The organism is Corynebacterium sp. c25Ua_47 (assembly GCF_039907205.1).
Classification (GTDB): Bacteria; Actinomycetota; Actinomycetes; order Mycobacteriales; family Mycobacteriaceae; genus Corynebacterium; species Corynebacterium hiratae.
This window is the reverse complement of the sequence record NZ_JASBOH010000001.1, coordinates 57,043-286,850: the sequence shown is the minus strand read 5'-3', so window position 1 is coordinate 286,850 and position 229,808 is coordinate 57,043. Positions and strand designations below refer to the sequence as shown.

Genomic DNA, 229,808 nt, shown 5'->3' with positions numbered 1-229,808 from the left:
CGGTGCGACCTCGGCCGGAGGCGCGAGACGGAGCGTTCTTGACAGACATGCCTGCCACTTTAGTAGCAAATGCACCATTAACAACATGCGCCACACGCGTGCACTGAAGATTTTAGCCAGTTCAGCCTACAGACTTGACCTAACGACGGCGGATGAATCCCCGTCAATCTCAACGCGAGCCGCCTCGCGACCGAACGCCCATAGGAGCAACTCGGAAACTGCCCCACGGACCCGCACCACGTTGTCCCCCTTCGCTGCCACACGATGTTTATCCGCCGCGACGAGTGGCGCAAACCCAGCCGGCTCCAGCACTACCGGAAGGCGAGAGTGCGCCAACAGCCTTAACCCGAGAAACTTTAGCGGTGCGAGCAACTCCTTCTGCACCGCTAGCGAGAAATCACGCGGTTCGCTGTGCCCATTGGCCCGGCGTAGGTCTTCGTGGTGCACAAAATGCTCTGCGGTGTTGAGCACTGAATCCACGTAGCGCATAGGGTTGAGCTTTCCCAATCCCCTACCCCAGTCATCCACCAGTTCCTCAAAATCTCGCGCACGGACTTCCTCCATGATGCTGTCCGCATGGGAAGTCAGCGCTGGAACAAAAGAACTGATGACGACGTCGGGCCGGTTTTCGCGGATCCAGAGGTGCGACACGAGGTCGCGGGCCGTCCACCCTTCGCACAACGTTGGGGCATCAGGGCCAAGTTCATGGAATAACGCCACCATCTTGGTGCGCTCTGCTGAAGAAAACGACATGCGCCCCAGCATACCTACGGTCGGTAGGAACGCTGGGGCGCTGTCTACCTAGACGTTAGAGTGATTCACGGGAAGCGTGGACTTCGTCGTCGTCAGGCATCAGGACATCCGAGTTCGTCGGCACGATGGTCGGCAGAATGACCGGCTCGCGCTTGTACTTGGAATCCATGAGCTTCGAGACCTTGCGGCGCAGCTTCTGCACCATGCGGTAGGTATCGTTCTCCCCCTCGGCGGCGAGGTCATTCATGGTGTTTTCCACCATCTCAGCTACCTCGGGCACGATACCGCGGTCATCGTCGGAGAAGCCCGTCGTGGACACCGTCGGATGCTCGAGCAGACGGGAGGTGCGGTTGTCGATGACACAGGTGATGGAAACGACACCACCCGCGCCCAAGTTGGTGCGATCTGCAAGAGTATCGGCATCGACATCACCCATCGACACGCCATCGACGTAGAGGTTGCCCACCGGGATCTGGCCGACAACCTCGGCGCGACCATTGCGCAGATCGACGACGACGCCGTTCTGGGCCAAGACCACGCGGTCCCGTGCCACACCAGTGGAGATAGCCAATTCCTTGTTCGCGCGCAGGTGGCGCCACTCGCCGTGCACGGGCATGGCGTTCTTCGGGCGTGCTGCGTTGTACAGGAACAGCAGCTCACCACCGTAGCCGTGGCCAGAGGCGTGAACCTTGGCCTCCTTATTGGTGATAACTTCAGCACCAATCTGGGACAGCATGTTGATGACACCGAATACCGCTTCCTCGTTACCCGGAATGAGGGAGGAGGAGAAGATGATGAGGTCACCATCACGGACCGTGATCTGACGATGCTCGCGACGAGCCATGCGGGACAAAGCAGCCATCGGCTCGCCCTGGGTACCCGTGGTGATGAGCAGAACCTTGTGCGGAGCCATCTTGGCTGCCTCATCGATCGGGATGATGGTGCCGCGCGGAACCTTGAGGAAGCCCATCTTTTCCGCGATCTCCATGTTGCGCATCATGGAACGGCCGTTGAATGCGACCTTTCGGCCGGCAGCCACGGCAGCGTCGATAGCCGCCTGCACGCGGTACACGTTCGACGCGAAGGACGCGATGATCACGCGCTGCTTGGCTCCAGAAACCAAACGCTTAAAGGTCGCCGGAATGTCACCTTCAGAGGCAGAAACACCCGGGATGTTGGCGTTGGTGGAGTCACACAGCATGAGGTCCACGCCCTCATCACCGTAGCGCGACAGTGCCGGGAGGTCAGTCGGGCGGTTATCGAGAGGGGTCTGGTCCAGCTTGATATCACCGGTGTGAATGATATTGCCTGCCGGAGTACCAAGCATGACACCAAGCGCGTCCGGGACCGAGTGGTTCACTGCCCAGAAGCGGCAGCGGAACGGACCGTAGTTCACATCAGACTTCTCGTTGACTTCAACGAACTTCGGCTTCTGGCGGTGCTCCTTACATTTTGCAGCAATGAGCGCGATGGTGAAGCGCGACGCCACGATCGGGATATCCGGGCGCAGCTTCAAAAGCCACGGGATAGCGCCAATGTGATCCTCGTGCGCGTGGGTCACCACGAGGGCCTTAACCTTGTGAATCTTCTTCTCAATCGGACCAAAGTCCGGCAGGATGAGATCCACGCCCGGCTCACCGGAGGACGGGAAAAGCACACCACAGTCGATGATGAGCAGTTCATCTTGGTACTCAAAGACGGTCATGTTGCGACCGATCTCAGAGATACCACCCAGAGCGTAGATGCGCAGGGCATCCTTTTGCTGCTTCGGCGGTTCCGGCAAACGCTTAGTCAGGTCCGCACCCTGCATGGATTTAGGCACATTGCGGCGACCACGGTTGTTATTGCGGTTGCGGCCGTTGTTGCGGCCACCATTGTTGTTGCCGTTGTTACCGTTGTTGTTAGCGCCGCCATTGCCACCGCGACCACGGCCACGGCCGCCGCGGGAACCACGGGAGCGGGAGCGGCGGTTGCCGTCCTCAGAATTCGAGTTATTCGAGTTATCAGACTCGTTCGAATTAGTGCCAGTCGCAGCCGATTCATTCGGCGCTTGGAAAACCGGCGAAGCCGCCTCATTCGAGGCGGTCTCAGTCTCCGCAGGCGGACCCGCCTTGCGGGTTACCTTGCGGGAACGGTTACGGGATTCAGTCATTCTTAAAGGACTCCAGCCTTCTCCAAATCGTGGCGGAGAGCCTCAACCTCCTCCGCGTCAGCCGCGGATACCGGAAGGCGAGGGTCCCCTACTTCAATACCCTGCAGACGCAGGGCAGCCTTAACAAGAGTTGCTCCGCCCAGACGGCTTTGCGCCTGGATGAGCGGGGTTAAAGTTTTCGCGTTAATCTCTCGTGCACGTGCGATATCGCCTTCTTCGAAGGCCACGTAGAGATCAGCCAGGGCGCGCGGTGCAAGGTGGCCAATCACGGAAATGACACCCGATGCGCCAAGGGCAAGCCAGGGCAGGTTGAGGCCATCATCCCCGGAGTACCATGCCAAACCGGTCTCCTGGATAAGCGGTGCGGCCGCAACAAGGTCGCTTTTAGCGTCCTTGACGGCCTGAATGTTCGGCACGTCCGCGAGACGGAGAATCGTCTCCGTTTCGATCGGGATGCCCGAGCGGCCAGGAATGTCGTACAGACAAATCGGAAGATCCACGGCGTTAGCCACGGCAGTGAAGTGCGCGTACACACCAGCCTGGGAGGGCTTGGAGTAGTACGGGGTAACAACCAAAAGGCTATCCGCACCTGCATCAGCAAAGGCGCGTGCCGCCTCGATGCTGGTAGCGGTGTTGTTGGTTCCCGCACCAGCACAGAGGGTGGCTCGGTCCCCTACCTCTTCCTTCACAGCCGCAAACAGCTCCAGCTTTTCATCCAACGACGTCGTAGGTGACTCACCCGTAGTACCCGAGAGGATGAGCGAGTCGACGCCGTTATCAACAAGATGAGCTGCTAGGCGACGCCCTGCAGACACGTCCAGCGCACCGTCCTGGTCAAACGGGGTGACCATCGCTACGCCCACGCGTCCGAAAGTGTCGACGCCTGTCTGTGCTGTCATACCTGTGCTCATAGGCGTCAAGATTACCCGCTTTGCACCTTATTAGCTGAATCGGGGCGTTGCGCGAGTCTTAAATTTCTCCTTAGGCGTAAGGACTCGACGCCATTTCGGTGCCATCGCTCAGGGTGGTGATATTGAAATCGTCGAAAAGCACCGGCGATTGCTTCCTCAACAGCTTCAGACATGCCACCGCTAGCTGCCGCATCTCCGTATCCGCCTGTTCCGTCGCCCGCGCGCCGATAAAGTGACGCCACGCCCGGTAGTTGCCGGTCACGACGATGCGAGACTCCGTCAGGTTGGGTAGCACTGCACGGGCGGCCTGGCGTGCCTGCTTCTTGCGCAGCAATGCATTCGGTTCCTGCTCGAGCTTCGATTCAAGAGCATCGAGAAGCTCTTCGTAGACGAAACGCGCATCATCGGCTGCCTGCAGAGTCAATCGGGTAAGTTGTTCATCCTCCGCAATGAGTTTCGGCAGCACCACTTCAGCCTCTTCAGAATGAACAAAGCGCTGCGAGAGTTGCGAAAAAGAGAAATGTCGGTGCCGAACTAGCTCGTGTGTTGCCGAACGCGACAAGCCACGGATATACAGCGTCGCGGTTGCGTGCTCGAGCAGCGCATCATGCCCAACCTCGAGGATGTGATGCAGATAAGCCTGGTTCGAAGCAGTTCGTGGGTTCGGCTTATCGAAGGACTCGTAACAAGCTCGCCCAGCGAACTCGACAAGAGCCTCGCTTTCCGACGCCTCCCCGTCCACCTCCCAGTCCACTCCCTGCGGCGCGTGGAAAGAAGTGGCCGCGATGAGCTGGACATCAAGCTCAGTGACCTTAGCCATTACAGCTCCAAGTACTTTTCCAGGCCCACGGTCAGCCCTGGATGAGACTCAATTTCCCGCACACCCATGAGCACGCCTGGAGTGAAAGAGGAACGGTCATAAGAATCTTGACGGATCGTCAGCGACTGGCCCTGGGTACCGAAGATAACTTCTTCATGCGCCACCATTCCTTGCATGCGGACTGCGTGAACATGGACGCTGTCAACATCCGCGCCGCGCGCTCCGTCGAGGGACTGCTCGGTCTTGTCCGGCATTGCATCCAATCCAGCCTCTTTGCGAGCCTTCGCAATGCCCTGTGCGGTATGAACCGCGGTGCCGGACGGCGCATCGAGCTTGTTCGGGTGGTGATACTCAACCACCTCAGCGCTGTCGAAGAATTTTGCAGCTTGTGCCGCGAAGACCATGGTCAGCACAGCCGAAATAGCAAAGTTCGGAGCGATCAACACGTGGCCCGCACCGTCTCCCTTTGTCCATTCCTCCACTTGCGCCAGACGCTCGGCGTCGAAGCCCGTGGTCCCCACGACGGCGTGAATGCCATGCTGAGTACAGAATTCAAGGTTGCCCATAACGGAAGCAGGCTGGGTGAAGTCAACGGCTACCTGCGCGCCAGCTTCGACTAGCTTCTCAAGCGGAGTATCGCGATCGATTTCAGCAACAAGCTCCAGATCCTCTGCAGCGTTGACGCCCTCCACGATTGCTTGTCCCACGCGGCCCTTAGCGCCGAGGACACCCACCTTGATAGTCATTCACAATCCCTTCATCTATGTTCGTTCTGTTAGCCACGACCAGTCTATCCCTGTCGACATCCAGGGCTCAGAACGGGGCACGCGGCGCTAACTCCCCTCGCCTGCACCATTCACCTACCCCCGTTGTTGTGTATGAGTAAAACCTATACCCCCAGCTCGGCAAGAGTCGAATACACAACCTAAAGCATTACTCAACACCCCCATGCTTCTTGGTTTGTGAAGTTTATCCCCGCAGGCTATAGACCTTGGTTTGTGCCGGCACTAGGATTAGTTGTAGAACACTTCTTCTAACACTATTTTCTCGGGGGATACGCCAATGAGCACCACCATCCTGCCGGACGCCTTCTTTAGCATCAGGACGCTTCAGTCCGGTAGGGATAAAAAAATCCGGATATTAACAGCACCTAGCATCCGCCTTTTACCTATCGATAGCATCTACCGGGTGGTGGTTTCCTTTACTGAGATGCTTACCGGTCCTGGGCCTTTATCACTCGCTCGCTTACGACCGTGTGCGCATAAATTGACCAGGATAGAGCTGAATCCATAACCAAAAGCGTGTGTGCCAGGGTTCCACCCGCGCTAAAGCGAGGAGGCTTGAAATCCCCGACAACATTTCCTTTATCAGTAATGTGCGTCCATCTACTGTGCCTGCAGCCTTTGCTGGTGATGGTGAGAATGCTGGGGAAGCCCGTGAAAACGCTTTTATCGTCAATGAACCCTTTGTCCCGGAGCAATCGAAGACGCTTACAAGCTCCCGAATCGTAAATTCCCCACAGCCTGGCAACGTGGTCGCGCGCCATAGCTTCAAACGCAACCAAACAGTCAAGAGGAGCCGATCTCGCTCAGTTAACTCAAATTGCTTGGCCGTACGAAACGGTCGTAACCGGCCCTTCCGGTTTTAGAGTGCGTTGATTTTGTCCTGTAGTTGTCCGGAGTGGATCAGGCACCGCAAGATGTAGTGGTTGAGGTTTTTAAATCCTAGGGCGATGCCGCGTAGGTGTTCGAGTCTGCCGTTGATTGCCTCGACGGGGCCGTTGGAGGCACCGATATCAAAGTAGGCGAGCACATCTTTGCGCCTTCGCCACAGGGTGCGTCCCAGTTGGGCGAGCTCTTCTAAGCCTTTTGGTAATCCTTTACGCAGGGTGTGGATGATGCGTTCCATGAGCTTTTTGCCTTCCGATTTCTTCGGATGCGCGTACGCTGCGATCATGTCTTGGTAGACCAACCACGTTACTTCTAGGCACACGTAGTCGTCATCGGTGGCCCACAACATTTCTAAGCGGTGCTTTTGCCGCTCGGTGAGATAATTCGTCCTGGTCAACAGGGTGCGCCGGTGCTTGTACAGTGGGTCATCTTTGCGTCCGCGGCGCCCGGTGGTCTCGCGTTGGAGTCGCTGTCGGCAACTGGTGAGTTTGTCGGCTGCTAGATGCACTACATGGAAAGGGTCCATGACTTTGTCAGCTTGTGGTAGTTGCTCCTCGACTGCGGTGGCATATCCGGTAAACCCATCCATGGTCACCACCTGTATCTGTTCCCGGAAGCTGGGGTTGCGTTCCTTAAGCCACCCGCTGAGCACATCTGCGGACCTGCCCGGTCGCATGTCTAACAAGCGTGCAGGCCCACGCCCGTCCACCAGCGGGGTGAGGTCAACGAGTATGGTCACCAGGTTTGATGCCTGGCCTGGTTTTCTGGTGTGTTTCCATACATGTTCATCGACTCCGAGGACGCGAACCCCGTCGAGGTGGTGAGGGTCGCCGTAGACAAGCTGGCGGCAGGCATCTAGTGCGACTTTATTGACTAGGTCCCAGCCCACACCGAGTGCTTTGGCGGTCGCTGACACACTCATCCGGTCAATAGCAAGGCGTTGCAAGATCCAGCGGGTGACCCGGTCAGTGAGTTTGGCACCGTCATCAGCGCAGGGTAAGGATTCTTGGAAGATCTTTCTCTTACATGAGGCGGCTGTGCACCGGAATCTAGGGACTGTTACGTGCAGCCTAGTGGGGAATCCAACAACAGGAAGATCAACGAGTCGACGGGTGATGTGGTCGCGCAGCTTTCCTGGCTGTCCGCAGTCCGGGCACACGCCGATAACAGCTACTGGCGTGGCCTCAATGATGGTCAGCGGTCCGGCATCAGCGGCACCGGTGATGGCAAGCCCGATTTCCGCGGTACGGCAGATAGTGTCGGCGACGAGATTTCCAGTAGGCTTCACAGTACGGGTCCCTGGTGGGTTTAGATGGTTGTGTAGGAACTTTCATCTTCACACCAGGGACCCCTACATGTTGTGGTGACCCGCTGAACCCGTCGTTTTCTACCTCACCCCGCTACGCACCCCGAAACCGGAAGAGCCTCGTAACCTCTGGTCTGAAACATGAATAATCTTCACCATGTAGTAATGGTCGCATTAGAGTGTGCAAACCCTAATGCGCCAACGAAACGACAGATTATCACGCGCTTTGAAGGAGCATGACGAGTATCCTTCTCCCGCCTCGCCTACGGCTCGTTGGACATCAGGTCATGAAGGCTTCGCAATCATAACCCGGAAGATCTCGCACGAAATTTCTAAAACGACAAAGAAGCCCTAGATTCGTATAAACGGTTCTAGGGCTTCTAACCTTTGCTTCACGAGTTCAGCATGAGCAGTGAGCTACCGATTGCTCCAGTACCTATATTTTCAATTGACGCGATAATGCGACTGCGATTGTTATGACCCATTCTCTGCTCCTTTTCTTTATTTATGCGAACAAGAAACTTCTTTGAAAAAGGCTGACCTACACTTTCAATAATCCAAAGAGCAATCAGGTATAACACTGCTATTGCTAAGGTACCTAGGATGTCGAGTCCTAGATCACTGCTTAGCTCAACCCGCGAAGCACTATTGATTATATAACAGGAGGGAGACACACTCTCTGGAAAGATGGAACAAATGTTCTTAACGGGTTAGCTTCACAAAAATAGAGAACAATAGCTCAGGGAGTCACGTTAAGCGTGACTCCCTCGACAAAACTTCACCACCTGCACCGAACGGCTTCCAGTCCGTTACTTCGGCCGTGACATAAACGACGCGAAATCAACAGAGCTGATAAAAGACCGAGGCCACTCCTCATCGTCGGTCAAAAGCATGTCCTCCCACAAACGTGACACAGCCGCCCCAGGCTCAATAGGCTCGTCGATCGTCCCTAATGCGGTGGAATAGCTATACATATTCCATTCATCCTCGTTAACCGGTTCATCACTCTGAGCCTGGAGATCATGGAGCAAGTTCTTTTTCACAACGGAATCCGACTCATCAATCTCCACATCAGCGACCAGATAGACGGTCGTGAACTGTTTCACGCGCTCCACTCGTTCAAGATAGCGCTGATAAAACCGAGGCAAATCCTCTTCTCTCGCAAGGAAATAGGTCTTTGTCAGGGTAATTTCGCTGGACATCATTTAGGGTTCCAACTCGTGTCATAGGCACCCGACGGACGGTACTTCCGCTGAGGATAGCAATGCCTCTTATGGGCATTGTTAAACTTGCTTTCATACAAATTTGCATCGGATTTGGCAGCATTAGGATCTGTTGGATGATTACCTATGACAAAGCCCACAATAGGATTGCCGGGGGCATTCTCCACTACCTGGCATTTCATGGTGATCATGCCTAGTTCATTTTTAACAACACCCGCTGCTTGCGCGACTTGCGTTTGAGCAAACACTGCAGAAGGAAGAGCGAGTGTAAGCGCCAAAGCACGTAATTTCTTCATTAGCAATTCTCCACTCGATCGATGCGAGTAATACCTGGAACCTTCAACTTGGAAACGGTTTCTTCAGCGCCCGGGGCAACCCCTGTGCACTCAATATCCTGAGAACCCACCCAACCCGTCATGATGACTTTCACCCGAACAGGTGTAGGGCAATTATTCCGAATTTTGATCTCAGCTTGATGATGCTCAGCAGACACACACGCAGGGGCAGTGTTTGATGCATCATAGAAGCTTATAGTCGGCTCACCTTCCACATGGATTTCCGCTGACTGTTTCTCCTTGGCATCCGACAGGTCTACAGTCTTGGTTTCTCCGGAAGACAACTCAAATCCCGATTCACTGTCTGCAGCAGGAACCGTATCACCATCCAAGGTCGCTTCTGCATCCTGAGCAAACGCGCTACTGGGGGGCGGCAAGAGCCAAGACAGCACCACAAACCAATGCCAAACGAACTTTTCTTGCAGACTTTTTAACCATATTCTTTACCTTTCTTAGCGTTGGGAATGCACTTCACTCATGACAGTAGATGGAAAGTCCTCTCAAATCCATAGAACCTCCGTTCGGTACGCATAACTAAGAAGGATGAACACACGGATAAGCCCCGCGCCGTCGAAACAAACGATGAACCCAAAACTCACCCCGCACAACCCCAAGCCGTCGAATCAAACGACGAAGGGTCGCGGGAGCCGGGGCCGGAGGGAGATAAAGAAAAGCCTCCCTAATGGTAAAAAGTCGGCGCAGTTTTTGGAACTGAGCGGAACTTTTAAGAGTTAGGGAGGCTAGATGGCCTGAGAATGCCCCTCGGGGTCCAGCGGGGTTACGCAGTGATGCCCACGTGTTGCTGCTCGTTATGATGGTCTAGGAAGCTGGATCCTGCTGTCACAGCTGAAGGGAAAATATGACTCGCTCTATTGCACCGACCACCGTCTTCGGGGTCATCATTGCCGGATGTGCGTTGACCATCACCGCATGCTCTGAGGGAGGTTCGCACTCCACAAATTCACCTGCTTTTAGTTCGGTTGAATCCAGCCCGCGAGTTGCTGAAGCACCAGCCAGTGAAGAAATGGCCTCAGAGGACTCGGGCGCGCAAAGCAGCTCGGAGGCGATGACTGCAGCACAGTTTGCGGGCATGGGTACAGCAGCCCTGGATAATCGGCATCACATGCCCGAACGGCTTGGAGATCTCACGCCAACTACGGTGCGTGTGGGGGCTCACAATGGCTTTACCCGCGTAGTTATTGATCTCGAGGGAAACGGCGAACCGGGCTGGTTTACCACCTACACAGACAGCCCAACTCAGCAGGCCTCCGGTTACCCCGTTGAGGCAGAAGGAAATGCTTTTCTCGACGTCGGAATCGAGGGAACTCCTTGGCCATCTACGCCTGAGCTCGAGGAACGGCATATTCAGCAGGGAACTACTCCTGGAACTGGAGTCGTGAGTGAGGTCGTCTACACCAGCTCATTTGAGTCACAATCGCAATTCATCATTGGTCTGCAGAAGAGGACTCCGTACTCGGTGACATTTCTCGAGGACCCCAAACGACTTGTACTTGATTTCCAGGACTAGCAGCTAGCACCCAACAAGCTAAGAGCCCCGCCATCGCAGCCCATGAACGAGCTGGAGAGCGGGGCTCTGGCTTATGAGGTTTGGGAATTAGTCCTCCTCAACCGGAACCAGGGAGATCTTCCCACGGTTATCGATGTCGGCGATTTCCACTTGAATCTTATCGCCAACATTGACGACGTCCTCGACCTTTTCGATGCGCTCGTCGCCACCCAGCTTCGAGATGTGCACAAGGCCATCGCGGCCCGGGGTCAGGGAGACGAAGGCACCAAAGGCTACGGTCTTTACCACGGTGCCAAGGAAGCGCTCGCCCACCTTCGGCAGCTGCGGGTTAGCGATGCTATTCACGCGGTCGATTGCGGCCTCAGCAGCCTCACCAGTAGCCGCAGAGATATAAACCGTGCCGTCTTCTTCGATGGAAACATCGGCACCGGTTTCCTCCGTGATGGCGTTGATGGTCTTGCCCTTCGGACCAATGAGCTCACCAATCTTGTTGACAGGGATCGTCACCGAGGTAATACGCGGGGCAAGGCCAGACATCTCGTCCGGGCTCTCGATAACCTCCGCCATGGTGTCGAGGATGGCAGCACGGGCGTCGCGGGCCTGGTCGAGGGCGTCGGCAAGCACGCGCGAAGGAATGCCATCCAGCTTGGTATCCAATTGCAAGGCGGTGATGAACTCGGAGGTACCCGCGACCTTGAAGTCCATATCGCCAAAAGCATCCTCAGCACCGAGGATATCGGTGAGCGCCACGAACTTTTCCTTGCCGTTAACTTCACCAGAAACCAAGCCCATGGCGATACCGGCCACCGGAGCCTTCAGCGGAACGCCCGCGTTGTAGAGGGACAAGGTGGAGGCACAGACAGAGCCCATGGAAGTCGAGCCATTGGAGCCCAAAGCCTCAGAAACCTGGCGGATGGCGTAAGGGAAATCCTCGCGGGACGGGATAACCGGCAGCAAGGCACGCTCAGCCAGAGCACCGTGGCCGATTTCGCGACGCTTCGGGGAACCCACTCGGCCGGTCTCACCGGTGGAATACGGCGGGAAGTTGTAGTGGTGCATGTAGCGCTTGGACTCCACTGGGGTCAGGGAGTCGACCTGCTGTTCCATCTTGAGCATGTCCAAGGTGGTCACACCCAGAATCTGGGTCTCACCGCGCTCAAAGAGGGAGGAACCATGGGCGCGCGGAACGAGATCGACCTCAACGCCGAGGTCGCGGATATCGGTGACGCCGCGGCCATCGATGCGGAACCCTTCAGTGAGGATCTTGTTGCGGACGATGGCCTTCATCACGGCGTTGAAAGCATTGCGGATCTGCTTGGAGGCATCGGCCTCATCGAGGTCATCAAAGTCCTCGATGAGCTGTGCCTCAACCTGCTCCATGTAGTCATTGGTAGCATCGTCGCGGTCCTGCTTGCCCGGGATAGTAAGCAGCTTCTCCAGCTTCTTGGATGCAGCCTTCTCAACAGCCGCGTAGACATCATCATCGTAGGGCGGGAAGAGCGGGAACTCCTGCGTCTCCTTGGCAGCACGCTCCGCCAGACCGGCCTGCGCCTCGCACAAAGACTTGATGAAAGGCTTCGCCGCCTCCAGCCCCTCAGCCACGGTGGACTCCTGCGGAGCCGGAGCACCTTCCTTGATGCGCTCGGCTACGTGCACACCAGCGCCGGCCTCCACCATCATGATGGCAACGTCATCCTTGCGGCCCTTCTTCACGATGCGGCCGGCAACGACCATCTCGAAGAGAGCACGCTCGTGCTGCTCGTTGTTCGGGAAGGCCACCCACTGGCCCTTAGGGTGCTTATCATCAGCGATCAGTGCCATGCGCACGCCGCCCACCGGGCCAGACACAGGTAGGCCGGAGAGCTGGGTGGAGGCGGAAGCGCCGTTGATGGCAACGACGTCGTAGTACTCCTCCGGGTCCATGGAGAGGACCGTGACAACGACCTGAACCTCGTTGCGCAAGCCCTTCACGAAGGTCGGGCGCAGCGGGCGGTCGATGAGGCGGCAGGCCAGAATAGCCTCAGTAGAGGGACGGCCCTCACGGCGGAAGAAGGAGCCCGGGATCTTACCCGCGGCGTACATGCGCTCCTCGACGTCCACGGTCAGCGGGAAGAAATCGAAACCTTCGCGCGGCTGGTTTGAAGCGGTGGTCGTGGACAGCAGCATGGTGTCCTCGTCCAGGTAAGTGGTCACGGAGCCACCGGCTTGGCGAGCCAGCTGGCCCGTCTCAAAACGGATGGTACGCGTGCCGAAATCGCCATTGTCCAGGGTGGCGATGGCCTCGGTGATGCCGTAATCGTCGTCGATAAGGAACTCGACGGAATTGTTCGGTTGGTTCTTAGCGTTTTTAGCGCTCATGGATGTAACTCTCCTTGGAGCTGTCATGGCGATCTTCGGTGCCGCCTCTTCTTCGATGTTTTCTGACAACGCCCAAGAATTTTAGCAGATGAGACAAGAAAACCCCCGCACACAGGTGCGGGGGTTGAAAAGTTAAGCGCTTAGCGGCGCAGACCCAGGCGAGAAATCAGGTCGCGGTAACGGTCAACGTCGTTAGCGGCCAGGTACTTCAGCAGGCCACGACGGCGACCAACCATGAGCAGCAGACCACGGCGGGAGTGGTGATCGTGCTTGTGATCCTTGAGGTGCTCGGTCAGGTTGTTGATGCGGGTGGTCAGCAGGGCAACCTGTGCCTCCGGGGAGCCGGTGTCGGTCTCGTGCAGGCCGTACTCCTTGAGGATTTCAGCCTTCTTCTCGGTGCTCAAAGCCATGGAAAATCTCCTATTGTATTTCAGTCCACATGAAATGATGCGCCGTGAGGCGCTGCCCGTGACTACTGTGGACCGCAGTCAGCAAGCCGAAGTAGAAGTATAGAGGCTGCCCAGCTTCGACATCAAATCATCAACGAAGCGCGCATCATCCACCGCAACGGCGACACGGGCGGTGGGGTTATCCAGGCGTTCCGGGTCACCAATAGTGCGCCCGTTCTCCTCACACCGCAGATTGAGGTCGAGGCATGTGACCAGTGAGGGATCTGCAGCCACGGCCACCGCCAAGGGATCGTGGAGCCCACAACCGCCAAGGTGCGGCGAGGTCGTCTTGTAGGCGCGGATGTAGTAGTCCACGATGTCCGCATAAATACGACCAGTGGGTGTACCGCGCCATTGCTTCGTGTGCTCCCTGGTGAGCAAGGTGCGCAGCGTGACATCGAGCCCCACCATGGTGAGATCGCGAGCATGCCGGAAGACATAGTCCGTAGCCTGCGGGTCTTGGAAGACATTGGCCTCGGCATAGGGCGTGACGTTCCCGGGCACGGTCAGCGCGCCGCCCATCATGACGATGCGGGCGTTGCGGGCGAAGTCCGGGTCTTCGCGCATGGCAGCTGCGATGCTTGTCGACGACCCCGTCGGCACAATCACCAGATCCTCACCATGCTCACGGACCGAACGGATAAGAAAGCCCACTGCATCCTCATATGCCTTGCGGCGCGGCGGAGGCAGAAGCACTTCCCCAAGTCCATTGCGGCCATGGATGAACGCTGAAATGGGGGCAACGTTAAAGCCCGGGCGTGTCGGCCCAATGAAGACGGGGACATCCTCGGCGTCGAGAAGCTCCAGCAACGCCAGCGAGTTACGCACGCCCAGCGCCACCGGCACATTGCCATAGGTGCCGGTGACCCCGATCAACTCGAGATCAGGGTGCGCTACGGCATAGGCGAGAGCGAGGGCATCGTCGATTCCGGTGTCGAGGTCGAGGATGATCTTCATTTAGGCCTCGCGTGCCAGAATCTCACGAACTCGAGCAACATCTCGCTCCATAGCTGTCAGGAGTTCCTCCACGGAGTTGAATTTCTCCATGTCACGCACGTGGTCGACAAAGTGCACGGTGGCCTCGTGCCCGTACAAGTCAGCATCGCGGTCCAGCACGAAGGACTCCACCGAACGCTCCTCGTCGCCGAAGGTGGGGTTCGTACCCACCGAGATAGCGGCTGGATAAGGAACGCCGGGCTCCATGTCGCCTTCGAGTGGAGCGCCGGTGGGTTCAACCACGAACCAGCCCGCGTAGACGCCATCGGCCGGGATGGCGACGGATTCCGGGAAATACTGGTTGGCGGTCGGGAAACCAAGCTCCTTTCCGCCGCGTCCTGCACCGCGCACAACGGGCCCGGTCACCGTAAAGTGGCGTCCCAGCGCCCAATTGGCGCGCGCAATATCGCCCTTAGCAAGAGCAGCGCGGATGTTGGTGGAGCAGATGCGCTCGCCCTCGTCGTCAAGCAAAGGCACGATGTCAACGTCGAACCCGAATTCGGCACCGAATTTCGCTAGCGCCTCCGCGGTGCCGGATGCACCTGCGCCGAAGGTGAAGTTCTCCCCCACCACGACGTGTTCTGTGTGCAAACGCCCCACCAGGAGTTCCGTCACGTACTCGCGCGGCTCGACGCCCTGGAGTTCCTCGGTGAAGTCGATGACGAGCACGGCCTCGATGCCCATCTCTTCCGCCAACTGCATGCGGCGCTCAAAAGTAATCACGGAGAGCGGCGCGCGCTCCGGCAAGAACACGGAGACTGGGTGCGGATCAAAGGTCACCATGATTGGGCGTTGGCCATGCGTGCGCGCATGCTCGACGGCCTTTGTGACCAACTGTTGGTGTCCGCGGTGCAGGCCATCGAAGACACCAATCGTCACTGATGTCGGACCAAGGTCAGCGGGGATGCTATTGATTCCGTACCAAATATCCACGGCCACCATGCTATCCCACCGCAGCCGGTGCCCTAGACTGCAGGGCATGACTGATCCGCTCGAACGTTCCGGCCTCGTGGTCGTCGACAAACCCGCCGGCATGACCTCGCACGACGTCGTGGGAAAACTCCGCCGCTTCTTCCGCACCCGCAAGGTGGGCCACGCGGGCACGCTTGATCCGATGGCCACGGGAGTGCTCGTTGTAGGCCTCGAACGTGGCACCAAGTTCCTCGCGCACATGGTGGCCTCCACCAAGGCCTACGACGCCACGATTCGCCTCGGAATGGCTACCCACACCGACGATGCGGAAGGTGAAGCTACGTGGGGCAAACCGGCAACCGCAGTGGAGGATTCTGCCATTGCGCACGAGGTTGCTGCGCTGACCGGCGATATTTTGCAGCGGCCGGCAGCGGTCTCCGCTATCAAGATCGATGGTAAACGCGCGCACGAAAGGGTGCGGGCAGGCGAAGAGGTTGAGATCCCCGCGCGCCCAGTGACGGTCAGCCGCTTCGATATCCTCGATACGCGGCGCTGCGGCGAGTTCGTAGATTTGGACGTGTCGGTCGCGTGTTCTTCGGGAACCTACATCCGCTCGCTGGCTCGGGATCTGGGTGAGGCCCTCGGCGTCGGCGGGCACCTTACCGCGCTGCGCCGCACGGAGGTGGGCCCTTTCACGCTTGACGACGCCCTCCCCCTCTCTGCTCTCGAGGACTCCCCGACGCTGTCCCTGAGTCTCGATGAGGCTCTCGCTCGCAGCTATCCGGTTTTAGAAGTCACCGATGATGAGGCCCAGGCCCTGGCTATGGGCAAATGGCTGGAGCCGCGTGGGCTGAAAGGCACGTACGCGGCCGTCGATCCGCAGGGACGGTCGATCGCCCTGATCAAGGAGAAAGGAAAGCGCTTAGCCACGGTTTTCGTCGCGCGGCCCTCGACGCTTTAATGACCCGGTTTACCTGCCAAAGTTGAGCGCTGGAACGGCAGCAGAAACGATGACATAGCCATCCCGGATGATCCAGTGCCCCGTAATGAACGGCACTGGAGTCGGCCGTGCCAAGAGGTAAGAGACCAGCGTTCCGTCTAGGCGCAGGTCAATTTCCGCTTGGTCAAAATCAAGCCACCGCCGGGTCATGGGAAACCAGGTCTTGTAGGTGGCCTCCTTGGCACAGAACAACAGGCGGTCCGGGCAGGAAATACCCGCCGCTTGTAACTGAGCCAGCTGCGGCATCTCCCCCGGCCGAGCGATCATCGTCAGCACATGCTCCGGCAAAGGCTCCGCGGGTTCGGCATCCAGCCCCATCGAGCGCACGTGGGTGGTTGGCGCTGCTACCGCTGCACGCAGGCCTTCGGTGTGCGTCATCGATCCGGTATAGCCCTCCGGCCACAGCGGCATGCCTCGCTCGCCGCGCAGAATCGGCTCATTGTCGGTGTAGTTGAGCTCCTTCAAGGCTTGGTGGGCACACCAGCGTGCATCCCCAAATTCGGACTTGCGCACGTCCACGGCTTGGGAGACCACGGAGCGCTCTTCCGGGGATAGGTGGTTGTAATTGAGCAGATCGGTCATCGACTCGTCTGTACGCACATAGCAATAGCGCGCTGACTCCGGGAAGAGGGAAGGCTCAAGCATGCTCTGCCCTCCCTGTCTTCTCATCGATACTCAGCACCGGATATGGCCACGGCTGGAGATGTCCGTGCGCTTGCCACTCACGCGGATACCCCAAAGACACCTCAATGTGGTCTACTCCATCAATGTTGGCTCGGTTGGGCATATGGAGGTGACCGTAAATGACCGCCTTGGCGTTGTAGCGCCGCGGCCAGGAACGCGTGTGGCGGGTTCCACACCACAACGCCACCTCGGGCCAGCGCAGGTACAAGGTTGGCTCCTGCACCAGCGGCCAGTGATTGATCAGGACGGTCTCGCCCTCAACCCGTGATAGGCGCTTGATGGAATACGCCAAGCGGTCCCAGCACCACGCGCGGACATCGACGAACGGGGCGATAGCAAATTCATCGGTCATGATGATCTGCTTCTGCTTCGCGCTCGCGAGCGCCTGCTCTACCGTTGTTCCCGGCGGACGAAAACTGTAGTCATACAGCGTAAAAAGCGGGACGACAGTAACCCCTCCAAAAACCGGGAAAGGGTCTTCTGGGGTAACCACGCCAATCTCCCGGCAGCCCTCCACGAGCCGATCGTATTTTTCACGTCCCTGATACGCGTCCTGGCCGCGGGAAAAGAGTTCGTGATTGCCGGGCACCCAGATCACGGTGGCGTAGCGGTTTTTCAGCCGCGCCAAGGTGTTGATGACAAGGTCAATGCGCTCGGCCACATCGCCCGCCACAATCAACCAGTCATTCGGATTCGGCGGAACGAGTTCCTCGATACGGTCCCCGTTGACTCGCACCGCCGCGTGGAGATCGGAGACAGCCCACAACGTGGTCATAGCGCCTCCTTCACACAAACATTCTCTCTACTTTTACCACAGGGCTAAACCTGCGCCCACCGCATTGAGTAGAAGCGCCACACCACGCCCACCATGCGGATGAGGATGAACGCGGCGATTCCGCCCCACACCCCGGTCAGGCCGGTGCCGAAAACCAGGGCCAACCAGACACCGGGGAGGAAGCCCAAGAGCACCGATGCGAGGGTGAGCGTGCGGAGGAAGGCTGCGTCCCCAGCGCCTAGGAGAACGCCGTCTAGGGCGAAAACGACGCCGCCAATAATGACGAGGAAAGTCATAACCCACCACGGGCCGGAAATGACCTCGAGGACCTCCGGGCTCGTAGTAAAAATCTGCGGGATGACACCGGCGCCGAGGCCTAGTACCGCTGCGAGCGCGAGGGAGAAGGACGTCGAGTAGAGCGTCACCTTGGTTCCCACCGTGCGGGCATAGCGCGCTGACCCTGCCCCCAATGCCGCGCCGGTCAATGCTTGGGCAGCGATAGCGAGGGAATCCAGAACGAGGGACAGGAAGTTCCACATCTGCATCATGATTTGATGCGCAGCCAACTGGGCCGTTCCGATACGCGAGGCCACCGCTGCCGCCGACAAAAATGCCACTTGGAAACTCAACGAACGCACGATGAGGTCACGCCCCAACACGAGCTGCCGACGCACAACGCTCCAGCGGACCTCCCACGAACCGACATGCTCGCGGCGCAGCTCCGCCACGAAGAACGCCGCGATGATCCCCATGCCCAGCACCGTGGCCAGAGCTGAGCCCGGCAACCCCCAGAAGTGCACGAAAATAGGCACCGCGATGGCGCCAGGAACCATACCTGCAAGGGTGAAGTAGAGAGGCTTGCGGGTGTTTTGAACACCGCGCATCCAGCCGTTGCCGGCCATGTTGATGAGGGTAAAAGGAATAGCGACGGCCGCGATTCGCAGCCACTGTGCTGTCCCCCGCGCCGTATCTGGATTGCCAGTCAACCACATCGCGAAGACGCCGGCAAAGAGCCACATGATGATAGCGAGCACCAACCCCACGCCCACGGCAACCCACGTTGCTTGCACGCCCTCCGCCACGGCCTCTTCCCGCTTACCCGCCCCGAATAAACGAGAGGCTCGCGCGGTCGTGCCATAAGACAAGAAGGTCAGTTGTGTAGTGACCACGGAATGCAGCGTGGCCGCAGCCCCTAGCGAGGCCAAATCCTCCGCCCCTAGCCGGCCCACCACCGCGGTATCCAGGAGCAAATAAAGCGGCATCGCCGCGAGAACTCCCAGAGCGGGCACGGCAAGACGGAAAACCTCCGCGGCAGATACCTTGACTGGTTGCTCGGAAGCCATTTAGGACAACGCACCTACCAGCTGCGCGATAACCTCCTCGGGCGTTCCGTGCGCGGTATAGCCAGCCGCCGGAACATGCCCACCGCCGCCGAAGGTGAGGGCCACTTCGGCGCAGTTGACCGCAGAGGAACGCAAAGATACTGCCCACACATTGGGCGCCTGTTCCTTGAAGACCACTCCAATGTCAGTGCCCTTCAATGCGCGGACATAGTCGACAAAAGACTCAATGGCGGAATCGGCATGAGACGCGACTTCCTCATGCGGCACGAAGAGAACAGCCAGGCGGTGCTCCCCTGCTTCCTCAATCCTGAGGCCTGAGAGCACGCGTCCGATCATCTGCAGGTCATCGGCCGTGCTGGAGTCCATGAGTTCCAGCGCAATCTGCTTGGTGTCGAGCCCATAGAGCATCAGGCGCGCAGCGATATCATGCATCGCTGGGCGGCCCCACCGGAAGTTACCGGTATCGGTAACAAGGCCCGCGTACAGGCAGTGCGCGATGATGCGATCGATCTGGATGGAAAGCCTATCCAGGATATCGAGCAGAACCACCGTGGTGGACTCACACACTGGATCCACCACGTTGATGGCGCCAAAGCCGTCGTTAGAAGCATGGTGATCGATACATAGGACGCGGCCGACGGCGGCCATTTTCTCGATCTCCCGGGCCACCGAACCCGTCCTATCTATCGAGCCGCAGTCCACAGTGACATAAAGGTCGTAGCCCTGCGGAAGCTCATCCACCAACTCAATCTCGTCCACGGTAGGAATGGAGAATAGGTTGGCGGAAATATCGCGGCGCTGCCCGATCACGGTGCGGGTCTGCTTCCCGCGCTGGCGCAGCGCCAAGGTGAGGGCCGCCGCAGAGCCGACAGCATCGGCGTCTGGGCGCAAGTGCGTGATGATGCAAATACTGCTGGCCTGCACCAGCGCATCAACTGCGGCTTCGTAGTTGGTTCGTGACACTTAGTCCTCTTCCTTATCCGAGGTCTTGTACGGATTCGCATCACCAGCCGGCTGCGCGCCTTCCTTCAACTTGGCCAACTCCGCATCGCGGGCACGGGCGCGGGCGAGCAAATCCTCCATGTGAGCGGACGCCTCGGGGACAGTGTCAAGCTCAAAGGACAGCGTCGGCGTAAAGCGAACCGACAGTTCGTCGCCCACGATCTTGCGCAACTGCCCCTTAGCTCGCGTGAGAGCCTCAGCAGCCTGATCGTAATCCGGCTCGGATTCGATATCCGCGCCGCGCACCGTGTAGTACACGGTGGCATCGTGCAGGTCACCCGTAACGCGGGCATCCGTGATAGTCACAAGCTCAAGGCGACGATCCTTAATCTGGCGTTCAATAGCGCTGGCAACGATTGTCTGAATGCGCTTTGCCATGCGCGCGGCGCGTGCGTGATCAACCATGGTGAAGCTCCTTTGCGTACGGGTACTGGCAACTAGTCTAGGATACCGATTCTGCACCTTTCGGCCGAAATGATTAAAGCCCAGCCAGGAATGTTTCCTGGCTGGGCTTTTTATCTGAGCGCTCTTAGTGAGCGGAGAGCTCAGATGTGATTAGTCGCGCGGGACCTCGACTTCCTCGTAGGCCTGGATGATATCGCCTACCTGGATGTCCGGGTAGGACAGGACCATACCGCACTCGTAGCCGGCGTTGATCTCGTTAGCGTCATCCTTCTCATGGCGCAGGGACTCGATCTTGGCATCGGAGACGACGACGTTTCCGTCGCGTACGAGGCGAACCTTGCCGTTGCGCTTGACCTTGCCCTCGGTGACCATACAACCGGCAATGGTGCCGACGGCGGAGGACTTGAACAGCGCGCGGATCTCCGCCGCACCGGTATCCCGCTCCTCGTAGATGGGCTTGAGCATGCCCTTGAGAGCTGCCTCAACCTCTTCGATGGCGCGGTAAATCACGGTGTAGTAGCGGATGTCAACGCCCTCGGCATTCGCTTCCTCCGTCGCCTTGCCTTCAGCGCGAACGTTGAAGGCGATGATGACGGCGTCGGAAGCCGCAGCCAGGCTGACGTTGGTCTGCGTCACAGCACCGACACCACGGTCGATGATGTTGAGCTGAACCTCGTCGTCAACCTCGATGTCCAGCAGGGCATCTTCCAGAGCTTCGACGGAACCGGCATTGTCGCCCTTGAGGATGAGGTTGAGCGTCGAAGTTTCCTTGAGCACTGCATCCAGATCCTCGAGGGAGACGCGCTTGCGGGCCTTGGCCTGCAGAGCAGAACGCTTACGCGCATCACGCTGCGCGGCAATCTGTCGAGCGACGCGGTCATCTTCGACAACCAAGAGGTTGTCGCCGGCACCAGGCACGCCGTTGAGGCCCTGCACCTGGACCGGGCGGGACGGGCCGGCCTCTTCCACGTCGTTGCCAAACTCATCGAGCATACGACGTACACGTCCGTGCGCATCGCCAACCACGATGGAATCACCAATGCGCAGCGTACCGCGCTGAATGATGACGGTTGCCACCGGACCGCGGCCACGGTCGAGGTGAGCCTCGATGGCAGAACCCTGCGCATCCATATCCGGGTTAGCGGTGAGCTCGAGTGCAGCGTCCGCCGTCAGGATGACAGCCTCCAGCAACTCGTCGATGTTGATGTTGTTCTTCGCGGAGATGTCCACGAACATCGTGTCGCCGCCGTATTCCTCCGGCACCAGACCGTACTCAGTGAGCTGACCACGGATCTTATCCGGGGAAGCTTCCGGCTTATCAATCTTGTTGACCGCGACAACGACTGGGATGTCCGCTGCCTTCGCGTGGTTAATCGCCTCAATCGTCTGCGGCATCACGCCGTCATCAGCGGCGACCACCAGGATGGCCAAGTCAGTGGACTTGGCACCACGGGCACGCATGGCGGTAAACGCCTCGTGGCCCGGTGTATCCAGGAAGGTGATGGTACGCGGGCCATCCTCGAGATTCACCGTGGTCTGGTAGGCACCGATGCCCTGGGTAATGCCACCGGCCTCACCCGCGCCTTCGTTGGTCTTACGAATGGTGTCCAGAAGGCGGGTCTTACCGTGGTCAACGTGACCCATCACGGTGACGACTGGCGGGCGCTTCTCAAGGGCTTCTTCGCCGCCCTCGTCCTCACCGAACTGCAGGTCGAAGGACTCGAGCAGCTCGCGGTCCTCGTCCTCCGGCGAGACGACCTGGACCTCGTAGTTAATCTCCGAGCCCAAAAGCTGCAGGGTGTCCTCGGATACGGAGGCCGTAGCCGTCACCATCTCGCCGAGGTTGAACAGTGCCTGAACCAATGCTGCGGGATCCGCACCGATCTTCTCGGCAAAGTCAGCCAGGGAAGCACCGCGGCGCAGGCGAACTACCTTGCCGCCGCCGTCAGGCAGGCGTACGCCGCCTACCTCATGCTTCTGCTGCTCTTCAAACTCGTGGCGCTTCTGACGCTTCGACTTCTTGCCGCGACGCGGTGCGCCACCAGGACGACCGAATGCACCAGCGGTACCACCACGGCGACCACCGCGTCCGCCACGGAAACCACCGTGGCCTGGGCCACCCTGGCCCGGTCCGCCGCCACGACCACCTCGGCCGCGACCGCCACCGCCGCTGCCTGCGGCCTTCGACGGCATGCTGGCCGGGTTCGGATGCGAAGGCATCATGGCCGGCGATGGGCGGCGTCCGCCGCTGCGATTGCCATCACCCTGCGGGCGTGCTCCGCCCTTGCCACCGCGGTTATCACCAGGCTTGCCGGCGGAGCGCTGCCCCTTGCTGCCGCCCGGACGTGGTCCGGGGCTGGGGCGATCGCTCGAGCCGCCCGTGGAGAACGGGTTATTGGCGACGCGACGGGTACCACCAGGCTTCGGCATGGAGCGCGGTGTAACTGCGCGCTCGCCAGGCTTGTCCGCATTCTTGCGCTGTGCACCCGGCTTCGGGGCACCGCCCGGCTTAGGCGCAGTTCCCGGCTTCGGGGCGCCGCCCGGCTTGGGAGCGGCACCCGGCTTCGGCGCTGCCCCCGGCTTCGGACCAGGCTTAGCGGCGGTAGCCGGCTGCTTCTCTGCTGGTTTCTTCTCTGCCGCCTTTTTGGCAGCAGAAGCCGGGGAGGCTGCCGGCGCGGTTTTCTCCGCCGGCTTGTCGTTGCCACCCTTAGCTTCATAATGTGCGCGCATCTTCTTGACCACCGGCGGTTCGATGGTCGAGGATGCGGTCTTGACGAACTCGCCTTGTTCCTTCAGCGTGGCGAGTAGTTCCTTGCTGGTTACGCCGAGCTGCTTTGCCAACTCGTGTACACGTAGCTTTCCGGGCACTTGTCTCCTCTTTAATCTTTCTAGGAGCCAAGGCCGCGGAATACGGCTTGACCCCTAGTTAATGGCTATGGACTTTCATCGCTGATGCTGCTTCATGGTTGTGCGCTCATCAGTGTTCGGTCTTCCTTTTTAACTCTGGGTCGCACGGGCTGTTGCCCGCCGACTGCACCTGCTGCTGAGCAGCGAGGTACTCACGTACGTGACCTGTGTCCACGTCTGTGGACAATCGGAGCGCGCGCCTGAAGGCACGGGTTCGCTCCGCCAGCTCTACTGCCTCCAGATCTGGCCTTATCCACGCTCCCCTGCCGGGGAGGCGGCGGCGCGGATCCGGAACAACACGGCTTCCTGTGGGATCGTCCCTATCGGCGACAACCCTGAGCAATTCCGTGTCGGGATGCTTTTGACGCGTGGCGATACAGGTGCGGAGTCGCTGTCCCTGAGACATCCCACTCCTTACGTCGAATCACCACTACTACTACGCCACAGCATTCCTGCATGTGGGCCGTTGTCTAGTCTACGCGAAAATAGGCCAAACCTTTAATCCCACCGCAGGTAGGTTGGAAAGCTAGTCACGAGCGGCATCGGAGTGAATATCAATCTTCCATCCGGTCAGGCGAGCTGCGAGGCGAGCGTTCTGCCCTTCCTTGCCGATAGCGAGCGAGAGCTGGTAATCCGGCACGGTTACCTTGGCTACCTGTGCTTCCTCGTCGAGGATTTCTACGCGCACAACCTTCGACGGTGCGAGAGCATTACCCACGTAGACGGCGGGGTCTTCGTTGTAATCGATGATGTCAATCTTTTCACCACCGAGTTCACGCATCACGTTGCTGACGCGGGAACCCTTCGGGCCGATACACGCACCCTTGGCGTTGAGGCCCTTGGCGTGGCCGCGAACGGAGATCTTGGAGCGGTGTCCAGCCTCGCGGGCGATGGCGATGATTTCGACTGCGCCGTCGGCCACCTCTGGGACCTCCAGCTCGAAGAGGCCGCGAACCAGCTCTGGGTGGGTACGCGACAGCGTAATCTGCACCTTCGCCCCGTTGCGGTTTACCCCCACGACATAAGCCTTAACGCGGTCACCGTGCTCGAGCTTCTCCCCCGGCAGCTGCTCGGCCGGCAACAGGAAAGCATCCTGCGAATCGTGCTCAGTACCCAATTGCACCACGATAACGCCGCGCTTGTTGGCATGGATATCGCGCTGGACGACGCCCGACACCACCGTGCCGATCAATTCTGAATAGGAATCATAGGTCCGCTCCGCTTCGTTTTCGCGCAGCTTGCGCAGGATGGCATCGCGGACAGCCTGGGCGCCGATGCGCCCAAAGTTATCCGGGGTGTCGTCGTACTCGCTGACGACCTCTCCGGTCTCCAGATCGCTTTCCGTCACGATGACGGCAACGGCGCCGGTATCGGCGTCGATATCCACGCGGGACTTTGTCCCCTCCGCCTTCGTCTCAGCAGACTCGGCACGGTGATCCAGATAGGAATACAAAAGGGCACCCGCGATTGCCTCAAGCAGGTCCTTCACCGGGACGCCTCGCTCGCGCTGAATCGTGCGGAGTGCCTCTAGATCAATATTCACTTGTTAGTCCTCTCGGGTTGCCGAGTTCTGCTCGGCGAAGTCGAACGTCTGCATTGCCGCCTCCAGCTCCTGTGCTGAAGGTTGAGCAAACTCAATTTCTACCACTGCACGGCTCACATTTTCCAATCGCTCGACCTGATAACGCACCTCCTTCTTCACCGTCGTGATAAGCGCCACGGATTCTTCGTCCTCAGACAGGCCGCCGATGCGCGCGACGCGAGTGGTTCCAGGTTCCTCGGCAAGCGCATATCCGACCAGCCTTCCTCGGTTGCGGCGCCAATGGCGCGGGGCGCTCAGCGGGAAGTCCACACCTGGCGTCGACACCTCCAGGGTGTAGCCCGCGCCAAAGTTGAGGGCGCCCGCTTCCTCCTGGGCATCAAAAAGCTCGGAAATCTCCTGCGATAGTTCTTCAATGAGGTCGGAGCTCGGGCGCTCATCACCATCGATACGGATGATGACCTGGGATTTTTTACCAGCTCGTGTGGTCTTGACGTCTTCGATGTCGAGGTCGCGTGCGGCGGCAATAGGCTGCAGGATTTCGGTCAGTTGCGCGGGTGTTGGGAATGCCATGCGCTCTAGACTAGGTCACACGGGTAGGGTCTATCGCGTGAACCGCCGAGTAGTTGTGCCCGCCCTCCTTGTCTGCGCCGCCCCCTGGTTGGGCGGCTGCCAAGCCACCGACGCGATCGTGGACTATTTTGGCCCCCACGCGGATCCCTCCCTCGCGTCGCTTGCTCAAGCCGCCAGCGCGGATGCTCTCACATTGGAAGAGCTTGATGCGGATGCCGCGGCCCTGCGCGCGGAACAGGCTGAGCAGCTTTATGACGAAATCGACCGCCTGTGCGGCCGCGATGAGGAAGGAAATGCTCCTCGCTCTTGCGCAGTCGACCGTGAGGTTGTCCCACGCGATTCCGCTGACGTGGCCGCCGTGCTTCACGACGCCTCCTCTTCCTCAGAAGAGAACATCAGCAGCGTCCCTGAGGAATCCCGCGCTCTTGTAGTAGCACAAGCTATTGCGCTCGCAGCGTGGAACGATGATGAGCTTGCTGAAGTCCCCGAACTCACCGAGCAGGAACGCGATGCCGCAACTACTCTCTTGGAATGGGAGTACCAGCAGGTCTATTCCCTCGATTTCGCGCGCTCCTATGTGTCCCCCGACCAGGAGGCGCACGTTGATGAGCTTTTGCACGCTCATGAGGACAGAATCCTGCAGCTTCAAGGGCAATTAGAAAAGCTCGGCGCTGTGCCGCAGGCCGCGCCGGCCTATGATTCACCGGCAGGAAACCTACCGACGGACGCCGACTCAGCGCGCGCATTCATCGACGAGGCCGCACGCAACGACACGCTGAAGTGGACCGATGCGGCCATCTCAGCTGAACCGTCAGCCCCGTGGCAGCGCTGGCTTATCGCGGTTGCGGCGCAGTCACATCGCTTCCACGCCGCCTAGCTTCTGCTAGCTGCTAACCGCGGATGAGCTCGGTGAGCGTCTCCACGATCTGGTTGGCGGGGACCTCACGGGTCTCGCCGCCGCGGATGCGCAGCTCAATGATGCCGTCAGCAAAGGCGCGGCCCAAGATGGCAATGAACGGCATACCCAAAAGCTCAGCATCCTTGAACTTCACGCCCGGGGAAACCTTCGGGCGATCGTCGAAGAGCACCTCCACGCCCGCGCGGTCCAGATCCTCCACCAGCTTCTGCCCTGCCTCGAGGGCAGCGGCATCCTTGTTCGCTACGGCCACGTGCACCTGGTACGGGGCCACAGCCACCGGCCAGTTGAGGCCCTTCTCATCGTGGCGCTGCTCCGCCAGCACCGCGAGCATGCGCGTCACACCAATGCCATAGGAACCCATGGTCGGCACGGCGCGCTTGCCGTTCTCATCCAGAATCTGGACGTCGAAAGCCTCGGTGTACTTGCGGCCCAGCTGGAAGATGTGGCCCAGCTCGATACCGCGCTCCAGGGTCAGAGTGCCCTGGCCGTTCGGTGCCGGGTCCCCTTCCTTGACCTCGGCGGCCTCGATGAACTCATCCACAGTGAAGTCACGGCCAGCCACCAAACCGACGACGTGACGCTGCGGGGCATCGGCACCGGTAATCCACGACGACCCGGAAACAACGCGCGGGTCGGCATAAACCTTCACGTCGTGGGCATTAAGGGCACGCGGCCCAACGTAGCCCTTGACCAGGAAGTCGCTCTTCTTGAAATCCTCATCGCTGGCGAGCTCGAACTCGGCCGGTTCAAGCGAAGCCTCCAGGCGTTTTTCATCCAGCTCGCGATCGCCCGGAATGAGGACGGCCGCGAGCTCCCATTCCTTCTCTTCCTCCGTAGCTGCGGGGGCTGCCACCTTGATCATCATGCACTTGAGGGTGTCCGCTGCGGTGACCTCGCGGTCGGCGACAGTAATGCCGGCGCTCTTAGCCCACTCCACCAGCGTTTCGATGGTCTCGGATTTCGGAGTCTCATGCTCCTGTGCCTCCGGCAGGCCGTCGAAGGGGATTTCCTCCGGAGCCTGAGTGACCACGGCCTCCACGTTGGCGGCGTAATCGCCCTCGGTGGCCCGCACGAAGGTATCTTCGCCTACCTCAGACACGGCGAGGAACTCCTCAGAGGCCGAGCCACCCATCGCGCCAGAGGTGGCCTTACAAATCGCGTAATCAATCTCTAGGCGATCGAAGATGTTCTGGTAAGCCTTGCGGTGGCGGGCATAGGACTCATCGAGCCCCTCATCCGTCATGTCGAAGGAATAGGAATCCTTCATGGTGAACTCGCGGCCGCGCAGCACGCCGGCGCGCGGGCGCTCCTCATCACGGTACTTCGTCTGGATCTGATACAGCGTGACCGGGAAATCCTTGTACGAGGAGTACATATCCTTCACTGCGGTGGTGAACATCTCCTCATGGGTCGGGCCTAGGAGCATGTCAGCGCCCTTACGATCCTTGAGGCGGAAGAGGTTATCGCCGTACTCCGTCCAGCGGTTCGACTGCTCGTAAGGCTCGCGCGGCAGCAGCGCCGGGAAGAGCATCTCCTGGCCGCCGATGGCGTTCATCTCCTGACGGATTACGTCTTCAATCTTGCGCATGGCGCGCAGCCCCAGTGGCAGCCAGGTGTACACACCCGGCGCGACACGGCGCACATAACCTGCGCGGACGAGAAGCTTGTGGCTGGGGACTTCGGCATCAGCCGGATCCTCACGAAGAGTGCGGAGGAAAAGCTCAGAAAGACGTGTAATCATGGTTGCTCAGTTTACATCGCTAGCATGTAGCCATGCTGATCATCCTCCCTCCTTCTGAGACCAAAGCACACGGCGGCAACGGCGCGGCCCTGAATTGGGACGAGCTTTCTTTTCCCGCGTTGAATCCGATCCGCCAAGAAATCGCTGCAGAATTGTCGTCCCTCGACGTCGATGAAGCGCTGGAAGTGCTCAAACTCTCTGAGAAGCTGCGTGGGGAAGCCGAGTCTAACCGCGAGTTGGCATCCTCCCCGACCATGCCCGCGCTGGAGCGTTTCACCGGCGTGCTGTACGACGCCCTCGACGCCCCCCACCCTTCCCCCGGAAGCGCGGAGCTACCTCGCCGTGGGCGATGCACTATTTGGTCTGGTGCGCGCCGATGACCTCATCCCGCACTACCGACTCTCCGGTAGTACGAAACTGGGCGGGCGGACGCTGAAGTCGCGCTGGGGTACGGCCATCACGGAGGAGCTGCGCGCGCTTGTCGACGCCGACGAGTTCCTCCTCGATATGCGCTCGGGCACCTACCAGCAACTGGGCAAGCTCAAGGACGCCGCCACCGTGCGCGTGGAGACGGTGCAAGAGGATGGCTCCCGCAAGGTGGTCTCTCACTTCAACAAGCACTACAAAGGGGAGCTCGCACGCGTGCTAGCCCTCCACGGTGAAGGCGTCTCCTCCCTCAAGGATGCGGCCAGTGTTGCGCAGGAGGCAGGCATGAGCACCGAATTGCGTGGTTCCGAGCTCGTGCTCGTGGTCTGATTTATCTATTTATCAATTTATCTGCCCCCGGAGAAGCGGGGCCATTCAAACCAATGGGTTATAGCGCAAGCTGTTGCGCTTGAGCTCGCACTCAGTGGCAATCGCGATACCGGAGGCAATCTTGCCGCGCTCGCGCAGGCGGAACATGGCATCCACGATGCGATCGCGCAATCCCCAGGGATCGATGGTGTTGATGTACACCTTCGTGCCGCCCTCAAAGCCGGCCAGGGTCGATACCCTGAGCTTGATCATCACGCGCCACGGCTGCGGCAGATCCACGCTAGGCGGGCGGTGGTGCCATTCTTCATTGCAGGCCACATCCGGCCCCACGGCGGCATGCGCTGCGTGGATGAGATCAGACATCCCGCGTACCTCACCGGGGGTCTGCTCCCAGGGCTCACAGCGCGGCGACTTGGAGAAGATCTCCAGTGTGGGATAGCGGTGGCCAAAGCCGGCGAAGAGAACCGCATAGTCGTTTTCGGCGATAACGAGGTTGCGCTTTGCCGCGTAGCCAACCGCCCAATCGTTGTACATATTCGGGTGCGCCCTCAGAATCGCGTTTTCCTGGTGGGCAGCCATACCTAGAGCGTCAATAGCGACGAGCTGCTTGTGCAGGTGGTCGAAGGACGCGCCCGCCGGTGCCAGCCAGTTCTGAAACACGGCGACATAGGAAGCATAGCGGTTGCGCTGATAGAGCTCGCGCGTCGATTCTGCTGTAAAGGTTGTTAGGAGAAAGTGCTCGTCGGGGCTCAGCGTGCCGGAGGACGCGAGCTGACTGTCATCGACCGCACCCTCCACAAAGTGGCGCGAAGAAATGATGACGTCGTGGCCACCTCCGAAGAAGCCATCGGCGAGGGCGAGCAAAGAGTCGTCGTCCAGCGCGGCATCCTTGCCCGCCGCCTTGAGCTTGGTGCGCACCACATTGAGCACATGCAGGCGCCCAGCTTCGTCGGACTCGTAGCGCTCCTTGTGGCGGGCCACGTCGGGGTCCATGGTGTAGCCATAGTTCTCGTGCCAATAGTCATAGGACACGATCTCAAAAAGGTTGGGCACGCGGCGAAAGGCGGGTACGGATTCATCCAGCTCGTGAGGAAGGAGGCCGCGCTGAATCTCCCCCGAGGCTAAAATGCGGGACTTTTCTGGCGGGGTATCCAGCATGCGGCCTGAGCAAAAGGCGCAGGTGTGCGTGAAAGCATCGGCCGCCAGCGGTTGTGGGTCCTGTGCTGGATGCGCGAGCGGGCGGTTGCCGCGGCCAGGCACCGTCCACACCTCCGTTCCGGAGAAGGGGTTGACCTGCTTGACGGTCCCATCAGCCATGGTTTGGATGGGCTCGACGCGGCTAAAGAGTGCTTCGCTCATGCAGCCCAGCGTAGACCTCCGCACCCACCGGTGCGACTAGGCTTGGGGTCCATGCAGCACCGATTCTTTGAAGTAGATGTCTTCGCCACTGGTCCGTTCAGCGGAAATCCCCTCGCCGTGGTCGCGGATGCCGATGACTTGAGCACCGAAGAGATGCAGCGCATCGCGCACTGGACCAATTTCTCTGAGACGACGTTCCTGTGCTCGCCTACGGATCCACGCGCGGACTACCGGGTGAGGATCTTTACCCCCTACGAAGAGTTTCCTTTCGCCGGCCATCCCACGCTGGGCACCGCCCGGGTGGCAGCAGAGCTGCTTGAAAAAAGCGGCACCTTAATTCAGGAATGCGGTGTAGGCCTGGTCACCGTGCGCCAGGAGGACGGACGCTTCGCCTTCGCTACCCCACCCTTGGTGCGCGAGGGGGCTCTCAGCGATGCCGAACGAGCCGATGCAGCTGCAGTTCTCGGAGTTGACGTCGACCGCATCGTTGACTCCGGCTGGGTAGACAACGGCCCCGGATGGCGCCTCATCCAGCTGGATTCCGCCGAGGCAGTACGCGAACTCAACCCCACACCCACGCCTGGCGTGAAGGTCGGCGTGGTCGGCCTCACCGGTGGTGATGCCCCCGCGTATGAAGTACGAGCCATTACCGGGCACTTCGAGGATCCCGTCACCGGGTCCTTCAACGGCGGGGCTGCCCAATTCCTCCGCGCCAAGAATGCAGTTCCTGCTCGCTACACCGCGGCCCAAGGTCGCCAGGTAGGACGCGCTGGTCGAGTCTTCATCGATGACGACGGCGGGAACATCTGGGTGGGCGGCAACGTCCACGTGCGCGTTCGCGGCACTCTGGAGTCCTGCGATGCCTAAACCTTCCCTTCCCTTCGAGCTGCACACTGAGTTCGCCCACCGCCTGCCCCACTTCGTCTCCGAGGCCCGAGGGGAGGAACAGCCCGCGGCGCGGATCGTGGTGCTCAATGAACAGCTGGCTTCTGCGCTCGGGCTCGACCCAGACTGGCTGCGCAGCGACGAAGGCGTGGAGTTTCTCCTCGGCCGCGGCCCCATCGCTCCCCACGCCATGGCCTACGCCGGCTTTCAGTTCGGGCAGTACAACCCATCCATGGGTGATGGCCGCGCTCTCCTACTGGGAGAGGTCACAGGCCCCACCGCTCCCCATAACCCGGCAGGTCTGTGGGATCTGCACGCCAAGGGGACGGGACCCACACCGTACTCGCGCTTCGGCTCTGATGGTCGTGGCACACTGCGCTCGATGCTGCGCGAGTATCTCTTCTCCGAGTCGATGCATGCCCTGGGGGTACCCACTACTCGGCCCCTCGCGGTCCTTGCCACCGGCCGCCCCATTCAACGCCAAGTGGTGGAGGAGGCGGGCGTGCTGGTGCGCGTGGCCGCAAGCCACATTCGCGTCGGCTCCTTTCACTTCGCCGCGCAGTCTCAGCGGCCCGGATTGCTCGAACAGCTCGCTGACTACACCATTGAACGCCACTACCCCGGTGCCGACTATCAGGAATTGTTCATCCGTGCCATGGATGCGCAAGCCGCTACGGTCGCCGGATGGATGCAGCTGGGCTTTATCCACGGCGTGATGAATACGGATAACACCACGCTATCGGGCGAGACCATCGACTACGGCCCCTGCGCATTCCTGGAAAACTATGATCCCGATACCTGGTTTAGTTCCATCGATACGCAGGGCCGCTACCGCTTTGGCCGCCAGCCCGACATGGTGGGATGGAACCTCGCGCGGCTCGCTGAATCCCTGCTGCCGCTTCTCGACGACTCCCCTGACTCCGCCCTCGCTTGGGCCCAGGAAGCCATCAATTCCTTTGCGGAACGCTTCGAGAAAGCACGGCGAGCCGAAGCACTGCAGCGCTTGCAGATGCCTGAAGAGCTTTTTCGGGACTACAGCACCGCACTCACTGAGGCGAGCCCAGACCTCACTCAGGCCCACCGAGCTCTCGTCAGCGCCGCGGCAGGTACACCGGCAGCCGCTTATGAGGCGTTCGCGGGCACGCAGTTCGTTGACGCCTACTGCGCGAGTGGCCCCGACGTTGCGCGACTCGAGCGAAGCGTGCCGCGTGTGATTCCCCGCCCGCGTCTGGTCGAAGCCGCGCTGGGCGATCTTGATGAGTTCTCCCGCCTTCTCCAGGCCACGACCCACCCCTTCGACCCCGCACCGGACTATGAACAGCCCGGTGGCACGGAGGGGTATCTCACCTACTGCGGCACCTAAGAGTGCAAAACAGAAGGGAACACACCACCGCCCCGAGTTCTCCGTAGGAAAGGAAACGGAGTCTCGGGGCGGTGGTGTGTCTCTATCTTTCACTGCCACGCTCCCAGTCGGTTTCTCAGGCCGACCGCCCCGCGCGGCTGGGGTTCTCTCTATCTCTCGCATGCGCTCTCTCAAACGCACAACATAAGTATGGAGCATCCTCCTTGGCGAAGCGTTCCGATGCACTGGACGCTTCCTGCCAGTTACTGAGAGTTACCTGCGAAGCGAAAAGCGGGACTACTTGGACTCAAGCTGCAGGGTCTTCTGCGTGTACTCCCACATCTCCTCGTAGAGCTTCTTGTCCTTGGAGAGCTTGGTGCCGTAGGACGGAATCATTTCCTGAATCTTGTCGCCCCACTGAATCATGTGCTCACCGAAGCAGCGCTCCAGCAGCTCGACCATGATGGCCGGGGTGATGGAGGCACCCGGGGAAGCGCCGAGCAGGCCGGCGATGCTGCCCTCGGGGTTGTTGATGAGGGTGGTACCGAACTCCAAGGAGCCGAACTGCGGTGCACCCGCCGGCTTAATGACCTGGACGCGCTGGCCAGCGATGACGGTCTCCCAATCGGCCGGATCGGCGCTCGGGACGTATTCCTTGAGGGTTTCGACGCGCTTGTCGAAGTCCTTGAGGACCTCAGTAACCAGGTACTTGGTCAGGCCGAACTCCTGTGCTGCCACGCCCAGGTAGGAGGTGATGTTGTCCGGACGGATGGACTTGAACAGGTCCAGGTAAGAGCCCTTCTTCAGGAACTTCGGGGACCAGCCACCATAGGGGCCAAACAGCAGGCCTTCTTCACCGTCGATGACACGGGTGTCCAGATGCGGCACGGACATCGGCGGAGCACCGACGGCAGCCTTGCCATAGACCTTGGCGTGGTGCTGCTTGACCAGCTCCGGGTTCTTGGAGCGCAGCCACAGGCCAGAGACCGGGAAGCCCGCGAAACCAGAGACCTCACGGACACCTGCCTTGCGCAGCAGATCGAGCGCGTAACCGCCCGCGCCGACGAAGACAAACTTGGCGTGGACAGCTTCGTAATCACCGGTGTGCAGGTTCTTTGCTACCACACGCCACTTGGAACCGTCACGCTTAATATCGACGACCTCGTGGCCGTAGCGGATCTCGGTGCCTGCAGCCTTAGCTGCGGTGAAGAACTGCTTAGCCAGGGCGCCAAAGTTAACGTCAGTACCGGCATCGGTCCACGAAATGGCCACCTTCTGGGAGCCGAAATCGCGGCCCTCAGACATCAGGGGCAGCTTCTCCTGGAAGGTGGCGTCATCATCACTGAACTGCATGTTGGGGAACATGTGATTGTCCTTCAGCGCGTCGAAACGGCGCTTCAGGTAATCCACCTGAATGGAACCCTGCGCGAAGGACACGTGCGGAACCGGGTTGATGAAGGCCTTCGGGTCAGTGAGGATGCCGTTGTTGAGCTGGTGGGACCAGAACTGGCGAGAAACCTGGAACTTCTCGTTGATGTTCAGGGCCTTGGAAACGTCAATGCGGCCGTTCTTCTCCGGGGTGTAGTTCAACTCGCACAGTGCAGAGTGGCCCGTACCGGCGTTATTCCACGGGGAGGAGGACTCAAGAGCAGGACCGTCCAAGCGCTCGAACACCATCTGAGTCCAGCTGGGCTCGAGTTCACGCAGCATGGCGCCGAGGGTGGCGCTCATGATACCTGCACCAATGAGTGCGACCTCAACCTCGTCTACTACTTGTGCTGTCTTCTTATCGGAGGACACTGTACTTATTACCTCTTAGAGTCGATGTATTCGATGTGGTCAAATGCCCTGCGCATGTGGGTGCGCAGGGCGCGGTGAGAAAGCGCTCGACGATGCTAAGGCCAAGCCGGCATACAGACCTCCACTCAGGAAGATCCGTCAAGCATTAATTCCACCTTACGCCCCTTCCTGCGAAATAGGCATTCCTCGAAACATAAATGCCCGAATCCCAAACCACCACCCCTTTTGAGGTGCAGGGCATATCAGCTCAGCTCCCCGCCCATCCGAACGGATCTGACCGCACGACCTATCATGAACTCCATGACATTTGACAAACTCGAATGGTCAGAAGATCTTCTCGGCCCAGACTTTCAGGCTGCCACGCTCGAGCTCGGCACCGATCCCGATGGCGAAGGCGATGTCTGCGCGACTCTCGTGCGCTACAGCCCCGCCGCCAACGCCCACGACGATCGCCCCGCTCTAGTGTGGGTCCACGGCATGACAGACTACTTCTTCCACGAGCACGTTGCCCGCTACTTCTATGAGCTCGGCTACGCCTTCTATGCAGTCGATTTGCGCAAATGTGGTCGCTCCCGCCGGGAGGGACAAACCTGGCACTACATCAGTGATGTGCAGTATTACGATGCCGACCTCAACGCGGCCCTCGACGCCCTCCCCAACCCACGTGTCGTCATCATGGGACACTCCACAGCCGGCACCATCATCGCTCTGTGGCTTGATCGTCTTCGCCGCCACGACCCCGCGCGTTTCAGCCGTATCGCCGGTGTCGTTTTCAACAGCCCTTGGCTGGCCATGATGGGAATGTCGGACGGCGCTTATGAGGTGGTCAAGCGCATAGTTTATGCCGGCGCTGCTATCGCTCCACGCGTCGAGCTACCCGCCGGGGATCTCACCACCTACGGGGAATCCATCCATTCCCACGAACAGGGCGAGTGGGATTTTGATCGCCGCTTGAAACCGCTGGGCGGGCACGCGAAATACTTGGGCTGGGTCGCTGCTGTTTTCCACGGCTTCGACGCCATCCATTCCGGGCGTATCACCATTGGAGTTCCACTGCTGACGATGACCTCGGCGCGCTCACAACTTGATCAGCCCTATAGCGAGTCCTCCAACACGGCCGATGTCGTCGTCGATGTCCGGCAAAGTCAGCGCTGGGCTAAGGAGCTGAGCTCGCGCTACACCCTCCACGTCGTCCAAGATGGCCGCCACGACCTTTTCCTCTCTCGGCCCGAACCGTTGGAGGACGCGCTGAATGCCGCGGCCGAGTGGCTTCGCGTCGTTGCGCCGATAAACGCAGAACAGCGTGCTCAGTAAGTGTGCGCACTGCGCGCTCTTCGACCTCCAGAAGCCGCGGCTGTAGAACCTTTACAATGGTCGCCATGACTTCTGCACAGCACTTTGATCTCGTCATCATCGGCACCGGGTCGGGAAACTCCATCCCCTCCCCCGAGTTTGACGATAAATCTATTGCCATCATTGAAAAGGGAACCTTCGGAGGCACCTGCCTCAACGTAGGCTGCATCCCTACAAAAATGTACGTCTATGCGGCCGACGTTGCGCTTGCTGCGCGTGAAGCCACGCGCCTTGGCGTCAGCGCCCACGTGGACGCTGTGGACTGGGAGGGCATTGTCAAGCGCGTCTTCGACAACCGCATTGATCTGATCGCCCAAGGCGGCGAAGAGTACCGCCGCGGCGAGGAGACCCCAAATATTACGGTCTTTGACCAACACGCGCGGTTCATCGGACCAAAGACCCTGCAGGTGGGCGATGACATTATCACTGGCGACAACATCGTCATCGCTACCGGTTCGCGCCCGGTACTACCTGAGCCCTATGCCAGCGCAACTGCCCCGATCCATACCAACGAAGACATCATGCGCCTGGATAAGCAGCCCCGCAGCCTCATCGTTGTCGGCGGTGGCTACATCGCTATGGAGTTCGCCCATGTCTTTGACGGCCTGCGCACCAAGGTAACCGTGGTCAACCGCTCGGAGACATTCCTCCGCTTCCTCGATGAAGAGCTACGCTCACGCTTCAACGACATCCTGCGAGAGCGTTTCGATGTCCGCATCGGTAGCGCCACGGCGGTGGAAGAAACCGCAGACGGTGTGCGCCTCACCTTGGATAACGGTGACGTCCTGGAAGCAGAGGCAATCCTTGTCGCCACCGGCCGCCAGCCTAACGGCGACCTGATGGATCTCTCCGCCAGTGGGATCGAGATGCACGAGGACGGACGCATCAAGGTCGACGAGTACGGCCGCACCACTTGTGAGGGCGTGTGGGCGCTGGGCGACGTCTCCTCGCCCTACATGCTCAAGCACGTCGCCAACGCGGAGCAGCGAGCAGTGCAGCACAATCTGTTGCACCCAGAGGATCTTCAGCCCATGCCCCACGAGCACGTTCCCGCCGCCGTCTTCACCCACCCGCAGATTGCGACCGTGGGCCTCACCGAAGCCCAGGCCCGCGAGCAGGGCTACGACGTCACAGTGAAGGTACAGAACTTCGGCGATGTCGCCTATGGCTGGGCCATGGAGGATTCAACGGGCGTCTGCAAGCTCGTGGCCGACCGCTCGACCGGTCAGCTCCTCGGCGCTCACCTCATGGGCCCGCAAGCCTCCACTCTCATACAACAGTTAATCACCGCAATGAGCTGCGGCCTCGACATGCGCACGTTCGCCCGTTCACAGTATTGGATCCACCCGGCGTTGCCGGAGGTCGTCGAAAATGCCGTTTTGGGACTAGAGTGGCTAGAGTGATCGTTACAGATCGTTCAGTGATTTATTTCACACTACCCTTGAACTAATTTCCCCTTATTTATCTATTGGCATTACAAGGCCGCCTTAACGCCCGCAACATCACTCAGCCAGCTTTCAGGGTTTAACCCAATTTGGGGGTACCCCTGCCGCTTGCGTAAAAGAACGCTCCAACTAGCGTGCATTTTGGCTGACCGTTGGATAGGTTTTATACAGACACCGGAACGAGTCGATGGTCTCTGTCGGCTCAGTGTGTTTTGGGGATACCAAACTCATCCCTATCCCTGTGAATCGAGGCTCCTCCGCCAGGAGGCCTTGCACGTACGACATTAAGGAATTTTGATATGCGTATCCGCAATGCAGCCCTCGCCGGCGCTACCGCTCTCGCAGTTGCCTTCGGCGGCTCCACCGTTGCCACCGCAGCCACCTTCGACGGCTCCAACACCACCGAAGCTGTCGAAGACGCAAAGGGCGGTCAGCCTTACGACAAGCCTGAGGGCTCCCTGTCCTCCAAGGTTGGCGGCTGGTTCAACGTCGACGAGGACGACAACATCGGCACCGAGGCTGACGGCCGTGCCATCTTTGGTTCCTCCAAGTCTGAGCACTGCGATGAGGGCGAAGCTGGCGAGTGCACCACCATCGGCGACCAGCCGACCTGGGCCAAGACCTTCTACGGCGTAGGCGTTGCTAGCGCCGTCGCTTCCATCGCCGGCCTCATCGGCGTGGTCTACAACTTCTTCGTCCACGGCCCGTCCTTCTAAGACGCCCCACACACTTTCCGAAAGGCTTAAACTTCATGCGTAACTTCCGCACCGCCGCTGTTGCTGCTGCAACCGCCGCCTCCGTTGCTTTCGCTGGCACCTCCGTTGCTTTCGCTGCTGAGAACACCGAGGAAACCTCCCTCTCCTCCGAGCTGTCCTCCGCAAACGAGAAGGTCAAGAAGGACGACAGCGACGCTACCCTGTCCTCCAAGTGGGGCGACGCTACCGAGGGTGACAAGAAGGTCGCCGGCGCCGACCTCTTCGGCGAGAACACCGCTGATGGCACCACCAACCCGACCTGGGCTAAGGCTTGGCGTGAGGGCACCTACGCTGCTATCGGCTCCGCCATTGCAGGTGCCCTGTTCGCTGCGTACAACTTCGCTGTGTACAACCACATCATCCCGGCACACGTGCTGGACCCGATCTTCCGCCGCTAATTAGTACGCGGACTCGCTGATTAGCTCAGCGCCTTAGAAAGCGCCCATCTCCTTTTACGGAGGTGGGCGCTTTGTCTATCTCCGACCTCTGGCGCAACGGGCGCACGCACCCCCTCCAAACTGACGAAAGTGCTCCGGATCCTTTGAAGAATCCGGAGCACTTTCGTCAACAAGGGCAGCTCTGTGCGTCTTAAGAGGTACTGTCTTAAGACCGAGCCTTACCGCCTCTTAGCTAGTCGAGTTCACCAGGCAGGGTAAGGATCTCGTTGCCGTCATCGGTGATAACGATGGTGTGCTCGAACTGGGCGGTGAACTTGCCATCGGTGTTCTGGACGGTCCAGCCGTTGTCCCAAATCTCATAGTCCAGCGAGCCCAGGTTGATCATCGGCTCGATGGTCAGCGTCATTCCTGGCTCAAGGATGTCGCGGTAGGCCATAGAGTCGTAGTGCAGCACGACGAGGCCGTTGTGGAAGGTGGGGCCTACACCGTGGCCAGTGAAATCGGTAACCACGTTGTAGCCGAAACGATTGGCATAAGACTCAATAACGCGACCAATAACGTTAATCTCACGGCCGGGCTTCGCCGCCTTGATGCCGCGCATCATCGCTTCCTTCGTGCGCTCCACCAACAGCTTGTGCTCCTCCGAGACATTGCCGGCGAGGAAGGTGGCGTTGGTATCGCCGTGCACACCATTCTTGAAGGCAGTGACGTCGATATTGACGATGTCGCCATCCTCAATCACCGTGGTATCCGGGATGCCGTGGCAGACAATCTCATTGAGGGACACGCAGCAGGATTTCGGAAAGCCCAAGTACCCCAGCGTCGACGGGTAGGCACCGTGATCGCACATATACTCGTGCGCAACGCGGTCAATCTCATCCGTGGTCACACCGGGAGCCACAGCCTTTCCGGCTTCCTGCAGAGCGTTGGCCGCTATGCGTGAGGCCTCACGCATAGCCTCAATGACCTCCGGGGTCTGCACAAACGGCTCGCCCTGCGCTTCCTGGACCGTATCCTTCCACACGTACTCTGGGCGTTCGATATCCTTCGGTACCGTGCGGATTGGAGTATCTTTTTCTTGTTTCAGCATCGCGCGCTTAGTCATAACTACTCATGGTAGCCCTCTTCCCCAGCACCCGACAAAGAGCACCATTGGCACGCTCATGAGCGCGCGCTACTGCTCTTGTGCGGGAGCAACCTCGCCGTGGCCTTCCGCGCGGAGGGCATCCAAACGCTGTAGGAAGTTATCAGTGATGTTGACGGAAATCGTCGAGCCACCGCCCAACACCACGAGTGTGGCAAAAGCAATGTCGTCATCGCGGAAGCCGGTAAACCACGCGTGCGAGCCATCGTTGATTTCTGCCTCACCGGTCTTTCCATAAATGGTTCCCTGTGCTTGCATACCCGCCGCAGTACCGCTCGCCACCACCTGACGCATCATGTCCCGTACCTGATTCAGCGTCTCCTCACTCGGCGCGGAGACCTCCTCGGAAACCTTGGTCTCCCGTGTCTCGATGAGAGTCGGCGTCGGGGTCTTGCCAGCCGCTACCGTCGAAGAAACAAGCGCCATGCCAAAGGGAGAGACAAGGTCAAGGCCCTGGCCATAGCCGGCTTCCGTGCGTTCAAGCGGGGTTTCTCCCTCTGGGATCGATCCGGTAATCGTCGAGAGCCCCGGCACCTCGTAGTCGATGCCCAGCCCGTATTGCTTGCCCACGTCGCGAAGCTCACCCTTGGGGAGGTCGGTCGAGATCTGCGCGAACGTGGTGTTGCAGGATTGTGCAAAGGCTTGGCGCAGCGGTACCGAACCGAGCGAGAACCCGTTGTAGTTGGTCACGGTGCGCCCGTACAGATCCATGGTGCCCGGGCAGGGCACGATGGAATCTGTGGACAGGCCTTGCTTGTCGACGCCCGCCGAGGCCGTAATAATCTTGAAGACCGATCCGGGAGGGAACTGGCCTTGGAGGGCGATGTCGCCCTTCTTATCTGCTTCCGGGGTTTGCGCCACGGCCAGAATTTCGCCCGTGGAGGGGCGCATGGCCACAATCATGGCCTCGTACCCGGGGTGCAGATTAATGGCTTCTTGCGCAGCACGCTGAACGTCATAATCCAGCGAAACCTTGATGGACGGAGCCGCTTCGGGCTCGTGATACTCGACGTCGGATAGCGCAGCCCCGTGTTCGTTCACGACAGAGACGGACCAACCATTCTTGCCATCGACTTCTTCAGAAACCATGGATCGCACACGGGAGAGGATGTCGGGTGCCAGGCCGGTATCGCGAGTGATGAGCGCCGGCTCCTCATTGAAGCGAATCCCCTTCTGGTTTTCCAGGACGGGACGCAGCCTCGCTGCCTGGGCCTCGTTGAGCATGGTGACCGAGTAGGAGCCATCGATTCCTTCGAGGTTTGTGGCAAGTTCGCCAGAATCAACCTCCGGAATGGAATCATCCTCCCGATGCGCTTGGCTCAAAGCGCCGGAAACCTTAGCTGCCAGCGGGCGCGGGTCATCAACAGCGTCGGTATCGACAACAAGGCGGTATTGCAGCCCCGGTGACATCAGCTCAACGCCATCGGAGGAGACCACGCCCGCGCGCTTCGGCGCGACTGAGCGCAGCTCGAGGTGCTGGTGCGCTCCGAGATCGGGGTGAATGATGCTGGGCTGCCAGCGGACAGTCCAGTCCTTGTCCTTGCGAGTTAAGGCCATGGACGTGTCATAGCGGAGGGAACGATTACGCGGCAGCGTCCACGTCACTGAATAGTGCGCGGTGGCCTGAGCCTCTTCCTGATCTACCCCGGTCAGCTCGACGTCGAGGCCCTCTGCTTGGAGGCCGGCGAAGGTGGCGTCGAGGGTGTGCGTGGCGGTGGTTCCGTCATCGATCAGCTGTACCAGCTCTTCATTGTTGCGAGTTTCCATGCTCTCGAGAAACTCTTCTGCAATTGGGCGTGCGGACACCGGCTTGGGGGTACATCCCACCACAGACGACGCCGCGAAACCTACCGCACCCAGCAGCGCCACGAACCTCTTCATGCTTGGGCAGCGTAGCAGCCTGGGGCGGCGCGGCGGCCACCCCACACCGCAGGCGTGCTACTTGGTAACGCGAACCTCAGCCTTGGCGCCTTCCACGGCCTCGAGGCCTTGCTCCTCCGCCAGGCGCATCGCTTCTTCGATCAGCGTTTCCACGATCTTGGATTCAGGAACGGTCTTGATGACCTCACCCTTGACGAAGATCTGGCCCTTGCCGTTACCGGAGGCCACACCGAGATCTGCATCGCGGGCCTCGCCCGGGCCGTTCACCACGCAGCCCATGACGGCCACGCGCAGCGGGAATTCCATGCCGTCGAGGCCTTCGGTGACTTCGTTGGCCAGCTTGTAGACGTCCACCTGTGCGCGACCACAGGACGGGCAGGAGACAATCTCCAGCTTGCGCGGGCGCAAGTTGAGGGACTGCAGGATCTGGTCGCCGACCTTGATTTCTTCCACCGGATCCGCCGAGAGGGACACGCGGATGGTGTCGCCGATGCCTTCGGCAAGCAGGGCGCCGAAAGCAACCGAAGACTTGATGGTGCCCTGGAATGCGGGGCCGGCCTCGGTGACACCAAGGTGCAGCGGATAGTCACACTGAGCGGCGAGCTGACGGTAGGCCTCTACCATGACGACTGGGTCATTGTGCTTTACGGAAATAGCGATGTCTCCGTAGCCGTGCTCCTCAAAGAGGCCAGCTTCCCACAGTGCGGACTCGACGAGGGCCTCCGGGGTTGCCTTGCCGTATTTCTCCATGATGCGCTTGTCCAGGGAACCAGCATTGACACCGATGCGAATCGGAATACCGGCATCGCCCGCCGCCTTGGCAACTTCCTTCACGCGACCATCAAATTCCTTGATATTGCCCGGGTTGACGCGAACAGCGGCGCAGCCGGCGTCGATGGCGGCGAAGATGTACTTGGGTTGGAAGTGGATGTCGGCGATCACGGGGATCGGAGACTTCTTGGCAATCGCCGGCAAAGCCTCCGCGTCCACCGTCTTCGGGCAGGCAACGCGAACAATATCGCAGCCGCTGGCGGTCAGCTGGGCAATCTGCTGAAGGGTGGCGTTGACGTCGTGCGTCTTCGTCGTGGTCATCGACTGCACGGAAATGGGGTGATCAGAGCCCACACCAACCTGGCCAACCATGAGCTGGCGCGTCTTGCGGCGCGGCGCCAAGGTAGGAGGTGGGCCGTCGGGGATTCCAAGACCAATAGGGGTCGACATGTGCGCTCCTTGCTAATTGGGGTTTAACGCCCCCACTCTAGCACCGCACAAGACAGCGGGATCACTAGCCAAATAGCCGGATCGGGTTGACCACATCCGCAATCATGATGAGCGCGCCCACCGCCATGAGGAGGAAAGCCAGCACATAGGTAATTGGCATGAGCTTGGTATAGTCTGCCGGCCCCTTCGGCTCCTTGCCCATGAGGCGGCGCAGAGCATCGCGGATCTTCTCATAGATGATGACGGCGATATGGCCGCCATCGAAAGGTGGCAGCGGGATGAGGTTGAACAACGCGAGGAAGAAGTTGAGGGTAGCCAGCATCATAAAGAAGGAAGACCACAAGCTGCGCTCCACTAGTTCGCCGCCTACGCGGGAAGCACCCACCACGGACATCGGCCCGTTGACATCGCGCTCCTGCCCGAAGATGGAAGCCACCACACCTGGAATCTTTGCGGGGAACTGGGCGATTCCCTGGACCGTAGCGTCCAGCACGAAGCCCGTGTACCGAGCGGTCGCTGGGAAAGCTTCGATAAAGGAATAGGTTTCGACGATGTCGATGATCTGGTTGGTCATGCCGATGGCACCGACCTCCACCAGCTGCCCCTCAGCGTTGAGGCGAGTCACGGTGGCCAGGGGAATGTCGAAATCACGTGGTGCGCCATCGCGCTCCACTGTGAGGGTAACGGTTTCGCCCGGGTGGGTCATGACGGTGTCTCGAAGCTGGGCGAAGGAATCCATCGTTTCACCGTTGAGCGCTAGAACAATGTCCCCTGGCTCCACTCCCGCTTCACCCGCCGGGCTCTTCCCTTGACAGGGCTCGAGGTCACCAGCGGAATTCTGATTCGCCGTGCAGGACACTTCACCAACGCGCGGGCGCACATCCGCGTCTGGGTTGGGCAGGCCCGTGGTCATGGCAATGATCAGCAGGATAATGAAACCCAACAGCAGGTTGACCGTGATTCCACCAGCCAGCACGATGATGCGCTGCCATGCCGGCTTCTTGTACATGGCGTAGGGCTCTTCCTCCTCGGTGAGGAACTCATCCTGCGCCGTCATGCCCGCGATATCGCAAAAGCCACCCACTGGAAGAGCTGCGAGGCCGTATTCGGTGTGGCCGCGCGTAAAGGATGCGACGCGCGGACCAAAGCCAATGAAGTAACGCCGCACACGCATACCGAAGGCACGGGCGGTGAACATGTGGCCTGCCTCGTGTAGGGCAACGGTGATGCCGATCCCCAAAGCGAAGAGGATAATACCGAGGACATTTGCCATAAACTCTGAGGCTTTCTAACGAGCGAGTGAATCCACCAACGCATTTGCGCGGTGGCGGGCCTCGCCTTCCACGGCGAGGACATCATCGACGCTAGAGGGTACACCAGCGAACTCCGAGGCCTCACCCACGACGTGGCTAACAACGTCAACAATTTCCGGGAAGTGGATGCGGCCCGCCAGGAAAGCAGCTGCTGCCTCCTCGTTCGCAGCGTTATATACAGCGGCATGCGTGCCGCCGGCAGCGGCTACCTCCCGGGCAAGGCGAACGGCCGGGAAGGCTTCGTCACCGAGCGGCTCGAAGCGCCAGTCATGAGCGGTGGAAAAATCCAACGCCGGCTGGGCACCCGGCACGCGGCGTGGCCAGTCCAGCGCCAAGGAGATCGGCAGCTTCATCGACGGCGGGGAACACTGCGCAATCGTGCAGCCATCGGTGAAGGTGGCCATGGAGTGCACGATGGATTGGGGGTGAACGGTGACATCAATAAGGTCCGGGTGGATGTCGAACAGCAAGGTCGCCTCGATGAGCTCAAGGCCCTTATTCACCAAAGTCGCCGAATTCAGGGTGTTCATCTGCCCCATCGACCACGTCGGGTGCTGCGCTGCTTGCTGCGGGGTGACATCCCACATCTCCTCGCGGGTCCACCCGCGGAAGGGACCACCAGAGGCGGTAAGAACGAGGCGCTCGAGCTCCACACCGCTGCCCGCACGCAGACACTGCGCCATGGCGGAATGCTCGGAATCCACCGGAATAATCTGCCCCTCCCCCGCCAAGCGGGTGACGATGGAGCCGCCGGCGACGAGAGATTCTTTGTTCGCCAACGCCAACAGCTCGCCCTTCTCCAAGGTGGCGATGGTGGATGCCAAGCCCATGGATCCAACAAGCGCGTTGAGAACCTTATCCGCATCGATGGCCTTGACAAGTTGTTCTGCGGAGTCTGGGCCCGACAGCACAGCGCCGCCGAGAGCCTCGGAAACGGTGCGGGCTGCTTCGGGCTTAGCGACGGCCACGTGGTCAAACGAAAGGTTGAGAGCGCGGGCCTGCTCTATGACGAGCTGTGGGTTGGACCCACCGGCAGCGATACCCACGACTGTGAATTTATCCGGATTATCCGCGATAACGTCCAGAGCCTGGGTGCCAATCGAACCAGTAGAGCCGAGAATCAGAATGCGTTGGGTACTCACCCTGTTCACCCTAGCCGGAGTCATAGGCGCTCCGATAGCGAAAGGCGGGGGTGTTTAATCGCGGTTGTCGGCAGGATCATTTAAACTACTACACAGAATAACTGGCATTTTTCGTGCGCTCGCTCGAGTCAACAAGTTCTAACCAGGGTGAGCTGCATGTACACGCAAAGGAGAGCAAGTGTCTTCCCACAAGCCGGCATCGCAGGTTTTCGACGGCGTATCCACCGATGACGTCCCGTCCGCAGGTTTCGGTTGGTCCCGCATCAGCCGCTCGGGCGTACAGATCGCCGGTTGGACGTCCGTCGTGTTCCTGCTTGCTTATAACTTTGGTAACCACAAGGGCCACGTGGAGACGATTTGGCTCATCACCCTGGCAGTCCTTATCGCCCTCGGTTTGGTGATTTACGCTCTGCAGCCGAAGCTCTCCCAGGTGCGCACCCTGACCGCCCGTAACAAGCCGGTAGGCCACGAGGAGCCGGACTGGGCATACGAGCAGAAGACCGTTCACAACGTCTACGCTTCTCTGACTGATGATGAGCTGCGTGCCCTCAACATCGAGCCTTCTCGCGTTGCCCACCTTCGTGGTGTGACCGAAGGCCGCCACGCTGCCAAGCCGGTGGCTAACTAACGCTTCTTCGCTTTAAATAAAGCTCCCTTTCTGCAGTTCACGAATGGCCTGCTAAAAGGGAGCTTTGTTTTATCTCTTTCACTCCTAGGTCACGTAACGGTTGACCACCGCGTAGATTTCCGGGGTTCGCTCCTGCGCTCTGTTTCCGGCAAAGCGCCAGACAACGGCGTAAACCAGCGCCGGGACCAGCAGCGAAACCATCACCGCAACGTAAAGCAGCCAGCCTCCTCGCTCGTAAACGAAGGCAGAAACCACGATGCCGGGCAGCGCGGGCACCCACACCAACAGCATGCCGACGAACGCAGTGAGAAAAGCACCAGCGGAATAGCCAGATTTATCATTCCACCGGTTCTGCCCAGGGGCGGACAAAGGATAAGGATTGAGCACCGTCAACCCCAAGCCCACCGCCGCCGTGGAGATAAACACTCCTAGGGCCACAGCTGTGCTCACCATGCCCAAGGTGCCGTCATCACCAAAGACAAGAACCACTACGGCAAGCAGAACAAACCCAATCAAAGGAATAGTCACGTGTGCGAGGTGGCGCGCATGAAGTATGGTGCGCGGGGCAACCGGCGCCACCATGTGGACCCAGTTCGATGGCCCATCGAAGCCATAATCATTAGCCAAGAGCGAAGAGAGCACGATTGCGCTGAAGCACAGCATGAAATAGGCAGCGAAGTCCTCGCCCTTCCACAGCTGATAGAGCGTCACCACGCCGAACAGAGGCATCATGTACAGCATGCCTGTTTGCCGCTTGTCACGGGTGAGATAACGCAACGCGCGAGAGTATTCCATCGCCGCCGGGCTGGAATAAGACCACGCGCCCAACTCCAACTTGGATACTCCCTTGCCCGTCACCTCGCTGGCTGCGTCACCACCCGCTCCCGGATTGCGCATAAGGCCGGTTATCTGACGGGACCACCCCCATACCAACAGGCCAAGGCTGGCCACCGCGATGAGCAGTTGGGCTAGGGCGGTGAGGAAGTGGCCGTCGGCAAGCGCGAGCGCCCACCCCACCCCTGCACCAAACGGGGTCCAAGCGCTGGCAGTGCCCACCGTGTTTAACGGCGGCAAAGACTCCAGGACGCTCTGCGCCTGCAGCATGCCAAAGACCAGCAAGCCCATGACCACCATCGCCGCGATTTGGGTGCGGGATTTCTGGGAATCCGCGATGGCGGAAGCCACTTGGCCAAGGCATTCGCCGAAGATGATGGTCGTCGCACACGAGAGAACCATGCCGACGACGAAGGGCACTGCGGCCCACCCAGGCCCCGTCAGTATAAGGAAGATGCTGCCGATGATCGCATATACCAGGGAAAAGACAACCGACATGATGGCGCGGGTAGTCAACAAGCTGGAAAGGAAGAGGCCCGGAAGAACCTCGCGGGGAGTCAGAGGAAGAGCTCCCAGGGTTGTCGGGCTCAACTGGTTCTCCCCCGCCGGCATGAAAAGAGCGAGGAGAACGTAGATGAGCATGCCGCCTGCCACCCCGACGGTCAGCGCTTGGTAACCGTGACCCGGGGTGGTGATATCGGAATACACCATGAAGGCGAGCGAAACGAGACCGATAGCCCCGTAGAGAAGCATCATCAGCCCCATGATGAGCGTCGACGGGTTGGAGGCGACACTGCGCCACCACAGGGTGCGGTGAAGCCTGAACAGAGTGGACGTCATTCGCGCTCACCTGCCGACGGGGAGCGCAGCCACCCAAACTTCGAGACGTCCAGATCCCGTCCCCCAACGGCCGCGATGAACAGATCGCTCAGGCTTTGGCCCTGGCGGACATCCTCAACGTGGCCTGCGGTGATGACTTGGCCGCCGTTGATGATGGCAACGTGGTCACAAAGCCCCTCAACAAGCTCCATGACGTGCGAAGACAAAATAACCGTGCCGCCACGCGCAGCATAGGCGCGCAGCATCTGCTGGATGAGGCGCCCGGAGACCGGATCCACGGCTTCCAGCGGCTCATCGAGAATGAGCACCTCTGGGTTGTGCAGGACGGCGCCGGCCAAGAGGATCTTTTTGGTCATGCCGGCGGAATAATCCGAGATGCGTTTGTCGGCGGCATCGGAGAGGGAGAGGGCGTCGAGAAGCTCCTGCGCACGGCGCAGCGACTCGGCGCGTTCCAGTTTGTGCAAAGCACCGAGGTAGTGCAAATACTCCGCGCCCGTCAGGCGGTCGAAGACCGGTGCCCCATCCATGAGCAGACCCATGGCCCGCTTGGCGGGAATGGGCTCCTCCCACACATTGTGACCAGCGATGAAGCTGGAGCCTGAATCGGGACGCTGGAGGCCACAGGCCATGGTCAGCATCGTGGTCTTGCCCGCACCGTTGGGCCCCACTATCCCGTAGATGGATCCGCGTGGAACATCCAGGTTGAGGCTATTGACAGCGATCTGAGAACCAAAGGACTTGCGCAGATCGCGCACCGCCAGAGCTTGGGTGCGCGGATCAGCGGCTAAGTCCGCACGATAAGGATGAGTCATAAGCATTAACGGTATCAAGAACCATTAATGCTTTGTTCTCCGAAAAACTATCGTTAGGAAACTGTAAGCAGAGCCCTTAAGCGGTCTCGCGCTCATCAGCGGCGAGCTGGCCACAAGCCGCAGCGATTTCATCGCCCTTGGTATCACGCACGGTACACGGCACGCCCTGCGCGATGACGCGGCGAACGAACTCGTCCTGGCGCGCCTTCGGGGCAGCGTCCCACTCCGAACCCGGTGTGGGGTTGAGCGGAATGACGTTGACGTGAACCTTAGAGCCCAGTGCCGCATGCAGCTTCCGGCCCAGCATGTCGGCGCGGAAATCCTGATCATTCTTATCGCGGATCAGCGCGTACTCGATGGAAACGCGGCGGCCCGACTTATCGGCGTAATACTTGGCGGCATCGAGAACCTCCTCAACCGGCCAGCGGTTATTAACCGGCACGAGGGTATCGCGCAGTTCATCGTCCGGGGTGTGCAAGGAGACGGCGAGGGTGCAGGACAAATCTTCATCTGCGAGTTTGCGGATGGCCGGGGCCAAGCCGACCGTCGATACCGTGACATTGCGCTGGGAAAGGCCGAAACCTGTGAGGTCAGAGCCGGTAATCTGGCGCACCGCATGGACCACGCGCTTGTAGTTAGCCAGCGGCTCACCCATGCCCATGAAAACAACGTTGCTCAAGCGCCCGCCTTCCTCTTCCATAAGGCGGGCGGCGTGCCTAAACTGCTCCACGATTTCCGCGGTGGACAGGTTGCGGTCCAACCCGCCCTGGCCGGTGGCGCAGAACGGACAGGCCATGCCGCACCCGGCCTGGGAGGAGATACACAGGGTGGCGCGCCCTGGGTAGCGCATGAGCACGGACTCCAGCAGTGTGCCGTCGTGCAAACGCCACAGGGACTTGGTGGTCTCGCCGTCGTCGGTGGAAGTCTGCCGGATGGGTTGCATGAGCGTGGGGAACAAACGCTCCTGGACTGCCTCACGGGAGGAAGCCGGGATATCCGTCATCTCCGAAACATCGGCAGTGTGGTGGACGTAGTAGTGCTTGGCCAGCTGCTTTGCCCGGAACTTAGGCAGGCCAAGTTCCGCGAGCGCCTCAATGCGCTCGGCCTCGGTCAGGTCCGCGAAGTGCTTCGGGGGTAGCCCGCGGCGCGGAGCGGAGAAATTCAGTTTCAGTGGTTCAGCCATGGTAGAGCCCATTTTCCACGTTTTCAGCCACATTATCCAATCTAGGCTCTGCTGGAGTGGCGAAAGTGACATCTCAACCTATTTAATAGATGCATGACGAATCCAGAAAACTCCCCTGAGGAATTCCGCACCACCGCTCCGGCCGACGAGCCGCTGACCGACCTGTCTGCGGAAACCACTTCCGGTGGCGGTGCGGTGGAGCCGGCTCCGCGCGCAACCGACTATGACAATAAAAATGACGGAAAGGTCAAGGGCTCCTTCGCCGCCAGCACGTGGATTGCCCTCATCGTGGGCTTCCTGCTGCTCATCGTCCTTATCATCTTCATCCTGCAGAACCAGCACCAAGTACCGCTGAACTTCCTTAACTGGTCAGTGCAGTTCCCCGCCGGTGTCACTTACCTCATCTGCGCCATTGCCGGCGCGCTCATTATGGCCCTGGTGGGCGGCTGGCGCATGTTCGAGTTGCGCCGCCAGGTACGCAAGCAAGCGCGCCGCTAAGACCTACGGCGCCAGGGTGGTCAGGAAGCTCATTGCCACCCACGTGACCATCGCGGATGGCAGCATGCCATCCAGGCGGTCCATGATGCCGCCGTGACCGGGCAGCAAGGCAGACATATCCTTGATGCCCAATTCCCGCTTAAACTGAGACTCCACCAAGTCACCGAGGGTGGCGCAGAAAACGAGCCCGAGGCCCATGAGCGCGCCCACCCATGGAGTGTGGTGCAGCAGGAACGCGAAACTCAATGCACCGGTCAGGGTGCCGAAAACTACCGAGCCGGCAAAGCCCTCCCACGACTTCTTGGGGCTCACCGCGGGGGCCATGGGGTGCGAGCCAAACATTACGCCGGCGATGAAACCACCGGTGTCGGAGGCGACGACGCAGAGCATAAACACGACAATCGACGCCGCCCCCGAGGCGAAGGGGGTCTCCACCCGCGAGAGCATCGCGGCAAAGGTGCCAAATAGTGGGATCCAGGTCAGCACGAAGATACCCACGGACATATCGCGCAGGTAGTTAATCGGGGGTCGGTGTCTACCGTTGTGGAAGAGGCGGCCGAACATCAGCGCCAAAACCGCAACCACATAAACCGCGACGAGGCCAGAAGCATTGAGGAACCACGAGACCCACACCATGGCTTGTCCCAAGACGATGAGCAACGTCCGCGGGACGTAGTAGGAGTGCTCCCGCAGCCTGGTAAGGACCTCCCACATGGCTAGGCCCAGCGCTGTGGCTACGACGAGGTACCACACAAGGGGCCCGGCCCACACCGCAAAGACAACGAGCGCGCCCAAACCAACGCCAACGGCAATCGCCGCGGGCATGTCTCGACCCGCGGAGTTTTTGGGTTTGGGCATTCGGCTCGAGTGCTCAGTGCTCACGCGTGCTCCTCATTCAATCGTGGGGTAAGTCAAGGTCTACACAGAAAAGACCGCCGTGCTGGTCGGTGCCTGGCGCGGCGGCAAGTCAAAAACTCTGTGAGCGCGGAGGCTAGACCTCCATGAGCTCTTCTTCCTTGTTGGCTACGAGCTGGTCCACCTGCTCGATGTAGCCGGACGTAATCTTTTCCATCTCCTTCTCGGCGGCGATAACTTCGTCCTCACCCGCGTCGCCATCCTTCTGCAGCTTCTTCAGCTGCTCCATGGCACGGCGGCGGATGTTGCGGATAGCAATTTTGCCGTCCTCGCCCTTGCTCTTCGCCATCTTGACCATGTCGCGGCGGCGCTCCTCGGTCAGCTGCGGGATGGTCACGCGCAGTACCTGACCGTCGTTCGTCGGGTTCACGCCCAGATCCGAGTTGCGAATTGCGTTCTCAATCTCATTCATCACGGACTGTTCATAAGGCTTGATGAGCAGCATGCGCGGCTCAGGGACCGAGATGGTGGCCATCTGGGTAATAGGGGTCGGAACCCCGTAGTACTCAGCGACCAAGCCGTTAAACATGGACGGGTTGGCGCGGCCGGTGCGGATGGTGAGCAGCTGCTCACGGGTGTGCTCTACCGAAGCGGTCATGTGCTCTTCAGCTTCGAGCTGGATCTCGTCGATCATGAGGGTTACAACTCCCTTGAAATAGTCAAAAGTTCTGGGAAAGAATTTAGCAGGTCGCAGCCCATTTGTACTAGGACTGAACCAGCGTGCCGATCTTCTCGCCGTTGACGGCACGCTTGATGTTGCCCTCGGTGAGGAGGTTGAAGACCAAAATCGGCATATTGTTGTCCATGCAGAGGCTGAACGCGGTAGCATCGGCCACCTTCAGACCCTTCTCAATAACCTCACGCGGGGTGATTTCGGAATACAGTTCGGCATCCGGGTTGGTGCGGGGGTCGGCCGAATAGACGCCGTCGACTGCCTTGGCCAAGAAGAGGACCTCCGCACCGATCTCCAGGGCGCGCTGCGCAGCGGTGGTGTCGGTGGAGAAATACGGCATGCCCATACCGGCACCGAAGATAACTACGCGGCCCTTCTCTAGGTGGCGGTCGGCACGCAGCGGGAGGTAGGGCTCAGCGATCTGGGCCATGTTGATGGAGGTCTGCACGCGGCAGTCGATGCCCTGCTGCTTGAGGAAGTCCTGCAGCGCCAGGGAGTTCATAACGGTGCCGAGCATGCCCATGTAGTCGGAGCGCGCGCGGTCCATGCCGCGCTGGGAAAGTTCGGCGCCGCGGAAGAAGTTACCGCCGCCGATAACGACGGCGATTTCGGTACCCTGCTGCGCCACCTCGGCAATTTGGCGGGCGACGTTTTCTACCACATCAGGGTCGATGCCGACCTTGCCACCGCCGAACATCTCACCGCCCAGCTTGAGCATGACTCGCTTGTATCCGGTTCGCTTCGGTTCAGGGTTGGTCACGGTCTTCATCGTCTCCTTCACGCATGGCGACGCTTCAGTTAAGCGCTTGAATAATTCTGTTCCATCTTAACCATAGGAAGCCGCTCGCTAATACTCAGCTGCGAGCGAGCCCCACCCTCAGGGGCAGGCTAAAACAGCGAACTCCCTCCCCCACTTGTTTCCTTTGGCCACACGGCGTAGGGAAAAGGAGTGGAGGAGGGAGCAGAAGGCAGTCGCCGCACGACATGCGGCCATGACTGCGACAGCTTCAGAAGCGCTTAGACGCCGACCTCGTAACGGACGAAACCGGTAATGGTGGTGCCAGCCTCCTCTGCAACCTGCTTAACGGTCTTCTTGGAGTCCGACAATGCTGCCTGCTCCAGCAGGACCACAGACTTGTAGAAGCCGTTCAGGCGGCCTTCCACAATCTTCGGCAGGGCAGCCTCCGGCTTGCCCTCCTCACGGGTGGTGGCCTCAGCGATCTCGCGCTCCTTCTCAACGATCTCAGCCGGAACGTCCTCGCGGGTGAGGTACTCAGCGTTCATAGCTGCGATCTGGAGAGCGACTGCGTGAGCGCCTTCTGCGTTGCCCTCGTAGGACACCAGGACACCCACTGCCGGCGGCAGGTCAGCGGAACGCTGGTGCAGGTACACAGCTACGTTGTCACCCTCAATGGTGACGGCACGGCGGGCCTGCAGCTTCTCGCCGGTCTTTGCGGACTCTTCGTCGACGACCTCGGAAACCTTCTTGCCGTCAATCTCCAGGTTGTTGAGTTCCTCACCGGAGTTGACCTTGGCCTCACCAGCAGCCTCAGCGATCTTGGCAGCGAAGGACTTGAAAGCCTCGTTCTTGGCCACGAAGTCGGTCTCGCAGTTGATCTCCACCATCGTGTTGCCGGAGACAGCAATCAGGCCCTCAGTTGCCTCACGCTCAGCGCGCTTGGACACGTTCTTTGCGCCCTTGATGCGCAGGTACTCAACGGCCTTGTCGTAGTCACCCTGGGACTCGTCGAGAGCCTTCTTGCAATCGAGCATGCCGGCGCCGGTGGCCTCACGCAATGCCTTTACGTCTGCAGCAGTGTAGTTCGCCATAGTTGGAGCGATCCTCCTTGGATTTAAACGGTATTCGTTGAAACAGCGTAGCTGAATCGCTACCACCACGTCGCGTTGAGGGGGTGTTAGCTTTCTCCCACTCCCCCAGCAGAGGAAATGTAGAGCCCTTTGCGTGGTGTTTCAACCCTCTAGTTGTGTCACGTGCTTTAGCGAGTTAAGGAAAACACGTGAGAAAAAGCCCCCATCTCCGCGGGCTCTGTGGGCCGTGCGGTACGGGGGCTTCGGGTATGCAGATTACTCTGCGGACTTCTCGGCGTCCTCGGACTTCTCAGCGGAAGCCGGATCAGACGCAGCGGCAGCCTCAGCGGCGTCGCGGGCGTCCTTCTCAGCGGTGTCGCCGGCAGCCTCCTTGGCCTGTGCAAGCTGGCGCTCCTCGCGAGCCTTCTTGCCCTCATCCACAGCGGTGGCGATGATGCCGGAGAGCAGCTTGGTGGCGCGGATAGCGTCGTCGTTGCCCGGAATCGGGAAGTCGACCTCATCCGGGTCGCAGTTGGTGTCCAGGATGGCAACAACCGGGATGTTAAGCTTCTGAGCTTCCTTGACCGCGATGTGCTCCTTGTTGGTGTCAACGATCCACAGTGCGGACGGAGCCTTGGTCATATCGGAGATACCGCCCAGGACGCGCTCCAGCTTGGTGCGCTCGCGGGTCAGCATCAGAACTTCCTTCTTGGTGCGGCCCTTGTAGCCGTCCTCAGCTGCATCCATAGCCTGCAGCTCCTTCATGCGCTTCAGGCGCTTGGAGACGGTCTGGAAGTTGGTGAGCATGCCACCGAGCCAGCGGTGGTTCACGTACGGCATACCAACGCGGGAAGCTTCTTCAGCAACGGCTTCCTGAGCCTGCTTCTTGGTACCAACGAAGAGGATGGTGCCGCCGTGTGCGACGGTCTCCTTCACGAACTCGAAGGCCTCATCGATGTAGGTCAGCGTCTGCTGCAGGTCGATGATGTAGATGCCGTTACGGTCGGTGAAGATGAAGCGCTTCATCTTCGGGTTCCAGCGACGGGTCTGGTGACCGAAGTGGACACCAGCGTCGAGGAGCTCGCGCATGGTTACGACTGCCATGTTTCGCTCGCTTTCTATATGTTGTTTCGGTTTTGCAAAGATTGTGCGGTGTTTTATCCCGCACCCTAGCAACGAAGGCCCTGGTTAACACCCCATTATCCTGGGGACCACGTCAACCACGGACTGTCTCTTCCTTAACCCAGGAAGCGACTACTTCGCCGCGCGTAGTCAGTCCATGTGGTAACCATTCGGTGCCGAGCACAGACTGCTGTGGGCTAGCTTAGTACTGCACACACGGTGATTCCAAACGACGCGACCGAATCACCTCCGCTGGATTGTTGACAGGCTTAACGAACTTTTCCCTAGCGCACCATGGGTTACTTCTGTAACGAGTTATCCACAGGTCGACCGCACGCTCTTCCCTCGAGCCGCGCTCACGCGCAGGCTTGAGGTCATGCGTCACCGTCTACTTTGTTTATCTGCCCTGCTATGCGTTTGGGCCGCGCTTGCCGACGTCCCCCTCGCCGCCGCCTTCGTCGACCCCACCACTGGGGAGCCGGTTGTTTCGCGTGTCTTGCGCGGCTTCGAACCTCCTGAGAAGCGGTGGATGGCCGGGCACCGCGGTGTCGATCTGGATCTACCTGTCGGCGGTAAGGTGCGTGCCGCTGGCGACGGCGTTGTGTACTTCGCAGGCTCCATAGCGGGTAAGCCAGCCCTTTCGATTGCTCATGGCAACGGCCTACGCACCACTTATCAACCAGTGTTCGCGCGGGTTAAGAAAGGTGACCGAGTGCAGGAAGGAGACGTGATCGGCACGCTCGCGCCGTCCGTGGATGGCTATCCGGGACTCCATTGGGGTGCAATTAAAGGTCGCGAGGACTACATCAACCCGCTGGATCTCCTCGGCGAGCCCGTCATTCGACTCAAGCCCGCGGGTGGGAGCGAGCGTAGACGTCCTTAAGGCGCTGGGCAGAAACGTGCGTATAGACCTGCGTGGTCTGCAGAGAAGAATGGCCGAGCAACTCTTGCACGATGCGTAAATCGGCCCCGCCCTCGAGCAGATGCGTAGCCGCGGAGTGGCGTAGGCCGTGCGGGGTGAGCCCCGGCGCGCCCGTGACTTGTGCGGCGCGTTCGACGACGCGGCGGACCTGGCGCGCATCGATTCGGCGTCCGCGCGTGCCCACGAAGACCGCTTCTGTTTCACCGGCGAGCTCGGGGCGCCCCGTCTTCAGCCAGGCGCGCAGCGCGTCGTGGGCCGCGTCCCCGAAGGGAACGACGCGCTGCTTATTGCCCTTACCGGTCACGCGCGCGGTGCGGCGGGAAAGATCCACATCCCCGATGTCCAGGCTCACCAATTCGGCTACACGCGCACCGGTGGCATAGAGAAACTCGAGCATGGCGCTATCACGCAGGAAATGGATCTCATCGGCGGAAACGGCATTGCCCATCAGCTCCCCGGCGGCGGCGGGCGACATCACAGTGGGCAGATGCTTGCCCACCTTGGGCGTAGCCAGGCGCTGGGCGACATCAGTCTCGAGGTGCCCCTCACGCGCGGCCCACGTGGAAAAGGCGCGCACCGCTGCGGTACGCCGCGCCAGCGTGGAGCGAGATTTTCCCTCATCGACGGCACCCGCCAGCCATGCGCGAAGGGCGTTCAGAGTAAATGACGAGAAACTCGGGACGTCGGCAGCCAGCAGGCGCAGGTCTGAACAGTAGCCACGGACGGTCGCCTCGGAGCGACCGCGGACAATGCGCTGATAATCCGCAAAGTCCTCGATCGCTTCCTCCAGCTGGCCACCCACGCGCCGCTCACTGTTACCACATGCTCCACTCATGTCACATGAGTGTACTCAGGTGCGCTGCCACATCGCGCCCGAGCGCGTTATCACCCCCATCTTTTGCATCGCCACGAGCAGGTGGATGGTCAGCGCCACCCGCATTCCCGCAGCAGCCGCGATATCCTCCGCACTCGCTCCTTCCTCCGCGCTTTCCGGCGGAGTGGAGTCATACACTTTGAGCTCATTGCGGGACAAGCGTTGTACCGGGGTTGGCTGGAACTCAAGTTCATACTGACCCGCAGCGTCTACTTCCCCGACTTTGCCCACGAGTCCGCGTATTTCATCGACTGAGGCCACCAGTTGCGCTCGCCCATCCTGGATGCGTTGGTGGCACCCCAAGGACCCAGACGTCGTGACTGGGCCCGGTACCGCCATGGCAACCCGGCCCAGAGCCTCCGCCCAGTTCAGCGTGTTTAACGCGCCAGAACGAAACCCGGCTTCCACCACCACGGTGCCGCTGGTCATCGCCGCCACGAGGCGGTTGCGGGACAAGAAGCGGAAGCGCTGTGGCCGTGTGCCCGGCGCGAACTCGGACACGATGCACCCATTCCCGGCAATCCTGTCAAAGAGACGTGCATTGCGCGCCGGGTAGGAAATGTCAATACCGCAGGCCGCCACCGCGACGGTCTGCCCACCTGCGTCGAGAGCTGCCTCGTGCACCGCTGTATCAACCCCCACTGCCCCACCGGACACCACGGTCCATTGGTGCGCTGCGAGACCACCAGCCAGAAGTGAGCCCGCCTCCCAGCCGTACCGGCTCACGGCGCGCGTGCCCACCAGGGCAACGGATTGGGCTACCGCTTCGCGCAGGTTCCCGCCGCGAACCCAGAGGCTGTGGGGCGGGACTGCTTGGTCATCAAACGTCGCCGGGGCATCGACGAGCCCCTGCTGGTAGAACCCAAAGGCACGGGCAAATTCCTCCCCGGGCCACTCCGCGTCATCGGGTGTGATGAGCCGGGCTCCGACCGCCTCTGCGGCAGCGAGGTCTTCGTCTTGTCGTAGCCAGTCCCGCCGCGATGCCGTGGCCTGCCGCAGGGGCCCGATCCAGTCCTCCCCCTTATGGATTCCTCGCGCTATCTCCTCAGCCGGGTATTGGGTCAGCAGACCGTGGAGGGTTGGTGAGGGTCCTTCCACCACGCGGTTGAGGTAGGCCCAGGTGTGACGGCTGGTCGACACGTTGAGTTCGCTCATGCGGCCAGCCTTTCGATCGTGTCAGCGCCACGGAGATCGAGTGCGCGGCTGACGTGGTCGAGCTCGGGACGGGCGGTTCCATCGAGGTCTGCCAACGTCCACGCCAAGCGCAGCACACGATCCACCCCACGCTGGCTGAGCTCCCCTTCAGCCAAGTAGGCAGCAAGCATAATCATGGCCGACTCCGCTGCTGGGCGATGACGCCGCAAATAGGAAGCAGACACGGCGCCATTGACTACGCTTCCCAGCCCATCGGCCTCCCAACGCGCCTTCATTCGTTCCCTGGCGGCGGCCACGCGTTGAGCAATGTCTGCGGAGGTTTCCTCCCCTTCTGGGTGCAGTACCGCGGATTGCCCCGACAAAGACACAATGATGTCGAGGCGGTCGCGCAATGGGCCCGAAAGGTTGGATAGGTAGTTCATCCTGTCTGCTGCCCGGCATTCGCAGCGTGACGGTTCCTCAGCGCCACAGCGGCACGGGTTCGCAGCCAACACCAGTTGAAAGCGGGCGGGAAAGATTACCTCGCGGCTAGCCCGAGTCAGGCGCACCTGTCCTTCTTCCAGCGGTGCGCGCAAGCTATCCAGTACTTGCGCCGGAACCTCGCTGACCTCGTCGAGAAAAAGCACGCCATGGTGTGCCAAACTCACCGCACCTGGCCGCGGGCGCCCCGATCCACCGCCGATCAGCGCGGCCCTCGTGACCGAAGCGTGCGGCGCGATGAAGGGCGCCCGGGAAATCGCCGTGCCAACGGCTCCCGCCACCGAGTGGATCGCGGTAGCCTCCACCGCTTCTTCCGTGGTCAAGCGCGGAAGGATGCCCGGCAAACGCGAAGCAATCATTGATTTGCCGGAACCAGGTGGCCCCACCATCATCACGTGATGGCCGCCAGCCGCGGCAACCTCTGCTGCCCACTTGGCTTCCCGCTGTCCGGCTACCTCGCTGAAGTCTGCAACCTGTTCACGCGCGGGCGCCGCAGCGTGCGTGATCAGCTGCGCATCCGGCAGGCAATCACTCCCGCATACCCAAGCGAAAGCATCCCAGAGGGTCTCGGCCACCAGCACTCGCATGCCGGGAACCAATGCTGCTTCCGCCGCATTACCAACCGGAATGATCAGCGTGTCATAGCCTTGCGAGCGCGCCGCCAGAATCGCCGGGATGATGCCGGAGACCGGGCGAACCTGCCCGTCCAGCCCCAGCTCGCCGAGCACGAGCGCCCCGCTGAGCCGACTTTTCTCGCTCTGGCCTGCCGCTAAGATAGCCAGCGCCATGGGGAGATCGAAATGTGCGCCGGCCTTGGGCAACGATGCTGGTGACATGGACACCACGACCTTTGTTTTCGGCCACGGTAGGTGCGAGTTGCTCACCGCGGTCCGGATGCGATCCCGCGACTCCGAAATCGCGGCATCACCCAGTCCCACCACATGGACACCGGGCAGCCCGGGACCCACGTTGGCTTCCACGGTGACCACCCTGGCCAGCACGCCATCTAGCGCAATCGTGTCGCACCTACCGAGAGCCATGGTCAACTCCCTGGAAATACTCCACGTCGAAGGTTTCCCCCTTCTCAGCCCCTGTGGACACGAGCCCGAGTACATCAAAGCGAACCTTGCTTAAGGGCTGGGTAGTACTCCGTTTTGCGCTCAGCCACTGCGCGGCAGCCTTGCGAAGGCGCTTTAGCTTGCGCGGTGTTACCGCTTCAGCCACGCCAAAGTTGCGGGTTGCCCGGGTTTTAACTTCACAGAAGACGATGGTTCCATCAGGCTCGCGCACAACGAGGTCGAGTTCGCCCACGCGGTAGTGGACGTTCGCGGCTATCACCTGAGCCCCGCGCGCTCGGTAAAAGTCAGCGGCGAACTTCTCCCCCGCTTTCCCCAGTGCATCCGCAGGGCGGATGGTCTGCCCCACGCTCGGTGAATGCACGGAAGTCGCTAGATTTTTTGTCATTATGGTGCTCCTTGGAATTGAACGTGTAGACAACACGCCGCAAGCACGACACAAGACAATTCCTGTGCCGCACACCCCCTTACGGCACTTCCAGAACACCTCACTCGGCATCCCTCTGGCGAGAGCTTCGAGTCTCGCCACACGAAATCTGTGGATAACTAGTCCGGACTCACCACTTTATTGGCACCCGCACCCCGCACACGAGCTTTACTCTGGGAGGACAAAGTCCGGCTTGTCCAGCTCTTCAATGTTGACGTCCTTGTAAGTGATCACACGGACGTAGCGCACAAAGCGCGCCGAGCGGTACATATCCCATACCCATGCATCGGACATACGGACCTCGTAGTAGACGTCCGGCCCCGATGTATGCGGAATGAGCTCGACCGCATTGGCCAGGTAAAACCTGCGTTCGGTTTCCACCACATAGGAGAATTGGCTGACTACATCGCGGTATTCGCGGTACAGCGACAGCTCGACTTCAGCCTCGTAGTTATCGAGTTCCTCAGCGCTCACGGTGTGCTTCTCCTTCGCTCACAATCAACCGGGATCACGGTGTCACAGATTGAGCACCAGCTTAGTTCCCGCACCCCGCCTCAGGCTTCAGGCGCGCGCGAGGAATTGCGCATGAGCCCCAGCAACGTTGCGATAACTCATACGGTGCTCCGGCGTCGCTCCCAACTGCACGATGGCCTCTTGGTGTGCGGCGGTGCCATACCCCTTATGCGATTCCAAGGCATAGCCCGGGTAGCGCTGCGCGAGCTCATCCATCAAGCGATCACGAGACACCTTGGCCACAACGCTTGCCGCGGCGATGCAGCGTGCGGCGGTATCGCCGCCGATGATCGGCAGTTGCGGGGTGGGCAGGCCGGGGACAAAGAGGGCGTCGCTCAGCACATAGCCTGGGCGGACCTTAAGCTGTGCCACCGCGCGGCGCATCCCCGACAGGTTGGCGTGCTGGATGCCAAAGGCATCGATGTCCTTTGCTCCCACGTGCACCACTGACCACGCCAGCGCGCGACGTTTGATCAGCGGCTCCAGCTTCTCCCTGGCCGCCGGCGTGAGCTTCTTCGAGTCATCGAGCCGCTCCAAACCGGGAATGATGCGATCGGGCAAGATGCACGCGGCAATAGTCACCGGTCCACAACAGGCCCCACGCCCAGCTTCATCCACCCCCGCGACAGGCCCTAGCCCCGCCTTGGAGAGCGCAACCTCATAGGTTCTCTTCTGTTTGAGACGGCGCATAGCGTTTACACCGGTTGAGCATCGATAGTCTGGGCGCGGCTGAACGGCATCACCACGGCGGCGACCTTCCCGCGAACGTTCTCCACGGGTACGGTGCCCTGCAGTTTGTCTCCGAGATGAGCGCGCGAATCCAGCGAGTTTGTGCGATTGTCTCCCATGACCCACAGGTGACCCTCCGGGACCGTGACGGGACCAAAGTAGGCGCCACCGCAGGCCTGCGAGCCCACGCGTTCATCAACAGGTATCTCCGGCGGATTCAGAACGAAGTCCTGGTTGGTGGGCTTGCCATCTACCATCACGGCTAGATCTCCCTCCTGGCACGACACGGTCTGCCCGCCGGTGGCGATGACTCGCTTGACCAAGATGTTGTCGCCGTTAGGAACGAGCCCCACGGCGGCACCTAGGTTTTGCATGCCGCGTAGCAGCACGTTGCGGGAACGCTTTACCTCAAAAGACGTGTTCCACGAGTCTGGCCCGGAAAAGACCACGACCTCCCCAGGACGCGGGTCGTTGAAGTAATAGCTCACCTTCTGCACGGCGATGCGGTCATTCGTACATCCCGGGCAGCCATGCAGTGTGGGTTCCATGGAGGAGGACGGGATGAGGTACATCCTGCCCACGAAGGCCTGAATCAGCGCCAGCGCCACGAAGGTAACTGCCAGCGCCCACAGGACATCGCGAACTCTAGGACTGGATGTCCGGGTCATCGACTCCACCGATGCGGTTGAAGGGGAAGAAGATGAACATCACCTTGCCGCGAACGTTTTCCAGCGGGATAGTTCCTTGGTACTCATCCTGCATGTGATAACGCGAGTCCGCGGAGGCCGTGCGGTTATCTCCCATTACCCAGATATTGCCCTCAGGCACGGTCACGGGGCCAAAATACGCGCCGCCGCAGGCATAGGAACCGGTGGTCTCATCAACGCGATAGGTTGGCGGATCCTGCACATAATCCTGCTCAATAGGCTTGCCATCCACCATGACTGCCGGATCCCCCTCCTGGCAGGACACCGTCTGGCCACCGGTGGCAATGACGCGCTTTACCAGCGTGTTCTCGTCGGGCGGGGTGAGCGACACGTAGCTCAGGGCATCCTGGATACGGTGGATCACCGGGTTATCGGAGCGTGGCGACACCCAATTGCTGTCCCAGTCCGGGGTCCCCTTAAAGACCACGACATCACCAGGCTCTGGGCTCTTGTCGCCGTAATAAGAAACCTTCTCGGTGAAGATACGGTCGTTGTTACACCCTTCGCAGCCGTGCAGTGTCGGCTCCATGGAGCCGGACGGGATGACATACTGCCGGCCCACGAAGTTCTGGAAAACTCCAACGACCGCGAGTACACAGACCACCACGATGACAGTCTCCAGCAACCAAGGCATCTGCTTCTTGTCCTCAGTTGGGGATGCCGCGCTTTCCGACGCCTCTCCCCCAGCGCCCTGGGAACCTTCAGTAAAGTCGTTTTCTTTTTCCACGGACTAAATCCTAGCAATGTGTCTTATCCTCACGGGCCTTGTGGGCCCCGCGCGGCGCGCGCTAGAAGGATGAAGCCAAAAAAGAAAGCCCTTCACCTTTCCTCGCGATGAGGATAAGGCGAAGGGCTGTGACGCGCTGTAAATTAGCGGCGCTCCTTGATGCGGGCCTTCTTGCCGCGCAGGTCGCGCAGGTAGTACAGCTTGGCGCGGCGGACACGGCCGCGGCGGACTACCTCGATGGAGGCAATGTTCGGGGAGTGAACCGGGAAGGTACGCTCAACGCCGATGCCGAAGGAAACCTTACGCACGGTGAAGGTCTCGCGGATGCCGTCGCCCTGACGGCGGATGCAGACACCCTTGAAGAGCTGGGTACGCTCGGTGCTGCCCTCGATGACCTTGACGTTGACGTCAAGGGTATCGCCCGGGCGGAAGGACGGGATATCGTCGCGCAGCGAAGCTGCATCAACCTTATCAATGAGGTTTGCCATTGGTGTTTTCCTTTTCAGTTTAAGACAGAGGACCCTGGCGCCACCGCGAGGCGGCTGACCGGTTCGTGCCTATTACACAGAACATCGCTATCTTTCCACACCCCACCCCCGCAGAACAAATTGCCCCAAACGCCTGACACCTGCCCACTGGGGGCTCTAAGGTGGGTGACGCACTGATACCCCACGGGTGCCCACGGGAAGTGGGCTGAGAGTGGCGCTGATACCGCGCCTGCACCGTTCGAACCTGTCTGGTTAGCACCAGCGAAGGAAGAGAGGAGCAGCCATGACGGCTACCCAAAACCCCATCCAGTCCACCGACTCCGGCGAGATCCACCCCAAACACTCCTACTCCCCTATCCGGGAGAAAGGTCTGGAGGTGCCCGAGACCGAGATCCAGCTGGATGATTCCCCCACCGGCCCGAATGAACCCTTCCGCATCTACCGCACGCGCGGCCCGGAGTGCGAGCCCGAAGTAGGCCTGCCGGCCCTGCGCGCCGAATGGATTGCGGAGCGCGGAGACGTTGAAGAGTATGAGGGCCGCGCACGCAACCTTGCTGACGATGGCCGCTCGGCCGAGCGCCGCGGTGCGGCTTCCTTGGAGTGGAAGGGGGAGCGTCGCCAGCCGCTGCGTGCGAAGGAAGGCAAGCGCGTTACCCAGATGCACTACGCACGCCAGGGGATCATCACCAAGGAGATGGAGTTCGTGGCTCTGCGCGAGCACTGCGACCCAGAGTTCGTGCGTTCCGAAATCGCCCGTGGCCGCGCCATCCTGCCTAACAACGTCAACCACCCCGAGTCGGAGCCGATGATTATCGGCCGCAAGTTCCTGACCAAGATCAACGCCAATATCGGCAACTCCGCGGTGACCTCCTCTATTGAGGAAGAGGTGTCGAAGCTGCGCTGGGCCACCCGCTGGGGCGCGGATACCGTTATGGACCTCTCCACCGGTGATGACATCCACACCACGCGCGAGTGGATCCTGCGCAACTCACCGGTCCCCATCGGCACCGTGCCCATCTACCAGGCGCTGGAGAAGGTAAACGGCGTCGCAGAGGACCTGACGTGGGAAATCTTCCGCGATACCGTCATCGAACAGTGCGAGCAGGGCGTGGACTACATGACCGTTCACGCCGGCGTGCTGCTGCCCTATGTGCCGTTGACCACGAACCGCGTCACCGGCATCGTGTCCCGCGGCGGCTCTATCATGGCGGGCTGGTGCCTGGCGCACCATAAGGAGTCCTTCCTCTATGAAAACTTCGACGAACTCTGTGAGATTTTTGCGCGCTACGACGTCGCTTTCTCGCTCGGCGATGGCTTGCGCCCCGGCTCCCTAGCGGATGCCAACGACACCGCCCAGTTCGCCGAGCTCAAGACCATCGGTGAGCTCACCCGGCGCGCCTGGGAGTATGACGTCCAGGTCATGGTGGAAGGCCCGGGGCACGTGCCGCTCAACATGATTCAGGAAAATAACGAGCTCGAGCAGGACTGGGCTTCGGACGCTCCCTTCTACACGCTGGGCCCGCTGGTTACGGATATCGCCCCGGGCTATGACCACATCACCTCCGCCATTGGCGCGGCGCACATCGCCATGGGTGGTACGGCCATGCTGTGCTACGTCACCCCGAAGGAGCACTTGGGGCTGCCCAACCGCGATGACGTCAAGACCGGCGTCATCACCTATAAGCTTGCCGCCCATGCGGCCGACGTGGCCAAGGGCCACCCAGGTGCGCGCGCCTGGGATGACGCGATGAGCAAGGCTCGCTTTGAGTTCCGCTGGCACGACCAGTTCGCGCTCTCCCTCGACCCAGACACCGCGCAGGCCTACCACGACGAGACCCTGCCCGCGGAGCCGGCGAAGACCGCGCACTTCTGTTCCATGTGCGGCCCGAAGTTCTGCTCTATGCGCATCAGCCAGGACATCCGAGATACCTTCTCCGATTCCCTTGGCATGCCAAGTTTCCCGGGTAAGGACGCCATCGATCCCGAGGTTGTGGCCGCTGCCCGTGCCGGTGAGAAGCAGATGTCGGAAGAGTTTAAGGCTCAGGGATCTCAGCTCTATCAGGAGGAAGAAACCACGCATGCCTGATCTTCGCTGCTACTTCGTCACAGGTGCAGGCACGTCTGCGGAGATCGTGCGCATCGCTGCCGCAGCGGCCCGGGGCGGTGCCGGGGTGGTACAGGTACGCTCCAAGCCGATTTCCGCCCGCGACCTCTACCACCTGGGTCGAGAGGTAGCACGCGCGGTGGCACAGGCCAACCCAGAAACGCGCGTGCTTATCGACGACCGCGTCGACGTCGCCGCCGCCCTCCGCCACGCCGGCGAGCCGGTGCACGGCGTGCATGTTGGCCAGGACGATCTGCCCGTGGCCGCCGCCCGCGCGTTGTTGGGGCCGGACGCGGTTATCGGTCTGACCACCGGCACCCGCGAGTTGGTTGAGTCCGCCAATGACGTCGCAGATGTCATTGACTACATCGGCTGCGGCCCGTTCCGCGCGACACCGACGAAGGAATCCGGCCGCACGCCATTAGGGCTTCATGCCTACCCGGAATTGGTGAAGCTCTCCCGCGTGCCACTCGTAGCCATCGGGGATGTCACCGCTGAGGATGCCGCCGATCTGGCGGCAACCGGCGTGGCCGGCCTCGCTGTGGTGCGCGGCATCATGAATGCCGCCGACCCGGAAACTTATTGCCGCGAGCTGCTTGCCGGTTTCGACGAAGGTGCGCGATGAGTACTAGCTCTGAACCTTCGGTCATCGTCGTCGGCGCGGGCGTCATCGGTCTGGCCACCGCCGTGGAACTGGCCGCGCGGGGCTTTAAGGTCACGGTGCTGGATCCGGCGCCAGCCTCCGGAGCTACCCACTTCGCCGGCGGCATGCTCGCCCCTGCCGCCGAGGTGGTCTACCAGCAGGATCCTCTCTTCCCGCTGATGCGTGCCTCCGGCGCGTGGTACCCAGAGCTTATCGATCTGGTTGCCGCCCACACGGAGGTCCCCACTGGCTACCGCGCCGAGGGCACCCTTGTCATCGCCGCCGACCGCGCGGATGCTCAGCACCTCACCGAGCTGGCGGATTATCAGTCCCTCCACGGCATGGAGGTCGAGCGCATCACCGTGCGCGAAGCCCGGCGCGTCGAACCGTTGCTGTCACCACGCTTGGCCGCTGCAGTGAGTATCCCGGGCGACACGCAAGTCTTCCCCCGTCAATGGACGGCTGCCCTCATCAGCGCTGCCCAGGGTCTTGGGGTGCGCTTCTTCCGCACGGCAGCGCAGTCTATTGACGCCGCCACTGGCGTCGTGAGCACTCCCGCAGGCCAATTCCACGCCGACGATGTGGTGCTCGCAGCAGGCTTGGGGGCACGCGACATCGACTGGGCAGCCTCGGCTGGGCTCACAGATTCCCCGCTGCACCTGCGCCCGGTATACGGAGATATCCTGCGCCTGCGCGTACCGGACGAGCTCCAGCCGCTGCTGACCCGCGTGGTGCGCGGCTTCGTGGAGGACCGCCCCATCTACCTCATCCCGCGCGGCGATGGCACCCTCGCCGTCGGCGCTACGACCCGCGAGGACACGCTTGCCACGGCCCAGGCCGGCGGCGTCTACGCGCTGCTTCGCGACGCCATCCGCGTCCTCCCCGCCGTCGAAGAATGCGAGTTCCTCGAGGCCAGCGCCGGTGCCCGCCCTGGCACTCCGGATGACTTGCCGTATCTGGGCAGGGTGAGCGAGAAACTTATTATTTCTACCGGCTATTTCCGCCACGGCATTCTGCTCACGGCCCTAGCCGCGCGCTGCACCCGCGAGCTCATCGAAGGCACCGCACCGAGCATTGATCTCGCGGCCTGCAGCCCCCTACGACACCTCAAGGAGCAACCATGATCCTCATCCTCAACGGCCAGCCCTATGACACGGCAGCAGACACCGTCGCCCAACTACTGGAAGAAAAAGGCATTGACGCCGACGGCACCGCCGTGGCACTGTCCGAGCAGGTCGTTCCCCGCTCACAGTGGGAGTCCACCCCGCTCACCGAAGGCGCGGCCGTGGAAATACTCACCGCGGTCCAAGGAGGTTAAATGCTCACCATCGCCGATACCACCTTTTCTTCCCACCTCATCATGGGCACCGGTGGGGCCACGAGCCATGAGGCCTTGGAGCGCGCGCTCGTCGCCTCCGGAACCGAGCTGACCACCGTGGCCATGCGCCGCCACGCTGGTACCCGTGACGGTGAGAGCATCTTCGACCTGTTGCGCCGGCTGGGCATCGCTCCGTTGCCCAACACCGCCGGCTGCCGCACCGCGCGCGAGGCCGTGCTCACCGCCCGCATGGCCCGCGAGGCGCTGGGGACATCCTGGGTCAAGGTAGAAGTCATCGCCGACGAGCACACGCTCCTGCCCGATGTCGTGGAGACCCTCGACGCCACCGAACTGCTCAGCGCCGAAGGTTTCACCGTGCTGGCCTACACCAGCGACGATCCCGTGGCCGCCCAGCGCCTCGAGGATGCGGGCGCTGCGGCCGTCATGCCGCTGGGCGCCCCCATCGGCACCGGGCTGGGCATCCTCAACCCGCACAACCTCGAGCTCATCTGCTCGCGGGCCTCGGTGCCCGTGCTTGTCGACGCCGGCATCGGCACCGCCTCCGATGCCACCCTCGCCATGGAGCTCGGCTGCTCCGGCGTGCTGCTCGCCAGCGCAGTCAACCGCTGCCAAGATCCGGAAGCCATGGCCACCGCCATGCGCCACGCCGTCGAAGCGGGACGACTCGCGCGCAGCGCCGGTCGTATCCCGCAGCGCGAACATGCCCAGGCATCCTCCACCTTCGAGGGCCTAGCCTCCTGGGCCGACCAAGTTCTCTAGGCCCGTGACGCAGTTGACTGGATCCATGCTCAGCAAAGATGAACTCGCCCGCACCTCGCGCCAGCGCCTTCTACCAGGCTTCGGTGACGCGGCGCAGGAGCGGCTCCACGCGGCGCACCTGCTCGTCGTGGGCGCCGGCGGGCTGGGCTGCCCGGCTCTCCAGCAGCTCGCGGCGGCAGGCATCGGGCGCATCACGCTCATCGATTCCGATACCGTCGATATCAGCAACCTGCACAGGCAGGTGCTGTTTGGTGCGGGGGACGTCGGCAAGCCCAAGGCCGAGGTAGCCGCCGCGCGCGCCCGCGAGCTTGCCCCCGAGCTGCAAATCACCGCGCTCAACGCGCGGCTGACTTCCTCTACTGTTCTTGACCTCTGCGCCGAGGCCGACCTCGTCCTCGATGGCTCAGATACCTTCGACACGAAGTACCTCGTCGCAGACGCCTGCGAGCTCACCTCTACCCCGCTGGCTTGGGGAACCGTGCTGCGCTACGGCGGGCAGGCCGCGCTGTGGCATTCCGGTAAGGACTGCGCTGACGGGCGCGGGGTGGGCTTGCGTGATCTCTTCCCCGCTCCGCCGGAGGGCGAGGCGCTCGAGTGCTCCACGGCTGGGGTCCTGGGTGCTACGACGTCCGTCATCGCGGGGCTCATGGCCACCGCGACGCTGGGCTGGTTGGGGAAGCTTCCGCACCATGAGGAGCTGCGTGGCCGTGTTACGTCCTATGAGGCGCTGCCCGGTAGTTTCCGCACGCTCACAGTCGGCCCGGATCCTGCGCGCCCGCTGGTCAGCACCTTGCCCGGAGAGCGCAGCTTTCCGCCTGAGCTTCGCGACGGCCACGCCGCCCTCCTCGATATCTCCGAGAACACCGGCTTTCCTGATGCCACGGTGTCACTGCCCTGGCATACCGTCACCGATGATGATGCCGTGCGCCGTGCGCTCGCTTCGTGCTCTTCCGAACTGGTCTACGTTGCCTGCCCCTCCGGTGGGCGCAGCGCTGGCTTCGTCCTACGCTACGCCGATCTGGCAGCGGATATGGGCATCGAGCTGCGTAACCTTCCGGGTGGGCTCGCGTCTCGCGATTACTAGGCGTCGACCACCGCCGGAGCGCGGAAGAGGTGCTCGTCCACAATTCGGGCGGTGCCATGGTGGCGAGCCCGGAAGACCACGCAGGAAGCCACCAGTGCGAGGGCAGTCACAATAAACAACACTGCAATACCGGCCCAGAAAGTTCCGTCGTGGATGCCGTCGGTGGCGCGGGTAAAGGCATTCTTCGCATAGGACATCGGATGGAAAGGATGCAGCATGCTCAACGGGCGCGGAATCGCCGCCACCGGCCATACACCGCCGAAGACCATGATGCCCAGAGCGAACGCACCTACGGCGAAGATGGCGCCGATCTTGCGTCCAAAGGTGACCAGGAAGAACTGGTAGGTCGCCGCCCCCACGGCGGCGATGGCGGCGATAACTAGCAGCATCATCGGCCAGCTCGCCGGTGACCATCCCATCATGGAGGACATGAAGGCCATGAAGGCTAGGACGAGGAAATTCAAGCCCGCCACGACTCCAAAGGCTGCGAGGATACCGCGCACCGGGCTCGTGGCCGACTCGCCCCGGCGCCCCAGGTAGTACGGCAGTGTCATGGCAACCAGCAGCATGACGAGGAATCCGAAGACGAGCACGAAGAGCATCGATACGCCACCGGTGATGTTCTTCTGGGTTGGATCGACCGGGTCGACCACCGTCTGCACTGGGTGAAGGTTGGAGGAGGTGAAGTTGATGGGCACGGCCATGTTCTGCGCAGACGTATCCGGCTGGGTAATGGAGGGGGCCTTGGCGGCGCCGTCGGCAAGCTTGGTGGCCAATTCGTTCGAGCCCGCCTTGAGCTGGTCCATGCCATCCTTCAACTCCGTGCCACCGGCGGCGAGCTGGCTCGTGCCATCCTTCAACGTGCCGGTGCCCTCGTGCAAGCGGGAAGCACCGTCCTTCAGCTGGGCGGCACCGTCGCTCAGTTCGCCAACACCCGCACGCAGCTGCTGGGAACCATCGGACAAGCGGTGCGCACCGTCATTAAGAGCCATCATGCCGCCCAGGTACTCCGAATTGGGATCAGCCAGGTTGTAGTAGAGCTGGCCGGTGCCGGCAGAAAGCTTCTCCAACTGCGCCACCATGTTGCCGCTGGCGGCCGGGTCCAGCTTGGAGACCAGTGAATAAAGCTGCTCAGCTTGTTGGTGCATGCCGAGGCCGCGGAGGACGTCGACAAGCTGCAGGAGTGCCGGGGCCACAGCCTGCGCCTGCTTGAGCACCGGGATGAGCATGCCCGTGAGCTGGTTAACACCGCCGTCGATCTGACCCGCGCCATCCGCTAGGCGGCCGGTGCCGGCAAGGAGCTTGTCGGAGCCGTCGGCAAGCTGGGCGGCGCCATCATCGAGCTGCGCGGCGCCATCGCTGAGGCGTCCTACTCCGTCATTCAGGCGGTTCGTGCCGTCCAGCAGCTGGCCCGTACCGTTGTTGAGATCGCCCGCGCCGGCGTCCAGCTTGGCGATTCCCTCGACCGCGCGCCCGCCGCCTTCCTGCAATTTGCCCGCACCCTCATCGAGACGGCCGGCGCCCTCCGCCGCGGTGCCTAGGCCGTCGCTGAGTTTGTTGAGACCTTCGATGACCTGGTCAGCGTATTTCTTGGAAATCGCATTTTCCACGCTGGTCTGGACCTGCGGGATGAGGCTGGAGGAAATCACCGAGCCATTCGTGCCGTAATAATCATTGGTGGCGAAATGAATCTCCGGTTTGACTGGTTTATCGCTGATGATGGTGACGGCCTGCTCGGAAAAGTTCTCCGGGATGGTCACCACCATGAGGTACTTGCCCTTGAGCAACCCCTCGTCCCCATCGTCTTTGCTGACCTCGGCGAAGTTCAGGTACCCCGTCTCCAACAGGCCTTCGACGACCTGATCACCGTAATTGGTGTATTTGCCCTGCTTCTCGACGCCCGCATCCTCATTCACCACCGCCAGGTCAATGTTGCGCATGTACTTTGACGGGTCCCACATGGCCCACATCATGGTGCCGGCGACGATCAGCGGTGCAACGAGAAGAAAAACGATGAGCACGCGCGACACGGTACTCGTGGGGCGCCAATCCAGGACGCGGTGCCAGCCCATGGCTTCGCTGTCGCGGGTCGCAGCACTCCCCTCATTCGCCCGACCAGGCGAAGAACCATTCTTCCGGTCTTCTTCAGTCTCACGGCTCATTCCCGCCTCCTTATAGTGATAGCTCAGGTCCGCTTCTAACCCTCTGTCCAGGCATATTCGACGAAAGAGCGAGCATGAGCGAGACCGCTAGATCGTTTGTTTCACCAAACATACCACTGGAGGAGTTGACGACATAAACTTATTATCATTCGTGCCATTGCGCCCCGTCCAGTTTTTTCGCGTGGATTACGAGCTCGGGGCTGCGTTTGGCCGTGTGGGTGCTGGCCATTCCCGCGTGAGATCCAAGTTATGAGGCACATGAACAGGGCGTTTTCTCCTCCGGTTGCGAGGCATTAAGGCCTGTTTTAGTCTCTGTGCCCATGGGGGATATCGAAACCTACATCCGCCTTCGCAATTCGGGGATTGCGTTGGTGGAAGCAGCAACCAGCACACCCGAAGGCTTACGTGCGCTCGGCGCCTCGGCCGGTGATGCCGCGGAGCTGGCGTCGCTTCATGCCATTTATTTCGGCGATACCCGCTTCACCGGAAAGCAGCGCGCAGCGCGTCAGGCGGCCCAACGCCAGGGCCACGACCTGGCCACGTTGAACCTGATTGAGTCCTACACCGCCAAGTTGAAGAAACAGCTCGATGTCTGGAATTTGCGCGTCGCGCTGGCATCCACGCCTTCAGAACGGGTTGCTTCAGTGGCGGTGGAGCGCTTGAAGGAGCTCAGGCCCAAACGCGTGCCTTCACCAGGGGTGCGGCTGACCTACCGCAAGAATGGCCCGCACTCGCTCACGGTTACCGATACCGCTCTGAACATATCCACCATTCGCAGCACACTCGAGTCCATCAACCCCGCCGACCTCCTGGACGCCACCCACCAGGTTTTCTTCAAAGAAGGCGTGGGCTCGCGGCCGGCGGTGGGAACCAACGTCGTGATAACGCTCGACGAGCTCGACAAAGTCGTCCGCCATGACGGCGACGACATCGAACTCGAGCTCACCAACGGCGGGCGCATGAGTGGCGCAGAGTTTCTCACCTACAAGTTCGCCGAAACTGGCTACGCCACATTGGTCCACCCCACCATCGGGCCGGTGTGGTTGCACCGACTTTCGCGCTTTGCCAGCCTCGAGCAGCGCATCATGGCCAGCGCCGAACACCCCACCTGCGCTATCGAGGACTGCAATAAACCGGCGGACTACTGCCAAGTCCACCACATCATTCCCTGGCAGGCAGGCGGGGAGACCAACCCGCCCAACCTGACCATGCTGTGCGCCTACCACAACGGCATCAACGACGATGACCCCACCAGCCCGACCGGCAGAGGCTATGTCTTTCGACTGAGGGGACCCGTTGACTACATCCCGCCCTGGGGAACGCCGATTACCGCGCAGCCGGCCTACCAAAAAGCGGTCAAACAACTCGCCGCCGACAAAACCCACGCCCAACCGCCAGATCCACCAAACGGTAGCCCACCGCCTGGGTAGCTCACACCCCAGCACCGTGCCGCCAGAGCAGCTCACCCCAGCATGGCGCCTAATCCACGCGGAGGCCCCGCAAAACCGCGAGGCTTTCCGCGCCTTCGGCGATCCCTCAGCTAAGTCTCATCCCGCCGTCTGCACTGAACGATCTCGGATTCTCAGGAGACGGACTCTAAAGCCGCCGCTGGGGCGAGAACACACAAAGCTCCGACCGTTTGAACGGTTAGAAGCCGGCCTTCTTGAGAGCGTCGGCCATTGAGCCACCGCCGCCGCGGTCCACGCGGCCACGCCCACCGTCGCGGCGGGAGTTGCGCCGGTCGGAGCGGCCGCCGCGCCCCTCGGAACGCCCACCGTCGTTGCGGCGCTTAGGCGCGGGCTGGCCGGGTTCGTCGTCAAGCCGCAGCGACAAACCAATGCGCTGGCGCTCCACGTCTACCTCCATGACCTTCACCTTCACTACCTGGCCCGAGCGGACCACATCGTGCGGGTCGGAGACGAACTTGTGGCTCATCGCGGACACATGCACAAGCCCGTCTTGGTGCACGCCAACGTCGATGAACGCACCGAAGGCCGCAACGTTGGTCACGGTGCCCTCCAGAATCATGCCCGGTTTCAAGTCCGAGACCTTATCCACGCCCTCCTTGAACGTCGCGGTCTTAAACTCCGGGCGCGGGTCGCGGCCCGGCTTGTCCAGCTCCGCGATGATATCCGTCACCGTCGGCACACCGAAGGTGTCGTCGGCGAAGTCCGCCGGCGACAGCTTCGTCAACACCCGCGAATTGCCGATGAGCTCCGAGACCCCCAGACCAGTCTTCTCCGCGATGCGCGCCACCACCGGGTAGGCCTCCGGGTGCACGGCCGAGGCATCGAGCGGATCCTTACCGCCATTGATGCGCAGGAAGCCCGCCGCCTGCTCGAAAGCCTTCGGCCCCAAGCGCGGCACCTTCTTCAGCTCCTTGCGCGAGGCAAACGTGCCATTCTCATCGCGGTAGGCCACGATGTTGGCCGCAATCGTGGAGTTCACACCAGCCACGCGCTCCAGCAGCGGGGCCGACGCCGTGTTCAGGTCCACGCCGACGCCATTCACCGCGTCTTCCACCACGCCATCGAGCGTGCGCGCGAGTGCGACCTGGTTGACGTCATGTTGGTACTGCCCCACGCCAATGGCCTTCGGGTCAATCTTCACCAGCTCCGCCAGCGGGTCCTGCAGGCGGCGCGCGATGGACACCGCGCCGCGCAGTGAGACATCCATGTCGGGGAACTCATCGGCCGCCAGCTGCGAAGCCGAATACACCGACGCGCCCGCCTCCGACACCACGACCGGGCTCGGCCGCTTCCCACCCGCCTGCGCGATGAGGTCCGCGACTTCACCGGCAAGCTTCTCCGTCTCCCGCGACGCGGTGCCATTACCAATTGCCATGAGGTCCACCGAATGAGCCGCGCTTAACGACGCCAACTCTCTCACCGCCTCAGCCCACTTCTGCTGCGGCTGGTGCGGGTAGACGATGGTGGTGGCAAGGACCTTGCCCGTCGGGTCGACGACCGCACACTTGACGCCGTTGCGGTAGCCCGGGTCCAAGCCCAGCGTCGCGCGCTGGCCCGCCGGGGCCGCCAGCAGAACATCGCGCAGGTTGGTCGCGAAAACCTTGAGCGCGCCTTCCTCCGCCTTCTCTTTCAGGCGCATGCGCACGTCGAGGCCCGAGGAGATGGAGAGTTTGGTGCGCCAGCCCCAGTGGACGGCGTCGGCAAGCCAGCGGGAGGTGTCAACGTCTAGGTCGAAGCGATCTGCGATCATGCCCTCGTAGATGGCGTCATCGCCGGCATCGAGGTTGAGCTGCAGCACGCCCTCGTTCTCACCGCGCAGCAGCGCCAAGATGCGGTGCGAGGGAAGCTTGTCGAAAGGCTCGGAGAACTCGAAGTAATCTTTGAACTTTGCGCCTTCGGCTTCCTTGCCTTCCACCACACCGGCGTTCATGGAACCGCTGGTGTACATACGCTCGCGCACCTCACCGACGAGGTCCGCGTCCAGCGCAAAACGGTCCACCAAGATGGCTCGAGCACCGTCGAGGGCCTTCTTCGCTTCCTCGAAACCTTCGGTGAGGTACTCCCCTGCCAGCTCGGCCGGATCCGCCGAGGGGTTGTCGATGAGCTTATCGGTCAGCGGCTCCAAGCCTGCCTCACGCGCGATATCCGCCTTGGTCTTGCGGCGCTTCTTATACGGCAGGTACAGATCCTCCAGGCGCGCCTTGGTCTCGCAGCCCTGGATGAGGGCACGCAGCTCATCGGTCAGCTTGCCCTGCTCCTCAATCGCGGCGAGCACCGTTTCCTTGCGCTCCTCCAGTTCCCGAAGGTAGGTCGAGCGTTCCTCGATGATACGCAGCTGGGAGTCATCCAACCCACCGGTGGCTTCCTTGCGGTATCGGGCGATGAACGGAACGGTGTTACCCTCCGCCATGAGCTTGAGGGCGGCTTCAACAAACTGCTCTTTGACGCCCAGCTCTCCAGCGATGGTGGCTGCGATATTCACAAAACCTCTTTATGGGTCGGGGACTTAAGACCTTCTCACCCTATACCCCGCCCTGCCACGCGCAGGAAGTGCCCAGGCCAAACTCGGTGTGACCAATCTCTGAGGTTCCGTACCAGAGCGTGTGCGGCGGCAAGCACTCCGCGACGGCGGCGGTGACCTTGGTCAGCGGCAGGTCAGAGGTGCCGTTGACGATGACCCTCCACACGTGCTCACTCACCGGCGGCTGGCCGTGTTTATCCATGTACTCGGTGACCAAGATATTGTCGGGCTCGCAGGTAAAGGAGATGATCTCTGCGTTGATGTCGAGCGGTTCGACGCCTCCTTCGCGCAGGCGCTGCGGCATGGCCTTGAGGACCTTGTTCCATTCAGCCTCAGTCATAAGTATTGACAAGTCAGTGCTGACGTCCATCTCAATCCTCCTTTAAGGTTTCCAGGTAGGCGCGATCGGCCTCACTTAACTCCGCTGCATCGAGCAGCTCTGGGCGGCGTTGCCACGTTCGCGCCAGCGACTGCTCGCGGCGCCACCGGTCCACACGGGCGTGGTCACCGGAGGTCAGCACGTCCGGAACCTTGAGGCCGCGCCACTCGCGCGGCTTGGTGTAGCTGGGCCCCTCCAGCAGGCCATCGGAGAAGGAATCTTCTTCGTGCGAGCGCCGGTTCCCCAACACGCCAGGTATGAGGCGCACCACGGCTTCGGCGATGACGAGCACAGCTACCTCGCCGCCGATGAGCACGTAGTCGCCGATGGAGACCTCACGTACACGGTAGCGGTGCTGCGCATCGTCGACGACGCGCTGGTCGATGCCCTCGTAGCGCCCGCACGCAAAGACAATGTGCTCCTCCGCAGACCACGCTTGCGCATCAGCCTGAGTAAAAGGCTCTCCCGCGGGAGTCGGCACGATAAGCAACGGCTTATCCGAATTCTCGCTCTCGCCATAGGCGCGCGCCTCAACGCCATGGATATCGTCGTGGCGCGGCTTGCTCAGGTGCGGCAGAGCGCTCTGCAGGTCCCGGGTGGAGGCGGTGCCGGAGGAGACGTCGTCAAGCGCGGGCCCCCACACCTCAGGCTTCATCACCATGCCGGGACCACCGCCATAGGGGGAATCATCGACGGATTTATGCACGTCGGTGGCCCACTGGCGCAGGTCATGCACGCCCACCGCGAGCTTCCCCTGCTCGATGGCCTTGCCCAGCAATGCGTGGCGCAGCGGGTCGAGATACTCCGGAAAGATGGTGACAACGTCGATTCTCATAGGTCGAGCAGCCCTTCCGGTGGAGTAATCGTGCAGGTTCCTTCCTCCAGATCGACCTCCGGCACGATCTCCTCCACAAAGGGGACGAGCGCTTCTTTGCCATCGGTGAGCGTGACTTCCAGGAGGGACTGCGTGGGGCCGTGCGTCACGCCGGTCACCTCGCCCACCTCTACACCGTCGAGGAGGACGCGCAGGCCTTCCAACTCGTGGTCATAGAAGCCGTCATCCTCGGGATCATCCAGGGGTTCGGCAAAGAACTGGGTGCCACGCAGCGAGTCCGCGGCCGTGCGGTCCGGGATTTCCTTAAAGGTGATGAGCAGGCGCCCCTTGTGGGCGCGCACCGCCGCGATGGTGAGTTCGTGTTCCTTCTTGCCTTGTGTGCCGTGGAGAACCTCGCCGACGGCGAATCGGGTCTCAGGGGAATCGGTGGTCACCTCGACGGAGACCTCGCCTTTAATGCCGTGGGATTTCACCACGCGACCAATGAGTAGTTCCATGCCTGCTAGCTTAACGGGCTACGCTGGGGCGGCATGACTGAGCTTCCCATCAATGATGCAACCACCTTTGGCGACGCCTCCCACAACAGTGCCGCCCTCACAACGCTGGATCTACGCGATGAGGCCCCCGAGCCACACCCCGCACGCCCCAGACCAGCCGTTAAGAGGGTCCTCAGTGCCGACGGCGCGAACCTCATCCTCTTCTCCTTCCTGCCTGGACAAGACCTACCTGATCACAAGGCCGCGCACCCCATCACCGTCCAGGTGCTCCAGGGATCGGTGATTTTTAGTTGCGGGGAACAAGATGAGGTGCTCGCTCCCGGACGCATAGTGCACCTTCCGGCGTACGTGCCGCATGCGGTGACATGTAACGAGGAACCTGCACTCATGCTGCTCACCATGTTGACACCGAACACTGGCGCGAATGTCTAGACTTTTAGTACTATTCTTATATCGTGAGTAGTTCGAAGCCGTATCATCACGGAAATTTGCATGAAGAGATCCTCCGAGAGGCCATTAAGCTCGGCCGGGAGGGCGGACCGGAGGCTGTGACGATTCGCGCCGCAACGCGCGCGGTGGGCGTCTCCCCCACCGCCGCCTACCGTCACTTCAAGGACCAAGCCGCGCTTCTCGACGCCGTCGGGGCCGTCGCCACCTACGAACTCATCAACAAGCTCAGCGATACCTTCGAAACGACTGAGGGCACCATCATTGACAAGATGATGGCGGCCGGTTTCACCTACTTCCACCACGCCTTGGAAGAGCCGCACTTCTTTATGTGCATGATGGCCGCGAGCAGCTTTGATATTCCGGCCGGGCTCGTAGCCGCGGCTGAGGGGCCCGGCGAAGATCCACGTGTGCAAGCCATGTTCAATTTCTACGGCTACATGGAGCAGTACGCGCGATCCATCGGCCAGCAACCCAAGAGGCAGCACATGATGCAAAATTGCCTGGCCGGCTGGTCAACGGTGCACGGCTTCACGGTCTTGTGCCTCAGCGGTCATTTGGGGTCGCTACCGGAGGAAAAGGTGGAAGCTATGGCGCAGTCAGTTATTGCCTCCGCTGCCCGCGGCTTGGACTTCGAAAACCCTCTGGAGGTCCGCCTCCCACGGCCGAAAAACTAGATAATCCCCGCGACCTACTGGTCAGCGGGGATATTACGTTTGGAGTGCAGGAATTACTCTGCGGACTCCTCAGCCTCAGCGGAGTCGGCCTCTTCAGCCTTAGCGGCCTCTTCCTCGGCCTTAGCAGCCTCAGCAGCAGCGGCTTCCTCAGCAGCCTTCTCGGCGGCAGCCTTAGCCTCAGCCTCTTCCTTGGCCTTGCGCTTCTTCTCGGTGATGGCCTCGATGGTCGGGCCGTTGTTGGCCTCAGCCAGAGCAGCGTTGAAGAGATCCAGCTTGGACGGCTTCGGCTCAGCAACCTTCAAGGTGCCCTCTGCGCCCGGCAGACCCTTGAACTTCTGCCAGTCACCGGTCACCTTGAGCAGTGCGAGAACCGGCTCGGTCGGCTGCGCACCGACACCCAGCCAGTACTGAGCGCGCTCGGAATCGATCTGGATCAGGGACGGCTCCTGCTTCGGCTGGTAGATACCGATGTTCTCGATAGCCTTGCCGGAGCGGCGGGTGCGTGCATCAGCGACGATGACGCGGTACTCAGCGTTGCGGATCTTACCCATACGCTGCAGCTTGATCTTAACGGCCATGATTGGCTCCTTTTCTAGTCACCGGGCAGTTCAGACACGCGCCGCTTTCTGGCGCGCCGGTTCAACCCTTGGATTTATCCTGCGCGTGACGTGCCGGCCGTCCGTAGGCGGTACCGGCGTTACGCAGAGATGAAGTTTTACGTGTCCTCCACGCGGTGCGTGAACAACCTCAACAACTTTAGCGGAACCCACACGAGATAGGAAATTCCCTTTAGCTCTTGCATAGTTAGGCCTTACCCCGTGAAAGGGGTAGTCTGTAATGCGGTTATTTCGCCGCCACACAATCCTCCTTTTATGAATAAACAAGCACCCTCCACATTCCGCTACCGTTACGACCTTGACGGCCTCCGCGGCATCGCGATCGCCTTGGTTGTTCTGTACCACGTCTTCGTTGGTCGTGTCTCAGGTGGCGTCGATGTCTTCCTCCTGCTTTCCGGGTACTTCTTCTTGGGCTCGCAGCTGCGCTATGCCGCGCGGCCCAACGCCTCCCTGAACCCGTGGTGGCCCATCTGGCGCACGCTCCGCCGGCTTGTTCCTTCCCTCGTGCTCGTCATCGGCGTGAGCTATCTACTCGTCCGGCTTTTCGCTCCGAAGCTCATGAACACGGAGCTCACCAAGCAGATCACTGCGACGGTCTTCTACTACCAGAACTGGGAATTAGCGCGGCAGAACGCTGACTACGCCGCTGCCTCCGCAAGCACATCACCACTGCAACACATGTGGTCCATGGCGGTCCAGGGCCAGTTCTACCTGCTGGGCATCTTCTTCGCTCTCGGCCTGGCCGCTTTCATGCGCCTGCGCCCCAAGAACACGGGCCTGCGAGAACAGCGCTTCTCTTCCATTAATTCCATCGCTGGCCCGATTCTCCTCGTAGTTACCGTCGCTTCTTTTGCCTATGCATCCCGCGACGGGCTCTTTGGCACCCCGGAGAACTACTACTCCACATGGTCGCGCGCGTGGGAGCTGACTTTGGGCGCGGTGCTCGTTATCTATGGCTCGCACCTGCGCATGCCGCAACACTTGTCCAACCTCGCCACCGCCGTCGGTCTGGCCGCGCTCGCCTGCACCGGTCTGGTTATCTCCGATACCTTGGCATTCCCTGGGCCGCTGTCCCTGTTGCCGATCGGCGGCGCGGTGCTCATCATTATCGGTTCCGGCGGGTCTTTCTCGCGGGTGCTCACCACCCGGGTTTCTCGTTGGCTCGGTGATATCGCCTACCCGCTCTATCTGTGGCACTGGCCTCTGCTCATCATTTCCATCGCCGCCCTCGGCCTGGAAACCCCTCCGTGGTGGCTCGGTGCCATCATTATCGTGGTGTCGCTGGGCTTGGCGGACGTGACGCATCGTTTCGTCGAGAAGCCCCTGCGCCAACACCGCAAACGCCCGCTTGCCGACGACCTCCCCGTCCACCGCGGCCTCGCCGACCTCCGCACCCGCACCGGCGCTCTCCGCGGGGTCGGTGGCGTCGTCGTTGCTGCCTGCACCATTGCTCTCGTGGCCGTTCAGCCGCTGTGGCTGCGTAGCCTGCAGGAGGCCAACCGCGAAATCCTAGATCCGAGGCTCTACCCGGGAGCCACGACCTTCGTTGAGAACATCACGCCGCCTGAGAACGTAGAGATCAAGCCTGACCCGATTCTCGCGCGCGGCATCCAGCCGCCGGTCGCTGATAATTGGTGCTTCATTCCGGAGCAGGAACCAACGGACTACTTCATCGAGATGCAGAAAGACGGCGTGACGCCGTGCATCTTTGGTGACGTTGATTCCGACGTCGAGGTCTACTTGGTTGGTGGCTCGCATGCGGAGCAGTTCTCCTCGGCGCTGGATTACTTGGGCCGCGAGATGGGCTTTAAGCTCGTCCCGCTTACCCGCGTGGGTTGCCCCATCGAGTTGGGCGATGAACTGAGTGTGAAGCCCTCTTGCGCCGAATGGAGCAAGGAAGTGGTCAAGCGCATCATCGACGCGGACCCAGCGTTGGTTGTGTCCAATTCCACGCGGCCAGGACAGCCGTTCGGCCACGGCCCCGATGCTGTCCCACCAGGCTACATAGCCTTCTGGGACGAGCTGGCCAAGCACGATATCCCCTTTGTAGGCTTCCGCGACAACCCGTGGGGCTTCGATGAACACGGCAATGGCCGCCAGTTTGATGAGTGCTACGTGGCCACCAAGGATTCCCTCGGGTGTGGCATGCGTTTCGAGGAGGTCTACGCGCCCTATGACCCCGGCGCTGAAGTCCTCTCGCAGTACGACAACATGCTCGCCGTGGACACCTCGAAGTGGTTCTGCAACGCCGACGGCGATTGCCCGGTCATCATCGGCAATATTATGGTCTATCGCGATATGCACCACTTCACCAAGGCCTTCGCCGACTCTGCCATCCCGCTCATCCGTGAAGCAATCGCGCCTATCCTCAACGGCGAGCAGGTCAAACAGCAGCCCCCGCAGATTCCCGCCGATAGCCCCGTGATCCCCCAGTCCGCTGAGACGCCTCCGGCCACACCCGCGGAGCCCATCCCCTATCCGGCCTACCCCACAGGAGAAGCCATCTAGTACGCAGAAGGGCCGGCGCTACAAAGCGCCGGCCCTTGTCTCACCGAAGAAGGCTATGTTCTTCTTCGGTTATTTCTTCTTGCCCTGCCCAAAGTCCAGGTTGCTGAGGTCGATATTTTCCATGCCCTTCGGCATCTTTATATCGCCTAGTCCGGGCATGCCGCCGCCCATTTGCTCCTGCATCTTTTGCAGCTCCTGCATCGACGGCATGCCACCCGGCATACCGCCGCCACCACGACGCTTCGGCGGCTTGCGCTTGCCGTTCTTGCCCTTGCGGCCCTTCGGCTTCTTCTTGGTAGCGGAACGCCCACCGCCCATGCCCGGCATACCAAAACGACCGGCCATCTGCGACATCATCTTCTTGGCTTCGGTGAAGCGCTCGATGAGCTGGTTGACGTCAGAAACGCTCACACCGGAACCAAGGGCAATACGCTTGCGGCGCGAAGCGTTGAGAATCTTCGGGTTCTCGCGCTCCTCCGGGGTCATACCGCGGATGATGGCCTGGATGCGGTCGAGCTGCTTCTCGTCGACCATGTCGGCGATCTGGTTCATCTTGTTGCCGCCCGGCATCATCTTGAGCAGGTTGCCCATCGGCCCCAGGTTGCGCACCATGAGCATCATGTCCAAGAAGTCATTGAGCGTCATCTCGCCGGAGCCCATCTTCTTGGCGGCTTCCTCCGCCTTGGACTGATCCAGCTTGGACTCCGCCTGCTCGATAAGTGTCAGCAGGTCACCCATGCCCAAGATGCGCGAGGACATGCGCTCCGGGTGGAAGACGTCGAAGTCCTCGAGCTTCTCACCTGTGGAGGCGAACATGATGGGCTTACCCGTGACCTCACGGATGGACAGGGCTGCACCACCGCGGGCATCACCATCCAGCTTGGTCAGGACGACACCGGTAAAGTCCACGCCATCGCGGAAAGCTTCAGCGGTCTGCACGGCGTCTTGGCCGATCATGGAGTCAATGACGAAGAGCACTTCGTCCGGGTTGACGGCATCGCGGATGTTGCGCGCCTGCGTCATCAGGGTCTCATCGATGCCGAGGCGACCAGCGGTATCGATGATGACGATGTCGTGCTGCGTACGCTTAGCCTCTTCGATGCCGCGCTTGGCGACGTCCACCGGATCCCCATGCGAGGTACCCATCTCATGCTCGTGGGAGTCCAGGGAGGTGCCAGGATCCGGCGCGTAGACGTCGACCCCGGCGCGCTCGCCAACGATTTGGAGCTGCTGCACCGCGCCCGGGCGCTGGAGGTCACAGGCCACCAGCATCGGGGTATGTCCCTTGGAGGCAAGGTGCTTGGAAAGCTTGCCCGCCAAAGTGGTCTTACCAGCACCTTGGAGGCCGGCGAGCATGATGACCGTCGGCGGATTCTTGGCCAGGTTGAGGCGGCGGGTCTCGCCGCCGAGAATCTCGATGAGCTCCTCGTTGACGATTTTGACTACCTGCTGCGCCGGGTTGAGGGCCTCGGAGACCTCGGCACCGGCCGCACGCTCCTTGATGCGCTTGATAAAGCCGCGCACGACGTTGAGCGAGACGTCCGCCTCCAACAACGCAAGGCGGATTTCGCGCGCTGTGGCGTTGATGTCCGCCTCGGTCAGCTTGCCCTTGCCGCGCAGGCCGGACAGGGCTGATTGCAAGCGGTCAGACAAAGACTCAAACACGGTGCAGTGCTCCCTCAACTATCGTGGATAAATTTATAACTTCCCCAGCTTAGCCGTTGACCAGTGCTTGGGTCACATTCCGGACGAGGGCGGCGCGGGGGACGTCGCCAAGCGGCACGGCGTGGAGCACCATCGTGGCGCCCGGCGCGGCGGTGGATACCCACTCGCACTCGGGAAGCAGCGCCAGCACGTGGCCGAGCGTACCCGGGTAGTCATCGATCCGAACTTCGAAGACTCCACTGCTCCACATCGCGGTCGCGGGCCCCGGCACAAAATCGGGCAGCACGGTATAGGTGCCAGATTTATAGGACTGAACGAGGCGCTCCTCCACCGTGGCGAGATCGATGGCACCGTGCAGAGCGCGGATGTCGAACTCGCCGGCATAGCCCTCCTCGGTGCGTACGAGGCGCGAGGAAAGAATATTCCAGCCCAGTGCGGCAATCAGGGCCAGCGGACGCACGGCCTCCCTTTGGTAGTTGCCGCGCCACAGGACGGTAAAGCTGTCATCCTCCGGGTTGTGGCGCAGGCCGATGTCGCGGTCGGCGGCAACCAGAGGACGAACTGGGCGCAGTGCCTCCAACTGCGCAAAAGCGCGCCCGCTGACCGCTTCGATGCCCTGCTCTAGCCTGCGGTTCCACACACCGGGTCCGGTGGATTCGGCATCTGCGCGGGCGAGCACGACGAGGAGAGCCAAGGTGAGGTAGTCATAGCGCACAGCTTCGAGGAGCTCGTCACGGGCTTCATCGGATGAAGGGTCCGTGCGGGAGACGATGCGCGTCAGCGTGGTGTGCTCAGCGACCACGGTTTGTACGCGGGAGCGATCCGCCAGGTCGAGACCAAGCTTGGCTGCGGCTCGCGCCACCATCTCCGCCCCCACCATCTCGTGCGGGCGCCCATAGCCTTTGCCGATGTCGTGATAGAGCCCCACCAGGAGCAGCAGGTCCGGCCGGGCCACGGAGGTGCGCGCTTCCGCACAGCGCGCGGCGGTAAGGATGGAGTGGTAGTCCACGGTGTGAGCGTGCGTGCGCTCGCGCGGCAACAGCCCCCGGATGTGCTCCCACTCTGGGACGAGCCGCTCCCACAATCCGTGAGCGTCCATCTCCTGGATGAGGCGCGGAGTGTTGAGCGGCGAGGACAACAGGCTGAAGAAGGCATCCGTCGCGGCGGCGGGCCAGCGTTCGGGCAGTTCCGGCAACTCGCGCAATTGCTCCCAGACGTGGGAGGGCACTGTTCTGCCCGAGCGCGCCGCAGCGGCGGCCACGCGCAGGAGCAGCCACGGCTCGTCGAGATCGGCGGTGCGAGCGAGGCGGATCTCGCCCCCGACATCAACCACCCCGATATCGAGGGGCTTACGTGTGCGGTTGTGGCTGCGCCTGGCCACCACGCCCCGCGCCGTTGCCAATGCCCGCTCCACGGCCTTGTCCACCGCTGCGGCGGCAGTCACGACGGCCGCAGACAAGTCATAGCGGTCGGCAAAACCCAACTCGTGAGCTATCTCCTCAGCGAATTCGGGATCGAGGACGTCGCGGTGTCGGCGGGCGGTGACGTGGAGGAGCGTGCGGACGTCGAGAAGCAGGGCCTGCTCTTCCTCGAGCGCTGGGGCGTCGGCGAGGTTGCCCAGGGCGAGGGCCCGCAAGAATTGGATGTCGCGCAGGCCGCCCCGCCCATTCTTGATATCCGGGTGGGTCATCGTGGCCAGGGTCCCGGACCGGCGCCAGCGGGTGATTGCTAGGTCGACGAAAGCATCGAAGTTGCTCTGCAACAGGCGGCGCCACGAGGCATAGACCTGGGCGCGGGTGGAGTCCACGAGCTGCTTGTCGCCGGCGACGAAAGCCAGATCCAGCTGCGCGAAGCCGGCGGCGGGATCAGATCCGGCGATGGCACCGAACTCGCGCGGGGTGCGCACGGCGTAGTCAAGCCGGTATTTGGCGTCCCAGATGGGGTACCAGATTTCGGAGACGACGTCCTCGGGAAGCTCGGTGTCATCCGGGTGGAGGAGAATCAGGTCGAGATCCGAAAAAGGGGTCATCGCCCGCCGGGCAAAAGAACCCGTGGCGGCAAGCGCACAGCCGGGCGGAAGCTGCAGGGACTGTGTGAGGCGCAGCGCCGAAGCGTAGGCGTCCTCACGCAGTTGGGCGGCCGTAGACACCTTTTAGAGAGCGGCCTCGCCGCGTTCACCGGTGCGTACGCGGATGACGTCCTCGACGTGCGTGATCCAAATCTTGCCGTCACCGATCTTGCCGGTGTAGGCGGCGTCGACGATAGCGGAGAGGATGTCCTCCACCTGCTCGTCGGCCGTCACCACCTCAAGCTTGACCTTGGGTACGAAATCGGTGGCGTACTCGGCGCCGCGGTAGACCTCGCTGTGGCCGCGCTGCTGACCAAAACCCTGGGTCTCGGTCACGGTCAGGCCGTGCACGTCGTGCTGTTCGAGGGCTTCACGGATGTCCGGCAGCGTGAACGGTTTGACGATGGCAGTGATGAGCTTCATCTGTTACTCCTTAGCTCCGGCGGTGTCGACCCGCGGCTGGACGGTAGGTGCAGGGTTAATCCTAGCGTCGTGGGTGTGGCGACGGTGAGACGCCACGGACTCACGGAAGTCATAGGCGGACTCGCGGTGCTCGCTCAGGTCGATGCCTTGGTCTTCATCATCGGCCCTCCACCCCAGGGTGGCGCGGATGAGGAGCGCCACAACCAGCGTAACGGCAGCGGAGAACAGCATGGCGACGAGAGCGATGAGCGCCTGGACGACGAGCAGCTTGAAGCCTTCCGAGAGGTGACCCGTAAGGATGCCGTTATCCGTGGCGAAGAAGGCCAACCCGATGGTTCCCCACAGACCAGCGCACAAGTGGACGCCAACGACATCCAGGGAGTCATCGAAGCCCCAGCGGTACTTCAGACTGATACACAGGCAGGCGATAATGCCGCCGAGGAACCCGAGGGCGATGGAACCGAGCGGGCTGAGTGCTCCTGCGGCCGGGGTGATGGCGACAAGACCTGCAATCGCGCCGGATGCAGCGCCGAGAGAAGTCGCGGCGTGGTCCCGGATTCTTTCCACGAGCATCCAGCCGAGCATCGCTGCGGCCGCTGCAACAGTGGTGTTGAGCCATGCCAGGCCAGCAAGACCGTCCGCAGCGAAAGCGGAACCGCCGTTAAAGCCGAACCAGCCGAACCACAGAAGCGCAGCGCCCAGCATCACCATCGGAAGGTTGTGGGGCCTATCGATGTGCTTCGGGAAGCCCGCGCGCGGGCCCACGACGATAGCCAGAACCAGGGCAGCCGCGCCGGCGGAAATGTGCACGACGGTGCCGCCCGCGAAGTCGATGGGAGCAATGAGAGCCTCACCGTTTGATACACCGAAGAGCCACGCTGCGAGGGAACGCGGGGCATGGGAGAGCACTCCCCCGCCCCACACCATGTGGGCGAGTGGAAAGTAGGCGAAGGTTACCCAGGCGCCCGCAAAGGTGAGCCACGCGGAGAACTTCACGCGGCCGGCGAGGGCGCCGGAGATGATGGCTGTCGAAATAATGGCGAAGGTTGTTTGAAAACCGATGTCGATGATGTTGGGGTAACCAGCACTGCCGGCAAGGTACTCGGCGGAGGGCCCGGTGATTTGGCCGCGTAGCCCCCAGGCTTCAAACGGGTTGCCCACGATACCGGCCAGCGAGCTTTCCGCATAGGACATGGACCACCCCCACAGAACGTAGAGCACGGGGACGAGCGCTAGTGCGCCGAAGGACATCATCATCATGTTGAGGACGTGACGGTTGCCCGCCATTCCGCCGTAGAACAACGCCAATCCGGGGGTCATGAGCAGCACCAAGGATGCGCTGATGAGCATCCATGCTGCGTCGCCGGAAGAAAATGCTTCAGGAGTCATACGTCAACTAACCTCGTTTCTATAGCTTGATAGGTAACGGGACTTAATATACCTATCGCACTATAGAATTAGGAAGGAAAGTGAGCTGCAGATCACACTTAAGATCGAAAAAGCGGCGAGGGAAGCACTCTCCTCGCCGCTTGTCCCAGCACGCGCCCTAGAGCTCGTCCTCGGAAGCCTTTACCGTTTGCTCACGCTCGCGCATACGCTTGGCATACTTCACGTCGGTGACGGTCACGCCGTAGATGGAACGGCCCATGTAGAAGGAGCCCACCGACGCGATGATCCACACGCCGAAACACGCGATCATGACCTTGATCAGCGACCACAGGGAAAACCCGTTCTCAGCAAAATCCACGACCAACTTCGCCACAAGCAGCAGCGGAACGGCCAAACCGACCGTCGGCCCCAGCAGGTTGACGCGGGTCAGGGCATCGGGCGCACGCCACAAGGCGATGGCGGTCCCAATGACCAAGACCGTGGCTACGACCAACAGAATCGAGGCGATAATCTCCGCGATAGTCATGGTCTTACCTCCTACCCTTCGAGATGATGCGGGCCATCGACAACGTCGGCAGCACGCCGGCCGCAATAGCCGCGAGCATGGCGATGTCATAGACGATGGACGCGTGATTAGTCATGGACCACGAAATATACATGCACAGCATGCCGTAAAAGACCATGTCACTCATCACGGTTCGGGTGAGCTCATCACGGGAGCGCAACGCCAATACCAACGCCGCGCACACCGATGCGCCGATGAGGAAAATACTGACAAAAACTACCCATTGAAAGGCGCTCATCGAGGAAAAATCAATCATTACTTATCATCCTTTCGGGCATCCTTGTTCTGCGCGACCTGGCGCAGGGGCCACACGGAATACTTCTCCACATCGTGCGCGGCCAGCGGGGTATCATCCGACTTCGCGATGTCCGGTGCGCGCATGTGACGGCCCAGCGTATCGAGCGTGTATTCGTAGAAGGTCGGGGCAAGTTCCTCCGTCGGGCCCTGGCCAGGTACGCCATAGTCAATGCCCTTCACCCGTGGCGCGAGGCGCTCCTCCATGTCCGCGAGATCCGCCATGACACTGGCTGGGTCATCCCCCATGACCGCTTGAACCAGCACGATACGCGGTAGACCCTCCGCAATCGGCTCGCGCAAGCCCAGCGACAAGGTTCCAGGGGTTGCGGTAATGGACGAGGTGAACCAGAAGATCTCCCACGCGCTCGTCACGCGCAAGGGATATCGCAGCACCACGGGGCGGTAATTGTTCTGCGGTTTGAAGGATTCCGCGGCCAGTGAAAAGCCCGCGACGAAGATTTCCTTGATCAGCCACAACGCGTAGCCAACGGCATGCAACGCAGTCTTCATTTAACGGCCCTCCTGAAGGGAGTCGATGTCGGGTAGGGCTACGGGGTCGTCGCCAAGCACAGCGTGTGCGTAGGACTCCGTATCCAACAAGTCTGCAGAAGCTTCCATGGTGATGCTAATGACCGGCCCGGAGAGGATAAACATGGTCAGCGAGCCCAAGATGAGCGCGGCCGAGGGCGCCATCAGCTTCTTGCGGATCACCAGCTCATCGGGCACCTTCTCCTTGGGCAAATCCTTGCCCCAGAAGACGCGACGCCACACCCGCAGCATGGCCAGGAACGCGGCGAAGGAGGCGATGATAATCACCGCGATGACGGTCCATGCCCATCCCCCGCCGGTGCGGGCGACTTCCGCGACGATGAGAACCTTGCCCCACATGCCGGAGAAGGGCGGGAAGCCCACAACAGAGAAGGCACCGGCGGCGAAGATCCACGCGATGATGGGATCGCGGCGCGCCAAGCCAGAAAGCTTATTGAGCCCGCCCGTGCCGTAGGTCTCCTCAATGGCACCGGAGGCCAAGATGAGGGAGCCCACTGTGAGCATGTGGTGAATGGTGTATAGGATTCCGGCGGCCAGTGCGCGTTGTGCATCGTGGGTGGTAAAGGCCATCATCACCAGGATGAAGGGCATACCGTTGAGCATCTGGTAGCCCAGCACACGACGGATGGAGTTCTCAGCCAAGCCACCGAAGGAGCCCACCACCATGGAGATGATCATGATGACGATGATGAGCGTTCCCCAGCGCTGGTCCATATCGAACAGCTGCACCCACAGGCGGTAGAGCATGTACACCGCCACCTTGGTGTGCAGGCCGGAGAACAAGCCCATGACCGCAGCCGATGTTCCCGGGTAGGTCCGTGGCAGCCAGGACTGCACGGGGAACACGCCGGCCTTCGCAGCGATGGCGATAACGATGATGCCCGAGGCCACCGTCACTGGGCCGTTGCCGGCGGCAGCGCCCGTGAGCGCCGCCAGGTTGACCACGCCGGTCACCGAGTAGATATAGCCCACGCCGACCACCAAAAGCGTGGAGGCGAACAAGTTCACCAGCACGAAGGCGCGGCCGGCAGCCAAGCGCGACCAGGTACCGGACATCGTGATGAGGCCATAGGACGGCAGCAGCATGACCTCGATGAACACGAAGAAGTTAAAGAGGTCAGCGGTGAGCAGGGCGCCACACACACCAGTGATAAGGATTAGTGTCAGCGACGGGTAGTAGCGAGACTTGGTCTCACCGCCCACGATGGCAAACCAGTTGGCACCGAAGGCCACGATCATCGTCGTAATGAGCATGAGTGCCGAGAACGTATCGGCGGCGAAGGCAATACCCGCGTTGCCCAGGTAGTTACCCACACTGTGCGCCACCACTCCGTTGCTCATGGTGTAGAGCAACAGCGCAAAGGAGGCGAAAATACCCACGCCCGGAACGATGAGCATGATGGCATCGCGCACGCGGCTCCATGGCGCGAGGAGCGCCAGCGCCGCCGATACGAGGGGAACCGCTGGGAAGAGCGGGAGGAGGGCGCTTACGGTGTCATACATCTAGTTGTCCTCCTCTTGTTCGAGTTCTTTCAAACGATCCATCTTGTTAGCCGAGCGCTCCAGAATCTCCCGGTTCTGGGTGTCGCGTCCCAGCGTGGAGAAAGCGTGGTCAATGGTGTTGTCATCCACCGGCTCAACAACATCCGTGTCGTCGTTCGCGCCCATCGCTGCCATGGTCAGCAGGATGGTCGAGGTAGCCATGGAAATCACCACGGCGGTCAGCACAAAGGCCTGCGGCAGCGGGTCCGCCATCTGGTCCATGCCCACCTGCGATGGAAAGGACTCCCCGCGGTAGGAGTACACGCCGGTGGCCAGGAGCATGAGGTTGGCACCGTGGCCGAAGGCCATCATGCCCAGCACGATGTGCACAAGGCCGCGCTGCTGGATGAGGTAGACGGCGCTACCGATGAGCAAAGCAATGGTCAGTGCGAGGATCATGAGTTCTTCTCCTCTTGAGCCGAGATTCGGTGGGACGAGGACGCACGGTGGCGTGCCTCGGAGTCATTGAGCAACGCCGTTGGGTCCGAAGACGGGTTGATGGACTCGGGATACGGGTCGTCGACATCCTCCATGACCACGCGCGGGGTATTCGGCAGCGCGGAATCATCGTCATGAACCCACGGCAAGTAGTCCCGCTCGGTGCCCGGGCGCAGGTAGCCACCCAAGGCGTTGATGGCCATGGTGAGCATGCCCAACACCGCGAGGTAAATGCCGAGGTCGAAGATGAGCGACGTCGTCCAGTGCTGCCCCAGGGCGTGGCCATGGATGGCGGTGAGGAAACCACCGGAGCTATGCGACGTCGGGATGTAGCCGATGAAGCCTGCCACCAGCGCCACGATAATGCCCACGCCGGTGAGGTGAATCGGAGTCATGCGCCCGAAGACAATCTCATCGGTACCGCGGGACAGATAGGTCAGGCCGATGGCAGCACCCATGATGAGCGCCGCTGGGAAGCCGCCGCCGGAAGCCTGGTGGCCGCGGTAGAAGACAATGAAGGACATGACCACCAGGATTGGGATGGCCACGGCAATGCCCTTGCGCAGCGGCACCGAGTTGAGCTGCGACTGACCGAACGGAGCCGGGCGTGTGCCGGAGGTGAACGGGAAGCGCGGCAGCGTCGAGGTGACCGCTGCGATAACCACGGCGGCCATGCCCAACACCGAAAGCTCGCCCAGGGTATCGAGTGCACGGAACTCCACGATGATGGTGGCCACCACGTTGTCGCCACCAGTGATATCCGGGGCGTTGTTGAGGTACCACATGGCCAGATCCGAGCGCTCGTGACGGCCCATCAGCGCCCACACGCCCAGGAATGCGGTGAGCCCAGCGAGCACGGCCACCACAATGGAACCCACCTTGCGGTTGTTGTTTTGTACTGGGTGGAATTTCTCCGGCAGGTAGCGCAGGACCATCATCATGACGATGACGGACAGCGCCTCCACCGTGAACTGCGTCAGGGCCACGTCGGGTGCGCCGAGCAAGAACATCTGCAAGGTCACGCCGGTTCCCGCGGTACCAATCATGACCGCACCGGTGAGGCGGTTGCGTGTACGCACCAGACCAAACATGGACAGCGCCACGATGCCCAGCGGCAACAGGTCCCACGGATTATCAAGGCCATCCACGCGCGGGTTGAGAGCCACACCGTCGACACCCGTGGACACCAGAGTGGAGCCCGCAAGGATGATGACTAGGAGGATGATCGGCAGGATCAGCTTCGACGGGTTGTGGGTATCGGACATGCGGCCAACGAAACGGCCGAAGGCTGCGCACACATCCTGGATCCACTTCAGAATCTGGTTACCGGTGCGCGGCAGGAGCTGGCGCTCCTCCATCGCGGTCCACAGCGGCCCGCGGAAGAACAACGCGATGATGCCAGCGATCAGCACCACCACAGAAATAAGCAGCGGGACGTTCAGCCCGTGCCACAGCGCGAGGTGGGAATGGCCCTCCATACCGATGGCCGCCACGATGTTATCGAGCGGCTTATCGAGCGCTCCCATGACGAAAATGATCGGCACCGACATCACACCCGGCAGAGCCGCGGGCAGCCACAACCGCACCGGTGCCTCATGGACATGCGACATGTTGCGCGGGCCATCAAAGAAGGCGCCGAAGACGATCTTGGCGGAGTAAGTAAACGTGAAGAACGCACCCACGCCGGCGACGATGAGCAGCAGCGCCTGGCCGGTAGAACCAATTGGTGCCTCCTCGAAGGCGGTGAGCATTCCTTCCTTCGACACGAATCCGAACAGCGGCGGGACCGCCGCCATCGAGGCAGCACCGATAAGCATGGAGCCGAAGGTCCACGGCATCTTGTTCCACAGCACGCCGAGGCGGCGGATATCGCGGGAACCGGCCTCGTGGTCGATGACACCAATGAGCATGAAGATGGAGGACTTAAACAGCGCGTGCGCCAGCGTGTGCACGAGGGCCGCCGCGATGGCGAAAGGCGTGCCAACACCAATCGTGGCCACGATCCAACCCAGGTGGGACACGGTGGAATAAGCCGTGAGCTTCTTCAGGTCCGTCTTCTGCACCGCGAAGACCGCCGACATCACGGCGGTACCCATACCGGCGACGATGAGCAGCCAGTTCCACACGGCAACGTCGTGGAAGATGGTGGAGAAGCGAATCAAGAGGTAGACACCGGCCTTGACCACTGCTGCCGCGTGCAGGAAGGCCGAGACCGGCGTCGCGGCCGCCATGGCTTCCGGCAGCCAGAAGTGGAAGGGGAACTGCGCGGACTTGGTAAACGCCGAGACCGCAATGAGAATGGCAACCCCGGCGGTCAGGCCTGGGCGCTCCGCCCACACGTCGGAGGCCAAGATGCCCTCAAGGTTCGTCGTCCCCGCTGCGGTTGCAGCAATCGCCACGCCCGATAGCAAGGTGAGGCCGCCAACGAAGGTAAGGATCAACGTGCGCTGCGAACCCGCCTCACCTGACTTACCGCTGCGCGCAATGAGCATGAACGACGCCAGCGATACCAGCTCCCAGGCAAGGAAGAGCACCACGACGTCGTTAGCGAGCACGAGCAGGAGAATCGACAGCGTAAACGCGGTCATCAGGACATAAAAACTGACGTTTCCTTTTCCTTTAGGCAGGTAAGCCGCGGAATAGGTAAACACCACAGCACCGATGACGAGAGCCAGCAAGGCGAAGAAGATGCCGAGTGCATCGCCGCGGAAGGCGAGGTTGACATCAACACCGGGCGCGATCACGTCACGCACCCACGTCACGGAATAGGTCAGTTCTTCGCCACGGGCAAGCGCCGGAAATTCTTTAGCCAACAGTGCCGCGGCGACAATAAAAATGCCGGCTAGCGGGTAGCCGGCTGCGCGATCAGCAACCTTGACGGCTACTGGTGCAAGCGCCACTGCGACAGCTGCGAGGAGGACAACATACAGGAGTGTCACGGAAGAGTAGCCTCACGAACCGTTGTTAGGGCTGTTTAATCAGCCTCACATAGACAGGACTTTCCCAGAGTATCATTGTGACCTCCCCCAAAGCACATCTTTAATGGGACGAAAACGACGAAAGCGCCCCACAAAGGAGGCGCTACGTCTCGAAAGAACTTAGGTCTAGCCCAGGGATCTATAAGGACTTACTTCTCCCCCAGCAAGGCATCAACAAATCCTTCAACCTCAAACGGCGCGAGGTCATCTGCACCCTCGCCGAGGCCCACGAGCTTGACCGGCACGCCCAGTTCCTCCTGCACCTGGAAGACGATGCCGCCCTTGGCGGTGCCATCCAGCTTCGTGAGGACAACGCCGGTGATATCAACAACATCACGGAAGATACGGGCCTGGGTCAGGCCGTTCTGCCCCACCGTCGCATCCAGTACAAGCAGGACCTCATCAACCTCGGTCTTCTTCTCCACCACGCGCTTGACCTTGCCCAGCTGGTCCATGAGGTCCACGGAGGTGTGCAGACGGCCAGCGGTGTCAACGAGAACAACGTCGACGCCCTGGTCAACGCCAGCGGCCACGGCATCAAAGGCCACGGAGGCCGGGTCCGCGCCTTCCTTGCCGCGGACAGTCGTAGCGCCCACGCGACGGCCCCAGGTCTCCAGCTGGTCCGCAGCCGCTGCACGGAAAGTATCCGCCGCGCCGAGCAAGACGTTGTGCCCCATGGACACGAGCACGCGGGCCAGCTTGCCGGTCGTGGTGGTCTTGCCGGTGCCGTTGACGCCGACGACCATAATGACGGCCGGCTTGCCTTCATTCGGCATGGCCTTGATAGAACGGTCCATCTCCGGGTGGCCCACCTCGATGAGGGCCTCGCGCAGCATCGCACGCGCTTCGGCCTCAGAACTGACTCCGCGCTCTGCAATCTTGTCACGCAGGGAGTCGGTAACTTGCATGGTGGACTTCGTACCCAGATCCGCCATGATGAGGGTGTCTTCGATTTCCTCCCAGGCATCATCATCAAGGTCACCAGCAGAAAGAATGCCCATGAGGCCTTGGCCAATGGCGTTCTGCGAGCGCGACAGACGCCCGCGCAGCTTGCCCAAGCGGCCGGCAGCCGGCGCAATGTCCTCCTGCGGCTGGGCTGCCGGGGCCTCGACAACCTCGGCGTCGTCGGATACTTCGAGCTCCTCCGGCTCAGCCTCGAGTGCCGCGCTTGCCGACGCCGCCTGCGCCCCCGCTGCCGCGGCGGCCTCCTCTGCTTCGGCTTCCTTAGACTCGGCCGGAGCCTCAGGTACCTCCGGTTCCTCCTCTACCTTCGGAGTTTCAACTACCGGCTCCGGTTCAGCAATCTCCGGTTCGGCAATCTCTTGTTCGGTGGCCGGGACATCCTCTTCCGTGTCTTCGTCATCCTTGTCAACAGCAGCGGCGCCGGATACGGCAGCACCAGCGGCGGCAGCGCCCGCAGCTCCTGCAGCGGCTACACCAGCGGAAGAATCCTTATCCTCTTCTTCCTTTGCCGGTTCGTTCTGCGCAGCCGGTTCCGGCTCGCTCACCGGCTTCGCGTCTCCGACGGGTTCCGGCTTAGGCTCTGCCTGAGGCTTCGGTTCCGCCGCAGGTTTCGCTGCCTTCGGGGTCTCCTCTTCACCCTTGAGCTGAGCATTCGCCAGCTCAGTGGCATCACGCTGCTCCGCCTGCGGCTCAGGCTTGGGCTTGGGCTCAGCCGGGGCCTGCGCGGGCTGCTCGGCAACTGGCGGCTGTGGCGCCGGCTGCTCGGGCTTCGAGGCGGTGACAGGCTCCTTAGTTGCACCGCCGCCTGCAGGGGCAAAGTTAAAGCCAGACTTGGCTTGGTAGTTGCCGGACTTCTGCTGCTGGGTCAGCTCCTTCGGCTCCTCCACGGGCTTTTCAAAGGAGACCTTCTTTGATTCGCCGCGCTTCTTGCCTAGGACAACGAACAAGACCACGAGCAGAATCAGGACGATGACTGCTATCGCAATCCACATAAAAGTAGTATTCATGCCTTCCATAGTGCCAGGGTTGTCCACGTACGGCACGACAAGGAGGGTGAAAAGTGCTGGGCGCAAGCCCCGCCCTAGCGCGGGGCGTCGACGCCGAGGCGCGTCGCATCCTCCGCCGCCTGTGCTGTGCCCGGCGCCTCACCGGCGCGGGACATGCGCTGCGAAATCACGCGCGTCACGCCATCGCCGCGCATCGTGACGCCATACAGCACGTTGGCCACGTCCATCGTCGGCTTCTGGTGGGTGATGACGATGAGCTGAGAATCTTTACGCAGCTCCTCGAAAAGGGCGATGAGACGGCGCAGGTTGACGTCGTCAAGCGCGGCTTCCACCTCGTCCATGACGTAGAACGGCGATGGGCGCGCGCGGAAAATCGCCACGAGCATAGCCAGGGCTGTCAAGGACTTCTCGCCGCCAGACAACAGCGACAAGCGCTTCACCTTCTTACCCGGCGGGCGGGCCTCCACCTCGATGCCGGTAGCCAGCATGTCATCCGGCTCCGTGAGGATGAGGCGACCCTCGCCTCCGGGGAACAGCGTCTGGAAGACCTTGGGAAACTCCGCTTCCACGTCGTGCCAGGCATCCGTGAACAGCTGCAGGATCTGCGCGTCCACATCTTCGATAACGCCAGTCAGATCCTTGCGCGCTTGGATGACATCGTCCAGCTGCGTGGACAGGAAGCTATAGCGCTCCTCCAGTGCCTTGTACTCCTCCAAGGCCAGCGGGTTGACCTTACCCAAGGAATTGAGGTCCTTCTCGGCTTGCTTCAACCGCTTAGTTTCGGCGGAACGATCGAAATCCTCCCCCGGGGTGTAGTCCTTGAGCAGGTCGGGAATCGCAATGCCGAGCTGCTCCACGATTTTTTCCTCGGCCTCATCCACGCGCACCTGCGCCTGGCTGCGGGCGATCTCGGAGTTATGCGCGGAGTCGGTCAAGCGATCCAGCTGCTGGCGGGTCGAGGAGACCGCTTGCTTCGCCGATTGTGCACGGCCTTGCAGCACGCCGCGCTGGGTGACCAGCTCATCGCGTTCCTCGGCGGCCCGCTCGAGTGCCTGCGCGGTCCGGGCGGCCAAATCTTGGGCATGCTTGTCGACGGCCCCCGCCAACCTCGCCTGCGCTTGCCGGCGGGCCATGGCCTGATCGTGGCGAGCTTTGGCCTGGCGCTCGTGCTGGGCTTGGCGCCGCAGAGCCTCTCCCCTGCCGGCCGCCTGGCCGACCTTCTCTTCGGCGCTGCGGGCCGCCAGCTGGGCCTCCACCTCCATGGCCTTGACCTGTTCCAGGGCCGTCGAGGCAGCATCGCGTTCCACCGAGGAGGGTTCATCAGCCTGCTCTTCAGCGTCCACGCGCGACAAGCGGTCACGCGCCTCCGCCAGTTCCTCGCGTAGGCGGGCCAACTGCACCTCGATATCCGTGGCGCGGGCGGCGGCCTTTTCGTGCTCAGCCTTGTTTGCTTCGTACTGCTTGAGCAAGCGCTGGTGATCGCGCTTCCACGCCTCTAACTCGTGATCGTGTTCCCGTAGCGCGGCCTTGGCGCTCGCCGCACCAACGCGCGCATCGTCCGCCGCCAGCTTCGCGCCTTCCAGCGTGCCGGATAGTTCTTCCAGCTCATGGGTGGCGGTCTCCAGCTGTTGCTCGGCCTCCGTAATCTGGCCGCTCACCTCCACCGTCGAGGCAGCTCCAGTTCCGGCCTCTACCCAACCTTCGCCGACGAGCAGGCCCTCAGGGGTCACAGCTCGCAGGCGCGGATCCTCCGCGATGAGCTCGCGGGCTGCGGCATAGTCATCGACGAGGACCACGTCGGAGAGCAAGCGCGTCACCGCCGCTGAGACTTCTGGAACCAAGACCATCTGGTCCAGCAGCCAGCTCGCCCCGGAGGGCAAGTCCGCGTCAAGGCGCCAGGCTGAACCGGTGGGTTCCGCGGCGACGTCGATCAGCGGCGTGCGGCTCGCCGCAGCGAGATCACGCACGATGTCCCCGCTCACCGCGCCGGCTTGGGCTTCGGCAAAGGAGCCGAGTGCTGCCGCAACGGCCGTCTCATAACGCGTGGAGATGAACTCCGCGAGAGGTTTAAAGCCCTCACCGAGATCCAGTGCTTCTGGAACGGTCTGGCCCAGGGTATCGATCCGAGCGCGCAAACTGTACACGCTGCGCTCGTGTTGCCGCTGTGCGTCACGCAGCTGTTCCAAGCGTTTATCGGCCGCTGCGGATTCGCTGGCCGCGCGCACATGCGCTTCCTCCAGTGGCTCACGCTCGGCGGCCAGGTGCTCCAGCTTGTCCGCCACCTCATCAGCTTCCGCCTGTGCTCCCCTGGTACGGGCTTTCGTGTTCGCCAGCGTCTCTTCCTGCCGCGCCAACTCGGACTCCGCGGAACTTACTTGACCGGCTAAGTTCTCCTCAGCGGCGATGAGGCGAACCACGCCTTCGCGGCGATCCGCAATGGCGCGCAGCTGCGCCATGTGTTCCTTATCGGCGGCCTCGAAGGCTTCCCGGCGCTCAGCCACTTCCTCCCGGATCGATTCCAGACGCTCCGCCGCCTCCTCGGCCGCGGCCAGCAACTCTTCGTGCTCCTCGTCGGCCCGCTGGGCGCGTGCCTCCAACTCATCCGGATCCTGGCCCGCGTAGGCCACCTGTGAGCCAACGTTGCTGGCGCGCTCGGCCGCGATGCGCTGCGTGGCGGAGATACGCTCCGACAGCGTCGAGAGCTCGAACCACAGCTTCTGCGCGGCCTCCGCGCGCGGAGTGACATCCCCCAGCTCGGCTTCTACCTCGAGCTGGATTTCGGTCGCTTCTTCCAGCTGGGCTGTCACTTCCTCGACCTGCTCGGCGAGCACCGCCGCGCGCTTTTCAGCGTCGTCGAATGTCGCGCGCAACCGCACCACGCGGTCGCCGGCAAGACGCAGGCGGGCATCCCGCAAATCCGCCTGCACGGTTGCTGCGCGCTGGGCGGCCTCCGCTTGGCGCGCCAAGGGCTTGAGTTGTTTGCCCAGCTCATCGGTCAAGTCCTGCAGGCGATCCAGGTTGGCCTGCATGCCGGTCAGCTTGCGCTGCGCTTTTTCCTTGCGGCGGCGGTGTTTCAGCACGCCCGCGGCTTCTTCGATATAGGCGCGGCGATCCTCCGGGCGGGATTCCAGAATCTCTGCCAGCTTTCCCTGGCCGACGATGATGTGCATCTCGCGGCCAATGCCGGAATCAGACAGCAGCTCTTGAATATCCATGAGGCGCGCCTTCGCCCCATTGATCTCATATTCGCTCGCGCCATCCCGGAACATGCGGCGGGTGACGGAGACCTCCGAATACTCGATGGGCAAGGCGCCATCGGAATTGTCAATCGTCAGCGTAACCTCGGCGCGGCCGAGGGCCTTGCGGTCCCCGGCGCCGGCAAAGATGACGTCCTGCATCTTGCCGCCGCGCAGCGTCTTGGCGCTGCCTTCACCCATGACCCACGCGAGCGCATCGACGACGTTCGATTTACCCGAGCCGTTTGGGCCCACCACGGCGCAGATGCCGGGCTCGAATTTCAGGTTCGTCGCGGACGCGAAGGACTTGAATCCTTTGAGCGTGAGCGATTTGAGGTGCATTCGGTTTAGTTTAGCGCTCGATGAAGCCCGACTCACCGCGCGGTGCGGCCCACTGCTCCACCACGGCGTTCACTACGCCTGGGCGGTGGGTGGTCGACGGTTCTTCACGCAGCAAGGCCAGCAGCTTCTCGCAATCAGCACGCGGCCCTTCAGCAACCACCTGGACGCGGCCATCCTGCAGGTTCGTCGCGTGTCCTGCCAGCCCTAGTTCGAGTGCCCGGGAACGCGTCCACCAGCGAAAGCCCACGCCTTGGACGTGGCCATGGACGAAAGCCGTGAGCCGCTCATTCCCTGTGGCCGCTGCCTGCTGCGTCATCTAGTACTCCCTCAAGTTCGTGCGGTCACCCAAGTCGTGCTCGTGCTTGAGACGGCGGCGGTCCTCCGCGCTGCGGCGGGTTACCGGATCCGTGCCATCCCAGCACTCGACGTTCTGCAGTTCCGGCAGCATATCACGGTGGAAGACCGGATCCAGGCCCTTGCGGCGCTGCTCGTTGTAGTTCTTCAACAGCTTGATGGCCACGCCCGACAGCGGCACGATGGCGCACACGTTGAGCAGAACCATGATGGCAGCGCCGGTATCGGCCAGGTCGAACACCGTGCCCAGCGGGGCCACCGCGCCGTAGAAGACGAAGGCCAGAACGATGAGACGGAAGATCCACAGCACCGACTTCTTCTCAGAGAGGTACTCCACGTTGGACTCGGCAAGGTAGTAGTTGCCCAGAATCGAGGAGAAGGCGAGGAAGAAGAGGATGAAGGTGACGAAGTGGATGCCCCACTCGCCCACCACACCGGAGAGCGCATTCTGGGTCAGGGTTACGCCCTCAATCGCATCAGAGCCAAAGCTTTCGAACTCGGTACCCAGCAAAATGATGAAGGCGGTAATCGTACACACCACCAGGGTGTCGAAGTACACGCCGAGGGTCTGCACCAGACCCTGCTTAACGGGGTGGGACACCGTCGCCGTCGCTGCAGCGTTCGGCGCCGAACCTTCGCCCGCTTCGTTGGAGAACAAACCACGCTGGATACCTTTGAGCATCGCCATGCCCACGGTGGCACCGGCAGCTTCCCGGAAGCCAAAGGCGGAGCCCACGATCGAGACGAACATGTCCGGCACCTTGTCAAAGTTCACAATAACGACGATGAGGCCCAAGATGAGATAGGCGCCCGCCATAAACGGCACGATAAACTGGGTCATCGAGGCGATACGCTGCACGCCACCGATGATGATGAGACCGGACACGGCGACGACGGCAACGCCCACGCCTGCCTTGAAGGCACCGGAATCCTGCCCGAAGGAGGCCGCCAGAGAGTCAGAAATGGCGTTGGTCTGGAACGCATTGTAGAACCAGCCAAAGGTAATGGCGATGGCCACGGAGAAGATGGTTGCTAAAGGCTTCCACCCCAAGCCACGGGACATGTAATAGGCCGGGCCACCGCGGTAGGCATCCCCCTCACGCACCTTCCACAGCTGCGCCAGGGTCGACTCCACGAATGCTGTCGCACCACCCAGGATGGCGATGAGCCACATCCAAAACACCGCGCCGGGCCCGCCCACGGAAATAGCCACGGCCACGCCTGCAACGTTGCCGGTGCCCACACGAGAGGCCGCTGAAATGGTAAATGCCTTGAAGGCGGAGATTCCGCCGTAGTCGGCGTCCTCATCGGCGCCGACGCCCTTGGGCTTCTCGACGACCGCCTTGAACATGTCCGGCACCATGCGGACCTGCACCACGGCGGTGCGGATACCGAAGAAGAGGCCCGCGGCAATGAGCAGCCAAGGCAGGACGTACGACCACAGGCTGTCGTTAATGACACCGATCACGGTGCTGAAGAATTCTTGCATGCGTTACACATTAATAACTCACACCAGAATCGTCCTAGTTGGCCGCGGGCAGCCTCCCCTCTCCGCGGCGCTGACAGGACGGGCAGTAGTGGGTCCCACGCCCGCCAAGCACGGTTTTCACGATTTCCTCACCGCAACGATCGCAGGGCTGGCCACCCCTGCCATAGGCATGTAAGGAACGGTCAAAATATCCGGATTCACCGTTGACGTTGACGTACAACGCGTCAAAGCTAGTTCCGCCAACGGCGAGCGCCGCGCGCATGACATCACCGGCCGCGGATATCACCGCGACGGCATCGCGCTGCCGCAGGGCGCTAGCCTTCTTGAGCGGAGAAATCTGGGCCGCCCACAACGCCTCATCGGCATAGATATTGCCCACCCCGCTGAGCACCGTTTGGTCGAGCAGAGCTACCTTGACCGCGGTGCGCTTCGCGCGCAGGCGCCGCCCTGCCGCTGTAAGGTCAAAGTCTGCTTCGAGAGGATCGGGAGCGATATGCGCCATGGTCAGCCATGGCCCGAGACGCCAATAGCCGAAGGTGCGCTGGTCCACGAAGCTGAGGCGGGTGGCGTCGTCAAGCACGGCGGCGATACGCACATGCGGCGAATCTACCTCACCGATCCGCACCTGCCCCGACATACCGAGGTGGATGAAGAGCACATCGCGTGCCGGGTCAGTGTGGTCCTCGTCGGCCAACTCCAGCCACATGAACTTGCCGCGGCGCGCCACCGCGGCAATCTTCCTGCCCACCAGCAGCGCGGACAGCGGCGCTTCCTGGCCCCGGTTAGCGCGCGGGTGGAGAACCTCTACTGCTGCGAAGGAGCGCCCCACAACATAAGGCTCGAGCCCGCGGCGGACGGACTCAACTTCGGGAAGTTCTGGCATCGAGTCCTCGTGTTTTAGCTTTCTTTGCCGGCGGTGCCCTGCACCAGCAACGGCGTCTCACGCAAGGTTTGGCACGCTTCCTCCGCCGCCTGCTGCTCAGCGAGCTTCTTGTTGTGGCCCGTCCCCCGGCCGACGGTCAAACCGGCCACGGTGGCCACGGCGTTGAAGGTTTGATCGTGCTCAGGACCCGTCGACGTGGCTGAATAGACCGGCATCGCGGCCTTCAACTCAGCGCACAGCTCCTGCAAGGTCGTCTTCCAGTCCATGTGCCGACCGGACACCACGGCGTTGTCGATCTTGGCGGCGAACAGCTTCAGCACCACCCCGCGGGCGACCTCGAAGCCATGTTGACGGTAAATAGCGCCCAGGATGGCCTCGGTGGTATCGGCCAAGATGGAATCCTTGTCGCGTCCTCCAGTGGCTTGCTCGCCTTTGCCCAACAAGATGTGGTCGCCCACGCCAATCTCACGGGCCACGTCAGACAACCCGTAGCGCGACACGATGGACGCGCGCATCTTGGAAATATCCGACTCGGGGCGCGAGGGGTACTTGTCGTAGAGCTTGGCCGCGACGGACAAGCCCAAGACCGCGTCCCCCAGGAACTCCAAGCGCTCATTGTTGGGAAGGTGCCCGTTCTCATTAGCAAAGGAGCGGTGTGTCAGCGCCAAACACAGCAGCTCATCGCTGAGCTCCACGCCGAGTGCTTTCAGCAACGGGGCGTGGTCTACCTCCGCGAATGCTGCGGCAAGGGCCTGCTCACCGGTCAGTTTCTTCTTCTTGCTCATAGGAATTTCTCCAGCCCGGACCACCGCGGATCAACGCGTTCTTCTTCCCCGGATACCCCCGTGGTCACACCTTCGGGCACGTCCACCTCGCAGCCGCCTTCGCACGTTGGGGCAAACGGAAGGGACAACCCTGCCTCATCGATCACGGTCTGCAGGAGGTCAAGAATCCCGTCCTGAATCTCGGGTACCTCATCGCCCGAACCGCGATCCTCTTCCTCGATCTCATCCCCGCCGACGAAGGATTCGTCTGCGGAAAACACCTGGGACACGTGGAGATCCATCTCTGGGTGTAGCTCAGCCAAGCAGCGTGCGCATTCGCCGCTGAGGGTGCCGGTGACATCAGCGTCCACCAACACGCCGGAGCCCAACGGGGTCAAGGTGGCTTCCACCGTGACTTCAGCGCCTTCCGGGATGCCGATCATTTCCACGCCGATGCGCTCTGGCGCGGGTCCGGTCTGCACGCGGTGCTCAGGCAGCGCCTCGGTTCCTTGGCTGCGGAGCAATTCCGTCACGTCGAACTTCAATGGTGATTTCATAGCGCCCACCAGCTTACCCTGTGCTGCCCCCTGCGCCCTAGACTGGCAAGGACCTGAACGCAGGGTCATAGCCACTTAAGCACTTGCACAAAAGCCTCGATTCTTCCGCTTCAGGCTTTTAGCCTAAAGGCCCATGAGCTACACCGCTACGGGCACGGCGCCTCTGGCCGCCACGGCACGCGACCTCGCACTCAGCTTTCCGCTGCAGTGCCTTGTCCCCGCCGTAGCACTGGCCGTTGCCGGGGTGGCATGCCGCCACGTCATCACTCGACACCGCCCCAGCATCTTTGGCGATGCCGGCCTTTCCTTGCACCGCGTGGCTCTCGCCAGTGCCCTCGCAGGTGTGATCGTCGGCGCCGTGTCTCTTCTCCCCCTGCACTTTGGGCCAATTGTCATTATTTCTTCAGCGCTGTTCTCGCTTTTTGCTGCGCTCATCGCGTGGGGCGCGCGGGAGTCCTTTTCGGCCGCCAGCATGGGGATTGGATTGATGATGCTCACCGTCGGGGCGGTGGATGTGTTGCTGATGCTTGCCGACGCCGCCTGGGGCCCTCTCTCAGAACCCCACGCCGTAGACACGAATTTCGGCATCATGTGGCTGCTCTATGCACTCCCAGGCCTCATCTCCGCCGGACTTGCCGCGGCACTGAGCACCATGTCAGCTAAGGAAGCCGCCCGTATCCGCCGCGCGGAGGAGGCACGCGCGTTAGTTCACGTTAGTAGTCGCGGGGCGCGCGAGGGGCACGGCGCCCCGGCTCGCGGTGTTCGCGCGCACTAGTGCGCCCCTCGCCGCGGGACTCCCCGCGGGAGCGCACACCGGCGCCTCGCCGCAGGGCAGAGCGATCGTTGTTGACGGTGCGTAGGAGATCCGACAAGGTGGTTTCGAATTCCGCCAGCTTGGCGTCGACGAATTCATCGCACTCGGTGCGCAGTCGGTTGGATTCGGAGTGGGCGGATTCCACGATGCGGTGCGCTTCGTCGTCGGCGCGGCGCACAACTTCGGATTCAGAGACCAAACGGTCCTGCTCAGCTTGGCCCGCAGCAACGGTGCGCTGGTACTCCTCATCTGCCTGGGCGCGGGTGCGCTCGGCATCAGAGCGCGCGTTTTCTACGAGGTTGGTGGCCTCATCTTCTGCCTGGGCCACCATGGTGGTGGCGCGGTGCTGGGCGTCGGCCAGCATGGCGTCGGAGTCCTCGCGCGCACGGGTAACCGTGTCATCGGCTTCTGCGTTGGCATCGGAAATGATTTGGTTCGCGCGTTCCTCGGCACCCTGCAGGATCTCATCCTGCTTGTCCAGAACATCTTGGGCATCATCCATTTCAACGGGGAGGGCGTTGCGGAGATCGTCGAGAAGCGCCAGCATCTCGTGGCGCGGAACCATGCAATTGGAGGTCATGGGAACGGCATAGGCCTGTTCCAGGTTGCGAACAAGTTCATCGAGGGACTCAAATACGCGGTACATGGCACCAGACTATCCAAGCAAGAGCGCACCACCACGTATCCCACGCGGGCAAAACGGCGAAAACCTCCCCGCTAGGCGGGGAGGCTCAACCTGGCAATAGAGGACAGGAGCGGGGCTAGATAACGCCCTGTGCCAGCATGGCGTCGGCCACCTTCTTGAAGCCTGCGATGTTGGCGCCGGCAACGTAGTCGCCCTCCAAGCCATATTCCTTGGAGGTCTTGTCAATGTTGCGGAAGATGTTGGACATGATCTCGTGCAGGCGCTGGTCGGTGTATTCGAAGGACCAGGAGTCACGGGACGCATTCTGCTGCATCTCTAGCGCGGAGGTCGCCACGCCGCCCGCATTCGCGGCCTTACCCGGCGCGAAGGCGATGCCGCTTTCCACAAAGTAGTGCGCTGCCTCCGGGGTACAGGGCATGTTCGCGCCTTCGGCAACATAGCGGACCTGATTCTTCACCAGAAGCTTGGCATCGTCACCGTCAAGTTCGTTTTGGGTAGCGCACGGCAGGGCAACGTCGGCGCTCACCTCCCATACGTTGCCGCCTTCGTGGTACTCCACGCCCGCACCCGCTTCGCCGGCGTAGGTGGAAATGCGCTCGCGGCGGACTTCTTTAATCTCCTTGAGCAGCTCCAGGTCCACACCGTTCGGGGTGGTGATGTAGCCGGAGGAGTCAGACATCGCGACGACGGTACCGCCGAGCTGTTGCACCTTTTCAGCAGCGTAGATGGCGACGTTGCCGGAGCCGGAGACAATAACCTTGGCGCCGTCGAAGGACTCACCATGGGTCTTCATCATTTCCGAGGTCAGATACACCAGGCCGTAACCGGTAGCCTCGGTACGCACGAGGGAGCCGCCCCAGGACAGACCCTTGCCGGTAAGAACGCCAGACTCATGCTTGCCTTCCAGCCGGCGGTACTGCCCGAACAGGAAACCGATTTCGCGGCCGCCCACGCCGATATCGCCGGCCGGGACATCGCGGTATTCGCCGATGTGGTTGTGTAGCTCCGTCATGAAGGACTGGCAGAAGCGCATGACCTCGGCATCGGACTTACCCTTCGGGTCGAAGTCGGAACCGCCCTTGCCGCCACCGATAGGCAGGCCGGTCAGGGAGTTCTTAAAAATCTGCTCGAAGCCGAGGAACTTGATGATGCCCAAGTTCACGCTCGGGTGGAAGCGCAGGCCGCCCTTGTAGGGGCCGAGGGCGGAGTTAAACTGCACGCGGAAGCCACGGTTAACCTGAATCTGGCCGCTGTCATCTACCCATGGAACGCGGAAGATGAGCTGGCGCTCGGGTTCGCATAGACGCTCGACCAGGCCGTAATCAGCATAGTGCGGGTCCTTGTTGAGGACGATCTTCAGGGAGTCAAGCACCTCAGCGAGCGCCTGGTGGAATTCCGGTTCGCCCGCATTACGCTTGAGGAGCTTGCTGTAATAGTCGGAGATTTGCTGGTCGATGGACATGGCTATCCTTTCATTCGACACCGTGCCTCGCGGTCGGTGCGTCATCCATTGAACAAACGATAGTTTTCTATCAATTGACCTAAATTGCAAGACGTCCGTACTGCGGCGCGCCTTAAAGGCTGGTCAGAGCGCGAAAATTTTTTCTCACATCTCTGCCATATACTCGTGAACATGCGCATTCTTGTTGCCCCCGATTCCTTTAAAGGCACCGCCACCGCCGCCGAAGCCGCTGCTGCCATTGCACTCGGCGCGCGCCGCGCGCTGAGCTCCTCCCCGTATGCCGACACGGCGAAGGTACATGCCCTTCCCACGGCCGATGGTGGCGAGGGAACCGCGGAGGTTCTCGCTAGTGCCGCCGTGGCTCGCCACGGCACTGCGGGCCAGACCATTACGCTGCCAACTACCGATGCTGTTGGACGCCTCACCGAGGCCAGCTATCAGCTCGTCGGCGATACAGCCTTCATCGACGTCGCCGCCGCCACTGGGCTGCCTGCTGTCTCCGATGCCCTCGACCCGCTGCATGCGGACTCCTATGGCACGGGCGTGTTGGTGGCCGATGCCGAATCGCGCGGCGCCAAGCACATCGTTCTCGGCCTCGGCGGTAGCGCCAGCATCGACGGCGGGCTCGGCATCCTCGCCGCACTCGGCGCCGCCGCACACGATGCCCGCGGCTATGCCCTCCCCAAAGGGGGTGCTCCGCTGGTCAACCTCGACCACATCGACACGGCGCAACTAAACATGAAGGCGGCCATGTTGGACTACACTTTGGTCACCGATACCCGCGCCGTGCCCATCCAGGCCGCAACAATGTATGGGCCGCAGAAGGGGGCCAAGGGCGACCAGGTCGCGCTCCTGGCCGGCGCGATGCTGCGATTGTGCGAGGTCACGGACACCGATCCGGAGGCCGAGTTCTTTGGTGCCGCCGGCGGTATCCCCATCGCCCTGAGCTGGCTTTCGCGCACACTCTGGGGCACCTCGGAGCACTGCCGCATCGTGCCGGGCGGCCGCTATGTAGCTGAGGCCCTCGATCTTCCCGCCCGCATCGCCGAGGCGGACCTCGTCCTGACCGGCGAAGGCCGCTTCGACGAACAATCACTCACCGGAAAGGTGGTAGGCACGCTGGCCGAGCTCACTGGACCGCCCACTCTCGGCATCATCGCCGGCTCCGCTACCGCCCCGGCACCGCAGGGCGCGCTACTCGAAGAGCTCGACGGCGACGCGCACGCTAGCGTGGCCGAGCAACTGAGCGCCGCGGCCGAGCGTCTTGTGCTGAACTTCCTGCAGAATTAGAGCTTTCTGTGGGACTAAGGGGCTACCTGCACCGCCCACGGGAAGATAGCCGGGCGCTCGTGGGCGAGCTCATCTTCCAGCAACACATGATCCTTCGGTAGCACCGCATGCGGGGTCAGCAGGCGCGCGAGGACCATCGTCAGCTGGTTAACGGACCCCGTCACGCCATCGACGGCGATGGCGTAGCGATACACGTTTGCCCCCTCCAGGTCCCGCTCTTCGTGTTCCTCACGGTAAGTCTGGCGCAGCTGTTCTTCCAACCCCTCTGGGAATACAGGCTCAGGCACACGAGTAACCTCTGCAGAGGCCAGCGAGTTGTTTTCCACCAACTTACGGGTGGCAGTGCTAAAGATTTCGGCCACACGCTCCGCTTGGGCATCCGGCACCAGAACATCAAAGTGAATCATTGGCATGTAGGTAACCCTACCCAAACTTCAAGGACGGTAACTATGGCAGATCCCACACTTTCCACGCTGACTGGACTCCTTTCGGAGGACGCCGTTGATCTCAGCTGGCAACGCGCCTTTTACGAAGATCTGCATGCCCACCCGGAGCTGTCCCACGAAGAGGAACGCACCGCCGGGCGCATCCTCGAACAACTAGAGAACTACGACTGCGAGCTCGTCACCGGAATCGGCGGCCACGGCATCGTCGCTATCTTCCGCAATGGCGACGGCCCCACCGCCCTCATGCGTGCCGACTTTGATGCCCTCCCCGTGGCCGAGGAAACCGGCGTGCCCTTCGCCGCCACCAACGGGGCAATGCACGCGTGCGGGCACGACGTACACGCCACCGCACTGCTCGGTGCGTGCGCGATTCTCGACGCCCACCGTGCGGCCTGGCGCGGCACCTTCCTAGCACTATTCCAGCCGGCGGAGGAATCATCCATGGGCGCCAAGTACATGATTGCTGACGGACTCACCGACCGAGTCCCCACCCCGGATGTCTGCCTAGGACAACACGTCATGCCCGGCCCCGCCGGCCAAGTGCAGTCCACCGCCGGCCCCATCCTGGCCGGTTGCGACTCCCTCCGCATCCGCATCACGGGGCGCTCCGCGCACGCCTCCATGCCGCATGAGGCCATCGATCCGTCCTACGTGGCCGCCATGGTGGTAACCCGCCTGCAAGCCATCGTCGGCCGCGAAGTACCTCCCCATGACTTCTTCGTCATCTCGGTAGGCGAGCTGCACTCGGGCGATAAGAACAACATCATTCCGGGCAGCGCCGAGCTGGTGCTCAACACCCGTTACTACAAGCCGGAGTTGGCCAAGCGAGTCTACGCCTCCCTCGAGCGCATGGTGCGCGCTGAATGTGAAGCAAGCGGATGCCCCGCTGAACCTACCTTCGAGTATTTCGCCCACGGCGAAGTCACCGACAACGACGCCGCCGCACATGAAACCGTTCGCTCGGCCTTCGACGCGGTCTTCGGTGATCTCTCCGTCACTGCCACGCCCTCCACCGTGTCCGAGGATTTCTGCTACCTCCCGCAGGCCTGGGGCGTGCCGTACTACTTCTGGTTCATCGGTTCCACGCCGGAGGACCTCCTAGGCAACCCGCCGGTCAACCATCAGTCCACGTTCCTCCCGGACTATGAGCCCACCATGCGCTCAGCTACCCGCGCTGGGGCTGCCTCCGTGCTGTCTTTCCTTGGGCACTAGTTTTCCGTACTCAACGCGGTCTGCGAGTGAGTACGGAACTGGTTAAGCTTGGGAGTTGGTATTTTTCCGCATTTTTTATGCCTAAGGTGAAGGATTCTCATGAGTCAACCCCAGCACTCCGATTTTCAGACCGCAGTTCCCGGACACGTCCGCGCCGCCGCCGGCGTCTCCCCCACCGCTGCCACCAACCGCAAGTTCTGGTCCGGCCTGTCCTCCTCGGTAATGGAGCAGATTGCGGACAACTGGGAAGCCACCCGCAGCGCCTACGCCGCCACCCGCCAGCAGCACTACTTCTCGGCTGAATTCCTGCAGGGTCGAGCCCTGCTCAACAACCTCACCAACATCGGCCTCGTCGACGAGGCCCGCGCCGCCACCCAGGCCACCGGCCACGAATTGGTCGATGTCCTCGAGGCCGAGCACGATGCCGCGCTAGGAAACGGCGGTTTGGGCCGCCTGGCTGCCTGCTTCCTCGACTCCGCTGTCACCCAAGACTTCCCCGTCACCGGCTACGGTCTGCTCTACCGCTACGGCCTGTTCCGTCAGTCCTTTGACAACGGCTTCCAGCGCGAAGAGCCGGATGCGTGGATGGAGAATGGCTATGACTTCATCATTCGCCGCACCTCCGAGCAGCGCCTGGTCCATTTCGATGACATGGATGTCCGCGCTATCCCCTATGACATGCCGATTACCGGCTATGGAACCGACAACGTGGGCACGCTGCGCTTGTGGAAGTCCGAACCCATCGATGAGTTCGATTACGACGCCTTCAACTCGCAGCGCTTCACCGAGGCCATCGTGGAGCGCGAGCGCGTCATGGACATCTGCCGCGTGCTCTACCCCAACGACACCACCTACGAGGGCAAGGTTCTGCGCGTTCGTCAGCAGTACTTCTTCGTATCGGCTTCGCTGCAGCAGATGATCGACAACTACATCGAGCACCACGGCGAGGACCTCACCGGCTTCGCTGAGTACAACTGCATCCAGCTCAATGACACCCACCCCGTGCTGGCCATTCCAGAGTTGCTCCGCCTGCTTCTCGACGAACACGGAATGGGCTGGGACGAGGCATGGAAGGTCGTCACCGAGACCTTTGCCTACACCAACCACACGGTGCTGGCAGAGGCCCTGGAAAGCTGGGAGATCTCCATCTTCCAGAAGCTCTTCTGGCGCATCTGGGAGCTCGTGGAAGAGATTGACCGCCGTTTCCGCGAGGACATGGCCCAGCGTGGCCTCGACCAGGGCCGCATCGATTACATGGCCCCGGTGTCCGACGGTCACGTCCACATGGCATGGATTGCTTGCTACGCCGCTTACTCCATCAACGGCGTGGCGGCGCTGCACACCGAGATCATCAAGGCAGACACGCTGTCTGAGTGGTACGAACTGTGGCCGGAGAAGTTCAACAACAAGACCAACGGCGTCACCCCGCGCCGCTGGCTGCGCATGTGCAACCCGCGCCTGTCCGACCTGCTCACTGAGCAGGCTGGTTCCGATGCCTGGGTCACCGATCTGACTGAGCTGGCCAAACTGGATTCCTTGGCCGAGGACGAGAAGGTGCTGCGCCAGCTCATCAACATCAAGCGCGCTAACAAGCAGGACTTTGCCGCATGGATCGAAGCACACCAAGGCGCCACGGTGGATCCGGATTCGATCTTCGACGTCCAGATCAAGCGCCTGCACGAGTACAAGCGCCAGCTGATGAACGCTCTGTACATTCTGGACCTGTACTTCCGTATCAAGGTCGACGGCGAAACCGTTCCGAAGCGCACCTTCATTTTCGGCGCGAAGGCCGCCCCGGGCTACGTTCGCGCAAAGGCCATCATCAAGCTCATCAACACCATCGGTGACTTGGTCAACAACGACCCGGCCACTAAGGACGTGCTCAACGTGGTCTTTGTGGAGAACTACAACGTCTCCCCTGCCGAGCACATCATCCCTGCCGCCGATGTCTCCGAGCAGATCTCCGTGGCCGGCAAGGAAGCCTCCGGCACCTCCAACATGAAGTTCATGATGAACGGTGCACTGACCCTGGGCACGATGGATGGCGCCAACGTCGAGATCGTCGAGGCAGTGGGCGAAGAGAATGCCTACATCTTCGGCGCCCGCAACGAGGAGATCCCGCAGCTTCGCGCCGAGTACAACCCGGGCGAGCTCTACAACACTGTTCCGGGCCTGTCCCGCGTCCTCGATGCCTTTACCGATGGCACGTTGGGCTCTGAAAATGCCGGGATGTTTGGGGATCTGCGCTCCTCACTGCTCGATGGCTTTGGTGAGCACGCTCAGGACACCTACTACGTCCTCGGAGATTTCGCAGACTACCGCGAGACCCGTGACCGCATGGCTGCCGACTATGACGCTGACGAGATGGCATGGGCCAAGAAGGCTTGGCTCAACATCTGCTACTCTGGCCGCTTCTCTTCCGACCGCACCATCGCTGACTATGCCAACGAGGTGTGGAAGCTGGCCCCGACCCCCATTTCCAACGTCTAGACAAAAACGTCTAGACAAAAAAGGGGTTTATAGACGCACTGTTGCCTATTAACCCCCGACGGGCTTTCCTCACAGACAAAGCGCCGCCTCACCACCGTTCCTCCTTCCCACTTAGTGGGTAAGGAAGCAACCGGGGTGAGGCGGCGCTGTCTGCTTATCTGCGACAGTATTACTTATCGCGCAGGGTCTGGCCCAGTTCGTGGACCTGAATCATATTCGTGTTACCGGAGATTCCAGGAGGGGTACCGGCGATGACGATGATCATATCGCCCTCCTTGTACTTATCCATCCCCAGCAGCGCCCCATCGATGGCGGCCATCATGTCATCGGTGGACTCAACCGCGTCACTCAGGAAGGTCTCCGCGCCCCACGTCAAAGCCAACTGCGAGCGTACCGCCGGGTGCGGGGTAAAGGCCAAAAGCGGCAACGGGGAGTGCAGACGAGCCACGCGCTTAGCGGTATCACCGGACGTCGTAAAGGCCACGATAGCCTTCGCGTTAAGGCGCTCAGCAATATCGCGTGCGGAGTAAGACACAACACCACGCTTGGTGCGCGGGACGTGCGTCAGCGGAGGAACCTGGCCGCCCTGCTCAGCATTCATCACGATCCGGGACATCGTGCGCACAACATTGTGGGGGTCGATGCCGACGGAGGTCTCACCGGAGAGCATGACCGCATCGGCGCCATCGAGCACTGCGTTGGCAACGTCGGAGGCCTCCGCACGAGTCGGGCGCAGGTTGGAGATCATGGAATCGAGCATCTGCGTTGCCACGATCACCGGCTTGGCATTCTCACGAGCGATCTGGATAGCGCGCTTCTGGAACAGCGGAACCTGTTCCAGCGGAACCTCGACGCCGAGGTCACCGCGGGCGATCATGATCGCATCGAAGGCTAGGACGATGGACTCGAGGGCGTCGACTGCCTCCGGCTTCTCGAGCTTGGCGATGACCGGAACGCGGCGGCCTTCCTCATCCATGATCTCGTGGACCTTGTCCACGTCAGCCGGGGAGCGCACGAAGGACAAGGCGACCATGTCTACGCCGAGCTTCAAGGCGAAGCGAAGATCTGCGATGTCCTTTTCCGACAGCGCCGGAACAGAAATGTCCATTCCCGGCAGGGACACGCCCTTGTTATTCGAGACCGGTCCGCCCTCGGTAACCTCGCAGACAACGTCGTTGCCGTCGACTTCCTTGCACACGACGGCGACCTTGCCATCGTCGATCAGCAGGCGGTCACCCGGCTTCGCGTCCTGTGCCAGGTTCTTGTAGGTGGTGGACACGCGGTCGTGTGTGCCTTCGACGTCATCAACGGTGATGCGGACGATTTCGCCGTCCTTCCACATCTCTTCACCGTTGACGAAACGGCCTAGGCGAATCTTCGGGCCTTGCAGGTCCGCCAAGACGCCGACTGCGTGGCCGGTCTCATCGGTGGCCTCGCGGACCCAGCGGTAGTTCGCCTCGTGGTCCGCATGCTCGCCGTGGGACATGTTCAGACGCGCCACGTTCATGCCTGCTTCAACAAGCCCAAGAATTCCTTCCTTGCTTGCGACTGCAGGACCCAACGTACAAACGATTTTGGTTCTTCTATCCAACATGGAGTGCCTTATTCACATCGGGAGTTTCTAACGGTTCCTAAACTACCCCCGTTTACTGGTCTCGGCCACCACGAACGAAGCTCATGCCGGGTTTTCGACCCGTAACGCCGGTATTCCAAGCGGAAAACGCGACACCCGTATTGCAGCTACAAACGGGAATAACCGGGCGCATCCGGGCATTTCAGTTCCGCCGCACCGGTCTTTAGGTTGCCGTGTTAGGCACCGCAAAAGCCACGTGTGATCCCGGCTACTCCACAGAATCTCCGGGCCTATATCCGGTGGGCACTACCCGCATCGTCACCCTTTAGACTCACCGGCGCTACCCTCGGCAGCGCTGCCCACCGCAGTCTCCGTGGCGCGGGTGGGATCGACTTCCTCCGGCGACTCCTGCCCGCGCGGCAGTCGGAAGTACACGATGAGCGCCACGACAAAGCAGACCACGGAAACGATGACGTTGACCCGGAGTCCGAAGATGTGCGTGGCATCGTCCGCACGCATGTTTTCCACGACGAAGCGGCCCGCGGTGTACCCCGCAACATACAGCGCGAAGACACGACCATGGCCAAGCTTGAACGCCTTATGCGCCCAAAGCAGGAACACACATACCGCCACGTTCCACACAAGCTCATAGAGAAAGGCCGGATGCACAGAGGCCACTACTTCCCCAGTCGAGCGGCCGCTGATGGGCGCATACTCGCCGCTTTCATTAACTCGGTAGTAGATGTCGAGGGCCCACGGGACAGTGGTCTCACGGCCATACAGTTCCTGGTTAAACCAATTGCCCAAGCGGCCGATGGCCTGGGCCAGGATAAGCCCTGGGGCGACGGCATCAGCAAAGGGCCCCAACGGAATACCCTTAATCTTGAACATGATCCACAGTGCCACCGCGCCCAGCGCGACCGCTCCCCATATACCGAGCCCCCCGTTGGTGATTTTCACTGCATCGATCGGATCACACGTGGAGCAAAAGTACTTATCGTAATCCGTAATCACGTGATAGAGGCGCCCGCCAATGATGCCGGCCGGGATCACCACTAGGGCAGCATCCCACACCACGTCAGGGTTGCCTCCGCGAGCGGTATAACGGCGCAGCGTCATCCACATCGCGACGAGAATGCCGACGATGATGCACATGGCATAAGCACGAATCGGGACCGGGCCGAGATGCCACACGCCTTGTGGCGGGGAAGGAATATTGGCGAGGTTGTAAATCTGCACGGGAAACAGTGTGCCTGAAAATGACGGCCGCTACAACGCGCTTAGCTTCTACGCGAAGGGCACGCAGGATGTTGGCCTGCGGCCACCAAGGAACGGGCCAAGGTCATCGGGTCCTGGGCAGCCATGATGGACTCACCAACGAGGATGGCATCAGCACCTTGCGAGGCATAAGACAGCACGTTGCGCGGGTTATTAACACCGCCCACCGCGATGCGAGTGATGCTCTCAGGAAGACCGGGCGAAATAGCAGAAAAGGCCTCCCGATTAATAGCATCGGAGGCCAATGACCACGCGTTGATCGCCACGACAGTTCCCCCTGCCTTGATAACGCGATCCACCTCGGCACAGGTGCGGACTTCCAGGATGGCGGTCATCCCGAGGGATTCCACGCGGTCGAGAAGTGACTCGAGGCGAGCTTGGCTGAGCAGCTCCACCTGCAAGGGAATCGCGTCTGCCCCATAACAACGCGCCTCATGAATCTGATAGGGATCAACGATGGTGTCGCGGCACAGCATCGGTAAGTCGACGGCCGCGCGGGCGACCCGCATGTCCTCGAGTGACCCGTGGAAGCGGCGACGATCTGTCTGACAGGCCATCACATGAACCCCTGCTTCCTCCAGGCTATGTGCCAGTTCTGCCACCGACTTCGGGCTATCCAAGTGGGCAATTTCACCGCCATAGGGCACGGCGCGCTTGATTTCGGTGATGATAGAGCATCCCGGGCGCAGCAGAGCTTTCGCGGCATCGCGCGGAGCGTCCATGTCGCGGGACCTTGCTTTAATTTCCTTGAACGGGACACGGGCCTCCCGCGCGGCTACATCAGCCAGCACTCCGGCCACGAGATGATCGACGGCGATCGGGGTAGGCATGATTCCACCTCCCTTCCCCGAAGGAGACTCAAAGAAAGAAACAGGGGCGTTCGAGATCACATTTAGGCTAGCGCGCCCTCACCTCTAACTAGAAATCCGGGGCACCCGTTCCCCGCAACAGGGCCTTTCTCACCAGGCTCTCCGTCACTATGCTCGCCGTCGCGGCGCGTGTGTTTAGGAGGAGCGGGGATCTGTGGGATCAATATCAGCATCCAGCGCGTCCCACATCACGCGGCCGGAATCTTGGGAGGTTTCGAGTTCTTCCTGCAGGCGCTCCTGCCGTACCGCCGGGGTTTCGTATTTGGCTGTGCGGGGTTTATCGGCACCCGGGTTGCTCGCCACCAGCACCGCCCCAAAGAGCGCCAGGGCGGCGCCGACGAGAGCGAGAACTGGGCCCGCAGTCGACGCGTCCGCGGTGAGGACGACGGCCCAATCGGAAATAGTCGTCGTATCCACAGAGGTATCGTTGGTCCCGCCTTGCAGAAGCTCCTGGGCACGCTCCGCCTCGGGGCCGGCGGTCAACAGCGCCACCGGACGCCATCCCGCAGCCGCAGCGGCGAGGGCGGTGATGACGGAGACGATGCGCCGGCCAGTCCGCCCGAGAGCGAAGGCAGCCACGCCACCGGCCAGGACCACCACGCTCAGCGCGATGAGCTCAAGGGACCATAAGGAGCCGGATAGCTCCACCACGCTCGATCCGGCCTTATCGTCTTCGACCGCCGCCTTCACCCACGTCATGCGGGAGGATAGCCACAACAAGATGGCGCCGACCAACATCAGTACGGGTCCGCCGCGCTTAGCCATGATCTTCCTCCCCAAAGAGGTTTCGAGCGTCGAAACAGGTGCGGTCGCCGGTATGGCATGCCCCGCCGCGCTGACGCACGGTGAGCAAAATGGTGTCACCATCGCAATCTAGGCGCGCACCCACTACCTCTTGGGTATTGCCGGACGTCAGCCCTTTAATCCAATACTCTTGACGCGAGCGTGAGTAGTAGGTCCCGCGGCGCGTCGCCAGCGTGTAAGCCAGCGCGTGGTCATCCATCCACGCCAGCATGAGTACCTCACCTCGTTCCGACTGCACGATAGCCGGGACTAGGCCCGCCTCATTGCGCTTGAGCTGCAGGGCAATGTCGTCGCTCAGCTCATAGTCCCCGACGTTCGTGGTGCTGGCGGAGTTAGTGCTGTCCTCTGTCATTGACGGACCTCCTTTCCTGCAGCAGCTAATGCCTGCTTGACCTCGGAAATCTCCACCTCGCCGAAGTGGAAGATACTAGCCGCGAGCACGGCATCCGCTCCAGCGTCGATAGCCGGTGGAAAGTGCTCGGCCTTCCCGGCCCCACCCGAGGCGATGATCGGCACCGAAACCGCTGCACGCACGGCCTCAATCAATTCGAGGTCGAAGCCTGCCTTGGTTCCGTCACCATCCATGGAGTTCAGCAGAATCTCGCCGACCCCCAATTCCTCGCCGCGCTTGGCCCATTCCACAGCGTCGATCCCCGCGGAGCGTGTGCCGCCATGCGTGGTGACCTCAAATCTGCTGGGAAAGCCCGCCGCACGGCGAGCATCGACGGACAACACGATGCACTGAGAACCAAACACATCCGCGAGCTCTCGCAACAACTCGGGGCGCGCAATGGCGGAAGAATTAACGGACACCTTATCGGCACCAGCCCGCAATAGCTCACGAACGTCCTCCACCGACCGCACGCCGCCGCCGACGGTTAGTGGGATGAACACCTGATCCGCCGTGCGGCGAACGACGTCGAGCATGGTGCCGCGGCCGTCCTTGGACGCGGAGACATCCAAGAATGTCAGCTCATCAGCGCCCAGCTGACCATAGCGAGCGGCCAGCTCCACTGGGTCGCCGGCATCACGCAGGTTTTCAAAGTTGACGCCTTTGACCACGCGGCCATTATCAACGTCCAGACACGGGATCACGCGCACGGCAAGCGCCATGGTGACAATCCTCCTCATAGCTAAAGGTGAGATAAACAGCAGTCCACTCGGGACCACCGAACGGTGATGAACATAGTAGGAAAACGGTAAAACGTTAAAGAATAAGTCCGGGATTCAGCGCCAGTGCTGAGCACCGGTTTCAGCCCCGGGACGGGGCCTATTTAGCGGTCCCCACGCGGATTTCGAGCAATGGCCTCCAAAATCGTGGCATGCACCTGCGGGGTCCCGCCCACGAAACCCTTCGAGTGTGCAGTCCACTCATTGCCCTCGGGGTCGCTCACACGGCCACCGGCAGCCTTAATGATGAGCGCGCCCGCCGCGTTATCCCACGGGTGCGGCGAGAAATTCACTGCACCGTCGAACACGCCCTGAGCGACAAAAGCGTTGTCCAGCCCCACCGACCCAGTCATGCGGGGCCGCAACCCGGTCTCCCGTAGGTCGTTGAATAGGCTCGTGGGCAGGTGCGAGGAGCAGCCCACGTGTCCGCGCGCTTCGTCGAATCCGAGAGCCTCCTCTCCTCCCCCGAACCCGGTCGCCGGGCCGCCGGTCGTACGCAGCGGCATCCCTTGCGCCGCAACAACACGGCGGTTCAACAATGGAAAGTCGGCGACGGCGACGACCGGCTTTGCATCGTGCAGGAGCGAAACAAGAATGCCGCAGCACGGATTCCCAGCCGAGTAGTTCGCGGTTCCGTCTACCGGATCCACAACCCACACCGTCTCCTCCAAGTTGCCACCGGACTCTTCACCGAACACCGGAATGCCGGTGAGCTGGCCCAATGTCTGGCGCAACTGCTGTTCGATGAGCAGATCCACCTCGGTAGCAAAGTCTCCTTCGCCTTTGAACCGCGCGGGTGCCGCGCCGAGGCCCCTGCGGAAGAGATCATCAACCTGGTCCACCGCGGCTTCCGCAAAGGCAACAAGTTCGCGCGGATCCGACGCTGAAGTTCCTGTCATCGGGGCCATAGGCCTACTTCTCCTCGATCGGGTCGATGTATTCCTCTCCCGGCAGCGGGGTAACCTCCGCAACGGCTGCAAGAGCCTCCTCCAAGGTGAAGCGCTCTTCGTAGAGTGCTTTACCGATGATGGCGGAATCGATCCCCTCGTTCTCGTAAAGAGCCAACTCGCGCAGATCGTCGAGAGTGGAAATGCCGCCGGAAGCAGTCACCTTGGCGTCCGTGGCGGCCGCCACCTCACGCAGCAGCTCGATATTGGGCCCCTGGAGCGTGCCATCCTTCGACACATCCGTCACCACGAAACGGGTGCAGCCAGCTGCGTCAAGGCGCTCGAGCACCTCCCAGAGGTCTCCGCCATCGGATACCCAGCCGTGACCGCGTGTGCGCCACTCACCATCCACCATCCGGACGGCGAGGTCCACTGCGATGCGATCGCCATGCTCTGCGAGGACCTTGGCAATCCATTCTGGGTTTTCCAGCGCCGCGGTTCCAATATTGACGCGGCGGGCACCAGTGGCCAGTGCGCGCGCCAAGGAATCGTCGTCCCGGATGCCTCCGGTCAATTCCACGTCTAGGTCCACGCTCGTCGTAATTTCAGCGAGCAGCTCGTGATTGGAGCCACGACCGAAGGCGGCGTCCAAATCCACCGCGTGCAACCACTGCGCGCCTTGGGCCTGCCATTTGAGGGCGGCCTCCCGCGGCGATCCATAGGACTTTTCGGTTCCTGCTTTTCCTTGGTCGAGGCGTACTGCCTGACCATCAACGACGTCAACCGCGGGCAACAGTGTAAAGCTCATGGTGGGTAGTCTACCTTTCACGCGGGCTCTTTAAAGCGTTCCAATCCAGTTCTTTAGCAGCTGCGAGCCCACATCACCCGATTTCTCCGGATGGAACTGAGTGGCCCACAACGCACCGTTTTCTACCGCGGCGACAAAGCGGTCACCGCCATACTCAGACCACGCCACCTTCGGTGGCTCAGTAATCTCGGTCTCGAGCTCCCAGCTGCGCGCGGCATAGGAGTGCACGAAATAGAAGCGGTCATCCGCGCTCACGCCTTCAAACATGCAGCTACCGCTGGGAAGCTCCACGGTGTTCCATCCCATGTGGGGGAGGACGGGAGCCTGCAAGCGGGTGACCTCCCCGGGCCACTCGCCGCAACCTTCGGTGTGCACGCCGTGTTCAGTGCCTGACTCAAAAAGAATCTGCATACCCACACAGATTCCCAGGACGGGGCGCCCGCCAGCCAAGCGTTGGCCGATAATCCGTGGTCCCTGCGCGGCGCGCAGCCCCTCCATGCAGGCAGCGAAGGCGCCCACGCCGGGGACTAGGAGGCCATCGGCCTCCACGGCGGTCTTGGGGTCCGCGGTGACCGTCACGGTAGCGCCGACCCGCTCCAGCGCGCGCACTGCCGACCGGACATTGCCAGCACCATAATCCAGGACTACTACGTCGTATGAGCTCATCGTGGCTCCTTTCCGGGCCTCCTCGGCCTTCTAATCATGCGCAGGCGAGTCTGAATATCATTCAGCTCGCTCACACGGGTCTTGCCCAAAGCGCGGTCAGCCACGGACATGAGCAGGCCAACCGCAATGATGGCGGCACCAGCCGCGAAGGCGCCATCGTATCCGGACATAGCCACGACGGCGCCGAGAACCGTCGAACCAAGTCCAGTTCCACCGTCGTAGAAGATATTCCACACCGCAGAACCTTCGGACAGGCGCTCGCGAGGGAGACGGTCGAACATCGACAACAAGGCCTCGTTCTGGACGATGCCGAAACCCGCACCATAGATGACCGTGCCGAAGACGAGCAGCCATACTGACCATTCTTGCCACAGCACGGCGGCGATTAGACCCACACCAAAGACTGAGAAAGCCTGGGCTGGAATCATCAACGTGCCTGGCTGGCCCACGCGGTCCGCCACGACACCGGCGACATAGCGTGAAATCATGGCCGCGCCACCGATCACGGACAGCATGAGGCCACCCAGGACAGCGCCACGCTCAGGATCCAGCTCGCGCACCGCCGGGGAAATGAAATTGGAGGCGACGCCGTAGCTCACGGAGAAACTGGTCAGAGCGAGCGCTGGGACGAGCACAAGCTTCCACATTGGTGCCCGCGGAGTGGTATCCGTTGGGTCCGGCAACCCCACTGGAGCTGCCTTGATTTGCGGTACCAAAATGCAGGTAAAGAATCCCAGCAGGCCAAGGCCAGCGGCTAGGAGATACACCGTGTTGTAGTTAAAGGCTGAAGCCACTGCGAGCCCCAAAGGCAAGAACGCCATCTGGGCTGCACCGATGAACAAACCGAAGATACCGGTGGCCTTGCCCAGCAAACGCCGCGGCGTAATTTCTGCGATGAGAGCGTTCTCCGCCACTGTGAGAGCGCCGAAGCCGATGCCGCGCAGGGCGGAGAATCCCAGGGCGATCGGGGCGGCATCGCCCAGCATGTGTCCCAACGCCGGCAGTCCCAACAACAGTGCTGAGGCCGCCATGATGGGGCGATAGCCAAAGATGCGCAGCAGCATCGGAGTCGCCATCTGGGTAAGCACCGTCGCCAACATGAACACGCCGGTGGTGGCGCCAGCCAACGTGGCGGAGCCACCGGAGTCCAGCACGGCCAGGGGCACCACTGGAAGCAGGACCGACCAGGCACCGAAGGCGGAAACCACCGCGATCATGGTTTCCTTAAAGCCGGCGACCTTCCATACGCTCTGAGGGGTCTTTTCCGTCACTTCGCTGCCACCCCCGCTGAGAAGATGTCAAGCATCCAGGCCAGCGCCGCGATCGCGGAGACCGCCGCGAGCGCACCCGCGACCACGGTCATCAGCACCGAGCCATTCTGATACGCCGCCCACGCGCCGCCGACGAGCAAACCGGTGACCAGAAAGAGAATGAGAACCAACACGTTCATAACGGCTTAGAGAGCTCCCTTCGTCGAAGGAACTCCGGTCATGCGCGGATCCCGCTCAGTAGCCTGACGCAGGGCACGGGCCACCGCCTTGTACTCAGCCTCCGTGATGTGGTGTGGATCGCGGCCGTACCGCACGTTGACATGCAGAGTCGTCGCCGAGTGCGTGGCAAAGGTTTCGAAAAAGTGACGGTTGATCACCGTGGCGTAGTGCCCTCCGATGACCTGCCACTCCATGTTTTCCGGTTCGCCATTCATCACGAAGTAGGGGCGCCCAGAAATGTCGACGACGGCCTCCACCAGCGTCTCATCCATGGGCAGCAGCTGGGACCCGAAACGGCGGATACCGGACTTATCCCCCAGTGCTTCCAGGAAGGCACGGCCGAGAACAATCGCGGTGTCTTCGACGGTGTGGTGGGCATCGATGTCGATATCGCCGTCGGCGTGGACGCGAAGGTCGAAGGAGCCGTGGGTGCACACAGCATTCAGCATGTGGTCAAAGAACGGCAGGCCCGTCGAAATATCCGCTTGGCCGGTGCCATCGAGGTTGATTTCTACAGAGACCTTTGTCTCCCCAGTAATGCGCTCGGCGCGGCCAATGCGGTCGCCGCGGTCGTGGCGTGCAGCTTCATCAGCGCTCATCGTCCCCACGCTCCTCCTTCAAGTCGTGCCCCATAGGTGGGGCTCAGTTAATCATCTCTACTGTATCTGCCAAGTGCTCTGCGGCAGAAAGGAAGGCATCATTCTCTTCAGGCAGGCCAATCGTGGCGCGCAAGAGACCCGGTACACCGTTATCTCGGATCAAGACATCGCGGTCCAGGAACCCCTGCCACACCGCATGCTGATCGGCAAAGCGTCCGAAGGACACGAAGTTGGATTCGCTCGGCACGACGTAATACCCGAGCTCTTGGAGCCGTGCGACAACCCGGTCCCGCTCCGCCGACAGCTTCGCCACGGTGCCCAAGGTCTCCTCCTTGTGTGCCAGAGCCACAGTGGCCGCGATCTGGGAGAGGACAGAGAGGTGATAGGGCAGGCGGACAAGCATGACGGCTTCCACGAAAGCCGGATCGGCCACGAAGTAGCCCAAGCGTCCGCCGGCGAAATCGAAGGCCTTGGACATCGTGCGCGAGACCACGAGCTTGGTCGGATACTTCCCCAGCAGCGTGGTGGCAGAAGGTGAAGGCGAGAACTCCATGTAGGCCTCGTCCACGATGACGATGCCCGGCGCGGCCTGCACGATCTTCTCCACTAGGTCGATCGGGGTGACGTCACCGGTGGGATTGTTCGGGGTGGTAATAAAGACAACGTCGGGGCGGTGCTTGGCGACGGCCTCCAGCGCCTCCTTTTCCGCAATGCGGAAATCCTCGTTCCGCGGGCAGGAGATGAATTCGGTTTGGGTGCCCGCGCACAGGATGGGGTGCATGGAATAGCTCGGGGTAAATCCCAGCGCGCTGCGCCCCGGCCCTCCGAAGGCTTGGAGCAGCTGCTGCAGCACCTCGTTGGAACCATTGGCCGCCCACACGTTGTCCACGCTGACATTCACGCCGGTCTGCTCACTGACATACCCCGCCAGCGCCGTGCGCAGTTCGACGGCGTCGCGCTCTGGATAGCGGTTGAGCTCTCGGGCGTGCTTTTCGACGGCCGCCACGATGTCCTTGACCAGCGCCTCCGACGGCGGGTAGGGGTTCTCGTTGGTGTTGAGCTGGTTGGTCACCGTCAGCTGCGGGGCTCCATAGGCACTGGAGCCGCGCAATTCTTCGCGCAGGGGAAGATCCTTCAACTCAGCCATTACTTAAGCCTCTACTTTCTGGGTATCTGGGGCATCGGCGAATCGTGCAGCAATTGCTTCACCGTGGGCAGGCAGTGCCTCCGCGGTGGCAAAGGCAATCACATTCTCCGCCACCTCCCCGAGTGCTGCGCGGTCATACTCGATGAGGTTGACCGGGCGCAGGAAGGTGTGCGTCGACAGCCCAGCGCTAAACCGCGCGGTTCCCGAGGTGGGCAAGACGTGGTTGGAGCCAGCGGAGTAATCACCGAGCGGCACCGGCGAATAATCACCCACGAAAATGGCACCGGCGTGGCGGATACGCTCCGCTACTGCCCGGGCATTCTTCGTGTGAACCTCCAAGTGCTCAGCGGCATAGGCGTCCGCGACAGCGATGCCCGCTTCGAGGTCATCGACCAACACGATGCCGGACTGTTCGCCGCGCAAAGCCTCGGCTGCGCGCTCGGCGTTCGCGGTGGCGGTGTAGCGCTGAGCTACTTCCGCATTCACGGCGGCAGCCAGCTCCTCCGAATCTGTAATGAGCACGGAGGCAGCCATCGGATCATGCTCCGCCTGGGAAATGAGGTCATAGGCCACGTAGACGGGGTTGGCGGTCTCGTCGGCCAGGATAGCGATCTCGGTGGGGCCGGCTTCCGCATCGATGCCCACCACGCCGTGTACCGCGCGCTTGGCAGCAGCAACAAAGACATTGCCGGGGCCGGTGATGATGTCCACGGGCTCAAGAGCATCCTCCCCCGTGGCGGGTTCATCGTCGCCGTAGGCCAGCAAGGCGATGGCTTGTCCACCACCGACTGCCCAGACATCGTCCACGCCGAGCATGTGGCACGTAGCCAGCACTGTCGGGTGCGGCAGGCCGCCGAATTCCTTTTGCGGCGGGGAAGCCACGACCATCGCTTCAGCGCCTGCTTCTTGGGCCGGGACGGCATTCATAATGACGGAGGATGGGTACACCGCCTTGCCTCCTGGCACATACAGTCCTACCCGCTCAATGGGTTGAAAAACCTCGGTAACCGTTGCACCTGGCGCCAGCGTTGTCGTGTGTGGGGCCGGCTTCTGGTCCGCGTGAACGGCGCGCACGCGGGCGATAGATTCTTCGATAGCTGCCCGGACCTGAGGGGCCAGTTCTTGGGCCGCCTTCTCGAGCTCCTCGTGAGGGACCCGCACCGCGGCGGGGCGGATGCCGTCGAATTTCTCACCAAAGTCGAGGGCCGCTGCAACACCGCCTTCTCGCACCTTGTTCACCATGGGGATAACAGTGTCCATGACTGAGGAAACATCGGTTCCGCCTCGCGGCAATACTCGGCGCAGGCGGGAGGTGGTGAGAGTCTCTCCGCGCAGGTCAATGGTTCGTAGCATGCTCAAGCCCTTTTCATAATATACAGCCGCATAATATGCAGCGCTTTCTATACCTTCCCATTACTATACCCGTGCCAAAAAGCCAGCGAGCTGGCAGGTGCAGGTTATAGAATGTGTCACTACTAACACGTTCCGGCACCCCGACTCGGCGAAGGGAGGCGGCGAGATGAGCAACGGCGCCGAAGGTAATGACAGCCACTCCACCTCGGATCTGCTTGCCCGTGTGGAGCACCTCGCGCACCGCGAAAGCCTCCACTGCATCCGGGTCAGCGCGCACGAACTCCTCTTCCCCCATCCGCCGCTCGGGGAGACCCGTGCCTTTATGGATACCGAGGGCGAGCCTATTTTGCGCTTCTGCACCACCCACCACGGTGTCTTGGGCTTCGGCGATATCCCCGCGCTCAGCGAGTTCGTCAACGACTGGAACCACAATTGTCTTTCGCCGCAGCTCGTGCTCAATTATTCCTCCCCGACCGAGGTCGAGGTGTGGGGCCATTCCTTCCTCGTCGTGCACCAGAAACCCACGGCGGCCCAGCTCTCCGCCTCTGTCATCCCTGCGCTGCACAACGCGGCGGCCTGCCTTGAGGAATTAGCGGATTATTTCCCCGTCTTGACGCTTCCCCGCCCGGCGGCTCCGGAAGAACAGATAGAGCTCGACGGCCCCGTCGGCACAGTCGATACCGCTCGTCTCGGGGAGCTTTTACCCGCCCTCGGTATTACGCGTTTCCAAGCAGATGCGGAAGAGGCCGTCTACGCGTGGATAAACGATGTCCTCTTTGCCTTCGCTATCGACTCTGGGCCGAGCCTCATCATCAAAGGCCATTGGGATCCCAACCTCCCAGGAAGCGAGTTCTCCAAAATTTTCCTCATCTGCAATGACTGGAACCGCACCAACCATTCGGCTTCTGCCTTCTGCCACTCCAACGTCGATGGCTTGCAGGTGCGCATTGACTACGCCGTTATGACGGGCGCTGGGCTTTCCGACGCCCAACTGATCACCGCCCTAGGCCGCGGCATCAAACACGTCCTCCACGGCATCGATGACATTTCACGCGATGCTGTGGGCTCCTCCCCCGTCGCTTGGCCCTAAGGAGCCTCTGCCTCAGCCGCCATTGCCTCCGCTTCTTCGTCGTCCACGGCACGAGGAGGATTGACAAATACTGCGGACCAGTACGTAAACATGGCCATGAACGGCCCCACGAGCCAGGCGATGCCGGGCGAGAATTTCGGCACGAACTCCACAATTTCCCCGGGATCGTCCGGGATACTCGTTGCGGTAGCTCCACCAAAGACGTAGAACGACGCCGCGCCAGCCAAGGAAGCCAGGGCTACCCACAGCAATACCCCGACGCCGCGGTAGCGCTCGCCGCGCCGATAGGCAATAAGCCCCAACGCCATACCCAGGGCACCGGTAATGAGTACAAAAGTAATGTAGGAATCAAACTGAACGTTAGCGACGTTGCGCAGGGCGTAGCCGCCATCATCAACCCGGTGCCCCTTCAGGGCAGGACGCCACAGCCCCCACGCGGCGCCGGCCACAGAAAACCCGAGGAGCGCTAACGCGAGCAACCCCGCACCAAATCCGATGGCGCGGGGTATGCGAAAGCTAGGTGCACGCAGTGCAGGCACGATATGTTCTAGCCGCAGAAGGTCCAGTTGCCGTTCTCACGCTTGAAGCGCATGGTGGAGCTGTCCATGCCCTTGCTGGTGTTGACGTTCACGGTTGCGGATGCATCGTCACCGTTGACCACGACATCGTTGATGGACTCAACACCGGTCTTGGACCAGTCAAAGCCTTCCATCTGCGAGGTGTCCTGGCCAGCTGCCGCCATCATGTCCTTGAGCTGGTCCATCGGAACATCCGGAACCTGGTTGTAGTCCACCTGGTCAAGGCCGGAGTTCGGGTCGTTGCGCACTTCAGCGCAGGTGTGCTCCGGGAGGTACTTCACGAAGGAACGCATGGTCTGCTGCTCGTACATGCCACGGACCAGACCATTGATGCCGTCAATGTCTTCCTGGCTTGCAGCCTCACCCTGGACCGGCTCAACCTTCGGCATGCTCTGGAACGGATCCACACCGTTCTCGAAGGGGTTAGCCATGGCCTGGTTTTCGCCGCCCTCGGGGTTCTCCCCTTCCGGCTTCGGATCGGCGTTCTCGCCGTCCTTATTCTCTTCGCCTTCCTTCTTTTCGTCTCCCTCCTTCTTTTCAGAATCCTTCTCCTTCGACTGCCCCTCGGAGGTCTTGTCCTTGGACTCCGTCGTGGTGGTGGTCTTCACCGCGGAGGAAGCGGTATCGGTAGCGTTCTCATCATCGGAACCGCAAGCAGCCAAGGAGAGCGGCGCGACGAGCGCAACAGCGACGAGGGACTTCTTGGCAGGTGTCAGAAAAGACAAGGGATAACTCCTAATATCTATAGAGAGCGATAGTAAAACCACGCTGGGCGTGGCAGTTGCTCTTGGGCACTTCACATAACCCTAACAAGGCATGATTGTATAAACCCTACACTTCACCTTGAAGCTTCCTGTGAGCCACGCTTGGTGTTTTTCCGCGCCGCGTAGAGTGGGTTGTTGTGCACCTTTCTCGCGACGCTATCGTTTCCACCGCCCTCGAGCTCTTGACACGCTACGGGCTCGCCGATGTCACCATGCGCCGTGTTGCCACCAACCTCGGCGTTGCTCCCGGCGCGCTGTACTGGCATGTGGCCAATAAGCAATCGCTCATCGCCGCAATGACCTCCGAGATCCTCTCCCCCGTTACAGGAGAGACCACAACGGAGCTGGTCAGCTCCCTTCATGGGGAACTCACACGCTGGCGCGACGGCGCCGAAGTCGCCATAGCAGGTGCCGCCTTCCCCGAAACCTCAGCAAGTTCTGACTTGGAGAAGCTTTTCACCTCCGCGTTGAAGCGGGAAGCCCCCGGGGCATCACCGGAGGATAGTGGCGTCGCCGCCCGCGCGCTCATCCATTACGTCTTGGGAGCGACCTTCATGGAGCAATCCCGCGAACAGCTCAGTGGGGCGTCGCCAAGCGCAGCTCCCTCAGCGCCGAATGCCGTGTCAGGCGTTGACACCTTGGTGCGCTCCGCAGAACTCATGGTCGCGGGTTTACGCACGCTGTGAACCGATCGCATGCAGCGGAATTGACTAAACTAAGCCTCATGACTGAGACCCGTGCTGATATAACGCCATCTCGCCAGGTGTGGCCTGGTTCCCCCTCCCCACTCGGCTCCACCTTCGATGGGGCCGGTACTAATTTTGCTATCTTTTCCGAAATCGCCGAGAAGGTCGAGCTCTGCCTCATCGATCACAACGGCAACGAAGAACGCATTGAACTGACCGAGATCACCGCCCACGTCTGGCATGCCTACCTTCCCAACGTCAGCCCGGGGCAGCGCTATGGCTACCGCATCCATGGCCCTTATGAACCAGAACATGGCCTGCGCTGCGATCCTTCAAAGCTTCTTGTCGATCCTTATGCTCGCGCCTTCGACGGTGATTTTGATGGCGATGCCTCTCTGTACTCCTACGATATCTTCGCGGACGAGCCCGGCACCGGACGCAACGACGATGATTCCCTAGGCCACACAATGCTGTCGGTGGTGATTAATCCCTTCTTCGAGTGGCACGGCGACAACCGCCCCCACACGCCGGATAACGAGACCATCATCTACGAAGCCCACGTCAAGGGCATGACAATGACGCACCCGGATGTGCCGGAGGAGCTGCGCGGCACCTACGCCGGCATGGCACACCCGGCCATCATCAACTACTTCAAGGACCTGGGTGTGACAGCCGTCGAGCTGCTGCCAGTCCACCAGTTCCTGCAGGATGATCGGCTGCGCCAGCTGGGACTGCGCAACTACTGGGGCTATAACACCTTCGGCTTCTTCGCGCCCCATGCGGACTATGCCTACGCCAAGAAGCCCGGCGAGGCGGTCGCCGAGTTCAAGGCCATGGTTCGCGCCTACCACGAGGCCGGCATCGAAATCATCCTTGACGTTGTCTACAACCACACCGCCGAGGGCAACCACATGGGGCCGACCATTGCTTTCCGCGGCATTGATAACCACGCCTATTACCGCTTGGTTGATGACAATCCCGAGCACTACATGGACTACACCGGCACCGGTAACTCTCTTAATGTCCGCCACCCGCACTCCCTCCAGTTGATCATGGATTCGCTGCGCTACTGGGTAACGGAAATGCGCGTCGACGGCTTCCGCTTCGACCTGGCTTCCACCCTGGCGCGCGAGCTTGATGACGTCGACAAGCTGGCTACCTTCTTCGATCTAGTCCAGCAAGATCCGGTGGTTTCCAAGGTCAAGCTCATCGCCGAGCCCTGGGACGTGGGCCATAACGGCTACCAGGTTGGTAACTTCCCGCCCATTTGGAGCGAGTGGAACGGCAAGTACCGCGACACCGTCCGTGACTTTTGGCGCGGCGAGCCGTCGACGATGGGCGAGTTTGCCTCGCGCCTGACCGGATCTTCCGACCTCTACGCCAACAACGGCCGCCGCCCCACCGCGTCCATCAATTTCATCACCGCGCACGACGGCTTCACGCTGCGTGATTTGGTCTCCTACAACGAAAAGCACAATGCCGAAAACGGAGAAGACAACCGCGACGGTGAATCCCACAACCGCTCCTGGAACCACGGTGTGGAGGGCCCCACTGACGACGAAGAGATTAAGAAGCTTCGCCGCCGCCAGGTGCGTAACTTCCTCACCACCCTTCTGCTGTCCCAGGGCACCCCGATGCTATGCCACGGCGATGAGCTGGGCCGCACCCAGGGTGGCAACAACAATGTGTACTGCCAAGACAACGAGATTTCGTGGATCGATTGGTCGATGTTGGAGCAAGAGAAGAACATCGCCATGCACGGCTTTACCAAGCGCCTGATTAATATCCGCAAGAACCACCCGGTGTTCCGTCGCCAGCGTTTCTTGGCCGGCGGCCCCTTCGGTTCTGAGGTGAAAGACCGCGATATTGCGTGGCTGGTTCCCTCCGGCAAGCTGATGACCCCGGAAGACTGGGACTTTGAGTTCGGTAAGGCGCTTATGGTCTACCTCAACGGCAACGCGATTACGGAGACGACTGCCCGGGGTGAGCGCATCACGGATGATTCCTTCATCATGATCTTCAACGCCCACCACGAGGAGATCGAGTTCACTCTGCCGAAGAAGGACTTGGGTGCTAGCTGGCGCCTCATCGTGGATACGTCTGACTCCGGTGGCTACCCAGATGAAGAAAAGCTCATCGCGGCTGAGGGATCCATCGTGGTGCAACCGCGCACGTCGCTCATCCTCCGCCAGACCGAGCCGCCGGTTTTCGATGACAGCGATGAATCCGCCGGAGCAGACGAGAACTAGACTGCTCCTTTACCACCTACGCTCTGCTCCCCTGTCCTGAAAGGAATCTGTGTCCTATACCGCCCATGGCGCTGTCATTGATGTCACCGCCGATGCCCTCACGTTCCGCCGCTCCCAGCTTGCTGCGTCCCTCGGCGCACCGGCCCACGAGGCTCTCTCGATGGCCGATGCCACGAGCGTGGAGTGCACGGCGCCAACGGCCACGGGCTTCGGGCAGGTCGTGGTGCGCGGCACGGTCGATGCTGCGGGGAATGCTGGGGACACGGTTATCCGCTTCGCCCCAGGCCAGGACGCGGAGGCCTTCACTCAGGCGGTCAAGGCCGCCCTCCGCGGCGAAGCGCCGGCGACCAGCAGCCGAATTGATGGGCTGAATTTCACCGCTGTCGATGTGGAAACCGCTAACGACAACTGGGGTTCGGTCTGCCAAATCGGCGCGGTCCGCTTTCGCGATGGTGAAGAAACTGAGTCCCGCACGTGGCTGTGTACTCCCCCGCCGGGTCTGGAGCACTTCGACGATGTCAACATCAGTATCCACGGCATCACAGCAGACGACGTCGCCGGCGCTTCCCCCTTCGCGGACGCCGCCGCCGAGCTCTTCGAGTTCCTCGGCACGGACACGCTGGTCGCCCACAACGCGCAATTCGATTCCACCGCTTTGCGCAGTGGCCTCCAGAAGGCGGCGGCTCCAGTCCCAGAAGTGCGCCTAGCATGTTCGCTAGCGCTGGCTCGCGACGCCTCCCGCGCCGGCGTTATCGACGTGGCCAACCATAAGCTTCCCACCGTTGCCTCCTACATTGGCGCCGAAGATTTTCAGCACCACGAGGCCACGGCGGATGCCCGCGCCGCTGGGGAAATTGTCAGCGCCTTGGCTCAACGATTTGGCCATTCTGGCTCCATCGAGGAGTTGTTCTCTACCCGCGAGTTTGCACTGGGAACCTTAAGCGAGGAGGCGGTTATCCCTGTCCTCCGTGCCAACACCGCGCCGCTTTCCGCAGCAGACCTAGGCGCGGGAACAGATTTCCGCGACAACACCCGCATGGCGGGTGCTACCTCGGGTGCTCAGAAGAAGCGCTCCTCCTCGCAGGAGCGCCGCGGGCCGGCCCCGTGGCAGTCCGTGTCCACCCCGGACACCATCCCGGATCCGAACCCCGATGCCGACCCGGAAGGCGCGTTGTTTGGCCAGAACGTCACCCTCACCGGTGACTTTGAGCCTTTCGACAAGGGTTTGTTGTGGTCCAAGATCGCTGAGCGCGGCGGTCAGGTGGGCAAAAACGTCACGAAGAAGACCACCATCCTCGTCGTGGGCCAGTGGGCCACCAAGACGTCGAAGGAAAAGCGTGCCGAAGAGCTGCAAAGCAACGGCCAGGACATCGCCATCTGGCAGTCCGACAAGCTCTTAGAGGAACTGCAGCTCGACGAAGCCCCACCGTTCTAGGCAGTAAAAGGCGCTAGGGCGCTAGGGCATCCGGGTTCTAGCGCGCGGTGAAATTTCTCTTCTCCGGTGGGAACCTGTGGGCGCAAGACACAGTCCAATAAAGGCAAGGAATCCGCACGAGCCTACCTTTCACGGAGACGAACACATGACCATCGCGCTGCCCACCTCGCTTCACGTCGATCACCTGCTCCCTTCGCTCTGCCCGAGCGAAGAGCTCAACGGAATTAAGCTGTGCGATGATGGCTTCGGCGACTCGCCCGCGCGCATCCAGCTCTCGCGGACGCTATCGATGTCCATGGTGCACGGCACGGGTGCCGAAACCAAGCGCGTGAGCCAGCGTGCGTTGGACGATCTGGGCCTGACTACGCGCCAAGCGTGGGATACCGCAGCGCTCAATCTTCAACGCCGCGCGTTAACACAGCAGGGACTGCGTTTCTTTACCCGGCCAGCGGAGCACAGTCTCAGCGGCGCTGAAGGCAGCCTCGAGGTGCGCGTGCACCGCTGCACCGTATCGTCGTGGTTGGCGCATCCGCAGGCCTTCGTTATCCTGGATAATCATCTGAAACGTTTGAGCCAGGCCACGAGTATTACCTACCTCGTTCCTGATGCGCACACCCTCTACGCGCTGCTGAACGTTTCCCCACAGCGAGCGACGGAACTGGCCTGCCGCGCGGCCGAGTTGCGCCCGCGCCATCGTCCCCCTCTGAGCCTGCAACCACTAGTATTGGCTAACGGCTTCCCTCTCGAGGTGTAGATACGCCTCACGTCATTCTTGCCGTGGCCGAAAGGAGTCACGTTCTTCACGATGCCTGAATCATCCATGTCCCGCCTGGGCAACCAGTATCACTCCTGGGTACGCGCGCACCCCACCGCGGCGCAAGACTTCCGCGACGCCATCGAGGACTTGCTGAACGACGCCGGAATTATCTTCGACCGCGTGGCCACCCGTGTAAAACAATGGCCGTCGCTCAAGGCCAAGGCGAAGAAGCGTCGAGAGAACGGCGAGCTCATGTATCCGAACCCGTGGGAGGATATTCACGATGTTTTGGGCGTGCGGATTACTGTCTTCCACTCCACGATTATCCCAGAGGCCCTGGAGGTTTTAGGAGAGACCTTTACCGTGCTTCGCTCAGTGGATAAGGCAGCGGAGACGCGAATTTCCGGTGGGTTTGGTTATGGCTCCCATCACTTGGTACTGACGGTATCGGAGGATAGCGCCGCCACGCTGGAGGAACTTGAGCCTTATATCGGCTGGACCTTCGAGATTCAGATTCGCACCGTACTCCAGCACGCGTGGGCCGAGTTCGAACACGATATCCGCTACAAACAGGGTCCGAATCCTCCCTCCCCACAGGTCGATCGGCTCTTTACGCTCGCCGCAGGCCTCATTGAGCTGGCGGATCAGCAATTCGATGAAATCGCCGCGCTCAAGGCTCCCAGCTCTGAGACGGACGATGACGTGGAAATCACGGCAGAGACCCTCCCCGGCGTCCTCGCCATCATTCTGGGTAACCGCTTTCCGCGTTCACGCTCGGAGCACTACCGCTTCCTGGCGGAGCTTTTAGAAAACAACGGCATCAATCGTCTAAGCCAGCTCAGGCAGCTACTCGATGATGACGACATCGCCCACGTTCACGACGCCATGCGCTACCGCTTCCGCCCGGGCCAGGTCAGGCTTATCGACGACCTGCTGCTCAACAAATTCGGCGCCCAGCACATCGAGGCCACCGCCGATGCCGGAGACCGCAGGGACCGCAAGCGCCGTTTGAATGCTCGACTTAAGGCCTTAAAGAACTTCCGGAATAATTAGCGGAATCCACCACGGAACTTCTCCATCTGCCGGCGCTCCTTCTTCGTGGGGCGGCCGGCACCGCGCGGGCGGACCGGGACGGAGGGCATGAACTCCTTCGGCGGTGGCGGCGGGGCATGGTCGATGTAACAGGTGCGCGCAATCGGGGCGCCGACGCGCTTGGACACGGTAGCAAGCACCTCAAGGTCATGCTCGTGATGGTTGCGCCACACGCGCACGCGGTCGCCGGGCACAACCTGCTGCGCGGGCTTGGTGGCGTTGCCGTTGAGTTTGACGTGCCCAGCGCGCACGGCAGTGGCGGCTTCCGAGCGCGTCTTGAACATGCGCACGGACCAGACCCAGGCATCAATGCGCACGGGCCGCCCGTCGGGCTGATTCACCATAGGTTCTTAAAAGTTGTGGTTCTCGTTCACGATCTTCTGGATTTTAATCCAGTTGTACCCTCCACCCACCACGGCAACGATGAGGCCAATCGCCATGAAAGTCCAGAAACCGGTGAGCGTCCAACCCAAGAGGACACCGCCGGCGACGCCGCCCACGACGCAGATAGCTCCGTTGCGGGCGTGGGTGCGCACGGCTTGCTTGCGTTGCTCAATGGGGTTGTTGGGGCGTCGCTGCATAGTCATGGGGCTTATTCTACATGGACAGAAGCTAGCGGCCTGAAAGCTCGACCCAGGCAGTTCCAGCTTCCTTCGGTTCTGCCTCGCCCTGGGTCAGCGCCGCGAGCGTCGCCGCGAGTTCCTCCTTGCCGCCGGGCTCCACAGACACGGTGAAGGTCACCGCCTGGCCGTAGGCGGTATCCACCATGTCCACGCCACGGTTGCGCAACTCCGCCTCCAGCCGCCCGGCCTCCGCATGGGAGACTTCGACTGTATAGAGCTCGCGCAAGGCACGCGTGACGGGCTCAACCTGCTCCATCGTCTCGCTGACGGCGCCGCCATAGGCGTGCACGAGCCCGCCCGCGCCCAGCTTGATACCGCCGAAGTAGCGCACCACGACCGCGCAAATATCGAGCAGTCCGGAGCCCTTCAGAACATCGAGCATCGGCTTGCCCGCCGTGCCGGAGGGCTCGCCATCATCAGAGGAGCGCTCCACTGGATTCGAGCCGTCAACGTGGTAGATGTAGGCCGAGCAGTGGTGGCGGGCGTCAGGGAAGCGGTCGCGGGCGCCGTCGATAAGCGTGCGTGCTTCCTCTTCCGTCGTAGCGCGGCCGATGAGGGTGATAAACCGCGAGCGCTTGATCTCAATCTCGTGCTCGACAATCTCACCGGCGGCGGGGCGCTGATAGCTCTCCAGCATTATGCGACGAGGAAGTCGTACTCAGGCGTGCCGGGCTGAAGCTGCTGGCAGTTGAGCTTCGATTTCTCCATGCGCTCCAGCAGTCCGTCGATACCTGCGGCACTCCCCAACTCGATACCCACCAGCGCGGCGCCGGTCTCACGGTTGTTGCGCTTGAGGTACTCGAACAGCGTGATGTCATCTTCTGGGCCAAGAACATCCTGGAGGAAGTGGCGCAACTGGCCGGGCTCCTGCGGGAAGTTCACCAGGAAGTAGTGCTTGAGTCCGCGGTGCACCAGGGAGCGCTCCATGATTTCGGCATAGCGAAGCACGTCATTATTGCCGCCGGAAATCACGCAGACCACCGTTGAGCCCGGCTGCAGGTTGAGAGTGCGCAGGCCGGTCACGCTCAGCGCGCCGGCGGGTTCGGCGATGATGCCCTCGTTTTGGTAGAGCGCGAGCTGCTCCGTGCACACGGCGCCTTCCGAGACGATGTCATGGTGCAGGCGGCCCTGGTTGGCTTCCAAAATCTTGAAAGGCAGCTCACCGATGCGCTTGACGGCAGCACCGTCGACGAAAGGATCGACGGTCTCCAGGGTCACCGGCTCACCGGCCGCAAACGCAGCGCTCAGCGACGCCGCCCCGGCCGGCTCAATGCCCACCACCGCGGTGCGCGGGGCCATATCGGCGAGGTAAGAGGTGATGCCGGAAATGAGTCCGCCGCCGCCCACGGGGACCACCACGGTATCCAAGGACTTGCCCATCGAGGACAGCTGGGACACGATTTCCGCGGCCACAGTTCCCTGACCGGTGACGGTATCGCGCGAGTCGAAAGGCTCGATGAAGAAGGCGCCGCGCTCGGCGGCATCCGCGTGTGCGGCCGCAGCCGCCTCGTCGAAGTTGGCGCCGGTGACCACCAACTCCACGAAATCACCACCGTGAACCAGGATGCGGTCGCGTTTTTGCTTCGGGGTAGGTTCCGGCACGTAGATCTTGCCGTGGATTCCCATGGTGCGGCAGGCGTAGGCGACGCCCTGGGCGTGATTTCCCGCCGAGGCGGTAACTATCCCCTGCGTGCGCTGCTCTTCGCTGAGGTTTGACATGCCGTAAATAGCCCCGCGGATCTTGTAGGAGCGCACATCCTGCAGATCTTCGCGCTTCAGGTACACCTCATAACCTGTCTCTTGGGACAGGCGCGGGCAGTACTGCAGCGGAGTCGGGGCAATCTCCGAGCTAATTCGCGATTGGGCCAGTTGGATATCAGAGGCGTGGATAGGCTCGAAGTCTTGCGGGATGGTTGTCATGGTGGCTTATTTTAGCGCTCCGCTCTCCACGCGTCGCACATTACCTAGCATTCGACCGGTTCACCGAACGTTTACCCAGATCTCGTTTGGCCGCAACTTACTGTTCCCCAAAAGCACTAGGGGCAAACGTACGGTGGTGCGGAATCTTTTCGTCTCGCAACAAGGAGTCTTTCTGCATGTCTCGTTCTATCTCCCGCCGCTCCCTCACCCTGTGCGCTGCGACCGCCACGTGCCTTAGCCTGGCTGTACCGACTTCCTCGGCTGCGATTGTAGAGAATGTCATCGAACACTCTGCTGCCGACGCTAACCTCAAGGTCACCCCGATTGGCACCTATGAGTCTGGGATCTACGAAGAGTCCGCCGCAGAGATCGTGGCCTTCCACCCGGCCTCCAAGCGCATTCTCACCGTCAACGCGCATGCGGGCCAGATTGATGTCCTCGATGCTTCGGATCCGACCAAGCTCACGCTCATCGGTTCCATTTCTGCTGGCGAGGGCAAGGAAATCAACTCCGTGGCCGTGCGCCCCGATGGCCTGGCTGTGGCCGCCGTCCAGCAAGCGGACAAGACCGAGGAGGGCGAAGCACTGTTCTTCAACGCCGCAGCCGAGGACCTAGCGACCGCCGAATTAGGGCGCGTGATGGTGGGCGCTTTGCCGGATAACGTCCACATCACCGCCGATGGTGGCTACGCTCTCCTGGCTAATGAGGGCGAGCCCTCGAACGAGCTCAACGCCGAGGGCACCGATTACATCACGGACCCGGAAGGTTCCGTCTCCGTCATTAAGCTGCCGGAGGGTGTTGAGGCTTCAACCCAAGCGCACGCCCGTATCGCCGACTTCACAGCCTTCGACGGTCAGCCCCTGCCAGAGGGCGTGCGCGTCTTCGGCCCCTCCGGTCACGATTCCAAGCCCTCTATCGACTTCGAGCCGGAGTACATCACCTCCCAGGACGGCAAGGCCTTTGTAACGCTGCAGGAGGCCAACGCCATCGGTGTCATTGACATCGAGTCCGCCACCGTGGAAAAGATTCTGCCTGCACACATTGCGGATCACTCGACAGTCCCGCTGGACCCCTCGAACAAGGATGACAAGGCGGAGCTGCGCACCATCCCGGTTAAGGGTCTGTCCATGCCCGATTCCATCGGTGCCTTCACCGCTGGCGGCCAGACCTACTTCGCCACCGCGAACGAGGGCGACGCCCGCGAATGGGGCGTGGAGGAGAAGGACGGCGGTTCCGGCGTCTACACCGATGAGGTGGAGCTCAAGGACGTGGTCGAGGATGGCAAGGTGTGCGAGGGCGCGCTTGGCGACGTCGACCTGGACAAGCTCGCCGACAAGAAGGAAGCCGGCAACCTGAAGCTGAGCAACGCCTCTGGCTGGAACGAAGAGAAGGGCTGCTTCGACGAGCTTTATGCTTACGGCTCCCGTTCCTTTAGCATCTACGACGCGGAGGGCAACGTTGTCTTCGACTCCGGTGCCGAGTTCGAAAAGATCACCGCCGAGCTCAACGAGCCGGGCGTGTTCCACCACAACGCCGATAATGAGAGCGCCGAGTTTGATGACCGTTCCGACAACAAGGGCCCCGAGCCCGAGGCTCTCACCATCGGCACCGTGGGAGATCGCACATACGCCTTCATCGGCGCGGAGCGCGTCGGCGGCATCTTTGTCTACGACGTCACCGACCCTGCTAACTCTTCCTTCGTTACCTACGTCAACAACCGCGACTTCTCCACCGACGAGTCCGCTGCTGCCGGCGACCTAGGCCCGGAGGGCTTTGCCTTCGTCGACAAGGCGGACTCCCCCAACGGCGAGTACCTGCTCATCGTCGGCAACGAGGTATCCGGAACCACGACCGTCTACTCCGTTGAAGATCTCCTCGCCGGCGACAAGGACGAAGAGGAGAAGCCGGACGAGAATACGGATGAGAACCCTGGCGATGACTCGCAGGACCAGGACGACCAGAACAAGGACGGCCAGAGCTCCCGCCCGTCCACCGCGGCCATCATCGCTGGTTCTGTCATCGGTGCCATCGCCGCCCTAGCTGCTGCCGTAGGCCTGCTGCGTGCCCCGGGTATCCGTGAAACGGTTCTCAGTCTGACCCCTGCACCGCTGCGCGAGCAGCTGGAGAAGTTCCTCTAGCCCCTACCGCGCCCCTGGGGAGGGCTGCTACATTGAAATGGGCTTGCACCAAGCCCTCCCCCTTTTTTCTCATCCCCTCGCATCCCTTCCCAAGGAGAACCCTCTGATTATGCGCCTTTCAACCTCCCTGATCGCAGTGTGCACCACGACCATGGCCCTGGTAACTCCGCTGGCTGCAGCCGACGACGCTTCTGGTAGCGCTCAGCCCGCCGCGCAGAGCCAGAGCGGACAGAACGGTCAGAGCTCCACTGGCGGAAGCTCGATGAACATCGGTCACACCAATACCTCCGGCCTCTCCGAGGAGTGCGCGGATGCGGTGCGCAAGGCGCGCGAGGAGCACGAAAACGCGGTGGCCGATGACACTGCGGGCTCGTCCTTCATGGGGCCGAAGGAGCTCGGACTCGGCATCCTTAACGGTTATGGTTCCTCCGGTATGCCGGAAGAGCCGGACTGCGTCCAGGAAGAAAAGGACGCTGAGCTGGAGAAGGAGTGGGACGAGATGCCGGACTGGGTACAGTCTGCACGCCCCAATGACACGGCCGAGGAGGTCTTTGCGTGGATCGGTGGCGCGGCTGCGTTACTCTCCGTCGGCATCAACCTGCTGGCCGCGGTCGCGCAGTCCAACCCGGCTGTCCTCAACGACCTGCGTGCCTTCCTCAAGAGCCACGGTTTCTACTGGGATAACACCAAGAAGAAGGAAGAGGCCGACGCGGCTGAGGAATAATTCCCTACCGTACGATCTCGAAGGCGCGAACCTCACTTGGTTCGCGCCTATTTATTTCGCCCTCGGACGGGACCGCGCACTAGAGCATTTGCGCGCCCCAGCCCGGGCGACGGGTTAGAACAGTTCCTCCGTGGCGATCTGTGCGCCTTCGACGAGGGACTCCAACTTTGCCCACGCGATCTGGTGATGCAGGCGTCCACCGAGACCGCAATCCGTCGACGCGATGACGTTCTCGGGGCCCACCAGCTCGGCGAAACGGATGATGCGATCCGCCACCAGGCGCGGGTGCTCCACGGCGTTCGTGGAGTGCGAAATCACGCCCGGGTAGATGACAGTGCCCTCCGGCAGTTTGTGGTCCTGCCACACACGCCACTCGTGCGCGTGGCGCGGCGAGGCGCCCTCAAAGGAGAAGCCGCCGACCTTGGCCTGCAGGATCTCTTCAATGATGTCCGCGAACGGAATATCCGTCACGTGCGGGCCGTGCCAGGAACCCCAGCAGATGTGCAGACGGGTCTGCTCGCGCGGGATGTCCTTGATGGACTCATTGAGGATGTCGATGCGCTCGCGCAGGAATGCCTGGAAGTCCTCTACGGTCGGTTCCGGGACCACCGAGTCCCAAGCTTCGGCCAGATCCGGGGCATCGAACTGGACTGTTAGACCGGCATCGGTAATGGCCTTGTACTCCACCTTGAGCGCCTCGCCACACGCACGCACGAGATCGGACTCATCCTCGTAGTACTTGTTGGGCAGACGTGCCGCAGCACCCGGAGATAGGGCGGCGACGAAGCCTTCGGTGCCTTCGGGGAGGGCGTGGGCAAGCAGCTTCACGTCCGCCTCGACCTGCTCCTGGCCGATGTACGTAACCGGGCCGGTGAACTCCGGGTTAGCTACCTTCTTGCGGCCGGTAAAGATACCCGAATCCGGATCGTTGTAAGCCTCGGCGAACAGTGCGCGGTCGCGGCGATCCTTCATCGAGGAAAGGCGAATCTTGCCCGGCTCGGAGCGGATCTTGTCACCGATTTCCCAGCGGTCCTTGTCCGTCATGGTCAAACCACCCAGGCGGGTAAAGGAGTAGTTCCACCAAGCGCCATAGTCCACAGCGCCGGAGGTGATGTGGCCGTACTCGCCCTCGTTGATGATGTCGATGCCGAGATCAACCTGGCGCTTGACCACGTCAGCGACCGAGCGCTGAAGAATCTCGTGGAACTTCTCATCGGAGATGGTGCCGGCAGAACGCTCGAGGTTAGCTTCCAGCAGCTCCTTGGTGCGCGGCAGCGAGCCAACGTGGGTGGTGCGGATCTTATTGACCATGAGGAAACGGTCTCCCTTTCAACTAGACTGTGCTGTCTAGCGTAACCCACGGGCGAAGCGCAGCCCGCCTCATTCTGTACTTTTATTCAGCACGCGAATACAGGGTGTCACCTCAGCCGAGAATTCCGGCGCCCATCGTCGCCTTGAGATCACCCATGAGGTTGCTGGAGCGCTCCACACGCAAGTGCTCGCCAAGGACCATCATGGTGGACTCTTCGCCGTCGACAAGCGTGAGGTACACGTCCGACTCGCCTTTGTTGTTGACCAGGACCTGCTTCAGCCGTGCGATGTTGTCCATCGTGCACTGATCCGTGCGCATGGTCAGCCGCAGTGGCAGGCCGGCACCGTTACCAGGCCCCAAGTCAGGAACGCGAATATCGGAACAGAACAGGGACATGCGCTCATCGCGGATCTTCACCTGGACCTTGGCCAGGATGATATTGTCTTCCGCAATCTGCGGGGCCACCAGCGAGTACACCTGGTTGAACACGAGGATATCCACCTGGGCGCCGTTATGGTCCTCGATGCTGACGATGGCCCAGGGCGAGCCATCGCGCTTGGAAAAGCGCCTGTCGACGCCCGAGATAATGCCGCCGATCACCAGCTCCTGCCCGTTGCCGACTTCACCGTTGAGGATCTTGGTAATCGGGGTGTCGGTCTGCGCGTTGAGGGCTTCCTCGAAGCCATCGAGCGGGTGGCCGGACACGTACAGGCCGAGCATCTCCCTCTCCAAGGCCAGCTCGTGCTTTCGATCCCAGTTCTCATCTGGGATATCGATGGCGAAGGCGGAGACAGAGTCGCCCTGTTCATCACCACCGCCAAAGCCAGCGAAGAGGTCAAATTGGCCCTTGTCGGCTGCTTTTTTGGTAGTCTGCACCGAATCCACGGCATCCTCGTGGATGAGCATGAGGCCCTTGCGCGGGTGTTCCAGGGAATCGAAGGCGCCGGCCTTGATGAGGGATTCGGTCACGCGCTTCGAACAGGCAGCCAGCTCGATCTTCTCCAGGTAATCGGAGAAGGACGTGAAAGCGCCTTTCTCCCGGCGGGTCTTCACGATGGAATCCACCACTTCCCCACCGACGTTGCGGATAGCGCCCATGCCGAAGCGGATATCCTCGCCCACGGCCTGGAAGGTTTCTTGGGACTCATTGACGTCCGGGGAGAGCACGCGGATGCCCAGGTGGCGACAGTCGGCCAGGTAGATAGCGGACTTATCCTTCTTGTCACCCACCGAGGTCAGCAGCGCGGCCATGTACTCCGGCGCGTAATAGGCCTTCAGGTAAGCCGTCCAGAAGGACACCAACCCGTAACCGGCGGCGTGGGACTTGTTAAACGCGTAGGAGGCGAAGGGCTCAATGGTGCCCCACAGAGCGTCCATGGCTTCCTTGGAGTAGCCATTGTCCTTCATGCCGCCCCAGAATTTGTCATACTGCTGGGCCAGGACTTCCGGCTTCTTCTTACCCATGGCCTTACGGAAGCCATCTGCCTCGCCGGCGGTGTAGTTCGCCACCTTCTGCGAGATACGCATGATCTGCTCCTGGTACACGATAAGACCGTAGGTCTCATCGAGGATCTCCTTAAGCGGCTCCTCCAGCTCGGGGTGAATCGGGGTGATTTCTTTGCGGCCGTTTTTGCGGTCCGCGTAATCCCAGTGCGCGTTCACACCCATCGGGCCCGGACGGTAGAGCGCCAGCGACGCCACAATATCCTTAAAGCCCGTCGGCTTCATACGCTTGAGCAGCTCCTGCATGCCGCCCGAGTCGAGCTGGAACACGCCCAGGGTATCGCCGCGCGAGAGCAGGTCATAGACCTTTGAGGCATTCGGGTCGTCGGCATGGAGGTCCTCTAGGTGGACTTCCTCGCCGCGGTTCTTCTTGATGTTTTCCAGGCAGTCACCAATCACGGTGAGGTTGCGCAGACCCAGGAAGTCCATCTTCAGCAGGCCGATGGCCTCACAGGCCGGGTAGTCCCAGCCGGTGATGTAGGCGCCGTCGGCTGGGCGCTTCCACATCGGGATGTGGTCCATAAGCCGGACCGAGGCCATAATGACCGCGCAGGCATGCACGCCGGCCTGACGGACCACGCCCTCGAGGCCGCGAGCGGTCTCGTAGATCTTCTTGACGTCCGGGTCAGTCTCAATCATCTGCCGGACCTCGGTCGCCTCCGAGTAGCGCTCGTGCTCGGGGTCCATGATGCCGGCGAGCGGGATGTCCTTGGCCATGATGGCAGGCGGCAGCGCACCGTTAATGCGGTCCGCCATCTGGAAGCCCGGCTGGCCAAAGTGCACCTTAGCGGAGTCCTTAATGGCCTGCTTGGTCTTCACGGTGCCGAAGGTAATCACCTGGGCAACCTTGTCCTCGCCCCACCGCTCGGCGGCGTAAGTAATCATCTCGCCGCGGCGGCGATCATCGAAGTCGATATCGATATCCGGTGCGGACGGACGCTCCGGGTTCAAGAATCGCTCAAAGAGCAGGCCGTGCTCGATGGGGTCAATGTTGGTAATGGTCAGCGCGTAGGCCACGAGTGCACCGGCCGCCGAACCACGACCCGGACCGACGCGAATGCCGATGGACCGCGCGTGTTTGATGAGCTCGGCCACGATGAGGAAGTAAGAGGGGTAGCCCTTCATGTCGATGACGCTGATCTCGTACTCAGCGCGATCGATGTACTCCTGCGGCACATCCCCACCGTTGAAGCGATCCTTCAGTCCTTCCATCACCTCGTGGGTCAGCCAGGAGGTTGGGGTGTGGCCCTCGGGGACGTCGGCAATCGGCATGCGATCGTGGGTGTGCTCCTCCCAAATCGCACCGTAGTCCTGCACGCGCTCCGCAATCCACAGGGTGTTATCGCAGGCCTCCGGCACCATGTGATCCCACAGTTCGCGCATCTGCGCGGCGGACTTGATGTAGTAGCCGGTGCCGTCGAACTTGAAGCGATCCGGGTCCATGAACGTCTTACCGGTCTGCACGCACAGCATGGCCTCGTGCGCCGGGGCTTGGGACTCCAGCACGTAGTGGCAGTCATTGGTCACCAACGGCGGCAAGTCCAGCTTGCGGCCGATCTCCAGCAGGCCGTCGCGCGTGCGCTTCTCGATGTCCAGCCCATGGTCCATGAGCTCCAGGAAGAAGTTGTCCTTGCCGTAGATGTCCTGCCACATCGCGGCAGCCTCGAGAGCCTCGTTGAACTGGCCCAAGCGCAGGCGGGTCTGCACGTCGCCGGAGGGGCAGCCGGTGGTCGCGATGATGCCTTCGGCGTGCTCGGCAATAAGCTCCGCGTCCATGCGCGGCCACTTTCCTAACTGGCCCTCGTAGGAAGCCAAGGAGGAAAGCTTGAACAGGTTGCGCAGCCCGGTTTCATTCTCCGCCAACATGGTCTGGTGCAGGTAGGCACCGGAGGCAGAGACGTCATCGCGCTTCTGGTCCGGGGTTCCCCACAGCACGCGCTTCTTGTTGAAACGTGACTCAGGAGCCAGGTAGGCCTCGATGCCGATGATTGGTTTAATGCCGGCGCTGGTCATCCTTTGATAGAAGGCATTGGATCCATACATGTTGCCGTGGTCGGTCATACCGACTGCCGGCATGCCTTGGCGGAGAACCTCATCCGCCAACATGTCCACCTTGGCCATGCCATCCAGCATGGAGAATTCGGTGTGGTTGTGCAGATGGACGAAGGAGGAGTTTTTGGCCATGCGGCTCATCTTAGCGGGGCCGTCAAACTTCGCCCGTAGGTCCTCGTTAAGGTACATTTTCTTAAATGTTCTACACTATTGCCGCCTATCTCATGTGGGGCTTCTTCCCAGCGTTCTTCCCGCTGCTGCGCCCCGCCAGCCCGTTTGAGATCTTGGCCCACCGCATCGTGTGGACTGCGGTTCTCGTCACCGCAATGCTGCTGGTGACTGGTGGCTGGCGCGAGCTCCGCGCATTCAGCTTGCGCACCTGGGGGTGGATGTTCGCCTGCGGCGTGGCCATCACCATCAACTGGGGTACCTATGTCATCGCCATCAACAGCGATCACGTGGCCGATGCCGCACTGGGCTATTTCATTAACCCGCTCGTCTCCGTGGCCCTCGGCATTATCTTCCTCAAGGAGAAGCTGACGAAGGCGCAGGTGGCGTCGGTCAGCATCGCCTTCATCGCGGTGTTGTGGCTGACCTTTATGACGGGCCAGGCCCCCTATTATTCGCTGGCCTTGGCCTTCAGCTTCGGAATCTATGGCCTGCTGAAGAAACGCATCACGGTCTCCTCGATGGGCTCAGTGGCCGCGGAAACCTTGGTCATGCTCCCCTTCGCGCTGGTCTACCTGGGCTACCTCCAGGCACAGGGAGAATCCACCTTCACTACCGAAGGCCCCGGGCACATCGCACTGCTGATTACCTCCGGCCTCGTCACCGCTCTGCCGCTGTTGTGTTTCGCCCAGGGCGCTAAGCACCTGCGCCTGTCTACGCTCGGCATGCTGCAGTACATGACCCCCATCATGCAGATGCTGTGGGCACTGTTCGTCACCCAGGAGCACATGTCCACTGAGCGCTGGATCGGTTTTGCCATCATCTGGGTGGCGGTGATCATCTACCTGGCGGACTTGGTGCGCATGGGCCGCGCTTCTCGACGCCGCGCCCGCCTCCACCCCGCCGACGCATCACCCACCGCAGAGGGCTAACGGCGCTTCAGCTCTTCGCGCGCTTGACGAGCCTGGGCGCGCCGGGCGGATTCCTCGCGCGCGTTGAGCGCCCACCGCGGCATGAGGATGGCCATGGCGATGCAGTAGATGGCCACCACGATGAGAATGCCGAAGGTGAGCTTGTCCGCTCCCCAGATTCCTTGCGCGATGGCGGCCCCAGAGGCGATGAACGCGCCCGCCCACATCAAGAGGTAGGCAAAGCGGTAGTTCGGCGGCCACTCGGTGGTGTTGGGAAACAGGCGCATGTCTTCTCCTCGGCTGTTCTAGCGGTTCTCATTCTGTCCGACGTTGGCGGGCGGGCGCACGCCGAAGGAGCCCCATGCGGCGTCAGCGGGCGCGACCTCCACGGTATCGACCCGCGGATCGTTAGCGAGGGCGCGCAGTTGGCTCCCCCCGGAATAGACCACGACGGCATCGACCTTCGCTGGTGCATCCTCCGCCATGTCACGGGCATGGTCGGCCACGCGGGCCAAGACGGTATCGATAACGTCGGCGCGCGTGGCGCCGGCGACAGGCTCGGGGACCGCGATGGGCGCGGCCAGCCCGATCACGATGGCATCCATGCGCTCGATGGGCTGCAGGGCGTCGCTCACGTCCTGCGGACTCAGCGGCTCGCGAAAGCCCACCAGCGCGTAGGCCGGATCGGTTGCGTGCGCTAATGAGGTCTCCGCGCGCTCCCGATAATCGGCCGCGCTCTCCGAGCCATCAGGGCCAAGTTGGTCTCCCTGCACCGCCGTGCTGGGCTGCGTTCCGAAGAGCCCGAAGGCGACCACCACTGCCAAGGCGAGCACGGCCAACAGCACCAGCGCCGCGGCACGGCGGCGCCGGTAGATGCGTTGGCTGGCGCGTCGCTGCGGGCTCATCCGCGCAAAACCTCCACGGCGTGCTTGAGATCGTCCGGGTAGGGTGCAGTGCACTCGAACCACTTGCCGGTTCCCGGGTGGGTAAAGCCGAGTTCGACCGCGTGCAGCCACTGGCGGTTAAGCCCCACACGCTTGGCCAGGTTCGGGTCACAGCCATACATCGGATCGCCGACACAGGGATGCCCGGTGGCGGACATGTGGACACGGATCTGGTGGGTTCGGCCGGTCTCCAAATGAACCTCGAGGAGGCTAGCCTCGCGGAAGGCCTCCAACAGCTTGTAATGTGTCACGGCCGGTTTGCCGTCATCGACGACCCCAAATTTCCAGCCCGCCGAAGGATGACGGCCAATGGGTGCATCAATGGTCCCCACGATGGGATCCGGCAGGCCCTGCACCACGGCGTGATAGGTCTTCTGCACGGTGCGCTCGCGGAAGGCGTTCTTGAGTTGGGAGTAGGCGCGCTCGCTGGCGGCCACCACCATGACGCCTGAGGTCCCCACGTCGAGACGGTGGACAATACCCTTGCGTTCGGTAGGGCCGGCGTCGGCAAGCGCATAGCCTGCTGCCCGCAGCCCGCCGATGACGGTGGGCCCATCCCAACCCAACGTGGGGTGCGCAGCCACACCCACGGGCTTGCACACGCAGATGATGTCCTCGTCCGCGTAGAGAACATCCATGCCCTCCACCAGCTCTTCTTTGGGAATGAGTGGCTCCTCGGGCGCTGGCATCATGACGTCGATCCAGCCGCCGGCACTTAAGCGCTCGGACTTGCCCACGGCGGCGCCATCGATTTCCACGTCTCCCGCCGCGCACAACTGGGCCACCCGGGCCCGCGAAATACCCAAGAGCTTGGCCAGAGCGGCATCCGCGCGCATGCCATCGAGGCCCTCGGGCACCGGCAACCTACGACTTTCGCGCATCAAGCTTCCCCCGCTTCCTGCTCTTGTGGCTTTTCTTTCATCTCAGCCCAGAACATCGCACCAATGAAGACCACGACGCCACAGGTAATGGCTGCATCCGCAATGTTGAAAACCGCGAAGCTGCCCACGGAGATGTAATCCACCACGTGCCCAAACCAAAACCCCGGCTCACGCACGAGGCGGTCGATGAAGTTGCCCAGGGCACCTCCGGCGATCATCGCCAGGCCTATCGCCTGCCACTTATCGTGAATGCGCGGGGCAGCGATGGCCACACCAATGATGAAGACCAATTGGATCGTGGTAAACAGCCACGTCGATCCCTCCCCGCCCATAGAGAAGGCAGCGCCGGGGTTAAACAGAAGGTAGAAGCGGAACCAATCACCAAAGACCGGTAGGGCTTCACCTTCAGTGAGGATGGACAGCATCAGCGCCTTCACGGCTTGGTCGACGGCAGCCACACCGAGCACCACCGCGACCATCACTCCGATATAACTCCTTGCTTTCACCCGTTCCATTCTAAACAGGCTCATCCGGTAATTTGGAATGCGTGTTTCGTGTGAGAGCCCTAGCAGTCCTGTCCGCCACCGTCCTGGGAGTCGCCGGCGCGCTGAGCGGATGTTCCTATTCCCAGCCGGCCAAGCCAGTCGAGGAGCCAGTGGGCCTGGCCCTCGATGCCCCGCGCGTGACCCTCCTAGAACCAGGTGACGGCGCCGGTCAGGTCCTGGCGTACAAGGACCTCGATGCCTCGCAGGAGCTGACGTATGAGGTCGCCACGGGCTTCGACCAGCAACTGCGCAAGGACGGCAGCTCGGCCCCGTCACCGGAGGCTCAGGACAAGGTCACTCTTCCGCTGCAGGCCTCGGTGGAGGCTGCCACCGAGAATGTCGAAGGCCAACTTCCAGCAAGCCGCAACGCCTTCGTCACCGTCGGAAAGCCGGAGGCTGACGGCGCGGATGTCTCCTCCGCTGAGGGCTTCCAGTTTGGATGGCGCGGCACGGATACGGGCCAGATGAACTCGCTACGCCTCGCTGCCCCGCAGGCGGCGACCGATCAGGCCCGCAGCACCGTCGAGCGCGCCATCACCAGCCTGACCTCACTGCCCATCGTCTTCCCTGATGAGGAAATCGGCCCGGGTGCTACGTGGGTGGTGGAATCGCGCGTCACTGGAGAATCCACGCTGTTGCAAACCACGACCTATACCTTGGACAAGCTGGACGGGGATATCGCTGAGCTCAGCGTGAAGATTGAGCAGCGGCCTTCCCTGGGCGCACTGTCCTTCGACGGCGCCGACGCCCCCGAAGAGCTACGTGGCAAGGAGCTGAAGGTTACGGACCACACGTCGACCTCGGAGGGCTCCGTTACCGTTGATCTGACCAAGCCGCTCCCCACCGCCGGCGATGTCTCCGTGACCACCGCGATTTCTTATGGTGCGGAAGGCTCTGATCTTCGCGTGGTGCAAACCAGCGCCACCGAGATGGAGTTCACCACCGAGTAGCCTGCTTCGCGCCTCACCTTCCCGCGCGAGATCACCGCGAGACAGCCTCCGCACAAGGCAGCGCCCACCACCTGGCTGGCATGAGATCCAGCGAGTGGCGGGCGCTTAAGTAGCGAGTGGCGGGCGCTTAAGTTATGAAAACCTGGTTTTACTGGGCGGGAGCCTCAGCACCTTCTGCGGGGGCGTCGGCAGGCGCCTCAGCGCCTTCCTCGGCGCCAGCATCTTCCGGCACGGAGTCCGCACACATCTCCGGGACCTCTTCCGGCGGGACGATGTTGGTGACCAAGACACAAGCCCAGGTCTTAGACAGCTTCCACGTGCCGCCCTCGTTGATGAACTCCACCTGGTCAGCGGTCTGCTGCTGGCCATCAGGGGTGTTGATGTGGACGGTAGCGAGCGCGGAATCCGGCACGAGGCCCGGGATGACCGGGGCCACAACCTCGAAGGTGGCACCGGATTCGGCCTGGGACTGCGACATGACGTCGAAAAGCTCCGGCGCCGTTTCGCTGCCCTGCACCAGCTGCACCTTCTCTTCCTGCGGCAGGTTCGGGTCGGCAGCCTTAGCCAAGATCTCGTTGAGTTCCTCCACGGAGGGCATCTCGGTGGAGACAACCTGCGAGGCGGAGGTTTCGCCCGAGGGCTTAGCGGCGGTGCTATTCTCGGCCGCGCCATCGTCGGAAGACGAGCAGGCGGACAGGGCAGTCGCGGCGCCCAAAGCCAGGACGGCGGCGCTCAGCTTGAAGGATTTCACAAATACTCCTCACGTTGGGGATCGTGGTTCATCCCTTTTACTCTAGCGCCCGCGAGCTTCACCCTGGGTTTCCCGCGCAGGTGCGCGCCTGTAGTAGCCTGCTGGCATGACTTTTGCACTCATCGCCACCGGTGGCACCATCGCCTGCACGACGGTCCGTGACGGCTCCCTCGTCCCCACCGTTAGCGGCCAGCAGCTGGCCGCATCCCTGGGCACCGAGGACAGCCCTCACGACATCGAGGTGGTGGAGTTCCGCGCGCTAGATTCCAGCTCGATTACGTTGGCCGACCTCGATGATCTGCTGCTTTGCGTGCGAGACCAGCTCGCCCGCCCGGACATCGACGGCGTGCTCATCACGCATGGCACCGATTCTTTGGAGGAGACCGCCTTAGCGTTGTCCCTTTTCGACCTCGGTGCGGGCCCCATCGTGCTCACGGGCGCTCAACGCGCCTTTGACCACCCGGATGGCGATGGGCCGCGCAACCTCCGCGAGGCCTATGAACTTCTATGTTCTGGGAAGCCGGGTGTGTGGGTGCAGTTTGGCGGCCACACCATCCCGGGGCGCGGTGCGCGCAAGTGGCACACTTCGCAGCTCAACGGCTTTGAGGAGCTGCCGGTGGGAGACTCCACCTTAGCGCCCCTTCCCCTAGCGCCCTTGGCCAATCACCCCGTTGAGATCATCGCGGCCTACCCGGGGGCATCAGCCGAGCTTGTCGACGCCTCCCTTAAACACGCCTCCGGCCTCGTCATCGAGGCGATGGGTTCGGGCAACATGGGCGCGGAGATGGGTGCCGGGGTAGCCCGCGCGCTGCAGGCGGGCGTGCCCGTGGTGATTAGCACCCGAACTCCCTACGGGAATACCAAGCTGGCCTATGGCGGCGCTGGCGGTGGAGCCACCTTGGGCGAAATGGGCGCGGTGGCCGCCGGTGGATTCCGCGCCGGGCAGGCCCGCATTATGCTTGCTGCGGCACTTGCTACAGGCACGCCGGTGGCAGAGATGTTTAGTTCGGCCCCTCCTGCCAAGACCTATACCGCGGGCTAGCTACCCCCTCGTGGTGGCACCTCTACCGCATCCTCGGGGTCAGCGTCTTCATCCGGCGGGATGTCTTCCCATGCCAGTGAGTCCAGCGGGTCGGCGGGGCGGAGGTCTTCATCCTCAGCCGCGAAGGAGCGCACGAGCCCCGGGCCCGTAGCGCGGGTTTCAAAGCGCACGCTGACCACCCCGTGGCCCGCGCCCTGAATCCAGCCGTGGCCGAAGTCGGGGTGGTAGACGTCTTGGGTCGCTCGCCACCGGTGGCTCGGCGACTCTTCGGAATCCGCAGCTCCGCCCGCCGGGGACACGTCCTCTGTCACGTGTGGCGTCCCAGGCAGATAGTCGCTGACCCCGGTCTCGTAGTCCGTGTCCGGTGCCCGGCGCACGATCTCACGGTCTAGTTCCGGAAAGAGCACGTCTTGGCGGGCCTCCTCTAGTCCTGAGTAGCTCACCCCCACCAGCCTGATCGGCCCAAGCTCCTCCGGGTAGCGGGCCAAGCTCAGTGCTTTGGCTTCGAGCACCTTCAGGTCATCGGTGGCGTAGGGCAAGGTGGCAGAGCGTGACTCGATGTGAAAATCCGCCATCCGCAGCTTCACCGTCACCGTGCGCGCGCCGCGGCCATCCTTCAGCAAACGGGAATGAGCGCCATGCGCCGCGCGAATCAGCGCCGCATCTACCTCTGCCGCCGTGCGCAGATCCGTTGGGTAGGTGAATTCCGTGGAGATCTGTTTGGCAATCGCACGCGGGGCAACTGGACGCTCATCAATCCCTTGGGCAAGCTCCCACAGCTGCACCCCCACCACGCCGCCGAGTGAAATCTCGACTTCCTTGCGGCTCATTGCGGCCAACTGGCCGATGGTCTCCACCCCGATGGCGGCGAGCTTTTGCTGGGTGACCGGGCCCGCACCCCACAGCTTGCCCACCGGCAGCGGGTGAATGAGCTCATCGAAGCGCTCCTGCGGGACCACGAAGGTGCCGTCCGGTTTGGCCTCCCCCGAGGCGATCTTCGCGCTCTGCTTTCCAGCACCCGCTCCAATAGAGCTGGGAAGGCCCGTCTCCGTTCGAATCACACGGCGGAGATTCTCTGCCCACTCGCGAACCTCGTCGGCTGAGGCACCGACGAGTGCCTCAGGTTCCATGAAGGCCTCGTCGATGGAAAGCTGCTCGATGACCCCAGCGTGCTCCGCAATGATCTCAAATACCCGGCGCGAAGCCGCCGAATAGACTGCTCGGCGAGGTTGCACCACCACGGCACGAAAACCCACGAGCTGCTGTGCACGGAACATGGGCATGGCGGAATGCGCGCCATAAGCGCGCGCCTCATAGGAAGCACCCGCGACGACCCCGCGGCCGGACGTCCCTCCCACCAGCACCGGCCGGCCACGCAGGGTGGGCCGAGTCAGCTGTTCCACCGAGGCATAGAACGCATCCATGTCGATGTGAAGAACCCAGCGCTGCATAGCTACAAGTCTAAAACATATATTCGCATCCACAAGGAAGCCCTAGGCAGACAAAGAGAACTAGCTCTCACGCGCGGCATGAGTGATCGATGCCCCACGATTGACGTGTGGTACTAGACACTAAGGCCCGCATGCATGCATCATGTATACATGCAAAAAGACAAGGTACCTGCCGCAGAAAGGGCCTATGAGCACCTCAAGCGCCGCATCATCGATGACGAGGTCGATGACTCGGACATGCTCTCCGAAGCCGCCCTTGCCTCCGAGCTAGGAATGAGCCGCACCCCGGTGCGTGAGGCATTTCTCCGCTTGGAGGTAGAAGGATTTTTGAAGCTCTACCCCAAACGCGGCGCGTTGGTCGTCCCCATCAGCCCCCGCGAGATCCGTGAGGTTTACGAAGCCCGCCTCCTCGTGGACGAGAATTCTGCCCGCCATATATGCGATCTCCCCGCCGAAGAGCGTGGCCTTATCGCTGATGTCCTCGATGCCACGATCGAGGAACAGAAAGCCGCCCTCGACAACTCTGATCTGCGTACCTACACCCAACTGGACGCAAGGTTCCACCAAACCATCATGGACAACGGCGGCAACCGCCTCTTGGCGCACCTTGGCCACACGCTGCGCGAGCGCCAACAACGCTTCACTGCCACCGCCATTGGCCGCAGCGTCGAGAAGGCACGCGCCTTCGTGGCTCAACACGCCTTGCTTGCCGACGCCCTCCGCTCCGGCGACATCGACTCCTACCTCACCGAACTCCACTCCCACCTCAACTCCTCAAGGAAGCAACTGTGACTGTCTCTGCGCATTCGAACCCTGCTGTCGAGGCGCCCACCACCGAGCACGACGCCATTCTGGACACCGACGCTGCCGAAAGCCCCACCTCCTCGCGTTCGTCTATCCACTCGGACGGAACGCCGCTGTCGCCGCGCGCGTGGTTCCCCGTCGCCGGTTCCATGATCGCCGTGGCGTGGGGCGGAAACGAGTTCACCCCGCTGCTGGTGATGTACCGCGAGACCTCCAACTTTTCCCAGGTGACAGTCAACGGGCTCTTGGCCGCCTACGTCGTGGGCATCATCCCCGCCCTTCTGATCGGCGGCCCACTGTCCGATCTGCTTGGCCGCCGCCCCCTGTTACTCCCCGCAGCGCCACTGTCTTTGGCGGGGTCTTTCTTGCTGTCCATCGCGCCCAACGAGCCACTCATCATCGCGCTGGGGCGTGTCCTATGCGGCATGGCTTTGGGCTTGGTCATGGCCGTGGGCTCAACGTGGATTACGGAGCTCATCACGAGGGCTGGCGGTGACCCGGCGGCGGGCGCCCGCAAGGCTTCCTTGTGTTTGACTGCCGGCTTCCTCGTCGGCGCGGGCATCGCTTCGGTGCTCGCCCAGTGGGGTCCGTGGCCGACGCACACGGCTTATATCCTCCACATGCTGCTTACGTTGCTGACCGCCGTGTGGATCCTGCATACTCCGGAGACCCGCCAGCCCACCCGGGGCGACGTCAAGACCACCATCTTGGAGCTTCGGGTGCGCGACATGCTGGAGATGCTGCACATTCCCGCCGTTGCTCACAAGCGTTTCCTACGCGTCGTCGTCCCTGTGGCCCCGTGGGTATTCGGTTGCGCGGGAGCGGCCTATGCGCTCCTGCCACAGCTGTTGTCCGACTCGGCAGGCGATGCCCCCATCGCTTTCTCCGGCCTGATGACCGTTATCACCCTGGGGTGCGGTGTCGCTGTCCAGATGTTGGGCCGACTGGTGGATACCCATAAGTCTGCGCGCGCCTCGGCGCTGGCCATGTTCGTCATCACAGTCGGCGCCATCCTCGGAGCCTTCGCCGCCCACTCGCTCTCCCTGCCGCTCGGCATCGCCGCCGCCGCGACCATGGGCGCAGGATACGGCCTGGCACTCGTCGCCGGCTTGTCGGAGGTCCAACGCATCGCGGGCGAGCGTGAGCTCGCCGGCCTGACCGCCGTGTACTACTCCATTTCCTACACCGGTTTCTTCATCCCGATGGCTTTCAGCGCCCTCGCACCTTACCTTGGTTTCACCGCGTTGTTCAGCATCGGTAGCTTCTTGGCTCTGGTCTGCCTCATCAATGTCATCCTTGCTTGGCGCGCGCACCTGCCCGGCACTCGCCGCTAGCACCGGCCCCACCAGTCGGGCGCCCTCCCCTGGGCCGCACTGCGCTACCTGTGCACAGACGCTAAAAGCTCCGCCTCCCGGATCCGGGAGGCGGAGCTTTTTCTGCGACCGTTAACGTCGCTGTTGCCGTCTTAGGCCTTAGCCACTGTGGCGGTTACGCCCTTAAGAACGTCGTGGACATTCTGGCCAGCTCTAGCCTCGAGGGCCTCGGTCGTCACGGTGAAGTCGACGGCGAGTACCTCTGCCGCGATGTGCTCGCGGTGGCGGTTGGCCCACTCTTCCTTCTCCGCGGGGACAGACAGGACCACGGTGATGCGGTCGGTGACCACGAAGTCCTCGGCCTTGCGGGCATCCTGCAGGCCACGGATGACATCCGCCGCCCAGCCCTCAGCCTCCAGCTCTTCGTTGACGTTGGTATCCAATACCACTAGGCCATCCACGCCGTCCACGCGCGCCGTGGACTCCGGGTTCGCAGCCTTGAGACGTTCCGTGTACTCATCCGGGGTCAGGCGGATATCGCCGTCGACGATAACCTCCTCGCCGTCGCGCTCGTAGTTGCCCGCCTTCAGGTTCTTGATGGCGCGCTGTACGTCCTTGCCCAAACGCGGACCTGCCACTTTGGCGTTGCAGACGACCTCGAAGGTGCCAACCTCATCGACGTCATCGGTTAGCTCAACGTCCTTGACGTTGACCTCATCGCGGATGATGTCCTTAAAGTCAGCCAAGCGAGCCGAATCCGGCATCGCCACGGTCAGCTTCGGCAGCGGCAGGCGGTTGCGCAGCTTATTGGACTTGCGTACAGACGACGCCGCCGAAGCCACCGCGCGGGTGGCATCCATGGCGGCCACCAAGTCCGCGTCAGCCGGGTAATCCTCGGCCTTCGGGTAGGAAGCCAAGTGCACAGAGCGCTCACCGGTCAGGCCGCGGTAGATGACCTCAGCCACATGCGGCAGCAGCGGAGCCACCACGCGGGACACAGTCTCCAGCACCGTGTAAAGGGTATTGAAGGCCTCCGCGTGGTTCTCCTCGCCCTCCCAGAAACGGTCGCGGGAGCGGCGCACGTACCAGTTGGTCAAGGCATCCGCGAAGAGACGAACCTCCTCGGTTGCCGTAGCAATATCGGTATTCGCCAGCGCATCATTCGTGTTCTTCACCAAGTCATGCGTCTTGGCCAAGATGTAGCGGTCCAGAACGTTGGTAGAGCTGACATCGAACTTCGCGTCCTGGGAAGCGTAGAGCTGCAGGAAGGTGTAGGCATTCCAGATCGGCAGGATAGCCTGGCGCACGCCCTCGCGGATGCCCTGCTCGGTGACGATGAGGTTGCCACCGCGCAAGATCGGCGAGGACATGAGGAACCAGCGCATGGCATCCGAACCATCGCGGTCAAAGACCTCGTTGACGTTCGGGTAATTGCCCTTGGACTTGGACATCTTCAGTCCGTCATTGCCCAGAACGATGCCGTGGGCCACAACCTTCTTGTAGGCTGGGCGGTCAAAGAGCGCAGTCGACAGCGCATGCATGACGTAGAACCAGCCGCGGGTCTGACCGGAATACTCCACGATGAAGTCCGACGGCGAGTGGGTCTCAAACCACTCCTTGTTCTCAAACGGGTAGTGCTTCTGGGCAAACGGCATGGAACCAGACTCGAACCAGCAGTCCAACACATCCGGCACGCGGCGCATCGTGGACTTGCCCGTCGGATCATCCGGGTTCGGGCGGGTCAGCTCATCGATGTGCGGGCGGTGCAGGCTGGTAGGACGCACGCCGAAGTCACGCTCCAGCTCATCCAGGGAGCCGTAGACATCCACGCGCGGGTACTCCGGATCATCAGAGATCCACGCTGGGATCGGAGCACCCCAGTAGCGGGTACGGGAGATATTCCAATCACGAGCGCCCTCCAGCCACTTGCCGAACTGGCCGTCACGGATGTGCTCCGGCAGCCACTCGATCTCGTTGTGGTTGAGCTCCACCATGCGGTCACGGAACTCGGTCACCTTGACGAACCATGCCGGCAACGCCATGTAGATGAGCGGCTCGCCGGAGCGCCAGGAGTGCGGGTAGGAGTGCTCGATGGTCACGTGGCGCACCACGCGGCCAGCTTCCTTCAGGTCCTTGATGATGCCCTTGTTAGCGTCGAAGACCAGCTGGCCCTCGTAAGGTGGCACCTGCGAGGTGAACTTACCGTCCTCGTCCACCGGGATGACCAGGCCCACACCGTACTTCTGGCAGGTGAGCATATCGTCCTCACCGAAGGCCGGAGCCTGGTGGACCACACCGGTACCGTCCTCAGTGGTGACGTAATCTGCGAGCAGCAGCTGGTAGGCATTCTCGACATCCGGGAAGAAATCGAAGATGGGCTGGTACTTAAAGCCCTCGAGCTCAGCGCCCTTGAACGTTTTGAGAACTTCCGCCTCACCCAGCTCCTTGGCCAGGGTGCCGGTGAGCGCTTCGGCCATGATGAAGGTGCGGCCAGCAAAGTCGCCCTCGGTGGCCTTGAACAGGACGTAGTCGACCTCCGGGTGGACCGCCAAAGCCAGGTTGGACGGCAGGGTCCACGGGGTGGTGGTCCAGGCGAGGAAGGAGGCGTCGGCAAGCTCGGCGTTATCCGCCAACGTCTTCTCCGCCGCGCTTCCCTCCACAGCGCCCGCTACCGGGAAGGTCACCGTCAGGGTCGGATCCTGGCGCATCTTGTAAGAATCATCCAGGCGCGTCTCCTGGTTCGACAGCGAGGTGTGCTCAGCCCAGGAGTACGGCAGGACCCTGAAGCCCTGGTAGATCAGGCCTTTGTCGTAGAGCTCCTTAAACGCCCACATCACGGACTCCATGTAATTCAAGTCCATGGTCTTGTAACCGTTCTCGAAGTCCACCCAGCGAGCCTGGCGGTTGACGTACTCTTCCCACTCATCGGTGTACTCGAGGACGGACTTGGCGCAGTACTCGTTGAACTTCTCCAGGCCCATCTCCTCGATCTGGGCCTTGTCGGTGATGCCGAGCTGCTTTTCTGCCTCCAGCTCCGCTGGCAGACCGTGGGTGTCCCAGCCGAAGACGCGCGGAACGTGGTTGCCGGCCATAGTGCGGTAGCGCGGGACGATGTCCTTGACGTAACCGGTCAACAGGTGGCCGTAGTGCGGCAGACCGTTGGCAAAGGGAGGGCCATCATAAAAGACGTACTCGGGGCAGCCCTCAGTTTGCTCGAGGCTGGCTTTAAAGGTGTCGTCGGCCTTCCAGTACTTCTGGACTTCCTGCTCCATATCGGGGAAACGGGAAGACCCAGCAGTCATATCAACTTTGGGATAAACGCTGCCGACGTTCGCGGGGTTGCTACTCATCTAAAAATTCCTTCACTCGTTCGCTGTGGCGGGGACGCGCCTTACGGCTCGCGGTACCACCCCGCTTGGGCGCCGAGGCGCCCCGCTTCGTTGATGTGAAGGAGATGACGGTCCCTACCCGCCCGGTTCTAATAATGCTCTGCTAAGCGCGAAGCACGTTCTTCCGGAATGCTCCCCGGTGATAGCCGGCTCACTGCATACGCCTAAAAGTATAGCGAGCCGGTCAAGTTTTCACAGGCGCAGGTTCCCGCAAGCCCCAAAATAGAAACGACAGTACATGAATGAGGTACCTGGGATAAGGTTGTCCACAGGAACATTTTTTCTAATGCGAGCAGGTCATAAGGTGTTTTAAGCTCCACTGTCATGAGCGCACTGCAGACTTTCCTTAACGCACTCGGGGCCGGCATCGATGTCGTCGCCGAGTGCGAAGGCATGTCTGAAGCAGACCTCATCGCCGCCGGTTCCCCAGACAAAACCGCCGCGGAGTTGGTGCGGCTGCATACGAGCTTCTTTGGCAAGACCGCCATGACGCGGATGCAACGCGACGCCGTGAAGGCAGCGCGCCAACGCAAGCATTCTTTGCCTACCTTGGAGGTCATCGACCGCTATGCCCGCAAAGCCAAAACACAAGCGTTGGGCTGGAAACTACGCCTAGAGCTCTGCCGAACGAGCGCTGACACCCTCGCCATGGAGGCACTGGCGAAAAAGAAGCTCAAGGAGCACGCGGTTCTCCCCACGCCGAAGGAGGGCGTGACTGTCTACCGCCGCCGCAATGCACCGTGGACGATGGCGATCACGGGCCCCTCGCAACTGATTGCAGAGCTTAACGACGCCGTCGACCCAGCACGCCCCCTCGAGTCCATCCGCGAGGCCTTCTTCACAGGCGCTGCTCCGCGCCGCGGCTTGCAGACCAATATCCTTGTGCCGCTGGATGCAATGACGAAAATTCTCGACGGTGACGGCGAAGAAATCACCCTCCAGATGACCAATGGCGCCACGATGACCGGCGCGGAGTACCTCAACAAGGTCATCGCCGGTGAAATCGATAAAGACGGCGCGCTCGCGACTCTTTTCCACCCCTACCACGGGCCGGTCAACCTCTACTACGAGGAGCGCTCCGCCAGCATCAAGCAACGCATCATGGCCATGGCCGAGTTCCCAGTCTGTGCTTGGGATGACTGCCTGAAGCCGGCCGATGAATGCCAGGTTCATCACCTCATCGCGTGGAAGAACGGCGGGTACACCAACCAGGAAAACTTGGTGATACTCTGCCCGTATCACAATGGGGTTAACCAGGACGATCCGAATGCGCCGCCGGGCCGCGGCCGCATGGCTCGGATCAGGGGTAAAGCGAAAAGAACGTACGGCCCTCCCCCGCCGCCCACGCCGCTGCAAGCGCCACCCGGGATATTCACAAACCCCGCGGAGCGAGACGACTAGCGGCTTCACAAAAGTAGCCCTCCACCCAGAATTACCACTGGGCCGAGGGCTACGCGTCGTGCTTAAGATACGCGCGCTACAGGCGTTTCGGCGGGACCGAGCTACTCGTCGTGCTTGCGGCGCAGCTTGATCACGGTATCCGCGATAAACAGAACAATACCCACCCCAGCCGAAGCGAAGAGCACGTACAAGGACCACTCAGCAGCGGTGAGGATGTAGTTCACGAACGCCAAGAAAGCAACAAAGGCCAGAAGCAATGCGCCGATGAGCATGTGCGCTCTCCTTTCCTCACCAATGACTAAAAGCTATGTGCTTACAAAGAATGTATACCTACGGACGTATACCTACAGAAAAGAATAACGGCGCCCCCCGCAGGGACGCCGCTCATTCAGAGATTAATTGTTGGACTTTCCAGCCTCACCGTTCGGGGCAGCGGTGCCGCGGGACTCCAACTCCTCAAGCTGGGACTGCAGCAGCGTCTTGAGGCGGGTACGGTACTCGCGCTCGAAGGTGCGCAGCTCGGAGATGCGGGCCTCCAGAGCGGTCTGCTGCTGCTTGACCGTGTTCATGACCTCGGTGTGCTTCTTCTCAGCATCTGCCTGCAGGGCAGCTGCCTTCTCCTCAGCCTGGCGAATCTGTGCCTCGGCGCGGGACGTAGCGTCGGCCTCAGTCTGCTTTGCCTTGTTTTCGGCGTCAGCCACCAGCTTCTTGGAGCGGGTATCGGCTTCCTGCAGCTGCGCGTCGTAGCGCTTCTGGGCGTCAGCAAGCTGGGCCTTGGAGTGAGAGTCAGCGTCGGCAAGCTGCTTCTCTGCGGCCGTGCGGGCCTCCGCCAGCATGGACTCGGAATCGGCCTTGGCCTCGTTGGTAAGGCGGTCTGCCATCTCCTGCGCCAGGCCCAGAACGCGGGCTGCCTGCATATGCGTGTCCGGGGTAGCAAGGCCCTGTGCAGCACCTGCACCAGCCACGGCAGCAGCGGAAGATGCGGTGGTGGAGGTTGCGGAGTTCTTCTTTGCGGACTCCAGCTCCTTCTTGGTGCTCTCCAGTTCCTTCTTGGAGGCCTCGAGCTCACGCTTGGCAGCAGCAGCTTCCTCGCGAGCAGCCTTGAGCTCTGCGGAATTGTCCTGCGCCTGAGCGGCCGGCGCCTGGGAAGACTGCGCCTGAGCGGCCTTTGCCTGTTCCTGGGCGCGCTTGGTTTCTTCCTTGGCCTTGGCAATCTCGTTCTTGGAGTCAGCCAGCTTCGCCTCATACTCAGCGCGCAGCTTGGATTCGACTTCCTTGCGCACAGCGGCCTCGTCGACCTTAGCGGCAGCGGCGCCGCCGGCAGCGCCGGCTGGAGCCTGAGATTTCAGCTCCTCAACCTGGGCGTGGAGATCATCGTTCTCATCCTGCAGCTGAGCAAGAGCATCCTCAACGAGATCGAGGAACTGATCGACCTCGTCCTCGTTGTAGCCACGCTTGCCAATTGGCGGCTTGCTGAAAGCGACGTTGTGTACATCAGCTGGTGACAGTGGCATTGACTTCTCTTCCCCTTACGAATCGGTCAAACCTCTAGAGGGTCCAGAGGCCGGGTACATATGCGGTTAATAATACGGATTGTGGTAACTCATTGTATCCGAATCAACACATTATCTAACGCGGGCACGAGTCTCAACGTTAACAGGAGGGTTTAATACACCCGTTAGTTACACCGCAAGTCCGTTGGTACCGAAAAATAGCCACGCAATAAGTTGCGAAAGAACGGACAAAAGCAGGAACAAAACAATGATGGAAACATCGAGCGCGATGCCGCCCAATTGCAGCGGCGGAATCACCTTTCGCAGCGCTTTGACCGGCGGATCGGTGACCACGAAAAGCACCTCAGCAACCATCATGAACCAGCGGGGCGGGTTGAATTGGCGCGAAAAAGACTGGATCATTTCAATGACGATGCGCGCCAACAAAATCCACGAGTAAAGACTCACGGCGACGAGGAGAATTGAACCTAAAGCACTCACAATGCCTGAGCCTATCGGAATCACCCCCGCCAGCGGTACTCCCCTGCCCTAAGGTTCGCCCTCGGCGTACAGAGACGGCACCGCGGCAGCCATACCGCCGCCGAGAATGACTCTCCGATAAGGCCCCACGATGAAAACGACGAAACCGCCCCATCGCCTTCCGCCTCCCTTAAGCCAACACGGAGGAGAATAACGATGAAGCGGTTAAAGCCTGACGTCTCTAGCGCAGGTGTGCTGCTCGCTCCAGCTCCACGGTGGAGATATCAGCGCCCTTCGGCACAATGGCAAAAACCTTGCGGCTGGTGTCCATGCCCTTGGTCAGGTTCTTCATGCGGCCTTCCAACGCGAAGCAGAGGCCAGCGGCAAAGTCCACGAAGCGCTTGGCGGAGCCGCGGTCGGCGTCGGTGAGTTCAAAGACCACTGCGTCACCGTCACGGAAAGGGCCGCCAACCTTTGCTGCATCATCAAAGGAGACGAGGGAGAGAGCCACGATGGTCGGGACAAACTCCTCTTCCTGCTTCTCGTAGGAAGGTGCGTAGGCCGGAGCGTTGTAGCTGCGCTCGTCGGCGTAGTAGGCATCGTCGGCGTCCATGTCCATCGGGCCCAGCCCGAAGAACTCTTTAGTCCTATCAATCAGTGACATTCTGGGTCTCCCTCTGACCTAGTGTGTTCTGTTCATTTGCTGTCTTGTAATGCAGTTTTACAATGACAATTAACCTAGCGGGCGGGCTCCCATGATTCCGGTTCCGACACGCACGATATCCGTTCCAGATGCAATCGCTGCCTCCATGTCGGCGCTCATGCCGGCGGACATTTTCAGGTCTCGCCCAAGCTTGGCCGCCACCTCATCCGTCAATGATCTCACCTGGGTGAAAACCTCCGCCGGATCGCTCTCCAGCGGTGGAACCACCATGAAGCCACACAGCTGTAGGTTCTCCAGATCTTCAACCAGATCCACCAGAGCAGGTACGTCCTCTAGCGGGCAGCCGCCACGCGCGGTATCACCGTCGGCGGATACCTGAATATAGACCGGAAGCGTGTCCTCTCGCTGGCCGCGTTCCTGGGCAAGAGCCACGCCGCGGTCGAGTGCTCTGGCGAGCTTTTCTGAGTCGAGCGAGTGAACACTATGCGCCCATCGGGCCACGTGGTTCGCCTTCTTGGTCTGAACCTGGCCAATCATGTGGAAACGCATCTCGGACAGGGCCTCCGCCTTGGCACGCGCTTCCTGCTCGCGATTTTCCGCCACATCTGTGATCCCCAACTCCGCTAGCAGCGCGATGTCTTCGGCCGGGTGAAACTTCGTCACCGGCAGCAGCTGCGGGGCGGGGCGGCCAGCGGCCTCAGCGAAACGGTGAATAGCAGCGCGGGTGCTCTCCAGGCCAGCCCTCAGCTCTTCACGGCGCACAGTATCGTTGTTCGTCATTAATCCTCCAACCAAATCACGCCGGCTTGGCGTCCGGTGACGCCCTCGCGGCGATAAGAAAAGAAATCTGTGTCCTCAATCGTGCAGCGCGGGTCCGATTCGATAGCCGTAACCCCCATCTCCATCAATTGACGAATCAGCCCAGCGCGCACGTCGACGCCCCAGGTACCCGACGACGTGCGGGTCTTGGAGCCGGGCAGATGCTTCTCGACGTCATCCGCCATCGCCTCCGGCACCTCATAGTTCCGCCCAGAAGCGGCCGGCCCCATGAGCACCTGAATCGAGGCGGGGCGGGCCCCTAACTCAACCATGGTATCGACGGTATTGCGGACGATTCCGTTGCGCGCGCCAAGGCGCCCGGCGTGGGCGGCGCCGATGACGCCCGCGGAGACGTCGACAAGCAGCACCGGCGTGCAGTCCGCCACGAGAACGCCTAGGCCCAAGCGCTTTTCGTTGGTTACCACGGCATCGGTGGCCGGCACGGGCTCCTCGACGCCGCGGCGCTCGGCCCCCACCACCGTCACGGTGTTGGTGTGGAGCTGTTCCATCCACACGATGTCCTCTAAGCCCGTGGCTCGGCGGAGCCGCTCGCGATTGGCGGCCACTGCGGCGGGGTCATCGCCAACGTGATCGCCGAGGTTAAAAGAGTCATAAGGCGACGACGACGCCCCGCCGGCACGGCTTGTAAAAACCATGCGGACGGGGCGTCGTGCTGCGTGTGCTTCCTCGTTTACTGGCATGCACTCCAGAGTAGCTGGCTGGAACTAGCGCATGAAGGATGGCACGTCGAGATCGTCATCGCCGTCATCGTCGAAGTCACGGCCACGACGCTCCGTGGGGCGCGAGAGACGGTACTCATCATCGCCGCCGCGGCGGTAGTCCTCACCGCGGAAGCGATCCGAGGTGGTAAATAGTCCGCTCGACGGGGCCGGCTCTGCCGGCTGCTCGCGCTCGTAGGAGTGACGCGGGGCGTACTCTTCACGCTCAATGCGCTGGGAGTCAGCGCGCTGCGGTTCGGCGCGGGTGTACTCCTCGCGCGGGGCCTCGGTGCGGGGCGCGGCGGGGCTCTCAGGCTGTGCCTCAGCGCGGTTCTCGAAGAGGGAACCCGGACGTGCAGCCGGGGTAGCCTCCGAACCGTGCTGCTGCGTCTGGCCAGGCTGTGCCGGCTGGGATGTCATGTTGGCCTGGGCATCGAAGCCGGTCGCAATGATGGTGACGCGGACTTCGTCACCAAGGTTGTCATCGATGATGGTGCCGAAGATGATGTTGGCGTCCTCGTCGGCGCGCTCCTCCACCATGGAGGCAGCAGCATTGACCTCGTGGAGGCCCAAATCGGAGCCACCGGCGATGGACAGCAGCACGCCCTTGGCGCCTTCCATCGTCGACTCCAGCAGCGGAGAGTTAATAGCCTGCTCGGCGGCGTTGAGCGCGCGGTTATCGCCGCGGGCAAAGCCGATGCCCATGAGGGCGGAACCAGCGTCGGACATGACGGAGCGAACGTCCGCAAAGTCGACGTTGATCATGCCCGGGATGGTGATCAGGTTGGTAATACCCTGCACACCGTTGTGCAGGACTTCATCGGCGGCGCGGAAGGCTTCGACGATGGACAGCTCCTCGCCGCCCAGCTGCATGAGGCGATCATTCGGGATAACGATGAGGGTATCGCAGACCTCGCGCAGCTCCTCAATGCCGGCCATGGCCTGGCGGGTGCGGCGCGCGCCCTCGAACTTGAATGGGCGGGTAACAACACCGACGGTCAGGGCACCCATCTTCTTCGCGATGGAGGCGACCACCGGAGCGGCGCCGGTACCGGTGCCGCCGCCCTCGCCAGCCGTAACAAAGACCATGTCGGAGCCCTGGAGGGCGTCTTCAATTTCGGTCTTGTGATCCTCCGCGGAGGTCTTGCCTACCTCAGGGTTGGCGCCGGCGCCGAGGCCGCGGGTGGCCTCGCGACCGATGTCGAGCTTGGTATCCGCATCGGAGAAAATCAGCGCCTGGGAATCGGTGTTGATCGCCACGAACTGGACTCCCTTGAGCCCTTCTTCGATCATGCGGTTGACAGCGTTGACACCACCGCCGCCGACGCCGACGACCTTGATGTCCGCGAGGTTGTTGCTAGATGAGATCATACGAGGGTCTCTTGCCTTTCGAATAAGGTTTTAATGTAAACGAGGAGGCGCCCCTTTTTCTGAGAGGCGGTTACATCCATCTTTAACGACAACGGGGTAATTTCGGCGCACATTTTGCCGCGTGTCGGTACCCTCAACCTCTACTTTAGGGTTGCTGACATGCGGTTTTCTTAACAGGCGTCCCACCCGCCCCACTCGCGACGCGCTTAGCGACGAGTCACCAGCGACGGGTTCGAAATGTTCCAGGATTCGCCCTCGAGCTTGAGCACATCCTCAAAAGCAATGGCCTTGTTCGCGTTGTCTTCCGACGCACCCCAAAAGATGGTTTTGTCATCCTCCGTGCGGAAGGTCAGCGAATACCGGTCCTTAATTTCGAGGGTCCTCACCTTCTCCCGAATCGGGGCGGGGAGCGCAGCGACGGCGTCGACAGCCCCCTGCATCTCAGGCGAACCGGAGTCGGTGTGCCCTGTCAGCTCCACGGCTTCGGGTGGCGCTTCGTCCTCCACGAATTCCTTACCGTGGTTGTCCACCAAAATCGTCCTATCGCCTTGTCGCACATAAGCTACCGCCTCGTGCTCGACAAGTTCGATGTGGACGGTTGACGGGAAGGCCCGCGACACCGTCGCGCTTTCTACCCACGGCAGAGAGGCCACGCCGTGCGCGGCTTCGCGCGCATCCAGGCGCGCCAAATTAGAGCCCTTCACGACGCCACTGGCCTGCTCGACCTCCTCTGCCGCGACGTGATCATTTCCCACGACCTCGAAGGATGTCACCTTCAGGATGGGAAAAAGCCACACCGCCGCGGCAGCAACCGCCACTACGAGAAGCACCGCGCCTAGCGCGAGCGCCCCAGTCTTTTTAGACATTCGGTTCCTTCGGTTCCTCCGCGCCGCTCGCATTCTCTAGCGCCGACAAGATTTCACCCGCCACGTAGGTAATAGTTCCCGCGCCGATGGTAAGGACGATATCTCCGGGCTGCGCCAGGGAAATGACGTCGCCGGCAGCCTCAGAGAAATCCGGCTCGAAAATGACCGGCATGTCTTCGGGCATCTTGTCGGTGATAATGCGGGACGTAATTCCTTCTACCGGCTTCTCGCGGGCGCCGTAGATGTCGAGGACGACGGCGGCGTCGGCAAGCGCCAAGGCCTGAGCAAACTCGGCGTCAAACTCCATGGTCCGGGAGTACAGATGCGGCTGGAAGCAGGCGATCACGCGGGCTCCCTCGCCCTCGGCGTCCGCTTTCGCGCGCGCCGCGGTAAGCACCGCAGACACCTCCGTGGGGTGGTGGGCGTAGTCATCGAAGACACGGATTCCGCGCTCGCTGCCGCGGTACTCGAAGCGACGGCGCACACCCGTAAAGTCGGTCAAACCCGCGGCCAGTTCCGCCGGGTCTCCGCCAGCCAGCGCACCGGCCAGCAGGGCCGCCGCCGAGTTGAGCACCATGTGATGGCCTGGGACATGCAGGTCATAGGACAGCTCCTGTGGCGCCTGACCCGGCAAGGTCAGGCGAACGCGGACGTGCGCGCCGGCGGCGGAGACGGTTTCTTCTAGGATCTCCGCTGCCAGCGGCACGGAAGAATCCGCGGCTACCTCGCTGCGCGTGCCGTAGCCCAGCACCTGAATCCCGCGCTGAGCCGCCCGCTCACCCGTGGCGGCCGCATGCTCATCCTCGAGGCACACGACGAGGTAGCCGCCCTCAACCACGCGGTCGGCGAAATCATCAAAGACCCGATAGTAGCTCTCTGCCGTGCCGAAATAGTCGAGGTGATCAGGCTCGATGTTGGTGATGACTGCCACGAAGGGGCTGTAGCGCAGGAGGGAGGCATCGGATTCGTCGGCTTCTGCCACGAAGGCGTCGCCAGTGCCGCCGTGCGCGTTGGTCCCAGCTCGGTTGAGTTGCCCGCCGATGGCGAAGGAAGGATCCATCCCCGCCTGCTGGAGCGCGGTGACCGCCATAGAGGTCGTCGAGGTCTTTCCGTGCGTGCCGGCGAGCAGCACCTGACGGTGGCCTTCCATGAGCTCAGCCAGCAGGTCCGAGCGACGGATCACCGGAATCCCGGCTTCCCGTGCCGCAACCAGCTCCGGGTTGTCCTGCGGGATGGCGGCGAAGGAGGTGACGACTACCGTCGGCTTGTCCCCAGCCAGATCGAGGTTCTCAGCCGCGTGGCCGACGGCGACGTGCGCACCCATCGCGCGGAGGACGTCAACGGCCGTCGACTTCTTAACGTCCGAGCCGGTGACGACCGCGCCACGGCTAACCAGGATGCGCGCGAGGCCGGACATTCCGGAACCGCCGATGCCGACGAAGTGGACGCGGGACAGGTCCGTGGTGGCGGGGGTATCAGTCATGGTGAAAATTTCCTTCTTTAATAAACCTGTACTGTGCGCCTAGCCGCGGGTGTCGGCGGCGACGCGGTGCGCGATTCGGTCAGCGATCACCGCGGCGGCATCGCCGGCGGTGCTGGCGTCAGCAGCGGCACGCATGGCCGAAAGAGCGTCGGGGTGGTCAAGGATAGCGCGAACTTCGGCGGCAAGGCGCCCCGGAGTAAGCTCCGCGTCCGGTATCTGGACCGCGGCTCCCGCTTCCACCAGAGCCCGGGAGTTCAACGCTTGCTCGCCGTTGCCGTGCGGCAGTGGCACATAGATAGCGGGCAGGCCGGCCGCAGACACCTCAGCCACGGTCATCGCGCCGGAGCGGCAGACCATCACATCAGCAACGGCAAGCGCGCCGGCCATGTCATCGATATAGGGCACGGCCGTGTAGTGCTCGTGCTCAGTCGGCACCGTGTTCTTCTTGCCGTAGGCATGCAGCACTTGGAAGTCTCGGCACAGGTCCTCGAGCGCTCCGGCGACGGCGGTGTTAATGCTCACCGCTCCCTGCGAACCGCCGGTAACCACGATGGTCGGGCGGCCTTCATCCAGGTTCCAGTTCTGGCGCGCAGCAGCGGCCTTCGTACCATCTGGGTCCTCGCCCAAGCCCGGGCGTACCGGAATGCCCAGGACCTCGCCCGGCATGCCAGATCCCTTTTGGGCATTGATTCCCGTGCCGCCAAGACGCACGCCCAGCTTATTAGCCATACCGGCCAAAGCATTCGTCTCGAGAACGAAGAACGGAATGCCCAAGGACTTCGCCGCCAGGTAAGCCGGCGCCGCAACGTAACCACCGGTGCCAAACACAGCGTTGGCCCCGACGTCCTTAAGCACCGCGCGAGTTTCCCGAACGGACTTGAAAATCCGCCAAGGCAGCTTCACCGCGTCAATGTTGATCTTTCGCGGAACAGGGACCGGAGTGATCATGCGGAGATCGACACCGCGCGCCGGCACGATGTCGCTTTCCAGACCCCGCGGCGTACCCAAGGCGGTGACCCGCGCCCCGTGGCGTTGGCGTAGCTCCTCCCCTACCGCAAGCGCGGGCTCAATGTGTCCGGCGGTGCCGCCACCTGCGATGACGACGGAAATCGGCGTGTCATTCATGCACTACACGCTACCAGCGCCGCACTGCGCTACCGGCGCTCGCCGCGCCGATACTCCCGCCGCCCCTCCGCGCGCGGCGCCTGCGACCGCTGAGAGCGCCCCGTCACCGCGCGCCCGAAACGTTCCTCACGGCTGCGCTCCACGTGGCGTTGGGAGCGCTCGCGGTGTGGGCGCTGGGAACGCCGAGCATCTGCGCGCTCACGCGGGGCACGGTGCGCCCCGCCGCGCCGCTCATTGGGCGGGGTCGGCTCTGGAATGAAGAAGATACGGTCGAAGAGCGGGCGTCCAAAGTTCTGCATCGCGGACACCTGCAGCGGCTCGTGGCGCGCCACATTGCACAACAGGCCCATCGAGCCAATGGTGATGACCGCAGCCGTACCACCCGCAGAAATCATCGGGAGCTGAATACCCGTCACCGGCAGCACACCGATGACGTAGCCGATGTTGATGAAGGCCTGCACGACAACACCCACCGACAGCGTGGCGGCCAGCAAGGACTGGAACTGGTCCTGCGCGCGGGTTGCGGTACGCAACCCAAAGTAGCCCAGCACGGCGAAAAGCACGATGACGAGCGCACCGCCCCAGAGGCCTAGCTCCTCACCGATAATGGCGAAGACGAAGTCGTTCTTCGCCTCTGGGAGGTAGAACCACTTGGCGCGTGATTGGCCGAGGCCAACGCCCCAGAAGCCGCCGTCGGCAAGCGAAAGGAAGCCTTGGTAAGCCTGGAAACCGGTACCTTGTGTGTCCTCAATATTGCCGCGCAGCGCATCGAAGTAGGTGTGGAAACGGTGCGAACGGAAACCACCGGCCAGGAAAACGGTGATCATGCCGATGGCACCAAAGACGCCGACGACGACGGGCACACGCCAGTTCACGCCGGCGAATACCAGGGTGAAGACCACGATAAGGGCGAAGGATACGCCCATGCCCAAGTCACCTTGGGCCACGATGAGCACGAACATGATGCCGGCGATGATGGAATACATCATGAACGGATCAGTCAAGCGCATCGAACGGTGTGTTTTATCCGCCAGCGCCGAGGCGCCATACATCCCCACGGCGACACGAGCGAACTCAGAGGGCTGGAAGGCCACGCCACCCGGCAACATGATCCACGACTGTGAACCGACCTCCGCGCGGCCGGTACCGATACCGGGCACAAGCACGAGGATAAGCAGCAGGATGGATAGCCCCAAGAACCACGGCACGAGCGCCCGCAACGTGCGCGGCGATATGCGCAGGCCGATCCAGAACACGATGAGGCCGGCGGCGACCAATACGCACTGGCGCAAGGCTGCCGACCACGGGCTATCGGTCTCCGACAGGGACGTCGCCATCGACGAAGAGAAGGCCATAAGCACGCCGATGCCGATGAGGGAGAAAATCGCGATGCGCAGCATCAGGTAGTCAAACCCCGGGTAGGCGCGCAGGCGCTCGCGGAGATCACGCAGGCGGTGGCCCAGCGTGCGGTGTGGCTTCTGGGTGCTGGTGGCAGTCACGGCTTCTGGGTGCTCCTAGCTAGCGGGCGAGGCGGCGGGCAGCGGCGGCAAACATGTCGCCGCGTTGGCTCATTCCGGTGTACATGTCCAACGATGCCGCAGCGGGCGCCAAAAGTACGGTATCGCCGGCTTCGGCGTGTTGCACGGCGGCGCTCACGGCTTGGTCCATAGCGATTTGCGGGTCATGACTGTCCACGATGACGAGAGGCACGTGGGGTGCCGCCTTGACAAGGGCCTGGGCCAGCACGTGCTTGTCGACGCCCACCAGAACCGCCGCCTTCAGTCGCGCGGCGTGGGTACGCAGGAGGTCTGAGACATCGGCGCCTTTGAGCTGACCGCCGGCGACCCACACCACGGAGTCAAGACCACGCATGGCAACCTCCGCGGCGTGCGGATTCGTCGCCTTGGAATTGTCGATGTAGGTCACGCCACCATGGCGGTGGACAACCTCACCGCGGTGCCCGGCCACCACGTAGGCGTCGAGGCCCTCCGCGATGGACTCAGGCTGAGCGCCGGCAAGCGCGGAAACCGCCGCGGCAGCAGCGGCATCCAGCACCCCAGCAAGACCTGCGGGCTGGATGGTGGTGACATCCTCCACCACGGCAGCGTGCAGTCCGGCGACCTCATTGACCACGAGGCTGCCGGCGCTCACGCCGACTTCGCCCGGGGCGGGCTCGGCGTGGGTAAAGGCGGTGGCTCCGGCTAGAGAGGCGGCAAGCGCTCGAACGTGCTCGTCGTCCTTTCCATAAACGGCGTGCGTGCCGCGCAAGATCTTCGCCTTATCCGCCGCGTAGGCCTCGAAGGAGCCGTGCCAATCGAGGTGGTCATCGGCGAGGTTGAGCAGCGCTCCCACATCCGGGCGCAGCTGGGAGGCCCAGTGCAGCTGGAACGAGGACAGTTCCGCGACGAGGATATCCACGCGGGGCTCGGCGGCCAAGGCATCAAAAGACGAGACCCCGATATTGCCTACAGCCTGCGCGCGCTGGCCGGATCGCTGCTCGTCAGCGGCCATGATGGCAGCGAGCATCCCCGTCGTTGTGGTCTTGCCGTTGGTACCTGTGATCGCGAGCCAGCGGCGGGAGGGCCCAAATACCTCTGCCTGGTCAAGGCGGTAGGCCAGCTCCACGTCACCGATGACCTCAAGGCCGCGGGAAGCTGCGGCGGCGAGCAACGGCGAATCCGGGCGCCACCCCGGTGAGGTCACGACGAGGGAGTATTCCGACAGGTCTACTGCTGCTGTGTCCACGGTGGCAACGTCGAGCTCGGCGGCGAGGCGAGCGCGGGATTCCTGGTTTCCATCAGCCACCGTGACGTCCACGCCTAGGTGGTCCAGGACCGCAGCACAGCCGCGGCCGGAAACGCCGGCACCGGCGATGAGGACCCGGCCAGAGAGGAAGTCGGGGCGCGTCATGCGCCGACACCTATACCTGTGGAGGTCAGCCATTCACCGTAGAAGATGGCCACGCCGGCCATCGCCGCCATCGCGGCCAGCAACCAGAAACGGACAACCACAGCAGTCTCCGCCCAACCGCCGTTTTCAAAGTGGTGATGGATCGGGGCCATGCGGAAGAAGCGCTTGCCGGTGGAATGGAAGACCACGATCTGAATGACAACGGACACCGTCTCGATAACGAACAGGGCGCCGATAATCACCATGAGAAGCTCGGTACGGCTGGTGACCGAAATGCCGGCAACCAATCCGCCGAGCGCCAGGGAGCCGGTGTCTCCCATGAAGATCTTGGCGGGCGCGGCATTCCACCATAAAAAGCCGAGGCAGGCACCGAGGCCCGCCGCCGCGAGCACGGCGAGATCGAGGGGATCGCGCACCTGGTAGCAGCCGGCCGCAAAGTTGGTGGCGCAGGAATAGCGGAACTGCCAGAAAGTCATCAACGAGTAGGAGCCCATGACAATCGCCGTCACTCCTGCGGCAAGACCGTCGAGGCCGTCGGTGAGGTTGACCGCGTTCGACCACGCCGCAATGAGGAAGTACATGAAGATCAAGAACACGATGGTTCCGATCACAGCGCCGCCAACCGCAAAGTCGAAAGTTTTCAAATCGCGGATGAACGATAGCTTGGTGGAGCCAGGAGTCAGGCCCGCATCATTGGGGAAACGCAGCACAAGAAAGCCAAAGAGGAGGGCCAGTACCAGCTGGCTGACCAGCTTCGCGGTCTTGTTGAGACCTAGGTTGCGCTTCCGGAAGAGTTTGATGAAGTCATCCGCAAAGCCCACCGCGCCCAAGCCCAGCGTCAGTCCGAGGACGAGCAGACCCGAAGCAGTAAACCCCCCGTGGCCCGTCAGCATGCCATAAAAACCAACCACGAGATAAGCCACCAAGATACCGGCCAGAATAGCCAGGCCGCCCATCGTCGGCGTACCCCGCTTCCGCAGGTGGGACTTGGGACCGTCCTCGCGGATCTCTTGACCGCGACCGGAGTCGGAAAAGTATCGGATGAGAACCGGGGTGGTAAAGATCGCCACGAGGAAGCTAACCGCACCAGCGATGATGATCTGAGTCACGAGCTTGAAGTCCTTTCTAGCGGCTAGCTGTGGTTCAGCTGCTCCGCGACCAACCAGAGGCGCTGGGCATTGGAGGCCTTAATCAAGACCACGTCCTTAACGCTACGGCTAGCCCAATCATCGACCCCTGCCGGGGCCGCGCGCAGAATGCCGTCGACCGCCCGAGCGGCAGCCGCGGCATCGGCGCACACCATTGTATTTATACCTTGCTGTGCAGCCGCCTCAGTCATTGCCCGGCAGTTGGGGTTCTCCCCCACCGCGACGAGGTGCTCCACGTGGTATTTGGCCAATATCTCCCCGAGCTGGCGGTGCGATTGTTCGGCATCGCTGCCGAGCTCTCCCATCTCACCAAGCACCGCGATGGAGCGGGCATCGGGGCGTGCTGCTGCGGTATAGGCCAAGGCGGCAATCGCCGCGCGCATCGAATCCGGGTTGGCGTTGTAGGAATCATCAATGATGGTGACGCCATCGCGGCGCGTGCGCACGTCCATGCGGTGCTCGGAGGCTAGGCGGTGCCCAGACAGCGCAGCCGCTACCGTGGCTACCGATACCCCCAGCTCGATGGCTGCCGCTGCCGCGGCCAGTGCATTAGACACCTGGTGGGAACCAAATACCTGCAGCTTCACTTCGACTGGCTCAGCGTTGGGGCTGTGGAGGACAAAGGAGGGGCGGGCCACGTCATCGAGCTCGATGTTGGTGGCATAGTACTGTGCCGCCGGTGCGCCGCCGCGGCGGTTATCCGTGGAGTAGTACACCACCTTGGCCCCCGTGCGTGTCGCCATTGCGGCGACGAAAGGATCGTCGGCGTTGAGGACGGCCACACCGCCCGCTTCCGCGCTCGGCAGTGCTTCCACCAACTCTCCCTTGGCCTGCGCGATATTCTCGCGCGAGCCAAATTCGCCGAGGTGCGCGGAGCCGACGTTGAGGACCACGCCGACGCGCGGCGCGGTGATTTGGGTGAGGTGGCGGATGTGTCCGATACCGCGGGCCGACATCTCCGCCACGAGGTAGCGCGAGTGCTCATCACAGCGCAGAGCCGTATACGGAAGCCCAATTTCATTGTTGAAGGAGCCGGGCGGGGCGACGGTCTCCCCCACCTCGCGGAAGATGGTGGCGATGAGGTCCTTGGTCGAGGTCTTGCCCGCCGATCCCGTCACTCCCACGATGGTCAAATCCTGCTCTGTCGCCAGCCGCTGCGTTACTGCGCGGGCCAGCGCGGACAACGCCTCGACGACAGCGGCGGCGGAGCCATCGACATCGTTGGCATAGATATCGGCGTTGGCTCCGTCACCTTCTACGCGTCCGCGCGGCTCCACGACGATGGCGGGTACACCCACCGGCCGGGCAGCCAAGACGGCGACGGCTCCCTTCTCCACCGCGGTGTGGGCGTAATCGTGGCCATCGACGCGGGCTCCGGGCAGTGCCACAAAGAGTCCACCCGGAGTGACCTTGCGAGAATCGAACTCAACAAAGCCGGTCACTGGGGTCTCTGGCTCGTCGACGCTATCCAGGCGGCCGCCCGTGATCTGAGCTATCTCAGCGAGGCTTAACGCAATCATGCTTGCTCCTTGGATTCTTCGGTACTCAGGGTAGTCGCTGTCATCGCGGCATCAAGTGCACGCGCCATCTCCTCGCGGTCGTCGAAGTGGTGGACGGTATCACCAATCAGCTGTCCTACTTCGTGGCCCTTGCCGACGACGATGACGGCATCGCCCGGCTGTGCCCACGCCACGACCTCGTCGATGGCTTTGGCACGGGAGCCGACCTCCCGGATATCGGCCTCCGGGTTCGCTTCGCGCGCTCCCGCGAGCACTGCCGCGCGGATAGCTGCTGGGTCCTCGGTGCGGGGGTTGTCGTCGGTGATCACGACCATATCGGCGCCCTTCGCGGCGGCCGCCCCCATGAGCGGGCGCTTGGAAGAGTCGCGGTCACCTCCCGCGCCGACGACAATGCCGATCCGGCCGCTGCTGCCTTCCAGCTGCGCACGCAGGGTATCGAGGACCGCGGTGACCGCTGCAGGCTTGTGCGCATAATCGACCACGGCGACAAACTGCTGGCCGCGGTCGATGCGTTCCATGCGGCCCGGGACCGCCACCTTTTCTACGCCTTCCAAGAAGACGCGCGGCTCGATGCCACTGGCTGCGGCCATGCCGGTGGCCAAGGCCGCATTGGCGATGTTGAAAGTGCCCGGCATGGGCAGCCGGAATTCATAGGAACCAGCGTGCTCTCCGGTGGACACCGTCAGCTCCACCTGCTGTGCGCCGGTGGCCTCGGTGCTGAGTTGGCGGGCGGTGATGTCCGCCTCGGTGGCCTCCGCGCTCGTGGACACTGTCATGACCGGACGCGCCGCGGCGCGCTGCGCCATGCGTCGCCCCCACTCGTCATCGATGCAGACAACGGAGCGGTTGGCGGCCTGGGGACCGTCGAAAAGCATGGCCTTCGCCTCGAAGTAGTCCTCCATCGTCGGGTGGAAGTCGAGGTGGTCCTGGCTCAAGTTAGTGAATCCGCCAACGGCAAAGCGCGTTCCCTGAACGCGGCCCAGGGAAAGCGCGTGGGAGGACACCTCCATGACCACGTGCGTTACCCCTTCGTCCACCATGCGGGCGAAGAGCTCTTGCAACGTGGGGGCCTCGGGGGTCGTCAGCGAGGTAGGCACTGGCTCGCGGTTAATGCGAGTGCCCGTGGTGCCGATAAGGCCCACCGACAAGCCCGCGTGCAAAAGCCCCGCTTCCAGCAGGTAACTCGTCGTAGTTTTACCGGACGTACCCGTCACGCCAAGAATTGTGAGCTTTTCGGTGGGGTGCCCATAGATCTCCGCGGAGACGTGTCCGAGGATGGCGCGGATATCCTCGACCACGAGAAGTGGGCGTGTTTCTCCCGCTTCGGCAAGGATGCGTTGGCCTTCCGGGTCGGTCAGAATCGCGGCTGCTGCGGTGTCTGCGGCATAGCGTGCGCCATGAACGCGCGTTCCCGGAAGCGCAGCGAAGAGTCCACCAGGTGGCAGGGTTGCAGAGTTTAGTCCGCAGGAGCCCACGGTGGTCGAGGCATCCCCGATCACGGTGCCCGAAGAAATTTCTGCTAAACGATCAAGGCTGATGCTGCTGGTCACGGTGCGTCCTCTTCTCTATCTCTGTAGGTTATTCGCGGCCGGAGCTATCTATTCGGCACGCAAGGTCAGGTGCGGTGCTGGTGGGGAAGGCGGAATATTGTCACGATCAAGCAGCCAGGATGCGATGTCACTGAACACCGGCGCTGCGGACTGGCCGCCGGAGCCATCGTCGTTGACACCGGATTCGGGCTCGTCGAGCATGACGGCGACGACAAAGCGGGGATCGTCGGCAGGCGCGATGCCCGCGAACGTGATCCAGTACTTGGAGTTCGAGTATGCTCCCGTCTCCTCGTCGACCTTTTGCGCGGTACCAGTCTTGCCGGAGAGCTGATAGCCCTCGATCTGCGCGTTGCCGGCTGTACCGTTGTTCAGCCCCTGCGGATCCTCCTGGAAGACCGCACGGAACATGTCCACGACAGTGCGCGCGGTTTCGGGACTGACCACGCGGGTGGTCTCGGGCTTCTCTAGTTCTTCCTTAGTCCCGTCAGGCGCGGTGATCGAATCAATGATGCGCGGCTCGATGCGCTCACCGTCGTTGGCCAGGGTCTGGTAGATGGAGGCCAACTGCAGTGCTGTCCATGCCTGGCCTTGGCCGATGGGCAGGTTGGCAAAGGTGCCACCGGACCACTGCGAACGATCGGGCACCAGGCCAGGTGACTCGTTGGGCAGCTCGATTCCGGAGGTCTGGCCGAGACCGAACTTCTTGAGGTAGTCGGCGTATTTGTCTTGGCCGAGGCGGTCGGCCAACATCAGCGTTCCCACATTCGACGACTTACCAAAAATACCCGTCGTGGTATAAGGCTCGACGCCGTGCTGCCAGGCATCGCTGACGCTCACGCCAGCCATGTCGATGGAGCCGGGAACCTGGAGGACCTCATCGGGGTTGGTGAGGCCCTCCTCAATGGTTGCCGCGGCGGTGATGATCTTTGCCACCGAACCCGGCTCAAAGGGGTGGGAGACGGCGAGGTTGTCGAAGGTCTTGTCCTTCTCCAGCTGCTTTTCGATGTCCTTGTTCGGGTCGATGGTGCCGGTATTCGCCATAGCCAGAACCTGACCCGTGGCGGCATCCAGAACGACTGCCTCGGCGCTCTTTGCCTTCGAATTAGCCTTGGCCTTTTCCAGCTTCTGCTGAACGTAGGTCTGCAGATCCAGATCGAGCGTCAACGTGACGTTTTTGCCGTCGGTCGTTGGCACCTGATCGCGTAGGGTGCCGGGAATGACCTGACCGCTGGCTGAAACGTCCTCGGTGGAGCTGCCGTCAATACCCGTCAGTGTGGTATCGCCGGAGGCCTCAAAGCCGAACTGGCCTTGGCCGTCCATGGACACCTTGCCGATGACGTTCTCTGCGATAGCACCATTGGGGTACTGGCGGATCTGCTGCTCATCGGCGGCGAGCCCGTGGTAGTCCTCGGAGATGGCCACCGCGACATCCGGATCGACGTTGCGCACGAGGACCTCATACTGAGTATCGGCACGGAGCTTGTCCATGATTTGCTCCGAATCCACGTCCCCGGCATCGATGCCGGCTTCCTTCAGCTTGTTCGGGATGCCCTCCGACATGTCAGTGAGCCGCTCTGTCACCTTGTCGTCGAGGAAAGCCTCTTTGGCATCGGGTGCCAACGATTCAAAGTGAGCCTCGCCGGCGGCCTTTTGCTCTTCCTGTTCACGGAGCTCATCTCGCAGGCGCGTAGGTGACACGGTCAAGGATCGGGCGCGCATCGTGTAGGCCAACCGCTGGCCGTCGCGCGCGAGGATCTCGCCGCGTCCGGCCGTATCGACATAGACGCGGGTTCTCTGCGCAGCGGCCTTCGCCGCCAAGTCAGGTCCCCACACGATCTGGACCCACGCGAGGCGCCCCATCCACGCCAGCATCACCACGAGCAGCAAAGCCGCGATGACGTGTACACGACGGCGCATCGTCTTCTGCTGGCTCATGAAGGGCTTGCCAGTACGCGGATTCCGTGAACGGGTCGCGGGAACGACGCGGTCGGCGTCGTAACGCTGCCGTGGTTGGTGAGAGGTACCGCGCGGTTGGGCGGCACGGGCGGCGGAAGCGCGCCTCGGGCGCGGGCCACCGGAGTGTGGTGGGGTCACACGTCACCTTTCTGTCTGCAGCGAAGATGGGTCAATAATCAGTGCTTCATCCCGAATTGTGCCCTATCATCGCCGCCCGCCCACGCAGGCACGCGCGGAGCGGGGATGGAATCTACCCGCGGGCGGCGTAGGGAGCCTGGGCCGGGATGTCCGGCAGTTCTACGTTCCCTTCGGCCGACTGTCCGTCAGTGGTGGATTCACCGCCGTCTGGGTGGTTGTCCGACCGAGACGCACCCGACTCGGCGCCTTCGCGCTCACGGTTCCTCTCGCTCAGCGTCGGACGGGCATTCAGGTTATCGGATACGTTCGCCGTCGCGTGCGGGTCACTCGAGGCCTGACCCGGACGGACCGGTTCGCCGTTTACGTCGATGACCGATTCCATATCCGGGGTGGCTTCGCGCTTCTGTTCCACGTTTCCGTCTGCGTCGACTTCCACTACGCCAGGCTGAACCGGGACGCCCATCTTGGCCTCGTGGGCGCGGCGGGCGACGTCCGACGCCGAACGCACGTTCTCCAAGTCTCGGTTCAGAGTCTCCAGCTGGTTATCGAGCGTGGATTCGTGGGCAGTAAGCTCCTGAATCTTAAAGGTCTGGGACGTCGACAGGCCAGAGAGCCACATCGCCGCAGCCACACCAGTGATGAGCAGGCCAATGGCGATGAAAGAAAGGCGAGCGAAAAGGCCAGTAACCCGCGTAGGCTGCACGACGCGGCGCCCACGATTGCTCACTACCTGCTTCGAACCGAGGCGGTTTCCTCGCAGACCCGTTCCGACCCGGCGGGCGGGCACAGTACTGCGATGCGGCGTGCGACTGGGCAACGGGGTGGTGCGGCGCCCCCGCTCCAGCAGCGCGGTTCCCTGACCGGAGTAATCAGATCCGGTGGTGAAATCGCGGCTAGCTCCCATGGTGTGGGTCCTCTCGTGGTCGCGGTGGTACGTTGCCTGTGCGGTTCGGTCTCTCAGCGTCATGGCCTACCTCCCGGTTCATGAAAAGACGGACTGCCCTCGAGGCGCTCGAGTGCGCGTACCCGGACGGACGCTGCCCGCGGGTTCTCTGCAATCTCCTCCTCGCTCGCCTTCTCCGCGCCGCGCGTCACGATGGAATAGTGCGCTGCCGTGCCCGGAAGGTCCATAGGAAGCCCCGGCGGAGTCGTCGAGGTGCTGAGCTTGGTGAAGGCATGTTTGACGATGCGATCTTCGAGCGACTGGTAGCTCATGAACACCGCGCGGCCGCCGACGGACAGGGCATCCGTAATCACGGGGATGACCTGTTCGACCGCCTCAAGCTCGCGGTTGACCTCAACGCGCAACGCCTGGAAGGTGCGCTTCGCGGGGTGACCACCGGTGCGACGCGTCGCTGCCGGAATCGTGGCGTACAACAGCTCAACCAAGCGGGCTGAGGTAGTAAAAGGTTCCTTTTCCCTTTCCTTTATTACTGCCGAAGCAATCTTGCCGGCGAAGCGCTCATCGCCATAGGTTTTGAGGATGCGGGCGAGGTCACCGTGGCTATAGGTGTTGAGTACGTCGGCGGCAGTCATTCCCTGGCGCGGGTCCATGCGCATATCCAGCGGGGCGTCGGTCTTGTACGCAAACCCACGCTCCACCTGGTCAAGCTGCATGGAGGACACACCCAGATCGAACAATGCCCCTGCAATGCCGTGTTCTCGCGCGATAGAAAAAACTTCATGGTCACCCTGCGCAATGGCACGACCGACCTCATCGAAGCGAGCGTTGACGCCGACGAAGCGGTCGGCGAAGGGGGTGAGACGTCGAGAAGCACTGCTCAACGAGGCGGAGTCACGGTCCACACCGATAATCCGCGCGTTAGGAAAGCTGTTGAGGAAGTATTCGCTGTGGCCACCAGCCCCCAGGGTGCCGTCCACGATGACGGCGTGCTCCCCCGCTGCTTCGACGGCCGGAGCAAGCAGCTGAGCCATACGCGCACGCATAACAGGGACATGGCCGTGGTTGTCATTCACGTCATAGGTAATGGTGCCGTTGTGGTCCACAGTTGCTGTCCCCCTTTCCATTCAGGCGCCTGAGGCCGCTATCAGATCTGTTCGATAAAAAATCGAGTGCGTATAGGGCCCTGTCCGAGGAAGGGTTCTGATGTCGGGGAAGTACACCAGCTCATCCTCCTCGGGCAGAGTCCATACACGCACTCTCTGTGTGCCAGGAAGCTCTACAGCAGCCCGGCAAGTACGTCATCGGCGTCTGCCGCCGAATAAGCGTCTTCAGTTTGCGCCTGGTATTCAGCCCACGCGGCTGCGTCCCAGATTTCGAGGAAGTCAACCGAGCCCACAACTACGCATTCCTTCGTCAGGTTTGCGTACTCACGGTGCCCTGCGGACAGTGTGATACGCCCGTGCCCATCGGGGCGTTGCTCGTCCGCACTCGCTGCCAAGTTACGGATGAACGCACGCGCTTCTGGGTTGGTGCGTGACACGGCCGCCGCTTTCCTAGCTCGCGCCGCGAACTCCTCCCGCGGGTATACCGCGAGCGAATGATCCTGACCTTTGGTGACCATGAGGCCGCCAGCCAGTTCTTCGCGAAACTTTGCCGGAAGCGTGAGCCGTCCTTTGTCATCGAGCTTGGGAGTGTAGGTGCCGAGAAACATCCCCGGGTCCACCTTCCTGTCACTCGAAAACTCCGGATTCCTCTCGCGACAAGAGAGCAACTCTCCTCCGCTACGCCCCACTCTACCCCACTTTCCCCCACCTCCCACACCTTTATCACCACAACAATCTGCGTGTCGGAATAACATTGCAGGTCAAAGGCAATTTTTCCAGTGGGAAGTTTTCCCAGACCCCCCTTGACACGCCCCCTCAAACAGGCCCATTTCCACGTATTCACTCACGTAACTTTGACCCCTTGGCATGTAATTTTCCCCACCACCCCCATATTCCTGACGTTTTCATCTTCCCACCACGCTCCAAAGGGCCTCTAGGCCCACATTCCCCGACCGGCGCGTAGCGCAGGTGGGGCAAAGTGGGGGAAATCGGGAAATCGCACAAAAAGTCTCCCCTCCCCGCGCAAAATGCCCGCACAAGTTTTAGAAACATTGCGTCGCCATGATAGAAACATCATGTTGCCATCTTGCGGCACGCAGGGCGACACGCCAACTCACTTCACCCCACACACTAGGAAGTTCCTTCATGTATCTAGCTTGGCGCGAGATGCTCTTCGCGCGTACCCGATTCCTCCTCATGGGCGTCGTCCTCGCACTCATGTCCATGCTCGTCGTTATCATCTCCGGTCTCACCGCAGGCTTGGTCAACGACGGCGTCTCCGGCCTCAAGGCGATGGAGAGCGACGTCATCGCTTTCGCCGATGGCACGCAGAAAGACTCTGCATTCACCCGCTCCGTTGTCGATGCCTCCGATGCCGAGTCTTTCTCTCAACTAGAAGGCATGGACCAAGCCACCCCCTTGGGCCTGACCATTGCTAACGCCCACAACCAGGACGGCACGGCGGTGGACCTCACACTCTTCGGAGTAGAACCTGACTCCTTCATCGCACCGGCAGGCTTGCCCCCAATCGACACCGCCCGGGCAGACGGCAAGCCAAGCAACACGAAACACGACATCATCCTGTCCTCCACCCTGCAGGACGAGGGGATCGAGGTGGGCGACACCATCACCCTCGACCGCTTGGACATCCCCCTCGACGTCATCGGCTTCACCGACAACCAGCGAACCTTCGGCCACGTCGACGTGGCCTACCTGCCGCTAGATATCTGGCAGGAGGTTCACGCCGGCGGGCGCCACGGCGAAGCCGTCAACCCCGAAGCCTACGAGGAAGCATCCGTCATCGTCGCTCGCACAGCGGATAAGCCCGATACCGATGCTCTCACCGAGCGCTCCGGCCTCGACGTTCGAACTCTCAAGGAGAGCTTTGATTCCTCCCCCGGCTACACCGCCGAAATGATGCCCCTTTCCATGATCACCTGGTTCCTCTATGTCATTGCCGCGCTCGTTACCGGCGCCTTCTTCCTCGTGTGGACCATCCAGCGCGCCGGCAATATCGCCACCCTTCGCGCAATGGGCGCCACCAAGAGCTTCCTGCTGCGCGATAGCCTCGGCCAAGCGGTGGTCATCCTCCTCGTATCAATCCTCGCCGGCGCACTCATCGCCGTTGGCCTGGGCAGCCTCCTAGAGAAAACGGCTATGCCCTACTCCACCGAATTCGGCGCCGTCATCAATGGCGGTCTCATTCTCTTCGTCGCCGGACTGCTCGGCGCCTTCATTGCCGTCGTCCGCGTTACCCGAACCAACCCCCTCGCAGCCCTAGGAGAAAACCGATGAGCCACGCTTTGGAACTGAAAGACGTCACCATCAGCTACAGCGACGGAGATTCACACGTTAAAGCACTGAATTCCGTCGATCTCACCGTCGAGGCAGGCGAATTCGTTGCCGTGGTTGGCCCCTCCGGCTCCGGAAAGTCCACACTGCTCGCGGTCGCGGGCGCCTTGACGACGCCCGATTCCGGCCAAGTCCTCGTCGCGGACGAGGACATCGTGCCGCTGGGTGACTCTGAACTGGCACAGATCCGCCGCAACCACATCGGCTTCGTCTTCCAGTCCTCTGGCAATCTCCCGTCTGCACTGACGGCGGAGGAGCAGATCGAATTGGCCAGCAAGGTCATCGGCAAGACTGGGCGCTACTCCAGCGCCGAGCTGCTGGAGAAGGTCGGCATGGCGCATCGCGCGAAGCACCGGCCCGGCAGTCTTTCCGGCGGTGAGCGCCAGCGCGTCGGTATCGCGCGCGCACTTGTGGGCGATCCACAGGTGCTGCTCGTCGACGAACCCACTGCTGCCCTCGATCGCGCGCGGTCCCAAGAGATCGTGGCGCTGCTAGCCAAAGAATGCCACGATTTCAACGTCGCGGGTGTCATGGTCACCCACGACTACGACGTTCTTGGTCACTGCGACAAGGTCTATGAAATGGTCGATGGCCGCTTGACCCCGTCCGCCAAGTAGGCACCAGAATGGAAAAAGAATGCGCAGCTTAACGTAGACTTAGCGCATGCCGAAGATCACTGAAACGACAGTAGCCGAGCACCGCGCCGTCCAGCACCGCGCGGTGCTCGAGGCTGCCGAAAGGTTGATCGTCAACAACCACGGGGCAGTCCCTACCCTGGCGGAGGTCGCTGCCGAAGTAGGCCTTGCCCGCCCCAGCGTTTATCGCTACGTCTCATCCCAACACGATTTGTTGGTGCAGCTGCTTATCCAGGCCACACAAACGTGGAATGAACAGCTCGAAGCTGCCATGCAGGTGGCCCCTCCAGAGCCGACGGAGCGCATCCATGCTTACGTGGACGCCACTCTCGAACTTTTCCTCCATGGCACGCACGGCCCCCTCATGACCGCCGCGCAGCACTTCCCCCAGGCTTTTGCGGATGAGGCAGTGCAGCAGTCACATGGTGGGTTTGCCTCGATCGTTAACGAGTTTTGCCCTGGCGTTTCCAGAGCGGATATCTCGCTGCTCAACGCCGCCATCGTTCGCGCATCAGAATTGGCAGACCGCTCGCCCGAGCAGCTCCCGGGCATAACGCAAACGCTGTACGCCATGGCCAATGTCATCGTGCCACAGCCCTCCGACTCACAATAGAGCGAAGGGCTGCTGGTGGGTTTCTAGCGCTTAGTTTCCTTCGAAACGGCGGCGGAAGTTATCTTCAAGGCGGTTTCCAACGTCACTGCCAGCCTTCCTAGACTGCTTGTTGCGCCGATTAGCGGATGCTGGTGCGCCGGCGGCAACCAGAGAATCTTCCGAATTTCCGCGCAGCATCCACACACCGGATCCAAACATGACCAAAAAGCCAAGTACGGAGAGGATAACGAACCACAGGGACTGCTGGGCCAACGCGATTCCGCCCACCATCATGCACAGACCGACAACGATTAAGGCCACCCCACGGAGGGTGATGGCACCCGAGTTGCCGCCGAAAGAAGTTTCACCGGACACAGACGCGCCAAAATCAGGATCGTTGGCCAGCAACGATTGTTCAATTTCACGCAGCGCTTGCTGTTCGTGCTCAGAAAGGGCCACAGCGTCCTCCGTAATGATTTGGGTTTAGGTAGTGGAACTGGGAACTATGTTTACTACCTCTATAACGTCAAGGATAGCGAGATAGTTCCCACAAAGACAGTCCATAGTTTTTGGGCATCCCTGCACCCCTGCTACCGGAGCAATCACGCCCTCACTAGGCGGCCAGCCCACCGAAGCCCAGCTCAGATTCGGTCGCGTCCACGTAACGTGTGGCAAGCGCCAAGTACTGGTAGACCGTATCCGCAGCGGGCACCGGATCCATTCCGGAGGCCACGCGCGAGCGCACGCGGGAATAGTCTGTGAATTCTGCGGCCCATTGAGCATCCGCCGGACCGATAAGAGCTACCTGCTCCCATGCAGAGGTAGGCAAGCGCCGACGGCGCGACACCGCAGACGCCGCCACACGCGCGCCCGCAGCACGCAGCGAGGCGCGGTACGCCATTTCAAGAGCGTCCTCGAACCGCCCCTCCGCAGCGCTACGGCGCGCATCCACCAACAGATCCAACGCTTGACCGAGGAAGCGGTCACGGCGCACGCGCTGCATCGCCTCCCTGTTCCGGCCCCGAGCCGCTGCCGTTGCTGAAATTACCTGTGCCATGACCTCTCCTCCTTGGGCTGCTTCCTGAGCTTGTCAATGAAGACTGTGCTGTTGACTTTCTGCTGCTGTTCGCTGATGAGACTCACCGTAAAACCACCTTCGTACATCCACCTCTGATTTTAGTTCATGTGTTCGATTTAAACAATAGGGATGGGCGATATTTCTTCCCTTTTCGAACACGTACTCCGACTCCTCGGCGGTTGGATGTGCAGAAGATAGTTTCTCTGTGCGCTTTCACATGCCTGAAGAATCTGCTGTTATTAGAGATGTGAGTTACACGCTGCGCCGCCTAAGCCCCCAAGAGTTCGCCATTGCTGTCCCGCGCTTGGTGGATATCTACATCGCGGCAATGGGCTACAGCCAGTCAGTGCGCGACGTCTCCATCTCGCGGTGGCGCGCAGATCTCATACGCCCAGGGTTTTCCTGCGTCGTGGCCACCACCGACTACGGCATTGCAGGCTTTGCCTACGGCTTCCTTGGCTCTCCGGACACGTGGTGGGACAAACAGCTTCGCCGAGCGCTCACCGCCAGTGGCGGACCAACCCCGGAACAAGAAGACATTCTCCACAACTATTTCGAGCTGGCGGAGATTCACGTGCTGCCTGGAGAACAGGGTCGCGGCTTAGGGCGCGCACTGCTCGAAGCCTTAGCGTGGAATCTACCCGCGCGCTACATCCTGCTTTCCACTCCGGAAGTTCCCAACGAGGCAAACTCCGCCTTCGGCCTCTACCGCAAAATGGGGTTTAGTGATTTCCTTCGCCAGCTCTACTACCCCGCCGATGCGCGCCCCTTCGCCATCCTGCAATCGACGGTGCCGCTGACACCAGCCGACACCGCTTAACCTGGCGGCAATCCGGCATAGCTACCCAGGTAAAGTAGCAGGCGTGACTACACCGCAGATACCTTCCTTGAACGACATCCCCGCAGCCGTGCGCGAGGAGCTTAAGCTTTTCTTGGACAGTCAGCGCGACGCCATCGCGGCCATCGGCTCTCCGGTGGCCGACGCGATCTCCTATTTGGATTCCTTCGTCCTGGACGGCGGCAAGCGCATTCGCCCCCTCTACGCGTGGGCAGGTTTTGTCGGTGCGCACGGGCTCGACGGCACTGAGTCCCCGCAGGCAATGCTCCGCGCTGCCTCGTCCTTGGAGTTCATTCAGGCCTGTGCACTTATCCACGACGACATCGTGGATGCTTCCGATACCCGGCGCGGCAACCCCACTGTCCATCGCGGCGTTGCTGCTCGCCACCGCGAGCTCGGGCTCAGCGGCGACGCTGATTTCTTCGGGCAATCGCTGGCCATCCTCATCGGTGACATGGCCCTGGTCTGGGCGGAAGACATGCTTCAAGATTCCGGCTTGAGCCCCGAGGCGCTGGCGCGCGCCCGCGCACCATGGCGGGCAATGCGCCGCGAAGTCATCGGCGGCCAGATTCTGGACATCTCTCTGGAAGCCGCCGGCTCCGAGGACGCCACGTTGGCGGACTCGGTGAACCGGTTCAAGACTGCCGCGTACACCATCGAGCGCCCCCTCCATCTGGGCGCCGTTATAGCGGGCGCACCCGAAAAACTCGTTGCTGCCTTCCGCGGTTACGGCCAGGACATCGGCGTCGCCTTCCAGCTGCGCGATGATTTGCTCGGCGTCTTCGGTGACCCGGCTATCACCGGCAAGCCCGCCGGAGACGACCTGCGCGAAGGCAAGCGCACGGTTCTGTTGTCGCTGGCCCTACAGCGCGCGGACGCCACCGATCCCGCAGCCGCCGCTGAGCTTCGCCGCCTCATCGGGCAGACGGAGGACCCCGCAGACATTGCCCGCATGGCGCAGATCATTGCTGATTCCGGTGCGCCGGACGTCGTCGAGCAGCGCATCAGCGATCTCACGCGTTCCGGCCTCGACCATCTGCACAACGCACAGGTTGACCCCGAGGTCACGGCGGTCTTGGAAGAACTTGCCCACAAGTCCACGGCCCGCCGGATGTAGCATGGCCCGCTCCGCATCCACGCGCGTGCCCCTGCGCATTCCCCATCCCCTGCCACTGGGCATCGTCTCTGCGATCGTCCTGGCGCTCGCCTCCTTCTCCGGCGGCGCGACCCGGAATCGCGGAGGTTTTCTTGAGGCGCTCAACATCAGCTTCCTTGCCTATGGCCACGGCCGCAACATTGGCATGGTCCTCTACTGGATTGGCCTGTTTGGCCTCGTCGCCGCATGGGTGTTGGCGGGCCGCCACTTCATCGCCCCACAGCTCAAGAACCCGCAACCAGACGGCGCATTGGCAGACATCCGCCGGATGTTGATCTGCTGGGTCACCCCGCTGCTGTGCGCCGCACCGCTGGCTTCCCGGGACGTGTACTCCTACCTCATGCAAGGCGCGATGGTACGCGATGGTTTCGACCCCTACGTCGAGGGCGCAGCCGTTAACCCCGGCCCCTTCCTGCTCGAGGTCTCTCATGACTGGCGCAACACCACTACGCCCTACGGGCCGCTACACCTGTGGATGGGCAACGGGGTAACCCACCTGGTGGGCGATAACGTTGCTGCGGGCATCATCGTCTACAAGGCAATTTCCGTCCTTGGTTTTGCAGCCATCGCCTGGTCAATTCCACGCCTAGCCCGAAGCATTGGCGGTGATCCCGCCCTAGCGCTCTGGTTGGGAGTGGCGAATCCGGTGATGATTTTGCACCTCATCGGCGGCATGCACAACGAATCAGTCATGGTGGGGCTGGTATCGCTGGGCCTTCTCGCTGCTGTGCACCACAAGTTCCACCTCAGCCTCATACTCGTTGGCGTGGCAGTGTCCCTCAAGGCCACCGCCGTCTTCGCCGCGCCCTTCATCGTGTGGCTCATGCTGCACCATTGGGCGCCGAAGGGAACGAAGCCGCTCAAGCGCGTCGGGTTCTTTCTACTATCCGGCGTTATCGCCGTGGCGGAGGTCGCGTTGGCGGTGGCGGCGATCACGTGGGCGTCGGGAAGCTCGTGGGGTTGGCTGTCGCAGATCAGTGGCAACTCGAAGGTCATCAACCCCCTGGCCGGCCCCACCTTGCTTGCCGATATTCTCGTTCCGCTCATCCAGGTCTTCTCCCCCGACACCACCTATAACGGCGTGCTCACCGTACTGCGCTCGGCCGCGATGCTTCTGATGCTCCTGGGCCTTGTCCTTGTGTGGTGGTGGGGGCGCACGGGCGTGCGCCGTGCCATTGCCGCCACGGCCGCGGCCTACCAGGTGGCGTTCGTCTTCAACTCCGTGACGCTGCCGTGGTACTACGCCTCGGTGCTCACGCTCATGGGAACCTTCCGCCCACCACTACCGCTCATCAAGCTCACCACCGGCGCAGCTCTCTTTATTGGTGTGGCCTTCGCCGGCGACGGCAATCACCAGCTCTACAACTGGTTCTGGGTGATTGCGATGGTGGTCGTGGCATGGTTGGCCACGCAATGGATTTTCGACGGTGTTCCACGCACCGCCGCTGAACCAACTGCGCCTGGTGCTGATACGCCGTCTAAAAAGCCGAAGCCTGCGCGCGCCGAATAACCTCCCGCGCGAGGTGGCCGTGCAGCGCGTCGATGGGGCGGCCCGGTAGGGACTCGTCCTCGGTAAAAAGATGCGCCAGGATCTCGTTGTCACCCCAGCCGTTGTCCGAAAGAACAGTGATGACGCCGGACACGTGCTTGGAAATGACGCCCTTGGCATTGAAAAACGCTTCCGGGACGAGGCGCTGGCCTTCGGCGTCCCGCCACGCGATGAACTTCCGGGCATTGAGCAGATCGAAGACGCGAGTAATGGGCAGATCGAGTTTTTCAGCTACCTCTTTAAGCGTCAGCAGCTTCTCTCCGGCGAGAAGTTGCGGAAGCTCGGGATGGGAATTCTCTTCAGGGTTCGCAGAATTAGTCACAGACACAACTGTAGCGGGATCACACTTTGAGGAGAGGATCGACCATACTGGAACCCATGACAAGGCTGAACGTGGGCGACATTCTTGAAGGACGCTACCGCATTGATCAGCCGATCGCTCGCGGCGGCATGTCCACTGTGTATCGCTGCGTGGACATGCGTTTGGGCCGCGCAGTAGCTGCCAAGGTGATGGATGAGCGCTATCACGACGACCCCGTCTTCGTCACCCGCTTTAAGCGCGAGGCCCGCGCGATGGCGCAGCTGAGCCACCCCAATCTCGTCGCCGTGCATGACTTTTCCGCGGATGGTTTGCCCATCTATCTCATCATGGAGCTCATCACCGGCGGCACGTTGCGCGAGCTCCTTGCGGAACGCGGACCCATGCCGCCGCACGCTGCGGCCGGCGTGATGCACTCGGTCTTGGCCGGGCTCACCGAAGTCCACCACGCCGGCCTCGTGCACCGCGATATCAAGCCGGATAACGTTCTCATCACCGATAACCACCGAGTCAAGGTGGGTGACTTCGGCTTGGTGCGCTCCGCAAAGGCGGAGCATGATAGCTCCGGCCAGATCGTCGGTACCGTAAGCTACCTCTCCCCCGAGCAAGTCACTGGCGCGGATATCACGCCGGCTTCCGATGTCTACTCGGCTGGAATCGTCCTGTTCGAGTTGCTGACGGGCACAGTCCCCTTCCACGGTGACACCCCGCTGGCGCACGCCACCGCGCGCGTGCACGCGGATGTGGTGGCACCATCTTCACGCATTGAGGGGGTGCCGATGCTTTTCGACGCCCTCGTGGCCACCGCCACCGCACGTAACCCAGCCGAACGCTTTGCAGACGCGGGTGAATTCCTCGATGCTTTGGATGACGTTTCCCGGGAGCTGCAACTGCCACAGTTCACGGTCCCCGTCCCGCGAAACTCGGCCGCCGCACGTACCGCTGCAGTACCTACAGACTTTTCGGGAACAGACAATACGCGTGTCTTCGAAGCGACCTCTGCAATCCCCTCGCCCGATTCCCCCACGCGTGAAACACGGGCGGAAACCCGCGAGGACGCTTTCCCCCTGCCTGCCGCACCGGTAGACACCCCGGCGCCCTCCCCCGCCGTGCCAGAACCATATGCGGCCGGGGCCGAAGAGGAGCCGGAGGAACGTCCGTTGAGCAACCGCAGCGCGGTCGGGCTCATCGGGTTCCTCGTCCTCGTCGGCCTCGCCACCTTGGCTGTCGCCGTGGCCGCCTGGTGGTTTGGCTCCGGAGAATACGGCACCTGGCCGATTCTCTGGAGGCCGTACTAGTCTGCGCAGCTAGACGCTGCGCAGACTCTAGTTGCGCAGCATTTCTGCGATGAGGAAGGACAGCTCCAGCGATTGCTGGGTGTTCAGGCGCGGGTCCACGGCAGACTCGTAGCGACCCGGCAGGTCCACGTCCGTGATGTCCTCAGCGCCGCCGAGGCACTCGGTGACGTCCTCACCGGTGAACTCCAGGTGCACGCCGCCCGGGTGGGTACCCAGCTCGCGGTGCACCTCGAAGAAGCCCTGGACCTCGTCGACGATCTTGTCGAAGTGGCGGGTCTTGTAACCGTTCGACGCCGTGAAGGTGTTTCCGTGCATCGGATCGGACTGCCACACCACCTTGTGGCCGGAGTCCTCCACTGCCTTGATGATCGGGGGCAGCACGGAGCGCACCTTATCGTGGCCCATGCGCGCGATCATGGTGAGACGGCCCGGCTCACGGTTCGGGTCAAGCTTCTCCGCGTACTCCACTGCCTGCTCCGGCGTCACGCCAGGGCCGAGCTTGATTCCCACGGGGTTGCCGATGATGGAAGCAAACGCCACGTGGAAGTCGTCGAGACCACGGGTACGCTCACCAATCCACAGCTGGTGCGCGGACAGGTCATAAAGCTTGGTCTCGCCGTTAGAGTCCGTACCCAAGCGCAGCATGGAACGCTCGTAATCCTTCAGCAAGGCCTCGTGGGAACAGTAAATCTCCGCCGAGCGCAGGGTCTCATCCGACACCCCACAGGCATTCATGAAGGCCAGGCCGTTTTCAATTTCATCAGCCAAGGCCTGGTAGCGAGCACCCGCCGGGGAGTTGGCCACGAACTCTCGGTTCCATTCGTGGAGGCGGTACAGGTCCGCGGTTCCGGAGTGCGTCAGCGCGCGAACCAGGTTCATTGCCGCCGAGGAGTTTGCGTAGGCGCGAATCATGCGGGCGGGATCGTGACGGCGGGATTCCTCGTTGGCCTCCACTCCATTGACGATGTCACCGCGGTAGTTGTACAGACCGTTCGAGTCCAAATCAGAGGAGCGCGGCTTAGCGTACTGGCCAGCAATACGACCCAGCTTCACCACCGGAGTGGAAGCGCCGTACGTCAAGACGACGGCCATCTGCAGCAGCGTCTTGATGTTGCCGCGGATGTGCGGTTCCGTGTTGGACTCGAAAGTCTCCGCGCAGTCGCCTCCCTGGAGGAGGAAGGCGTTGCCCAAGGCGACGTCGGCAAGCTTGCGCTTGAGTTCCTCAATCTCTGGAGCCACGACGATAGGCGGGACGGATTCCAGGATCTTTCGCACGTTATCAGCCTGCAGCTGATCCCAGCTGGGCTGCTGCTTCGCCTCGCGGGAAATGGCGTCCTGGAACTTCTCATTGATCCCCTCCGGCAGCGGCGGCAGATCAGGAAGCACTTCTTTGGGAATATCTACTGTCCAACTCACACCCAGTATTTAACCATCTCGGGCCTGTCGCGCGTTAGTTAATGGACTTTTAGGTCACGGTATTAATTCACGATCAGCTCACGCGGTTGCCCCGAGTCAGCGGCAAGTGCTGCTCACAGATGCGAAACTTGGCCAGGTTATGGCGGGCGTCGACCAACGCGTCGTGGTTCCCGTTGGGCACGGGAGGCAGCTTGGGGCGGCCCGCAAACTCCCAGTACTGCTTGAGTTCCCGGGTGTAGCGCGGGAGCCCCTTGGGCAGGCTCGCCATGTCTCCCCACAGCTGGGCGAGCACCACGTGGTCATAAGCCCCGACCCAGGCCCACAGTTCGATGGGGGTGGAGTGGCGGCCCAAGAATTTCAGGAGATCTTCGCGGATGGTCTCGCGCGATTTCCAGACGGGATCCGCCGGGCTCGGGAGTTTATCCAGTACATTGTCGCGCACCCACGCATTGGCCTTGCCCGGATCGAAATCGGTGGATACCGCGTAATACTCGCTGCCGTCTTCTCCGACAATGCCGATGGAGACCAGCTCGATGGTCGATCCGTCCTCGATAAACTCGGTGTCGTAGAAGTAGCGCACGCCCCGTATCCTAGTCTGCTGCCTAGAGGAGCCGTGCCACTGGGGGCCTATACTCAGCTGCGTGAAGAAAGCTCTCTCCTCGCTCCTCCTTCCACTCCTTCTGGTGGGGCTGGCAACGGTGCCGTGGACTATCCATCTTGCGGCGTCGATGAACAGCGGCGGAATTGTGCCGTTTTACCATGTTGACCTCGATGTCTACCGAGAGGGAGGGCAGGCCCTGCTCCGCGGGGAGAATCTCTACGCGCAAAGCTACGTTCTCGGCAACGGCGTGTCGCTGCCTTTTACTTACCCGCCTTTTGCTGCAGCGCTCTTTGCCTTGGTGTCGTGGATGCCGCTGTGGCCGCTGTCTCTCCTTCTTACTGCGGCGTCACTCGGTGCGCTCTGGGTATGTCTCTACGCCGTTATCTCGCGGTGCTGCGACGTTGACCGCCCCGACTGGTGGGCCACGTGGGCGCTGCTCGCCTGCGCACTCACCGAACCGATTACCGAGAATTTCAGCTTCGGCCAAGTGAATCTCCTGCTGACCGCGGCCGTCGTTGTCGACTGCCTGCTGCTCAGACCACGCTCCTCGTGGCGAGGTGTGCTGACCGGCGTTGCTATGGCGATCAAGCTCACCCCGGCGGTCTTCCTCGCGGTCTTTTTCGTTCGCCGCGACTGGCGTGCCCTCGCCACGGCGATAGGTGCCTTCATCGCCTGCGGTGTGGTGGGCTACCTCGCCTCCCCTGCAAGCTCTGCGGCGTACTGGACTGACATCCTCCGGGACTCCTCCCGAATCGGCACGCTGTCCTATTCCAGCAACCAATCCCTCCGAGGCTTGCTCAGCCGTGTTAGTCCCGAGGAAGCATCGGGCCTGTGGTTGATTGGCTGCGCTCTCATCGTCGCAGTCTTGTGGTGGGTCATGGAGCACACATCCTCAGAGATAGAACTCGTGTTACTGGCCTCCACGGCGGCGCTGCTGTGCTCCCCGGTCTCATGGTCCCACCATTTCACGTGGCTGTGCCTAGCCGCGGTCTACCTCACCGCGCGCCGCTGCTGGTTCCTCGCAGGCCTCACGTGGTTCGTGCTGCTAGCCCGCGGCCACTGGCTTGTCCCGCACGGCGAGCAGCTGGAACTGGAGTGGTCCTGGTGGCAGCAGGCTCCAGGTAACGACTATTTCTTTGTCGTGGCGTTCCTTGTCGCAGTGAGTTTCTGGCTCAAGCTCAAGCCCGCCGAGGGCGGTTCCGTGGTTCGCCTACTCGTACCGATCGGCGGCGGCTTCAGCGTCCAGCCCACAACGGGCACCTTGCCCAAGGCCCACAGGACCAACGACGCAATCGCGCAATAAACAAAGCACATGCTGAGCCAGAACCAGGTATTTTCTAACGGCCACTGGCCTGCCAGGCTTACCTCGCGCGGGTTGAGCGCCATGGGGTAGCCATAGAGGACGGTAAGTCCAATGGGGTGACCGAGGTAGATGGGCAGCGTGTGGGAGCCGATAAACCGCAGTCCGGTGGATAGGACCGGTATATAGGACACGGCCACCGCCACCGCAATTCCCACCGGAACCTCGAAGAACTGCTCTACCATGCGCACGAGGATATGGACGTCATCTCTCACCAGCGCCTCCGTGCCTGGCAACAACCACGTGACCTCGACGGCCCCAGCGTAGCTATCCCACGTGCGGCGGATAAAGAACCCGATGGCGTAGGCCCCAACCATGCCGGAATACGCCCAAAAGCTCCGGTAATCCCACTCGCCTTTGAAGGGAGCCTCGATAGCGGAAGCGAAGGCGGAGATTGCATCCCGGAAACAAGCAGCGGCGACAAAGACAGGAAGGAACATAATGGCCTTCGCGATCGAGGTGAACTGTGCCTGCCATGCGATGAACAGAATAGGGCTAAAACTCAGCGCTAGCGCCGCCCACCCGGGGAGCTTGCGTACGCACCACAGAAAAAGATTAAACAGAATCAGTGAATGCAGGAACCACGCCATGGAATGGCCCACGAGCAGGCTGGCCGTCATCTGGCTGAAATCGAAAACGGGATCCCCGAATACCCAGTGGTACTCCACGCGCTTGGTCTGCTGTTCAACCAGCATCCACACCACATAAGGAACAAGGAAGTACCACAGGCGGCGAGTAAAGAGTTCTGCGAAGCTAAAGCGAAAAACCTTATGCGCGAAGAACCCGCTCACCAAAAAGAACAGGGGCAGGCGCAGTGGGTCGAGCCACACGTTGAAAGCGGCCAACCACGTGTCCTTCGATTCTGGAACCGTAAGCGTGATGTGCAACAGCACGACGCCCAGGATGGAAATCCCTTTTGCTACATCAGGCCACGCTAAGCGTTGAGACGGGGAGGAAGTCACTGACTACCGCGCCTCCGAACTGGGCTCGGCCCCTTCCGGGTAGCCGTGCCCAGCTTGCAGGGACGCCTTCACGTCGGAGGCATAGACGTCGACGTACGGCTCACCGGACAGCTCAGACAACTGCTTCATCACGTAGTCCGTGAAAGCACGCACGGTGGCGTGATCCTGCGGATCAAGGTTGCGCTCAGCGGCCCATGCGTGGGGGTCGATGGGTTCGCCAACGCGCATGCCGACGCGCACCGGACGCGGAACCCACGAACCGATTGGATTAGCCTTCCGGGTGTTGAGCATGGCGATCGGTATTACTGTCTCACCGGTGGTTAGCGCGATGCGGGCCATACCGGTGCGCCCCTTGTAGATGCGCCCATCGGGCGAACGAGTCCCCTCCGGGTAAATACCGAAGAGATCCCCGCGGCCCATAATTTTTTGTGCGCTCACCAGCATCGCGTCACCGGCGTCCTTGTTGACGCGATCAATCGGCACCTGCCCCACGGAGCTAAAGAACCACTTTTGCAGGCGGCCAACGAAACCGGGGGTGGTGAAGTACTCACTCTTTGCCAAGAAGGTGATCTGCCGCGGGCACAACAGCGGGAAGTAGAAGGAGTCCATCACCGCTTGATGGGAGGATGCCAAGATTGCCGGACCAGACTCCGGGATGCGATCCATGCCTTCGGACCATGGGCGGTTCCACACTCGAAGGGCCGGGCCGAAAAAGATGTGCTTAAAGGCCCAGTACCACTTGTTTCGCATCGCTTATAGTCCTATCTGTGTGTGCCGAGCAAGCAGTGCTGCTCGGTGAAAGAAAAATGTGCGGTGTTAACCTCGGTGCTCCTGGCGGGCGAGATCAGCGACTCCGATCATACCTGCCGCCGAACCCAACTTCGCGGTTGCCACTCGGGCCAAAGGCCTGTGACCGGCTCCGACGATCTGCCGAGCCATGGCATCCCGCGCCTGATCGAGGTACAAATCCGCGTCCTTGGACACCCCGCCGCCAATCACGATGAGCTCTGGGTCGAGCACATCTGCCACCATGGACAACCCTTGCCCGAGCCACTGACCGAAGTTCTCCATGACAGCTATCCCCAGCGGATCGCCCTGCCTAGCTGCTGCGGTGATCTCCTCGCCGGAGGGATTCTCCGGCAAGGTGGTGTCATACTCGCCGCGCAGCTCTGCGCAGGTGTCCGGCAAAGCGGTTCCGGAAGCGTAGCGCTCTAAGCATCCGCGCTTGCCGCAGGGGCAGAGGCGCCCGCCCGGCGACACAACAAGGTGCCCGAACTCCGGGGCGGTGCCGAAAGCTCCACGGTAGATTTTTCCCTCAGTAAAAAGCGTGGCGCCAATGCCCGTTCCCACAGCAAAGAAAACCCATTCTTTCGCACCGCGCCCAGCGCCAAAGCGCCATTCGCCCCACGCGGCTGAATTGGCGTCATGCTCAAGGCGGACCGGAACGTCCAAACGCCTGCTGAGGATCTCGCGTACTGGGGCGTTACGCCACGGCAAATGCGGGGCGAAACGAACGACTTCACACTCGGGATCCAAAAAGCCTGCGAGGGCAAGGCCCACGGCCTCGATGTCATGGGATGCTGCCAAGTTGTCCACGCAGCGCACGATGTCATCTTCGAGTGTCTGCGCTTCCCTGGCCGTGGGGACGCTTGTCGAATCCACAATCTCTCCGGCGGGATTAATCACCGCGGCCCGCAAGTTGGTTCCACCAATATCGAACCCGATGGTGAGGCCGCTATGGCCACCGTCAGCGGAGGAAGTGTGTTCAAGCATGACTAGTAGGATATACCCCGGCCTGCCCACGATCACATTCCAGAACCTCACGCAATCGTGCGCCCATGATTTCCCACGTCCAGTGCTCCTCCACGTGACGGCGCCCTGCCGCCCCCATGCGGTGGGCCCCGGGGACGTCGCCAAGCAGCGTGCACAAGGCCTGCTCAAGCTCCGGAAACGAGGAGCCGCGCACGACGATGCCAGTCTCAGACGTTACTGTTTCCGGTGCACCACCGGAGTCACCCGCAATGACCGGCAACCCCGCCGCTTGTGCTTCTAGGTAAACGATGCCCAGGCCCTCGACGTCGAGTCCCCCACCCCGCGTGCGCGCCGGCATGGCAAACACATCGGCAGCATGAAGCGCCAACTGCAATTCTTCGGTGTCCCGCGCCTCCTGCAACACCGCGTCGGGGCAGTACAGACGCGCTAGCTCGCGCAGTGTCTGCTCATAGCGTCCGCGACCGATGATGAGTACCTGGGCGTCCGGGAAGCGTGCCCGTACCGCCGGCATCGCCCGCAAGAGCTGGTCCTGGCCTTTGCGGGGAACCAAGCGGGAGATACACACGATGACGGGCCCCGGGCCGAGTCCAAAGTGCTTCCGAGCGCTCTGCTTTTCTCCCTCCGTGGCCGGAGTGAAGTCATCCAGATTAACCGCGGAAGGCAGGTGGACCCAACGCGCATGGGTACCAAACGCGGGTTCCAACCTGGTACGCGTGTAGTCCGAGATATACGTGATGGTATCGGCATGCTGACCAATGCGACGCAGGGCCTGCCGGGCTATGGGAAGCATGGACCAGCCCACCTCGTGCCCGTGCGTCGTGGCAACGATCCGGCGAGCGCCCGCCGCCCGAGCCGCCGACGCCATAAGGGCGAGCGGGGCCGCCGCCCCAAACCACACGGTCTCGATGTCGTATTCACGAATCAGGCTCTGCATCCGGCGTGCGGTGGCAGGTGTCGGAAGCATGATGGTGCGTGGCCAGCGAACCACGGTATACGGCAGCGTCGAATCATACTCGGCAGCGGCGTCACCATCTTGGGTCGAGGCGAAGACGACGACGTCCTCCGAGTTGAGGGTTGCCAGAAAATCTCGAAGATAAGACTGAATCCCGCCGATGGTGGGCGGGAAATCATTCGTTACTAGGAGTGTGCGCGCCATAGCCTAGTAGCGAACGGCACCTTGAACGGGCATGGAATGAAGCGGCACCACTGCCACGGGAACGCCATAGGTGGAGGCGTGAACCACCTGACCGTCGCCGATATACATTCCCACGTGGGTAATGCCGGCGTAATAGCCCACAATGTCTCCGGGCTGTAGTTCATCGATCGGTACTGGGGTGCCGCCGGCAATCTGCGCCTGCGAGGTGCGCGGGATACTCTTCCCCATCTGCTGATAGCTCCACACCATCAGGCCGGAACAATCGAACACATCAGGGCCTGTGGCACCCCAGCCATACGGGGCGCCAATTCGGGTGAGTGCTGCTTGGACAGCGACGGATCCCGAACCATCGGCCAACGCAGCTAGGTCCAGGTCGGCAGAGCCGCCAAAGTGCTCAACCCATGCCTGGCGCGCCTCGGGGCTCAAGCCATCAACCTTGGTTTCGAGCTCCTTCTGTTGCTCTTCCAGGTCAGCCTGTTCCTTGAGAACCGCATCGCGCTGTGCCTGCAGCTCATCGCGCTTGAGGCGCGCTTCCTCAGTAGCATCGACTGCCTGCTGATGCGCCTCGTCGGCCGCGGCGGCGGCAGCCACCATGGCTTCCTCTTCACGCTTGGCAGCCCTCGTCAAAGCCCCCAGGTACCCCATGCGCTCGACCGCACTGGCTACGTCGTTGGCATCAAGGGCTGCCGACACTGGCGTTGCCGCGCTTCGGCGGTAGCGCGACTGCGCCAGGGAATCGATCCGCTGCTGTTGCTCAGCTACAACCACGGAAGCGTCTTCGGAATTGCGCTGTGCCTCCTCAGCCTTGCGTTCCAGCTCGCCGATCTCCTTCTCCGATTCTGCGAGCTCATCCTCAAGTCCCTTGACTTCCTCGCCCTTGGCGGAAACGCGCTGGGCGACGTCCGCCATGCGCTCAATGAGATCGCTCAGATCCTCGGGTGCCTGCTCCTCCGCCGCTTCGTGCGGTTGCTCTTGGAGGAACTCTTGAGCCACTGCCGATGGCGACAGGACGGCCACCGGAGCCGCACCCACAACGATTGCAGCGACGGCACACGCAATGCCACGACGCGACATGAATACCCCCGAAACTAAGAGAAGGTTAATAGATGACTGAATTATACCCTCAGTCAAGGAAAAGCGTAACGGCTTCTAGAATAGCTGAACCCCTTCCCCACCCTCGCCATCGACATGGCAAGAGCAGTGGAAGGGGCTAGCCAAACTGCCAGGTTCGCCTAGAAGCGAACAGCGGAGTGAATCGGCATGTAGTTCAGGGAGCGCTCGCCGACCGGGGTACCGGAGTTCAGCGCGTCAATGATGGTGCCGTGGCCGGTGTAGATACCAACGTGGGATGCGCCGGAGTAGTAGACGATGATGTCGCCCGGCTGCAGGGCATCGAGGGACACCGGGGTACCCGCGGAAGCCTGCGCCTGGGAGGTGCGCGGAATGGACACGCCAGCCTGGCGGTAAGCCCACGAGGTCAGACCAGAGCAGTCAAAAGCGCTCGGGCCGTTGGCGCCATAGACGTACGGGGAACCGACGGCGGAGCGAGCAGCCTCGAGAACCTTCTCGCCCACGGACTGAACCGGTGCCGGCGCCGGAGCCTCAGCTACCGGAGCCTCCACAGCAGCAGCGTAGCCAGCGCCCTGGTCAGCCTTGAAGGCCGGGATGTAGCGGTCAATGTTCGGCAGCTGCTTGATATTCGGGACATTCTCCAGACCGGCAACCTCGAAGCGGATATCGGTCTCCGGGACGACAACCTCAGCCGCATTAGCAGCGGCCGGGACGGTAACAGCTGCGGTAGCAGCAACAGCAGCAGTGGATGCGATGCGACGGGTGTTCAGGTTGCCCTGACGACGGTGCTTAGCCACGAATTTAAACTCCAAATCTTCCTGCGCGCCTACTTTCGCCCACCAGGAGAAGGCAATCCATATGACCACTCTCCACATGACGCGAACAAAAGCTCTAACCCAAGGGCGGGCCTAGCGTTCGACGATGACCCGTTCCTGTAGGGCCATCTCCGCTCGGCCCCCGGATGTTTAGGAGGGGCCAGACGCGGCGCTTAAATCTTCAGTTCGTATTGAGCACCGGTGATGTGTACACCGTGGCGGTAACTCAATGTCTCGAATAGGTTACGAAATCATCACGAGCGATGTCGAGTCAGAAACGCAAAACCGGCTTCGTTACCGTCCCGTTATCAAATGGAAACCTAAACGACACGACGCTCAACGATCTCAGTTCATTACACAAGCGCGACAGGCAGATACTTGCCTTCACCTGCAATAACCCAGAGGGGTTTTCACTTCACACCGCTAGACCTTAGCACCGACCTAAAGCCCCAAAGAGCGCCCAAAAATATACGATGTAACCTTCATCACACTCGTGTAACTCGGCGTCACATCGACCCCATTTGACCCACTACCCTCTCCTGAAACCATGCAACAAAGTGGTTCTCTCCTGCGGTTTTTATGTCGACCGCGTCACTCTCCCGAGCAAATGAGAGACCTCCGCATCGCCGTATCGCTCCTCGATTCCCGGAAATCAGACAAACTACAAGGAGGTTAACTGTGGGTTAACACCTTGACAGGCAAGCAACGCAAAACTTACGAGCCCGCTCTCCCACCCAGCTCGGCGCCCGCAGACCGCTCCTCTGACAGCGGGTACGTAGACGGCCTTACAACTACCCTAAAGCACACGCTCTAGAGGCCTAGGCATGAAAGAACTCTGTATCTAACGAACTCCCCTGGGACGCCCTTCGCGCTCACCTAGCGTACTCGCGGCGGGGTCTAATGCTTCTTCAACCAAGACAGCTCCAACCTGACGTAGGCCAATTAAGTGCGAAGAAATCCCGCCCCACCGCCGAACAACACTAGGCAATACAGCCAAGAGTGACGTCAAGGTTTACTCACCCACCCATGACCCAGGTCGGTTCACGACGACCTTTCCGTAGTGCACTGCACATCTTTTCGCGAAACGGATTACCTTCTTTGAGCTCCTCCAACGCCCAACGTCTGGGGGCCTTTATTGACACGCCTCAGGCATCTGACAAAAGGCGTCTTGCAAAAGGCATCAGTCATAAGGCGTTTTCCCGGCTAAAACGCCATTTACTCATTTCAGATGGCGTCTTCAGACCCAAAGGTGCCTTTTGCCAAATGCCTTCTACAGGAACGCTCTCCTGACTTAGCTCAGCTTCCGAAATGAACAAATGAACCAGGCCGGCTCCAAGGGCCCAGTTCGAAGCCCAGCGACAAAAGGAAATGAGAACGCAAAAGCCCGTTCCTATTCTCCTGTGTGATGGAGAAAGGAACGGGCTCTGTGAGCGTGTTTCAGCGAATGATGGCGCTAGATGCGGCCATTCTCCTCGTCTTCGCGGCGGTTAGCCTCGTTGAGCTGACGGAACATCTCCGCCTCCTCAGCGTGGTTCTCGTGGCGAATTTCATTGACTCGGGAGACGATAGCGGAGTCATCGGAAGAGAAGATGCCCTGAGTCTCGGAGTCGGCCAGACCAAGCTGGTTGAGCTGCTTCGGAACCGGAGCGCCGGCGTACTCGAGCGGAACCGGGTGGCCGTGCTCGTCCACCGGACCAAGCGGCTGGTGAACCTCGATGAAGGCACCGTTCGGCAGCTGCTTAATGACACCGGTCTCGATACCGTGCTCAAGCACCTCACGGTCGGAGCGCTGCAGACCAACGCAGATACGGTAGGTCATGAAGTATGCAATCGGCGGCAGGACAATCAGACCGATACGGCCAACCCAGGTCATCGCATTCAGCGAGATCTGGAAGAAGTGTGCCACGTGGTCATTACCACCAGACAGCGTTACCAGCAGGAAGAAGACGATGGCAGCTGCACCGATAGCGGAGCGAACCGGAACGTCACGCGGGCGCTGCAGGAGGTTGTGGTGAGCGTCGTCGCCCGTCAGCTTCTTCTCAATGAAGGGGTAGGCGAAGAGCAGAACGACCATGAGGCCACAGAGCAGTGCAACCCAGAACGCAGACGGAATGGTGTAGTTGCCGATGTAGAGCTCCCATGCCGGCATGACACGAGCAACACCGTCAGTCCACAGCATGTAGATATCCGGCTGGGAACCAGCGGAGACCTGGGACGGGTTGTACGGGCCAAGGTTCCAGATGGCGTTAATCGTCATCAGACCGGAGATGAGCGCCAGCACGCCAGCAACCATCATGCCCATGCCGATTGCCTTGGTGGCGAAGACCGGCATAATACGGACACCCACGACGTTGTTCTCAGCGCGACCCGGTCCAGGGAACTGGGTGTGCTTCTGGAACCACACCATGATGAGGTGTGCTGCGATAAGGCCCAGGATGATGCCCGGGATGACCAGCACGTGCAGGATGTAGAAACGGTCCAGCATGAGGTCGGACGGGAAGTCGCCACCGAAAATGGCCCAGTGCAGCCAGGTACCGATGATCGGCAGACCCAGGATGATGGCGGACATGATTCGCAGACCAACACCGGAGAGCAGGTCATCCGGAAGGGAGTAGCCAAGGAAGCCCTCGACCATGCCCAGCAGGATAAGCGCGCAACCGATAATCCAGTTGGCCTCACGCGGGCGACGGAATGCGCCGGTGAAGAAGATGCGCAGCATGTGGGCAATCATGGACATCATGAACATGAGTGCAGCCCAGTGGTGCATCTGGCGCACAAACAGACCGCCGCGGACCTCAAAGGAGATATCGAGTGCCGTTGCGTAGGCGCGAGACATCTCCACGCCGTTCAGCGGGGTGTACCCACCGTCGTAGATGACCTTCGTAATTGAAGGATCGAAGAACAGCGCGAGGTAGATACCGGTCAGCAACAGGATGATGAAGCTGTACAGTGCCATCTCACCGAGCATGAAGGACCAGTGAGTGGGAAAGACTTTGTTGAGCTGGGTACGCAGGACGCCGGCAGCGGAATACCGCTCGTCCATGTTGTTACCCATCTGTGCAAGTTTGTTACTCATTATGACTTACGCTCCCAGAATGCAGGTCCGACGGGCTCGATGAAGTTGCCCTTAGCAATGAGGTAGCCCTCATCGTCCACATCAATCGGCAGCTGCGGCAGTGCACGGGCTGCCGGGCCGAAGACCGGCTTACCGTAGTGCAACGCGTCGAACTGCGACTGGTGGCACGGGCAGAGAATGCGGTTGGTCTGTGCCTCGTACAGCGAGGTCGGGCAACCAATGTGGGTACAGATCTTGGAGTAGGCGTAGTAATCGCCGTAGTGGAAGTCTTCCTGACCCTTGCGCTCGATAGCCTTCTTGGCATCATCGTTGCGCAGGCGGATGAGCATCACAGCGTTGCGGTTACCGTGGATGGAGTGCATGTGGTTCTCGTAGACGTCCTTGTCCTCGGAGTACTCTGCACCGTCGTTGACATCCTCAGCAGCCAGCGGGAAGACAGTCTCCATACCGCCTGCAGCCAGATCTTCCGGACGCACGCGCACCAGGCGGGTGACGCCACGGGTGGTGTAGTGCGAGCCGGACTCGCCTTCGTGCATTTCGGCGATAGTACCGGTATCGCGAGCGAGGTAGAGCTTGACGCCCTTCTCATGCAGGGTCCAACCGGAGGTCCACAGGGTGCCGTCACCCATGTAGTTCAACTCGTGGCGCTTCTTCCACGGGTTGTTGATGGCACCACCCAGCGGAGCGATGACGGTAAGGCCGAAGAGAACGCCAGCACCACCGAGCAGACCCATGATGGTCTTACGACGACCCAAGGTCGAGGTGTTCCAGGAGTCATTCAGCAGCGCGGTCAGCGTGCGGCGGTCGACTTCATCGGAAGGACCGTCGTGGCGGCGCTGAACCGAGATCTCCTCGGGGAGGATCTTCTTGACGTACTGAACGATGGCAAAGCCCAAGCCCAGGATGCACAGACCAGAGGTCAAGCCGAGCAACGGCGTGTAGAGGGTGTGCCACCACATGCCGTCCTCGCCGAGCATCTTGTACTCCCACGGCCAGAAGAGGTAGACGGCCAGGAAGGCAATGCCCATCAGGACGGAAATGATGAGCCAGAAGGTGACGTTTGCAGCGGCACGCTTCTCGGCGGGATCGCCCTCTACCGGGAAGCGCTCCTTACGGAACGCAACGGTAACATCGTCCAGCTCGGTACCGAGGGCTGCGAGCTCGTCGTTGCTCATAGCATCGAGCTCTTTGCGAGAGTAATTCTTCTTTACGTTGCTCATGAGCGAGATCCAATCCACATAGCGGCAACGCACAGAAGGCTGATGCCGATGATCCACATTGCCAGGCCCTCAGCCACCGGACCGAGGCCGCCAAGCGACCAACCAGCCGGAGACGGGGTTTCCTTCGCAGACTTGAGGTAGGCGATGATGTCCTTCTTCTCATCTGCAGTCAGCTGACGGTCGGAGAACTTCGGCATGTTCTGCGGGCCGGTCAGCATTGCCTGGTAGATCTCCTGCTCGTTAGCCGGGTCTAGCGGCGGAGCGAACTTACCGGAGGAAAGGGCGCCTCCCCTACCGGTGAAGTTGTGGCAGGACGCGCAGTTCATGCGGAAGAGCTCGGAGCCCTTGGCGACGTCCTCGGCCTGAATCTGGCCGTTGTAGTTAGCACCACGCAGGGACTCCTGCGCAACGGAGCCATCCTCGTCGTAGACGATGTCTGCGCCACCACCGTTGGCAGCAACATAGGCAGCCAGCGCAAGGGTCTGCTGCTCGGTGTAACGCGGGGTCTTGCGCTCAGCCTGTGCGTCGTTCGACATCATCGGCATACGACCGGAGTGCACCTGGAAGTACACAGAGCCGGCACCGATACCAACGAGGGAAGGACCACGGTCCTGGATACCCTGCAGGTTCGCACCGTGGCAGGTGATACACGCGACTTCGTAGATGTCCTTGCCCTCTTGAACGAGTGCCTGGTCATCCTTTGCGGCGGTGGCCACCTGCGCATCAGGGGTCAGGGCGGAAGCCAAGACGCCTGCGCCGGTAAGCCCGATGCTCAGTGCAAAGACGCCAGCAAGCGTGCGCTTCGCCTTGCGGCGACGGCGGGTCTTCTTAGCCGCGGCAGTGGTGTCTTCCACTGCGGCGGGCTGCTGGATGTTATCCATCATTTTCCTTTAGATAACTCGTACATGGAGATGAATGACTGTAGGCCGGCTATTCTCCGGCGACTACGGCCTACTGAACTAGGTAGATGACTACGAACACGCCGATCCACACAACGTCAACGAAGTGCCAGTAGTAAGACACTGCCATTGCCGCGGTGGCCTGTGCAGGCGTGAACTTGGAGCGGGCAATTCGCGCCAAGATAATTCCGAAGGCGATCAGACCCGCAGTCACGTGTGCCGCGTGGAACCCGGTCAGGATATAGAAGACCGAACCAAAGACACTGGACTGAACAGTGAGACCTGCCATGATCAACTCTGTCCACTCGAACGCCATGATGCCCAAGAAGACAACACCCAACGCGATGGTTACCGAGTACCAGAGTCGGAGCTTGTAAACGTCACCCCTTTCTGCTGCAAACACGCCGAACTGAGAGGTCACGGAGGAAAGAACCAGGACACTCGTAATGAGGAAGCCCATGGGCACGTTGATGTGCGCCGTGTGCTCTGCCCAGTCCCCCTCCTGGCCGTTCGCACGCGAGGTGAACCACATCGCGAACAGTCCAGCAAAGAACATCAATTCCTGAGACAGGAACACGATGGTGCCGACGCTGACCATGTTGGGTCGGTTCAGCGCGGCAACACGTGGTGCTGCCATACCTTGGTTAGAAACTACGCTCGTCACGCATAACAGTATGGCTGGTCTGACCGCATAAGTCATCTCATTTCCCCCCGATTTTTTTGAGGCCACGACCTAGACCTTCACAGTTTTCACCCCAGGCAGGAACCATAGAGCTCCCAGGAAGTAGTCGGGAACTTTTTAGCGCGCTTTACGACGCCTCATCCCTGCAGGTAGTGAGACTTGGCAACGCCAGTTGTGAAGCCAGCAACAGGTCAAGAAGAGGTACGTTTTGCCCGCAATCCGAAACCGGTCGGACCAACGCCAATGAGATAAATCACACCCGCCCCCGCGGGCGAAAGTGCAGGACTGCAACTTTCGGATGACCCCCGTAAAAATGGCCGTTAACGTGCTGGAATTCTAAGCACAGACCTAGAGTTACACACTTTCGCAAGCCACCCGCTCCCCCAGCACTCCACCGAAATCAAAATTTTTTCTCCCTTTTGGGAACTTTCCGCAACGCACTACGACGCAGTCTTCTCAACGACAAAGCCTCCGCCACGAGGTGTGGCGGAGGCGTGAGAAGTCGTGACGCTAGAAAGCGCGGCAGAAAAGGTTAAGCCTTAGTGCTTTTCCTTCGGAAGGCCATACTGCAGGGACAGGCCAGTCACGGAGGTGACGAGCAGGACTGCGCCCAGGATAATCATCCAGAAGTAGAGGAAGATGATGCCAAGACCCAGCACTGCGATGGAGCCGGTCATGCACAGCGGCCAGATGGAGCTCGGAGAGAAGAAGCCAAGGATACCGGCTGCGTCTTCAGTCTCCGCCTCTTCCCAATCCTCCGGCGCGATGTCGGAGCGGTTATCGGTGAAGTGCAGGTAGCCGCCCAGCATGAGGCAGAGCAGCATAGCGAGGACCAAGCCCACGATGCCGACCCACTCGGTGCCGTACATGTAGCCATCATCCTTGACGTAGTTAACGCCAATGACGTAGACGATGAGCGACACGAAGAGGTAGGTCGCGATGGAATAAAAGACCTTAGATGTTGCACGCATTTTCTATCAGTTCCTTTTCTTATGCCGCTTCAGCGGTGTCGACAAAGTTGTCGGCATCGCGGGTGTCGCGCAGAGAGTTGAACGGAGCGGTGGTAACTGCGTAGGGCTCTTCACCGATGTGCTCGAGAGCCTCGGCGTTGGTTGCCTGCGGGTTCTCCTCACGGAACTTGAGGTACTCGTTGAAGTCTGCGCGGTCAACGACGCGAATCTCAAAGTTCATCATGGCGTGGTAGGTACCGCACATCTCAGCACAGCGACCAACGAAGGCGCCCTTTTCCTCAATCTTCTCTACCTGGAAGCGACGCTCCTGGGAGTTGTTCTCCGGGTGCGCGTAGGCATCGCGCTTAAACAGGAACTCCGGAACCCAGAAGGAGTGGGAAACATCGCCGGAGGCGAGACGGAACTCGATCGGGGTGTCAACCGGGAGAACCAGAACCGGAACCTCTTCGGTGGTACCAACGGTCTCAATCTTGTTGAAGTTGAGGTAAGAGATGTCACCCATGGACTTACCGTGGATCGGGTTCGGGTTATCAGTACCCTCCGGGTCGAGGGAGGATTCCTCGGCAAGCTTCTGACGCTCAGCATCGGCGCCATCGTAGTTCTCGCCATCAACCTTGTTCTCGGCGTAACCGAACTTCCAGTTCCACTGGAAGGCGGTAACGTCCACGGTCACCTCAGGGTTCTTGTCCAGCGCCGTAACCTTCTGCTGAGCCTGAACCGTGAAGAAGAACAGGCCCATGATGATGAGAATCGGAATAATGGTCAAGGCCATCTCCAGCGGCACGTTGTACTGCAGCTGCTTCGGGAACTCGCCCTTGCCGGCCTTCTCAGCCTTCTTCGCATTCCAGCGGAAGATAGCGGTGAGGAACAGGCCCCACATGATGAAACCGATGATCCATGCAGCAACCCAGACCCAGATCCAGAAGTTGTACATCGAGGTCGCTTCAGGGGTAACACCCTTCGGCCAACCCATGCCTAGGAGGTTCTCAACTGCCGTCGGCGCTGCGACGTCACAACCCGCAAGGGCTAGACCGCCCAAAGCGATGACGCCCGCTAGGCCTGCCTTACGGCCGAGGTTGCGCTGCTTACGCTGTCCCACGTGTGTTCTGCCTTTCTGTGCACACAAACTTCTCGAATACTCACAGAGCATTCCTACCCAATCAGAATAGAGCATCCTGCCTGATTTTCAGGCCTTTTCGCTGGACTGTTTGGGCGTTGGACCTGCCCTATAAGTAGTGAACGTACGGAATGTTACCGGCCCACCTGCACAAGATCACGCCAGCTCCCCCAGCCTCCCCCTCCCGGCTATGACCCAATTCACAAGCCGCACACCCCTGCATCATCCGAAAGTTCGCACCCTAACGGGGAACGCGGCGCGGGGTTCGCAGATCGTTTGGCCGCGGCCGTAAAGTGTTCCGGAGATGAACCTTGATCTATAAGGAGAAGCAAGCTTATGTGCGGACTCTGCGCGCTACTGAGCGCCGATCGCAACGCCGCCCAGCACCTGGAAGCTCTTGAACAGTCTCTTCAGTGCATGCGCCACCGCGGCCCGGACGCTGCCGGAACCTGGCACGACGATGATGCGGCTTTTGGCTTTAACCGCCTATCTATCATCGACCTCGAACACTCCAATCAGCCGCTCCGCTGGGGCCCCGAGGACAACCCCGAGCGCTATGCCCTTACCTTCAACGGCGAAATCTATAACTACGTAGAACTCCGCGAGGAGCTCAGTGCCGCCGGCTATACCTTCAACACCGAGGGCGACGGCGAGCCCATCGTCGTGGGCTATCACCATTGGGGTAAAGACATCGTAGAGCACCTGCGAGGCATGTTTGGCTTCGTTATCTGGGATACCGAAACGCGCACGATGTTTGCCGCCCGCGACCAGTTCGGCATCAAGCCGCTCTACTACGCCACCACCAAGGAGGGCACGGTCTTCGCCTCGGAGATGAAGTGCATCCTCTCGATGGCCGAATCGCTGGGTCTAGACCTCAGCCTTGACAGGCGCGCCGTCGAGCACTACGTAGACTTGCAGTACGTGCCTGAGCCAGAGTCCCTCCACGCCAATATTCGTCGCGTCGAGTCTGGCTGCACCGTGACGCTTCGCCCTGGCGAAGAAGTAGTCTCCGAACGTTATTTCAAGCCACGCTTCCCTATCCAACCCGTCAAGCAGGGCGAGGAGCAGCAGCTCTTCGATAGAATCGCGCGGGCGCTGGAGGATAGCGTCGAGAAGCACATGCGTGCGGACGTCACCGTCGGCTCCTTCCTCTCCGGTGGCATTGATTCCACCGCCATCGCAGCCCTGGCCAAGCGCCACAACCCAGACCTACTCACCTTCACCACGGGATTCGAGCGCGAGGGCTACTCCGAGGTGGATGTCGCCGCCGAGTCCGCCGCGGCGATCGGTGTGGAGCACATCGTCAAGATCGTCTCCCCTGAGGAGTATGCCGACGCTGTACCGAAGATCATGTGGTACCTGGACAACCCCGTCGCGGACCCTTCCCTCGTTCCGCTGTACTTCGTGGCCCAGGAAGCCCGCAAGCACGTCAAGGTGGTGCTCTCCGGCGAAGGTGCGGACGAGCTCTTCGGCGGCTATACCATTTATAAGGAGCCTCTCTCCCTGGCTCCGTTCGAGAAGATCCCCTCCCCGCTGCGTCGCGGCCTGGGCAAGCTCTCACAGGTACTCCCCGAAGGAATGAAGGGCAAGTCCCTGCTCAACCGCGGTTCGATGACCATGGAGGAGCGCTATTACGGCAATGCACGTTCCTTTAACTTCGAGCAGCTCCAGCGGGTGCTCCCCTGGGCCAAGCCGGAGTGGGATCACCGCGAGGTCACCGCACCAATCTACGCGCAATCACAGGACTTCGACCCGGTAGCCCGCATGCAGCACCTCGACCTGTTTACGTGGATGCGCGGCGACATCTTGGTCAAGGCCGACAAGATGAACATGGCCAACTCCCTAGAGCTGCGCGTTCCTTTCCTCGACAAGGAAGTGTTTAAGGTCGCGGAAACTATCCCCTACGACCTCAAGATTTCGCACGGGACGACCAAGTACGCGCTGCGCAAGGCCATGGAGCAGATCGTTCCCCCGCACGTGCTGCACCGCAAGAAGCTGGGCTTCCCGGTTCCGATGCGCCACTGGCTGGCCGGCGATGAGCTCTACGGCTGGGCCCAGGATCAGATTACCGAGTCCCAGACCGAGGACATCTTCAACAAGAAGGAAGTTCTGGAGATGCTCAAGGAGCACCGCGACGGTGTATCCGATCACTCACGCCGTTTGTGGACGGTGCTGTCCTTCATGATTTGGCACGGCATCTTCGTGGAAGACCGCATCGACCCGAAGATAGAGCAGCGCGACTACCCCGTGAAGCTCTAGTTAAAACAACAAAACTGACGAAGCCCTCGCCGCACACTGCGGACGAGGGCTTCATCGTTTTGTCAACGTGACTTTACTTGAATTTAATTGAAGGAATCACCGCAAGCGCAGGAGCCGCCAGCGTTGGGGTTATCGATGGTAAAGCCCTGGGCCTCAATGGTGTCGGAGAAGTCAATCTTGGCGCCGGTGAGGTACGGGATAGACATCTTGTCTACGACGAGGTTAACGCCGCCAATGGTGTCCACCTTGTCACCATCCAGGGTGCGGTCATCGAAGTAGAGCTGGTAGCGCAGACCCGCGCAGCCACCTGGCTGGACAGCAATGCGCAGTGACAGATCGTCGCGGCCTTCCTGCTCAAGCAGGGACTTTGCCTTGGCGGCAGCGGCCTCGGTCAGGATAACTCCGGTTGCAGACGCGGGAGCGGTCATGATTTCTCCTCTTATATATGCGGAATTTTTCTGGAGCCCACCCTACCCCCTCACAGGTGAGGAAGAAAGGATGCCTCACAGTTCACTAGTGGTTCACAGGTGTCCTGTTCCCTAACCACAACGCTCTCTCCCGCGGGCCTATTCCCGTTATGTCTGCTAGACCTTGTACGCTAAACAGCGTGAAACTTCCGTGGCAAAAAGATGACAAGACTTCTTCCCCCGCCGAGCAAACCCCGGCGCCGGAAGAGCAACCCGCCGCCGAGAAACCGCACCGCAAGGGCTACACGCCGCCGAAGGGCCGCCCCACGCCCAAGCGTGATGCGCAGGAAATCGCCCGCGGCGTCAAGCGTGATCCCCGGGGGATGTCGGACGCGCAACGCTACCAGCATCGCAAGGAGCTTAAGGCTTCCATGTCCAAGGCGGAATGGAAGGAATATAAGCGTAAGGAGCGCGCTGAGTCCCGCGAACGTAACAAGGTGGCACAGGAGCGCATGGCCGCTGGCGACGAGCGCTACTTGCTCGCCCGCGATAAGGGCGAGGTCCGCCGCTACGTACGCGATTGGGTAGATTCCCGCCGCTTCATTAACGAGTGGGTCATGCCCTTTGCCATCGTGCTGCTGGTGCTCATGTTCGTCAGCACCCGGGACCCTCGCCTGTCGCAGATCATCTCTATCGGCGCGATGGCGGTCATCGTTGTCTTTGCCGTCGAAGGTTTCTGGCTCGCGCGCAAGTGCAACAACGCCGTGCGTCTCAAGTTCCCCGGCACCACCGAGGCCGGTTTTGGTCTGGGCTTCTACGCGTACTCCCGCGCCTCCCAGCCGCGCAAGTGGCGCACCCCGCGCCCGCAGGTGGAGCGCGGAGCCACTGTCTAAACCGGAGGACACATGCCTGAATTCACCGCGGTTCCCCAGCTGCGCCCTTCAACCGCAGCTCAACCAAATCGCGTAGCCGAAATTGCCGCGTGGTTGGCGGCAGCGCAGGATTCCCCGCAGGCGAAGCCCCTTCAGCGCCCCCGAGCCATCGTCTTTGAGGGCGCTGATGCCAACGTTGTACCCACTGTCGACGGTGCAGAAGCCACAGAGCACTCCCTCAGCGATGCAGATCGGTGGCGCGATAATCTCTTCAGCGCTGCGCAGCGGGCAGGAGCGGGCATCGACTTCGTCGAATGCAGCGCAGAGTCCACCAGCACTGAGCCTGGTGCCCCCTCTGCCGCTATGTCCCCGGCAGAGTGCGAGTCACACATCGAACTCGGCATGGCTACGGCTGACCGAGAGATCGATTCGGGCACTGATCTGCTCATCACGTCTGATTTTGGTATCGGCGCAAGCACAGTCGCCGCCAGCGTCATGGGCCGGATTACCCATACCGAACCGGTGGCGATTGTGGGGACGAATACTCTGGCCAGCGGTATTACGGATGCGATGTGGAAGGCCCGCGTGAGCGTTGTGCGTGACTCGATGTTCCGCGCCCGCAACCTGGAGGGCTGGGAGGTCGTGCAGACCATCGGTTCCCCGAGCCTCGCGGCGCTGGCGGGTTTCATCGCGCAGGCCACGGCGCGGCGAACGCCAGTGCTTATCGACGGCCCCCTGGCCGCCACCGCCGCTGTCCTGGCCGAGCGCACCGCGCCCGGCGTGAAGGGCTGGCTGCGCGCAGGGACGACCACCCCCGAACCGGCGTATGCGCTTGCTCTCAAAGAGCTGGGACTAACCCCACTGCTTGATTTAAACCTGAGCGAAGGCTTCCCCCTTGGCGCGCTCGCGGCCTTGCCGCTGGTGCAGCTGGCCGCAGAGCTCGCCTAGACGGCGTGCTTATTTCGCTTCCACCAGCGTGTGCAGCCAGCCGTGAGTATCCTCCACGGACCCGCGCTGGATGCCGGTGAGGCGCTCGCGCAGGGCCATCGTCGTAGCACCGGCCTCATCGTTGTTGATGTGGAAGTCGGTCTCGTCGCCCATGACGTGGCCCACCGGGGTAATAACGGCTGCGGTGCCGCAGGCAAAGGCCTCCACCATGGCGCCGGAAGCAACGTCCTGCTCCCACTCCTTGTAGGTGATGCGGCGCTCTTCGACCTTCAGCCCCATATCCTCAGCAACCTGCAGAAGCGAGGCGCGGGTAATGCCCGGCAGCAGCGAACCCGACAGCGCCGGGGTCACCAGGGTTTGGTTGCCCTCCTCGCCGTAGACAAAGGCCAGGTTCATGCCACCCATTTCCTCGATGTAGGTGCGGTCGATGGCGTCCAGCCACACCACCTGGTCGCAGCCCTTCTCCGCGGCCTGCGCCTGGGCGAGCAGTGAGGCCGCATAGTTGCCGGCGAACTTGGCCGCGCCCGTGCCGCCGGGAGCAGCGCGGACGTAGTCGGTGGACAGCCAGACGGACACCGGCTTGATGCCGCCGGAGAAGTACGCGCCGGCCGGGGAGGCGATAACAACATAGCGGTAGGAATGCGCCGGGTGCACGCCCAGGGACACATCGGTGGCGATCATGAAGGGGCGGAAGTACAGCGCTGCCTCGCCGCCGGCTTCGGGGACCCAGGCCTGGTCGACGTCGACAAGCTGGCGCAGGGACTCGATGAACTCCTCTTCCGGCAGCTGCGGCATAGCCATGCGCTCAGCGGAAGCCTGCAGACGCTGCGCGTTCTGCTCCGGGCGGAAGGTGGCGATGCTGCCATCTGGCTGGCGGTAGGCCTTGATGCCCTCGAAGATGGCCTGGCCATAGTGGAAGACAGTGGACGCCGGATCCATGCTAAACGGCTCGTAGGGGCGTACCTGCGCGTCGTGCCATCCCTTGTCCTCGGTCCAGTCAATCGTCACCATGTGGTCGGTGAAGTACTTACCAAAGCCCGGGTTCGCCAGAATCTCCTGCAGGCGCTCCGGGGAGGTGGGGTTTTCAGTTCGCGTCACGGTGTAATTCAACATGGATTACAGCGTACTCCTTAGCTCCCTATAGAGATGCAGAAATGCCCTAGCTAGATCACCACTCCTTGAGTCCACTCGGCGAGCCCACACGCCCCGCTGCCACCCCACGCCACTCCCACCGTAATCCCACTGTAATCCCACTACGTTCCACACCATAGACACGGGTAGTGTGTGAGGAGTATCCCATTGTCACTTTTCTCAAGGAGGACATCGTGGCTTCTTCCACGTTCGAACTGCCCGCACGCGGCTCTTTCCCCACTGTTGAGCTGGCCAAGAAGGCCCCCAAGCAGGCAGATGCCCTGCTGATCGCCGCCTTCGCCGGCGAGGAGGGACTCGAGGTGCCGGGCACCTCTCTTCTCAGCTCGTCCGCACTGCGCTCGACGTACGAGGCTCTCGCGGCCGTGGGCGCGACGGGCAAGGCAGGGGAAATCGTGAAGGTTCCCGCCCCGCAGAAGGCAGGGGCTGCGCAGGTCATTGCACTGGGCTTGGGCGATGTAGAGGAACTCGACGCCGAGGCCCTGCGCCGCGCCGCCGGCAGCGCCGCTCGCGCCACCGCGGGCGTGGGCACCATCGTGACCAGCCTGGCGGACTTCGGTGTTTCTGCTGCTGTCGAGGGTCTCATCCTCGGCGGCTACGCTTATCGCGGCATTCGCTCCACCGAACTGGAGGAGAAGGAACAACCAGCCACTTTCGTGGTGGTGGCTGATAAGTCTGTCTCCGAGGAGTTTGAGGCAGCCCGCACCGTGGCCGAGTCTGTCTTGCTTGCCCGCGACCTCGTGAACGCCCCCGCCAACGAGCTCTACCCGGAGTCCTACGCCGCGTTCCTTTCCGGCCAGGCAAAGGAAGCCGGTCTTGACGTCGAGGTGCTCGATGAAAAGCAGCTGGAGAAGCAGGGCTTCGGCGGCATCCTCGCGGTAGGCAAGGGGTCTGCCCGCCCGCCGCGTCTGGTGCGCCTGAGCTGGAAGCCCAAGAAGGCCAAGAAACACGTGGCTCTTGTAGGTAAGGGCATTACCTTCGATACCGGCGGTATCTCCCTCAAGCCAGGCAATGGCATGTGGGACATGATTTCGGATATGGGTGGCTCCGCTGCGATGGCGGCCACCATCATCGCGGCGGCCAAGCTGAAGCTGCCGGTTCAGATCACCGCTACCCTGCCGCTGGCTGAGAACATGCCGGGCTCTGGCGCCACCCGCCCGGGCGATGTCATTACCCACTACGGCGGCCTGACCTCCGAGGTCCTCAACACCGACGCCGAGGGCCGCCTCGTGCTATCGGACGCCATCGCGCGCGCCAGCGAGGATAAGCCCGATTACCTCATTGAGACCGCGACACTCACCGGCGCACAGATCGTGGCGCTGGGTTCGCGCACCTCCGGCATCATGGGCTCCGAGGTCTTCCGCGATCGCCTCGCCGAAATCGGCCGCGAGGTGGGCGAGAACGCCTGGGCTATGCCGCTGCTGGAAGAGCACGACGAGGAGATCAAGTCCCAGGCCGCGGACATCCGCAATATCAATGCGAAGCGCGAGGGCGGCATGGAGTTCGCCGGTACCTACCTCAAGCAGTTCGTGGGCGAGGGCATCGAGTGGGCCCACATCGATATCGCCGGCCCCTCTTGGAACGGTTCCGCCCCGCGCGGCTACACCCCGAAGCGCGCCACCGGAGTTCCGGTGCGCACCGTGGTGGCAGCGCTGCGCGAGATCGCCGAAGCCTAGATCAGAGCGGCTTCCATGCGGCCCCTCGTGTGAGCGGCTTTAGGCCGCTCACACCTCTTCGCCGGCGATGACGTAGTCCTCCTTATCCGCCAATGGGAGGACCGTACCGTCGGACATGGCGCGGTCGGTGACGAGCCCGTCGTCGTCGACAAGCGCGACCTCGTTGCCTTCCTCACGCAGCCGGCGCAGTCCTTCCTTGAGCATGCGCCGGCCCACCTTGTGCAGGCCAGAGACCTGGGAGAAGTCCAAGGCCAAGCGCTTGCCGGAGAACTGGCGCTCCTCCAGCTCGTGGAGGATGGCTTCGGTGGCGGTGAAGTTGATATGACCTTGTAGGCGGATAATCGCGGTGTCGTCATCCTCGTCGACGCTGCGCACTGGGTGCACACCAAAGCGGTTTTCCGTGGACATCAAGTGCAGGCCCATGTCCGAGGAGAGCTCGCGGAAGATTTCGGTTCCGCGCACGCTATTTCCCTGCTCATCGAGACGCGGCGAGAACGTCGCCACGCCGATCTGCCCCGGCAGCGTTCCAATGAGTCCTCCGGATACGCCGGACTTAGCGGGGATTCCCACCTCCGCCATCCAGCGCCCAGCACCGTCGTACATGCCGCAGGAACTCATCACCGCCAGCGTCATGCGGCAGACGTCGGCGTCCAAAATCTTCTCCCCCGTTACCGGCTGGCGGCCACCATTAGCCAGGGTCGCGGTCATGACGGCGAGGTCGCGCACGTCCACCGACAGAGCACACTGCGAGGTATAGGACAGCACGGCGTCGTGGGCATCGTCCTGGATGATGCCGTAGGAGCGCAGCATATGTGCCAGGGACAGGTTGCGCTCAGCGTGCTCAAGTTCCGAGTCACACAGGCGCTTATCGACGTCCACCTCGCGCCCCGCCAACTGGGATATGAAGGCGCGGATCTTTTCCACGCGGTCCTCCACGGTCGACTCCACCCCATTAATCAGCTGATTGACCACGATGGCACCGGCATTGATCATCGGGTTCAGGGGGCGGTGGTCCTTGGCTAGGGATAACTCATTGAAGGCCTGCCCCGAGGGCTCGAGTCCTACCACCTCACGCACCGCGTCAGGGCCGAACTCGCTCAGAGCGAGGGCATAGACGAAGGGCTTGGAAATGGACTGAATGGTAAAGCGGGTCTCCGCGTCACCGGCGCTGTAGAGGTGGCCCGTCACAGAGCACAGCGCAGCCCCCAGCTGCTCGGGGTTTGCGGCAGCCAGCTCCGGGATATAGTCCGCGACTTCTCCGGAATCGTGATCGTGAACGCCATCAAGGATCTTCTGTAGATAAAAAGGAATCGGTGTTTTCATCGTTTCCCAGCGTATAGAATTGCCGCGTATGACACCTGCACTCATCATTGTCGACGTCCAACATGACTTCTGCCCCGGCGGAGCCCTCGCCACCGAGCGCGGAAATGAGGTGGCCGATCGCATCGGTGCCCTCCAGCCTTCCTACGACACTGTCGTTGCCACGCAGGACTGGCACATCGACCCAGGCACTCATTTCTCTGAGAACCCCGACTTTGTCGATACCTGGCCCACGCACTGCGTGGCCGATTCCTTCGGCGCCGCGATGCACGAAGCGATCGGGCCCGCCCAGGCCTATTTCAAGAAGGGTGAATATACCGCTGCGTATTCCGGTTTCGAAGGCGCGGCCGACGGCGTTCCCCTGGCAGAGTGGCTGCGCGAGCACGACATCACCGCCGTGGACATCGTGGGCATCGCTACCGATCACTGCGTGCGCGCCACCGCTGCCGACGCCCTTGCGGAGGGATTCACGGTGCGTGTGCTGGCGGATTACTGCGCGCCTGTCGACGAGGCCCGCGGCGCCGCCGCTCTGGAAGAGCTTGAGAAGGCAGGCGCCACCATCATTACTGGCTAGGCAGCACCCCTCTAATTGCCGTCCTGGTCATTCTGCTGCTGTCGCTGTTCAAACCGCTGACGGCGCTCGCGTTGTTCCTCCCGCTTGCGCAGAATGCGCTCTCGCTCGATGCGCTCGCGCATGCGCTGGGGGTAACCAGTCTCTTCGACGTCATAGACATCGCAGCGCAGAAGCTTAGCCACCGCGTCGATGCCTTTGGGCCCACCAATGCGACGGCGAATGAAGGCGCCGTTTTCATCCACCACAACGACAGACATCTCGTTGACCACGGTCTCCGGTTCAACAAAGGCCTCAATAAAAGCACGTCCCTGCGCCCAGGCTTGAAGCTCTTGGGCGTCTTCTGCGCGAATGGTCTCCCCCGGTGCGCGGGGCGGGCGCAGTTGGGACTTGGAGCTGTTGCGGCGGAAGGGGTTGAACATGGCTCTTTAGCCTACCGGAGGCCACCTTCAGCCACTTCGTGCGGAGGATGCCCTAATTCACCCCACCCGTGCGCACCTTTTATAAACACGCTGTAGAATCAAACACTAGCGTTTCACTAATTCCAACTTTCGAGGAGTCTTAACACTTATGGCACACTCTGTTGTGATGCCCGAACTGGGCGAATCCGTAACCGAAGGCACGATTACCCAGTGGCTGAAATCCGTCGGTGACACCGTCGAGGTCGACGAGCCGTTGCTCGAGGTCTCCACCGACAAGGTCGACACCGAAATCCCCTCCCCGGTCGCCGGCACCATCCTCGAAATCAAGGCTGAGGAAGATGACACCGTAGACGTGGGCGCAGTCATCGCCATCATCGGTGACGAAGGCGAATCCGCACCGGCTGCTGAGGAGTCTGAGGATTCCTCCGAGAAGGCTGCCGAGACCCCAGACAAGCCCGCTGAGGACGCTGAGTCCGAGGCGCCTGCTGCTTCTGGTGATGCCACCGACGTGGAAATGCCGGAGCTTGGTGAGTCCGTCACCGAGGGCACCATCACCCAGTGGCTGAAGTCCGTCGGCGACACCGTCGAGGTCGACGAACCGTTGCTCGAGGTCTCCACCGACAAGGTCGACACCGAAATCCCGTCCCCGGTCGCCGGCACCCTCATTGAAATCCTCGCCGAGGAAGACGACACCGTCGACGTCGGCGCCGTCATCGCCCGCGTCGGCGACGGCTCCGCCGCAGCCTCCGAAAAGCCTGCCGCCAAGGCAGAGGAAAAGAAGGAAGAGCCCAAGGCCGAAGAGAAGAAGGAAGAGCCGAAGGCAGAGGACAAGCCGGCTGCTTCCCAGTCCTCCGAGCCGAAGACTTCTGAGACCTCCACGAAGGTCAACAACGGCGATAACGTCCCGTATGTCACCCCGCTGGTGCGCAAGCTGGCTGAGAAGCACGGCGTAGACCTCTCCACCGTCTCCGGCACTGGCGTCGGTGGCCGCATCCGCAAGCAGGACGTCCTGGCCGCCGCCGGCGAAGGTGAGGCACCGGCCTCCTCCGCTAGCGCCTCCTCCAGCAACCCGCGCGCTCGCTGGTCCACCAAGTCTGTGGATCCGGAGAAGCAGGAGCTCATCGGCACCACCCAGAAGGTCAACCGTATCCGCGAGATCACGGCGACCAAGATGGTTGAGGCCCTCCAGATTTCCGCTCAGCTGACCCACGTCCAGGAAGTCGATATGACCGCCATCTGGGATATGCGCAAGCAGTCCAAGCAGGCGTTCATCGACAAGTACGAGGCCAACCTCTCCTTCCTGCCGTTCATCGTGAAGGCCACCGTTGAGGCACTGGTCTCCCACCCGAACGTCAACGCGTCCTACAACCCGGAGACCAAGGAGATGACCTACCACGCTGACGTCAACGTGGCCATCGCCGTGGATACTCCGCGTGGCCTGCTGACCCCGGTCATCCACAAGGCCCAGGAGCTGACGCTGCCGGAGATCGCTCAGAAGATCGCCGAGCTGGCTGATAAGGCCCGCAACAACAAGCTCAAGCCGAACGATCTGACCGGTGCAACCTTCACCGTGACCAACATCGGCTCCGAGGGCGCCCTGCTGGATACCCCGATTCTGGTTCCGCCGCAGGCTGGCATCCTGGGCACCGCCGCTATTACCAAGCGCGCGGTCGTCGTGACCGAGGACGGCCAGGACGCCATCGCCATCCGCCAGATGTGCTACCTGCCGTTCACCTACGACCACCAGGTGGTCGATGGTGCCGACGCTGGCCGCTTCATCACGACCATCAAGGACCGCCTCGAAACCGCAGATTTCGAAGCCGACCTTGACCTCTAAGCCCTAGAGCCAAGCCCTAGGCTTGCTCCCCCGCCACCGCGGCGGGGGAGCTTCGTCGTTTTCCACCCGGCTTTCCTCCACCCCCGCAAACACAGCTCGGTGACATCGCTCAGTGGCGCCGCAACTGCCCTATCTGCCAAAACTATTGCCCGGTTTTCAGAGATCGGCGCTAAGTTTGGCAGATAGGCGCGTTTTCTTTAACCGTCTTGCCACCAAGACCTAACCTCTGTGACTCAGCACACTAGACTGTGCAGCATGGTTTCTCAGAAGTGGTTCCGCGTCGCTCTCGGCATGTTCCTCGTCGCGTGCGGCGCTAATCTTTTCGCCCCCATGGTCGTGGTCTACCAAGTCACCACCGATTTGGGGGTTCTGCAGACGACCTTCCTCTTTGGCATTTACGCCCTCGGCATCATGGTGGCTCTCTTCATAGGCGGTCCGCTCTCGGATTCGCTGGGACGCCGCGCTGTCATGCGCCCAGCCGTCCTCTCCACCACTGCGGGTTCACTGGTCTTCCTCGGCGGCGCAGGCGGCGCCTTCCTCCCCTTGCTGATCGGACGCCTGTGTGCCGGGGCGGCAGTGGGACTGGCCATGTCTTCCGGCGCTGCCTGGATTAAGGAACTCAGCACCCACCTCAGCGTGGGCGCCAAGCGTTCTTCCATTGCTCTTTCGGCTGGCTTCGCGTCGGCACCTGGCGTTGCCGGTATCGCCGCAGAGTTCCTCCCCTGGCCCACCGTCGTGCCTTATGTTCTGCATATCGGGTTGGCACTCATCGTCGTGCCGCTCGTGTGGACGGTTCCGGAGAATCACACTGCGCCGAAGCCTACGCAACGCCGCACTTTCATACCCACGAGTTTGCTTACTCCCCGCTACCTACCGGTCGTGGCCTATGCCCCGTGGGTCTTTGGCTCCGCCACCACCGCCTTCGTATTCCTCCCCTCGCAGCTCAGTGAGCACCTGCGCTACCCCATTCTCATTGCGGGGCTCTGTGCGCTACTCACCATGGGAAGCGGCGTGGTAATCCAACAGCTAGCGGGCCGCATCCGCGTAACCGCATTCCACGGCATAGTGCTGGCCGCGATAGGCATGCTCCTGTGTCTCATCGTCGTCGCGGCGGCACACCACGGCTGGGCGGTGTTCCTCCTCCCCCTCGCGGCCATCATCATGGGCAGCTCCTATGGAATTGGCATGCTCAGCGGGCTCGCAGAAACGCAAGCCATCGCTCACCCGGCGGAACTCGGCGCGGCAACGGGGGTGTTTTATTCGCTGACCTATCTCGGCTTCTTTGCCCCGTTCATCCTCTCGCTTTTGGGCCCTGTCACGGGGTATTCCACCGCCTTCATCATCGGGTTCGCTGTCGCGGCGCTGACTGCCGTGACGCTACATCTCCGAATCAGGGGTAACCGGGGTTAATGTCATGGCATACGCTTTATACTTGGAGCAGTTTAGGTCACACAAACTAACGCCACGAAGGAGATTCACCATATGGATTTCATCTCTCGTCATCTCGGCCCGGATGCAGCCGAGCGTGAAACGATGCTCAAGGCCCTGGGCTACGACAGCGTCGATGCGCTTGTCGATGCCGCCTTGCCAGCCTCCATCCGCGCCACCGAGGCGCTCAACCTCCCGGAGGCTTTGAGCGAAGATGATGCGCAGGCGAAGCTGCGCGAGTACGCCTCCCAGAACGTCGTGCTGAAGTCCTTCTATGGCCAGGGTTACTCCGATACCCTCACCCCGGCGGTCATTCGCCGCGGGCTGCTGGAGGACGCCGGATGGTACACCGCCTACACGCCCTACCAGCCGGAGATCTCGCAGGGCCGCCTCGAGGCACTGCTGAACTTCCAGACCATGATTGAGTCCCTGACCGGCCTTCCCATCGCAAACGCCTCGCTTCTCGACGAAGCCTCTGCCACCGCCGAAGCCGTCGGACTGATGGCCCGCGCGGTGAAGAAGGGCCGCCGCGTGCTGTTGGATTCGCGCTTGCACCCGCAGGTCCTGACCGTGGCCGCTGAGCGCGCCCGCGCCATCGAGCTCGAGGTCGAGATTGCTGATGTCCGCGATGGCATCGTCGGCGAAGACCTCGTCGGTGCAGTTCTGGCTTACACCGGAACCGAGGGCGATATCGTCGACCCGCACGCCGCCATCGAGGAGCTCCACACCCGCGGCGCCCTGGCCGCCGTCGTGGCCGACCCGCTGTCGCTGCTCCTTCTGGAGGCACCTGGTTCGATGGGCGCAGACGTCGTCCTCGGCTCCTCGCAGCGATTCGGTGTCCCGCTCTTCTTCGGCGGCCCGCACGCGGCCTTCATGTCCGTCACGGATAAGCTCAAGCGCCAGCTTCCGGGCCGCATCGTGGGCGTGTCCAAGGACGCCGCCGGCCGCCCCGCTTATCGTCTGGCGCTGCAAACCCGCGAGCAGCACATCCGCCGCGAGCGCGCCACCTCCAATATCTGTACCGCCCAGGCCCTCCTGGCCAACGTGGCCTCGATGTACGCGGTCTACCACGGTCCGAAGGGGCTGAAGGAGATTGCACAGCGAGTGCATGACCGCGCTTCTGCTTTCGCTGCGGCAGTCACCGGCGCGGGCAAGGAGATTGTCTCCCGCGACTTCTTCGACACCGTGACCGTCACAGGCGTGGATGCGGCCGCCGTCAAGGCCCAGCTGCAGGAGCAGGGCTACCTGGTGCGCGCCATCGGCTCCGACAAGGTCTCGGTCTCCTTCGGCGAGTCCGCTACCAACGAGGACGTCAACACCCTTGCCGCTGCCTTCGGCGCCGAGGCCTCCACTAACTCCGAGCCAGCCACGTCTGGCTCCTTCGAGATTCCGTCCTCCGTCCAGCGTTCCGAGGAGCCGCTGCAGCACGAGATCTTCAACTCCCTCCACTCCGAGACCCAGATGCTGCGCTACCTGCGCACCTTGGCGGATAAGGACCTGGCGCTCGACCGCACGATGATCCCGCTGGGCTCGTGCACGATGAAGCTCAACCCCACCTCTGCCATGGAGCCCATCTCCTGGCCGGAGTTCGCGGGCATCCACCCGTATGCCCCGGAGGAGACCACCGCTGGTTGGCGCGCGCTGATCGACGAGCTCGAGTCCTGGCTCGCCGATATCACCGGCTACGCCCAGGTTTCGATCCAGCCCAACGCCGGTTCCCAGGGTGAGCTGGCCGGCCTGCTGGCCATCCGCCGCTACCACGTGGCCAACGGCGACCACGGCCGCGATGTCATCCTCATTCCGGCATCCGCGCACGGCACCAACGCCGCGTCGGCGACCCTGGCCAACCTGCGCGTCGTCGTGGTCAAGACCGCGGACGATGGCTCCATCGACGTCGCCGACCTCGACGCCAAGATTGAGCAGCATGGCGAGCACATCGCCGGCATCATGATTACCTACCCCTCCACCCACGGCGTCTTCGACCCGGAGGTGCGCGAGGTCTGCGACAAGGTCCACGCGGCCGGCGGCCAGGTCTACATCGACGGTGCCAATATGAACGCGCTCGCCGGTTGGGCCCGCCCGGGTGCTTTTGGTGGCGATGTGTCTCACCTGAACCTGCACAAGACCTTCACCATCCCGCACGGCGGAGGTGGCCCGGGTGTGGGCCCGGTGGGCGTCGCCAAGCACTTGGTGCCCTTCCTGCCAACGGATGCCAACGACCCCCAGCTGGACCCCGCGCAGCCGGCCGCAGAAGGCACCGGCGTGCCGTCCACCGCATCGCGCTACGGTTCCGCCGGCGTGCTGCCGATTTCTTGGTCCTACCTGGCTATGGTGGGCGCGCAAGGACTTACGGAGGCCACGAGCCACGCCATCCTCGGCGCGAACTACCTGGCGCAGAACCTCAAGGATTCCTTCCCGGTTCTCTACACGGGTAATGCCGGCCTGGTTGCCCACGAATGCATCTTTGACCTGCGCGAGCTGACCGACGCCTCCGGAGTCACCGCCGCTGATGTGGCCAAGCGCCTCGTGGACTACGGCTTCCACGCACCGACCTTGTCCTTCCCGGTGGCCGGCACCCTCATGGTGGAGCCGACCGAGTCCGAGGATCTGGGTGAGCTGGACCGCTTCATCGAAGCCATGCGTTCCATCCGCGCTGAAATCCAGGAGATCATCGACGGCCAGGTGGCCTACGAGGATTCCGTCATCCACCACGCCCCGTTCACGGCCGAGGCCGTGTCGGACGATGAATGGGACTTCACCTTCACCCGCCAGCAGGCCGCCTACCCGGTGGCCTCCCTGCGCCGCGGCAAGTACTTCCCACCGGTACGCCGCATCGATGAGGCCTACGGTGACCGCAACCTGGTGTGCACCTGCCCGCCGCCAGAGGCTTTTGACTACTCCGACGACAACCAGGAGGTTTAATCAATGACTGACTACCTGCACTCCCCGCTGCATGCTGAGCACGAGAACCTCGGCGCTACCTTCACGCCCTTCGGGCCGTGGGAGATGCCGCTGAAGTATGACAACGAGCTGGAGGAGCACCGCGCGGTACGTAATGCCGCAGGCCTCTTCGACCTCTCCCACATGGGTGAAATCTGGGTCAACGGCCCGGACGCCGCCGAGTTCCTCTCCTATTGCTTCATCTCCAACCTCACCACGCTTAAGGAGGGCAAGGCGAAGTACTCCATGATCTGCGCGGAGGATGGCGGCATCATGGATGACCTCATCACCTACCGCCTGGAAGAAACCAAGTTCCTGGTCGTGCCCAATGCCGGCAACGCCGACACCGTGTGGGAGGCCCTCAACGAGCGCGCTGAGGGCTTCGACGTGGACCTGAAGAATGAGTCCCGCGATGTAGCCATGATTGCCGTCCAGGGCCCAAAGGCGCTGGAGATCCTTGTCCCGCTGGTGGAGGACACCAAGCAGCAGGCTGTCATGGACCTGCCCTACTATGCCGCGATGACCGGCAAGGTGGCCCGCAAGTACGCGTTTATCTGCCGCACCGGCTACACCGGTGAGGATGGCTTCGAGCTCATCGTCTACAACTCCGATGCCCCGGAGCTGTGGGAAGAGCTGCTCAAGGCCGGCGAGGAATACGGCATCAAGCCCTGCGGCTTGGCAGCACGCGACTCGTTGCGCTTGGAGGCAGGCATGCCGCTTTACGGCAACGAGCTCACCCGCGATATCACTCCGGTGGAAGCCGGAATGTCCCGCGCCTTTGCCAAGAAGGAGCAGGACTTTGTGGGCGCTGAGGTGCTGCGCCAGCGCGCCGAGGAGGGCCCGCAGGCCGTCATCACCGGACTTGTCTCCTCCCAGCGCCGCGCGGCCCGTGCCGGCTCCGAGGTGTATGTGGGTGAGAACAAGGTGGGCACGGTGACCTCCGGCCAGCCCTCCCCCACTCTGGGACACCCGGTGGCGCTCGCTCTCATCGATACCGCCGCTGGCCTCGAGCCGGGTGCTGCCGTGGAGGTAGACATCCGCGGCAAGCGCTACCCCTTCGAGGTTTCCGCGCTGCCCTTCTACAAGCGCGATAAGTAAACTCCACTACTGAAGTCAACTACCGAAAGGACACCCCTTCTCATGGCTAACCTTCCTTCCGATTTCTCCTACTCCGAGGACCACGAGTGGATCAACGCCACCGCTGACTCTGTCGTTGGTTCTACCGTCCGTATTGGCATCACCTCCGTGGCCGCTGACCGCCTGGGTGAGGTCGTCTTCGCTGAGCTGCCCGCCGTGGGCGATACCGTCGAGCACGGCGAGACCTGCGGCGAGGTGGAGTCCACCAAGTCCGTGTCTGACCTCTACTCCCCGGTCACCGGCACCGTGACCGCCGTCAACGAGGACGTGCACGATGACTATGCAGTCATCAACAACGATCCCTTCGGTGAGGGCTGGCTCTTCGAGGTCGAGGTCACCGAGGTCGGCGAGCTGATGACCGCCGATGAGTACGCTTCCGCCAACGGCGTCGATTAAAACAACGCTTGAGCAGCGCACACTCAGCCCCTTTCTGGCTGAATCTTCGCGGGGTTTAGGATTGGGTTCATGACTGCTCCCCGCGAACCCTTCTTTCCCGCTGATCGCTCCATCCGCGCTTCCGACGAACCACTGGAGATCCGCCGCTTGGGCCGCATGGGCTACCAAGAGGCCTGGGATCTGCAGGCCGAGCTCGCGGCGGCGCGGGCGGCGGGCACGCAGGGTGATGTCATCCTCGTGGTGGAGCACCCCAACGTCTACACCGCCGGAAAGCGCACGCAGCCGGAGGATATGCCCGATAATGGCCTACCGGTCATTGATGTTGACCGGGGCGGGCGCATCACCTGGCACGGCGAGGGCCAGTTGGTGGTCTACCCCATTATCAAACTGGCCGAGCCGGTTGACGTTGTCGACTACGTCCGCCGTCTTGAGGAGGCCATCATCCAAGCCGTCCGCGAACTCGGCGTGAGCACCGCTGGGCGCATCGATGGCCGCTCGGGGGTGTGGGTTCCTTCCACCACCCAGGCTGCCGACCCAGCCGCCCCGAAGCGCGACCGCAAGCTAGGTGCGTTGGGCATTCGCGTGACCCGCGGCGTGACCATGCACGGCCTAGCGCTCAACTGCACCAACACCTTGGAGTACTACGAGCACATCGTGGCCTGCGGCATCGATGATGCGGATGTGTCGACGCTGTCGCTTGAGCTCGGCCGTGAGGTGACCATGGAGGAGGCAGAAGCCCCGCTTCTCGACGCCCTCCGCAAAGCCCTCTCCGGCGAACTGACGGTGGCCGACCACACCTTTGCCTCGGCCCCAGATCCCATCAAAGTGGCCAACGAGAAGGCCCGCCAAGCCCGCAAAGCCGCGCAAGAAAAATAGCGGCTACCCTCGGTGGAATAAAGCAGCCACTCGTAGGGCTTGTATTAGAAAGAGCTAGTTCAACACCTAAAGTGAGGTTCCGTGACTGTTAAGCCTGAAGGACGCAAGATGCTCCGCATTGAGAAGAAGAATGCGGAGTCTCCCATCGAACAGAAGCCGCGCTGGATCCGCAACCAGGTTCGCACCGGCCCTGGGTATGAGGACATGAAATCTCGCGTGACTGGTGCTTCCCTGCACACCGTGTGCCAGGAGGCTGGCTGCCCCAATATTCACGAGTGCTGGGAATCGCGTGAGGCTACGTTCCTCATCGGCGGCGACAAGTGCACTCGCCGCTGTGATTTCTGCGATATCGCTACCGGCAAGCCAGCGGAGCTGGACCGCGACGAACCGCGCCGTGTGGCAGAGAATATCCAGGAAATGGATCTCAACTACACCACCATTACGGGTGTTACCCGCGATGATCTGCCGGATGAGGGTGCCTGGCTCTACGCTGAGGTCGTCCGCAAGATTCATGAACTCAACCCGAACACCGGCGTGGAGAACCTCACCCCGGACTTCTCCGGCAAGCCGGACCTGCTCCAGGAGGTTTTTGAGGCCCGCCCGGAGGTCTTCGCTCACAACCTAGAGACGGTGCCGCGCATCTTCAAGCGCATCCGCCCGGCCTTCCGCTATGAGCGTTCACTCGACGTCATCCGCCAGGCCCACGACTTTGGTTTGATCACCAAGTCCAACCTCATCCTGGGCATGGGTGAAACCGCCGAGGAGATCGAGGAAGCACTGCGCGACCTGCGCTCGGCAGGCTGCGACATCATCACGATTACCCAGTACCTGCGCCCCGGCCCGCGCTTCCACCCGATCGAGCGCTGGGTGCGCCCGGAGGAATTCGTGGAGCACTCCAAGCTGGCCAAGGAGCTGGGCTTTGGTGGCGTCATGTCTGGCCCGCTGGTCCGCTCCTCCTACCGCGCTGGCCGCCTCTACGTGCAAGCCATGGAGGCACGCGGCCTCGAGCTTCCGGAGAACCTGAAGCACCTGGCGGAGACTTCCCAGGGCGCTACCGCTCAGGAGGCTTCCACCCTTCTGGAGAAGTATGGCCCCTCCGAGGAAACCCCGGTGACCACGCGCATGGCCAAGACCCCTGCACAGGCCAACTCTGTTGCAGCTACCATCCGCTAACGCGTTTCTCTTTTTATTCCTCTTGCCCTTAAAGTAGGAGACATGGCTAAGGACGATAAGGCGTCGCTCAAGGACGCGAAGAAGCAAGAGCGCGCGGCAAAGCGTGCCAAGCGCAAGCAGAACTGGTCACAAATGTGGCAAGCGTTCAACATGCAGCGCAAGCAGGACAAGGCTCTCATCCCCATCATGCTGGCTGCATTCTTGGGCGTGGGCTTGCTCTTCTTCCTTATCGGCCTGCTCTTTAACGGCCAGTGGTTCATGCTCATCATCGGCCTGGGCCTTGGTGCGATGCTCGCCATGTTCCTGTTCACCCGCCGCCTTGAGCGCGACATGTACAAGAAGGTGGAGGACCAGCCAGGTGTCGCCGGCTGGGCTTTGGAGCAGCAGCTGCGCAACACCGTGGGCGTGGTGTGGAAGGTCAAGCCTGGCGTGGCTGCGACCCGCCAGCAGGATCTGGTCCACCGCGTGATCGGTAACTCCGGCGTCATTTTCGTCGTCGAAGGTGACCGCAAGCGCGTCGCCCCTACCCTCAACCGCTTGAAGAAGCGCGTTGACCGCCTGGCTGGCGGTGTGCCGGTGTACGAGGTCTTCGTGGGCAGCGGTGAGGATGAGGTGCCGGTATCCAAGCTGCGCACCCACATCATGAAGCTGCCGCGCAACTACAACAAGAACGAAACCTACGAGAACATTCGCCGCATCGAGGCCATGGATGATCTGCCGGGCACCACTCCGGGCCTGCCCAAGGGCCCAATGCCCCGCCAGGCTCAAAACATGGCGGGCATGAACCGCCGCATGCGCCGCATGCAGGAGCGCAAGGGCGGTAAGTAAGCCACCTCGCTCCACACAAGAAGGGGTCCCTTCCGAGATTCTCGGAAGGGACCCCTTCTTTACCTTGCGATTCTTCGTTGCTTTAGAACCGTCCTAGCCTTCGTGACCAGGTTTCGTCAGATGGTTCTACTCAGATGGTTTACTTGACCCCAAGTAAACCATCTAGCGTTATGAAGAAGGTTTGTTTGCCCCCAAACAAACCTTTTCAGGGGAACCATTTGTGGGGCATCTGTGGCGGATACGACCGGCTGACGCAGAACAAGCCTTAGGCCATGATGACGGCCGTGCCGGTGGCGCGGTCGTGGAGGCCACGCCCGTCGGCATCGACCATCGCTGCGGGGAAAAGCACGGCGGTGAGCAGCGTACGGACCGCGGCCCGCCACAAGCCAACGGAAGAGCCCGGCACATCAAGACGTGCGACTCCCATCCCCAGCAGCGCCATGCCCGGGGTGCGGGCGAAGAGCCAACCGCACACGATGCCCATGACTACCCACACCGCGTAGCCCAAGAATGCCGGGCCACCGAGTGAATTCGTAAAGAGCTCGAGGAGATTGGCTATCAGCATTGCCAAGAGCCAGTCAATGAGAACGCCAAAAGTGCGCCGCATTACAGAAGCCAGGGAACCTGAGCCCTCCTTGGGCAAGCCCATTGTTTGCCCAGGCCACTGCCCGTGCTCAAAGCCATCGTTGTTATCAGCCATGCCCACCAATCTAGCTGTCGGCTCTGCTAAGCAGAAAATTTGCCTCCACGTGCCCCAGACACCCCAGCGACAAAGCCAATACCTGTAAACTAGTCGGGAGTACTACACGTCAACCAACAGGAGACCACCGTGTCCTTTGAGACAATCCAGGACGTCATCGCATTCATCAAGGAAGAGGACGTCAAGTTCGTTGACATCCGATTTACGGACGTCCCCGGCACTGAGCACCACTTCTCTATTCCGGCCGAGGAATTCACTGAAGACGCAGCTGCCGAAGGCCTCGCCTTTGATGGTTCTTCCATCCGCGGATTTACCACCATCGATGAGTCCGATATGACGCTGCTGCCGGATCCGAAGACCGCCTTCGTGGATCCTTTCCGCACCGCGAAGACCCTGAACATCAAGTTCTTCGTCCACGACCCGTTTACGTTGGAGCCCTTTAGCCGCGACCCGCGCAACATCGCGCGCAAGGCTGAGGAGTACCTCGCTTCCACCGGCATCGCGGATACCTGTAACTTCGGCGCTGAAGCTGAGTTCTATATTTTCGACTCCGTGCGCTACAGCACCGACGTTAACCACGGCTTCTACGAGGTTGATACCGATGAAGGCTGGTGGAACCGCGGTTCCGAGACCAACTTCGATGGCACCCCGAACACCGGTTTTAAGACTCGCGTGAAGGGCGGCTACTTCCCTACGGCGCCCGTCGACAAGCACGGCGAAGTCCGCGACGCCATGGTGGAGCAGCTGCAGAAGGCAGGCTTTGTCATCGAGCGCTTCCACCACGAGGTGGGAAGCGGTCAGAACGAGATCAACTACCGCTTCAACTCCCTGCTGCACGCTGCGGATGATATTCAGACCTTCAAGTACATCATCAAGAACACCGCGGAACAGTTCGGCAAGACCGTAACCTTTATGCCCAAGCCGCTGGCGGGCGATAACGGCTCCGGCATGCACGCCCACATGTCCCTGTGGCAGGATGGCAAGCCCCTCTTCCACGATGAGGCTGGCTATGCAGGCCTGTCTGACATTGCTCGCTACTACATCGGCGGCATCCTGGCCCACGCACCGGCAGTTCTGGCGTTCACGAACGCGACCCTGAACTCCTACCACCGCCTGGTTCCGGGCTTTGAGGCACCGATCAACCTGGTGTACTCGCAGCGCAACCGCTCGGCCGCCATCCGTATCCCGATTACCGGCTCCAACCCGAAGGCAAAGCGTATTGAGTTCCGCGCGCCGGATCCGTCCGGCAACCCCTACTTCGGTTTCGCCGCCATGATGATGGCAGGCCTCGACGGCATCAAGAACCGCATCGAGCCGCACGCTCCGGTGGACAAGGATCTCTACGAGCTGCCGCCGGCAGAGGCTGCGTCCATCCCGCAGGCACCGACCTCCCTGGAGGCTTCCATCGCAGCACTTGAGGAAGACAACGAGTTCCTCACCGAGGGCGATGTCTTCTCCGAGGATCTCATCGAGACCTACATCAATTACAAGCGTGAGAACGAGATTGCGCCGGTTCGTCTGCGCCCGACTCCGCAGGAATTTGAGATGTACTACGACTGCTAGAGGTGAGCTGTCTTAGCAGCTGCACTACTATGACGGGCTTCGACGTTTCGCTTGATTCGTCGGAGCCTGTCGTCGTATCACCGCCTAATACAACAGCCCCACTGTGTTCTCCCCTACTGGCGCGCCCACAATGGCGCAATCTCACGTGCTGATCAACCACAGTACAAGGGACATGTGCGCAGTAAATGGTTACTATTCCCCTCTGTGACTGATAGATTCCGCCAACTACCACCGCCCGGCCCCGCGTGGGGCGGCAGCCTCATGGGAACGTCCATCGTCTCCCGGCTGCTCGTTGAGGAAGGCATGCTAACTGGCTCTGCCATCTTCGCAGCGCTATCCTGCGTCATCCTTCTCGTACTGACGGTGGGTTTCGCGGTGTATCGGCAGCCCAGCTTCGCGCGGACCTCGATGGCCGAGTGGTCCATGTACTTCATCGGCATCCTGGCACTCGGCGCAGCACTGTCCGGGTTGACGGATATCGGAACCTTCCGCCTAGTGGGCTTCTGGATCGGTGGCCCCGTTACCGTCATCACGTGGGCCATCCAGCTCACCCGTTTCGACGGTCAGCCGCGCTTTACCTGGGGCCTGCCGCTGGTCGGCCCCATGATTTCCTCCTCCGTGGCCGGCTTCCTCGCCCTCGACTACGGGCGCGCCTACCACGTGATGGGCACCGTTTTATTCATCATGTCTATCTCCACTGCGGTCCCCATCTTCATCCGCGTGTATTGGGCTGCTTGGCACGGCAAAGTCAACCTCACCGGCGCCAACTCCGCGACGGCCTGGGTGCCGCTGGGCGTGGTGGGCCAATCCACTACCGCCATGCAGATCCTCTACCCCGGTAGTTTCTCTGTCTACTACGGGCTCACCGCCATGGTGATTGCCATCCCCCTCGCGCTTTATGCCATGGTCACCTTCTACCCCAACGTGGCTCGCTGGGTGGATTACTCGCCCGCGTGGTGGGCCTGCACATTCCCACCGGGAACGGTCAGCATGGGTGGTCACCAGGTAGCGCTGGTGAATGGCTCGGAGCTTCTCGACGTCATCGCGCTCAGCATCCCGGTGCTGCTTGTCGCACACTGGTCTGCCTGCTCCTGCCGCTTCATTGGCTGGCTCGTCGAGGGCCGGCGCGCACGCACAAGCGGGGCCAGCCCACTCTCGGACTAGCCCCGCCACGTGAAATGCTGGACGCTTAGGAAGCCTTAGTTCTCGGCCTTCTCAAACTGGATGACCTGGCCCTGGCTACCCAGTGCGTAGTTGTTTCCCTCTAGGGGGAAGACAACGGGCTTGGCCGAGAGGATAGCCTTGAGCGCATCGGCGTCGGCCATGGCATCCGGGGAGCATGCGCGCAACGTAGAGTTCAGGTTCTCCACCACAATGGCATCGGTCTGATCCAGCTTGTAGCTAGCGCCACCGGAGTTGCAGCCATCGTTGTAAGCGAGGGTTCCATCGGAATTGAAGGTCACGGAAATCTCTGGGTTCTTCTTTGCGGTGAAGGTACCGTTGAGAACCTTCTGGGCCTCATCGGCCGGCAGCTTGTCTTGCAGACCGTCGACGTCCTCGTACTTCTCAATCAGCCCGGAGCCTTCCGGTGCTTCAGAGTCCTCCGGGGTGCCCGGACCGCCAAAGAGGCGGGAGCTCAGCTCCTGGATCTGGCTGGACTGCAGGGAATCGACGGAGGACAGCTCTTGCGCACCGGCAGTACCGGCGCCCAGGACGCCGCCTGCGAGGGCGACGAACGCAGTTGCTGTGGTTACTTTCTTCAGTGTGCGTGAAATCATGGCCCCGAAGCTATCGGCCGCGGCCTCCAACATCAACCCATTTCATGCGTTTCCGATGATATTTTGAGGCAACTCTACAACTCCCCCATCCCCTTACAGGCCGCAGACTAAAACACAGAAAGTGGCCAACCTCCCGCTGGGGGTTGGCCACTGATGAGGAAGGTTATTTACTTCTCTTCAGGGGTATCGACCTTGACGAACTGAATTGCCTGCCCATCTTTGACCAGTGCGATGGTGGTGTCATCGATGGAATAGACCTGTGGCTTCTTCGGAACGATGACGTTGAAATCGTGAACATCGACCATCACGTCCGGCTCGCAAGCCTTCATAGTGGTAATGACGTCTTTGATCTCTAGGGCGCCGGTGTCCTCCGCGATAGAGTATGTACCGTTACCGAGGTTACAACCATCAGAAACTCCTACGGTTCCATCCGGTTGGAAGGAAAGCCCGATCTTATCGTTCTTCTTCGCAACGAAGCTGCCGTTGAGAACCTCCTTGGCTTGCTCTGCCGTCAGCGGTTCCGTGAGGCCCTCCACGTCCTCTGCCTTTTCAATCAGGCCAGAACCTTCCGGCGCTTCTGGGTTTTCGGGGTTTTCCGGAGCAGGCTTCGAGCTCCCAAACAGTGTGGAGCTCAGCTGTGCCAGCTCACCGGAGCTGGAGCCGAAGGAGATTCCAGAAGAAGGCTCTGCCGCAGAGGCAACCCCGGTTCCGAGTGCCGTGCCAGCGAATGCGGCGAAGGTTGTGGCGATGGTTACTTTCTTGAATCTGAGTGACAACATGACCCTGAAGCTATGCGGGATAGTTTCATATAGCAATGTTTTTTATGCATTTCCCATGATATTGACACGTTCTCCCAATGTCGCCGGAGGCCAGTTCTCCCCGCTTGCCGCAGCCAGGCTGGCAGCAGAAAAGGCCTGGTTGAACCACTAAAACCAGATTAAGACGTGCGCTTGACGTAGCCCATCCGCGGGCGGAAGCCCTGCGGGTGCTTCATCTGCGCCACGGCATCCCCGATGATCATGCGGTGGCGGGCGCTGACAGACGTCGGCATCTGCGCCACCGAAAACCACTGCGCGGCCAGGTTCTCTTCGTCGGAGATAACCGGCTCCGCATCATCCGGCACGGAGACCCGGATGGAGGTATCCATGTAGAGGCACTTATCCCCATTGGGGCAGACTACTGGGCCCACCTGGCCCACGCCGAGAAGTGCTTCGATGCGGCCATCGAGGCCCACTTCCTCCTTGACCTCGCGCAGCGCGGTCGTCGTAATCTCCTCACCCGGCTCACAGATACCGGAGATGGGAGCCCACGTGCCATTATCGGCACGCTGGGCAAGCAGCACCGAGGGCAACTCCCAGATAGCGGAACCCGTGGGCACGGCCCGCACAATAACCGCGGTCACACTGGGCAAAAAGAGCTGGTCGTGACCAATTTTCTCACGCAGGGACACAATAAAATCAGGAGTGGGCATGGGCACCATCTTAGCGCCTTAGACCTGCGCCAGAATCTCCGGCAGGAGTTTCTCGATCTCGGAGGCAGGTGTAAACGACATCTGTGCTTCCGAACCATCCGCGCACCCCTCACTGCTGGCTGCCGCATCAGTGGTGCCCGAGAGAACCCCTACGATCACGTCCTCATAAGGGCTGCCCTGCGCGCCATACACCGGGGCTCCTGAATCGCCATGTGTGGAGCACACCTGGGCGCGCGCCGCGACGGTCTCCACCGTGCGGTCATCAAATTGGAGTTTGCCCTGCCCCTCACGGTGCGTCAGCGGGCCGCAGGTCTCACCGGTGATGCGGCCCAGCTTG

The 229,808-nt window shown here is 61.6% G+C and carries 210 protein-coding genes, 2 pseudogenes and 1 riboswitch (2 of these 213 only partly in view); of the genes and pseudogenes, 64 read left to right on the top strand and 148 right to left on the bottom strand.

All coding sequences use genetic code 11. The features are described 5' to 3' along the window. From QKE52_RS01315 to QKE52_RS01270, 10 genes are all read right to left on the bottom strand, one after another. Positions 1-49, bottom strand: partial view of a DNA translocase FtsK gene (locus tag QKE52_RS01315; protein WP_347947906.1) — the start only. The gene continues 3,158 nt to the left of window position 1, outside the view; only the first 49 of its 3,207 coding nucleotides appear in the window; it begins with the start codon at positions 47-49; its stop codon lies beyond the left edge, outside the window. A 77-nt stretch (positions 50-126) separates the two neighbouring features. Then, on the bottom strand, positions 127-765 hold the full coding sequence (locus QKE52_RS01310) for a TIGR03085 family metal-binding protein (RefSeq protein ID WP_175973127.1): 639 nt from the start codon (positions 763-765) through the stop codon (positions 127-129). A 43-nt stretch (positions 766-808) separates the two neighbouring features. After that, positions 809-2,905: a ribonuclease J gene (locus QKE52_RS01305; protein ID WP_180963891.1), complete on the bottom strand. Its 2,097-nt coding sequence runs from the start codon at positions 2,903-2,905 to the stop codon at positions 809-811. A gap of 2 nt (positions 2,906-2,907) precedes the next feature. Beyond that, entirely contained in the window at positions 2,908-3,816 is a 909-nt protein-coding gene (dapA, locus tag QKE52_RS01300) for a 4-hydroxy-tetrahydrodipicolinate synthase (RefSeq protein ID WP_070754115.1), read from the bottom strand. Positions 3,817-3,886: 70 nt separating this feature from the next. Continuing rightward, positions 3,887-4,636, bottom strand: coding sequence for an FAD-dependent thymidylate synthase (gene thyX / locus QKE52_RS01295; RefSeq protein ID WP_070754114.1), 750 nt, complete (start codon positions 4,634-4,636; stop codon positions 3,887-3,889). Then, positions 4,636-5,382, bottom strand: a complete 747-nt coding sequence (gene dapB, locus QKE52_RS01290; protein WP_049157587.1) for a 4-hydroxy-tetrahydrodipicolinate reductase — start codon at positions 5,380-5,382, stop codon at positions 4,636-4,638. The genes thyX and dapB overlap by 1 nt, the downstream gene beginning before the upstream one ends. 898 nt (positions 5,383-6,280) lie before the next feature. Then, on the bottom strand, positions 6,281-7,594 hold the full coding sequence (locus QKE52_RS01285) for an ISL3 family transposase (protein WP_347947902.1): 1,314 nt from the start codon (positions 7,592-7,594) through the stop codon (positions 6,281-6,283). Positions 7,595-8,421: 827 nt separating this feature from the next. Beyond that, the gene (locus QKE52_RS01280; protein WP_042531285.1) at positions 8,422-8,817 is read right to left on the bottom strand and encodes a hypothetical protein; all 396 of its coding nucleotides are present in this window, start codon (positions 8,815-8,817) and stop codon (positions 8,422-8,424) included. Beyond that, on the bottom strand, positions 8,814-9,131 hold the full coding sequence (locus QKE52_RS01275; RefSeq protein WP_141754606.1) for a hypothetical protein: 318 nt from the start codon (positions 9,129-9,131) through the stop codon (positions 8,814-8,816). Before QKE52_RS01275 ends, QKE52_RS01280 begins: the two co-directional genes overlap by 4 nt. Further along, positions 9,131-9,565 (bottom strand): hypothetical protein, encoded by a 435-nt coding sequence (locus QKE52_RS01270; protein ID WP_347947900.1) that lies wholly within the window; start codon positions 9,563-9,565, stop codon positions 9,131-9,133. Before QKE52_RS01270 ends, QKE52_RS01275 begins: the two co-directional genes overlap by 1 nt. A 464-nt stretch (positions 9,566-10,029) precedes the next feature. Here QKE52_RS01270 and QKE52_RS01265 point away from each other — a divergent pair, with 464 nt between their 5' ends. Further along, on the top strand, positions 10,030-10,698 hold the full coding sequence (locus QKE52_RS01265; protein WP_158396518.1) for a hypothetical protein: 669 nt from the start codon (positions 10,030-10,032) through the stop codon (positions 10,696-10,698). Positions 10,699-10,785: 87 nt separating this feature from the next. Here QKE52_RS01265 and QKE52_RS01260 read toward each other — a convergent pair whose 3' ends face one another. From QKE52_RS01260 to QKE52_RS01245, 4 genes are all read right to left on the bottom strand, one after another. Beyond that, a complete protein-coding gene (locus QKE52_RS01260; RefSeq protein ID WP_347947899.1) occupies positions 10,786-13,056 on the bottom strand; it encodes a polyribonucleotide nucleotidyltransferase in 2,271 nt (756 codons plus the stop codon). Positions 13,057-13,196: 140 nt separating this feature from the next. After that, positions 13,197-13,466 (bottom strand): 30S ribosomal protein S15, encoded by a 270-nt coding sequence (rpsO, locus tag QKE52_RS01255; RefSeq protein ID WP_046648089.1) that lies wholly within the window; start codon positions 13,464-13,466, stop codon positions 13,197-13,199. A gap of 78 nt (positions 13,467-13,544) precedes the next feature. Next, positions 13,545-14,462, bottom strand: a complete 918-nt coding sequence (locus tag QKE52_RS01250) for a nucleoside hydrolase (RefSeq protein WP_347947897.1) — start codon at positions 14,460-14,462, stop codon at positions 13,545-13,547. After that, entirely contained in the window at positions 14,463-15,443 is a 981-nt protein-coding gene (locus QKE52_RS01245) for a bifunctional riboflavin kinase/FAD synthetase (protein ID WP_158396513.1), read from the bottom strand. A 37-nt stretch (positions 15,444-15,480) separates the two neighbouring features. Between QKE52_RS01245 and truB the strand changes: the two genes are divergently transcribed. After that, positions 15,481-16,374: a tRNA pseudouridine(55) synthase TruB gene (gene truB / locus QKE52_RS01240; RefSeq protein WP_347947896.1), complete on the top strand. Its 894-nt coding sequence runs from the start codon at positions 15,481-15,483 to the stop codon at positions 16,372-16,374. A gap of 9 nt (positions 16,375-16,383) precedes the next feature. Here truB and QKE52_RS01235 read toward each other — a convergent pair whose 3' ends face one another. The 9 genes from QKE52_RS01235 to rimP form a co-directional block, all read right to left on the bottom strand. Beyond that, on the bottom strand, positions 16,384-17,058 hold the full coding sequence (locus QKE52_RS01235) for a 4'-phosphopantetheinyl transferase superfamily protein (protein ID WP_347947895.1): 675 nt from the start codon (positions 17,056-17,058) through the stop codon (positions 16,384-16,386). Then, the gene (locus tag QKE52_RS01230; protein WP_049155431.1) at positions 17,051-17,872 is read right to left on the bottom strand and encodes a metallophosphoesterase; all 822 of its coding nucleotides are present in this window, start codon (positions 17,870-17,872) and stop codon (positions 17,051-17,053) included. Before QKE52_RS01230 ends, QKE52_RS01235 begins: the two co-directional genes overlap by 8 nt. 44 nt (positions 17,873-17,916) lie before the next feature. Beyond that, positions 17,917-19,215, bottom strand: coding sequence for an MATE family efflux transporter (locus QKE52_RS01225; protein ID WP_144012980.1), 1,299 nt, complete (start codon positions 19,213-19,215; stop codon positions 17,917-17,919). After that, complete coding sequence (locus QKE52_RS01220; protein WP_347947894.1) at positions 19,216-20,178, bottom strand: bifunctional oligoribonuclease/PAP phosphatase NrnA; 963 nt, start codon at positions 20,176-20,178, stop codon at positions 19,216-19,218. Beyond that, the gene (gene rbfA, locus QKE52_RS01215; RefSeq protein WP_046648080.1) at positions 20,179-20,622 is read right to left on the bottom strand and encodes a 30S ribosome-binding factor RbfA; all 444 of its coding nucleotides are present in this window, start codon (positions 20,620-20,622) and stop codon (positions 20,179-20,181) included. It lies immediately after the preceding gene. Between the two features lie 150 nt (positions 20,623-20,772). After that, complete coding sequence (infB, locus tag QKE52_RS01210) at positions 20,773-23,490, bottom strand: translation initiation factor IF-2 (protein WP_175973142.1); 2,718 nt, start codon at positions 23,488-23,490, stop codon at positions 20,773-20,775. Positions 23,491-23,599: 109 nt separating this feature from the next. Continuing rightward, positions 23,600-23,935 (bottom strand): YlxR family protein, encoded by a 336-nt coding sequence (locus tag QKE52_RS01205; RefSeq protein ID WP_049155427.1) that lies wholly within the window; start codon positions 23,933-23,935, stop codon positions 23,600-23,602. A 120-nt stretch (positions 23,936-24,055) separates the two neighbouring features. After that, the gene (gene nusA / locus QKE52_RS01200; protein WP_046648077.1) at positions 24,056-25,072 is read right to left on the bottom strand and encodes a transcription termination factor NusA; all 1,017 of its coding nucleotides are present in this window, start codon (positions 25,070-25,072) and stop codon (positions 24,056-24,058) included. A 3-nt stretch (positions 25,073-25,075) separates the two neighbouring features. After that, positions 25,076-25,642, bottom strand: coding sequence for a ribosome maturation factor RimP (rimP, locus tag QKE52_RS01195; protein ID WP_347947893.1), 567 nt, complete (start codon positions 25,640-25,642; stop codon positions 25,076-25,078). 37 nt (positions 25,643-25,679) lie between these two features. On the opposite strand from rimP, the gene QKE52_RS01190 reads away from it, so the two are divergent. After that, positions 25,680-26,519: a hypothetical protein gene (locus tag QKE52_RS01190; protein ID WP_070512668.1), complete on the top strand. Its 840-nt coding sequence runs from the start codon at positions 25,680-25,682 to the stop codon at positions 26,517-26,519. A gap of 13 nt (positions 26,520-26,532) precedes the next feature. Here the strand turns inward: QKE52_RS01190 and QKE52_RS01185 are convergent, their stop codons facing one another. Further along, positions 26,533-28,302 carry a proline--tRNA ligase gene (locus QKE52_RS01185; RefSeq protein WP_347947892.1) on the bottom strand — a complete coding sequence of 590 codons (1,770 nt, stop codon included), beginning with the start codon at positions 28,300-28,302 and terminating at the stop codon, positions 26,533-26,535. Positions 28,303-28,334: 32 nt separating this feature from the next. Between QKE52_RS01185 and yaaA the strand changes: the two are divergent. Then, a pseudogene (gene yaaA / locus QKE52_RS01180) lies at positions 28,335-29,058 on the top strand (peroxide stress protein YaaA). 45 nt (positions 29,059-29,103) lie between these two features. On the opposite strand, the gene QKE52_RS01175 reads toward yaaA, so the two are convergent. Then, the gene (locus QKE52_RS01175; protein WP_347947891.1) at positions 29,104-30,417 is read right to left on the bottom strand and encodes a DUF4921 family protein; all 1,314 of its coding nucleotides are present in this window, start codon (positions 30,415-30,417) and stop codon (positions 29,104-29,106) included. Positions 30,418-30,468: 51 nt separating this feature from the next. Between QKE52_RS01175 and QKE52_RS01170 the strand changes: the two genes are divergently transcribed. Both QKE52_RS01170 and QKE52_RS01165 read left to right on the top strand, forming a co-directional pair. After that, positions 30,469-31,284 carry a PhzF family phenazine biosynthesis protein gene (locus QKE52_RS01170; protein ID WP_070512662.1) on the top strand — a complete coding sequence of 272 codons (816 nt, stop codon included), beginning with the start codon at positions 30,469-30,471 and terminating at the stop codon, positions 31,282-31,284. After that, the gene (locus QKE52_RS01165; RefSeq protein WP_070512658.1) at positions 31,277-32,665 is read left to right on the top strand and encodes a protein adenylyltransferase SelO family protein; all 1,389 of its coding nucleotides are present in this window, start codon (positions 31,277-31,279) and stop codon (positions 32,663-32,665) included. The genes QKE52_RS01170 and QKE52_RS01165 overlap by 8 nt, the downstream gene beginning before the upstream one ends. 276 nt (positions 32,666-32,941) lie before the next feature. Here the strand turns inward: QKE52_RS01165 and mqo are convergent, their stop codons facing one another. Then, the gene (gene mqo / locus QKE52_RS01160; RefSeq protein WP_046648068.1) at positions 32,942-34,444 is read right to left on the bottom strand and encodes a malate dehydrogenase (quinone); all 1,503 of its coding nucleotides are present in this window, start codon (positions 34,442-34,444) and stop codon (positions 32,942-32,944) included. A gap of 300 nt (positions 34,445-34,744) precedes the next feature. Between mqo and QKE52_RS01155 the strand changes: the two genes are divergently transcribed. The 4 genes from QKE52_RS01155 (at position 34,745) to QKE52_RS01140 (ending at position 38,395) form a co-directional block, all read left to right on the top strand. After that, positions 34,745-35,758, top strand: coding sequence for an alpha/beta hydrolase (locus tag QKE52_RS01155; RefSeq protein WP_049155451.1), 1,014 nt, complete (start codon positions 34,745-34,747; stop codon positions 35,756-35,758). Positions 35,759-35,814: 56 nt separating this feature from the next. Continuing rightward, positions 35,815-37,200, top strand: coding sequence for a mycothione reductase (gene mtr / locus QKE52_RS01150; RefSeq protein ID WP_046648067.1), 1,386 nt, complete (start codon positions 35,815-35,817; stop codon positions 37,198-37,200). A gap of 341 nt (positions 37,201-37,541) precedes the next feature. After that, on the top strand, positions 37,542-37,958 hold the full coding sequence (locus QKE52_RS01145) for a hypothetical protein (protein ID WP_049155406.1): 417 nt from the start codon (positions 37,542-37,544) through the stop codon (positions 37,956-37,958). A 35-nt stretch (positions 37,959-37,993) separates the two neighbouring features. Beyond that, positions 37,994-38,395, top strand: coding sequence for a hypothetical protein (locus QKE52_RS01140; RefSeq protein WP_070515645.1), 402 nt, complete (start codon positions 37,994-37,996; stop codon positions 38,393-38,395). Between the two features lie 232 nt (positions 38,396-38,627). Here QKE52_RS01140 and map read toward each other — a convergent pair whose 3' ends face one another. The 5 genes from map to dxr form a co-directional block, all read right to left on the bottom strand. Then, the gene (gene map, locus QKE52_RS01135) at positions 38,628-39,500 is read right to left on the bottom strand and encodes a type I methionyl aminopeptidase (protein ID WP_347947890.1); all 873 of its coding nucleotides are present in this window, start codon (positions 39,498-39,500) and stop codon (positions 38,628-38,630) included. 69 nt (positions 39,501-39,569) lie between these two features. After that, positions 39,570-41,420 carry a penicillin-binding transpeptidase domain-containing protein gene (locus QKE52_RS01130; RefSeq protein WP_347947889.1) on the bottom strand — a complete coding sequence of 617 codons (1,851 nt, stop codon included), beginning with the start codon at positions 41,418-41,420 and terminating at the stop codon, positions 39,570-39,572. 57 nt (positions 41,421-41,477) lie between these two features. Next, on the bottom strand, positions 41,478-42,641 hold the full coding sequence (ispG, locus tag QKE52_RS01125) for a flavodoxin-dependent (E)-4-hydroxy-3-methylbut-2-enyl-diphosphate synthase (RefSeq protein ID WP_046648061.1): 1,164 nt from the start codon (positions 42,639-42,641) through the stop codon (positions 41,478-41,480). Between the two features lie 64 nt (positions 42,642-42,705). Continuing rightward, entirely contained in the window at positions 42,706-43,914 is a 1,209-nt protein-coding gene (locus QKE52_RS01120) for a site-2 protease family protein (RefSeq protein WP_347947888.1), read from the bottom strand. A gap of 15 nt (positions 43,915-43,929) precedes the next feature. Then, positions 43,930-45,120: a 1-deoxy-D-xylulose-5-phosphate reductoisomerase gene (dxr, locus tag QKE52_RS01115; protein WP_347947887.1), complete on the bottom strand. Its 1,191-nt coding sequence runs from the start codon at positions 45,118-45,120 to the stop codon at positions 43,930-43,932. 154 nt (positions 45,121-45,274) lie between these two features. On the opposite strand from dxr, the gene QKE52_RS01110 reads away from it, so the two are divergent. After that, on the top strand, positions 45,275-45,724 hold the full coding sequence (locus tag QKE52_RS01110) for a DUF2631 domain-containing protein (protein ID WP_046648059.1): 450 nt from the start codon (positions 45,275-45,277) through the stop codon (positions 45,722-45,724). An 84-nt stretch (positions 45,725-45,808) separates the two neighbouring features. Here QKE52_RS01110 and QKE52_RS01105 read toward each other — a convergent pair whose 3' ends face one another. From QKE52_RS01105 to rlmN, 3 genes are all read right to left on the bottom strand, one after another. Next, positions 45,809-47,398, bottom strand: a complete 1,590-nt coding sequence (locus QKE52_RS01105; RefSeq protein ID WP_347947886.1) for an ABC transporter permease — start codon at positions 47,396-47,398, stop codon at positions 45,809-45,811. Continuing rightward, the gene (locus tag QKE52_RS01100; protein ID WP_347947885.1) at positions 47,395-48,216 is read right to left on the bottom strand and encodes an ABC transporter ATP-binding protein; all 822 of its coding nucleotides are present in this window, start codon (positions 48,214-48,216) and stop codon (positions 47,395-47,397) included. Before QKE52_RS01100 ends, QKE52_RS01105 begins: the two co-directional genes overlap by 4 nt. Positions 48,217-48,286: 70 nt before the next feature. After that, positions 48,287-49,393, bottom strand: coding sequence for a 23S rRNA (adenine(2503)-C(2))-methyltransferase RlmN (gene rlmN, locus QKE52_RS01095; protein WP_254868093.1), 1,107 nt, complete (start codon positions 49,391-49,393; stop codon positions 48,287-48,289). Between the two features lie 93 nt (positions 49,394-49,486). On the opposite strand from rlmN, the gene QKE52_RS01090 reads away from it, so the two are divergent. Next, a complete protein-coding gene (locus QKE52_RS01090; protein ID WP_046648056.1) occupies positions 49,487-49,891 on the top strand; it encodes a lipopolysaccharide assembly protein LapA domain-containing protein in 405 nt (134 codons plus the stop codon). Between the two features lie 3 nt (positions 49,892-49,894). Here QKE52_RS01090 and QKE52_RS01085 read toward each other — a convergent pair whose 3' ends face one another. The 5 genes from QKE52_RS01085 to rpsB form a co-directional block, all read right to left on the bottom strand. Beyond that, a complete protein-coding gene (locus QKE52_RS01085; RefSeq protein ID WP_175973262.1) occupies positions 49,895-50,749 on the bottom strand; it encodes a phosphatidate cytidylyltransferase in 855 nt (284 codons plus the stop codon). A gap of 133 nt (positions 50,750-50,882) precedes the next feature. Continuing rightward, complete coding sequence (gene frr / locus QKE52_RS01080; protein WP_046648055.1) at positions 50,883-51,440, bottom strand: ribosome recycling factor; 558 nt, start codon at positions 51,438-51,440, stop codon at positions 50,883-50,885. Between the two features lie 70 nt (positions 51,441-51,510). Beyond that, positions 51,511-52,248 (bottom strand): UMP kinase, encoded by a 738-nt coding sequence (gene pyrH, locus QKE52_RS01075; RefSeq protein ID WP_046648054.1) that lies wholly within the window; start codon positions 52,246-52,248, stop codon positions 51,511-51,513. A gap of 248 nt (positions 52,249-52,496) precedes the next feature. Beyond that, positions 52,497-53,309 (bottom strand): translation elongation factor Ts, encoded by an 813-nt coding sequence (gene tsf, locus QKE52_RS01070; protein ID WP_070701706.1) that lies wholly within the window; start codon positions 53,307-53,309, stop codon positions 52,497-52,499. A gap of 255 nt (positions 53,310-53,564) precedes the next feature. After that, positions 53,565-54,392, bottom strand: a complete 828-nt coding sequence (rpsB, locus tag QKE52_RS01065; protein WP_010190382.1) for a 30S ribosomal protein S2 — start codon at positions 54,390-54,392, stop codon at positions 53,565-53,567. Positions 54,393-54,786: 394 nt separating this feature from the next. Between rpsB and QKE52_RS01060 the strand changes: the two genes are divergently transcribed. Beyond that, complete coding sequence (locus QKE52_RS01060; protein ID WP_049155391.1) at positions 54,787-55,293, top strand: M23 family metallopeptidase; 507 nt, start codon at positions 54,787-54,789, stop codon at positions 55,291-55,293. Here QKE52_RS01060 and QKE52_RS01055 read toward each other — a convergent pair. The 9 genes from QKE52_RS01055 to rplS all read right to left on the bottom strand — a co-directional run bounded on the left by QKE52_RS01055 (position 55,256) and on the right by rplS (position 62,508). Then, positions 55,256-56,167 carry a tyrosine recombinase XerC gene (locus QKE52_RS01055; protein WP_049155390.1) on the bottom strand — a complete coding sequence of 304 codons (912 nt, stop codon included), beginning with the start codon at positions 56,165-56,167 and terminating at the stop codon, positions 55,256-55,258. The genes QKE52_RS01060 and QKE52_RS01055 overlap by 38 nt on opposite strands. 15 nt (positions 56,168-56,182) lie before the next feature. Then, on the bottom strand, positions 56,183-57,361 hold the full coding sequence (gene dprA, locus QKE52_RS01050) for a DNA-processing protein DprA (protein WP_347947882.1): 1,179 nt from the start codon (positions 57,359-57,361) through the stop codon (positions 56,183-56,185). Next, positions 57,358-58,881, bottom strand: a complete 1,524-nt coding sequence (locus QKE52_RS01045) for a YifB family Mg chelatase-like AAA ATPase (protein WP_070701708.1) — start codon at positions 58,879-58,881, stop codon at positions 57,358-57,360. The genes dprA and QKE52_RS01045 overlap by 4 nt, the downstream gene beginning before the upstream one ends. Then, complete coding sequence (locus QKE52_RS01040) at positions 58,868-59,305, bottom strand: YraN family protein (protein ID WP_347947880.1); 438 nt, start codon at positions 59,303-59,305, stop codon at positions 58,868-58,870. Before QKE52_RS01040 ends, QKE52_RS01045 begins: the two co-directional genes overlap by 14 nt. A gap of 207 nt (positions 59,306-59,512) precedes the next feature. Beyond that, positions 59,513-59,818 (bottom strand): DUF2469 domain-containing protein, encoded by a 306-nt coding sequence (locus QKE52_RS01035; protein WP_005528899.1) that lies wholly within the window; start codon positions 59,816-59,818, stop codon positions 59,513-59,515. A gap of 87 nt (positions 59,819-59,905) precedes the next feature. Further along, positions 59,906-60,547 carry a ribonuclease HII gene (locus QKE52_RS01030; protein ID WP_046648047.1) on the bottom strand — a complete coding sequence of 214 codons (642 nt, stop codon included), beginning with the start codon at positions 60,545-60,547 and terminating at the stop codon, positions 59,906-59,908. Positions 60,548-60,552: 5 nt separating this feature from the next. Next, positions 60,553-61,254, bottom strand: a complete 702-nt coding sequence (lepB, locus tag QKE52_RS01025; protein ID WP_347947878.1) for a signal peptidase I — start codon at positions 61,252-61,254, stop codon at positions 60,553-60,555. Beyond that, on the bottom strand, positions 61,232-61,927 hold the full coding sequence (lepB, locus tag QKE52_RS01020) for a signal peptidase I (protein WP_158396197.1): 696 nt from the start codon (positions 61,925-61,927) through the stop codon (positions 61,232-61,234). The genes lepB (QKE52_RS01025) and lepB (QKE52_RS01020) overlap by 23 nt, the downstream gene beginning before the upstream one ends. A 236-nt stretch (positions 61,928-62,163) precedes the next feature. After that, the gene (gene rplS, locus QKE52_RS01015; protein ID WP_046648044.1) at positions 62,164-62,508 is read right to left on the bottom strand and encodes a 50S ribosomal protein L19; all 345 of its coding nucleotides are present in this window, start codon (positions 62,506-62,508) and stop codon (positions 62,164-62,166) included. 173 nt (positions 62,509-62,681) lie between these two features. Then, a riboswitch (TPP riboswitch) is annotated at positions 62,682-62,796 on the top strand. Between rplS and thiC the strand changes: the two genes are divergently transcribed. The 6 genes from thiC to QKE52_RS00985 all read left to right on the top strand — a co-directional run bounded on the left by thiC (position 62,792) and on the right by QKE52_RS00985 (position 68,437). Beyond that, entirely contained in the window at positions 62,792-64,594 is a 1,803-nt protein-coding gene (thiC, locus tag QKE52_RS01010; RefSeq protein WP_347947877.1) for a phosphomethylpyrimidine synthase ThiC, read from the top strand. (Overlaps the previous riboswitch by 5 nt.) Beyond that, entirely contained in the window at positions 64,587-65,237 is a 651-nt protein-coding gene (locus tag QKE52_RS01005) for a thiamine phosphate synthase (protein WP_347947876.1), read from the top strand. The genes thiC and QKE52_RS01005 overlap by 8 nt, the downstream gene beginning before the upstream one ends. Continuing rightward, on the top strand, positions 65,234-66,379 hold the full coding sequence (gene thiO / locus QKE52_RS01000; RefSeq protein WP_347947875.1) for a glycine oxidase ThiO: 1,146 nt from the start codon (positions 65,234-65,236) through the stop codon (positions 66,377-66,379). The genes QKE52_RS01005 and thiO overlap by 4 nt, the downstream gene beginning before the upstream one ends. Further along, positions 66,376-66,573: a sulfur carrier protein ThiS gene (gene thiS, locus QKE52_RS00995; protein ID WP_070701721.1), complete on the top strand. Its 198-nt coding sequence runs from the start codon at positions 66,376-66,378 to the stop codon at positions 66,571-66,573. Before thiO ends, thiS begins: the two co-directional genes overlap by 4 nt. After that, positions 66,574-67,353, top strand: a complete 780-nt coding sequence (locus QKE52_RS00990; protein WP_046648040.1) for a thiazole synthase — start codon at positions 66,574-66,576, stop codon at positions 67,351-67,353. It abuts the gene before it with no gap. Between the two features lie 25 nt (positions 67,354-67,378). Further along, positions 67,379-68,437 (top strand): ThiF family adenylyltransferase, encoded by a 1,059-nt coding sequence (locus QKE52_RS00985; RefSeq protein ID WP_046648039.1) that lies wholly within the window; start codon positions 67,379-67,381, stop codon positions 68,435-68,437. Here the strand turns inward: QKE52_RS00985 and QKE52_RS00980 are convergent. Then, entirely contained in the window at positions 68,434-70,599 is a 2,166-nt protein-coding gene (locus tag QKE52_RS00980; RefSeq protein ID WP_070515664.1) for a YhgE/Pip domain-containing protein, read from the bottom strand. The two genes, QKE52_RS00985 and QKE52_RS00980, sit on opposite strands and share 4 nt — an antisense overlap. A gap of 320 nt (positions 70,600-70,919) precedes the next feature. Here QKE52_RS00980 and QKE52_RS00975 point away from each other — a divergent pair, with 320 nt between their 5' ends. After that, positions 70,920-72,029 carry an HNH endonuclease signature motif containing protein gene (locus tag QKE52_RS00975; protein WP_347947872.1) on the top strand — a complete coding sequence of 370 codons (1,110 nt, stop codon included), beginning with the start codon at positions 70,920-70,922 and terminating at the stop codon, positions 72,027-72,029. 217 nt (positions 72,030-72,246) lie between these two features. Here the strand turns inward: QKE52_RS00975 and QKE52_RS00970 are convergent, their stop codons facing one another. From QKE52_RS00970 to rimM, 4 genes are read right to left on the bottom strand one after another with little or no spacing between them, the layout of a single operon-like run. Further along, on the bottom strand, positions 72,247-74,550 hold the full coding sequence (locus QKE52_RS00970) for a Tex family protein (protein WP_347947871.1): 2,304 nt from the start codon (positions 74,548-74,550) through the stop codon (positions 72,247-72,249). Positions 74,551-74,590: 40 nt separating this feature from the next. After that, positions 74,591-74,929: a hypothetical protein gene (locus QKE52_RS00965; protein ID WP_347947870.1), complete on the bottom strand. Its 339-nt coding sequence runs from the start codon at positions 74,927-74,929 to the stop codon at positions 74,591-74,593. Between the two features lie 31 nt (positions 74,930-74,960). After that, complete coding sequence (trmD, locus tag QKE52_RS00960) at positions 74,961-75,803, bottom strand: tRNA (guanosine(37)-N1)-methyltransferase TrmD (protein WP_158396133.1); 843 nt, start codon at positions 75,801-75,803, stop codon at positions 74,961-74,963. Continuing rightward, positions 75,800-76,300 carry a ribosome maturation factor RimM gene (rimM, locus tag QKE52_RS00955; RefSeq protein ID WP_046648033.1) on the bottom strand — a complete coding sequence of 167 codons (501 nt, stop codon included), beginning with the start codon at positions 76,298-76,300 and terminating at the stop codon, positions 75,800-75,802. The genes trmD and rimM overlap by 4 nt, the downstream gene beginning before the upstream one ends. A 33-nt stretch (positions 76,301-76,333) precedes the next feature. On the opposite strand from rimM, the gene QKE52_RS00950 reads away from it, so the two are divergent. Together QKE52_RS00950 and QKE52_RS00945 are read left to right on the top strand one after the other, a co-directional pair. Further along, positions 76,334-76,732 (top strand): cupin domain-containing protein, encoded by a 399-nt coding sequence (locus tag QKE52_RS00950; protein ID WP_046648032.1) that lies wholly within the window; start codon positions 76,334-76,336, stop codon positions 76,730-76,732. A gap of 23 nt (positions 76,733-76,755) precedes the next feature. Further along, positions 76,756-77,424, top strand: a complete 669-nt coding sequence (locus QKE52_RS00945; protein WP_347947869.1) for a TetR/AcrR family transcriptional regulator — start codon at positions 76,756-76,758, stop codon at positions 77,422-77,424. A 53-nt stretch (positions 77,425-77,477) separates the two neighbouring features. On the opposite strand, the gene rpsP is transcribed toward QKE52_RS00945, so the two are convergent. Then, a complete protein-coding gene (gene rpsP / locus QKE52_RS00940; protein WP_046648030.1) occupies positions 77,478-78,002 on the bottom strand; it encodes a 30S ribosomal protein S16 in 525 nt (174 codons plus the stop codon). Positions 78,003-78,296: 294 nt separating this feature from the next. Here rpsP and QKE52_RS00935 point away from each other — a divergent pair, with 294 nt between their 5' ends. Then, positions 78,297-80,549, top strand: a complete 2,253-nt coding sequence (locus QKE52_RS00935) for an acyltransferase family protein (protein WP_347947867.1) — start codon at positions 78,297-78,299, stop codon at positions 80,547-80,549. A 69-nt stretch (positions 80,550-80,618) separates the two neighbouring features. On the opposite strand, the gene ffh is transcribed toward QKE52_RS00935, so the two are convergent. The 17 genes from ffh to QKE52_RS00850 all read right to left on the bottom strand — a co-directional run bounded on the left by ffh (position 80,619) and on the right by QKE52_RS00850 (position 102,058). After that, entirely contained in the window at positions 80,619-82,214 is a 1,596-nt protein-coding gene (gene ffh, locus QKE52_RS00930; RefSeq protein WP_049155367.1) for a signal recognition particle protein, read from the bottom strand. A gap of 49 nt (positions 82,215-82,263) precedes the next feature. Beyond that, positions 82,264-84,363, bottom strand: a complete 2,100-nt coding sequence (locus tag QKE52_RS00925; protein WP_347947866.1) for a [protein-PII] uridylyltransferase — start codon at positions 84,361-84,363, stop codon at positions 82,264-82,266. A 3-nt stretch (positions 84,364-84,366) separates the two neighbouring features. Continuing rightward, positions 84,367-84,705, bottom strand: a complete 339-nt coding sequence (locus QKE52_RS00920) for a P-II family nitrogen regulator (RefSeq protein ID WP_046648027.1) — start codon at positions 84,703-84,705, stop codon at positions 84,367-84,369. Between the two features lie 3 nt (positions 84,706-84,708). Then, positions 84,709-86,094, bottom strand: coding sequence for an ammonium transporter (locus tag QKE52_RS00915; RefSeq protein ID WP_347947865.1), 1,386 nt, complete (start codon positions 86,092-86,094; stop codon positions 84,709-84,711). Positions 86,095-86,251: 157 nt separating this feature from the next. After that, on the bottom strand, positions 86,252-86,620 hold the full coding sequence (locus tag QKE52_RS00910) for a Na+/H+ antiporter subunit G (RefSeq protein WP_046648025.1): 369 nt from the start codon (positions 86,618-86,620) through the stop codon (positions 86,252-86,254). A 4-nt stretch (positions 86,621-86,624) separates the two neighbouring features. Beyond that, a complete protein-coding gene (locus QKE52_RS00905; RefSeq protein WP_046648024.1) occupies positions 86,625-86,915 on the bottom strand; it encodes a cation:proton antiporter in 291 nt (96 codons plus the stop codon). Continuing rightward, positions 86,915-87,466 (bottom strand): monovalent cation/H+ antiporter subunit E, encoded by a 552-nt coding sequence (locus tag QKE52_RS00900; RefSeq protein WP_347947864.1) that lies wholly within the window; start codon positions 87,464-87,466, stop codon positions 86,915-86,917. Before QKE52_RS00900 ends, QKE52_RS00905 begins: the two co-directional genes overlap by 1 nt. Further along, positions 87,467-89,008, bottom strand: a complete 1,542-nt coding sequence (locus tag QKE52_RS00895) for a monovalent cation/H+ antiporter subunit D family protein (RefSeq protein WP_347947863.1) — start codon at positions 89,006-89,008, stop codon at positions 87,467-87,469. It abuts the gene before it with no gap. Further along, positions 89,009-89,446, bottom strand: a complete 438-nt coding sequence (locus tag QKE52_RS00890) for a cation:proton antiporter subunit C (protein ID WP_010190439.1) — start codon at positions 89,444-89,446, stop codon at positions 89,009-89,011. Continuing rightward, positions 89,443-92,424 carry a DUF4040 family protein gene (locus QKE52_RS00885; protein WP_347947862.1) on the bottom strand — a complete coding sequence of 994 codons (2,982 nt, stop codon included), beginning with the start codon at positions 92,422-92,424 and terminating at the stop codon, positions 89,443-89,445. Before QKE52_RS00885 ends, QKE52_RS00890 begins: the two co-directional genes overlap by 4 nt. Positions 92,425-92,612: 188 nt before the next feature. Beyond that, positions 92,613-94,433, bottom strand: a complete 1,821-nt coding sequence (gene ftsY / locus QKE52_RS00880) for a signal recognition particle-docking protein FtsY (protein ID WP_347947861.1) — start codon at positions 94,431-94,433, stop codon at positions 92,613-92,615. Between the two features lie 74 nt (positions 94,434-94,507). Then, positions 94,508-98,011, bottom strand: a complete 3,504-nt coding sequence (gene smc, locus QKE52_RS00875; protein WP_347947860.1) for a chromosome segregation protein SMC — start codon at positions 98,009-98,011, stop codon at positions 94,508-94,510. A 10-nt stretch (positions 98,012-98,021) separates the two neighbouring features. After that, entirely contained in the window at positions 98,022-98,327 is a 306-nt protein-coding gene (locus QKE52_RS00870; RefSeq protein ID WP_046648019.1) for an acylphosphatase, read from the bottom strand. Further along, positions 98,328-99,854, bottom strand: a complete 1,527-nt coding sequence (locus tag QKE52_RS00865; protein WP_347947859.1) for an alanine/glycine:cation symporter family protein — start codon at positions 99,852-99,854, stop codon at positions 98,328-98,330. It abuts the gene before it with no gap. Between the two features lie 34 nt (positions 99,855-99,888). Beyond that, complete coding sequence (gene mutM, locus QKE52_RS00860; protein WP_347947858.1) at positions 99,889-100,737, bottom strand: bifunctional DNA-formamidopyrimidine glycosylase/DNA-(apurinic or apyrimidinic site) lyase; 849 nt, start codon at positions 100,735-100,737, stop codon at positions 99,889-99,891. 14 nt (positions 100,738-100,751) lie between these two features. Then, entirely contained in the window at positions 100,752-101,522 is a 771-nt protein-coding gene (gene rnc / locus QKE52_RS00855) for a ribonuclease III (RefSeq protein ID WP_070545719.1), read from the bottom strand. Then, positions 101,519-102,058 (bottom strand): YceD family protein, encoded by a 540-nt coding sequence (locus tag QKE52_RS00850; protein WP_070545716.1) that lies wholly within the window; start codon positions 102,056-102,058, stop codon positions 101,519-101,521. The genes rnc and QKE52_RS00850 overlap by 4 nt, the downstream gene beginning before the upstream one ends. Before the next feature lie 133 nt (positions 102,059-102,191). Between QKE52_RS00850 and QKE52_RS00845 the strand changes: the two genes are divergently transcribed. Further along, positions 102,192-102,833: a hypothetical protein gene (locus QKE52_RS00845; RefSeq protein ID WP_246822464.1), complete on the top strand. Its 642-nt coding sequence runs from the start codon at positions 102,192-102,194 to the stop codon at positions 102,831-102,833. Here QKE52_RS00845 and QKE52_RS00840 read toward each other — a convergent pair. Both QKE52_RS00840 and gdhA read right to left on the bottom strand, forming a co-directional pair. Further along, positions 102,772-103,518 (bottom strand): DivIVA domain-containing protein, encoded by a 747-nt coding sequence (locus QKE52_RS00840; RefSeq protein ID WP_046648014.1) that lies wholly within the window; start codon positions 103,516-103,518, stop codon positions 102,772-102,774. The genes QKE52_RS00845 and QKE52_RS00840 overlap by 62 nt on opposite strands. Before the next feature lie 115 nt (positions 103,519-103,633). After that, positions 103,634-104,980 carry an NADP-specific glutamate dehydrogenase gene (gene gdhA / locus QKE52_RS00835; RefSeq protein ID WP_070512568.1) on the bottom strand — a complete coding sequence of 449 codons (1,347 nt, stop codon included), beginning with the start codon at positions 104,978-104,980 and terminating at the stop codon, positions 103,634-103,636. Positions 104,981-105,151: 171 nt separating this feature from the next. Between gdhA and QKE52_RS00830 the strand changes: the two genes are divergently transcribed. Continuing rightward, entirely contained in the window at positions 105,152-106,270 is a 1,119-nt protein-coding gene (locus QKE52_RS00830; protein WP_046648133.1) for a glycerate kinase, read from the top strand. A gap of 14 nt (positions 106,271-106,284) precedes the next feature. Here QKE52_RS00830 and QKE52_RS00825 read toward each other — a convergent pair whose 3' ends face one another. Continuing rightward, positions 106,285-106,683: a hypothetical protein gene (locus QKE52_RS00825; protein WP_046648013.1), complete on the bottom strand. Its 399-nt coding sequence runs from the start codon at positions 106,681-106,683 to the stop codon at positions 106,285-106,287. A 36-nt stretch (positions 106,684-106,719) separates the two neighbouring features. On the opposite strand from QKE52_RS00825, the gene QKE52_RS00820 reads away from it, so the two are divergent. Then, entirely contained in the window at positions 106,720-107,928 is a 1,209-nt protein-coding gene (locus QKE52_RS00820; protein WP_070512564.1) for an amidohydrolase, read from the top strand. 99 nt (positions 107,929-108,027) lie between these two features. Beyond that, the gene (locus tag QKE52_RS00815; protein ID WP_175973206.1) at positions 108,028-110,418 is read left to right on the top strand and encodes a glycogen/starch/alpha-glucan phosphorylase; all 2,391 of its coding nucleotides are present in this window, start codon (positions 108,028-108,030) and stop codon (positions 110,416-110,418) included. 169 nt (positions 110,419-110,587) lie between these two features. On the opposite strand, the gene pyk is transcribed toward QKE52_RS00815, so the two are convergent. The 14 genes from pyk to hisD form a co-directional block, all read right to left on the bottom strand. Continuing rightward, the gene (gene pyk / locus QKE52_RS00810; protein ID WP_070512713.1) at positions 110,588-112,009 is read right to left on the bottom strand and encodes a pyruvate kinase; all 1,422 of its coding nucleotides are present in this window, start codon (positions 112,007-112,009) and stop codon (positions 110,588-110,590) included. A gap of 300 nt (positions 112,010-112,309) precedes the next feature. Beyond that, positions 112,310-113,230, bottom strand: coding sequence for a prolipoprotein diacylglyceryl transferase (gene lgt, locus QKE52_RS00805; protein ID WP_175973208.1), 921 nt, complete (start codon positions 113,228-113,230; stop codon positions 112,310-112,312). A 41-nt stretch (positions 113,231-113,271) separates the two neighbouring features. After that, positions 113,272-114,099, bottom strand: coding sequence for an indole-3-glycerol phosphate synthase TrpC (locus QKE52_RS00800; RefSeq protein WP_070682071.1), 828 nt, complete (start codon positions 114,097-114,099; stop codon positions 113,272-113,274). Between the two features lie 174 nt (positions 114,100-114,273). Beyond that, on the bottom strand, positions 114,274-114,903 hold the full coding sequence (locus QKE52_RS00795; protein ID WP_102233607.1) for a TIGR02234 family membrane protein: 630 nt from the start codon (positions 114,901-114,903) through the stop codon (positions 114,274-114,276). Further along, entirely contained in the window at positions 114,896-115,294 is a 399-nt protein-coding gene (hisI, locus tag QKE52_RS00790; RefSeq protein ID WP_070682077.1) for a phosphoribosyl-AMP cyclohydrolase, read from the bottom strand. Before hisI ends, QKE52_RS00795 begins: the two co-directional genes overlap by 8 nt. Then, positions 115,291-116,055: an imidazole glycerol phosphate synthase subunit HisF gene (gene hisF, locus QKE52_RS00785; protein WP_070512547.1), complete on the bottom strand. Its 765-nt coding sequence runs from the start codon at positions 116,053-116,055 to the stop codon at positions 115,291-115,293. Before hisF ends, hisI begins: the two co-directional genes overlap by 4 nt. Before the next feature lie 161 nt (positions 116,056-116,216). Beyond that, the gene (locus QKE52_RS00780) at positions 116,217-117,020 is read right to left on the bottom strand and encodes an inositol monophosphatase (RefSeq protein ID WP_070512542.1); all 804 of its coding nucleotides are present in this window, start codon (positions 117,018-117,020) and stop codon (positions 116,217-116,219) included. 4 nt (positions 117,021-117,024) lie between these two features. Continuing rightward, positions 117,025-117,807, bottom strand: coding sequence for a bifunctional 1-(5-phosphoribosyl)-5-((5-phosphoribosylamino)methylideneamino)imidazole-4-carboxamide isomerase/phosphoribosylanthranilate isomerase PriA (gene priA, locus QKE52_RS00775; RefSeq protein ID WP_347947852.1), 783 nt, complete (start codon positions 117,805-117,807; stop codon positions 117,025-117,027). A 30-nt stretch (positions 117,808-117,837) separates the two neighbouring features. Beyond that, the gene (gene hisH, locus QKE52_RS00770; protein ID WP_070512539.1) at positions 117,838-118,473 is read right to left on the bottom strand and encodes an imidazole glycerol phosphate synthase subunit HisH; all 636 of its coding nucleotides are present in this window, start codon (positions 118,471-118,473) and stop codon (positions 117,838-117,840) included. Continuing rightward, entirely contained in the window at positions 118,470-119,690 is a 1,221-nt protein-coding gene (locus tag QKE52_RS00765) for an MFS transporter (protein WP_049155324.1), read from the bottom strand. The genes hisH and QKE52_RS00765 overlap by 4 nt, the downstream gene beginning before the upstream one ends. Positions 119,691-119,740: 50 nt before the next feature. Beyond that, the gene (locus tag QKE52_RS00760; protein WP_046648003.1) at positions 119,741-119,923 is read right to left on the bottom strand and encodes a hypothetical protein; all 183 of its coding nucleotides are present in this window, start codon (positions 119,921-119,923) and stop codon (positions 119,741-119,743) included. A 6-nt stretch (positions 119,924-119,929) separates the two neighbouring features. Continuing rightward, a complete protein-coding gene (gene hisB, locus QKE52_RS00755; protein ID WP_293775142.1) occupies positions 119,930-120,562 on the bottom strand; it encodes an imidazoleglycerol-phosphate dehydratase HisB in 633 nt (210 codons plus the stop codon). 43 nt (positions 120,563-120,605) lie between these two features. Beyond that, on the bottom strand, positions 120,606-121,709 hold the full coding sequence (locus QKE52_RS00750; protein ID WP_293775144.1) for a histidinol-phosphate transaminase: 1,104 nt from the start codon (positions 121,707-121,709) through the stop codon (positions 120,606-120,608). Positions 121,710-121,712: 3 nt separating this feature from the next. Further along, positions 121,713-123,062 (bottom strand): histidinol dehydrogenase, encoded by a 1,350-nt coding sequence (hisD, locus tag QKE52_RS00745; RefSeq protein ID WP_347947851.1) that lies wholly within the window; start codon positions 123,060-123,062, stop codon positions 121,713-121,715. Positions 123,063-123,228: 166 nt separating this feature from the next. On the opposite strand from hisD, the gene QKE52_RS00740 reads away from it, so the two are divergent. After that, the gene (locus QKE52_RS00740; protein ID WP_347947850.1) at positions 123,229-124,152 is read left to right on the top strand and encodes a YbjN domain-containing protein; all 924 of its coding nucleotides are present in this window, start codon (positions 123,229-123,231) and stop codon (positions 124,150-124,152) included. On the opposite strand, the gene QKE52_RS00735 is transcribed toward QKE52_RS00740, so the two are convergent. Both QKE52_RS00735 and QKE52_RS00730 read right to left on the bottom strand, forming a co-directional pair. After that, positions 124,149-124,691, bottom strand: coding sequence for a hypothetical protein (locus QKE52_RS00735; protein WP_232745218.1), 543 nt, complete (start codon positions 124,689-124,691; stop codon positions 124,149-124,151). The two genes, QKE52_RS00740 and QKE52_RS00735, sit on opposite strands and share 4 nt — an antisense overlap. Before the next feature lie 8 nt (positions 124,692-124,699). After that, a complete protein-coding gene (locus tag QKE52_RS00730; protein ID WP_049155315.1) occupies positions 124,700-125,455 on the bottom strand; it encodes a hypothetical protein in 756 nt (251 codons plus the stop codon). Positions 125,456-125,631: 176 nt separating this feature from the next. Between QKE52_RS00730 and QKE52_RS00725 the strand changes: the two genes are divergently transcribed. The 5 genes from QKE52_RS00725 (at position 125,632) to QKE52_RS00705 (ending at position 131,674) form a co-directional block, all read left to right on the top strand. Next, positions 125,632-126,180 carry a TetR family transcriptional regulator gene (locus tag QKE52_RS00725; protein ID WP_347947849.1) on the top strand — a complete coding sequence of 183 codons (549 nt, stop codon included), beginning with the start codon at positions 125,632-125,634 and terminating at the stop codon, positions 126,178-126,180. 38 nt (positions 126,181-126,218) lie between these two features. Next, positions 126,219-128,429 carry a glycogen debranching protein GlgX gene (gene glgX / locus QKE52_RS00720; protein WP_102233611.1) on the top strand — a complete coding sequence of 737 codons (2,211 nt, stop codon included), beginning with the start codon at positions 126,219-126,221 and terminating at the stop codon, positions 128,427-128,429. 49 nt (positions 128,430-128,478) lie between these two features. Continuing rightward, complete coding sequence (locus tag QKE52_RS00715; RefSeq protein WP_347947848.1) at positions 128,479-129,864, top strand: exonuclease domain-containing protein; 1,386 nt, start codon at positions 128,479-128,481, stop codon at positions 129,862-129,864. A gap of 145 nt (positions 129,865-130,009) precedes the next feature. Further along, the gene (locus tag QKE52_RS00710) at positions 130,010-130,618 is read left to right on the top strand and encodes a hypothetical protein (protein ID WP_046647995.1); all 609 of its coding nucleotides are present in this window, start codon (positions 130,010-130,012) and stop codon (positions 130,616-130,618) included. 51 nt (positions 130,619-130,669) lie between these two features. Next, positions 130,670-131,674, top strand: a complete 1,005-nt coding sequence (locus tag QKE52_RS00705) for a GTP pyrophosphokinase family protein (protein WP_347947847.1) — start codon at positions 130,670-130,672, stop codon at positions 131,672-131,674. Here the strand turns inward: QKE52_RS00705 and QKE52_RS00700 are convergent. Genes QKE52_RS00700 through ilvA form a run of 4 tightly spaced genes read right to left on the bottom strand, consistent with a single transcriptional unit; the run spans position 131,671 to position 134,256 of the window. After that, positions 131,671-132,054, bottom strand: coding sequence for an RNA-binding S4 domain-containing protein (locus QKE52_RS00700; RefSeq protein WP_029159000.1), 384 nt, complete (start codon positions 132,052-132,054; stop codon positions 131,671-131,673). The genes QKE52_RS00705 and QKE52_RS00700 overlap by 4 nt on opposite strands. 9 nt (positions 132,055-132,063) lie before the next feature. Continuing rightward, positions 132,064-132,300 (bottom strand): hypothetical protein, encoded by a 237-nt coding sequence (locus QKE52_RS00695; RefSeq protein WP_070515717.1) that lies wholly within the window; start codon positions 132,298-132,300, stop codon positions 132,064-132,066. Between the two features lie 25 nt (positions 132,301-132,325). Next, positions 132,326-132,973 carry a YigZ family protein gene (locus tag QKE52_RS00690; protein WP_046647993.1) on the bottom strand — a complete coding sequence of 216 codons (648 nt, stop codon included), beginning with the start codon at positions 132,971-132,973 and terminating at the stop codon, positions 132,326-132,328. Beyond that, positions 132,973-134,256, bottom strand: coding sequence for a threonine ammonia-lyase IlvA (gene ilvA, locus QKE52_RS00685; RefSeq protein ID WP_070515721.1), 1,284 nt, complete (start codon positions 134,254-134,256; stop codon positions 132,973-132,975). Before ilvA ends, QKE52_RS00690 begins: the two co-directional genes overlap by 1 nt. 176 nt (positions 134,257-134,432) lie before the next feature. Here ilvA and QKE52_RS00680 point away from each other — a divergent pair, with 176 nt between their 5' ends. Together QKE52_RS00680 and QKE52_RS00675 are read left to right on the top strand one after the other, a co-directional pair. Next, positions 134,433-136,394, top strand: a complete 1,962-nt coding sequence (locus QKE52_RS00680) for a choice-of-anchor I family protein (RefSeq protein ID WP_293775168.1) — start codon at positions 134,433-134,435, stop codon at positions 136,392-136,394. Between the two features lie 109 nt (positions 136,395-136,503). After that, entirely contained in the window at positions 136,504-137,118 is a 615-nt protein-coding gene (locus tag QKE52_RS00675; RefSeq protein WP_070515724.1) for a hypothetical protein, read from the top strand. 114 nt (positions 137,119-137,232) lie between these two features. On the opposite strand, the gene QKE52_RS00670 is transcribed toward QKE52_RS00675, so the two are convergent. Together QKE52_RS00670 and dnaE are read right to left on the bottom strand one after the other, a co-directional pair. Further along, positions 137,233-138,429 carry a cobalamin-independent methionine synthase II family protein gene (locus tag QKE52_RS00670; protein ID WP_070546811.1) on the bottom strand — a complete coding sequence of 399 codons (1,197 nt, stop codon included), beginning with the start codon at positions 138,427-138,429 and terminating at the stop codon, positions 137,233-137,235. Positions 138,430-138,541: 112 nt separating this feature from the next. Then, entirely contained in the window at positions 138,542-142,117 is a 3,576-nt protein-coding gene (dnaE, locus tag QKE52_RS00665; RefSeq protein WP_070546904.1) for a DNA polymerase III subunit alpha, read from the bottom strand. 65 nt (positions 142,118-142,182) lie between these two features. Between dnaE and rarD the strand changes: the two genes are divergently transcribed. Beyond that, the gene (gene rarD / locus QKE52_RS00660; protein WP_049155295.1) at positions 142,183-143,085 is read left to right on the top strand and encodes an EamA family transporter RarD; all 903 of its coding nucleotides are present in this window, start codon (positions 142,183-142,185) and stop codon (positions 143,083-143,085) included. On the opposite strand, the gene QKE52_RS00655 is transcribed toward rarD, so the two are convergent. The 4 genes from QKE52_RS00655 to lspA are packed head-to-tail and all read right to left on the bottom strand — an operon-like array spanning position 143,082 to position 145,404. Then, entirely contained in the window at positions 143,082-143,351 is a 270-nt protein-coding gene (locus QKE52_RS00655; RefSeq protein ID WP_049155293.1) for a hypothetical protein, read from the bottom strand. The two genes, rarD and QKE52_RS00655, sit on opposite strands and share 4 nt — an antisense overlap. 18 nt (positions 143,352-143,369) lie before the next feature. After that, positions 143,370-143,969: a hypothetical protein gene (locus tag QKE52_RS00650; protein WP_070515730.1), complete on the bottom strand. Its 600-nt coding sequence runs from the start codon at positions 143,967-143,969 to the stop codon at positions 143,370-143,372. Next, the gene (locus tag QKE52_RS00645) at positions 143,966-144,889 is read right to left on the bottom strand and encodes an RluA family pseudouridine synthase (RefSeq protein ID WP_070512496.1); all 924 of its coding nucleotides are present in this window, start codon (positions 144,887-144,889) and stop codon (positions 143,966-143,968) included. The genes QKE52_RS00650 and QKE52_RS00645 overlap by 4 nt, the downstream gene beginning before the upstream one ends. Further along, positions 144,889-145,404 carry a signal peptidase II gene (gene lspA / locus QKE52_RS00640; RefSeq protein WP_070515732.1) on the bottom strand — a complete coding sequence of 172 codons (516 nt, stop codon included), beginning with the start codon at positions 145,402-145,404 and terminating at the stop codon, positions 144,889-144,891. Before lspA ends, QKE52_RS00645 begins: the two co-directional genes overlap by 1 nt. 32 nt (positions 145,405-145,436) lie before the next feature. Here lspA and QKE52_RS00635 point away from each other — a divergent pair, with 32 nt between their 5' ends. Beyond that, a complete protein-coding gene (locus tag QKE52_RS00635; RefSeq protein ID WP_347947846.1) occupies positions 145,437-146,384 on the top strand; it encodes a hypothetical protein in 948 nt (315 codons plus the stop codon). 148 nt (positions 146,385-146,532) lie between these two features. On the opposite strand, the gene QKE52_RS00630 is transcribed toward QKE52_RS00635, so the two are convergent. Further along, a complete protein-coding gene (locus tag QKE52_RS00630) occupies positions 146,533-147,135 on the bottom strand; it encodes a hypothetical protein (protein WP_347947845.1) in 603 nt (200 codons plus the stop codon). A 106-nt stretch (positions 147,136-147,241) separates the two neighbouring features. Here QKE52_RS00630 and QKE52_RS00625 point away from each other — a divergent pair, with 106 nt between their 5' ends. Continuing rightward, positions 147,242-148,177, top strand: a complete 936-nt coding sequence (locus QKE52_RS00625) for an asparaginase (RefSeq protein WP_347947844.1) — start codon at positions 147,242-147,244, stop codon at positions 148,175-148,177. On the opposite strand, the gene QKE52_RS00620 is transcribed toward QKE52_RS00625, so the two are convergent. Next, positions 148,174-149,628, bottom strand: a complete 1,455-nt coding sequence (locus QKE52_RS00620) for a DNA polymerase IV (protein ID WP_347947842.1) — start codon at positions 149,626-149,628, stop codon at positions 148,174-148,176. The two genes, QKE52_RS00625 and QKE52_RS00620, sit on opposite strands and share 4 nt — an antisense overlap. Positions 149,629-149,778: 150 nt before the next feature. Between QKE52_RS00620 and QKE52_RS00615 the strand changes: the two genes are divergently transcribed. Beyond that, positions 149,779-150,420 carry a GntR family transcriptional regulator gene (locus tag QKE52_RS00615; RefSeq protein ID WP_347947841.1) on the top strand — a complete coding sequence of 214 codons (642 nt, stop codon included), beginning with the start codon at positions 149,779-149,781 and terminating at the stop codon, positions 150,418-150,420. A gap of 161 nt (positions 150,421-150,581) precedes the next feature. Next, on the top strand, positions 150,582-151,766 hold the full coding sequence (locus QKE52_RS00610; protein ID WP_187357516.1) for an MFS transporter: 1,185 nt from the start codon (positions 150,582-150,584) through the stop codon (positions 151,764-151,766). Positions 151,767-151,897: 131 nt separating this feature from the next. Here QKE52_RS00610 and ileS read toward each other — a convergent pair whose 3' ends face one another. Further along, complete coding sequence (gene ileS, locus QKE52_RS00605; RefSeq protein WP_347947840.1) at positions 151,898-155,095, bottom strand: isoleucine--tRNA ligase; 3,198 nt, start codon at positions 155,093-155,095, stop codon at positions 151,898-151,900. 363 nt (positions 155,096-155,458) lie between these two features. On the opposite strand from ileS, the gene QKE52_RS00600 reads away from it, so the two are divergent. Then, positions 155,459-156,535: an HNH endonuclease signature motif containing protein gene (locus tag QKE52_RS00600; RefSeq protein ID WP_347947839.1), complete on the top strand. Its 1,077-nt coding sequence runs from the start codon at positions 155,459-155,461 to the stop codon at positions 156,533-156,535. Positions 156,536-156,636: 101 nt separating this feature from the next. On the opposite strand, the gene QKE52_RS00595 is transcribed toward QKE52_RS00600, so the two are convergent. From QKE52_RS00595 to mraZ, 19 genes are all read right to left on the bottom strand, one after another. After that, positions 156,637-156,807, bottom strand: a complete 171-nt coding sequence (locus tag QKE52_RS00595) for a hypothetical protein (RefSeq protein ID WP_046647978.1) — start codon at positions 156,805-156,807, stop codon at positions 156,637-156,639. A 123-nt stretch (positions 156,808-156,930) separates the two neighbouring features. Continuing rightward, positions 156,931-158,049: a DivIVA domain-containing protein gene (locus QKE52_RS00590; RefSeq protein ID WP_070754191.1), complete on the bottom strand. Its 1,119-nt coding sequence runs from the start codon at positions 158,047-158,049 to the stop codon at positions 156,931-156,933. 168 nt (positions 158,050-158,217) lie between these two features. Beyond that, positions 158,218-158,529, bottom strand: a complete 312-nt coding sequence (locus QKE52_RS00585) for a YggT family protein (protein ID WP_175974587.1) — start codon at positions 158,527-158,529, stop codon at positions 158,218-158,220. Between the two features lie 220 nt (positions 158,530-158,749). Continuing rightward, entirely contained in the window at positions 158,750-159,172 is a 423-nt protein-coding gene (gene sepF / locus QKE52_RS00580) for a cell division protein SepF (protein ID WP_046647975.1), read from the bottom strand. A 69-nt stretch (positions 159,173-159,241) separates the two neighbouring features. Next, positions 159,242-159,952 carry a YggS family pyridoxal phosphate-dependent enzyme gene (locus QKE52_RS00575; RefSeq protein WP_347947838.1) on the bottom strand — a complete coding sequence of 237 codons (711 nt, stop codon included), beginning with the start codon at positions 159,950-159,952 and terminating at the stop codon, positions 159,242-159,244. Continuing rightward, positions 159,952-160,692 carry a peptidoglycan editing factor PgeF gene (gene pgeF / locus QKE52_RS00570; RefSeq protein WP_046647973.1) on the bottom strand — a complete coding sequence of 247 codons (741 nt, stop codon included), beginning with the start codon at positions 160,690-160,692 and terminating at the stop codon, positions 159,952-159,954. Before pgeF ends, QKE52_RS00575 begins: the two co-directional genes overlap by 1 nt. A gap of 24 nt (positions 160,693-160,716) precedes the next feature. Then, positions 160,717-162,081, bottom strand: coding sequence for a cell division protein FtsZ (gene ftsZ / locus QKE52_RS00565; RefSeq protein WP_175974585.1), 1,365 nt, complete (start codon positions 162,079-162,081; stop codon positions 160,717-160,719). 206 nt (positions 162,082-162,287) lie between these two features. After that, on the bottom strand, positions 162,288-162,947 hold the full coding sequence (locus QKE52_RS00560; protein WP_347947837.1) for an FtsQ-type POTRA domain-containing protein: 660 nt from the start codon (positions 162,945-162,947) through the stop codon (positions 162,288-162,290). Then, positions 162,940-164,430, bottom strand: coding sequence for a UDP-N-acetylmuramate--L-alanine ligase (gene murC / locus QKE52_RS00555; protein ID WP_347947836.1), 1,491 nt, complete (start codon positions 164,428-164,430; stop codon positions 162,940-162,942). The genes QKE52_RS00560 and murC overlap by 8 nt, the downstream gene beginning before the upstream one ends. 39 nt (positions 164,431-164,469) lie before the next feature. Next, the gene (gene murG, locus QKE52_RS00550) at positions 164,470-165,555 is read right to left on the bottom strand and encodes an undecaprenyldiphospho-muramoylpentapeptide beta-N-acetylglucosaminyltransferase (RefSeq protein WP_347947835.1); all 1,086 of its coding nucleotides are present in this window, start codon (positions 165,553-165,555) and stop codon (positions 164,470-164,472) included. Positions 165,556-165,584: 29 nt separating this feature from the next. Continuing rightward, the gene (locus QKE52_RS00545) at positions 165,585-167,054 is read right to left on the bottom strand and encodes a putative peptidoglycan glycosyltransferase FtsW (protein ID WP_070515752.1); all 1,470 of its coding nucleotides are present in this window, start codon (positions 167,052-167,054) and stop codon (positions 165,585-165,587) included. 19 nt (positions 167,055-167,073) lie between these two features. Then, positions 167,074-168,465, bottom strand: coding sequence for a UDP-N-acetylmuramoyl-L-alanine--D-glutamate ligase (gene murD, locus QKE52_RS00540; protein WP_347947834.1), 1,392 nt, complete (start codon positions 168,463-168,465; stop codon positions 167,074-167,076). Then, on the bottom strand, positions 168,462-169,574 hold the full coding sequence (gene mraY, locus QKE52_RS00535) for a phospho-N-acetylmuramoyl-pentapeptide-transferase (protein WP_046647967.1): 1,113 nt from the start codon (positions 169,572-169,574) through the stop codon (positions 168,462-168,464). Before mraY ends, murD begins: the two co-directional genes overlap by 4 nt. A gap of 23 nt (positions 169,575-169,597) precedes the next feature. Continuing rightward, entirely contained in the window at positions 169,598-171,133 is a 1,536-nt protein-coding gene (gene murF, locus QKE52_RS00530; protein WP_070701790.1) for a UDP-N-acetylmuramoyl-tripeptide--D-alanyl-D-alanine ligase, read from the bottom strand. After that, positions 171,130-172,683: a UDP-N-acetylmuramoyl-L-alanyl-D-glutamate--2,6-diaminopimelate ligase gene (locus QKE52_RS00525; RefSeq protein ID WP_347947833.1), complete on the bottom strand. Its 1,554-nt coding sequence runs from the start codon at positions 172,681-172,683 to the stop codon at positions 171,130-171,132. The genes murF and QKE52_RS00525 overlap by 4 nt, the downstream gene beginning before the upstream one ends. Positions 172,684-172,731: 48 nt before the next feature. Further along, entirely contained in the window at positions 172,732-174,600 is a 1,869-nt protein-coding gene (locus tag QKE52_RS00520; RefSeq protein ID WP_046648127.1) for a penicillin-binding protein 2, read from the bottom strand. Between the two features lie 289 nt (positions 174,601-174,889). Next, positions 174,890-175,744, bottom strand: coding sequence for a hypothetical protein (locus QKE52_RS00515; RefSeq protein ID WP_347947832.1), 855 nt, complete (start codon positions 175,742-175,744; stop codon positions 174,890-174,892). After that, a complete protein-coding gene (gene rsmH / locus QKE52_RS00510) occupies positions 175,741-176,784 on the bottom strand; it encodes a 16S rRNA (cytosine(1402)-N(4))-methyltransferase RsmH (protein WP_175974568.1) in 1,044 nt (347 codons plus the stop codon). The genes QKE52_RS00515 and rsmH overlap by 4 nt, the downstream gene beginning before the upstream one ends. Before the next feature lie 173 nt (positions 176,785-176,957). Next, on the bottom strand, positions 176,958-177,392 hold the full coding sequence (mraZ, locus tag QKE52_RS00505) for a division/cell wall cluster transcriptional repressor MraZ (protein WP_046647963.1): 435 nt from the start codon (positions 177,390-177,392) through the stop codon (positions 176,958-176,960). Between the two features lie 538 nt (positions 177,393-177,930). On the opposite strand from mraZ, the gene QKE52_RS00500 reads away from it, so the two are divergent. From QKE52_RS00500 to QKE52_RS00490, 3 genes are read left to right on the top strand one after another with little or no spacing between them, the layout of a single operon-like run. After that, the gene (locus tag QKE52_RS00500; protein ID WP_347947831.1) at positions 177,931-179,079 is read left to right on the top strand and encodes an ABC transporter permease; all 1,149 of its coding nucleotides are present in this window, start codon (positions 177,931-177,933) and stop codon (positions 179,077-179,079) included. Continuing rightward, on the top strand, positions 179,076-179,753 hold the full coding sequence (locus tag QKE52_RS00495) for an ABC transporter ATP-binding protein (protein WP_175974564.1): 678 nt from the start codon (positions 179,076-179,078) through the stop codon (positions 179,751-179,753). The genes QKE52_RS00500 and QKE52_RS00495 overlap by 4 nt, the downstream gene beginning before the upstream one ends. Before the next feature lie 46 nt (positions 179,754-179,799). Continuing rightward, the gene (locus QKE52_RS00490; RefSeq protein ID WP_347947828.1) at positions 179,800-180,384 is read left to right on the top strand and encodes a TetR/AcrR family transcriptional regulator; all 585 of its coding nucleotides are present in this window, start codon (positions 179,800-179,802) and stop codon (positions 180,382-180,384) included. Between the two features lie 30 nt (positions 180,385-180,414). On the opposite strand, the gene QKE52_RS00485 is transcribed toward QKE52_RS00490, so the two are convergent. Next, a complete protein-coding gene (locus QKE52_RS00485; protein ID WP_347947827.1) occupies positions 180,415-180,822 on the bottom strand; it encodes a DUF3040 domain-containing protein in 408 nt (135 codons plus the stop codon). 154 nt (positions 180,823-180,976) lie between these two features. After that, a complete protein-coding gene (locus QKE52_RS00480) occupies positions 180,977-181,420 on the bottom strand; it encodes an SAV_6107 family HEPN domain-containing protein (protein ID WP_046647958.1) in 444 nt (147 codons plus the stop codon). 268 nt (positions 181,421-181,688) lie between these two features. On the opposite strand from QKE52_RS00480, the gene QKE52_RS00475 reads away from it, so the two are divergent. Genes QKE52_RS00475 through QKE52_RS00465 form a run of 3 tightly spaced genes read left to right on the top strand, consistent with a single transcriptional unit; the run spans position 181,689 to position 184,945 of the window. Next, the gene (locus QKE52_RS00475) at positions 181,689-182,261 is read left to right on the top strand and encodes an N-acetyltransferase (protein ID WP_046647957.1); all 573 of its coding nucleotides are present in this window, start codon (positions 181,689-181,691) and stop codon (positions 182,259-182,261) included. Positions 182,262-182,304: 43 nt separating this feature from the next. Continuing rightward, the gene (locus tag QKE52_RS00470) at positions 182,305-183,396 is read left to right on the top strand and encodes a polyprenyl synthetase family protein (RefSeq protein ID WP_070512446.1); all 1,092 of its coding nucleotides are present in this window, start codon (positions 182,305-182,307) and stop codon (positions 183,394-183,396) included. 1 nt (position 183,397) lies between these two features. Then, the gene (locus QKE52_RS00465) at positions 183,398-184,945 is read left to right on the top strand and encodes an alpha-(1->6)-mannopyranosyltransferase A (protein WP_347947825.1); all 1,548 of its coding nucleotides are present in this window, start codon (positions 183,398-183,400) and stop codon (positions 184,943-184,945) included. Here QKE52_RS00465 and QKE52_RS00460 read toward each other — a convergent pair. After that, the gene (locus QKE52_RS00460; protein ID WP_070512440.1) at positions 184,914-185,312 is read right to left on the bottom strand and encodes an Rv2175c family DNA-binding protein; all 399 of its coding nucleotides are present in this window, start codon (positions 185,310-185,312) and stop codon (positions 184,914-184,916) included. The genes QKE52_RS00465 and QKE52_RS00460 overlap by 32 nt on opposite strands. Before the next feature lie 50 nt (positions 185,313-185,362). On the opposite strand from QKE52_RS00460, the gene QKE52_RS00455 reads away from it, so the two are divergent. Further along, positions 185,363-186,601, top strand: coding sequence for a protein kinase (locus QKE52_RS00455; RefSeq protein ID WP_070512437.1), 1,239 nt, complete (start codon positions 185,363-185,365; stop codon positions 186,599-186,601). Positions 186,602-186,628: 27 nt separating this feature from the next. Here the strand turns inward: QKE52_RS00455 and QKE52_RS00450 are convergent, their stop codons facing one another. Continuing rightward, positions 186,629-188,017: a 3-deoxy-7-phosphoheptulonate synthase class II gene (locus tag QKE52_RS00450; RefSeq protein WP_070546876.1), complete on the bottom strand. Its 1,389-nt coding sequence runs from the start codon at positions 188,015-188,017 to the stop codon at positions 186,629-186,631. 73 nt (positions 188,018-188,090) lie between these two features. Further along, complete coding sequence (locus tag QKE52_RS00445) at positions 188,091-188,597, bottom strand: polyadenylate-specific 3'-exoribonuclease AS (RefSeq protein WP_070515775.1); 507 nt, start codon at positions 188,595-188,597, stop codon at positions 188,091-188,093. Positions 188,598-188,745: 148 nt separating this feature from the next. On the opposite strand from QKE52_RS00445, the pseudogene QKE52_RS00440 reads away from it, so the two are divergent. Further along, positions 188,746-189,552: pseudogene (locus QKE52_RS00440) on the top strand (glycosyltransferase family 87 protein); the annotation flags it as partial. Between the two features lie 194 nt (positions 189,553-189,746). On the opposite strand, the gene QKE52_RS00435 reads toward QKE52_RS00440, so the two are convergent. The 12 genes from QKE52_RS00435 to QKE52_RS00380 form a co-directional block, all read right to left on the bottom strand. After that, on the bottom strand, positions 189,747-190,940 hold the full coding sequence (locus QKE52_RS00435) for an acyltransferase family protein (RefSeq protein WP_347947823.1): 1,194 nt from the start codon (positions 190,938-190,940) through the stop codon (positions 189,747-189,749). 3 nt (positions 190,941-190,943) lie between these two features. Further along, complete coding sequence (locus QKE52_RS00430) at positions 190,944-191,690, bottom strand: lysophospholipid acyltransferase family protein (RefSeq protein ID WP_049155220.1); 747 nt, start codon at positions 191,688-191,690, stop codon at positions 190,944-190,946. A gap of 66 nt (positions 191,691-191,756) precedes the next feature. Next, positions 191,757-192,713 carry an ROK family protein gene (locus QKE52_RS00425; RefSeq protein ID WP_070515779.1) on the bottom strand — a complete coding sequence of 319 codons (957 nt, stop codon included), beginning with the start codon at positions 192,711-192,713 and terminating at the stop codon, positions 191,757-191,759. Continuing rightward, positions 192,706-193,869, bottom strand: a complete 1,164-nt coding sequence (locus tag QKE52_RS00420) for a glycosyltransferase family 4 protein (RefSeq protein WP_347947822.1) — start codon at positions 193,867-193,869, stop codon at positions 192,706-192,708. The genes QKE52_RS00425 and QKE52_RS00420 overlap by 8 nt, the downstream gene beginning before the upstream one ends. 3 nt (positions 193,870-193,872) lie before the next feature. Next, on the bottom strand, positions 193,873-194,943 hold the full coding sequence (locus QKE52_RS00415) for an NlpC/P60 family protein (RefSeq protein ID WP_347947821.1): 1,071 nt from the start codon (positions 194,941-194,943) through the stop codon (positions 193,873-193,875). Positions 194,944-195,101: 158 nt separating this feature from the next. Next, positions 195,102-195,737, bottom strand: coding sequence for a C40 family peptidase (locus tag QKE52_RS00410; RefSeq protein ID WP_046648126.1), 636 nt, complete (start codon positions 195,735-195,737; stop codon positions 195,102-195,104). A gap of 1,471 nt (positions 195,738-197,208) precedes the next feature. Continuing rightward, on the bottom strand, positions 197,209-198,831 hold the full coding sequence (locus tag QKE52_RS00405) for a cytochrome bc complex cytochrome b subunit (RefSeq protein WP_046647943.1): 1,623 nt from the start codon (positions 198,829-198,831) through the stop codon (positions 197,209-197,211). Next, on the bottom strand, positions 198,831-200,051 hold the full coding sequence (locus tag QKE52_RS00400) for a ubiquinol-cytochrome c reductase iron-sulfur subunit (RefSeq protein WP_070512416.1): 1,221 nt from the start codon (positions 200,049-200,051) through the stop codon (positions 198,831-198,833). The genes QKE52_RS00405 and QKE52_RS00400 overlap by 1 nt, the downstream gene beginning before the upstream one ends. Next, the gene (locus QKE52_RS00395) at positions 200,048-200,935 is read right to left on the bottom strand and encodes a cytochrome c (RefSeq protein WP_029159009.1); all 888 of its coding nucleotides are present in this window, start codon (positions 200,933-200,935) and stop codon (positions 200,048-200,050) included. Before QKE52_RS00395 ends, QKE52_RS00400 begins: the two co-directional genes overlap by 4 nt. 67 nt (positions 200,936-201,002) lie before the next feature. Beyond that, entirely contained in the window at positions 201,003-201,614 is a 612-nt protein-coding gene (locus QKE52_RS00390; RefSeq protein ID WP_232745219.1) for a heme-copper oxidase subunit III, read from the bottom strand. Positions 201,615-202,171: 557 nt separating this feature from the next. Beyond that, positions 202,172-202,603, bottom strand: coding sequence for a cytochrome c oxidase subunit 4 (locus tag QKE52_RS00385; RefSeq protein WP_046647941.1), 432 nt, complete (start codon positions 202,601-202,603; stop codon positions 202,172-202,174). A 19-nt stretch (positions 202,604-202,622) separates the two neighbouring features. Continuing rightward, positions 202,623-203,702, bottom strand: coding sequence for a cytochrome c oxidase subunit II (locus tag QKE52_RS00380; protein WP_347947820.1), 1,080 nt, complete (start codon positions 203,700-203,702; stop codon positions 202,623-202,625). Positions 203,703-204,056: 354 nt separating this feature from the next. Here QKE52_RS00380 and asnB point away from each other — a divergent pair, with 354 nt between their 5' ends. Continuing rightward, complete coding sequence (gene asnB / locus QKE52_RS00375) at positions 204,057-205,979, top strand: asparagine synthase (glutamine-hydrolyzing) (RefSeq protein WP_347947818.1); 1,923 nt, start codon at positions 204,057-204,059, stop codon at positions 205,977-205,979. A gap of 83 nt (positions 205,980-206,062) precedes the next feature. On the opposite strand, the gene QKE52_RS00370 is transcribed toward asnB, so the two are convergent. Beyond that, the gene (locus QKE52_RS00370) at positions 206,063-206,407 is read right to left on the bottom strand and encodes an iron-sulfur cluster assembly accessory protein (protein WP_070512402.1); all 345 of its coding nucleotides are present in this window, start codon (positions 206,405-206,407) and stop codon (positions 206,063-206,065) included. A gap of 179 nt (positions 206,408-206,586) precedes the next feature. Here QKE52_RS00370 and QKE52_RS00365 point away from each other — a divergent pair, with 179 nt between their 5' ends. Continuing rightward, entirely contained in the window at positions 206,587-207,279 is a 693-nt protein-coding gene (locus QKE52_RS00365; RefSeq protein WP_070515789.1) for a DUF3043 domain-containing protein, read from the top strand. 12 nt (positions 207,280-207,291) lie between these two features. Further along, entirely contained in the window at positions 207,292-208,206 is a 915-nt protein-coding gene (locus QKE52_RS00360) for a nicotinate-nucleotide--dimethylbenzimidazole phosphoribosyltransferase (RefSeq protein WP_347947816.1), read from the top strand. A gap of 9 nt (positions 208,207-208,215) precedes the next feature. Here QKE52_RS00360 and QKE52_RS00355 read toward each other — a convergent pair whose 3' ends face one another. Further along, complete coding sequence (locus QKE52_RS00355; RefSeq protein WP_175974550.1) at positions 208,216-209,319, bottom strand: branched-chain amino acid aminotransferase; 1,104 nt, start codon at positions 209,317-209,319, stop codon at positions 208,216-208,218. Between the two features lie 212 nt (positions 209,320-209,531). On the opposite strand from QKE52_RS00355, the gene QKE52_RS00350 reads away from it, so the two are divergent. Then, entirely contained in the window at positions 209,532-211,031 is a 1,500-nt protein-coding gene (locus tag QKE52_RS00350) for a leucyl aminopeptidase (RefSeq protein WP_070682171.1), read from the top strand. A 48-nt stretch (positions 211,032-211,079) separates the two neighbouring features. Here the strand turns inward: QKE52_RS00350 and QKE52_RS00345 are convergent, their stop codons facing one another. Further along, the gene (locus tag QKE52_RS00345) at positions 211,080-212,354 is read right to left on the bottom strand and encodes a glutaminase (protein ID WP_046647935.1); all 1,275 of its coding nucleotides are present in this window, start codon (positions 212,352-212,354) and stop codon (positions 211,080-211,082) included. A 28-nt stretch (positions 212,355-212,382) separates the two neighbouring features. On the opposite strand from QKE52_RS00345, the gene QKE52_RS00340 reads away from it, so the two are divergent. Then, positions 212,383-212,925 (top strand): isochorismatase family protein, encoded by a 543-nt coding sequence (locus QKE52_RS00340; RefSeq protein ID WP_071409951.1) that lies wholly within the window; start codon positions 212,383-212,385, stop codon positions 212,923-212,925. An 11-nt stretch (positions 212,926-212,936) separates the two neighbouring features. Here the strand turns inward: QKE52_RS00340 and QKE52_RS00335 are convergent, their stop codons facing one another. Next, positions 212,937-213,344: an oxidoreductase gene (locus QKE52_RS00335; protein WP_070546898.1), complete on the bottom strand. Its 408-nt coding sequence runs from the start codon at positions 213,342-213,344 to the stop codon at positions 212,937-212,939. A 148-nt stretch (positions 213,345-213,492) separates the two neighbouring features. Between QKE52_RS00335 and sucB the strand changes: the two genes are divergently transcribed. The 8 genes from sucB (at position 213,493) to QKE52_RS00295 (ending at position 223,959) form a co-directional block, all read left to right on the top strand. Continuing rightward, a complete protein-coding gene (gene sucB / locus QKE52_RS00330; RefSeq protein ID WP_347947814.1) occupies positions 213,493-215,181 on the top strand; it encodes a 2-oxoglutarate dehydrogenase, E2 component, dihydrolipoamide succinyltransferase in 1,689 nt (562 codons plus the stop codon). Positions 215,182-215,436: 255 nt separating this feature from the next. Continuing rightward, complete coding sequence (locus QKE52_RS00325; RefSeq protein WP_347947812.1) at positions 215,437-216,591, top strand: MFS transporter; 1,155 nt, start codon at positions 215,437-215,439, stop codon at positions 216,589-216,591. 72 nt (positions 216,592-216,663) lie between these two features. After that, positions 216,664-219,531 carry an aminomethyl-transferring glycine dehydrogenase gene (gene gcvP / locus QKE52_RS00320; RefSeq protein WP_102233651.1) on the top strand — a complete coding sequence of 956 codons (2,868 nt, stop codon included), beginning with the start codon at positions 216,664-216,666 and terminating at the stop codon, positions 219,529-219,531. 3 nt (positions 219,532-219,534) lie between these two features. Continuing rightward, positions 219,535-220,647, top strand: a complete 1,113-nt coding sequence (gene gcvT / locus QKE52_RS00315; protein WP_102233652.1) for a glycine cleavage system aminomethyltransferase GcvT — start codon at positions 219,535-219,537, stop codon at positions 220,645-220,647. Positions 220,648-220,689: 42 nt separating this feature from the next. After that, positions 220,690-221,082 (top strand): glycine cleavage system protein GcvH, encoded by a 393-nt coding sequence (gcvH, locus tag QKE52_RS00310; RefSeq protein WP_046647929.1) that lies wholly within the window; start codon positions 220,690-220,692, stop codon positions 221,080-221,082. Positions 221,083-221,151: 69 nt separating this feature from the next. Beyond that, complete coding sequence (lipB, locus tag QKE52_RS00305; RefSeq protein ID WP_070510673.1) at positions 221,152-221,958, top strand: lipoyl(octanoyl) transferase LipB; 807 nt, start codon at positions 221,152-221,154, stop codon at positions 221,956-221,958. 108 nt (positions 221,959-222,066) lie between these two features. Continuing rightward, positions 222,067-223,131, top strand: a complete 1,065-nt coding sequence (gene lipA, locus QKE52_RS00300) for a lipoyl synthase (protein ID WP_070510675.1) — start codon at positions 222,067-222,069, stop codon at positions 223,129-223,131. Positions 223,132-223,173: 42 nt separating this feature from the next. Continuing rightward, positions 223,174-223,959 (top strand): DUF4191 domain-containing protein, encoded by a 786-nt coding sequence (locus QKE52_RS00295; protein ID WP_046647926.1) that lies wholly within the window; start codon positions 223,174-223,176, stop codon positions 223,957-223,959. Between the two features lie 265 nt (positions 223,960-224,224). On the opposite strand, the gene QKE52_RS00290 is transcribed toward QKE52_RS00295, so the two are convergent. Further along, a complete protein-coding gene (locus QKE52_RS00290) occupies positions 224,225-224,659 on the bottom strand; it encodes an RDD family protein (protein WP_347947810.1) in 435 nt (144 codons plus the stop codon). Between the two features lie 129 nt (positions 224,660-224,788). Between QKE52_RS00290 and glnA the strand changes: the two genes are divergently transcribed. Then, the gene (gene glnA, locus QKE52_RS00285; RefSeq protein WP_347947809.1) at positions 224,789-226,222 is read left to right on the top strand and encodes a type I glutamate--ammonia ligase; all 1,434 of its coding nucleotides are present in this window, start codon (positions 224,789-224,791) and stop codon (positions 226,220-226,222) included. A 204-nt stretch (positions 226,223-226,426) separates the two neighbouring features. After that, entirely contained in the window at positions 226,427-227,386 is a 960-nt protein-coding gene (locus QKE52_RS00280; protein WP_175974538.1) for a TDT family transporter, read from the top strand. Positions 227,387-227,421: 35 nt separating this feature from the next. Here QKE52_RS00280 and QKE52_RS00275 read toward each other — a convergent pair whose 3' ends face one another. The 4 genes from QKE52_RS00275 to QKE52_RS00260 form a co-directional block, all read right to left on the bottom strand. Next, on the bottom strand, positions 227,422-228,000 hold the full coding sequence (locus tag QKE52_RS00275) for an META domain-containing protein (protein WP_239663582.1): 579 nt from the start codon (positions 227,998-228,000) through the stop codon (positions 227,422-227,424). Between the two features lie 167 nt (positions 228,001-228,167). Next, positions 228,168-228,779, bottom strand: a complete 612-nt coding sequence (locus QKE52_RS00270) for an META domain-containing protein (protein WP_046647746.1) — start codon at positions 228,777-228,779, stop codon at positions 228,168-228,170. 158 nt (positions 228,780-228,937) lie between these two features. Further along, complete coding sequence (locus tag QKE52_RS00265) at positions 228,938-229,471, bottom strand: NUDIX domain-containing protein (RefSeq protein WP_070753976.1); 534 nt, start codon at positions 229,469-229,471, stop codon at positions 228,938-228,940. Between the two features lie 18 nt (positions 229,472-229,489). Next, positions 229,490-229,808 carry the 3' end of a trypsin-like serine protease gene (locus QKE52_RS00260; protein ID WP_347947807.1) on the bottom strand. 461 nt of this gene lie beyond the right edge of the window, so the window shows 319 of its 780 coding nt (coding positions 462-780); the start codon falls outside the window, past its right edge; the stop codon is at positions 229,490-229,492.

What these genes read in the sequence shown, in the direction of transcription:
- QKE52_RS01310 (WP_175973127.1), bottom strand. Translation starts at nt 765, where the DNA reads ATGCTGGGGCGCATGTCGTTTTCTTCAGCAGAGCGCACCAAGATGGTG.
- QKE52_RS01305 (WP_180963891.1), bottom strand. Translation starts at nt 2,905, where the DNA reads ATGACTGAATCCCGTAACCGTTCCCGCAAGGTAACCCGCAAGGCGGGT.
- dapA (WP_070754115.1), bottom strand. Translation starts at nt 3,816, where the DNA reads ATGAGCACAGGTATGACAGCACAGACAGGCGTCGACACTTTCGGACGC.
- thyX (WP_070754114.1), bottom strand. Translation starts at nt 4,636, where the DNA reads ATGGCTAAGGTCACTGAGCTTGATGTCCAGCTCATCGCGGCCACTTCT.
- dapB (WP_049157587.1), bottom strand. Translation starts at nt 5,382, where the DNA reads ATGACTATCAAGGTGGGTGTCCTCGGCGCTAAGGGCCGCGTGGGACAA.
- QKE52_RS01280 (WP_042531285.1), bottom strand. Translation starts at nt 8,817, where the DNA reads ATGATGTCCAGCGAAATTACCCTGACAAAGACCTATTTCCTTGCGAGA.
- QKE52_RS01275 (WP_141754606.1), bottom strand. Translation starts at nt 9,131, where the DNA reads ATGAAGAAATTACGTGCTTTGGCGCTTACACTCGCTCTTCCTTCTGCA.
- QKE52_RS01265 (WP_158396518.1), top strand. Translation starts at nt 10,030, where the DNA reads ATGACTCGCTCTATTGCACCGACCACCGTCTTCGGGGTCATCATTGCC.
- QKE52_RS01260 (WP_347947899.1), bottom strand. Translation starts at nt 13,056, where the DNA reads ATGAGCGCTAAAAACGCTAAGAACCAACCGAACAATTCCGTCGAGTTC.
- rpsO (WP_046648089.1), bottom strand. Translation starts at nt 13,466, where the DNA reads ATGGCTTTGAGCACCGAGAAGAAGGCTGAAATCCTCAAGGAGTACGGC.
- QKE52_RS01250 (WP_347947897.1), bottom strand. Translation starts at nt 14,462, where the DNA reads ATGAAGATCATCCTCGACCTCGACACCGGAATCGACGATGCCCTCGCT.
- QKE52_RS01245 (WP_158396513.1), bottom strand. Translation starts at nt 15,443, where the DNA reads ATGGTGGCCGTGGATATTTGGTACGGAATCAATAGCATCCCCGCTGAC.
- truB (WP_347947896.1), top strand. Translation starts at nt 15,481, where the DNA reads ATGACTGATCCGCTCGAACGTTCCGGCCTCGTGGTCGTCGACAAACCC.
- QKE52_RS01235 (WP_347947895.1), bottom strand. Translation starts at nt 17,058, where the DNA reads ATGCTTGAGCCTTCCCTCTTCCCGGAGTCAGCGCGCTATTGCTATGTG.
- QKE52_RS01230 (WP_049155431.1), bottom strand. Translation starts at nt 17,872, where the DNA reads ATGACCACGTTGTGGGCTGTCTCCGATCTCCACGCGGCGGTGCGAGTC.
- QKE52_RS01225 (WP_144012980.1), bottom strand. Translation starts at nt 19,215, where the DNA reads ATGGCTTCCGAGCAACCAGTCAAGGTATCTGCCGCGGAGGTTTTCCGT.
- rbfA (WP_046648080.1), bottom strand. Translation starts at nt 20,622, where the DNA reads ATGGTTGATCACGCACGCGCCGCGCGCATGGCAAAGCGCATTCAGACA.
- QKE52_RS01205 (WP_049155427.1), bottom strand. Translation starts at nt 23,935, where the DNA reads ATGTCTCAGGGACAGCGACTCCGCACCTGTATCGCCACGCGTCAAAAG.
- rimP (WP_347947893.1), bottom strand. Translation starts at nt 25,642, where the DNA reads ATGGCATTCCCAACACCCGCGCAACTGACCGAAATCCTGCAGCCTATT.
- QKE52_RS01185 (WP_347947892.1), bottom strand. Translation starts at nt 28,302, where the DNA reads ATGATTACACGTCTTTCTGAGCTTTTCCTCCGCACTCTTCGTGAGGAT.
- QKE52_RS01175 (WP_347947891.1), bottom strand. Translation starts at nt 30,417, where the DNA reads ATGAGCGAAGCACTCTTTAGCCGCGTCGAGCCCATCCAAACCATGGCT.
- QKE52_RS01170 (WP_070512662.1), top strand. Translation starts at nt 30,469, where the DNA reads ATGCAGCACCGATTCTTTGAAGTAGATGTCTTCGCCACTGGTCCGTTC.
- QKE52_RS01165 (WP_070512658.1), top strand. Translation starts at nt 31,277, where the DNA reads ATGCCTAAACCTTCCCTTCCCTTCGAGCTGCACACTGAGTTCGCCCAC.
- QKE52_RS01155 (WP_049155451.1), top strand. Translation starts at nt 34,745, where the DNA reads ATGACATTTGACAAACTCGAATGGTCAGAAGATCTTCTCGGCCCAGAC.
- mtr (WP_046648067.1), top strand. Translation starts at nt 35,815, where the DNA reads ATGGTCGCCATGACTTCTGCACAGCACTTTGATCTCGTCATCATCGGC.
- QKE52_RS01145 (WP_049155406.1), top strand. Translation starts at nt 37,542, where the DNA reads ATGCGTATCCGCAATGCAGCCCTCGCCGGCGCTACCGCTCTCGCAGTT.
- QKE52_RS01140 (WP_070515645.1), top strand. Translation starts at nt 37,994, where the DNA reads ATGCGTAACTTCCGCACCGCCGCTGTTGCTGCTGCAACCGCCGCCTCC.
- map (WP_347947890.1), bottom strand. Translation starts at nt 39,500, where the DNA reads ATGACTAAGCGCGCGATGCTGAAACAAGAAAAAGATACTCCAATCCGC.
- QKE52_RS01130 (WP_347947889.1), bottom strand. Translation starts at nt 41,420, where the DNA reads ATGAAGAGGTTCGTGGCGCTGCTGGGTGCGGTAGGTTTCGCGGCGTCG.
- ispG (WP_046648061.1), bottom strand. Translation starts at nt 42,641, where the DNA reads ATGTCGACCCCTATTGGTCTTGGAATCCCCGACGGCCCACCTCCTACC.
- QKE52_RS01120 (WP_347947888.1), bottom strand. Translation starts at nt 43,914, where the DNA reads ATGGCAAATGTCCTCGGTATTATCCTCTTCGCTTTGGGGATCGGCATC.
- dxr (WP_347947887.1), bottom strand. Translation starts at nt 45,120, where the DNA reads ATGACTCCGGCTAGGGTGAACAGGGTGAGTACCCAACGCATTCTGATT.
- QKE52_RS01105 (WP_347947886.1), bottom strand. Translation starts at nt 47,398, where the DNA reads ATGACGTCCACTCTGTTCAGGCTTCACCGCACCCTGTGGTGGCGCAGT.
- QKE52_RS01100 (WP_347947885.1), bottom strand. Translation starts at nt 48,216, where the DNA reads ATGCTTATGACTCATCCTTATCGTGCGGACTTAGCCGCTGATCCGCGC.
- rlmN (WP_254868093.1), bottom strand. Translation starts at nt 49,393, where the DNA reads ATGGCTGAACCACTGAAACTGAATTTCTCCGCTCCGCGCCGCGGGCTA.
- QKE52_RS01090 (WP_046648056.1), top strand. Translation starts at nt 49,487, where the DNA reads ATGACGAATCCAGAAAACTCCCCTGAGGAATTCCGCACCACCGCTCCG.
- QKE52_RS01085 (WP_175973262.1), bottom strand. Translation starts at nt 50,749, where the DNA reads ATGCCCAAACCCAAAAACTCCGCGGGTCGAGACATGCCCGCGGCGATT.
- frr (WP_046648055.1), bottom strand. Translation starts at nt 51,440, where the DNA reads ATGATCGACGAGATCCAGCTCGAAGCTGAAGAGCACATGACCGCTTCG.
- pyrH (WP_046648054.1), bottom strand. Translation starts at nt 52,248, where the DNA reads ATGAAGACCGTGACCAACCCTGAACCGAAGCGAACCGGATACAAGCGA.
- tsf (WP_070701706.1), bottom strand. Translation starts at nt 53,309, where the DNA reads ATGGCGAACTACACTGCTGCAGACGTAAAGGCATTGCGTGAGGCCACC.
- rpsB (WP_010190382.1), bottom strand. Translation starts at nt 54,392, where the DNA reads ATGGCAGTCGTAACCATGCGCGAGCTCCTCGACGCTGGTGTCCACTTC.
- QKE52_RS01060 (WP_049155391.1), top strand. Translation starts at nt 54,787, where the DNA reads ATGCGTCACCGTCTACTTTGTTTATCTGCCCTGCTATGCGTTTGGGCC.
- QKE52_RS01055 (WP_049155390.1), bottom strand. Translation starts at nt 56,167, where the DNA reads ATGAGTGGAGCATGTGGTAACAGTGAGCGGCGCGTGGGTGGCCAGCTG.
- dprA (WP_347947882.1), bottom strand. Translation starts at nt 57,361, where the DNA reads ATGAGCGAACTCAACGTGTCGACCAGCCGTCACACCTGGGCCTACCTC.
- QKE52_RS01045 (WP_070701708.1), bottom strand. Translation starts at nt 58,881, where the DNA reads ATGGCTCTCGGTAGGTGCGACACGATTGCGCTAGATGGCGTGCTGGCC.
- QKE52_RS01040 (WP_347947880.1), bottom strand. Translation starts at nt 59,305, where the DNA reads ATGACAAAAAATCTAGCGACTTCCGTGCATTCACCGAGCGTGGGGCAG.
- QKE52_RS01030 (WP_046648047.1), bottom strand. Translation starts at nt 60,547, where the DNA reads ATGCGCCGTCTCAAACAGAAGAGAACCTATGAGGTTGCGCTCTCCAAG.
- lepB (WP_347947878.1), bottom strand. Translation starts at nt 61,254, where the DNA reads ATGACCCGGACATCCAGTCCTAGAGTTCGCGATGTCCTGTGGGCGCTG.
- lepB (WP_158396197.1), bottom strand. Translation starts at nt 61,927, where the DNA reads ATGCCTTGGTTGCTGGAGACTGTCATCGTGGTGGTCTGTGTACTCGCG.
- rplS (WP_046648044.1), bottom strand. Translation starts at nt 62,508, where the DNA reads ATGGCAAACCTCATTGATAAGGTTGATGCAGCTTCGCTGCGCGACGAT.
- thiC (WP_347947877.1), top strand. Translation starts at nt 62,792, where the DNA reads ATGACGGCTACCCAAAACCCCATCCAGTCCACCGACTCCGGCGAGATC.
- QKE52_RS01005 (WP_347947876.1), top strand. Translation starts at nt 64,587, where the DNA reads ATGCCTGATCTTCGCTGCTACTTCGTCACAGGTGCAGGCACGTCTGCG.
- thiO (WP_347947875.1), top strand. Translation starts at nt 65,234, where the DNA reads ATGAGTACTAGCTCTGAACCTTCGGTCATCGTCGTCGGCGCGGGCGTC.
- thiS (WP_070701721.1), top strand. Translation starts at nt 66,376, where the DNA reads ATGATCCTCATCCTCAACGGCCAGCCCTATGACACGGCAGCAGACACC.
- QKE52_RS00990 (WP_046648040.1), top strand. Translation starts at nt 66,574, where the DNA reads ATGCTCACCATCGCCGATACCACCTTTTCTTCCCACCTCATCATGGGC.
- QKE52_RS00985 (WP_046648039.1), top strand. Translation starts at nt 67,379, where the DNA reads ATGCTCAGCAAAGATGAACTCGCCCGCACCTCGCGCCAGCGCCTTCTA.
- QKE52_RS00980 (WP_070515664.1), bottom strand. Translation starts at nt 70,599, where the DNA reads ATGAGCCGTGAGACTGAAGAAGACCGGAAGAATGGTTCTTCGCCTGGT.
- QKE52_RS00975 (WP_347947872.1), top strand. Translation starts at nt 70,920, where the DNA reads ATGGGGGATATCGAAACCTACATCCGCCTTCGCAATTCGGGGATTGCG.
- QKE52_RS00965 (WP_347947870.1), bottom strand. Translation starts at nt 74,929, where the DNA reads ATGACTGAGGCTGAATGGAACAAGGTCCTCAAGGCCATGCCGCAGCGC.
- trmD (WP_158396133.1), bottom strand. Translation starts at nt 75,803, where the DNA reads ATGAGAATCGACGTTGTCACCATCTTTCCGGAGTATCTCGACCCGCTG.
- rimM (WP_046648033.1), bottom strand. Translation starts at nt 76,300, where the DNA reads ATGGAACTACTCATTGGTCGCGTGGTGAAATCCCACGGCATTAAAGGC.
- QKE52_RS00950 (WP_046648032.1), top strand. Translation starts at nt 76,334, where the DNA reads ATGACTGAGCTTCCCATCAATGATGCAACCACCTTTGGCGACGCCTCC.
- rpsP (WP_046648030.1), bottom strand. Translation starts at nt 78,002, where the DNA reads ATGGCCGTTAAGATCAAGCTGCAGCGTATGGGTAAGATCCGCAACGCT.
- QKE52_RS00935 (WP_347947867.1), top strand. Translation starts at nt 78,297, where the DNA reads ATGAATAAACAAGCACCCTCCACATTCCGCTACCGTTACGACCTTGAC.
- QKE52_RS00920 (WP_046648027.1), bottom strand. Translation starts at nt 84,705, where the DNA reads ATGAAGCTCATCACTGCCATCGTCAAACCGTTCACGCTGCCGGACATC.
- QKE52_RS00915 (WP_347947865.1), bottom strand. Translation starts at nt 86,094, where the DNA reads ATGACTCCTGAAGCATTTTCTTCCGGCGACGCAGCATGGATGCTCATC.
- QKE52_RS00910 (WP_046648025.1), bottom strand. Translation starts at nt 86,620, where the DNA reads ATGACTATCGCGGAGATTATCGCCTCGATTCTGTTGGTCGTAGCCACG.
- QKE52_RS00905 (WP_046648024.1), bottom strand. Translation starts at nt 86,915, where the DNA reads ATGATTGATTTTTCCTCGATGAGCGCCTTTCAATGGGTAGTTTTTGTC.
- QKE52_RS00900 (WP_347947864.1), bottom strand. Translation starts at nt 87,466, where the DNA reads ATGAAGACTGCGTTGCATGCCGTTGGCTACGCGTTGTGGCTGATCAAG.
- QKE52_RS00895 (WP_347947863.1), bottom strand. Translation starts at nt 89,008, where the DNA reads ATGTATGACACCGTAAGCGCCCTCCTCCCGCTCTTCCCAGCGGTTCCC.
- QKE52_RS00890 (WP_010190439.1), bottom strand. Translation starts at nt 89,446, where the DNA reads ATGATCCTCGCACTGACCATTGCTTTGCTCATCGGTAGCGCCGTCTAC.
- ftsY (WP_347947861.1), bottom strand. Translation starts at nt 94,433, where the DNA reads ATGAATACTACTTTTATGTGGATTGCGATAGCAGTCATCGTCCTGATT.
- smc (WP_347947860.1), bottom strand. Translation starts at nt 98,011, where the DNA reads ATGCACCTCAAATCGCTCACGCTCAAAGGATTCAAGTCCTTCGCGTCC.
- QKE52_RS00870 (WP_046648019.1), bottom strand. Translation starts at nt 98,327, where the DNA reads ATGACGCAGCAGGCAGCGGCCACAGGGAATGAGCGGCTCACGGCTTTC.
- QKE52_RS00865 (WP_347947859.1), bottom strand. Translation starts at nt 99,854, where the DNA reads ATGCAAGAATTCTTCAGCACCGTGATCGGTGTCATTAACGACAGCCTG.
- mutM (WP_347947858.1), bottom strand. Translation starts at nt 100,737, where the DNA reads ATGCCAGAACTTCCCGAAGTTGAGTCCGTCCGCCGCGGGCTCGAGCCT.
- rnc (WP_070545719.1), bottom strand. Translation starts at nt 101,522, where the DNA reads ATGAGCAAGAAGAAGAAACTGACCGGTGAGCAGGCCCTTGCCGCAGCA.
- QKE52_RS00850 (WP_070545716.1), bottom strand. Translation starts at nt 102,058, where the DNA reads ATGAAATCACCATTGAAGTTCGACGTGACGGAATTGCTCCGCAGCCAA.
- QKE52_RS00845 (WP_246822464.1), top strand. Translation starts at nt 102,192, where the DNA reads ATGAGCTACACCGCTACGGGCACGGCGCCTCTGGCCGCCACGGCACGC.
- QKE52_RS00840 (WP_046648014.1), bottom strand. Translation starts at nt 103,518, where the DNA reads ATGTACCGCGTATTTGAGTCCCTCGATGAACTTGTTCGCAACCTGGAA.
- gdhA (WP_070512568.1), bottom strand. Translation starts at nt 104,980, where the DNA reads ATGTCCATCGACCAGCAAATCTCCGACTATTACAGCAAGCTCCTCAAG.
- QKE52_RS00830 (WP_046648133.1), top strand. Translation starts at nt 105,152, where the DNA reads ATGCGCATTCTTGTTGCCCCCGATTCCTTTAAAGGCACCGCCACCGCC.
- QKE52_RS00825 (WP_046648013.1), bottom strand. Translation starts at nt 106,683, where the DNA reads ATGCCAATGATTCACTTTGATGTTCTGGTGCCGGATGCCCAAGCGGAG.
- QKE52_RS00820 (WP_070512564.1), top strand. Translation starts at nt 106,720, where the DNA reads ATGGCAGATCCCACACTTTCCACGCTGACTGGACTCCTTTCGGAGGAC.
- QKE52_RS00815 (WP_175973206.1), top strand. Translation starts at nt 108,028, where the DNA reads ATGAGTCAACCCCAGCACTCCGATTTTCAGACCGCAGTTCCCGGACAC.
- QKE52_RS00800 (WP_070682071.1), bottom strand. Translation starts at nt 114,099, where the DNA reads ATGCCTACCCCGATCGCCGTCGATCATCTCGTGGCCGGAGTGCTGGCT.
- QKE52_RS00795 (WP_102233607.1), bottom strand. Translation starts at nt 114,903, where the DNA reads ATGGCTAAGCGCGGCGGACCCGTACTGATGTTGGTCGGCGCCATCTTG.
- hisI (WP_070682077.1), bottom strand. Translation starts at nt 115,294, where the DNA reads ATGACAGAGGACAGCACTAACTCCGCCAGCACCACGAACGTCGGGGAC.
- hisF (WP_070512547.1), bottom strand. Translation starts at nt 116,055, where the DNA reads ATGGCGCTTGCCGTGCGCGTGATCCCGTGTCTGGACGTTGATAATGGC.
- QKE52_RS00780 (WP_070512542.1), bottom strand. Translation starts at nt 117,020, where the DNA reads ATGGCCCCGATGACAGGAACTTCAGCGTCGGATCCGCGCGAACTTGTT.
- priA (WP_347947852.1), bottom strand. Translation starts at nt 117,807, where the DNA reads ATGAGCTTTACACTGTTGCCCGCGGTTGACGTCGTTGATGGTCAGGCA.
- hisH (WP_070512539.1), bottom strand. Translation starts at nt 118,473, where the DNA reads ATGAGCTCATACGACGTAGTAGTCCTGGATTATGGTGCTGGCAATGTC.
- QKE52_RS00765 (WP_049155324.1), bottom strand. Translation starts at nt 119,690, where the DNA reads ATGATCGCGGTGGTTTCCGCCTTCGGTGCCTGGTCGGTCCTGCTTCCA.
- QKE52_RS00760 (WP_046648003.1), bottom strand. Translation starts at nt 119,923, where the DNA reads ATGAACGTGTTGGTTCTCATTCTCTTTCTGGTCACCGGTTTGCTCGTC.
- hisB (WP_293775142.1), bottom strand. Translation starts at nt 120,562, where the DNA reads ATGAGCGCTGATGAAGCTGCACGCCACGACCGCGGCGACCGCATTGGC.
- QKE52_RS00750 (WP_293775144.1), bottom strand. Translation starts at nt 121,709, where the DNA reads ATGGCTGAGTTGAAGGATCTTCCCCTGCGCGAAGAATTGCGCGGCTCC.
- hisD (WP_347947851.1), bottom strand. Translation starts at nt 123,062, where the DNA reads ATGCTACGAACCATTGACCTGCGCGGAGAGACTCTCACCACCTCCCGC.
- QKE52_RS00740 (WP_347947850.1), top strand. Translation starts at nt 123,229, where the DNA reads ATGAGCAACGGCGCCGAAGGTAATGACAGCCACTCCACCTCGGATCTG.
- glgX (WP_102233611.1), top strand. Translation starts at nt 126,219, where the DNA reads ATGACTGAGACCCGTGCTGATATAACGCCATCTCGCCAGGTGTGGCCT.
- QKE52_RS00710 (WP_046647995.1), top strand. Translation starts at nt 130,010, where the DNA reads ATGACCATCGCGCTGCCCACCTCGCTTCACGTCGATCACCTGCTCCCT.
- QKE52_RS00705 (WP_347947847.1), top strand. Translation starts at nt 130,670, where the DNA reads ATGCCTGAATCATCCATGTCCCGCCTGGGCAACCAGTATCACTCCTGG.
- QKE52_RS00695 (WP_070515717.1), bottom strand. Translation starts at nt 132,300, where the DNA reads ATGACTATGCAGCGACGCCCCAACAACCCCATTGAGCAACGCAAGCAA.
- QKE52_RS00690 (WP_046647993.1), bottom strand. Translation starts at nt 132,973, where the DNA reads ATGCTGGAGAGCTATCAGCGCCCCGCCGCCGGTGAGATTGTCGAGCAC.
- ilvA (WP_070515721.1), bottom strand. Translation starts at nt 134,256, where the DNA reads ATGACAACCATCCCGCAAGACTTCGAGCCTATCCACGCCTCTGATATC.
- QKE52_RS00680 (WP_293775168.1), top strand. Translation starts at nt 134,433, where the DNA reads ATGTCTCGTTCTATCTCCCGCCGCTCCCTCACCCTGTGCGCTGCGACC.
- QKE52_RS00675 (WP_070515724.1), top strand. Translation starts at nt 136,504, where the DNA reads ATGCGCCTTTCAACCTCCCTGATCGCAGTGTGCACCACGACCATGGCC.
- QKE52_RS00670 (WP_070546811.1), bottom strand. Translation starts at nt 138,429, where the DNA reads ATGGTCAATAAGATCCGCACCACCCACGTTGGCTCGCTGCCGCGCACC.
- dnaE (WP_070546904.1), bottom strand. Translation starts at nt 142,117, where the DNA reads ATGGCCAAAAACTCCTCCTTCGTCCATCTGCACAACCACACCGAATTC.
- rarD (WP_049155295.1), top strand. Translation starts at nt 142,183, where the DNA reads ATGTTCTACACTATTGCCGCCTATCTCATGTGGGGCTTCTTCCCAGCG.
- QKE52_RS00655 (WP_049155293.1), bottom strand. Translation starts at nt 143,351, where the DNA reads ATGCGCCTGTTTCCCAACACCACCGAGTGGCCGCCGAACTACCGCTTT.
- QKE52_RS00650 (WP_070515730.1), bottom strand. Translation starts at nt 143,969, where the DNA reads ATGAGCCCGCAGCGACGCGCCAGCCAACGCATCTACCGGCGCCGCCGT.
- QKE52_RS00645 (WP_070512496.1), bottom strand. Translation starts at nt 144,889, where the DNA reads ATGCGCGAAAGTCGTAGGTTGCCGGTGCCCGAGGGCCTCGATGGCATG.
- lspA (WP_070515732.1), bottom strand. Translation starts at nt 145,404, where the DNA reads ATGGAACGGGTGAAAGCAAGGAGTTATATCGGAGTGATGGTCGCGGTG.
- QKE52_RS00625 (WP_347947844.1), top strand. Translation starts at nt 147,242, where the DNA reads ATGACTTTTGCACTCATCGCCACCGGTGGCACCATCGCCTGCACGACG.
- QKE52_RS00620 (WP_347947842.1), bottom strand. Translation starts at nt 149,628, where the DNA reads ATGCAGCGCTGGGTTCTTCACATCGACATGGATGCGTTCTATGCCTCG.
- QKE52_RS00615 (WP_347947841.1), top strand. Translation starts at nt 149,779, where the DNA reads ATGCAAAAAGACAAGGTACCTGCCGCAGAAAGGGCCTATGAGCACCTC.
- QKE52_RS00610 (WP_187357516.1), top strand. Translation starts at nt 150,582, where the DNA reads ATGATCGCCGTGGCGTGGGGCGGAAACGAGTTCACCCCGCTGCTGGTG.
- ileS (WP_347947840.1), bottom strand. Translation starts at nt 155,095, where the DNA reads ATGAGTAGCAACCCCGCGAACGTCGGCAGCGTTTATCCCAAAGTTGAT.
- QKE52_RS00600 (WP_347947839.1), top strand. Translation starts at nt 155,459, where the DNA reads ATGAGCGCACTGCAGACTTTCCTTAACGCACTCGGGGCCGGCATCGAT.
- QKE52_RS00595 (WP_046647978.1), bottom strand. Translation starts at nt 156,807, where the DNA reads ATGCTCATCGGCGCATTGCTTCTGGCCTTTGTTGCTTTCTTGGCGTTC.
- QKE52_RS00590 (WP_070754191.1), bottom strand. Translation starts at nt 158,049, where the DNA reads ATGCCACTGTCACCAGCTGATGTACACAACGTCGCTTTCAGCAAGCCG.
- sepF (WP_046647975.1), bottom strand. Translation starts at nt 159,172, where the DNA reads ATGTCACTGATTGATAGGACTAAAGAGTTCTTCGGGCTGGGCCCGATG.
- QKE52_RS00575 (WP_347947838.1), bottom strand. Translation starts at nt 159,952, where the DNA reads ATGACGAACAACGATACTGTGCGCCGTGAAGAGCTGAGGGCTGGCCTG.
- pgeF (WP_046647973.1), bottom strand. Translation starts at nt 160,692, where the DNA reads ATGCCAGTAAACGAGGAAGCACACGCAGCACGACGCCCCGTCCGCATG.
- ftsZ (WP_175974585.1), bottom strand. Translation starts at nt 162,081, where the DNA reads ATGATCTCATCTAGCAACAACCTCGCGGACATCAAGGTCGTCGGCGTC.
- QKE52_RS00560 (WP_347947837.1), bottom strand. Translation starts at nt 162,947, where the DNA reads ATGTCTAAAAAGACTGGGGCGCTCGCGCTAGGCGCGGTGCTTCTCGTA.
- murC (WP_347947836.1), bottom strand. Translation starts at nt 164,430, where the DNA reads ATGACTGATACCCCCGCCACCACGGACCTGTCCCGCGTCCACTTCGTC.
- murG (WP_347947835.1), bottom strand. Translation starts at nt 165,555, where the DNA reads ATGAATGACACGCCGATTTCCGTCGTCATCGCAGGTGGCGGCACCGCC.
- murD (WP_347947834.1), bottom strand. Translation starts at nt 168,465, where the DNA reads ATGACGCGCCCCGACTTCCTCTCTGGCCGGGTCCTCATCGCCGGTGCC.
- murF (WP_070701790.1), bottom strand. Translation starts at nt 171,133, where the DNA reads ATGATTGCGTTAAGCCTCGCTGAGATAGCTCAGATCACGGGCGGCCGC.
- QKE52_RS00520 (WP_046648127.1), bottom strand. Translation starts at nt 174,600, where the DNA reads ATGCGCCGTCGTGTACACGTCATCGCGGCTTTGCTGCTCGTGGTGATG.
- QKE52_RS00515 (WP_347947832.1), bottom strand. Translation starts at nt 175,744, where the DNA reads ATGACGCTGAGAGACCGAACCGCACAGGCAACGTACCACCGCGACCAC.
- mraZ (WP_046647963.1), bottom strand. Translation starts at nt 177,392, where the DNA reads ATGTTTCTCGGCACCTACACTCCCAAGCTCGATGACAAAGGACGGCTC.
- QKE52_RS00500 (WP_347947831.1), top strand. Translation starts at nt 177,931, where the DNA reads ATGTATCTAGCTTGGCGCGAGATGCTCTTCGCGCGTACCCGATTCCTC.
- QKE52_RS00495 (WP_175974564.1), top strand. Translation starts at nt 179,076, where the DNA reads ATGAGCCACGCTTTGGAACTGAAAGACGTCACCATCAGCTACAGCGAC.
- QKE52_RS00490 (WP_347947828.1), top strand. Translation starts at nt 179,800, where the DNA reads ATGCCGAAGATCACTGAAACGACAGTAGCCGAGCACCGCGCCGTCCAG.
- QKE52_RS00480 (WP_046647958.1), bottom strand. Translation starts at nt 181,420, where the DNA reads ATGGCACAGGTAATTTCAGCAACGGCAGCGGCTCGGGGCCGGAACAGG.
- QKE52_RS00465 (WP_347947825.1), top strand. Translation starts at nt 183,398, where the DNA reads ATGGCCCGCTCCGCATCCACGCGCGTGCCCCTGCGCATTCCCCATCCC.
- QKE52_RS00455 (WP_070512437.1), top strand. Translation starts at nt 185,363, where the DNA reads ATGACAAGGCTGAACGTGGGCGACATTCTTGAAGGACGCTACCGCATT.
- QKE52_RS00430 (WP_049155220.1), bottom strand. Translation starts at nt 191,690, where the DNA reads ATGCGAAACAAGTGGTACTGGGCCTTTAAGCACATCTTTTTCGGCCCG.
- QKE52_RS00425 (WP_070515779.1), bottom strand. Translation starts at nt 192,713, where the DNA reads ATGCTTGAACACACTTCCTCCGCTGACGGTGGCCATAGCGGCCTCACC.
- QKE52_RS00420 (WP_347947822.1), bottom strand. Translation starts at nt 193,869, where the DNA reads ATGGCGCGCACACTCCTAGTAACGAATGATTTCCCGCCCACCATCGGC.
- QKE52_RS00415 (WP_347947821.1), bottom strand. Translation starts at nt 194,943, where the DNA reads ATGTCGCGTCGTGGCATTGCGTGTGCCGTCGCTGCAATCGTTGTGGGT.
- QKE52_RS00405 (WP_046647943.1), bottom strand. Translation starts at nt 198,831, where the DNA reads ATGAGTAACAAACTTGCACAGATGGGTAACAACATGGACGAGCGGTAT.
- QKE52_RS00400 (WP_070512416.1), bottom strand. Translation starts at nt 200,051, where the DNA reads ATGAGCAACGTAAAGAAGAATTACTCTCGCAAAGAGCTCGATGCTATG.
- QKE52_RS00395 (WP_029159009.1), bottom strand. Translation starts at nt 200,935, where the DNA reads ATGATGGATAACATCCAGCAGCCCGCCGCAGTGGAAGACACCACTGCC.
- QKE52_RS00385 (WP_046647941.1), bottom strand. Translation starts at nt 202,603, where the DNA reads ATGCGTGCAACATCTAAGGTCTTTTATTCCATCGCGACCTACCTCTTC.
- asnB (WP_347947818.1), top strand. Translation starts at nt 204,057, where the DNA reads ATGTGCGGACTCTGCGCGCTACTGAGCGCCGATCGCAACGCCGCCCAG.
- QKE52_RS00370 (WP_070512402.1), bottom strand. Translation starts at nt 206,407, where the DNA reads ATGACCGCTCCCGCGTCTGCAACCGGAGTTATCCTGACCGAGGCCGCT.
- QKE52_RS00360 (WP_347947816.1), top strand. Translation starts at nt 207,292, where the DNA reads ATGCCTGAATTCACCGCGGTTCCCCAGCTGCGCCCTTCAACCGCAGCT.
- QKE52_RS00355 (WP_175974550.1), bottom strand. Translation starts at nt 209,319, where the DNA reads ATGTTGAATTACACCGTGACGCGAACTGAAAACCCCACCTCCCCGGAG.
- QKE52_RS00345 (WP_046647935.1), bottom strand. Translation starts at nt 212,354, where the DNA reads ATGAAAACACCGATTCCTTTTTATCTACAGAAGATCCTTGATGGCGTT.
- QKE52_RS00340 (WP_071409951.1), top strand. Translation starts at nt 212,383, where the DNA reads ATGACACCTGCACTCATCATTGTCGACGTCCAACATGACTTCTGCCCC.
- QKE52_RS00335 (WP_070546898.1), bottom strand. Translation starts at nt 213,344, where the DNA reads ATGTTCAACCCCTTCCGCCGCAACAGCTCCAAGTCCCAACTGCGCCCG.
- sucB (WP_347947814.1), top strand. Translation starts at nt 213,493, where the DNA reads ATGGCACACTCTGTTGTGATGCCCGAACTGGGCGAATCCGTAACCGAA.
- QKE52_RS00325 (WP_347947812.1), top strand. Translation starts at nt 215,437, where the DNA reads ATGGTTTCTCAGAAGTGGTTCCGCGTCGCTCTCGGCATGTTCCTCGTC.
- gcvP (WP_102233651.1), top strand. Translation starts at nt 216,664, where the DNA reads ATGGATTTCATCTCTCGTCATCTCGGCCCGGATGCAGCCGAGCGTGAA.
- gcvT (WP_102233652.1), top strand. Translation starts at nt 219,535, where the DNA reads ATGACTGACTACCTGCACTCCCCGCTGCATGCTGAGCACGAGAACCTC.
- gcvH (WP_046647929.1), top strand. Translation starts at nt 220,690, where the DNA reads ATGGCTAACCTTCCTTCCGATTTCTCCTACTCCGAGGACCACGAGTGG.
- lipB (WP_070510673.1), top strand. Translation starts at nt 221,152, where the DNA reads ATGACTGCTCCCCGCGAACCCTTCTTTCCCGCTGATCGCTCCATCCGC.
- lipA (WP_070510675.1), top strand. Translation starts at nt 222,067, where the DNA reads ATGCTCCGCATTGAGAAGAAGAATGCGGAGTCTCCCATCGAACAGAAG.
- QKE52_RS00295 (WP_046647926.1), top strand. Translation starts at nt 223,174, where the DNA reads ATGGCTAAGGACGATAAGGCGTCGCTCAAGGACGCGAAGAAGCAAGAG.
- QKE52_RS00290 (WP_347947810.1), bottom strand. Translation starts at nt 224,659, where the DNA reads ATGGCTGATAACAACGATGGCTTTGAGCACGGGCAGTGGCCTGGGCAA.
- QKE52_RS00275 (WP_239663582.1), bottom strand. Translation starts at nt 228,000, where the DNA reads ATGATTTCACGCACACTGAAGAAAGTAACCACAGCAACTGCGTTCGTC.
- QKE52_RS00270 (WP_046647746.1), bottom strand. Translation starts at nt 228,779, where the DNA reads ATGTTGTCACTCAGATTCAAGAAAGTAACCATCGCCACAACCTTCGCC.
- QKE52_RS00265 (WP_070753976.1), bottom strand. Translation starts at nt 229,471, where the DNA reads ATGCCCACTCCTGATTTTATTGTGTCCCTGCGTGAGAAAATTGGTCAC.